This is a genomic window from Gammaproteobacteria bacterium (assembly GCA_024235095.1).
Classification (GTDB): domain Bacteria; phylum Pseudomonadota; class Gammaproteobacteria; order Competibacterales; family Competibacteraceae; genus UBA2383.
The window spans coordinates 1,139,149-1,369,834 of record JACKNC010000001.1; the positions used below are offsets into that span (position 1 = coordinate 1,139,149).

General features: G+C 54.4%; 202 protein-coding genes and 7 pseudogenes (1 of these 209 cut by a window edge). 79 read left to right on the forward strand and 130 right to left on the reverse strand.

Features of this window, described 5'->3' with window-relative positions:
* Positions 1-55 precede the first annotated feature (55 nt).
* From H6973_05085 to H6973_05160, 16 genes are all read left to right on the forward strand, one after another.
* Complete coding sequence (locus H6973_05085; protein ID MCP5125013.1) at positions 56-541, forward strand: hypothetical protein; 486 nt, start codon at positions 56-58, stop codon at positions 539-541.
* Positions 542-807: 266 nt separating this feature from the next.
* Positions 808-1,368 (forward strand): flagellar basal body-associated FliL family protein, encoded by a 561-nt coding sequence (locus H6973_05090; GenBank protein ID MCP5125014.1) that lies wholly within the window; start codon positions 808-810, stop codon positions 1,366-1,368.
* Between the two features lie 5 nt (positions 1,369-1,373).
* Positions 1,374-2,411, forward strand: coding sequence for a flagellar motor switch protein FliM (gene fliM / locus H6973_05095; protein MCP5125015.1), 1,038 nt, complete (start codon positions 1,374-1,376; stop codon positions 2,409-2,411).
* A gap of 49 nt (positions 2,412-2,460) precedes the next feature.
* Positions 2,461-2,796 carry a flagellar motor switch protein FliN gene (gene fliN, locus H6973_05100; protein ID MCP5125016.1) on the forward strand — a complete coding sequence of 112 codons (336 nt, stop codon included), beginning with the start codon at positions 2,461-2,463 and terminating at the stop codon, positions 2,794-2,796.
* A 5-nt stretch (positions 2,797-2,801) separates the two neighbouring features.
* Positions 2,802-3,215: a flagellar biosynthetic protein FliO gene (fliO, locus tag H6973_05105; GenBank protein MCP5125017.1), complete on the forward strand. Its 414-nt coding sequence runs from the start codon at positions 2,802-2,804 to the stop codon at positions 3,213-3,215.
* The gene (gene fliP / locus H6973_05110; protein MCP5125018.1) at positions 3,196-3,981 is read left to right on the forward strand and encodes a flagellar type III secretion system pore protein FliP; all 786 of its coding nucleotides are present in this window, start codon (positions 3,196-3,198) and stop codon (positions 3,979-3,981) included. Before fliO ends, fliP begins: the two co-directional genes overlap by 20 nt.
* Before the next feature lie 18 nt (positions 3,982-3,999).
* A complete protein-coding gene (gene fliQ, locus H6973_05115; GenBank protein MCP5125019.1) occupies positions 4,000-4,269 on the forward strand; it encodes a flagellar biosynthesis protein FliQ in 270 nt (89 codons plus the stop codon).
* Between the two features lie 3 nt (positions 4,270-4,272).
* The gene (fliR, locus tag H6973_05120) at positions 4,273-5,052 is read left to right on the forward strand and encodes a flagellar biosynthetic protein FliR (GenBank protein MCP5125020.1); all 780 of its coding nucleotides are present in this window, start codon (positions 4,273-4,275) and stop codon (positions 5,050-5,052) included.
* Positions 5,052-6,167: a flagellar biosynthesis protein FlhB gene (gene flhB / locus H6973_05125; GenBank protein ID MCP5125021.1), complete on the forward strand. Its 1,116-nt coding sequence runs from the start codon at positions 5,052-5,054 to the stop codon at positions 6,165-6,167. Before fliR ends, flhB begins: the two co-directional genes overlap by 1 nt.
* A 60-nt stretch (positions 6,168-6,227) precedes the next feature.
* On the forward strand, positions 6,228-8,312 hold the full coding sequence (flhA, locus tag H6973_05130; GenBank protein ID MCP5125022.1) for a flagellar biosynthesis protein FlhA: 2,085 nt from the start codon (positions 6,228-6,230) through the stop codon (positions 8,310-8,312).
* Between the two features lie 58 nt (positions 8,313-8,370).
* A complete protein-coding gene (flhF, locus tag H6973_05135; protein MCP5125023.1) occupies positions 8,371-9,702 on the forward strand; it encodes a flagellar biosynthesis protein FlhF in 1,332 nt (443 codons plus the stop codon).
* Positions 9,689-10,573, forward strand: coding sequence for a MinD/ParA family protein (locus H6973_05140; GenBank protein ID MCP5125024.1), 885 nt, complete (start codon positions 9,689-9,691; stop codon positions 10,571-10,573). The genes flhF and H6973_05140 overlap by 14 nt, the downstream gene beginning before the upstream one ends.
* Positions 10,570-11,295 carry an RNA polymerase sigma factor FliA gene (locus tag H6973_05145; protein ID MCP5125025.1) on the forward strand — a complete coding sequence of 242 codons (726 nt, stop codon included), beginning with the start codon at positions 10,570-10,572 and terminating at the stop codon, positions 11,293-11,295. The genes H6973_05140 and H6973_05145 overlap by 4 nt, the downstream gene beginning before the upstream one ends.
* Positions 11,296-11,333: 38 nt before the next feature.
* Positions 11,334-12,077, forward strand: a complete 744-nt coding sequence (locus tag H6973_05150; GenBank protein MCP5125026.1) for a flagellar motor protein — start codon at positions 11,334-11,336, stop codon at positions 12,075-12,077.
* Positions 12,078-12,086: 9 nt separating this feature from the next.
* Positions 12,087-13,010 carry a flagellar motor protein MotD gene (gene motD, locus H6973_05155; protein MCP5125027.1) on the forward strand — a complete coding sequence of 308 codons (924 nt, stop codon included), beginning with the start codon at positions 12,087-12,089 and terminating at the stop codon, positions 13,008-13,010.
* A gap of 73 nt (positions 13,011-13,083) precedes the next feature.
* Complete coding sequence (locus tag H6973_05160) at positions 13,084-13,596, forward strand: DUF2802 domain-containing protein (GenBank protein ID MCP5125028.1); 513 nt, start codon at positions 13,084-13,086, stop codon at positions 13,594-13,596.
* 182 nt (positions 13,597-13,778) lie between these two features.
* Here H6973_05160 and H6973_05165 read toward each other — a convergent pair whose 3' ends face one another.
* Entirely contained in the window at positions 13,779-14,798 is a 1,020-nt protein-coding gene (locus H6973_05165) for a flagellar hook-length control protein FliK (GenBank protein MCP5125029.1), read from the reverse strand.
* Between H6973_05165 and H6973_05170 the strand changes: the two genes are divergently transcribed.
* Together H6973_05170 and H6973_05175 are read left to right on the forward strand one after the other, a co-directional pair.
* Entirely contained in the window at positions 14,785-17,394 is a 2,610-nt protein-coding gene (locus tag H6973_05170; protein ID MCP5125030.1) for a hypothetical protein, read from the forward strand. The two genes, H6973_05165 and H6973_05170, sit on opposite strands and share 14 nt — an antisense overlap.
* Positions 17,339-18,688 carry a hypothetical protein gene (locus tag H6973_05175; GenBank protein MCP5125031.1) on the forward strand — a complete coding sequence of 450 codons (1,350 nt, stop codon included), beginning with the start codon at positions 17,339-17,341 and terminating at the stop codon, positions 18,686-18,688. Before H6973_05170 ends, H6973_05175 begins: the two co-directional genes overlap by 56 nt.
* Positions 18,689-19,766: 1,078 nt before the next feature.
* On the opposite strand, the gene fliJ is transcribed toward H6973_05175, so the two are convergent.
* From fliJ to H6973_05370, 39 genes and pseudogenes are all read right to left on the reverse strand, one after another.
* Positions 19,767-20,228 (reverse strand): flagellar export protein FliJ, encoded by a 462-nt coding sequence (fliJ, locus tag H6973_05180; protein ID MCP5125032.1) that lies wholly within the window; start codon positions 20,226-20,228, stop codon positions 19,767-19,769.
* 12 nt (positions 20,229-20,240) lie between these two features.
* Positions 20,241-21,614, reverse strand: coding sequence for a flagellar protein export ATPase FliI (gene fliI / locus H6973_05185; GenBank protein ID MCP5125033.1), 1,374 nt, complete (start codon positions 21,612-21,614; stop codon positions 20,241-20,243).
* Positions 21,598-22,401 (reverse strand): flagellar assembly protein FliH, encoded by an 804-nt coding sequence (locus H6973_05190; protein ID MCP5125034.1) that lies wholly within the window; start codon positions 22,399-22,401, stop codon positions 21,598-21,600. Before H6973_05190 ends, fliI begins: the two co-directional genes overlap by 17 nt.
* Positions 22,394-23,407 (reverse strand): flagellar motor switch protein FliG, encoded by a 1,014-nt coding sequence (gene fliG / locus H6973_05195; protein ID MCP5125035.1) that lies wholly within the window; start codon positions 23,405-23,407, stop codon positions 22,394-22,396. The genes H6973_05190 and fliG overlap by 8 nt, the downstream gene beginning before the upstream one ends.
* 6 nt (positions 23,408-23,413) lie before the next feature.
* Entirely contained in the window at positions 23,414-25,141 is a 1,728-nt protein-coding gene (fliF, locus tag H6973_05200) for a flagellar M-ring protein FliF (GenBank protein ID MCP5125036.1), read from the reverse strand.
* A 47-nt stretch (positions 25,142-25,188) separates the two neighbouring features.
* Complete coding sequence (gene fliE / locus H6973_05205) at positions 25,189-25,548, reverse strand: flagellar hook-basal body complex protein FliE (protein MCP5125037.1); 360 nt, start codon at positions 25,546-25,548, stop codon at positions 25,189-25,191.
* A gap of 185 nt (positions 25,549-25,733) precedes the next feature.
* Positions 25,734-27,176, reverse strand: coding sequence for a sigma-54-dependent Fis family transcriptional regulator (locus tag H6973_05210; GenBank protein ID MCP5125038.1), 1,443 nt, complete (start codon positions 27,174-27,176; stop codon positions 25,734-25,736).
* Between the two features lie 249 nt (positions 27,177-27,425).
* Positions 27,426-27,998, reverse strand: coding sequence for a PilZ domain-containing protein (locus H6973_05215; protein MCP5125039.1), 573 nt, complete (start codon positions 27,996-27,998; stop codon positions 27,426-27,428).
* Positions 27,999-28,038: 40 nt separating this feature from the next.
* Positions 28,039-28,356 (reverse strand): flagellar protein FliT, encoded by a 318-nt coding sequence (locus H6973_05220; GenBank protein ID MCP5125040.1) that lies wholly within the window; start codon positions 28,354-28,356, stop codon positions 28,039-28,041.
* Positions 28,353-28,859 (reverse strand): hypothetical protein, encoded by a 507-nt coding sequence (locus tag H6973_05225; protein MCP5125041.1) that lies wholly within the window; start codon positions 28,857-28,859, stop codon positions 28,353-28,355. The genes H6973_05220 and H6973_05225 overlap by 4 nt, the downstream gene beginning before the upstream one ends.
* A 7-nt stretch (positions 28,860-28,866) precedes the next feature.
* Complete coding sequence (fliS, locus tag H6973_05230; GenBank protein ID MCP5125042.1) at positions 28,867-29,298, reverse strand: flagellar export chaperone FliS; 432 nt, start codon at positions 29,296-29,298, stop codon at positions 28,867-28,869.
* 34 nt (positions 29,299-29,332) lie between these two features.
* On the reverse strand, positions 29,333-31,372 hold the full coding sequence (fliD, locus tag H6973_05235) for a flagellar filament capping protein FliD (GenBank protein MCP5125043.1): 2,040 nt from the start codon (positions 31,370-31,372) through the stop codon (positions 29,333-29,335).
* Positions 31,373-31,431: 59 nt separating this feature from the next.
* Positions 31,432-31,965, reverse strand: a complete 534-nt coding sequence (locus H6973_05240) for a flagellar protein FlaG (protein ID MCP5125044.1) — start codon at positions 31,963-31,965, stop codon at positions 31,432-31,434.
* Between the two features lie 107 nt (positions 31,966-32,072).
* The gene (locus H6973_05245; GenBank protein ID MCP5125045.1) at positions 32,073-34,109 is read right to left on the reverse strand and encodes a flagellin; all 2,037 of its coding nucleotides are present in this window, start codon (positions 34,107-34,109) and stop codon (positions 32,073-32,075) included.
* Positions 34,110-34,313: 204 nt separating this feature from the next.
* Positions 34,314-40,241: a tetratricopeptide repeat protein gene (locus H6973_05250; GenBank protein MCP5125046.1), complete on the reverse strand. Its 5,928-nt coding sequence runs from the start codon at positions 40,239-40,241 to the stop codon at positions 34,314-34,316.
* Between the two features lie 61 nt (positions 40,242-40,302).
* The gene (locus H6973_05255) at positions 40,303-41,193 is read right to left on the reverse strand and encodes a hypothetical protein (protein ID MCP5125047.1); all 891 of its coding nucleotides are present in this window, start codon (positions 41,191-41,193) and stop codon (positions 40,303-40,305) included.
* Positions 41,194-41,242: 49 nt separating this feature from the next.
* On the reverse strand, positions 41,243-42,346 hold the full coding sequence (locus tag H6973_05260) for a GNAT family N-acetyltransferase (protein MCP5125048.1): 1,104 nt from the start codon (positions 42,344-42,346) through the stop codon (positions 41,243-41,245).
* Positions 42,347-42,428: 82 nt separating this feature from the next.
* Positions 42,429-43,141 (reverse strand): IS1 family transposase gene (locus H6973_05265; protein MCP5125049.1). Its coding sequence is split into 2 segments (ribosomal slippage): positions 42,429-42,583 and positions 42,583-43,141, totalling 714 coding nucleotides; the frame shifts between segments, so codons are not numbered across the junction.
* 68 nt (positions 43,142-43,209) lie between these two features.
* Positions 43,210-43,449, reverse strand: coding sequence for a helix-turn-helix domain-containing protein (locus H6973_05270; GenBank protein ID MCP5125050.1), 240 nt, complete (start codon positions 43,447-43,449; stop codon positions 43,210-43,212).
* 324 nt (positions 43,450-43,773) lie between these two features.
* Positions 43,774-44,421, reverse strand: coding sequence for a class I SAM-dependent methyltransferase (locus H6973_05275; GenBank protein MCP5125051.1), 648 nt, complete (start codon positions 44,419-44,421; stop codon positions 43,774-43,776).
* A gap of 133 nt (positions 44,422-44,554) precedes the next feature.
* The gene (locus H6973_05280) at positions 44,555-46,216 is read right to left on the reverse strand and encodes a cobalamin B12-binding domain-containing protein (protein MCP5125052.1); all 1,662 of its coding nucleotides are present in this window, start codon (positions 46,214-46,216) and stop codon (positions 44,555-44,557) included.
* 51 nt (positions 46,217-46,267) lie between these two features.
* Positions 46,268-46,633, reverse strand: a complete 366-nt coding sequence (locus tag H6973_05285) for a transposase (protein MCP5125053.1) — start codon at positions 46,631-46,633, stop codon at positions 46,268-46,270.
* Entirely contained in the window at positions 46,634-47,323 is a 690-nt protein-coding gene (locus H6973_05290) for an IS630 family transposase (protein MCP5125054.1), read from the reverse strand. It lies immediately after the preceding gene.
* Positions 47,324-47,482: 159 nt separating this feature from the next.
* A pseudogene (locus H6973_05295) lies at positions 47,483-48,410 on the reverse strand (IS1595 family transposase).
* Between the two features lie 164 nt (positions 48,411-48,574).
* Positions 48,575-49,867 (reverse strand): DegT/DnrJ/EryC1/StrS family aminotransferase, encoded by a 1,293-nt coding sequence (locus tag H6973_05300; protein ID MCP5125055.1) that lies wholly within the window; start codon positions 49,865-49,867, stop codon positions 48,575-48,577.
* Positions 49,864-50,787 carry a Gfo/Idh/MocA family oxidoreductase gene (locus tag H6973_05305; protein ID MCP5125056.1) on the reverse strand — a complete coding sequence of 308 codons (924 nt, stop codon included), beginning with the start codon at positions 50,785-50,787 and terminating at the stop codon, positions 49,864-49,866. The genes H6973_05300 and H6973_05305 overlap by 4 nt, the downstream gene beginning before the upstream one ends.
* A 38-nt stretch (positions 50,788-50,825) precedes the next feature.
* Positions 50,826-51,869, reverse strand: a complete 1,044-nt coding sequence (pseI, locus tag H6973_05310; GenBank protein ID MCP5125057.1) for a pseudaminic acid synthase — start codon at positions 51,867-51,869, stop codon at positions 50,826-50,828.
* Positions 51,856-53,418, reverse strand: coding sequence for a UDP-2,4-diacetamido-2,4,6-trideoxy-beta-L-altropyranose hydrolase (pseG, locus tag H6973_05315; GenBank protein ID MCP5125058.1), 1,563 nt, complete (start codon positions 53,416-53,418; stop codon positions 51,856-51,858). Before pseG ends, pseI begins: the two co-directional genes overlap by 14 nt.
* Before the next feature lie 100 nt (positions 53,419-53,518).
* Positions 53,519-53,935 (reverse strand): DUF86 domain-containing protein, encoded by a 417-nt coding sequence (locus H6973_05320; GenBank protein ID MCP5125059.1) that lies wholly within the window; start codon positions 53,933-53,935, stop codon positions 53,519-53,521.
* Entirely contained in the window at positions 53,920-54,336 is a 417-nt protein-coding gene (locus tag H6973_05325) for a nucleotidyltransferase domain-containing protein (protein ID MCP5125060.1), read from the reverse strand. Before H6973_05325 ends, H6973_05320 begins: the two co-directional genes overlap by 16 nt.
* Before the next feature lie 284 nt (positions 54,337-54,620).
* Positions 54,621-55,271 (reverse strand): pseudaminic acid biosynthesis-associated methylase, encoded by a 651-nt coding sequence (locus H6973_05330; GenBank protein ID MCP5125061.1) that lies wholly within the window; start codon positions 55,269-55,271, stop codon positions 54,621-54,623.
* Positions 55,258-55,971: a pseudaminic acid cytidylyltransferase gene (gene pseF / locus H6973_05335; GenBank protein MCP5125062.1), complete on the reverse strand. Its 714-nt coding sequence runs from the start codon at positions 55,969-55,971 to the stop codon at positions 55,258-55,260. Before pseF ends, H6973_05330 begins: the two co-directional genes overlap by 14 nt.
* Entirely contained in the window at positions 55,968-57,131 is a 1,164-nt protein-coding gene (gene pseC, locus H6973_05340) for a UDP-4-amino-4,6-dideoxy-N-acetyl-beta-L-altrosamine transaminase (protein ID MCP5125063.1), read from the reverse strand. Before pseC ends, pseF begins: the two co-directional genes overlap by 4 nt.
* A gap of 38 nt (positions 57,132-57,169) precedes the next feature.
* Positions 57,170-58,147 (reverse strand): UDP-N-acetylglucosamine 4,6-dehydratase (inverting), encoded by a 978-nt coding sequence (pseB, locus tag H6973_05345; protein MCP5125064.1) that lies wholly within the window; start codon positions 58,145-58,147, stop codon positions 57,170-57,172.
* A gap of 572 nt (positions 58,148-58,719) precedes the next feature.
* Positions 58,720-59,004 (reverse strand): hypothetical protein, encoded by a 285-nt coding sequence (locus H6973_05350; GenBank protein ID MCP5125065.1) that lies wholly within the window; start codon positions 59,002-59,004, stop codon positions 58,720-58,722.
* Between the two features lie 76 nt (positions 59,005-59,080).
* The gene (locus H6973_05355) at positions 59,081-59,221 is read right to left on the reverse strand and encodes a hypothetical protein (protein ID MCP5125066.1); all 141 of its coding nucleotides are present in this window, start codon (positions 59,219-59,221) and stop codon (positions 59,081-59,083) included.
* Positions 59,193-59,828 (reverse strand): Uma2 family endonuclease, encoded by a 636-nt coding sequence (locus H6973_05360; protein ID MCP5125067.1) that lies wholly within the window; start codon positions 59,826-59,828, stop codon positions 59,193-59,195. Before H6973_05360 ends, H6973_05355 begins: the two co-directional genes overlap by 29 nt.
* A gap of 39 nt (positions 59,829-59,867) precedes the next feature.
* A complete protein-coding gene (locus H6973_05365; protein ID MCP5125068.1) occupies positions 59,868-61,055 on the reverse strand; it encodes a VWA domain-containing protein in 1,188 nt (395 codons plus the stop codon).
* A 62-nt stretch (positions 61,056-61,117) separates the two neighbouring features.
* A complete protein-coding gene (locus H6973_05370; GenBank protein MCP5125069.1) occupies positions 61,118-61,969 on the reverse strand; it encodes a MoxR family ATPase in 852 nt (283 codons plus the stop codon).
* A gap of 274 nt (positions 61,970-62,243) precedes the next feature.
* Between H6973_05370 and cysK the strand changes: the two genes are divergently transcribed.
* From cysK to H6973_05385, 3 genes are all read left to right on the forward strand, one after another.
* The gene (gene cysK, locus H6973_05375) at positions 62,244-63,161 is read left to right on the forward strand and encodes a cysteine synthase A (GenBank protein MCP5125070.1); all 918 of its coding nucleotides are present in this window, start codon (positions 62,244-62,246) and stop codon (positions 63,159-63,161) included.
* A 245-nt stretch (positions 63,162-63,406) separates the two neighbouring features.
* Positions 63,407-63,739 (forward strand): STAS domain-containing protein, encoded by a 333-nt coding sequence (locus H6973_05380; GenBank protein ID MCP5125071.1) that lies wholly within the window; start codon positions 63,407-63,409, stop codon positions 63,737-63,739.
* 38 nt (positions 63,740-63,777) lie between these two features.
* On the forward strand, positions 63,778-65,871 hold the full coding sequence (locus H6973_05385; GenBank protein ID MCP5125072.1) for a serine/threonine protein kinase: 2,094 nt from the start codon (positions 63,778-63,780) through the stop codon (positions 65,869-65,871).
* Here the strand turns inward: H6973_05385 and H6973_05390 are convergent.
* The 7 genes and pseudogenes from H6973_05390 to H6973_05420 form a co-directional block, all read right to left on the reverse strand.
* Positions 65,858-67,708: a serine/threonine-protein phosphatase gene (locus H6973_05390; protein MCP5125073.1), complete on the reverse strand. Its 1,851-nt coding sequence runs from the start codon at positions 67,706-67,708 to the stop codon at positions 65,858-65,860. The genes H6973_05385 and H6973_05390 overlap by 14 nt on opposite strands.
* Entirely contained in the window at positions 67,705-68,460 is a 756-nt protein-coding gene (locus H6973_05395; protein ID MCP5125074.1) for a hypothetical protein, read from the reverse strand. Before H6973_05395 ends, H6973_05390 begins: the two co-directional genes overlap by 4 nt.
* On the reverse strand, positions 68,457-68,723 hold the full coding sequence (locus H6973_05400) for a hypothetical protein (GenBank protein ID MCP5125075.1): 267 nt from the start codon (positions 68,721-68,723) through the stop codon (positions 68,457-68,459). Before H6973_05400 ends, H6973_05395 begins: the two co-directional genes overlap by 4 nt.
* A gap of 50 nt (positions 68,724-68,773) precedes the next feature.
* Positions 68,774-69,948, reverse strand: a pseudogene (locus H6973_05405) (IS630 family transposase).
* A 62-nt stretch (positions 69,949-70,010) separates the two neighbouring features.
* Positions 70,011-70,751 (reverse strand): hypothetical protein, encoded by a 741-nt coding sequence (locus tag H6973_05410; GenBank protein MCP5125076.1) that lies wholly within the window; start codon positions 70,749-70,751, stop codon positions 70,011-70,013.
* 2 nt (positions 70,752-70,753) lie between these two features.
* Positions 70,754-72,901, reverse strand: a complete 2,148-nt coding sequence (locus tag H6973_05415; GenBank protein MCP5125077.1) for an MFS transporter — start codon at positions 72,899-72,901, stop codon at positions 70,754-70,756.
* The gene (locus H6973_05420; protein ID MCP5125078.1) at positions 72,898-73,728 is read right to left on the reverse strand and encodes a hypothetical protein; all 831 of its coding nucleotides are present in this window, start codon (positions 73,726-73,728) and stop codon (positions 72,898-72,900) included. The genes H6973_05415 and H6973_05420 overlap by 4 nt, the downstream gene beginning before the upstream one ends.
* A 345-nt stretch (positions 73,729-74,073) precedes the next feature.
* Between H6973_05420 and H6973_05425 the strand changes: the two genes are divergently transcribed.
* Both H6973_05425 and H6973_05430 read left to right on the forward strand, forming a co-directional pair.
* The gene (locus H6973_05425) at positions 74,074-74,805 is read left to right on the forward strand and encodes a Mut7-C ubiquitin/RNAse domain-containing protein (GenBank protein ID MCP5125079.1); all 732 of its coding nucleotides are present in this window, start codon (positions 74,074-74,076) and stop codon (positions 74,803-74,805) included.
* An 11-nt stretch (positions 74,806-74,816) separates the two neighbouring features.
* Positions 74,817-75,158: a DUF2782 domain-containing protein gene (locus tag H6973_05430; GenBank protein ID MCP5125080.1), complete on the forward strand. Its 342-nt coding sequence runs from the start codon at positions 74,817-74,819 to the stop codon at positions 75,156-75,158.
* A 42-nt stretch (positions 75,159-75,200) separates the two neighbouring features.
* Here H6973_05430 and H6973_05435 read toward each other — a convergent pair whose 3' ends face one another.
* The 3 genes from H6973_05435 to H6973_05445 are packed head-to-tail and all read right to left on the reverse strand — an operon-like array spanning position 75,201 to position 75,731.
* A complete protein-coding gene (locus tag H6973_05435) occupies positions 75,201-75,365 on the reverse strand; it encodes a hypothetical protein (protein ID MCP5125081.1) in 165 nt (54 codons plus the stop codon).
* A gap of 34 nt (positions 75,366-75,399) precedes the next feature.
* Positions 75,400-75,564 (reverse strand): molybdopterin-dependent oxidoreductase, encoded by a 165-nt coding sequence (locus H6973_05440; protein ID MCP5125082.1) that lies wholly within the window; start codon positions 75,562-75,564, stop codon positions 75,400-75,402.
* Positions 75,565-75,590: 26 nt separating this feature from the next.
* Complete coding sequence (locus H6973_05445) at positions 75,591-75,731, reverse strand: hypothetical protein (GenBank protein MCP5125083.1); 141 nt, start codon at positions 75,729-75,731, stop codon at positions 75,591-75,593.
* Between the two features lie 502 nt (positions 75,732-76,233).
* On the opposite strand from H6973_05445, the gene H6973_05450 reads away from it, so the two are divergent.
* From H6973_05450 to H6973_05465, 4 genes are all read left to right on the forward strand, one after another.
* A complete protein-coding gene (locus H6973_05450; GenBank protein MCP5125084.1) occupies positions 76,234-77,253 on the forward strand; it encodes a hypothetical protein in 1,020 nt (339 codons plus the stop codon).
* Positions 77,253-77,780, forward strand: a complete 528-nt coding sequence (locus tag H6973_05455) for an ATP/GTP-binding protein (GenBank protein MCP5125085.1) — start codon at positions 77,253-77,255, stop codon at positions 77,778-77,780. Before H6973_05450 ends, H6973_05455 begins: the two co-directional genes overlap by 1 nt.
* A 91-nt stretch (positions 77,781-77,871) precedes the next feature.
* On the forward strand, positions 77,872-78,390 hold the full coding sequence (locus H6973_05460) for a hypothetical protein (protein ID MCP5125086.1): 519 nt from the start codon (positions 77,872-77,874) through the stop codon (positions 78,388-78,390).
* Positions 78,391-78,436: 46 nt separating this feature from the next.
* Positions 78,437-78,847, forward strand: coding sequence for a hypothetical protein (locus H6973_05465; protein MCP5125087.1), 411 nt, complete (start codon positions 78,437-78,439; stop codon positions 78,845-78,847).
* 53 nt (positions 78,848-78,900) lie between these two features.
* Here the strand turns inward: H6973_05465 and H6973_05470 are convergent, their stop codons facing one another.
* Positions 78,901-80,430: a metallophosphoesterase family protein gene (locus tag H6973_05470; GenBank protein MCP5125088.1), complete on the reverse strand. Its 1,530-nt coding sequence runs from the start codon at positions 80,428-80,430 to the stop codon at positions 78,901-78,903.
* Between the two features lie 110 nt (positions 80,431-80,540).
* Positions 80,541-82,181, reverse strand: coding sequence for an L-aspartate oxidase (gene nadB, locus H6973_05475; protein MCP5125089.1), 1,641 nt, complete (start codon positions 82,179-82,181; stop codon positions 80,541-80,543).
* Positions 82,182-82,344: 163 nt separating this feature from the next.
* On the opposite strand from nadB, the gene H6973_05480 reads away from it, so the two are divergent.
* Positions 82,345-83,271 (forward strand): flippase-like domain-containing protein, encoded by a 927-nt coding sequence (locus H6973_05480; protein ID MCP5125090.1) that lies wholly within the window; start codon positions 82,345-82,347, stop codon positions 83,269-83,271.
* A 155-nt stretch (positions 83,272-83,426) separates the two neighbouring features.
* Here the strand turns inward: H6973_05480 and H6973_05485 are convergent, their stop codons facing one another.
* On the reverse strand, positions 83,427-85,352 hold the full coding sequence (locus tag H6973_05485; protein MCP5125091.1) for an EAL domain-containing protein: 1,926 nt from the start codon (positions 85,350-85,352) through the stop codon (positions 83,427-83,429).
* Between the two features lie 482 nt (positions 85,353-85,834).
* Here H6973_05485 and H6973_05490 point away from each other — a divergent pair, with 482 nt between their 5' ends.
* Positions 85,835-87,127 carry a transposase gene (locus H6973_05490; GenBank protein MCP5125092.1) on the forward strand — a complete coding sequence of 431 codons (1,293 nt, stop codon included), beginning with the start codon at positions 85,835-85,837 and terminating at the stop codon, positions 87,125-87,127.
* Here the strand turns inward: H6973_05490 and H6973_05495 are convergent.
* From H6973_05495 to rpmH, 7 genes are all read right to left on the reverse strand, one after another.
* Positions 87,073-87,975 (reverse strand): cache domain-containing protein, encoded by a 903-nt coding sequence (locus H6973_05495; GenBank protein MCP5125093.1) that lies wholly within the window; start codon positions 87,973-87,975, stop codon positions 87,073-87,075. The two genes, H6973_05490 and H6973_05495, sit on opposite strands and share 55 nt — an antisense overlap.
* A gap of 13 nt (positions 87,976-87,988) precedes the next feature.
* Positions 87,989-88,990 (reverse strand): sugar ABC transporter substrate-binding protein, encoded by a 1,002-nt coding sequence (locus H6973_05500; GenBank protein ID MCP5125094.1) that lies wholly within the window; start codon positions 88,988-88,990, stop codon positions 87,989-87,991.
* 821 nt (positions 88,991-89,811) lie between these two features.
* Complete coding sequence (mnmE, locus tag H6973_05505) at positions 89,812-91,152, reverse strand: tRNA uridine-5-carboxymethylaminomethyl(34) synthesis GTPase MnmE (GenBank protein ID MCP5125095.1); 1,341 nt, start codon at positions 91,150-91,152, stop codon at positions 89,812-89,814.
* Positions 91,153-91,177: 25 nt separating this feature from the next.
* Positions 91,178-93,007: a membrane protein insertase YidC gene (yidC, locus tag H6973_05510; GenBank protein ID MCP5125096.1), complete on the reverse strand. Its 1,830-nt coding sequence runs from the start codon at positions 93,005-93,007 to the stop codon at positions 91,178-91,180.
* Positions 93,007-93,237: a membrane protein insertion efficiency factor YidD gene (gene yidD / locus H6973_05515; protein ID MCP5125097.1), complete on the reverse strand. Its 231-nt coding sequence runs from the start codon at positions 93,235-93,237 to the stop codon at positions 93,007-93,009. The genes yidC and yidD overlap by 1 nt, the downstream gene beginning before the upstream one ends.
* Positions 93,222-93,611, reverse strand: coding sequence for a ribonuclease P protein component (gene rnpA / locus H6973_05520; GenBank protein MCP5125098.1), 390 nt, complete (start codon positions 93,609-93,611; stop codon positions 93,222-93,224). Before rnpA ends, yidD begins: the two co-directional genes overlap by 16 nt.
* Complete coding sequence (rpmH, locus tag H6973_05525) at positions 93,592-93,726, reverse strand: 50S ribosomal protein L34 (protein MCP5125099.1); 135 nt, start codon at positions 93,724-93,726, stop codon at positions 93,592-93,594. The genes rnpA and rpmH overlap by 20 nt, the downstream gene beginning before the upstream one ends.
* 189 nt (positions 93,727-93,915) lie before the next feature.
* On the opposite strand from rpmH, the gene dnaA reads away from it, so the two are divergent.
* The 5 genes from dnaA to H6973_05550 all read left to right on the forward strand — a co-directional run bounded on the left by dnaA (position 93,916) and on the right by H6973_05550 (position 99,614).
* Positions 93,916-95,271: a chromosomal replication initiator protein DnaA gene (dnaA, locus tag H6973_05530; protein MCP5125100.1), complete on the forward strand. Its 1,356-nt coding sequence runs from the start codon at positions 93,916-93,918 to the stop codon at positions 95,269-95,271.
* 637 nt (positions 95,272-95,908) lie between these two features.
* Positions 95,909-97,009 (forward strand): DNA polymerase III subunit beta, encoded by a 1,101-nt coding sequence (dnaN, locus tag H6973_05535; protein MCP5125101.1) that lies wholly within the window; start codon positions 95,909-95,911, stop codon positions 97,007-97,009.
* Positions 97,010-97,038: 29 nt separating this feature from the next.
* A complete protein-coding gene (gene recF, locus H6973_05540) occupies positions 97,039-98,121 on the forward strand; it encodes a DNA replication/repair protein RecF (GenBank protein ID MCP5125102.1) in 1,083 nt (360 codons plus the stop codon).
* Positions 98,122-98,218: 97 nt separating this feature from the next.
* On the forward strand, positions 98,219-98,866 hold the full coding sequence (gene pyrE, locus H6973_05545; protein ID MCP5125103.1) for an orotate phosphoribosyltransferase: 648 nt from the start codon (positions 98,219-98,221) through the stop codon (positions 98,864-98,866).
* 16 nt (positions 98,867-98,882) lie between these two features.
* Complete coding sequence (locus H6973_05550) at positions 98,883-99,614, forward strand: SDR family oxidoreductase (GenBank protein MCP5125104.1); 732 nt, start codon at positions 98,883-98,885, stop codon at positions 99,612-99,614.
* Here the strand turns inward: H6973_05550 and creC are convergent.
* From creC to H6973_05565, 3 genes are read right to left on the reverse strand one after another with little or no spacing between them, the layout of a single operon-like run.
* Positions 99,598-101,049, reverse strand: coding sequence for a two-component system sensor histidine kinase CreC (gene creC / locus H6973_05555; GenBank protein MCP5125105.1), 1,452 nt, complete (start codon positions 101,047-101,049; stop codon positions 99,598-99,600). The two genes, H6973_05550 and creC, sit on opposite strands and share 17 nt — an antisense overlap.
* 8 nt (positions 101,050-101,057) lie before the next feature.
* A complete protein-coding gene (gene creB, locus H6973_05560; GenBank protein MCP5125106.1) occupies positions 101,058-101,768 on the reverse strand; it encodes a two-component system response regulator CreB in 711 nt (236 codons plus the stop codon).
* 32 nt (positions 101,769-101,800) lie between these two features.
* The gene (locus tag H6973_05565; protein MCP5125107.1) at positions 101,801-102,808 is read right to left on the reverse strand and encodes an SLAC1 anion channel family protein; all 1,008 of its coding nucleotides are present in this window, start codon (positions 102,806-102,808) and stop codon (positions 101,801-101,803) included.
* A 260-nt stretch (positions 102,809-103,068) separates the two neighbouring features.
* Here H6973_05565 and glyQ point away from each other — a divergent pair, with 260 nt between their 5' ends.
* From glyQ to H6973_05585, 4 genes are all read left to right on the forward strand, one after another.
* On the forward strand, positions 103,069-103,995 hold the full coding sequence (glyQ, locus tag H6973_05570) for a glycine--tRNA ligase subunit alpha (GenBank protein ID MCP5125108.1): 927 nt from the start codon (positions 103,069-103,071) through the stop codon (positions 103,993-103,995).
* Positions 103,988-106,063 (forward strand): glycine--tRNA ligase subunit beta, encoded by a 2,076-nt coding sequence (locus H6973_05575; protein MCP5125109.1) that lies wholly within the window; start codon positions 103,988-103,990, stop codon positions 106,061-106,063. The genes glyQ and H6973_05575 overlap by 8 nt, the downstream gene beginning before the upstream one ends.
* 174 nt (positions 106,064-106,237) lie before the next feature.
* Positions 106,238-106,777 carry a D-glycero-beta-D-manno-heptose 1,7-bisphosphate 7-phosphatase gene (gmhB, locus tag H6973_05580; protein ID MCP5125110.1) on the forward strand — a complete coding sequence of 180 codons (540 nt, stop codon included), beginning with the start codon at positions 106,238-106,240 and terminating at the stop codon, positions 106,775-106,777.
* Positions 106,778-106,832: 55 nt separating this feature from the next.
* Positions 106,833-107,594: a 1-acyl-sn-glycerol-3-phosphate acyltransferase gene (locus tag H6973_05585; protein MCP5125111.1), complete on the forward strand. Its 762-nt coding sequence runs from the start codon at positions 106,833-106,835 to the stop codon at positions 107,592-107,594.
* A 15-nt stretch (positions 107,595-107,609) separates the two neighbouring features.
* Here H6973_05585 and H6973_05590 read toward each other — a convergent pair whose 3' ends face one another.
* Together H6973_05590 and H6973_05595 are read right to left on the reverse strand one after the other, a co-directional pair.
* Positions 107,610-108,302 carry a nucleotidyltransferase family protein gene (locus H6973_05590; protein ID MCP5125112.1) on the reverse strand — a complete coding sequence of 231 codons (693 nt, stop codon included), beginning with the start codon at positions 108,300-108,302 and terminating at the stop codon, positions 107,610-107,612.
* Positions 108,299-109,306, reverse strand: coding sequence for a phosphotransferase (locus tag H6973_05595; protein MCP5125113.1), 1,008 nt, complete (start codon positions 109,304-109,306; stop codon positions 108,299-108,301). Before H6973_05595 ends, H6973_05590 begins: the two co-directional genes overlap by 4 nt.
* Before the next feature lie 211 nt (positions 109,307-109,517).
* On the opposite strand from H6973_05595, the gene lptD reads away from it, so the two are divergent.
* The 5 genes and pseudogenes from lptD to H6973_05620 all read left to right on the forward strand — a co-directional run bounded on the left by lptD (position 109,518) and on the right by H6973_05620 (position 115,221).
* Positions 109,518-111,797: an LPS assembly protein LptD gene (gene lptD / locus H6973_05600; GenBank protein ID MCP5125114.1), complete on the forward strand. Its 2,280-nt coding sequence runs from the start codon at positions 109,518-109,520 to the stop codon at positions 111,795-111,797.
* A gap of 21 nt (positions 111,798-111,818) precedes the next feature.
* Complete coding sequence (locus H6973_05605) at positions 111,819-112,883, forward strand: peptidylprolyl isomerase (GenBank protein ID MCP5125115.1); 1,065 nt, start codon at positions 111,819-111,821, stop codon at positions 112,881-112,883.
* Positions 112,880-113,665, forward strand: a complete 786-nt coding sequence (gene rsmA / locus H6973_05610) for a 16S rRNA (adenine(1518)-N(6)/adenine(1519)-N(6))-dimethyltransferase RsmA (GenBank protein ID MCP5125116.1) — start codon at positions 112,880-112,882, stop codon at positions 113,663-113,665. The genes H6973_05605 and rsmA overlap by 4 nt, the downstream gene beginning before the upstream one ends.
* A 112-nt stretch (positions 113,666-113,777) precedes the next feature.
* Positions 113,778-114,952, forward strand: a pseudogene (locus tag H6973_05615) (IS630 family transposase).
* A gap of 20 nt (positions 114,953-114,972) precedes the next feature.
* Positions 114,973-115,221, forward strand: a complete 249-nt coding sequence (locus H6973_05620; GenBank protein ID MCP5125117.1) for a hypothetical protein — start codon at positions 114,973-114,975, stop codon at positions 115,219-115,221.
* Here the strand turns inward: H6973_05620 and H6973_05625 are convergent.
* The gene (locus H6973_05625; protein ID MCP5125118.1) at positions 115,175-116,260 is read right to left on the reverse strand and encodes a helix-turn-helix domain-containing protein; all 1,086 of its coding nucleotides are present in this window, start codon (positions 116,258-116,260) and stop codon (positions 115,175-115,177) included. The two genes, H6973_05620 and H6973_05625, sit on opposite strands and share 47 nt — an antisense overlap.
* A 336-nt stretch (positions 116,261-116,596) precedes the next feature.
* Here H6973_05625 and H6973_05630 point away from each other — a divergent pair.
* Positions 116,597-117,524 (forward strand): annotated as a pseudogene (locus tag H6973_05630) (IS1595 family transposase).
* A gap of 126 nt (positions 117,525-117,650) precedes the next feature.
* Here the strand turns inward: H6973_05630 and H6973_05635 are convergent.
* Positions 117,651-117,845, reverse strand: a pseudogene (locus H6973_05635) (transposase family protein).
* Between the two features lie 79 nt (positions 117,846-117,924).
* On the opposite strand from H6973_05635, the gene H6973_05640 reads away from it, so the two are divergent.
* Together H6973_05640 and H6973_05645 are read left to right on the forward strand one after the other, a co-directional pair.
* Entirely contained in the window at positions 117,925-118,074 is a 150-nt protein-coding gene (locus H6973_05640) for a hypothetical protein (protein MCP5125119.1), read from the forward strand.
* A 356-nt stretch (positions 118,075-118,430) separates the two neighbouring features.
* Complete coding sequence (locus H6973_05645; protein MCP5125120.1) at positions 118,431-122,210, forward strand: DNA topoisomerase 3; 3,780 nt, start codon at positions 118,431-118,433, stop codon at positions 122,208-122,210.
* Positions 122,211-122,322: 112 nt separating this feature from the next.
* Here H6973_05645 and H6973_05650 read toward each other — a convergent pair whose 3' ends face one another.
* From H6973_05650 to H6973_05660, 3 genes are all read right to left on the reverse strand, one after another.
* A complete protein-coding gene (locus H6973_05650; protein MCP5125121.1) occupies positions 122,323-123,090 on the reverse strand; it encodes a hypothetical protein in 768 nt (255 codons plus the stop codon).
* Between the two features lie 127 nt (positions 123,091-123,217).
* Positions 123,218-125,311 carry a thioredoxin domain-containing protein gene (locus tag H6973_05655; protein MCP5125122.1) on the reverse strand — a complete coding sequence of 698 codons (2,094 nt, stop codon included), beginning with the start codon at positions 125,309-125,311 and terminating at the stop codon, positions 123,218-123,220.
* A gap of 115 nt (positions 125,312-125,426) precedes the next feature.
* Positions 125,427-125,720 carry a DUF615 domain-containing protein gene (locus H6973_05660; protein ID MCP5125123.1) on the reverse strand — a complete coding sequence of 98 codons (294 nt, stop codon included), beginning with the start codon at positions 125,718-125,720 and terminating at the stop codon, positions 125,427-125,429.
* A gap of 132 nt (positions 125,721-125,852) precedes the next feature.
* Here H6973_05660 and H6973_05665 point away from each other — a divergent pair, with 132 nt between their 5' ends.
* Complete coding sequence (locus H6973_05665) at positions 125,853-127,571, forward strand: bifunctional sulfate adenylyltransferase/adenylylsulfate kinase (GenBank protein ID MCP5125124.1); 1,719 nt, start codon at positions 125,853-125,855, stop codon at positions 127,569-127,571.
* Between the two features lie 2 nt (positions 127,572-127,573).
* Here the strand turns inward: H6973_05665 and fabB are convergent, their stop codons facing one another.
* From fabB to plsY, 3 genes are all read right to left on the reverse strand, one after another.
* Positions 127,574-128,791 carry a beta-ketoacyl-ACP synthase I gene (fabB, locus tag H6973_05670; protein ID MCP5125125.1) on the reverse strand — a complete coding sequence of 406 codons (1,218 nt, stop codon included), beginning with the start codon at positions 128,789-128,791 and terminating at the stop codon, positions 127,574-127,576.
* Positions 128,792-128,802: 11 nt separating this feature from the next.
* A complete protein-coding gene (fabA, locus tag H6973_05675; GenBank protein ID MCP5125126.1) occupies positions 128,803-129,318 on the reverse strand; it encodes a 3-hydroxyacyl-[acyl-carrier-protein] dehydratase FabA in 516 nt (171 codons plus the stop codon).
* Positions 129,319-129,656: 338 nt separating this feature from the next.
* Positions 129,657-130,262, reverse strand: a complete 606-nt coding sequence (plsY, locus tag H6973_05680; protein MCP5125127.1) for a glycerol-3-phosphate 1-O-acyltransferase PlsY — start codon at positions 130,260-130,262, stop codon at positions 129,657-129,659.
* 111 nt (positions 130,263-130,373) lie between these two features.
* Between plsY and folB the strand changes: the two genes are divergently transcribed.
* Positions 130,374-130,730 (forward strand): dihydroneopterin aldolase, encoded by a 357-nt coding sequence (gene folB, locus H6973_05685; protein ID MCP5125128.1) that lies wholly within the window; start codon positions 130,374-130,376, stop codon positions 130,728-130,730.
* On the opposite strand, the gene H6973_05690 is transcribed toward folB, so the two are convergent.
* Entirely contained in the window at positions 130,731-131,438 is a 708-nt protein-coding gene (locus H6973_05690) for a TIGR04211 family SH3 domain-containing protein (GenBank protein ID MCP5125129.1), read from the reverse strand.
* A gap of 136 nt (positions 131,439-131,574) precedes the next feature.
* Here H6973_05690 and H6973_05695 point away from each other — a divergent pair, with 136 nt between their 5' ends.
* The 7 genes and pseudogenes from H6973_05695 to H6973_05725 all read left to right on the forward strand — a co-directional run bounded on the left by H6973_05695 (position 131,575) and on the right by H6973_05725 (position 141,969).
* Positions 131,575-132,792, forward strand: a complete 1,218-nt coding sequence (locus H6973_05695) for an SAM-dependent methyltransferase (GenBank protein MCP5125130.1) — start codon at positions 131,575-131,577, stop codon at positions 132,790-132,792.
* 76 nt (positions 132,793-132,868) lie between these two features.
* Entirely contained in the window at positions 132,869-134,308 is a 1,440-nt protein-coding gene (locus H6973_05700; GenBank protein ID MCP5125131.1) for a glutamate--cysteine ligase, read from the forward strand.
* Positions 134,309-134,548: 240 nt separating this feature from the next.
* Positions 134,549-135,043 (forward strand): biotin/lipoyl-binding protein, encoded by a 495-nt coding sequence (locus H6973_05705; GenBank protein MCP5125132.1) that lies wholly within the window; start codon positions 134,549-134,551, stop codon positions 135,041-135,043.
* Positions 135,044-135,105: 62 nt separating this feature from the next.
* Positions 135,106-136,280 (forward strand): annotated as a pseudogene (locus H6973_05710) (IS630 family transposase).
* Between the two features lie 2 nt (positions 136,281-136,282).
* Positions 136,283-136,951 carry an efflux RND transporter permease subunit gene (locus H6973_05715; protein ID MCP5125133.1) on the forward strand — a complete coding sequence of 223 codons (669 nt, stop codon included), beginning with the start codon at positions 136,283-136,285 and terminating at the stop codon, positions 136,949-136,951.
* A gap of 189 nt (positions 136,952-137,140) precedes the next feature.
* On the forward strand, positions 137,141-138,403 hold the full coding sequence (locus tag H6973_05720) for a DNA repair exonuclease (GenBank protein ID MCP5125134.1): 1,263 nt from the start codon (positions 137,141-137,143) through the stop codon (positions 138,401-138,403).
* Entirely contained in the window at positions 138,400-141,969 is a 3,570-nt protein-coding gene (locus tag H6973_05725; protein ID MCP5125135.1) for an AAA family ATPase, read from the forward strand. Before H6973_05720 ends, H6973_05725 begins: the two co-directional genes overlap by 4 nt.
* Before the next feature lie 34 nt (positions 141,970-142,003).
* Here the strand turns inward: H6973_05725 and truA are convergent, their stop codons facing one another.
* The 5 genes from truA to H6973_05750 form a co-directional block, all read right to left on the reverse strand.
* Positions 142,004-142,792 (reverse strand): tRNA pseudouridine(38-40) synthase TruA, encoded by a 789-nt coding sequence (gene truA, locus H6973_05730; protein MCP5125136.1) that lies wholly within the window; start codon positions 142,790-142,792, stop codon positions 142,004-142,006.
* A gap of 84 nt (positions 142,793-142,876) precedes the next feature.
* Positions 142,877-144,706 carry a L,D-transpeptidase family protein gene (locus H6973_05735; protein ID MCP5125137.1) on the reverse strand — a complete coding sequence of 610 codons (1,830 nt, stop codon included), beginning with the start codon at positions 144,704-144,706 and terminating at the stop codon, positions 142,877-142,879.
* A gap of 157 nt (positions 144,707-144,863) precedes the next feature.
* Positions 144,864-145,196, reverse strand: a complete 333-nt coding sequence (locus H6973_05740; protein MCP5125138.1) for a DUF2173 family protein — start codon at positions 145,194-145,196, stop codon at positions 144,864-144,866.
* A gap of 2 nt (positions 145,197-145,198) precedes the next feature.
* On the reverse strand, positions 145,199-145,579 hold the full coding sequence (locus tag H6973_05745) for a DUF2173 family protein (protein ID MCP5125139.1): 381 nt from the start codon (positions 145,577-145,579) through the stop codon (positions 145,199-145,201).
* A 70-nt stretch (positions 145,580-145,649) separates the two neighbouring features.
* Complete coding sequence (locus tag H6973_05750; GenBank protein MCP5125140.1) at positions 145,650-146,006, reverse strand: DUF2173 family protein; 357 nt, start codon at positions 146,004-146,006, stop codon at positions 145,650-145,652.
* Between the two features lie 174 nt (positions 146,007-146,180).
* On the opposite strand from H6973_05750, the gene surE reads away from it, so the two are divergent.
* The gene (gene surE / locus H6973_05755; protein ID MCP5125141.1) at positions 146,181-146,948 is read left to right on the forward strand and encodes a 5'/3'-nucleotidase SurE; all 768 of its coding nucleotides are present in this window, start codon (positions 146,181-146,183) and stop codon (positions 146,946-146,948) included.
* A 346-nt stretch (positions 146,949-147,294) separates the two neighbouring features.
* Entirely contained in the window at positions 147,295-148,263 is a 969-nt protein-coding gene (gene rpoS, locus H6973_05760) for an RNA polymerase sigma factor RpoS (protein ID MCP5125142.1), read from the forward strand.
* 98 nt (positions 148,264-148,361) lie between these two features.
* Here rpoS and H6973_05765 read toward each other — a convergent pair whose 3' ends face one another.
* The gene (locus H6973_05765; protein MCP5125143.1) at positions 148,362-148,784 is read right to left on the reverse strand and encodes an Mth938-like domain-containing protein; all 423 of its coding nucleotides are present in this window, start codon (positions 148,782-148,784) and stop codon (positions 148,362-148,364) included.
* A 153-nt stretch (positions 148,785-148,937) separates the two neighbouring features.
* On the opposite strand from H6973_05765, the gene H6973_05770 reads away from it, so the two are divergent.
* The 7 genes from H6973_05770 to H6973_05800 all read left to right on the forward strand — a co-directional run bounded on the left by H6973_05770 (position 148,938) and on the right by H6973_05800 (position 155,754).
* Positions 148,938-149,636, forward strand: a complete 699-nt coding sequence (locus tag H6973_05770; protein MCP5125144.1) for an MBL fold metallo-hydrolase — start codon at positions 148,938-148,940, stop codon at positions 149,634-149,636.
* A gap of 10 nt (positions 149,637-149,646) precedes the next feature.
* The gene (gene tsaA, locus H6973_05775; GenBank protein ID MCP5125145.1) at positions 149,647-150,348 is read left to right on the forward strand and encodes a tRNA (N6-threonylcarbamoyladenosine(37)-N6)-methyltransferase TrmO; all 702 of its coding nucleotides are present in this window, start codon (positions 149,647-149,649) and stop codon (positions 150,346-150,348) included.
* A gap of 245 nt (positions 150,349-150,593) precedes the next feature.
* Positions 150,594-151,709, forward strand: coding sequence for a glycosyltransferase family 4 protein (locus H6973_05780; GenBank protein MCP5125146.1), 1,116 nt, complete (start codon positions 150,594-150,596; stop codon positions 151,707-151,709).
* An 87-nt stretch (positions 151,710-151,796) separates the two neighbouring features.
* Positions 151,797-152,525, forward strand: coding sequence for a nucleotidyl transferase (locus H6973_05785; protein ID MCP5125147.1), 729 nt, complete (start codon positions 151,797-151,799; stop codon positions 152,523-152,525).
* A gap of 30 nt (positions 152,526-152,555) precedes the next feature.
* Positions 152,556-153,533 (forward strand): GDP-mannose 4,6-dehydratase, encoded by a 978-nt coding sequence (locus H6973_05790; protein MCP5125148.1) that lies wholly within the window; start codon positions 152,556-152,558, stop codon positions 153,531-153,533.
* Between the two features lie 62 nt (positions 153,534-153,595).
* Positions 153,596-154,750: a glycosyltransferase family 4 protein gene (locus H6973_05795; protein MCP5125149.1), complete on the forward strand. Its 1,155-nt coding sequence runs from the start codon at positions 153,596-153,598 to the stop codon at positions 154,748-154,750.
* Entirely contained in the window at positions 154,747-155,754 is a 1,008-nt protein-coding gene (locus H6973_05800) for a PilZ domain-containing protein (protein MCP5125150.1), read from the forward strand. The genes H6973_05795 and H6973_05800 overlap by 4 nt, the downstream gene beginning before the upstream one ends.
* On the opposite strand, the gene H6973_05805 is transcribed toward H6973_05800, so the two are convergent.
* The 13 genes from H6973_05805 to H6973_05865 all read right to left on the reverse strand — a co-directional run bounded on the left by H6973_05805 (position 155,755) and on the right by H6973_05865 (position 171,034).
* Complete coding sequence (locus H6973_05805) at positions 155,755-156,735, reverse strand: NAD-dependent epimerase/dehydratase family protein (protein ID MCP5125151.1); 981 nt, start codon at positions 156,733-156,735, stop codon at positions 155,755-155,757.
* A 232-nt stretch (positions 156,736-156,967) separates the two neighbouring features.
* A complete protein-coding gene (locus tag H6973_05810; GenBank protein ID MCP5125152.1) occupies positions 156,968-158,344 on the reverse strand; it encodes an O-antigen ligase family protein in 1,377 nt (458 codons plus the stop codon).
* 121 nt (positions 158,345-158,465) lie between these two features.
* Positions 158,466-159,740 carry an oligosaccharide flippase family protein gene (locus H6973_05815; GenBank protein MCP5125153.1) on the reverse strand — a complete coding sequence of 425 codons (1,275 nt, stop codon included), beginning with the start codon at positions 159,738-159,740 and terminating at the stop codon, positions 158,466-158,468.
* A 116-nt stretch (positions 159,741-159,856) separates the two neighbouring features.
* Entirely contained in the window at positions 159,857-161,188 is a 1,332-nt protein-coding gene (locus H6973_05820; protein MCP5125154.1) for a polysaccharide biosynthesis/export family protein, read from the reverse strand.
* A gap of 117 nt (positions 161,189-161,305) precedes the next feature.
* Positions 161,306-162,892, reverse strand: a complete 1,587-nt coding sequence (locus H6973_05825; GenBank protein ID MCP5125155.1) for a hypothetical protein — start codon at positions 162,890-162,892, stop codon at positions 161,306-161,308.
* Positions 162,893-162,924: 32 nt separating this feature from the next.
* Positions 162,925-164,064, reverse strand: a complete 1,140-nt coding sequence (locus H6973_05830) for a hypothetical protein (GenBank protein MCP5125156.1) — start codon at positions 164,062-164,064, stop codon at positions 162,925-162,927.
* 336 nt (positions 164,065-164,400) lie between these two features.
* Positions 164,401-165,552 (reverse strand): radical SAM protein, encoded by a 1,152-nt coding sequence (locus H6973_05835; GenBank protein ID MCP5125157.1) that lies wholly within the window; start codon positions 165,550-165,552, stop codon positions 164,401-164,403.
* 2 nt (positions 165,553-165,554) lie between these two features.
* Positions 165,555-166,493 (reverse strand): NAD-dependent epimerase/dehydratase family protein, encoded by a 939-nt coding sequence (locus H6973_05840; protein MCP5125158.1) that lies wholly within the window; start codon positions 166,491-166,493, stop codon positions 165,555-165,557.
* Entirely contained in the window at positions 166,486-167,550 is a 1,065-nt protein-coding gene (locus H6973_05845; protein MCP5125159.1) for a nucleotidyltransferase family protein, read from the reverse strand. The genes H6973_05840 and H6973_05845 overlap by 8 nt, the downstream gene beginning before the upstream one ends.
* Entirely contained in the window at positions 167,487-168,404 is a 918-nt protein-coding gene (locus tag H6973_05850) for a class I SAM-dependent methyltransferase (GenBank protein MCP5125160.1), read from the reverse strand. The genes H6973_05845 and H6973_05850 overlap by 64 nt, the downstream gene beginning before the upstream one ends.
* Positions 168,405-168,480: 76 nt before the next feature.
* Entirely contained in the window at positions 168,481-169,386 is a 906-nt protein-coding gene (locus H6973_05855) for a glycosyltransferase family 2 protein (protein ID MCP5125161.1), read from the reverse strand.
* Positions 169,387-169,430: 44 nt separating this feature from the next.
* Positions 169,431-170,297, reverse strand: a complete 867-nt coding sequence (locus H6973_05860) for a sugar transferase (protein MCP5125162.1) — start codon at positions 170,295-170,297, stop codon at positions 169,431-169,433.
* A gap of 80 nt (positions 170,298-170,377) precedes the next feature.
* Positions 170,378-171,034 (reverse strand): hypothetical protein, encoded by a 657-nt coding sequence (locus tag H6973_05865; GenBank protein ID MCP5125163.1) that lies wholly within the window; start codon positions 171,032-171,034, stop codon positions 170,378-170,380.
* A gap of 867 nt (positions 171,035-171,901) precedes the next feature.
* On the opposite strand from H6973_05865, the gene H6973_05870 reads away from it, so the two are divergent.
* The gene (locus H6973_05870; protein ID MCP5125164.1) at positions 171,902-172,132 is read left to right on the forward strand and encodes a hypothetical protein; all 231 of its coding nucleotides are present in this window, start codon (positions 171,902-171,904) and stop codon (positions 172,130-172,132) included.
* 78 nt (positions 172,133-172,210) lie between these two features.
* Here the strand turns inward: H6973_05870 and H6973_05875 are convergent, their stop codons facing one another.
* Entirely contained in the window at positions 172,211-173,575 is a 1,365-nt protein-coding gene (locus tag H6973_05875; GenBank protein MCP5125165.1) for a transposase, read from the reverse strand.
* 226 nt (positions 173,576-173,801) lie between these two features.
* On the opposite strand from H6973_05875, the gene H6973_05880 reads away from it, so the two are divergent.
* Positions 173,802-174,632: a helix-turn-helix domain-containing protein gene (locus H6973_05880; protein ID MCP5125166.1), complete on the forward strand. Its 831-nt coding sequence runs from the start codon at positions 173,802-173,804 to the stop codon at positions 174,630-174,632.
* A 258-nt stretch (positions 174,633-174,890) separates the two neighbouring features.
* On the opposite strand, the gene H6973_05885 is transcribed toward H6973_05880, so the two are convergent.
* The 8 genes from H6973_05885 to H6973_05920 all read right to left on the reverse strand — a co-directional run bounded on the left by H6973_05885 (position 174,891) and on the right by H6973_05920 (position 184,587).
* Positions 174,891-178,196 (reverse strand): TerD family protein, encoded by a 3,306-nt coding sequence (locus H6973_05885; protein MCP5125167.1) that lies wholly within the window; start codon positions 178,194-178,196, stop codon positions 174,891-174,893.
* 40 nt (positions 178,197-178,236) lie between these two features.
* A complete protein-coding gene (locus tag H6973_05890) occupies positions 178,237-179,067 on the reverse strand; it encodes a GTP cyclohydrolase I FolE2 (protein ID MCP5125168.1) in 831 nt (276 codons plus the stop codon).
* 121 nt (positions 179,068-179,188) lie between these two features.
* Complete coding sequence (gene dxs / locus H6973_05895) at positions 179,189-181,063, reverse strand: 1-deoxy-D-xylulose-5-phosphate synthase (protein ID MCP5125169.1); 1,875 nt, start codon at positions 181,061-181,063, stop codon at positions 179,189-179,191.
* Positions 181,064-181,150: 87 nt separating this feature from the next.
* Complete coding sequence (gene ispA, locus H6973_05900) at positions 181,151-182,038, reverse strand: (2E,6E)-farnesyl diphosphate synthase (GenBank protein ID MCP5125170.1); 888 nt, start codon at positions 182,036-182,038, stop codon at positions 181,151-181,153.
* Between the two features lie 4 nt (positions 182,039-182,042).
* Positions 182,043-182,285: an exodeoxyribonuclease VII small subunit gene (locus H6973_05905; GenBank protein ID MCP5125171.1), complete on the reverse strand. Its 243-nt coding sequence runs from the start codon at positions 182,283-182,285 to the stop codon at positions 182,043-182,045.
* A 378-nt stretch (positions 182,286-182,663) separates the two neighbouring features.
* Positions 182,664-183,143: a hypothetical protein gene (locus H6973_05910; protein MCP5125172.1), complete on the reverse strand. Its 480-nt coding sequence runs from the start codon at positions 183,141-183,143 to the stop codon at positions 182,664-182,666.
* An 11-nt stretch (positions 183,144-183,154) separates the two neighbouring features.
* Positions 183,155-184,273: a HigA family addiction module antidote protein gene (locus H6973_05915; GenBank protein ID MCP5125173.1), complete on the reverse strand. Its 1,119-nt coding sequence runs from the start codon at positions 184,271-184,273 to the stop codon at positions 183,155-183,157.
* 17 nt (positions 184,274-184,290) lie between these two features.
* Complete coding sequence (locus H6973_05920; GenBank protein ID MCP5125174.1) at positions 184,291-184,587, reverse strand: type II toxin-antitoxin system RelE/ParE family toxin; 297 nt, start codon at positions 184,585-184,587, stop codon at positions 184,291-184,293.
* A gap of 135 nt (positions 184,588-184,722) precedes the next feature.
* On the opposite strand from H6973_05920, the gene H6973_05925 reads away from it, so the two are divergent.
* Positions 184,723-185,613, forward strand: a complete 891-nt coding sequence (locus H6973_05925; protein ID MCP5125175.1) for a DDE-type integrase/transposase/recombinase — start codon at positions 184,723-184,725, stop codon at positions 185,611-185,613.
* Between the two features lie 71 nt (positions 185,614-185,684).
* Here H6973_05925 and flgL read toward each other — a convergent pair whose 3' ends face one another.
* The 14 genes from flgL to flgB are packed head-to-tail and all read right to left on the reverse strand — an operon-like array spanning position 185,685 to position 200,890.
* Positions 185,685-186,941: a flagellar hook-associated protein FlgL gene (flgL, locus tag H6973_05930; GenBank protein MCP5125176.1), complete on the reverse strand. Its 1,257-nt coding sequence runs from the start codon at positions 186,939-186,941 to the stop codon at positions 185,685-185,687.
* A gap of 6 nt (positions 186,942-186,947) precedes the next feature.
* Positions 186,948-190,013 carry a flagellar hook-associated protein FlgK gene (gene flgK, locus H6973_05935; protein MCP5125177.1) on the reverse strand — a complete coding sequence of 1,022 codons (3,066 nt, stop codon included), beginning with the start codon at positions 190,011-190,013 and terminating at the stop codon, positions 186,948-186,950.
* Between the two features lie 32 nt (positions 190,014-190,045).
* Entirely contained in the window at positions 190,046-191,056 is a 1,011-nt protein-coding gene (gene flgJ / locus H6973_05940) for a flagellar assembly peptidoglycan hydrolase FlgJ (protein ID MCP5125178.1), read from the reverse strand.
* Positions 191,057-191,080: 24 nt separating this feature from the next.
* Entirely contained in the window at positions 191,081-191,869 is a 789-nt protein-coding gene (locus tag H6973_05945) for an SPOR domain-containing protein (GenBank protein ID MCP5125179.1), read from the reverse strand.
* 9 nt (positions 191,870-191,878) lie between these two features.
* Positions 191,879-193,054 (reverse strand): flagellar basal body P-ring protein FlgI, encoded by a 1,176-nt coding sequence (locus H6973_05950; GenBank protein MCP5125180.1) that lies wholly within the window; start codon positions 193,052-193,054, stop codon positions 191,879-191,881.
* A 49-nt stretch (positions 193,055-193,103) separates the two neighbouring features.
* Positions 193,104-193,796 (reverse strand): flagellar basal body L-ring protein FlgH, encoded by a 693-nt coding sequence (locus H6973_05955; protein ID MCP5125181.1) that lies wholly within the window; start codon positions 193,794-193,796, stop codon positions 193,104-193,106.
* 9 nt (positions 193,797-193,805) lie between these two features.
* Complete coding sequence (gene flgG / locus H6973_05960) at positions 193,806-194,591, reverse strand: flagellar basal-body rod protein FlgG (GenBank protein ID MCP5125182.1); 786 nt, start codon at positions 194,589-194,591, stop codon at positions 193,806-193,808.
* A 10-nt stretch (positions 194,592-194,601) separates the two neighbouring features.
* On the reverse strand, positions 194,602-195,348 hold the full coding sequence (gene flgF / locus H6973_05965; protein MCP5125183.1) for a flagellar basal-body rod protein FlgF: 747 nt from the start codon (positions 195,346-195,348) through the stop codon (positions 194,602-194,604).
* 25 nt (positions 195,349-195,373) lie between these two features.
* Positions 195,374-196,150: a flagellar hook basal-body protein gene (locus H6973_05970; GenBank protein MCP5125184.1), complete on the reverse strand. Its 777-nt coding sequence runs from the start codon at positions 196,148-196,150 to the stop codon at positions 195,374-195,376.
* A 24-nt stretch (positions 196,151-196,174) separates the two neighbouring features.
* Positions 196,175-197,110, reverse strand: a complete 936-nt coding sequence (locus tag H6973_05975) for a PD-(D/E)XK nuclease family transposase (GenBank protein MCP5125185.1) — start codon at positions 197,108-197,110, stop codon at positions 196,175-196,177.
* 58 nt (positions 197,111-197,168) lie between these two features.
* The gene (locus H6973_05980; protein MCP5125186.1) at positions 197,169-199,367 is read right to left on the reverse strand and encodes a flagellar hook-basal body complex protein; all 2,199 of its coding nucleotides are present in this window, start codon (positions 199,365-199,367) and stop codon (positions 197,169-197,171) included.
* A gap of 49 nt (positions 199,368-199,416) precedes the next feature.
* Positions 199,417-200,076, reverse strand: a complete 660-nt coding sequence (locus tag H6973_05985) for a hypothetical protein (protein MCP5125187.1) — start codon at positions 200,074-200,076, stop codon at positions 199,417-199,419.
* A gap of 14 nt (positions 200,077-200,090) precedes the next feature.
* Positions 200,091-200,498, reverse strand: coding sequence for a flagellar basal body rod protein FlgC (gene flgC, locus H6973_05990; GenBank protein ID MCP5125188.1), 408 nt, complete (start codon positions 200,496-200,498; stop codon positions 200,091-200,093).
* 2 nt (positions 200,499-200,500) lie between these two features.
* A complete protein-coding gene (gene flgB / locus H6973_05995; protein ID MCP5125189.1) occupies positions 200,501-200,890 on the reverse strand; it encodes a flagellar basal body rod protein FlgB in 390 nt (129 codons plus the stop codon).
* A 182-nt stretch (positions 200,891-201,072) separates the two neighbouring features.
* On the opposite strand from flgB, the gene H6973_06000 reads away from it, so the two are divergent.
* The gene (locus tag H6973_06000) at positions 201,073-201,336 is read left to right on the forward strand and encodes a type II toxin-antitoxin system RelB/DinJ family antitoxin (GenBank protein MCP5125190.1); all 264 of its coding nucleotides are present in this window, start codon (positions 201,073-201,075) and stop codon (positions 201,334-201,336) included.
* A pseudogene (locus H6973_06005) lies at positions 201,323-201,587 on the forward strand (type II toxin-antitoxin system YafQ family toxin). The gene H6973_06000 and the pseudogene H6973_06005 overlap by 14 nt, the downstream one beginning before the upstream one ends.
* 17 nt (positions 201,588-201,604) lie before the next feature.
* On the opposite strand, the gene H6973_06010 reads toward H6973_06005, so the two are convergent.
* The 12 genes from H6973_06010 to H6973_06065 all read right to left on the reverse strand — a co-directional run bounded on the left by H6973_06010 (position 201,605) and on the right by H6973_06065 (position 213,626).
* The gene (locus tag H6973_06010; protein ID MCP5125191.1) at positions 201,605-201,961 is read right to left on the reverse strand and encodes a YraN family protein; all 357 of its coding nucleotides are present in this window, start codon (positions 201,959-201,961) and stop codon (positions 201,605-201,607) included.
* Between the two features lie 40 nt (positions 201,962-202,001).
* Positions 202,002-203,297 (reverse strand): adenylosuccinate synthase, encoded by a 1,296-nt coding sequence (locus H6973_06015; GenBank protein ID MCP5125192.1) that lies wholly within the window; start codon positions 203,295-203,297, stop codon positions 202,002-202,004.
* Between the two features lie 13 nt (positions 203,298-203,310).
* A complete protein-coding gene (locus H6973_06020; protein MCP5125193.1) occupies positions 203,311-204,513 on the reverse strand; it encodes an ATP phosphoribosyltransferase regulatory subunit in 1,203 nt (400 codons plus the stop codon).
* Between the two features lie 53 nt (positions 204,514-204,566).
* A complete protein-coding gene (locus H6973_06025; GenBank protein MCP5125194.1) occupies positions 204,567-204,752 on the reverse strand; it encodes a DUF2065 domain-containing protein in 186 nt (61 codons plus the stop codon).
* A 30-nt stretch (positions 204,753-204,782) separates the two neighbouring features.
* Positions 204,783-205,673: a protease modulator HflC gene (gene hflC, locus H6973_06030; GenBank protein MCP5125195.1), complete on the reverse strand. Its 891-nt coding sequence runs from the start codon at positions 205,671-205,673 to the stop codon at positions 204,783-204,785.
* Positions 205,673-206,926, reverse strand: coding sequence for an FtsH protease activity modulator HflK (hflK, locus tag H6973_06035; protein MCP5125196.1), 1,254 nt, complete (start codon positions 206,924-206,926; stop codon positions 205,673-205,675). Before hflK ends, hflC begins: the two co-directional genes overlap by 1 nt.
* Positions 206,927-206,956: 30 nt before the next feature.
* Entirely contained in the window at positions 206,957-208,258 is a 1,302-nt protein-coding gene (gene hflX / locus H6973_06040; GenBank protein MCP5125197.1) for a GTPase HflX, read from the reverse strand.
* Positions 208,259-208,290: 32 nt separating this feature from the next.
* Entirely contained in the window at positions 208,291-208,542 is a 252-nt protein-coding gene (gene hfq, locus H6973_06045) for an RNA chaperone Hfq (GenBank protein ID MCP5125198.1), read from the reverse strand.
* A 229-nt stretch (positions 208,543-208,771) separates the two neighbouring features.
* Positions 208,772-209,737 (reverse strand): tRNA (adenosine(37)-N6)-dimethylallyltransferase MiaA, encoded by a 966-nt coding sequence (gene miaA, locus H6973_06050; protein ID MCP5125199.1) that lies wholly within the window; start codon positions 209,735-209,737, stop codon positions 208,772-208,774.
* A gap of 2 nt (positions 209,738-209,739) precedes the next feature.
* A complete protein-coding gene (gene mutL / locus H6973_06055) occupies positions 209,740-211,551 on the reverse strand; it encodes a DNA mismatch repair endonuclease MutL (GenBank protein MCP5125200.1) in 1,812 nt (603 codons plus the stop codon).
* A 15-nt stretch (positions 211,552-211,566) separates the two neighbouring features.
* Complete coding sequence (gene bamC, locus H6973_06060; protein ID MCP5125201.1) at positions 211,567-212,709, reverse strand: outer membrane protein assembly factor BamC; 1,143 nt, start codon at positions 212,707-212,709, stop codon at positions 211,567-211,569.
* A gap of 44 nt (positions 212,710-212,753) precedes the next feature.
* Positions 212,754-213,626, reverse strand: coding sequence for a 4-hydroxy-tetrahydrodipicolinate synthase (locus H6973_06065; protein ID MCP5125202.1), 873 nt, complete (start codon positions 213,624-213,626; stop codon positions 212,754-212,756).
* Positions 213,627-213,763: 137 nt separating this feature from the next.
* Between H6973_06065 and H6973_06070 the strand changes: the two genes are divergently transcribed.
* From H6973_06070 to cls, 3 genes are read left to right on the forward strand one after another with little or no spacing between them, the layout of a single operon-like run.
* The gene (locus H6973_06070) at positions 213,764-214,321 is read left to right on the forward strand and encodes a glycine cleavage system protein R (GenBank protein ID MCP5125203.1); all 558 of its coding nucleotides are present in this window, start codon (positions 213,764-213,766) and stop codon (positions 214,319-214,321) included.
* Between the two features lie 11 nt (positions 214,322-214,332).
* Positions 214,333-215,721: a PhoH family protein gene (locus tag H6973_06075; GenBank protein ID MCP5125204.1), complete on the forward strand. Its 1,389-nt coding sequence runs from the start codon at positions 214,333-214,335 to the stop codon at positions 215,719-215,721.
* A gap of 11 nt (positions 215,722-215,732) precedes the next feature.
* The gene (cls, locus tag H6973_06080; GenBank protein MCP5125205.1) at positions 215,733-217,166 is read left to right on the forward strand and encodes a cardiolipin synthase; all 1,434 of its coding nucleotides are present in this window, start codon (positions 215,733-215,735) and stop codon (positions 217,164-217,166) included.
* On the opposite strand, the gene H6973_06085 is transcribed toward cls, so the two are convergent.
* Positions 217,161-218,240, reverse strand: coding sequence for an AI-2E family transporter (locus H6973_06085; protein MCP5125206.1), 1,080 nt, complete (start codon positions 218,238-218,240; stop codon positions 217,161-217,163). The genes cls and H6973_06085 overlap by 6 nt on opposite strands.
* A gap of 547 nt (positions 218,241-218,787) precedes the next feature.
* Between H6973_06085 and H6973_06090 the strand changes: the two genes are divergently transcribed.
* From H6973_06090 to ppc, 7 genes are all read left to right on the forward strand, one after another.
* Positions 218,788-220,710, forward strand: a complete 1,923-nt coding sequence (locus H6973_06090) for a PrkA family serine protein kinase (GenBank protein ID MCP5125207.1) — start codon at positions 218,788-218,790, stop codon at positions 220,708-220,710.
* A gap of 15 nt (positions 220,711-220,725) precedes the next feature.
* Positions 220,726-221,991 (forward strand): YeaH/YhbH family protein, encoded by a 1,266-nt coding sequence (locus H6973_06095; GenBank protein ID MCP5125208.1) that lies wholly within the window; start codon positions 220,726-220,728, stop codon positions 221,989-221,991.
* Positions 221,988-223,499: a SpoVR family protein gene (locus H6973_06100; GenBank protein MCP5125209.1), complete on the forward strand. Its 1,512-nt coding sequence runs from the start codon at positions 221,988-221,990 to the stop codon at positions 223,497-223,499. The genes H6973_06095 and H6973_06100 overlap by 4 nt, the downstream gene beginning before the upstream one ends.
* Positions 223,500-223,561: 62 nt before the next feature.
* Complete coding sequence (locus H6973_06105; protein MCP5125210.1) at positions 223,562-223,999, forward strand: DUF29 domain-containing protein; 438 nt, start codon at positions 223,562-223,564, stop codon at positions 223,997-223,999.
* 21 nt (positions 224,000-224,020) lie between these two features.
* Complete coding sequence (locus tag H6973_06110; GenBank protein MCP5125211.1) at positions 224,021-224,335, forward strand: PD-(D/E)XK nuclease domain-containing protein; 315 nt, start codon at positions 224,021-224,023, stop codon at positions 224,333-224,335.
* A gap of 490 nt (positions 224,336-224,825) precedes the next feature.
* Entirely contained in the window at positions 224,826-227,663 is a 2,838-nt protein-coding gene (locus H6973_06115) for a hypothetical protein (GenBank protein MCP5125212.1), read from the forward strand.
* A gap of 15 nt (positions 227,664-227,678) precedes the next feature.
* Positions 227,679-230,510 (forward strand): phosphoenolpyruvate carboxylase, encoded by a 2,832-nt coding sequence (ppc, locus tag H6973_06120; GenBank protein MCP5125213.1) that lies wholly within the window; start codon positions 227,679-227,681, stop codon positions 230,508-230,510.
* 97 nt (positions 230,511-230,607) lie between these two features.
* Here ppc and H6973_06125 read toward each other — a convergent pair whose 3' ends face one another.
* A protein-coding gene (locus tag H6973_06125; protein MCP5125214.1) for a hypothetical protein crosses the window boundary here: on the reverse strand, positions 230,608-230,686 show its 3' portion. Its footprint extends 59 nt past the window's final position; 79 of the gene's 138 nt are visible here — the last part of the coding sequence; its start codon lies off the right edge, out of view — the gene reads right to left on this strand; its stop codon occupies positions 230,608-230,610.

Here is a 230,686-nt window from a genome sequence, read left to right on the forward strand (position 1 = left end):
TATTGCCAAATTTCCAAATCCGAACCGTCGAACCGCTATTCAAACAGGAAGCACCATGCCCACCACCTTTATTCTGCCTAAAGCCGCTGATGTCAGTAAAACGCTGGTGATGTTGTTTGGGGGCAACGTGCCGGCGACACCGGGGAAGCCCGTGGATTCCAAAGCAGGTTCCGGCAATCTGATCGCCAGTTATATCGATGACAACGGCAAAATTGTCGCGGCTTTCATCTGTGACATTCCCCTCGCTGCTAACGCCGGTTGCGCCTTGTCAATGATGCCCGCCGCGGCCGCCAAAGACGCTATCAAGACGAAGAAGCTGGAGCAAGCCATGCTCGATAACCTCTATGAGGTGGCTAACATTCTCTCAACCCTACTGATGAACGACAAAACGCCGCATCTCAAGATCGCTTCGCTGTATCCTGACGCCGGCAAGATACCAACCGAGGTTCGAGAGATGTTGAATGCAGCCAAGGGACATGTTGATTTCACGGTCAATATCCCTCGCTATGGCAACGGACGTATGTCCCTGCTGGTTCTTTGAGAGCGACCCGCCCCCTCGCTTCCCTCTCCCCTTGAGGTAACGGGAGGGGGAACTAATTACTTGCTGTTTATATTCCTGCGTTCCCTAACGCCTAGCGCCATCCTCGCCGCGACAGAATTTTGGCGATTTTCCCACCGATCTTTCAGCGGCTCGTTCTAAATTCTTCATAAGCTGTTCATTAAAATATAAATAGCGCCATAAAAAATTCATGGTGCGCTATTTGCTTAGTGAGAACTCGTTCATTCAAAGAAGACTCAGGAACATCCATGGCTGAAAAAGACGCCGCCAAACCCGAAAAGAAAGGTTCCGGTATCCTCAAAATCCTGCTTCTCCTGATCGGCGGCCTGATTCTGGTCGGCGGATCGATCGGCGCAACCTTGTTGCTGACCGGCGCGTTGAACAAAGGCGCTGCTAGTGGGGAAGAACATGCGGCTGCCGCGCCAGCGCATGGCGCTGAGGCGCCCACGCATGGCGGCATTAATGCTGCGATGCCAATACCGCTTAGAGGACCACCAATTTATCTGCCAATCGATCCGGCGTTTGTCGTCAATTTCGAGGATCAAGGCATGTTGCGCTATTTGCAGATTGGCCTGACGGTCATGGCCCGCAACCAGCAGATTATCGATGCGGTTAACCAAAGCATGCCGCAAATTCGCAATGACCTGATTCTCCTGTTTTCCAATCAAAAGATGGAGGTTCTTAACTCTTTGAATGGAAAAGAGAAGCTAAGAATGCAGGCGCTTGCGCAAATTCAAGGTATTTTGACCCGCGAGATCGGCATACCCGGTGTCGAAGCCGTGTACTTCACTGCTTTTGTGTTGCAGTAACGCCCATGTCCACCGACCAGTTCCTTACCAAGGACGAACGCGACGCCCTGATGGAAGTCGTGTCCAAGAAATCGCGGAGCCGCAGCATCAGTTCCGGCGTCTTCAAGGATGAAGCGCAATCGTATGATCTAGCCAGCCAGGACTATGCAATCAATAACCTGCTGCCGGTACTGGAAACCATCCATGAACGCTTTGCGCATCGTCTGCGCATTAGCCTGTTTGACTTGTTGCGCAGGGACTTAATGGTCACGGTCGGCGCCATCGAGAAGCGTAGTTATACGGATTTGACCACTTCTCTCAGCGTTCCCTGTAGTGTGAACGTCATCGACATGGCGCCTCTGAGCGGTCCGGCCCTGCTGATCTTTGATCAGGAACTGATCTTCATGATAGTGGATACCTTCTTCGGCGGAACCGGGCGTTTGTACAAATCCCCCAGCGCCCGTGCGTTCACCACAACCGAGACCCGGTTCATCCAGCGCCTGATTGAACTGTCTTTCCGTTGTCTGGAGGAAGCCTGGGAACCGTTCGCAACCCTCAAATGCACTCGCGAGGGTTCCGAAAGCAAACCGCAATTTATTACCGCGCTGAATCCAACCGAAACCCTTGCGGTCAGTAGCGTCCACGTGGGCCGGGACAACATTGCCGGCATTCTGCATCTGGCGCTGCCGTACTCCATTCTGGAGCCGATTCGCAAAACATTGTTGAACAGTTTGCATAAGGAACATCCCAACCCCAATCCGCAACTGACTGAGCGCTTGCAGGAAGGCATCCAGGACAGTCAGGTTGAAACGCATTGCTGTCTGGCTGGTTTTGAACTTTCGCTCAACGAGTTGCTGGAGTTGAAGGTCGGTGATGTCATTCCCGTTGACATTCCCAATATAGCGACTTTACAGGTTGAGAACGTGCCAGTTTACCGTGGCTCTTATGGTGTCGCCCAGGGATGGCGCGCGCTCAGAATCGAACAAGCGCTCGGTCGCCCCGGTCAGTTAGCCGCACATTCAGCGCCATCAACAGATTTTTCGCCTTTCGAAGTCAAAAACTGACGATGATCACCCTTCAATCCGCAGCTTTATCTCAAGAGAATGTCGCATCATGAATGATGAAGTCGATACCCCGGAAACCGCGACGACACTGGATGAAACGCCAGTACAAAATGGCACCAAATCCGAACCCAATCTGAACATGGTGATGGATATTCCCATCACCTTGTCACTGGAGCTGGGGCATACCCGGATGAGCGTCCGCGAATTGTTGCAATTAACCCAGGGTTCAGTCGTCAAGCTGGATCGTCCGGGGGGCGATCCGTTGGATATCCTGGTCAATGGCTGTCTGGTGGCGCGCGGCGAAGTGGTCGTTATTAACGAGCGTTTTGGGGTGCGCATCACCGATATCGTTAGCCCCGAAGAGCGCATTCGCCGCCTGCGGTGATCGTCATGCGCGCCGCACTGACTGTGATGCTGACCTTGCCAAGAGAAGTGCTGGCGGCGAATTCTGAAGCAGGTCACGCCGAATCCACGCTATTCAGCAGCGGTCTACTGGCGCAAATGACGCTGGGATTATTGTTGGTGCTGGCGCTGGCGGTCGGGTTGAGCTGGCTATTGCGCCGCTATGCGCTGCCCCGCGATGGACTCATTCGCGTGATCGGCGGCCTTCCACTCGGCGCTCGGGAACGCCTGTTGCTGGTTGAAGTGGATGAAGTGCGATTGCTCATTGGAATTACCGCCCACCAAATTCAGGCGCTACATGTTTTTACCGCCTCGACTGCAAAACCGGTAGATGCTCCCATTTTTCAAGTGACGCCCCTCGCCCCTTCCCCGGAGCCGCTTCATGACCCACCGCCTTCCTGAACGCCATGGGTGGCGAGAATTCAGCGTATTGAGCGTCCCACTGCTGATTTTACTGGTCAGCGCAGGATCGGCGCTGGCAGCGCCAACCGGCTTGCCGGCTGTGACCATTACTCCCACAGAAGGCGGCGGTGAAACATGGTCCATGAGTCTGCAAATCCTGGCGTTGATGACGATGTTGACGTTGCTGCCATCGGTGCTGCTGATGATGACCGCCTTCACTCGCATCATCATCGTACTGGCCCTGCTGCGCCAGGCCATAGGCACCATGCAAACGCCAAACAACCAGATTTTGATCGGCCTGGCGCTGTTTCTCACTTTTTTCATCATGTCCCCGGTTTTCGATCGTATTAATGACCAAGCGCTCGTTCCCTATTTGAATGAGACGCTAAGCTTCCAGGATGCGTTGCGAGAAGCCCGGCAACCCTTGCAAGCCTTCATGCTGGCCCAAACCCGGGAAAGCGATCTAGCGTTGTTCACGAAGTTGTCCGGGCGGGCTTCACTGGAATCTCCTGACCAGGTGCCATTTTCGTTGCTCGTACCCGCCTATATCACCAGCGAACTTAAAACCGCTTTTCAAATTGGTTTCATGTTGTTCATGCCGTTTTTGATCATTGATCTGGTGGTCGCCAGCGTGTTGATGTCGATGGGTATGATGATGCTGTCGCCAATGATGATTTCCTTTCCTTTTAAATTGATGCTGTTTGTGCTGGTGGACGGATGGGGATTGATCATGAATACGCTGGCCTCCAGCTTCTATATTCCCTGAACCTCGTTGGAGATTGTCATGACTCCGGAAACGATTATCACCCTGGGCCAGCGTGGCCTGGAACTGGCTATCCTGGTTTCAGCGCCCATGCTGTTAACGGGACTAGTCGTCGGCGTTCTGATTAGTATGTTCATGGCCGCAACTCAGATTAATGAAATGACGCTGACTTTTGTGCCCAAGTTGCTGGCGGTGGCGACGGTGCTCTTGTTAGCCGGTTCATGGATGCTTGGACTGCTGGTTGACTTTACGGAAACTCTTTTTAGGGAAATCCCGAACCTGATTGGCTAGACCATGCAAATCAGCAGTGTTGAAGCCGCCGCTTGGGTCGGAACATTCCTGTGGCCGCTGACCCGGGTCGCTGCGCTGGTCATCACGGCGCCGGTCCTGGGTTCGCGGGTCACTCCACGCCGAATTCGTTTGATGCTGGCGCTGGCTTTGACTTGGGCGATCCTGCCGCTTATGCCGCCGATGCCGATGGTCGAGCCGCTGAGTCCGACAGGTCTGCTGGTTACGGCTCAACAGGTGCTGATTGGGCTGAGTATGGGTTTCTTGCTCCGGCTGGTATTCGGCGCCCTGGAATTGGGCGGCCAAGTGATCGCGACCCAGATCGGCCTCGGTTTCGCCAGCTTGGTTGATCCGCAAAGCGGCGTACAGGGTCCCTTGTTGAGCCAGTTCTATACTTTGCTCGGCACCTTAGTGTTTTTAGAGCTGAATGGTCATCTGATGCTGATACAACTGTTAGTGGACAGTTTTACCGTGCTGCCTGTTGCTCCAACCGGCGCCGATCGAGACTGGCTATGGATTGTGGTCAGCTGGGCCAGCCAAATGTTCGCTGGCGCTGTTTTAGTCGCATTGCCGGCGATTGCCTCACTTTTGACCGTTAATCTGGCTTTCGGGGTCATGGTGCGCGCTGCGCCACAGTTAAATATCTTCGCAGTTGGATTTCCGATTACCCTGGTGCTCGGTCTGTTGATTATTCTTTATAGCTTGCCCACTTTGTTGTATCAGTTAAATAATCTGTTTGCCGAGGCATTTCGCAGCATCAGCCAATTGGCGGGAGGAAACAGCTAATGGCCGAAGATGAAAACGGCCAGGATAAAACCGAGGAGCCTACTCCGCGACGTCGACAGGAAGCCTCCGAAAAAGGACAAGTTGCCCGCTCCCGCGAGTTGACAACCCTGATGATGCTGTTCGTTGCCACAGGGAGCCTGCTGATTCTGGGACCGAGCCTCATCGAGGGACTGGCTGCACAGATGCGCGCTGGCTTGGCGCTGGACCCGAAAAAAATTACCAATCCTGGACAAATCCCCGAAGTTCTAGGCCAACTATTCGTTGATCTACTGCTGCTGTTAGCGCCCTTTCTCAGTCTGATGATGATCATCGCCCTGCTTGCCCCGTTGGCGCTCGGTGGTTGGACCTTCAGCTTGAGTTTCAAGGGTATTCATCCTATCAAGGGACTGGCCAAGCTATTTTCCTGGAACTCGCTGATGGAGCTGCTCAAGGCGCTCATCAAGTTCCTGGTGGTCGGCGGCGCAGCGGTATTTCTGCTCTGGCATAGTGAAGCAGAATTACTGCATCTGGGCCGCGAACCACTTCAACCGGCGTTGGTCCACACTGCTCGGATTCTCGGCTGGACCTTTTTGATCCTGAGTCTGCCCATGTTGCTGATCGCCAGTGTCGATGTACCTTTTCAAATTTTCAATTACATTAAAAACTTGCGTATGACCAAGCAGGAAGTGCGCGATGAGTCGAAAGACATTGAAGGCAAACCTGAAGTCAAAGCCCGGATTCGTCGTTTACAAATGGAGTTTGCCCAGCGGCGGATGATGGAAAAAGTGCCAATCGCCGATGTGGTCGTTACCAACCCCAGCCATTATGCGGTAGCGATGGAATACAAGCAGGCCATCATGGCGGCGCCGGTCATCGTTGCGATGGGCGTTGAACAGACTGCTTTGCGTATCCGCGAACTGGCGGTCCAGCATCGGGTGCCATTGGTCCAGTCGCCCTTGTTAGCACGCGCCTTGTACTATAACGGCAAACTGGATAAACCGATTCCCAATCCCTTGTACCGCGCGGTTGCCCAAGTACTGGCTTATCTGTATCGCCTGCGTCAGGAGGAACCCTTCAACCGGGATCCGATTATCATGGAAGATGTGCCGGTGCCGCCTGAGCTACGCACCGAATAACATAGCGAAAAATATGAGACTAATTATCTTATCGCTTAGAGAAAGAGGTGTGCGGTGAACCTGGCCGCCACCTTGGGCAGCATAACCCGTTCCGGGTTGGGCGCCCCGGCTCTGATGATCATCATCCTGGCGATGGTGGTTATTCCACTACCGCCATTCGCGCTGGATGTGTTCTTCACCTTTAATATCGCCTTGGCACTGGTGGTGCTACTGGCGAGCATCTACAGCGAGCGGCCCCTGGATTTCACTGCCTTCCCTACCATATTGCTGATCGCCACTTTGCTACGACTGGCGCTCAACATCGCATCGACCCGAGTGGTGCTGCTGAACGGTCATGCAGGGGCGGATGCTGCCGGTAAAGTTATTGAAGCCTTTGGGCAATTTGTGATTGGCGGCAACTTCGCAGTGGGTATCGTCGTATTTGCCATTCTAACAATCATCAATTTCGTAGTTGTCACTAAAGGCGCCGGTCGGGTCTCGGAAGTCAGCGCCCGTTTTACCCTGGACGCCATGCCCGGCAAACAAATGTCGATCGATGCCGATCTTAATGCTGGCGTCATCGATCAGGCCGAGGCCAAGCTCCGGCGATCCGAAGTGGTGCAAGAAGCCGATTTCTATGGCTCCATGGATGGCGCCAGCAAATTCGTGCGCGGCGATGCTATCGCCGGGTTGCTCATCACATTTATCAACATGCTGGGCGGCATCGCCATCGGTACGCTGCAGCACCAGTTGTCAATGGGGGAAGCAGCGCAGTTTTATATTCTGCTGACGATCGGCGACGGCTTGGTAGCCCAAATACCATCACTGCTTCTGTCTACCGCTACCGCCATTATTGTCACCCGCGCCTCCGGTTCTCAGAATATGGGGCAGCAAGTAACCCGGCAACTGTTTGGGAGTCCGCAAGCCCTGGCGGTCACCGCAGGCATCATCGGCATGCTAGGGCTGGTTCCGGGGATGCCCAATCTGGTGTTCATGAGTCTTGCCACGGTAGCTGGCTATCTAGCCTGGCGCATTTACCGACAACAACAAATCGAAACCGTAACACAGCCCGCTGCTGGCGGCGCTCCCGCAGAACTGGGCGGCGCCATTGAGAGTGCGGAAACCCGGGAGGTCAACTGGGATGATGTACCGCCTCTGGATACGATCGGCATGGAGGTCGGCTATCGGCTGATTACTTTGGTTGATCGTAATCAGAACGGTCAACTGTTGACGCGAATTAAGGGGGTTCGCAAAAAACTGTCCCAGGAACTAGGCTTTTTGATTCCTCCCGTACATATTCGCGACAACCTGGATCTGGCGCCAACCGCCTACCGAATCGCTTTGCTAGGCGTTACCACCGCTGAAACCGAAGCCTTCCCTGATCGGCAGTTGGCGATCAATCCAGGTCAGGTGCAAAGTACTCTGCCAGGGATCGCTACTCAGGATCCAGCTTTCAAGCTGCCTGCCGTATGGATCGAGCCGAATCTGCGTGAGCAGGCGCAGACCCTTGGCTACACCGTGGTGGACGCCAGCACCGTCATCGCGACTCACCTCAATCAAATCCTGATGAGCCATGCCCATGAATTGCTTGGTCACGAGGAAACCCAGCAATTACTGGATCGATTGGCCAATACCATGCCGCGCCTTGTGCAGGACCTGGTGCCCAAGACCCTGACATTGCGCGTCGTCGTGCGGGTGCTGCAAAACCTGCTGCTGGAACAGGCGCCGATCCGCGATATGCGAACTATCGCCGAAACTTTGGCGGAGCATGGAGTCCGGAGTCAGGACCCTGACGTCTTGACCGCAGCCGTCCGCGTGGCGATCGGAAAGATGATTATTCAAAATATCAATGGCTTGGAGGATGAATTACCTGTCATTACATTGGCGGCTGATCTGGAACAGATATTGCTGCGTACTCTGCAAACAGGCAGGGACGAGCAGGCGCCCCTGGAACCGGGACTCGCTGAACGCCTCCACAAGGCGCTGCTGGAAACTGCCCAGAAACAGGAACTGGTCGGGCAACCGGCGGTACTACTGGTTCCAGACGCGATCCGTCTCATGTTGGCGCGTTTCACCCGGCATGGGATCCCCAATCTTCATGTCCTCGCTTTCAGCGAGATCTCCGAGGACAAGAAACTCAAGGTGATCGCCACAGTAGGTAAGTAAGCGAACCGATGCGGCTGGCCCGGGGTGCGGAAGCCGTGATAACAGCGGGAAGAAAGCGATGAAGATCAAGAGACTATGCGCCGCCAATATCCGCGAGGCTATGCGCAAGATTCGCGAGGAACTGGGACCGGAAGCCGTGATCCTGTCCAACCAGCGGACCGCTGCCGGTTTTGAAATCGTTGCAGCCATCGATTACGACGAGCAAACCCTGCGACAGGCAACCCTGGACGCCGCTGCCCAGCGTCGCGCGCTGGCTCGGGAAACCGAGGCGCAATTTGAGGAACATCCAGACCTTGACGCATCACCAGCGGCGTCAACGGATCGACCACCGGTTGATTCAATTCCCCAGCAGGTCACCGCCACGCCTGAACAGGATCGACTTGCAACTTATACTCCCCAAGAGCGGGCAGCGCCCGCGCGACTCGACAAGTCGCGAGTAGTCTGGGCCCAGGATCCACTACTCGTCGAGATGCGTAATGAAATCAAGGTAATGCATAACTTGCTGGAACGGCAGTTATCTGGCCTGGCCTGGGGAGAACTGGCGCGTCGGCAACCCCACCGGGCTGATTTGTTAAGTCAATTGCTGGATTTTGGCCTTAGCCCCAACCTGTGCTTACGATTAGCCGAGGCGGCCGCCAATGAGCCATATCCAGAACGAGCCTGGCGGCTGGCGCTGGAAACCCTCGGGCGCAGTCTTACCGTCACTGAGGACGATATTTTGACGCAGGGCGGCGTTGTCGCGATGATCGGTCCGACGGGCGTCGGCAAAACCACCACTATCGCCAAACTGGCGGCGCGCTATAATCTTCGACATGGTCCACATCATGTCGCGCTGATCACAACGGACAGCTATCGGATCGGCGCCTTCGAACAACTCTGTACCTTTGGGGTCATCATGGACGCACCCGTCCGGCTAGTGCGCACTGCGCAAGAACTGCGTGATGCAATCACTGGTTTTTCCGATAAATCTCTGATCCTGGTCGATACTGCCGGCATGGGCCAGCGCGATCTCCGTTTATCGCAACAATTTGCGCTGTTAAAAGACGCCCCACAGATTCGTAATTATCTGGTGCTAGCAGCTAATGCCTTGCATGCGGTGCTGCGCGAAACCGTGGCGGTATTTGGCCGTGTCCCACTGAGCGGCGCTATTCTCACCAAGGTTGACGAAACCACTCGCCTGGGTGCAGCGCTTTCGGCGGTCCACGAAAAAAGGCTGCCGCTGGCTTATATCGGCAACGGTCAGCGCGTACCCGAAGATCTCCTGGTGGCGCGCATTGACGCCTTAATTCGCATGGGTGAAGAGTTTGCCGGTTTGTACAACGAACCGACTGAACATGACACGCTTGCCTTGACCTTTGGCAAGAGGTTGGCCGCCCATGCCTCTTGCTGACTCCGAGCAAAACTCATCCATGAACATGCCGAGCCACCATCGACCAGTCCGGGTTATCTGCATTACCAGCGGCAAGGGCGGCGTAGGTAAAACCAACATCACTGTCAATCTCGCCCTGGCGCTGAGCCTGCAAAACCAGAGTGTGATGCTGCTGGATGCCGACCTAGGACTGGCGAATGTCGATGTGATTCTGGGACTGCATCCCCTGTACAACCTGTCGCATGTAATCAGTCAGGAACGCACGCTGGAAGAGATTATCATTGCCGGACCCAATGGCGTTCGGATTATTCCGGCCAGCTCTGGCATCAAGCGCATGGCGGAACTCGGACCCGAAGAAAATGCTGGGCTGGTCAATGCCTTCAGTGAGTTGAACGATTCGCTGGATATTATGCTGATCGACTCCGCGGCCGGCATCTCTGACAGCGTGGTCACCTTTTGCCGGGCTGCTCACGAAGTAGTCGTGGTCGTTTGCGACGAACCGGCGTCGATTACTGACGCTTACGCCCTGATCAAGCTGCTCAGCCAAGACTATGATGTCGACCGTTTTCATATTCTAGCTAACCGGGTAGTCACCGCACAGGAAGGCCGGGAACTGTTCACCAAACTGGTCAAGGTTTCCGACCGGTTTTTGGACGTCACCCTGAACTTCTTTGGCTCCATTCCAGAGGACCCGCAGTTGCGCAAAGCGGTTCAGGCGCAACGCGCCGTGGTTGAAGCATTCCCGGGCAGTCGCTCTGCGGAAGCCTTTCACCGGCTCGCCACTCAGGTGGTCAGTCGTTGGCCCATGCCGCGCACAGCGAGCGGTTATCTGCAATTCTTCATCGAACGGTTGATTAATCCGGATTATGCGGTTGAGGAACGCGCTGAATGAAAGGTCTGGCCCTGTACGCCAGCCTCGGCGGCGACACGGCGGATGATCTGATCTCCCGGGGCGCGCCACAGGTAAAGCGCATTGCCTATCATCTCCTGGCGCGCATGCCGGCCTCGGTCCAGGTTGATGATTTGATCCAGGCGGGTATGTTGGGTCTTTTGGAAGCGGCGCACCGTTATGACTCGGCGCAGGGCGCGAATTTCACAACATTTGCCGAGCCGCGTATTCGGGGTGCGATGCTCGATGAAATCCGCAGGGGCGACTGGACTCCACGCTCGGTGCATCGCAAGGCGCGCGAGGTGTCCGCCGCCATTCATGCCGTGGAAACAGCGACAGGGCGCGAAGCGCGCGATCGCGAGATTGCTGAACAAATGGGTCTGACGCTGGCCGAATATCACACTACACTGAATGACCTGCGCGGTCAAAAACTGCTGTCGCTGGATGAAGCAGGCGCGGATGATGAGAATGAACTTGAGCATATTCCGGCCAGTGATAATGACCCGTCAGAAAATGTGAGCCGCGAACATTTCTGCAAGCTACTCGCAACAGCCATTGACCTGTTGCCAGAACGGGAGCGGCTGGTGCTATCACTCTATTATGATGAAGAGTTGCACCTGAAGGAAATCGGCGCGGTGTTGGGCGTCAGCGAATCCCGGGTTAGCCAACTGCATAGCCAGGCGCTAGCTCGATTGCGCGCCCGAGTTGCAAGCAAGAATGGATAAGAAGATATATTTTCATTTTGTTTAGAGAGTAAAAAAGCATGGATATTTTGACTCTTGTGGGTCTAATCGTCGGGTTCGGCGGCATCATCGGCGGTATGTTATTGGAAGGTGGCCATATCGGATCGCTGATGAATGCCCCAGCGTTCCTCATCGTGGTAGGGGGTACTTTTGGCGCGGTTTTGATTCAATTGCCTATGGACGTTTTCAAACGCGCGCTGGGCCGGGCTAAGTGGGCGTTTATGCCACCCACAGTGGATCTGCAGGCTTCTATTGAAAAAATAGTTGAATGGAGCAACATCGCTCGTAAAGAGGGTTTATTACGATTGGAGGATTACATTCAGCAAGAACCTGACCCCTTCGCTTCCAAAGCACTACAGTTATTAGTTGATGGCAAGGAACCCGAGGAAATCCGCCATATTCTGGAAATGGACTTGACGATTCATGAAGAGAGCGAACTGCAATCAATTACTTTTTTTGAAGCCTTGGGTGGCTACGCGCCGACTATCGGCATTATCGGCGCAGTATTAGGCCTTATCCACGTTATGGGTAACTTGGCCGATCCGAGTAAATTAGGCGGTGGTATTGCCGCTGCATTTGTGGCCACAATTTACGGCTTGGTTCTGGCTAATGTATTTGCCTTGCCGATGGGTAATAAAATTAAAAGCTCCATTAAAAGAAAAGGGCGTCTTTGTGAACTGATTATTGAAGGAATTATCGCTATTGCCCATGGCGAGAATCCACGCAATATTGAATCTCGCCTGCAAGGCTTTATTCAGCACTAGGGATATATTATGAGCCGCAAGAAACACGAGGAAGGTCACGAAAATCACGAACGCTGGTTGGTCTCCTATGCTGATTTTATCACGCTGCTTTTTGCGTTTTTCGTAGTAATGTATGCGGTTTCCTCGGTCAACGAAGGCAAATTCCGGGTGTTAGCGCAATCAATGATGGTTGTCTTTAGAACGATGGATCCACATAGCGCTAAGCCAATCCAGGTAGCTTCAATGGTGGGCGCATCAGCTCAACAAGCGGTTGGGCAGCCAAGTGCGACAAACCATAGCGTTGCGCCTGATCTACGTCCGATGCCTTCGATGGTGTTGCAACGCGCGCCTCGCGCCCTTGTAACACTGGCTAGAGGTGATAACCCGAGCGAAAAAGTCAGCGCGACCGACCCCGAGTCGAGCACTGATCCAAATCTGACCAAGGTTGTCGCTAAATTGCAGGCTTATTTATCTGAACTTATAAAAGCGGATCTGGTTAATTTGCGGAGCAATTCACTTTGGGTGGAAGTGGAGATTAAAAACAATATTCTTTTCGACAGCGGTAGCGCGATTGTCAACCCGGAAGCCCAAGAGCCTTTGGCGAAGATCGCTGAAGTTCTCCGTGAAGTGCCCAATCGTATTCAGGTTGAAGGATTTACGGACAATCGGCCCATCAATACGCCGGTCTATCCATCAAACTGGGAACTTTCGGCAGCGCGCGCGGCGAATGTAGTCAATTTGCTGATGAAAAATAGAGTGCGGCCTGAGCGGATGTCGGCGGTAGGCTATGGCGAATTTCAACCGATCGCTGATAATGGCACCGAACAGGGTCGGATGCAGAATCGGCGGGTCGTACTGGTCATTATGGGCAATACTGAAACTCGTTATCCTGTCCAGACGAACCAGGTCAATGCTGTCCCATCCCTGGAAAATACTCGTCAACTTCTCAATTGACCAGATAGAGTTTACTGTTTTAACTGTTGTTTAAAATAACTAATAACTTAAATTTATACGTCAAGGCTAGCCAATGTACGATATCTTGTTTTATGGAATCGCAATCATTGCGCTGCTACTTAGCAATGCATTGTTTATTATGTTGGGTTTTATGATAGCCCGACTCCGCTCGCCCATAGCCGAGCAGGAATCGCCTAACGAAACCCCAAGCCTGCATCAAGAGATTAAAAGTGTGTCGCTTTCGCTGGCAGCGCTCAGTGAGCGATTGGTCAAGCTTGAAATTCAAATTGGCCAGCTCAGGGACCAGGCGGGACAACAAGCATTGCCGCTTAATCGGGGCGATGCCGAACAAAAATCCTTCAAGGTAGCGACCAAGCTGGCCCTACAAGGGGCAAGTGCGGATGAGATTGTCGAGCTTTGTGGGTTAACACGCGGCGAGGCGGATTTAATTTGTATGTTACACTCGAATAATCAAGTCAGTCCGAATGGTGTGGCTAATGGAGATTTTAGATCAAAAAAGGCTTCCAAGATAACAGAGTCTTATGATGATGCTCATCAGGAAGTCCCTGATTCTGATCAGGCATAGGAATTTTTGCGTAGCTGTTCAGACTGTCAAAATTCAATGAGTTATCACCTCAGGACTTTCGCTTGGCTACCATATAAAGTATGGTAATGATCAATAAATATCTATATATAGTAAAAAATAGCCCATAAGCGAAAGTCCTGCACCTGAAAACAAACTCCTGCATATCGGTATTTGGTGTTACTTCATGCGTAGTCGTCGACTGTTCCGGGCAGATTTGTTCGTGGTCGAGATTCAGTTTCATCAGAAGGAAGCTCCGGATCAGGTTGATGCGCAACCGCTGACCGCCCATCGCGTAAGTTATGCGGCGATTGTTCGCCCGAACCTGCTTGTTGACGAGCAAGCGATTGATCGGACACTTGCGCTTGATTTAGCGAAATACCTTGACTGTCCAGCATTTCTCGCAATCGAGGTATCGCGTTTTCAATGGCTTCCCGTACTGCCGCATCATGACAGAAAAATGTCACGTTAGTCTGATTCTGATGTAACGACATACGCACTTCTAACGGGCCTAGATGTGGTGGATTTATTCTAATCTCTGCTTCCTGCATCCGATTGTTAACTATCCAGTTCAGCTGGTGGCCCAGTGCTCGTCCCCAATTACTCTGCTGTAAATCGAGGGTTTCCGGGAGCGTTGGTAGCCATGTTGGAGATGGCGTCTCGGCGGTTCGAGTCGCTGCAACTGGTAAAGCATTATTAGCTAGCGTTGAGGTACCACCCGCAACAGGTACATTGGGTTCCACAGATTGAACATTGACTATTTTTGCCGAAATTTCATTGTGATCCAAGACCGCGGATGAAACGATGGCATCGTTATATTGCTGGTCTGTCTGAGCAGTTGCTTCGAATACAGGTAAGTCACGGTTTATTAAGGATACTTTCCATCCTGTATTTTCAAGGACAGGGTTACTCGTTGGATTTGTTGCTGCTTGCTGTGTCCGCAGCGGACCACTGAACATGGTTGTACTTGATGATGCCAGCCGACCTTTGACGGATTGTTTTTCATTATCGTTAGAAGCGCCGCCAGTAAAAGGTTCGGCAAATCGTGTGCGCCTTCGAGGACGCAGATCTCCTAGAGGCAGTGTTTGTTGGATGACAGTAACATACTCTGTGCCAGCAATATTTATGCGATCGTTTTCAATAGCAAATGCTGTTGTCGCAGGTGCTGCAGGTATTGGAGATGATACAGTCGTGACCGCGGTCATGGTTGAAGAAGAAACACCAGGCGTAGTTGGGATCGCTGGTGTTGGATTAACGTTAACTGTAACCCCTGGTATGTCAGGAATCCTTGCAGAGATTACGGACGCTGGCAAAGTCGTGGGCGTCGCGAGCATCGTTGATGCCACAGGAACCGCGACCGAGGCTGCCGAAACGGGCGAGGTCGCCGGCGGTACTGAAGCGCTCAGCGGCGCTGGGGCTACCGAAACGGGTAAGGTCGCCGGCGGTGCAGGCATTCCTGGACTCGCGAGAACCGCAGCTGGGGCTACCGAAACAGGCGGGGTCGCCGGCGGTGCAGGCATCCCTGGACTCGTAGGAACCTCAGCCGGGGCTGCCAAAATAGGCGAGGTCGCCAAAACGGGTGAGGTCGCCGGCGTTGCAAGCATCGCGGGACTCGCAGGAACCACAGCCGGAGTTGCCGAAACGGGTGAGGTCGCCGGCGGTGCAAGCATCCCTGGACTCGCGGGAACCACAGCCGGGGCTACCGAAACGGGTAAGGTCGCCGGCGGTGCAGGCATCCCTGGACTCGCGGGAACCACAGCCGGGACTGCCAAAACAGGCGGGGTCGCCAGGGGTACTGAAGCGCCGCTAAGCGGGGCCGGGGTTGCCAATACGGGCGGGGTTGCCGGCGTCGCGAGACTCGCAGGACTCGCAGGAACCACAGCCGGGGCTGCCAAAACAGGCGGGGTCGCCGGGAGTACTGAAGCGCCGCTAAGCGGGGCCGGCGTTGCCGGCGTTGCGGGACTCGCGGGACTCGCAGGAACCACAGCCGGAGTTGCCAAAACGGGCGGGGTCGCCAGCGTTGCGGGACTCGCGGGACTCGCAGGAACCACAGCCGGGGCTGCCAAAACAGGCGGGGTCGCCAGGGGTACTGAAGCGCCGCTAAGCGGGGCCGGGGTTGCCGGCGTCGTGGGACTCGCAGGACTCGCAGGAACCACAACCGGGGCTGCCAAAACGGGTGAGGTGGCCAGAGGTACTGAAGCGCTCAGCGGGGCTGGAGTTACTGAAACAGGCGGAGTCGCCGGCGTTGCGGGACTCGCGGGACTCGCAGGAACCACAGCCGGAGTTGCCGAAACGGGTGAGGTCGCCAGCGTTGCGGGACTCGCGGGACTCGCAGGAACCTCAGCCGGGGCTGCCAAAACAGGCGGGGTCGCCGGGGGTATTGAAGCGCTGAGCGGGGCCGGGGCTATCAAAACGGGTGAGATCGCTGGCGTTGCAGGCATCGCTGGACTCGCAGGAACCTCAGCCGGGACTGCCGAAACAGGTGAGGTCGCCGGCGTTGCAGGCATCGCTGGACTCGCAGGAACCTCAGCCGGGGCTGTCGAAACAGGTGAGGTCGCCGGCGGTGCAGGCATCGCTGGACTCGCAGGAACCTCAGCCGGGACTGCCGAAACAGGTGAGGTCGCCGGGGATACTGAAGCGCCAAGCGAAGCCGAGGCTGCCGAAACAGGCGGGGTCGCCGGCGGTGCAGGCATCGCTGGACTCGCAGGAACCTCAGCCGGGGCTGTCGAAACAGGTGAGGTCGCCGGCGGTGCAGGCATCGCTGGACTCGCAGGAACCTCAGCCGGGACTGCCGAAACAGGTGAGGTCGCCGGGGATACTGAAGCGCCAAGCGAAGCCGAGGCTGCCGAAACAGGCGGGGTCGCCGGCGTCGCGGGCATCGCTGGACTCGCAGGAACCTCAGCCGGGACTGCCGAAACAGGTGAGGTCGCCGGGGATACTGAAGCGCCAAGCGAAGCCGAGGCTGCCGAAACAGGCGGGGTCGCCGGCGGTGCAGGCATCGCTGGACTCGCAGGAACCTCAGCCGGGGCTGTCGAAACAGGTGAGGTCGCCGGCGGTGCAGGCATCGCTGGACTCGCAGGAACCTCAGCCGGGACTGCCGAAACAGGTGAGGTCGCCGGGGATACTGAAGCGCCAAGCGAAGCCGAGGCTGCCGAAACAGGCGGGGTCGCCGGCGTCGCGGGCATCGCTGGACTCGCAGGAACCTCAGCCGGGACTGCCGAAACAGGTGAGGTCGCCGGGGATACTGAAGCGCCAAGCGAAGCCGAGGCTGCCGAAACAGGCGGGGTCGCCGGCGGTGCAGGCATCGCTGGACTCGCAGGAACCTCAGCCGGGACTGCCGAAACAGGTGAGGTCGTCGGGGATACTGAAGCGCCAAGCGAAGCCGAGGCTGCCGAAACAGGCAAGGTCGCCGGCGGTGCAGACATCGCTGGACTCGCAGGAACCTCAGCCGGGACTGCCGAAACAGGTGAGGTCGCCGGCGGTGCAGGCATCGCTGGACTCGCAGGAACCTCAGCCGGGACTGCCGAAACAGGTGAGGTCGCCGGCGGTGCAGGCATCGCTGGACTCGCAGGAACCTCAGCCGGGACTGCCGAAACAGGTGAGGTCGCCGGCGGTGCAGGCATCGCTGGACTCGCAGGAACCTCAGCCGGGACTGCCGAAACAGGTGAGGTCGCCGGCGGTGCAGGCATCGCTGGACTCGCAGGAACCTCAGCCGGGACTGCCGAAACAGGTGAGGTCGCCGGCGGTGCAGGCATCGCTGGACTCGCAGGAACCTCAGCCGGGACTGCCAGAAACAGGTGAGGTCGCCGGCGGTGCAGGCATCGCTGGACTCGCAGGAACCTCAGCCGGGACTGCCGAAACAGGTGAGGTCGCCGGCGGTGCAGGCATCGCTGGACTCGCAGGAACCTCAGCCGGGACTGCCGAAACAGGTGAGGTCGCCGGCGGTGCAGGCATCGCTGGACTCGCAGGAACCTCAGCCGGGGCTGTCGAAACAGGTGAGGTCGCCGGCGGTGCAGGCATCGCTGGACTCGCAGGAACCTCAGCCGGGACTGCCGAAACAGGTGAGGTCGCCGGCGGTGCAGGCATCGCTGGACTCGCAGGAACCTCAGCCGGGACTGCCGAAACAGGTGAGGTCGCCGGCGGTGCAGACATCGCTGGGCTCGCAGGAACCTCAGCCGGGACTGCCGAAACGGGTGAGGTCGCCGGCGGTGCAGACATCGCTGGGCTCGCAGGAACCTCAGCCGGGACTGCCGAAACGGGTGAGGCCGCCGGCGTTGCAGGCATCGCTGGACTCGCAGGAACCTCAGCCGAGGCTGTCGAAACAGGCAAGGTCGCCGGCGTCGCGGGCATCGCTGGAACCACAGCTGGGGCTGCCGAAACAAGCGGGGTCGTCGGCGCTGTGGGCATCGCTGGACTCGCAAGAACCTCAGCTGGGGCTGCCGAAACAGGTGAGGTCGCCGGCGGTGCAGGCATCGCTGGACTCGCAGGAACCTCAGCCAGGACTGCCGAAACAGGTGAGGTCGCCGGCGGTGCAGGCATCGCTGGACTCGCAGGAACCTCAGCCGGGACTGCCGAAACAGGTGAGGTCGCCGGCGGTGCAGGCATCGCTGGACTCGCAGGAACCTCAGCCGGGACTGCCGAAACAGGTGAGGTCGCCGGCGGTGCAGGCATCGCTGGACTCGCAGGAACCTCAGCCGGGACTGCCGAAACAGGTGAGGTCGCCGGCGGTGCAGGCATCGCTGGACTCGCGGGAACCTCAGCTGGGGCTGCCGAAACAAGCGGGGTCGTCGGCGCTGTGGGCATCGCTGGACTCGCAAGAACCTCAGCTGCCGAAACAGGTGAGGTCGCCGGCGTCGCGGGCATCGCTGGACTCGCAGGAACCTCAGCCGGGGCTGTCGAAACAGGTGAGGTCGCCGGGGGTATTGAAGCGCTCAGCGGCGCTGGGGCTGCCGAAACGGGCGGGGTCGCCGGCGTTGCAGGCATCGCTGGACTCGCAGGAACCTCAGCCGGGGGAACTGTCGATGCGTCTGGCGTAGCTGGAACCGCTGACCTTATTGAATCTGCTGGTGTAGCAGCGGGAATTACTGGAACATAAGAAGGTATCGCTGGCCTTATTGAGGCTGCTGGCGTATTGGAGACGATTCGACGGATTGGCGTTACGGGTAGTTTCAAGGATGACTTTCGTTCGGGTCGCTCCAAGCTTCCGTCATCAGATAATTGTTTGGTTTTCAATCCTGGCGCATTACTTTCACCTCGCATGTTTTTGACTAAAGGAGTCATAATGCCAAGCACCGGCTTACTCTCCTTCCGCTGCGCTAATGAATCGACTGGATCGAACTCGGGCTGGCTAATCTTTGGATGATGAGTGATGCCTATGGATTTATCTTCATCGGCCTTGTCCATCATGCTTTCTGTTGTGGAATCCTTTCTGGGAAAGCTCACATCCTGCAAAGCAGCGCGTGATTCCATAAACAGCGAAAAACCGGCCCATGGCATTTCATCCAGCGGCTCCTTATCCAGAGTTTTCGGTTGATCTTTCCTGTTATTAGCAAGTATTGGTTCTTTTAGCTCGTTTCCATCAACAGGCAACCCCTCCCTGCCCAAATCCGGCGTTGATACAATCCCAGTTTCTTCTAAACCTGACATCGAAATCGGCGCATGTTGCTTCAAACCTGGCGTTGAAACGGCCACTTGTGGTTGATCAGTCCCTAAGTCACTGGACTCAAGCGGTAAAACAGTGGCTTGTTGTGGTTCATCCGTTCCTAAATCACTGGACTCAAGCGGTAAAATAGTGACTTGCAGGCCATCAGCGCCAAACTCATCGGGATTGCCTAAGTCAATCTTTTGTAGAGGTTCTTGCAGCGCTTGTGCATCCACAACTTCTTCATCTAATAAATCCAGAGACTCTTCCAGATCAATGGGACTTCCCTCTAATTCAAAGTCTGCCTTACTTTCTGCCAGATGACCCAGAATACTGGTTCGCAACCATTGACTAAAAGAAGGTGATCGAGCCATAGGCTCCTGGCCTGTTTCCACCACGCTTTCCGCTGCCACGACGCTATTGGTTTTGCCACAGGATGATGTCAATAAATGGGCGATGTCGAGATGGGCCATGGCGCGGTCCTTACTTAAAAGCGGTTTAGTAATAACAATCTAATGATTAAACATCATGATTAAACGCCATCAATAAATCGCATCCGAGCAGTCAGACCACGCAGATTGTGTTCATCACTATCGCGCTGTTCGCGACGATCCTCTTCCCATAGCTGAGTCTTCCGGTCGCGCTCGATCACTTCCTCAAGCGCCTTGGTTTTGGAGCGACTTTGGATCCAGGCCAACTGTTTTCTCTGTAGTTCCTGCTGCATCCATGCCAATTGCTGCTGCAACTGCACAATGCCATGATCCATGTTGGTCAGAAACGCCGAGTAATCCTGATACCGGCGCGCAGAAATTCCATGACTGCCCTCGTTTTGAAACTGGGTGGCGTATTCGCTCCGAAACATCAGCAATTGCTGCAAGCGATTCTGTTGTTCAGTAAGTCGCTGTTGAGACTCTCCCAACGCTTTGACTGCCGCTTGTTCCCGGGACTGCGCAACCTGAGCCGCTGCTTGCAATGGATGGGATTTATTCGCCATTGAACTTGCCCTCTATCGACCCTTCGCTTCCTTGGGCCTGGGTTGCAGAACAACCTCAAGCGCCTTGAGACTATCCGCCATGGTGACACGCTCGTCGATACCCTGCATCAGAAATTGCTTGAGCCGCGGATAATAGTCCCGCGCCTCATCCACCGCTGGATCACTGCCGGCAACATAGGCGCCGACGTTGATCAAGTCGCGGTGCTGCTCATAAGTCGAATAAACATGCTTGAAGCGTCGCGCCAATTGCTGATGGCGGGGACCGCTGATCTGCGGCATCACCCGGCTGATCGAGGCCTCAATATCGACGGCTGGATACTGGCCGGCTTCGGCCAGTCGCCGCGACAACACCACATGGCCATCAAGAATAGCGCGGGCGGCGTCGGCAATCGGATCCTGCTGATCGTCGCCTTCGGTCAATACGGTGTAGAAAGCCGTGATGGAGCCACCGATGGTATCGTTGCCGGCGCGTTCCACGAGGCGGGGAATTTTGGCGAAGACCGAGGGCGGATAACCCTTGGTGGCGGGCGGCTCGCCAATCGCCAGTGCAATCTCGCGCTGCGCCTGGGCGTAGCGCGTCAGCGAGTCCATCAGCAACAATACTTGTCGGCCCGCATCGCGGAAATATTCGGCAATCCGGGTAGCCAACGCCGCGCCGTACAAGCGCATGAGCGGCGGAGCATCCGCTGGCGCCGCCACCACTACGGCGCGGGCCATGCCTTCAGCACCCAGAATTTCCTGGATGAATTCCTGAACTTCGCGTCCGCGCTCGCCAATCAGCCCGACGACCACCACCTCGGCCTCGGTAAAGCGGGTCATCATGCCCAGCAACACGCTTTTGCCAACGCCAGAACCCGCGAATAGGCCCATGCGTTGACCGCGTCCCACCGATAGTAGCGCGTTGATGGCCCGCACCCCGACATCCAGCGGCTCACGAATCGGTTTGCGCATCAAGGGATTGATCGACTTGCCGGCTAATGAAACCAGATCAGTGTGCGCTGGCGGCGGTAGCCCGTCCAGAAAACGTCCGGAACCATCCAGTACTCGTCCAAGCAAGCCTTCACCAATGCGCGCCTGGCTAACGCCACCCGTGGGAATCACCCGGGAATTGGGCATCAGGCCATGAATATCGCCGCTGGGCATCAAAAACAACTTGCCACCAGAAAAACCGACGACCTCGGCTTCAATCTGCGCCCCATTCGGATTGGTAACCAGGCAACGGGCACCAACCGGCGCGACGCAGCCAGCGGCTTCCAGAGTCAGACCGACCATTCGGGTTAGCTGTCCCTCCACCACCAACCCCGGCGTCTCCACAACTCGTTGGCGACGCTGAGCTAGATGGGTGCGCCAGCGTGGGATATGCTCCAATTCAAGAATGGCTGACATGGCTTTCCCGCTCGTCGCCAAGGACCGCAGCAATCACGGTGCCCAGTCGTTTCTCGACCGTCGCGTCGATTCGCGATAGCTCAGCATTAATGATGCAGCCACCGCGACTGAGCGTCTGATCCTCGACAATCTTCCAAATCGGTTCATCATCCCGACCCAGTGAAAGTACTTCGCGAATCAATCGCGCATCATCCGGATGCAGACGAACCTGAATGCCAGTGCTGCTTACGGGCAACAAGCTGACCGCCTCGCGCACAACCGCCACGACTTCGCCCGGCGAGGCGCGCAGTTCCCGTCGCACCAGTTGTCGAGCAATCTCAGTGGCCAGTTTGGTCAGTTCCTCTTCAATCGTGGCATCGAGGTTTTCCAGCGGTTGCTGCATATAGCTCAGAATCTGATCCAGTTTTTGCACTCGCAGCAACACTTCGTCGCGGCCGGCGGCCAGTCCCTCAGCGTAACCACGTTGATAACCTTCGGTATGGCCTTCCTGCTGGCCTTTCTTGTAGCCCTGCTCGCGGCCTTCACGCCGGCCTTCCTGATAGCCAGCGGCAAATCCTTCCTCGTGCGCCTCGCTTTGGATGGCTTCAATTTCGTCCAGCGTGGGCGGCGCTGAGGAGGCTTTCGAGCTGCGTGACTCTTTTTGCCGGGTTTCCGCTTTGGTGGGAACCACAACGGGAGAAGGCGCAGCCGTCGGTGGCGGCTCTGATTCGGGCGGCGGTTGATCGACGCTGGGCAATTCCCAGCGCTGGTAAGCCGTCAAACGATCACCTGAGATAATTTTAGACAAGCTGATCTCCCTTACTGCTCAGAGTAATTTCACCAGCCTCCGCCAGTCGCTTGGCGGTACTCAAAATATCCTTCTGAGCCGCTTCCACATCGCTGAGTTTGACCGGCGGCATGGCCTCCAGATCGTCGCGCAACAAATCGGCGGCGCGCCGGGACATATTGCTCAGGATCTTGTTGCGAACCGCATCGTCGGCGCCGCGCAGGGCGATCAATAGCGTTTCGGAGGAAACCTCGCGCAGCAGTGTTTGCACATCGCGGTCGTTGAGGCTGAGCAGATTCTCGAAGACCACCATCAAATCTTCGATAGCCGTTCCCAGATCGGCATCGGTTTCCTTGATCTTGTCGAGAATCTCGCCTTCGATAGCGGCATCCAAACGACCAAGAATCTCGGCGGCCCGTTTGGGGCCGCCAATCTTGGAAGTAGCGGCAGCGCTGATATTACGCATGACCTGCTTTTCAATCAGTTCGTTGAGTTCTTCGAGCGCCCCCGAGGGAATTTCGTCGAGAATCGCCACACGCAACAGGGCTTCATCACGCAATGGGGACGGTAACAAGCCCACCACTTCGGCGGCCTGGTCGGTTTGTAGAGAGGATAGCACCAGCGCAACCACTTGCGGATGCTCTTCACGCAGGCCGCCGGCGATGGCGCTGGCATCCATCCATTTCAGCGAATCGACGCCAGACTGGCCCTCGGTATCGAAGATATGTTCCAGAATGCCCTTGGCTTTTTCACGACCCAGGGCGCGCGTCAGGACGCCGCGGATATAGTTCTCGCTATCGATCGTCAACGAACTCTGATTGCGCACGGCCTCATTAAACGTATGGATGATCTCGCTGATCTGGCCGCGACTGACATTAGTCATATTCGCCATGGCGACGCCGATCTTGTGCAGTTCGCGCGGGTCAAGATGGCGCAAAATTTCAGCGGCATGGCTCTCGCCAAGCGCCATAAGCACCACGGCTGCCTGTTCGACGCTCTTCAGGGAAGTGGGGGTTAATTCCGGCATCGCAGCTTAGGCCTCGCTGATTAGCCAATTCTTAATCACTTGAACCGCACGCTTCGGGTCTTCGGACACCAGGGAGCGGGCCAGGTCCATCCGTTCTTCGAGCAGTTCGGCTGGAGCGCTCAATGCGCCACCTTCACTGCGGCCATTTTCCAAAGCGCCGCCGATTTGCACCTGATCCTCCAGAAGTCCCTCCAAACCATTCTCATCCGCGCTTTGATCCGTCAGCGCTGCTTGTCCCGCCTGGCCACCTTCCAGGGCCGCTACGGGTTCCGGCGCTGGCAACCAGCGCCGCATCATGGGGCGCACTACCAACAGCAGAATGAGCAGGGATAACAGCGCCACGACCGCCCACTTGACTAGTTCCAGGAACCAGGCCTGCTGCCACATCGGCAAGGGGGGTTCGGCAATGCCTGCAGGCGCGAAAGCCGCATTCAGAACATTTACGCTATCGCCCCGCTCGGCGTTAAAACCAACCGCTTGTTTGACCAAGGTCGTGATCTGCTCGGTTTCTTCTGGTGTAAGCGGTTTACGAACCGGCTGTCCATCCTCAAGAACAACTCGGTCATCAACTACTACCGCCGCAGATACCCGAGTGATTCGCCCCGGCTGGTTGCGAATGAAGGTGACCCGTTTATCCAATTCGTAGTTACGCGTGATTTCCTTGCGGGTGGGCAAAGGAGTAGTTTCAGGCGTACTGGGCGTTGCAGGATTGGCTGTAGGTTCGACAACTTCCGGCGCTACAGCCACGCCAGGAGGTTGATTGGACAATGCGCCAGGAATTCCCACGGGATTATTCTGTCGGGGATTGTGTTCCTCTAGTAATTGCTCGCTGCGGACCGGGCGCGGTTCACTACGGGGTTCATAGCGTTCAGCTGTTTCTTCGCTCGCTGTGAAATCCACATCGAGCGAGACCTGGGCGCGGACCCGACCTGCACCCCACACAGGCAAGAGCAAGTCCTCAATACGCCGAGCGTAACGCTCCTCAATACGCCGGGTATACTCCAGCTGGTCAATATTCATTCCATCCGGGTTTTCTCGTTCCTTCCGGGTCAGTAGATTGCCGGCCTGATCAACTACCGATACCTGTTCAGGCTTGAGCCTGGGGACGCTAGAGGCAATTAAATGCACGATAGCCGCAACTTGGCCATCGGTCAGGCTGTACCCCGGATGAAGCTGCACCAACACTGAAGCTGTTGGTGGCTGTTGTTGACGGGCGAACACGGTTTCCTTGGGAAACGCCAAGTGAACTCGGGCGCTTTCTACGGCTTGGATGGTCATAACCGAGCGCGCCAGTTCGCCTTCCAACGCGTGCTGGTAGCGGGCGGTTTCCATGAACTGGCTGACGCCGAAACTATCCTGCTGTTCCAGCATCTCCAAACCATTGACTGTCCCTTTAGGTAGACCTTGGCCGGCCAGTTTCAGACGAGCCTCATGGACTTGATCGGATGGCACCATCAGCGCGCCGCTGCGCGGGTCAATCTTGAAGGGGATATTGGATTTTTGCAGGGCCTCCATAATCTGGCCAGCGTCTTCCTCGGCCAAGCCACTGTATAGTACATGATAGGTAGGCGCGCTGTACCACAGCGCCAGCGCTACTAGCAACGCCAACAGCAACGCTGCTCCCGCCATGATTCCGATCTGGGCGGGACCGGGCTGGCGAAATTTTTCAAGTTCCGCACGCCAATCGACCCTGGCCAGCGGAGTCGGTGGCGAACCGTTGTTTTCTTCAGCCACGACGCCTTCTCCTCAGCATACGATCAGTTCGGCTGATCATCGAGGAATCAAACCGGCATGTTCATGATGTCTTGATAGGCCGTGACCAGTTTATTGCGAACTTGCAAGGTGCTCTGAAAAGCCAGTTTGGCTTTCTGTTGGGCGATCATGACTCCTGCTAAATCATCATGTTGACCGATGTCAAAAGATTCGGTTAATTGCCTCGAATGCTGCTGAGACTGGTTGACGCCTACGAGCATGGATTTAAAGACGCTGGCAAAATCTTCCGATTCCAGATGCTGGATATCAACATGCGCTGAGGATAATGACTGATCGGTTCCTGGCGTCAGGTTGCGAAGCCCTTGGGTCAAGGCGCTTGTGGTGTCAACGTTGCTCATTGGTTCTTGTCCCCTGCTGGTGTCAATCATCTTCGGGTATCCACCAGGGATTGAGCAAGAACCGTGCCTTGTATTAAATTCCCTGAAATGGTTTACCTATCCGGGTTCACGGGAGAGATGGAACTGCAATGAGGAGATTAAAGTTCAATAGGTTATAGAAGAAGGGCTGTCATCAGAGCTGTCCGTTCAGCGCCAAAAATTCGGCGGATAGCCCGCTATTCGTCGTCGCGTTTAATGCTGTATTTACGCATTTTTTCCACCAGGGTCGTGCGACGCATTTTCAGCAGCGAAGCAGCATGGGCGACGACGCCGTTGGCATCCTCCAGCGCTGACTGAATCAATGAGGATTCGAGATCCATGATGTACTGGCGCAGGTCAAGCCCCTCGGGCGGCAAGCTGACCACTTCGTTGTTAGCGGGCCGCGTTACGGAATCCCCGGCTGGGGCGTTGTCGAGCGAAGCCAGCTCCGCCGCCATCAATTCCGATGGATAGTATGCGCGGAATTTAGCAGGCAAATCATCCAGATCCACCCATCCATCCGGTTTCAGGATCGCCAGTCGCTCCATCAGATTGGCCAGTTCACGCACATTACCTGACCAGGGATAATGCGCCAGGCAGCGCAATACCAGCGGACTGAGACCGATCCGCACCCCCTGATCACTGGCCATGCGTTCGATCAACTCATCGACGAGCAGCGGCAAATCCTCAATCCGCTCACGCAAGGTAGGCGTTTCGATCGGGAACACATTCAAACGATAGTACAGATCTTCGCGGAACCCGCCATTCTTGATCAACTCTTCCAGATCGCGATGAGTGGCGGCAATGATGCGGACATCGGCTTCCAGACTGCGATCGCTGCCAACGCGCTCAAAGCAGCGCTCCTGTAGAACCCGTAGTAATTTGACCTGCATGTTCAGCGGCATATCGCCGATTTCGTCCAGGAACAGGGTGCCGCCCCGCGCCAGTTCGAAGCGGCCGCGCCGGGTGGAAATAGCGCCGGTAAATGCGCCTTTTTCGTGGCCAAATAGTTCACTTTCCAGCAAATTATCAGGAATGGCACCGCAATTGACCGGCACGAACGGCCCCTGGCTGCGATTGGAATGGTAGTGAATGTTGCGCGCGATCACTTCCTTGCCGGTGCCCGATTCACCCAGAATCATCACAGTTGATTCGGAAGGAGCCACCCGCTGGATGAGTTCACGCACCCGAACAATGGTCGGACTGTTGCCAATCAGACTGCGGAAGAGTTCGGCGCTGCGCCGGAATTGGGCGTTTCGGGTGTCGCGGTTGGGGTTTTGTTGGGATTTGACGAGGATTTGGCTTAGTTGTGAATAGTGAAAGGGGCGCGGCAGGCGGATAATATGACGACCAGTTTCGAGCACAGTGGATAAAGAATGAGGTTGATCAGCGTCCTCGATTAACACCACAACCGCTCGGGGGGCAACGGCGTGGATTGCGTGAACAGCCTCGGTGGGCGTGTCACTGGTTCCGTATCGGCCCAGGAATACGCAACGCAGATCAGGACTCTGTTCTGCGCAGGTTCGCCAATGAGCGGAATCGGTTTGAACAACCTGGGTTTCTTCCAGAAATCGCAGCAACAGACCCAGCTCATTCGCTCTTGTGGAATCGTCGTCGATGATGAGCAATGACATTTTCATCAGTGGGGCCAAATCCTCAGGAGGGGATGAAACTCGCGCAACCTTGCAGGCGCTCAACTTCCCTCCTGATCGCCAAATGAGAATCCAATCTGCCCATTTTCAAAACTCCTTCTACCAGATAGGGCGCGAAACCGATCCCCCCGCTAACCCTTCGGAGTCAATCCATATATTCATTTTCGGAAGATACGCGAGGATATCTCACTATATAGTGTGAGACATTTTAGCCTTAAAGACAGGAGCGTCAAATTTTTAACGCTGGCTATTGCCTTTTTGATTGGCAATCGCCCGACGATGTTGGAGAAAAATATAGCGTTCCAGCGCTTCCTGCAACGGTTCGCCGGGTTGCTGGAGCGTAGCTTTGATTTGATATGCATTCTCAACCGAGATGATTTCGTGAGCGTGGGCGTACAAGACCAAGGGACGTGGGTAGCTGAGGTTGCAATAGAGTTCCAGCCGAAGCGGGATATTAGCGGTTGGCGCGGCATCAGCGCGCCAATGGAGTTCGCTGGCGCTCAGGATCAGGGGGCGTTCCGGGGGAATAGCCTGTTGGTAGGCAAACAAGTGGCCAATCATTTCCAGCAGCAAGCCAACTTTAAAGTCGAGACGCTTGAGTTCGGAGGCGCTGGAAACGCTGGAGGGATCTTCGCCGTAATCGCCCGCATGGATGTCCAGCGCGAATAAAATATGCAGGATATGCAGATTGGTTTTTTCCTGATGTTGGAGTTCATCAGGTTTGGGCCATACCGGCAGTTCCTGCCAAGCCAGCGGCAGGCAGCCAGCGAAAGCCAGGTTGGAGCGGGAGAATTCGGTAATGGTAGACATGGCGGGATGAAAGACCAGCGGGCCGGGGGGCAGAGAGTATTCAGGAACTCTGATAGGCATTAAGGGCGCGGCGTCCTTGTCTTATCGTGCGCAACCTATCGCTCAATTTGTCCATTTCAGCATGCGCCAGTTCCTGTACTCGCGCGTCGCTGACGAGCGTAAATTGTGCAGCGTCCTTCAGTAGCGGACCAACTTCGGCCGGAGGCGAAGTCTTATACAAATCGTCCAATAGCACACGCCGTTTTTCTTCCCATTCGGCCACAGCCGCCCACTCGCCAGCGTGCGCCAAGTCGAGCATTTCCGTGCTCAGTAGCTGAAACCGTTTAATTTGCGTTTCCCAGTCGGTTAGCGAGTTCACCCAGGCGGATCCTGTATTCTCTGCGTTAAGAAATCATGGGTAGCGGCGAGTTGCCCAACCAAATGATCCAGCATGGCAAAATGCGAACGATAGCGCGCTTCCAGCACATTAAGATGTATCCCTTTGCGCTGGCGCCGCGCATCGGTCTCCTCCTCTGGATCGTCGTCATTATCGCTACGTTCGCCGATTGGCTCGTAGTCATTGGAGAGATCGTCGGGTTCATCGAACCGTTCGGAAGCGCTATCTACGGTTTCTTCCGCATTTGTTTTATCCGCTTCGTCCGACTTGTCTGTTTCCAGATCGTGAGCAACATCACTCTTGAATCCTGCCGCTGGAGCTGTTCGCGACGCGCTCACTTCGCCAACGTGAATGAGCAACAATGACCGCGTTTGTAACCCGGTTTGCTGTGTGCGTTGTGCGCTGGACTCGGTTTGAGGAGAAACCCGTCGGGATTCGATTTTCCGAAAGTCGGGGCTGAAGAAGATAGAGTCCGACACATTCATGGCAAATTCAGGCAGGCGTATTTGAAGCCGCTGACATGGATCGCGCTTCAGGGGTGTCGCCAATCGCGTCCCAGGCTTCCTTGATGGTGTGTAACCGATCGGTTATTTCGTCGATAATGGTTTCATCGGAATGAACATTGGCTTCGATCAAGCGTCGTTGCATATAGTCGTAGAGCATATCCAGATTGACAGCGAGATCGCTGACATCCAGATTAAGTCCTTCGCGCAGACCGCCAATGATGCTAATGGCGCGGCTGAGTTGGTCGCCCTTGGCAGTGGTCTCGCCCCGTTGAAGGTGGCCTTTGGCCCGGCTGAGGCTTTCCAGAGCGCCTTCCATGAGCATTTGGATCAGCCGATGAGGACTAGCGTAGCTAGCGCCCGACTGAATATCGATTTGTTGATACTGACGTAGGGCGCTAAGGGAATTTGGGATCGCCATTGCGAATTCTCAAGTGTCGATTTTTCCAAGCGAGCTACTGACTCGTATTACTCGTGTTGAAAAATTGCTGGGTCAGATAGTTGCTCGTAGCCGTCAGCTGCCCGACCAGAGCGTCCATTGCCGTGAATTGGGCACGGTAGCGGGTTTCGAGTGCATCCATACGCTTATTAAGGGCGTCACGTTGTTCACTCACATCATCAATTTGACGATTAAGGCTGTCGGTACGATTGCTGAGCAGACCGCCGGTACTCAGAAAATTGTCGATCAACGTATCCAGCTGCTGAGCGACGCCGCCGGACAGCGAAACTGTACCACGAGAACCTGTGACGCCGCCAATAACATCGACAGCGATGCCCGCAGCAGTTCCGGCGCCGGTCAGGGTGCGTCCGGAACCTGTGCCTTCTTCCGCGCCAATGCTGCCCGCAACATCCTGGCCAGCCGTGCCCGCAGCCACGCTCACGCCGAATGTTGCTGTGAAGTTTGTGCTGATCTGGGTGAATTCGACGCTGGATGTGCTGCCGTAAGCATCCGAGGTAAATGTAAAACTGTTATTGGAGGATTGGTAATTGACGCTTAACAGGGCGCTGGCGTTAATTAGCGTGGTGTTGGCGCTGATCTGGCGCTGTAGCTCGGCGGCCATATCAACGCCGGTATTATAAGTTCCATTATTCAGAATAATGGATGCACTGGCTTGTATACCATTGACTTTAATGGAGAAATTATTGTTATTGCCATCAACGACGAAAGGCGCCGGGACGCCGCCATTGATAGATGTGCCAATGTACTGGCCCTGAGTTGCCAGTTGCGTGACGCTGACGCTATAGGAGCCTGCTATGCTGGTGCTGCTAGCCGATTTATAGGCGACCAGAGGATCGGTCGTGCTACCGGTCCGGGCAAATAAGGCGGCGACGTTCTCTGGATCTTCGGTCAGCGCGGTTTGTAACTTGGCGCTATCGAAATCGAGGGAGCCGTCTTTCTGGAAACTGATGCCGATATCGGCCAAGGAGCGCCGCGATCCGGTAACACCGGCAACCGCCCCAGTCATCACATTGCGGATCTGACTGATAATCGACCGTATGCTGGAGTCGCCCGTCAATACCCCCTGCTCACGAGTTTCCGGATCATAGAAAGTCAGGGAGTTAACATTTTCTATCAGGGAGTTGTAAGCTGCTACAAAGGAATCGACAGACTTGACTGTCTCGGCGCTATCCTGCGTCACGCTTAAAGTGGTGATCGTTCCGATCTCAGCGCTTTTCAGATTGAGGGTAACGCCGGGCACCACACCCACGACACTGTTGCTGGCGCTGGAAATATCCAGACCGTCCACTCTCAGCAGGGCGTCCTGCGCCTCAAGAGTTTGCGTCAGGTTCTTGCCCGATCCAGATGCAGCTTCAGGATCGTAGGCCAGCATGGACAGGCCAGCCAGATCAGTATCATCGCTATCACCGGTATCGCTCACGGTGATTTTCAGGCTATTGGCAGCGCCGGACTCGCTGGCGCTGATCACGAGTCGGAAGCCTTGACCATCATTAATGATGCTGGCGCGCGCGCCGACATCGGCCTTGTTGATGGCGTCGCGCAGACCGTCCAGAGTATTGTTGGAGGCGTCGATCGTGATGGTTTTGGCCGCTTTGGCAGGATCAGCGGTAAAGGTGGCGCCATCGTAACTGCCGACCTGAAAAGTGAGCGTCCCGGAGCCAACGACGTCAGTGACATTAACAAATCGCTGGGTTTCGTCCGTGACGAGTTTCTGGGCCTGTGCGCGTTGCCGGACCTCGATGTTGTAGTCGCCAGCCTGGGCGATGCTGGTAGCGCTGGCGGTGAACAGATCTTCATTGCTAACCGTGGCGCGCAGGTTTTGCAATTTTGAGGCGCTGCTGATAGCGGTTAATGAGCTATTAAAATCGGACAGCGCGCCCTTAAAAGTGCCGAGGGCCGACAATTTTGCCTGAAGCAACTCCTCTTTCTGATCCAGTCGATTAGTGGCGGGTTCTTTTTCAGCGGTAATCAGGTCGGAAACGATTTGGTTAACGTCAAGACCGGAACCAACGCCGGCTACGGTAATGCTTGCCATGGAATCCTCCTCGCGCTGCCGCGCTCAAACACCGGTCTTCTTAACTAAATGCACGACATTTATACTGTGGTTTGGAATAATTGACCTTCTACCCGCAAACGCCCGCTTTCCGTTCTGTGCTGTCCGCCCAGAGCCGCCAAGCCTTGGCTTTGCTGATTTTCCAGTAATTCTGAAAAAAACTTGGCAAGCGCCAAAGCCTCTTCACGTGGAATTTGCACGATCACTTCCTGAGTTTCACGATCTGTAATGCGAATGACCATCTCTTGAAACTCATCATCCACCTCAAATCGCAACTGGGTGTTGCGCGCATCCATGCTGCGATTCAAACGGTCTACGGTTTCATTGAGAGTTAGGTGGGTAGAATCACTATCGGCTGGCGTAGATCGTTGGCTGTTGGGATCAGAATCGCGCCGTTGCCCGGCATTGCCAGCATAGGGAGATTGATTAACAGATGACTGGGCGTTAGTGAGTGGAGCACCGCCAACTGCGTTTTGCACCGTAGCCGGGGAAGGAGGCTCAGGAAGTACGCCACCGTCTCTGGCAAAAGCGGGGTTGGCGCCGGTCAATGGAGTAATGCTGCCGATATCGCTCATGACGGTCCCTCCTTAGAGGCTTGCGGAGTTGAGACTGAAAACAAGGCCCGGCGGCATCGAACCGATCCGGACCTTGTTTCGATAACCCTCACTCCCAGTTTAGCGCATTATCGCAAGAGCGACAGCACGTTCTGCGAGGTTTGATTGGCCTGCGACAGCATGGCGATACCGGCTTGCTGCAACACCTGCGACTTGCTCAGGTTGGTGGTTTCCGCCGCGAAGTCCGCGTCCTGAATCCGCCCCCGCGCCGCCTGCAAATTCTCGGAGGTGATTTGCAAGCTGGCGATGGTCGACGTAAACCGGTTCTGCACCGCGCCGAGCGCCGAGCGGTTGGTGTCCACCGAGGTGATGGCGTTGTCAATGGACGCCAGCGCGGCAGTCGCACCTTCAAAGGTGGAGATGTCTAGTTTTTCCAACGACTCGCCGACCTTGGTCGAACCGTAGGTACCCACTGCCAAGTCGGTGTTGCCGATCGCGCTCTGGACGTCGGTAGTGCCAGCTTCGACGGTGATCGCCTTGGCCGAGCTTAGGGTGAAGGTGCCTTGGAAGCTAGCGCCCCCCGAACCGGTAACGCCCGTTTGGAGGGACGTCAAACCAGTCGCGTTAACAACAATATTGCGGCCATCCTGCGCCGTCAGCTTCACGCCATTGGTGCCATCGTCTGTGGCGACAACGCCAGTGCGGCCTGAGATCGCGTTGATGGCCGTGATTACGGATTGACGGGCTGCCGATGCGTCGGTGCCAGAGACGGCAATCGTGGCGGTGGTCACGCCATTGATTGTGAACGTACCGGCTGCCGCAGAGGCGGTCATCGTCGCACCGTTAACCACATTGGCATTGGCTACGGCAGTGACCCCGGATTGCGCCGATACCGCGTTGATCGCCGCTGCCTTGGCAATGGCGCTGGTGGCATTGCCTGAGGTCGAGGCAGTATCCGAAGAGGCTAGCGAAGCGCCGACCAGCACACCGTTAACCTTGAAATCACCCGCAGCGAAAGCATTGCCTGAGTTGGTCGTGGTCGAGATTGACGCCACCTGGGTTTTGTAGGTACCCGCTTGTAGGCCCGCGTTAGCCTCTAACCCGGTAGTGCTGCCGCGCTGGATCTCGATATCCTTGCTGGATGACAGCGAGAAGCTGCCGTAGTTGGTGCCTGCATGAACGCCGGTCGCAGCGGATGTTAAACCTGTGGCATACGAAACCATGATATTACGACCATCAGCAGCGATCAGTTCGACACCGGTCGTATCATTGCCGGTATCGCGTGCGATGACGCCGGTCTGGCTGGAAATGGCATTAATCGCTTTTACTGTCGCAGCACGGTTAGCAGTAGTGTCTGAAGCAGTGGAGATGGTTGCAGTGGCGATACCATTAATAGATATGGTGCCATTGGTCGTCCCTGCGGCCATTGCTGCACCTTCAGCGATGTTCGCGTCTACCGTAGCTGTTACGCCGGTCTCCGCCGACTTGAGGTTGATGGCCGCCGCCTTGGCGATGGCGCTAGCGGACTGGTTCGCCGTAGACGCCGTGTCATAAGCTGCCACTGATGCGCCGATGACCACGCCGTTGATAACTAAGTCTCCCTCCTTTATCGCATTAGCAGATTGCATTGAGGACACTGATGCCGCGTCGCTGACGCCGAGCTGCTTGGTGGTGGCGCCATTGACGTCAATTTCAATCGTCTCATTGGCGTTGGCGCCCACCTGGAAGGTTTGCGCCTTGAACGAGCCGTCCAGCAGCTTGCTGCCGTTGAAGGCGGTTTGAGTGGAGACACGGTCAATTTCGGCTAACAACTGAGAGGCTTCATTTTGCAGCGAAGCGCGGTCGGAAGCACTGTTGGTCGCGTTGGCCGATTGCACCGCCAGCTCGCGTAGCCGTTGCAGGTTGTTGGTGATCTCACCCAGCGCTCCTTCAGCGGTCTGCGCCAGCGAGATACCATCATTGGCGTTGCGGGCCGCTTGATTTAGGCCGCGAACTTGAGCAGTGAAGCGGTTGGCGATGGACTGACCGGCGGCATCATCCTTGGCGCTGTTGATGCGCAGGCCTGAAGACAGGCGCTGCATGGAAGTCTGCATGGAGTTCGCGGACATGCCCAGGTTGCGTTGCGCGGTGAGCGACGGCACGTTAGTGTTGATGCCAATGGCCATGATAGTTTCCTCTATTAAATTTGAGCTTGGATCGCTGGACCTGCACGATGGCTCCAGTCGTTGGCTGGGCTGAAATGGGTTTCAGACCGCCTTGAACCATATATCGGCAGCGACAGAAGGAACTTTAGGGGGACGTTTAGTTTTAATCGAAGATATCCGACGTCATTGCAGGGCTGCGCACCGGAAGAACTGCCCGAAATCGCGTCAAGCCTGTAATGTTAGCTTTGGGTAGGCGAGCACATCGACGACTGTGCTACCTTGATTTTGTAACTGCCAAGCATAGCCTGATGCCGATAATTGTTCACTGACCGCCGGTAGATTGGCGCACCCTTCAATGTGGACGAAGGGTTTAAATCGGTTGAGGGTAGCCCGCGCGCCAGCCAGCACCGCCAATACATTAGCGCCAATGCCCATGCGAATTAGATCACATCGCGGTAAGGCCAGCGCGTCAATCGACTCAGCATGCGGGCGCCGGGCGCGCAACCACGCTACCCCTGCTCCGCCGGTTTCGACCGGTAGCGTCCCGTCCAGCGCTAAGCATTCAGCATGAGCCTGCCTGGTCCCATTCAGCGCCAGATTCGCGCACAGCAGCCCGAAGGCATCGCGCTGCGGTTCGCAGGCCACGACCAGCCCTTCAGTTCCGACAGCCCTCGCCAAGGCTAGAGTAAACGCGCCAATATCAGCTCCCGCTTCCACCACCCAGTCACCTGGGCGCAGCAGCGAGGTCAGCAATGTCAGAGCCGTCGGCGCGTACTCACCGCTACGCAATAAATCCCGCGCTGCTGCACTCGTACTAGCGATCAGCATTGGCCCATGCCGGGTGTCAACTAGCTGACGTGGTGCGTCGATAGTATTGGATTTCGCATCTGCTTGCGCAACCCACTCGCTTAGCGCCGCCGCCATGGCTATTGTAACTTCCTCCCAAGGACCTTCCGGGTTGTTTCTGGGAAACAACCGAATAGTTGGAAACCAGGGGTTATAACAAGTACCGAGGCTGGTCCAGCCGATGCCATATAAAAGCGTCGGCACTCCTAACGCTCCTGCCAGACTGGCCACCGCCGTCCCCGCTGACATCACGCCATCCAACGCCGTTATCAGCGCCGCGATCCGGTCCTGATCATTGCGTAAATCGAGATCGGCAAAACTTATGATCTCAACACCAAACCGCATCTGCACTTCGGCCAGTTCTTCGGCACAATCATCATATTGCAGATTAATAAACGCCACGCCTGGGATTTTGAGAATCGGCTTCCAGTCGGTCAGTGCAGTGTAGAAGCGATGACGCCCGCCGGTTTGTAAACCACTGCGCCAACAGATGCCAACCTTTAATCCCTGCCCCAGTTCAGCTAAACGCGCCCGCCAGAACTCAACCTGTGCTGGATCGGCGCGGAGATAAGCCAGGCGATTCGGGAAATCCTCAATCCGCGTTCGCAGCAAACGCGGCAAACTGCCAATCGCAATCTGGAAATCGCAGATTGGCAAATCAGCAGGCAATCGCACCAGACCGGCGGGCTGAGCGACCACTTGAGCAGCCGGGAAAGAACGGGCGTACAACGCGCCCAAGCGTTCCTGACAAACCAGCACGACCTGCCCAGCGCGGGCAAGCACATCGGGAATACAGGAACCGAACATGATTTCGTCGCCTAATCCTTGCTCCGGCAGCAGAAGAATTTTGCATCTGGTGAGATCCTCACCCTTCCACTCTGGGTACCACTGCAACAATTGACCCTGCGTACCGCTAGGCCAGCGCCATTCATAAGCCTCCCATCCCTCTGTCAACTTCCCGGCGTACAACAGGGCGGGCGCAATGTTCCAGCGCACTATGGCGTCATCCGGCGCCAGCTCAATCGCTCGGCGATAAGCTTCAATCGCCTCTTGAGGCCTGGCGCAGTCAACCAGCAGATTGCCCAGGTTACTCCAGGCATCGGCATAGTCAGGTTGCAGGCGCAGCGCTTCGCGATAGGCGGTTTCGGCAGCGGACAACTGGCCCAATTCGCGCAACACGTTACCCAGGTTACTATGAAATTCAGGCTGATTGGGTCGCAGCATTACTGCTGTTTGATAGCAAACCAGCGCCTCTTCGAGTCGGCTTTGATCGCGGAGCAGATTACCCAGCCCGTTGTGAGCGCCGGAATAGGCCGGATCCAGCCGCACCGCTTCGCGCAGATGCTGCTCGGCCTCACGCAACTGGCGCTGAGCGAATAGCGCATGAGCGATAGCGTAATGCACTTGGGCAGCGAATTCAGCATGATCGGACGCCAGAGCCAGTGCAGGTTGCAATATGGCTAGCGCATCATCCCAGCGATCCTGCGCGTCCAGTAGCTCGCCCAGACTCAGGCGGGCTTCGAGACAGCCTGCATCCAGTTCCAGCGCGGCGCGGAATGCTGCCATCGCCGGTTCAACCTGTTGCAAATCCTGCAACACCCGTCCGCGATTGACTAAAATGGTTGGTTCTTGTGGATGAGCGGCGTGCGCCCGCTCCAGCGCTGCCAGCGCCTCTTCCTGTGCGCCGTGCTCCCGCAATACTACGCCCAGCAGATGCCAACTGTCGGCATGGTTCGGATGCCTGGCTAAAACCTGCCGACATAACTGCTCTGCCGCTTGCAGTTTCCCACTCTCGCGGGCGGCTAGGGCCTGCGCCATTAGATCGGACGGATTGCCGGTCTTTCCCGTGGGCTTGCGTTCGCTCTTTGGCTTTTCCTGTTGAGTCTTCTGAGTTAATAAAGGCTGGCTGACTGCGCTGACCGATCTTGCAAACGACTCGATCAAGGTAGTTGATGCGCTTTTTGCCAACCGTTCCTGCAATGCTGCCGCTATCGCCTCGATCACCCCATCCCACGGCGCTTCTACATCCAGCTTGGGAAAGATCCGCAGGGTCGGAAACCAGGGCATGTAATTCGTGCCGAGACTAGGCCAGCTTCGTCCGTAGTACCATACCGGCCTTCCCAAGGCTGCCGCCAGCGCCGCAACCGCCGTCGGCGCCGAAATCACCAAATCCAGTGCGCTCATCAGCGCCGCGACGCCATCCTGATCATTGCGAAGGTCGAGATCGGCGAAATTCACTACTTCGACGCCAAATTGCGTCTGAATCTGGGCCAATTCCTCGGCGCATTCGTCATACTGCAAATTAACGAAAGTAACACCCGGTTGGGTTAGGATCGGCCCCCACGTTTCTATCGGCGTGTAGTAACGATTACGAGTGCCGCTGCGCAAACCGCTGCGCCAGCAAATGCCGACTTTCAATATGTTGTTGCCCAGCGTATCGAGCCGCGCCCGCCACTCTGTCACTCGCGCCGGGTCCGCCTGCAAAAAAGCCGGACGATTCGGAAAATCCTCAATTCGCGTCCGCAACCAACGGGGCAGGCTGCCAACCGCAATCTGGTAATCGCAGTCGGTGACTTGACCGGTCCAGTCACAGCTATTGGGAGCATAGGTCGGATAGATAGTAGCGTGTGGGAAACTACGAGCGTAAATCGGGCCGAGACGTGGATCAATCACGATCATCACCCGTCTGGCCCGCGCCAGCAGATCGGGAATGCAGGACGTAAACAGAATCTGATCACCAATCCCCTGTTCGGCATAAACTAAAATCGCCCGGCCGGTTAAATCCTCGCCTTGCCATGTTGGAAAAGGCGATTGGCAGGTTTGAGAGCCACCTAACTGGTAATTGGCTAGGCGCAACTCATAGTCCGCCCAGCCCGCATCCAGATTGCCCAGCGCCAGTTCGACAAAAACCGCATTCTGGCGCGGCTTGGGATTGTCCGGGCGCAATGCGATAGCAGCGTGATAATAAGTCAGCGCCTCAACTAGTTGTCCTTGCTCTTCCAGACAGTTCGCCAGCTTGTGGATAGCTTCGAAATAGTCCGGCCGCAACGTGATCGCCTCCCGCAACAGGCGCACCGCCTCGGCCAGTCGGCACTGATGGTGCAACGTCTGAGCCACTAAATACTGCACTTCAGCGGTAAGTTGCGGATCGTGCGGCCCCAGCGTCAATGCCGGTTGTAATACTGCCAGCGCCTCGTCCCATTGCTCTTGAGTGTCCAGCAGTTCACCCAGGCTCAGGCGGGCTTCGAGACAATCTTCATCTAGTTCCAGGGCAGTGCGGAACGCAGCCAGCGCCGATTCAACCCGACCGAGATCTTGTAAAACTCGACCCCGGTTCACCAAAATTGTTGGTTCTTGCGGATTGGCGACATGTGCCCGGTTTAGCGCAGTCAGCGCCCCTTCCCACTCACCGCGTTCACGCAGCACTACCCCTAGCAGATGCCAGGCATCGGCCTGTTCAGGGCATTGATCCAACACGATCTGGCAATACTGTTGTGCCTTATCCAGTCGCCCGGCGGTGCGGGCATCCAAAGCCAGCGCGACGTAATTCGCTGCCATGATCGAGGTCATGGGAACTGTTACAGTCTCGGTTAACAGCAGTGGCTGGTGTGGAATATTAACAGCCCACTTGCGTAATTCCTCTGCCATTTGCTCGAATACCGATGTCCATGGATCATCGGGCAGCGTCTTGGGAAATAAGCGGACGCTAGGCATCCACGGAAAGCAATCCGTACCCAACGAAGTCCAGCCGATAGTGTACAAAAATACCCAAACTGGACGTCCCAGCGCTCCAGCTAGCGCCGCAACCGCAGTACCCGCGCTGATCACCAGATCAAGCGCGCTCATCAGGGCGGCCACTTCGTCCTGGTCGTTGCGCAGGTCGATATCCGTGAAATTCACGATATCAACGCCCAACCGGTCCCGCGCTTCCGCCAGTTCCGCGGCGCAATCGTCGTACTGTAAATTAATGAACTGTGCGCCGGGGATCGAAAATAACGGAACCCAGTCAGCTAGTGTCGTATAGTGTTTGTAACGCTCCCCGGTTCCCAAACCGCTGCGCCAACAGATGCCTACGTTTAAACCTTGACCAAACGTCGCCAAGCGTTCCCGCCAGTATTCAATCCGTTGGGGGTCTGCCCGCAGATAAGCAACGGTTTTCGGGAAACTGTCCAGGCTGGGACGAAATACGCGCGGCAGGCTGCCAATGCAGATCGCACGGTCGGGCTGTGGCAAGCCGCTCATCTTCAATGGACTGGTGCGGCTCATGCCCGCCACCCACACTTGGGGAAAAGAGCGCACATACAGCGGTGCCAATCGTAGCTCGCATCGCACGATGACGCGGCTTGCACGATCCAGGGTATCGGGTATGCAGGATGCGAACATAATTTCATCACCCAATCCCTGCTCATCCAGCACTAACAGTGTGCCATCTGTCAGTATCTCGCCATCCCAGGCAGGACAGGGCAGGGCTACATCACCGTACACTTTCCAGCGGGTTTCGTACTGCACCCAGCCCTCCGCCAACCGACCGGCGGACAGCAAGGCATAAGCCTGATTCCAGGCTGGCATGGGATCTTCAGGATTCAGGCTTTCTGCTCGCTGATAAGCTGCTAATGCTTCAGCAAACGCGCCACGCTCTTGCAAAATCGCGCCTAGATTGTTCCAAGCTTTGAAATGTTCAGGGTCGCGCGCCAACGCCTCACGGGCGCAATGCTCGGCTTGGGTTAATTGGCCCAGCATCTTGTACACCGTACAAAGATCATTCCATATTCGTGCCTCGCCCGGCGCCAGTTCAACAGCATGGCAAAATGCTATTTCGGCCTCGGTAAAACGATCCTGCTGCTTCAACAACAAACCCAAGTTGTTATAGGCATCGACATAGCTGGGGTTCAATTCAATAGCCCGCGTATAACCTGCTATCGCTTCTTCAATTGATCCATGCTCTTCAAAAATCAGCGACAGATTACTGTATGCGGCAGCATAATCGGATTTTTCCACGATTGCTTTTTCAAAGCAATCCTGTGCTGCGATAAAATTTTTAATTTTGTAAAAAGCCAAGCCAAGATTATTCAGTGTCTCGGCGTGTCTGGGCCGTAATTTGCGGGCTTGACTAAATAGCTTAATGGCTTCCATGTAACGTTCTTGCTGCAAACAAAGCGTACCAAGCAAGAATAAGGTTTCCGCATCTGTCGGCTGTTTCCGCAGAATACGCCGGTATTGCCGTTCTGCTTCATCAAGATTGCCAGTTTGATGCGCCTGATAAGCGAGGAGAAACCACTGATCTTGTTTGCTAACTTTGGTATTCACTAAAATCCTCGTGAGTAATATCCGCCTTTAGACATCATTAGAAATAGCGAAACTTGTGCAATTAAAATTTCAAATTTTTTGAAGCAAAGTCAGCTAGCCGAATAATTTCAGGTTGTGGAAGCACACATTGAGGCGCCCAATGGGGAATTGAAGAAACGACGCGCTTTTTTGCGCCGAGAGCAATGACCATCGCATAGGTATGGCATCCCACTACAATGTCAGACCATGCAATCAGTTCCGCCAATGTGGATGAAGTATCCACTGTAATCTTGTCATTCATCTGGGAATTAACCCACTGGTCATATTTACCAATTGGGTCTGACGGATGTGGACGAAGGCGAATCGTTAGAGGACCGCAAAGATCAAGATTATTTTTATGCTCTATAAAATAATTCAGTGCCTGAAATTCACCAAGCTCTTCCTCTGAACCCCACGATTGCCGTATAGGTTCGAGTACATACAAAATATGTTGATAAGAGTCTCTTAATTGCTTAACTTCAAGGGAATGAATTTCTGCTACGAGTGTTTCTAAGTACCTATTAGGTTGTTGCCTTATGACTAAGTCGGGAAAATACTGCTCAGCCAGTTTTTTTGCATATTCATCAGCGACCCATATCTCATCCGGCAATATCTCTTTTCTTCTTTTGGTAAAGCGCTCACGATAATTAATCCAGTGATCAAGGAATGCGACCACATGTTTCCTTCTCGCCTTCGCTAAAGCTAGCGCATTCCATTCCCAATCGGATTGCCAGCCGGTGCCACACAGGCACCAATCACAGGCAGCCATCGCTTCCTCAAGATTCGTAATTTTAATGCTACCCATTCGCCGTTCAAAAATTTTAATTGCTGGGCCTGCCAAGACAAATAAACCAATGATATCATTTCGAGCACAGATATAACTTGCTACGTTTTCTGCACCACCAGCATCGTGACTGACAATACAAATTTTCATTTTAAAATCCTATTATTTCCCGTTATTTCTATTCTAAGGTTATTTATATCTATTTCCATCGCTCTTCGATATATCTCAAAATTCTTTCATCAAATGTTTTTTTAAAAAATTCTTTATCATAAAAATATTCACCACTAATCTGTAAAATCATTCTCCCTCCAAATCCCCTTTTAAAAGCACTAATTCCCTTTATTTTTTCAGAAACGCTATAAAAAAAGGTCGGTTCAAAATGCTGCTCGCCAAGCTCATAAAAAATGACACCTATTTGTTTTAATTTAATGATAATTTTCCATTGCAGATAGTGAGAAACATTAAATTCTTTATATTCGCTTTCAGTGCAACTCATAGCATAGTAAGCATAACCTTTGTATATAATTACATAGCTATATCCTACTGCTTTATTGCCTAAACAAGCTTCAAAAAGCACTCCATTATTTGATTTAATAAAATCATAAAGAATGTCAAAAGTTTTATATGGGCGTGTCACTTTGCCAGCAATATAAAAATATCTTTCCCGAAATTGCTCCATTTTTTCAGGAGATATTGAATCGGAATCATAATAGTTGACGCTAAGAAACTTTAAGGCTTTTTTTATCGCTGCATGGTGCCCTTTTCTCATTTGCGACATTAAAAAATTTTCACATTGATCTAAAAATAAAACACTAGAATAGATAGAAGTATCTAAAAACCCGCTTTTTGCCAGATCAGTCGCATTTAGATCACAAACATCTTTTAAAGTGCTAGATAAAAGATAACATCTGTTTTGAACATTTTCCCTCATCCACAATTTGACAACACCCTGATCTTTTGCAATAGAGTTTATTTTATGCCAAATCTCGCCCTCTATTCTATTATAGAGTTTTCTACCTATTTTTGAATCAATAATATACTTTGGAGTTGGTCCGCCGCTAAATGTAAACTCTCTTATCTTAACACCATCCTTACTGGTCTCTTCAATAAGCAATGGAACAATCGCAGTAGTTTTATCGTCGTTCATAACCACAAAGGAGCAATTTTGCGATCTCACATTAAATCTACTATTTTCACAATATTTAACCCAATCAGTGGTATGCAAAAACCAAGCGCTTTCTTGATTTTGACAAAAATCATCCCAGCATTTTTCTGACACTTGACCAAGGTAAAAAATATCCACTTTCTTCTCCAATCCATGCCATGCCTTTGACAACAACACTACCAAACCAAAACTGGGTAGTCCTGCAGATTGTAGTGAACCCTCATGCAGTCACGACCGGTAGAGAATTGTTATAATGATGGATAAAATACCAAATAGCTCCAATGTGGTTTTCCAGTTTCTTCGAAAAAGAGAGCGTCTTTCTAACGAGACGAGAAATTCTTTGTCTTAAAGTACCATTGAATCTTTCAATTTTTAAGTCCGACCCCTTTCTTTGCCTACGGCTTTGTGACGTTTGGTTGGGAATATCACCTCATACGCTTCCCAAAAATCGGTATAAGCGACGGCGCATTGGCGATAAACCGGCGGTAAGGAGTCCCACAGTCCTTGAGCGCCTTTTTGGCTTCGATTACCGACAAAAACGCCGACGATCTCGCTTGTGCCTTGATCAATCGCTAACCAAACCCATTGTTTGTTATTCTTATTTCCTACAAAAGACCACAGTTCGTCACATTGAATCACGAGCCGACCTTTGGGCTTTTTTTTAACATCGACTTGCTGAGGGACTCCTTGATATTTTCGATTGACATAGCCTTGTAGCCAACGTTCTGAAGCCCCAACGACCCATGCAATACCGGCAATAGGAATTCGTTCTAATAACAGTTTGTCGATTAAATCCTTTTTATCTTGCGAAATTCTATTCTCTGGATTTTCGACAAATTGTCGACTGCAATCTTTGCAAGAAAACTTGGGCTTGCCGTTGTGAATGCTGCCGTTTTTTACAACATTGACGGAATGACAATTAGGACAAATCATCGCTCTTTACTGACTCTATTTGTTACCACTAAAATCATACCATAAATTAATCATTACTTTCTACAGGACTACCCCGGAGTTATTACAAACGGGGCACCTGGTGCTTTCCGGGTATCCAAGACTTCTTCTCCTTCATAACGATAGTTGCGAAGCCAGTCATAAATACTCGTTCGATCGATACCTAAAAAATCAGCAACAAGTTCTGGGCTATAATGCTTCTCTTCGACCACCCGAACCGCCATTCGCTGGATGTAATTCATTACTTCATTAGGGATTTTACGTGCATCAAACATCCATTCCGCGTTCATTGCAGTACCTCCTCTATAAACTTTAAACTATCTAAAGAGGTTTTCTATAATAGTTAGACAATTCGATTAACGCTCAGTTCGTTGATAATGTAGGGATGATCATTGGCAAGGCTATAAGCCTGTCCAATATCTCTACTATAAAAGGCTAAAAGTCATCGAAGAATCTTGAAAACCTTAGAGGTTCTTCGAGGATTCTTGTGGAGCCATCTGGTCCAAGGGCGGCTTGTGGCTCCAACCCGTTGATCTTGAAAGAGGCAGCGCCAACTTGGCAGGCTGGTCTTGGCCTAGAGGTCCACGTTCCACAGAAACTCTCGAAGAACCACATTAGAAGCGCCAGAGTGAAATTTTTCTGTTCTCTTCCCGGAACACAAGTTTCATTCCATTTCTTTCAAGAATCCATTTCTGCAGGTCATTTGCATATGCAACCACACAGCAATGGCTTTTTATAATGTCTAAATTATTCGAAATAAAAATACTCATTACCTTCTCATCAAATGGATTAAACATGAAAACAAAACATTGAGTCTTAGGTAAAATATATTTAGTTGCATCTGAAACAAAAAACTCTATTTTTTCTCTTTGACCTGTAAAATTTCTTTTGTTCACGATTGCTTTATCAATGAGTGTTTCGTCGAAATCAAATCCAATAATTTTTATAAAGTTAAACTTCGAGGCATAAAAACACGCTTTCCCAGTTCCACACCCAACATCAACGAATAAACAATCCCGATATCCATTTTTCTTTGCTTCTTTAATTAGTTTTCTAATATTACGACACCATACTGATTGAAACGCCGTAGCGTTTTCTCGGTATGGAGACAAGGTGTTCAAATTACTATTATCTATAATACCATTAGTTTTTATACCATTTAATAAATCAAAAATAATATCAAAAAAGTTATAGATTTTTCTTAAAATTTTTTCCCTAATACTAAAAATGTAATGGTATTTTTTAGCAAGCATATTGATCATCGTAGCGCCTCAATGTTTGCCAAAGCTTTTCTGAACGTCACCATCATCAAATCCACATCTCCATCTGATAAGTACAATGAGCATACATAACAGTGTTAACAGCACATCTACCTATCCTACCTATATGAATTTCTTAGTGAGTACCTAGCCACTGGCGATAATCATTAACTGGCGGATTTTCCCATGAAAAGTATTTGATATAAGCTGCATTAATCCCTTCATCGCATAGCATAACCTTAACTTGAATGTAAACTTCATTTCGTTTTTCGGGCATATCGAGAAGTCCATATAAATAACCTTGCAGCAACCGCGCCACAGCATGGAATTTATATTGGTTAGCGATGGAGGAAAACTTATCCAACGCCTTTTCCCAAGAAGGCTTACCTTCACGCAACAACTTACAGCCAAAAAAATTAACTTTCATATTAGCATCATACTGAATGCCTTTTAATTTTTCAGCGCTAAAATGCTCAGTGCTCATAGTTGCTCCCATGTATTTCATACCTAAAATAAATTCACTATCATTTACTAAATAGCCACGCTCAATCGCTAAATCGTAATATTTTGTACCGGGAAATGGAGTAGCGATAGAAAAGGTACAGTGGTCTACCTGCAATTCTAAAGCATAATTAATAGTCTGCTGAATTTCATCGGTAGTTTCGCCAGGATTGCCAATTACAAAATAACATTGTAGCGGTAGCCCAATTTTCCTACAGTACTCTGCCATCTTTCGGCCATGATCCAGGTTCACTTTTTTGTTCATTACTTCCTTAAGTACGCGCAGCGATCCAGACTCCACAGCCATAATTGCCTGCGAGCAAGAAGTAGCTTTGCAAAGATCTAAAAATTCCTCATTCAAACTATTTACATGGAATCCATTAGATTCTAACCAAGGAACGGTTAGACCTTTATCCAGCACAGCCTCTAAAAATGCCTTAGCATGTCTTTTGTTGACAACAAAGTTGTCATCACGAATCGCCAGCGAACTGATTTTAAAATCCTCATGTAACTGTTCTAACTCCTGTATAAGATTAGCAGTACTACGTAGCCGCAACATATGCCCTGAATAAAGATCAACCGAGCAGTAATTGCAGGAAAAAGGACAACTGCGCGAAGTCATCAAGGGTAATTCTAAATGGCCGTGAATCTTTTTATATTTATCCAGCGGCAACATGTCGAATGCTGGAAAAGGAATTTTATCCAGTTCAATTTCAAAGTTATGCCTATCATTTATGAAGATCGCCCCGCCTTCCCTAGCCGCTATACCATTAATGTTTTTTAAAGACTGACCACACTTCTCAGCTACCAATACTTCTAAAATTGTCTTTTCAGCCTCACCAATAAAAGCCACATCAAGAGCTGGAATATTTTTTATAACCATCTCAGGAAATACTGTGGGGTAACCGCCTAGATAGATTTTCACTCCAGGATGCTTGATTTTGGTACCCTCAATTAGGTTCTTAGCTAATTCATGCTGAAAATTAAATACTGCTGAAAAACCAATAATTACCGGCTTACAAGCTTCGATTTCACAGCTAATGCTACGCAAAGACAATTCCAGCAGATATTGAGGGTCTGTAGCAAATCTAGAGATATATTCTTCGTAGTGATCAGCATACAGATCTAAAATTTTAACAGCATAATCACTCTTATCTCTGATTACCGAAGCCAAATAAGTTACTCCTAACGGAACTACAAGCCCGCTAACTGTGAAGCTTCTTACATCGTTGTTCTTGATGTTATACTCTATCTCTGGTATCCGTATTAATAGTACCGTCGGCTTATAATTCCGCATATGCATCTCCAAAAAATCGTATTGTCTTGCTAATAGTTATCCCCACAAAAATCATGCTGGAGCTTTTTCAGGATTAGCGTATTGAGTATCAGGGAGCCTAAAAAATGATTTGACCCTTTCCTGAAATTCTTTTAGCTTTTCCAAAGCAGAATAAACGCGCGCTCTGAAATCAGCCCGGTTTTTAATTGGCTCCTTTTCCAGATGATCATTTTTGATCTCATTCCAAACCTGTTCATCCGGATTTAACTCTGGCGAGTGGGGGGGAAGAAAGAACAAGCGGATTTGTTTTCGATGCGTCTCAAGAAAGGCTTTGACTTCTTTCGAGGTATGATAAGACGCATTGTCCGTGATGACAATTAATGGGCGCTCTCGACCCTCTAATGCCTTCTCTAAAAAGGCAATGAAAACCCCACTCACTCATTTTTGAGTGGTCACTTCAAATATTAACTCGCCCGTCGCCGTAACCATCGATAAAATGTGAAACCCACCCCGGTCATCACTCACTTTAATTTCAGGCGGATGACCGACTAAGCCCCACGTCCGTCCAGAACGCGTATGGCCTTGAACCCATGACTCATCCTGAAACGCAATATCCGCTCCAAGTTCTTGAGCCCGCTTCTGAATCTCTTTAAATTCTTCATTAATAAACTTTTTAACTTCCTCCTGATCCTGGTTTAAGGCATGATAACAAGGTTTTTGACAACTCAGTCCTAATTGATGTAAATGCAGACGAACCGTGGCATCCGATACCCATAAACCAAAGTACTCTTTCAATAAATTAACCATGATCTCTAAAGTCCATAAAACCGTATCATAGCCATGATCCGCCGGCGTCGTATTGAGTATCGTTTCTTTTAACCATCGATCAATATCCGGAGTCATCACACACGTGGCGCCGAGCGCTTTCCGGGTATCCAGGGCTTCTTCTCCTTCATAACGATAGTTGCGAAGCCAATCATAAATACTCGTTCGGTCGATACCCAAAAAATCAGCAACAAGCTCCGGACCATAATGCTTCTCTTCGACCGCGCGAACCGCAATACGCCGGATGTAATTCATCACTTCATCCGGTATTTTACGTGCATCAAACATCCATTCCGCGTTCATTGCCGCACCTCCTCTATAAATTTAGAGTCTCTAAAGAGGTCTTCTATAGTTATTAGACAATTTGATTAACGCTCAGTTCGTTGATAATGTAGGGATAATCGTTGGCAAGCCTATAGTATTAGTTTTTGGCTCAATATGGATTCCAGTCAGTTGGCGTTGTTAGGCGACCAGCAGTTCCAAGAGAGGTCTGAGCAAGCCTTTGCCCCGAATGCGGACGTTATGCACGAACTGAAAGAAGCCCAGGTAGAGCGGCAGCTTTTCTTGCGAAATTCCTCGATGGGGTCGCAACCAGGAACGCAACAGGGACCAGAAACCCTCAGCAGTATTGACATGAATCTCATGGAAGCCATCGCCATCGTCGTCGCGGGCGTATTCACCCCGGCTGTGACACACCGTATGATGATCAAAGCCCCAATCCTTCAATGGGTTATAGATTGCATATTCATCGGTATACACCCGGGTTCCCGGGGCGATGAAAGTCTGAAGGAGCGGTTGGATGGTCGCTTGCTGGACATTATCCAGCATCCGGACGACCACCGCGCCGCCGCGCTCAATCATGCCGAGAATCGGCGGCTTTTCCTGCTCCAGGGTGCCTCGACCCCGTGCCCCCTTCAGCCGGCGACGCCGCCCGCGGCGGCCTTTTTTTTCACCGCGTCCGGATGCCCTTTATGCCCGGCCACCATATAGACCTCGTCGCATTCCACTTCCCCCGCCAAGGTGGGTTCGGGTTGGCGGGCGACGATACCTTGGCGCAGTTGCTCGGTCATCCGCTGCACGTCTCCGGATTCAACGCCAACTCTTGGGCAATCTGGGCATTAGACAAGTTCAAACCCATAAAATATAAACATAATATCCAAATTCGTAACGGCGGGTGGTGGCCGGCCAACACCGTCCCGGTTAGATCGTCAAAAGAGCGATGGCACCCAGCACACCGATATTTCTGTCGCGCCGGTTGGGTCGTGTCGTGACCCTGCTTCGTCACGTTCGCCGCCCCACAATGGGGGCAGTGAACCCCATCGGGCCAGCGCAGTTGGCGGACCGTTTCGTAACACCGGACATCGTCCAGTAGATTCTGAAGGTTGATCATCGACGGGAAACCTGGAGCGCGGCGGTTCAAAACCTCTTCAGTGTAGCTCCTGTCCCTTGGCAGGGCGAGCCATCTTCAACAGCCTGGAATCCATATTGAGCCTAGTTTTTAGGATTAGATAGTTTACTATCTATAATCCTAGTGATATTTTAAAAATGTATAAATCATCGTAATACCTCTATCCAAGTCCATACCTTTCTAAACGCCGCTACTATCAAATCTACATCCTCATCACTCAGATCGTTTAGACACATCGCATAGCCTAGATAACTCTTCTCTTGTAATTCCTCTGCAATGGGACAAATACCTCGGCTATAACTCACATCACGATGACAAATACTCGATGTCCACGGAAACCCTTTTGAACCATAAGCCATCTTCTGCTGATACATCGGTAACAGGTGCAAGTTAACGTATCCTACGGCCAGTCCATCGACCCCTTCAGCTACTAGCGCCTTATAGATATTCTCACGGCTAACGCCTAAACGATCTACGTCAAGAACAATGGGATAGACATAATAAGCATGAGTGCAATCAGGCTTGATGACGGGAGTGCGCAATTCCTCTAGTTCTCTCAATCCAGCAGTCAAACGCTCCGCAGTGCGTTGCCGGGTAGCTACGAGTCCTTGCAATTTTTTAAGCTGCTCGATTCCCATCGCACACTCAATTTCTCCCAAGCGGAAATTATAGCCAACCATATTAGCGAGATTAGCAACTCCCTTGCTGCCCACTACCGCTTCAGCATGGTTGCGAATAAGTTGCAACCGTTCAGCAATTTCATCGTCATCGGTAACTAAAATCCCGCCTTCACCCGTGTGAATGTGCTTGTGATAATTGAGGCTGTAGCCGCCCACATGCGCCAAGGCGCCCGCATATTTGCTCTTATAAAACGCACCCGGCGCTTGAGCTGTGTCAGAAATCACTTTAAGATTATGTTTATCAGCTATCGCCATCAGCGCATCCATATCTGCTGAATGGCCGAAGATGTCTACCGCCATAATCGCCTTGGTGTAAGGACTGATATTTTCCTCAACTGATTGGGGGTCAAGGTTAAAGGTTTCCGGTTCAATATCTGCAAACACCGGAATCGCATTCCAGTGCAAAATCGCCGTTGCGCTGGCGCACATGGTCCAAGGACTAACGATGACCTCATCACCCGGTTCAATGCCTATTGCTCCCACTGCTGCAATTAAACCCGACGTCCAAGAATTGACGGTGACCGCATGCTTGACGCCAAAATACGCTTCACAGGCCCGCTCAAATTCTTGCACCTTGGGGCCACCATAAAAATCATCGTGCCAAGCGCCTAGAAATTTCGATAATATCCCGCTTTCCACCACTTGCCTAGCCGCAATCACTTCTTCAATGCCGATAGGGTTGTAGCGCTTGAATGGACGCTTAATCGTTTTGGCCCCACCCAACAGGGCGAGCTTTTCTGTAATGATTGCGTTATTCATCGGCTTTGTACAATTTGATTGAGAACTTTCAAGGTATACAACGCTTCAGATCCAGAGCAGATTCGCGCTTCCTGATGGGCTAAATCAGCGACTAATTGATCAGCGACCTGCCACTGACAACGATCCAGATTAGAGATTATCGCTTCAGGTATTGAGTTAAGAATCTGATAACCTTCACAGGTTGGATTGGCGATCACCGATTGCCAAAGAATTTGCGAACCACCACACTCGTAACGCAGACGGCCATTGCCGGCGATCAATTCAATCGTGTAGTGAGAATAATATTCTTCCCGCGCAGCTAGGAAATAAATAGTTCCCCGCTCAAAATTAATACACACATCTGGCTCTGGGTCAAGCCCACTCAACAACCGTCCCTTATTCAGAATTTGGTAATCGACGACCTCGCCCAGCCAGTATTGTAATAGATTAAGAAAATGTGAACCATTATTAAATAACCCCTTTGAATACCAACATACGCCTTTAATCGATTGCGTAATGCGGCCATCATTAATTCGCGCTTTGATTTCAGCAACACCGCAATCTGATCGGCGAATATAGTTGACATAAAGTTTAACGCCTTGATCCTCGCAGGCTGTCACTATAGCTGCTGCTTCATCTAAATCATAAGCCAGTGGTTTCTCACAAAGAATTGCGCTTGGTTTAATCACTTCCAGCACTGTGCTGACCGTTTGATAATGCAGTGCGGTCGGGGTAGCAATGACGACCACATTCGGCTTTAGATCATGTAGAGCAGATGCTAGATCAACGTAGCCTGGCCGCGAGTATTCCATTTCAAATCGGCATACGCGTTCAGAATCCAGATCAACGCCGCCCACCAACTCAAAGCCTGGATGAACCTGAAAAGCCCGCGCATGGGTCAAAATAAATTGATCCGGATCATGGCGCAGGTCATAACCCATGCCTATCTGTCCTAATCCTATCACTAATGTACGAAAACTCATCCCAATAGCTCCCATACTAAAGCAGTCCCTCGCTTCACATCCTGTTTAACGCGCATTCCCAGTACCTGATCCAGATATTTCGGCGGCAATCCTAAGCCGGGACGAATAGACCGCACGCTCTCTTCGGTCAAGATATCCCCAGCTTTCATATCTTTGACAACATAGAGCGACCGCCGGAATACCAATGATTTCTTCTCAGCTTCAGTCGCGCCATAGCTGACCCGGCCCAGCGCCTGCCAGGCTCGCTCACTCTCTATCACCAGTGCCTGCATTTCTTTAGGTTCCATCGAGAACGCGCTGTCTACGCCTCCATCCGCCCGGCGCAGGGTAAAGTGTTTTTCGATTACTGCCGCACCCAGCGCCACGCTGGCCACTGCGGCGCCGATGCCCATAGTATGGTCGGACAGCCCGACTTCGCACTGAAACAACTCCCGCAGGTGGGGGATGGTCAGCAGATTGGTATTCTCCGGCGTCGCCGGATAAGTGCTGGTGCATTTGAGCAGAACCAGGTCTCGACAACCCGCCCTGCGCGCAGCGCGCACGGTCTCATCCAGCTCCGCCACTGTGGCCATACCGGTAGAGATGATCATTGGCTTGCCGGTCTGAGCAATCTTGCGGATCAGCAACAGGTCAGTATTCTCGAAAGAGGCGACTTTATAACAGGGTACGTTCAGCGTCTCCAGAAAATCCACTGCCGTTTCATCAAAGGGGGTGCTGAACGCAACCAGACCTCGTTCGCGGGCGCGGTCGAAAATAGGCTGATGCCATTCCCAAGGCGTATAGGCTTCCTGGTAGAGCTTATAGAGAGAAGCGCCTTGCCACAGACTGTTTGGGTCGGAAATGAAAAACTCGCCTTCAGCCAAATCCAGTGTCATGGTATCGGGCATATAGGTTTGCAGCTTCAGGCCATGCGCCCCAGCTTTAGCTGCTGCATCAACAATCGCCAACGCTCGATCCAGTGATTGATTATGGTTGCCGGACATCTCGGCGACGATGAAAGGCGCCTCAGCACGTCCGATTTGTCTCTCACCAATGATCATTTGAATCCTTTACTGTCCTTCTGAATTTGAGTGAATCAATCACATACCCAGCTCCCTCAAACGCACCTTTAGAAGCCTGGTTATGCACAGATAATTGGGCAATAATTTCGGATATTTGAGGGACATGTTGAGCAACATAGCGTGTTCCGGCTTCGATCAGCGCAGTACCCAAGCCACTCCCTTGGTTCCCAGGAACAAGATACACCGATATCGTCGCCTGCTTGCCCTTTAAATCGAAGCGCAATACCCCAACCGGGCGACCATCATGTTCGCCGATAACCAGCAGGCTAGCAGTATTCCCAATGGCTTTGCTGAACCATAGACAGTGAGTCTCCCAGGAAATGGGCGAACCATCCCCAGAATAGCGGCGTGTAACCTCATCATTCCGCCAAATATAAAGGTTACGGCAATCGTCAGGAACTGCACACCGTAAGACAAGCTGAGTTGCCATAAATATTTTGGCAACCCGTCCTACGCCGCGACCATCTACATATTCACTGGAACGTGAACTCATAGCTTTAGCTAAAAACCGGGCGGTACATAGCACCTGTAATACCTGGTGAATGTAGTCGGTGGTCACGGCTTCAGCATGGCCAAGGTACCAACATCCGCCGGTAGCTGCCCAATCTTCGGCGACGCGTATTTGATTTTCAGCCACGGCGATTACCAAACTTGGCATCGCTAATACCGCGCGTTCCCAAGTACTGACACCACCCGCCCCAATCGCCAAATCCGCCCTAGCCATCAATTCCGCCATATTGGTCACCTGGCGATGAAAGCTGGTATTTGGCAGCTTCGCACACAACGCCTCAATCTCCCTCCAATGGGGATTAGCCGCGCCAATCACCACATCCACTGCGATATCCGGCTGATCCAGCCTCCGAATGGCCCGCAACGCCTTGGCGGTCTCATTACTCGGATCGGAGCCGCCGAAAAACACAAGAATCCGACGCACCACACCATCCCGTTGGTGCAACTGCTTCCGCACCTCGCGAAACTCCGGACGCAACAGCGCATAGCGTGGCCCCAGCAACTGACGACAATTCGCTGGCACTAACTCCGTATAGCGGCACTCCATCTCCTCATGTAGATTTTGATCCAACAGCAGATCGCAATCATGCGGACGGTCGGCCAAATCATCGATCACCATAATCCGCTTTACCAGTGGCCGCATCCGCAACTCCCACGCCCGATCCAAGGCATAATGATCCACGATCAACCAGTCAATCTCTGATAATCCTGCCAGGCATGCCTGCGTCTGGTCGACATCCACCGTCCACGGTACCCCCAGCCAAGTTGAATGGGCAGTATGGGCCAGAATTACCGTTTCATCTTCACCAGAAGCGGGCAACCAATAAACAGGATAGCCTTTGTCGGCCAACACTCCGCCCAGATGCCCCGGCAAATCCCGGCAAATGAATTGCACATCCGCCCCACGCTCCCTCAGCGCATCCGCCAAGGTCAGACAACGCATCACATGGCCTGAACCGATCTGAATCGAGGCGTCGGCGCGAATCACGACTCGCGGTTTGTGCTTGATTTCAACCATCACTGTTAGCCCGAAAGCTCATTACACTGTTTGGCGGCTGTTGTCTATTCACTCCAATACCTTTTCATAAACATAACCGTTCATTCTTGTTCAACCCTGTTCACCGAGGCATTGCCATTACAACTGCTTTAGCGAAATCCTCGAAGTCCGTCAATCGATCGTGGGCTATTGCGAAAACGATGGTCCAATTAATTACGTCGTAGTTATGAATAGCCAGATTGCGAAACCCTACCGCCTTTTTCATACGTTTGGCCAATTCAGCAGCAATGATTCCGGCATCCATCAAGATATCGAATGTTTGTCCCATCGTGTCTGGTGGGGGAAATTCGGTTCCAGAAACGAGATGCGCTCCGATGTCAACACAAAGCTGCACGGCGCGAGTCAGATTCAGAGTGAGAATATCCTGAGCATCATAGTCTTGCACTAAGGTTTCAACATCCTTCGGGCATTTCTCTTCAACGCGGCGCAGACAACGCCGCAAGGATTCCAGTTTTTGCTCGATCAAAGGCCAATCCATGTCAGCCTCCTTTCTCGAAGAATTCTCTTTTGGTAGGGCATAAAATCGGCTTGATTAAAAAGATGCTTGCTTAAAAGCATAGCGAAGTGGGAATCGTCACCCAGCACTTTTCGTCCATTAGCGATAATCTGCCCCAGCAAGGGTTCGCCAAGCGTAGACAAATCCACCAAGTCAACCGGCCGTCCTGTGATTTCCGCCAGATCCATGATCAATTGCATTTTTTCATTGGCATCTAGCGGTCTATCGGCGCTTACAGCGAGATCGATATCACTGTCAATGCGTGCAGCATTCTTTGCTAAAGAACCGAACAGCACAACCAAACGAATCCGAGGATACTTTTTGAGAATCTGTCTGATCCGTTCATCAGTTTCCTTAACGCTTGATTGACCGTGCTGGCCCATATCATTCATCTACAGATTTATGGCAGACATGTAAGCCTGAATCTTCAGGCTTTACCATTCTTCAAAAATTAAAAGCGTCAACTGTATATCTGGCTTCCTCGAACGCCTCTATGGAAGCTCGATGATAAGCAGATATGTGGGCGCAATCTCTAATATTTCAGGCGCATACTGAGCAATATAGCGCGTTCCGGTTGAAATAAGAAAATTAGAATCAATAGGTTATGGTAAATTTCGTCAAGAAGCGTCTCTGTACAGAGGACATAAATACATCCTGACGCGCTGGGTCAAGGTAAGCGGTTGCGCTCCATCAGAAACCAGGTGCCATCGCCTTGCGGAAAGCTGGGATCGCGGTGATAACCAAATCCATAGTCGATTAATTGCAGCGCCGGATACCGGTCCAGCATCTCGCCGCAAAAGTCCCTTTTGAACAGCCGATCTGAATGACCACGGTAATTAACGCTGACCGGGGTTGGATTATAATACTCACACACCATCAGGTAGCGGCTTGTCGCTTCATACAGTTTGGCATAGACCAAATCCAAAAATTCCGGATTGATATGAATCAGCACCCCCTTGATGAGCACAAGATCCCACACCTTTCGCACTGTCGATGGATCAAAGTCAAGAATCGAGGTCGCAAATACCTGGTCAGGGGGAAGATGCCGGCGCAATTGACTGACTGCGTCTGGGTTAATCTCGACTGCATACTGGTTTTGTTCCGGGTACAGCAATTTTAAAGCGCGCAGATTCATACCCACATTCGCGCCAAATTCGATGCATGCCCTGATTTTTTGCGCTTTTGCCAAAGCCCTGCTGAACAACGCCAAATTCGAAGCGAGTAGTTGGGTTCCCTGATTACGCCCGATGTATTCGTTGCCAAATTCGCCAGCCCAGAATGCTTCCTGTTCAGTCTTAAATGTTTTATCCAACGTCATTAGATGGTTGACCTTTTTCAAATAATGCCTGATAGATGAGTTCAGCGCGCCGCCAGTCGTCTTCCGTATCAATATCCTGTACTCGCCAGCGGGGTATCAGGATTGGGCAAGAATGCCGATCAAAAACGCGCTGATGAGATAACCATGCTTCTGGCCGACCCCAATAAAACTGTCCAGCGTCGTGCAGCGCAACCGGCAGATCCTGCGAACGTGTGGTGAAATGCTCCGGGAAGAACATCTGCAACCCGCCTTCTGGGTGGGTGCGAAATGCGCGAAAGATCGGTGAGGCGTATTCAGTGACGGTAAAAGCGTAAGCCCAAGCGCCTGTTTGCAACTTTTGTAGTCCACGTCGGAGATCCTCGACCTGGACAAAAGGGGCGGTCGCGTAGAGACAACACACGGCCTCAACAGATTGCTGCTGATCGATCATCCATTGCGTGGCATGTGCGATAACCTCTGTTGTTCCCGTAAAATCGTTCGCTAATTCTGCCGGACGCATGAAGGGTGCTTCAGCGCCATACACTTTAGCAACTTCGGCAATCTCTACGTCGTCGGTCGAGACTACAATCTTATCGAAAAGCCGACTGTCGCGCGCCGCGGCAATGGAATAAGCAATCATCGGCTTGCCGCAAAAATTTTTGATGTTTTTACGCGGGATACGCTTACTGCCGCCGCGCGCTGGAATAATGGCTAGTTTCATGCCCGCCTTCCTCCATTCGCATCGTCTATCCCCATGATTTTGGCAAGTGCGCTTATTACTTGGTCTACATCATGATCGTTCATTGCCGGAAAAATCGGCAAGCTGAGAATCTGTTCATAGGCCGCTTCGGCCACCGGACAAAGTCCTGGTCCCGTCCTGAACCGTTCCCGATAAAAAGGATGCAGATGCACGGGAATATAATGCACATTCACGCCAATCCCTGCCGCCCGCAGCGCTGCAAACATGTCAGTACGCGATTTTCCCAGCTGCTCCGGGTCCAGTCGCACGACATATAGGTGATAAGCATGACTAACGCTGGCCCGCACCGCCAGCGGTTTGACGCCGGGGATTTCCGCCAGCGCTTTGTCATAAACCCGGGTGATTGCCTGACGCCGGGCCACCCAATTGGGCAACTTGCGCAACTGACTGATGCCTAACGCACACTGAAAATCAGTGAGACGGTAGTTATAACCCAGTTCCACCATCTCGTAGAACCAGGAATTCTGTTGCTCCCGCTGACGATGATCAGTGGCAATGCCATGATTGCGGAATCGCCGCATCCGCTGCGCCCATTGTGGATCATCAGTGGTGATTACACCTCCTTCGCCTGTCGTGATCGGCTTGACTGGATGCAGGCTGAAGGCGCTCAAATCCGCAAGACTGCCAACCGGACGCCCCTGGTCGTTTCCACCTAACGCATGGCAGGCATCTGCGACCAGAGCCAGATCGTGACGATCAGCGATCATCCGCAGCGCATCGTAATCACATGGCTGGCCGGCATAATCCACAGCGATCACCGCCCGGGTGCGCGAGGTGATGCGCGCATCCACCGCATCCGGATCTAGCAACAGCGTCTCCGGGTCAACATCAGCGAACACCGGCGTTCCTCCCTGAAACACCACGCTGTTCGCCGTCGCTGCAAAGGTCATGGCTGGCACGATCACCTCATCCCCAGGCCCTATGCCCAGCGCAGCCATTACCGTATGCAGCGCTGCTGTGCCACTGCTGACCGCTACGGCTTCGCGCATTCCCACGAAATCGGCAAAAGCCTGTTCAAATTCAGCTATCTTTGGTCCGGTGGTCAACCAATTAGAGCGCAATACTGCGACAACCGCTGCAATGTCGTCTTCATCCAACCATTGACGGCCATAAGGCAGCATGGCCCGAAATGTCCCATCATCCGCCAGTGGATTTGCCATCAATAAGTGGCCTCAACGATCCCACGTAGTTCATCCACCGATAACCATTGATCATTACTGTCGCTAGCATAAGCAAAACCATCCGGCAACGATTGCCCCTGCAAACTCTTCTCACAGCACCACCAGGAATGCTCTGGATGAATCACAAACAGATCTTCCAACGCTATAGCATGTCGCGCCTCATCCACTGAGATGAGTGATTCATGAAGTTTCTCGCCGGGACGAATTCCGGTCTCTTGCACTTGGCAATCGGGCGCTACTGCCTTTACCAAATCCAGGATACCCATGCTGGGAATACGCGGAACAAATACCTCACCTCCCCGCATTAACCCAATCGCCTGAATGACAAATCGCACTCCCTGTTCCAAAGTCAGCCAAAAACGGGTCATACGCGGATCAGTAATCGTTACCACGCCATTGGTGCGCTGGCTGAGAAATACTGGGACCACACTGCCTCGACTTCCCACCACGTTGCCGTAACGCACACAGCTAAAGCAAGTTGGGCGGTCGCCCGTGTAAGCATTGCCATGCACAAACAGTTTTTCCGCACACAATTTGGTGGCTCCATACAGATTCACTGGATTGACTGCCTTGTCAGTGCTTAGCGCAATGACCTTGGCTACCCCACAGTCAATAGCAGCATCGATGATGTTCTGAGCACCAAGAACATTAGTTTTGATCGCTTCAAAGGGGTTATATTCACAGGCTGGCACTTGCTTGAGCGCCGCTGCGTGGACCACGATATCCACTTTTGCCTCGAACGCCCGGGTTAAACGGTCCCGGTCGCGCACGTCACCCAAGAAAAAGCTCAGTCGTTTATCCGGAATTAGGCGACTCATCTCGTGTTGCTTGAGTTCATCGCGGCTGAACACGATGATCCGACGAGGCTCGTGTTCCCGCAGGACCAGTTCGGTGAACTTGCGGCCAAACGAACCCGTGCCACCAGTGATTAATAAAGTTTTATTTGTCAGATTCATCTTGATTCTCATTCGGGCACAATAGGAGTAGGGAAGATTTTGCCTCCCAGCAATTCCCGACCAGTTGATTAATAATTGATTTTCATCAATTTTTTTATTTATATGCAGGACTGCATTAAGAAAAACGCCTTTGGGATATTCAATATCCTGGAAAATAGAGACCGGGAATTTCTGTTCACCTCCCCTCCCCCTAAACCGTGTGAGCGGAGCGGATCCCCATAGACAAAGCCTTTTGGCGTCAGCAACCACCTTGCCGCAATCAACAGCGCCGCAGGGTCCTCCACATGTTCAGGCATCTTGTTAAAGGGGATCGCATCAAACAAGCCTACATCTCCAGTTCTAGCAAATCCTGGACCAAAGAATCAACACTTACCACGCTTTGCAGGTACTCCACCGTGCGCGCATCCCGTTCCAACGCCATCACCCACTAACCATTTTTTCATCTATTACTGCAGGGAATACACCCAACCCGGCGCTGACATCCAGTAAGCGCGGTTGTTGCCTTTCATCGATCCCACGCCACCGGGCAAAGACGCGAACGCGCGCTACCCGCTGACAGTTATCCGGCTCGTTCATACGGAAGCGCCATAATTTTGGCGAATTGCCGCCGCATTCCATCTACCCCACCATAGGTCTTCCCGCAACCGTCCCGCCACGTCGCGCAGTGAACCCCGGAAGCAGTTGACCGTTCGCGCCTGACAAAATGACTCAACCGGGTCATCGTCCGCCTGATCGGAAGTCGCCACCACCAGCGGCAGACCTGAAGTTGTCGTGCGCAAACGCCGGATCAGCAACTCCAGCAGAGTAACGGATCCCAGATCCGCCAGAATTTTGCCAGGCAGTCTGCTGGAACTCATCCTGGCCTGAATGATGATTAATTCATCCATCGTTGACCTGAACCGATAATCATGCGTCGCTCGCCCAAGATCGTTGTTAAACAACGGGGTCAATACCCAACTTTCGCAACTGCGCCGCCAACCGTTCCGCGCGTTGCTCAGCGCTCCCCGCGCGCTCGGCACTGGTCGGAATTAGCTGACCGGTTTGATCAACCCAGCGCAGCCAGCTGATGCTCACCTTCATATTTTCCTTGCCAGAGCGTCACTCCCAGACCCACATCCTTGAACTGCGAGCCGACTTTCTCCACATAGGCTTGGCCCACTAACTGGTAAATGCGCAACATTCGGTCAGACAGCTGACGCCATGGGTCAAAGATTACATAATAGCCAACAGCCGCTGCCGCATACTTGTGGAGTTTCTCCTGATCTTCGCCACCTTCCCGATTAGATACAATCTCAATCGCCACCAGTGGCGGTTTGCCCTGTTCCCAGGTAAAGTAGGAGTGGTTGGCTTTTTCGCTCAAATCCGCGCCAAGACCTACGACATCCAGCGCGAGCATGACGTCTGGAACCAGTGGCGGTTCGCGCAAGGCGTAAAACAGGCCAACATTCGCCAGGGCCAGGAAGGGTCGGTGACCGGGCGCATACTCTGCCGGCCCCGTCCAGGCGCTATAGAGCGGTTCGGTCAGCAAACGTTTCTGTTTTTCTGACAGAATATTATCCACTGGCGTTTCATCCTCAGTGATTAACCCTTCCATTTCGCGCCTTACCTCAACGCGAATCGCCACCATATCCTCTTCCCAAGGCGGCCAGTTTTGCGGAGCATTCGGTACAGCATTCATCATTTATCCCTCTTTCGTGAAAGAAAAGGCATAAGGTTACGGCTACCGCAACTGTTGCAAAGCCCGAATCCCCTGCTCCAGTCCTTCCAGGGTGAGGGGGTACATGCGGTCGCTCATCAGCTCGCGAACCATCTGAATCGAAGGAATGTAACTCCAGCGGTTGGACGACTGGGGATTCAGCCAGATCGCACGGGGCCACGCGGCAAGTAGCCGACTCATCCACACATCGCCGGCCTCGGGATTAAAATGCTCGACGCTACCTCCTGGATAGGTGATCTCGTAAGGACTCATCGTAGCGTCGCCGACCAGAATCAGCTTGTAATCCCGCGTGAAGGTATGCAGCACCGTCAGAGTGTCGATCTTCTCGGTGTAGCGGCGGCGGTTATCCTTCCACAGCCCCTCGTAGACCATGTTATGAAAGTAGAAATACTCCAGATGCTTGAACTCGCTGCGCGCCGCCGAGAACAACTCCTCGCAGGCCCGGACATGATCATCCATCGAGCCGCCCACATCCAGAAACAGAAGCACTTTCACCGCATTATGCCGCTCCGGCACCATTTTCAGATCCAGCCAGCCCGCATTGCGCGCAGTGGAACGAATTGTGTCGTCCAAGTCTAGCTCTTCAGCCGCGCCCTCACGGGCAAACCGGCGCAGACGACGCAGCGCAACCTTGATGTTGCGCGTCCCGAGTTCCACCGTGTCGTCCAGATTGCGGAACTCGCGACGGTCCCAGACCTTGACCGCCCGGCGATGACGTGACTGATCCTGTCCGATGCGGATGCCTTCCGGATTGTAACCGTAGGCTCCGTAAGGCGAAGTGCCGGCGGTGCCGATCCATTTATTGCCGCCCTGATGACGTCCCTCCTGCTCGGCCATCCGTTGCGCAAAGGTTTCCATCAATTTTTCCCAGCCCCCCATCGACTCGATCAGTTGCTGGTCCTCTTCACTCAAGGTCAACTCCGCTAACTTGCGCAGCCATTCCAGCGGTACTTTAGCGCCGACCAGTCCATCGAACAGGGTTTCCAGTCCCTTGAAGTGGCTGGCGAACACTTGATCGAAGCGGTCGTAATGGCGTTCGTCCTTGATCAGGGCCGCCCGCGCCAGATAATAGAATTCTTCAACGCTATGAGCCGTGACCCGCTGATGCAGAGCTTCCAGCAGGGTTAAAAATTCGGTCAAGGTGACAGGTATACTGGCCTTGCGCAGCTTGAAAAAAAAGTCGGTCATCATCGATCTTCTCCGCGAGAGACCTTGACGCTCACGCCGGGGGAGAGAGCGGGGCGTCGTTCCATTCAATCCTTCTTGCGGCGACTCATAAATAGCAGCCGCTCAAACAAATGCACATCCTGCTCATTCTTCAGCAACGCCCCATACAGTGGCGGAATCAGCTTCCGCTGGTCACCGCGCAAGGCTTCGGGCGGGATGTCTTCGGCGACCAATAGTTTGATCCAGTCCAGCAATTCCGAAGTAGAAGGTCGCTTTTTCAGACCCGGCGCCTCGCGAATTTCGAAGAACGCTTCCAACGCCTCGCTCAGCAACCGTTTCTTCAAATCCGGATAATGCACCCGCACGATTTGTTCCATGGTTTCCTTGTCGGGAAAGCGGATGTAATGGAAAAAGCAACGGCGCAGGAAGGCGTCCGGCAATTCCTTCTCATTGTTGCTGGTGATAATAATGATTGGACGGTGGTGGGCCTTGACGGTCTGCCGCGTCTCGTAGACATAGAACTCCATACGGTCGAGTTCCAACAGCAGGTCATTCGGAAATTCAATATCAGCTTTGTCGATCTCATCGATCAGCAACACCGGTTGCACGTCGGCGGTAAATGCTTCCCACAATTTACCCTTGACGATGTAGTTGCTAATGTCATGCACTCGCCCTTCGCCCAGTTGGGAATCGCGCAGCCGCGAGACAGCATCGTATTCATACAACCCTTGCTGGGCCTTGACGGTCGACTTGATATGCCACTGGATAAACGGACGGTTGAGGGCAAGGGCGACTTCCTCGGCCAACTGGGTCTTGCCAGTGCCCGGCTCGCCTTTCACCAACAGGGGCCGACCCAGGGTTACGGCAGCGTTCACCGCCATCATCAGATCATCAGTGGCAACATAGCGTTCGGTGCCATGAAAGCGGCCTTCGGTCATCTGGAGTCTCCTTGGAATGCGGGCGGCGACAAAAAGTCATATTGCCGCTCATTATAAAAAAATGCTTCATTATTCTTTATGTTTGGATTGCTGCTTCTGCTATGGTTAAGCATGGACAGCATTGATAGCGGGTAAGTTTAACAGGCAAACCGGATGTCGCCGCATTCCGCGAAAGCTGATCCATGCATTTTCAATATAATAAGTTTCATGGAGCCATACCAACCGCATCCGACCAAGCGCCACGCCCCTATCCCCTGACTGGAGGATTGTACCGATGAAAGCACGCAACATTCTCGAAACGATAGGCAATACCCCTCATGTCCGCGTCAACCGGTTGTTTGCCAACCGCAAGGTCGAGGTCTGGATGAAATTGGAGCGGGCTAACCCTGGTGGTAGCATCAAGGATCGCATTGGATTAGCCATGATTGAAGACGCCGAAGAACGCGGCTTACTCAAACCTGGCACGGTGATGGTCGAACCGACCTCGGGTAACACCGGCATCGGTTTAGCCATGGTCGCCGCCGCCAAGGGCTATCGACTGATCCTAACCATGCCGGAATCGATGTCGTTGGAACGGCGGCGCTATCTAGCGGCGCTCGGCGCGGAGCTGGTGCTGACACCCAAGGAGAAGGGGATGCCGGGCGCTATTGAGAAAGCGCAGGAGCTGCTGGAAAGCACGCCCAACGCCTGGATGCCGCAGCAGTTCGAAAATCCCGCCAATGTGGAAATCCACCGCCGCGCCACGGCGCAGGAAATCCTCTCCGACTTTCCAGAAGGATTCGATTTCATGATTACCGGAGTCGGCACCGGCGGCCATATCACCGGCTGCGCCGAAGTGTTGAAGGAAAAATTCCCGCATCTGAAGGTGTTGGCGGTTGAACCTTCGGCCTCGCCGGTCCTAAGCGGCGGCCAGCGCGGTCCGCACCCAATTCAGGGGATTGGCGCTGGTTTTATACCCAAGGTGCTAAATACGCAAATCCTGGACGGCGTCATTCAGGTCGCCCATGAGGATGCCTTTAAGTACGCTGTCCGTTGCGTCAAGGAGGAAGGCATTTTCATTGGCATCTCCTCGGGCGCATCGCTGGCAGCAATTGCGCAAAAGTTGCCGGAGATTCCTGATGGCAGCCGGATTTTGACGTTCTGCTATGATACCGGCGAGCGTTATCTGTCAGTGGCGGGGTTGTTTGACTAAGTCACAGTCATACCGAATACCGAGTTGCAGGAGTCGGCTTGCAGGCGATAATCCATTGGATCACCAACAAGCCAGTTCCTGCAAAAGCTCAATTTCTATTGAGCAGCGGTATAACAATCAATCATCATTTATTCTTTCGTAGGAGAATTGGAGCTAAAAGGTGACCGCTTTGTCATCTTCGCCATCCAGGTCAACTAACGATAAACTTCTAGGATAAGTACGACCAACCAAGCGGGGAAAACATGATGGATATTCAGGAACAACGCCAGGGTAATATCATTGTGCTGGGGCCAGTGGGCCGATTGGATAGCTTGAACTGTCGCGAATTCGAAAGCCGCCTGTTGAGTGCGCTCAATGAGAGCGGCAAGGTGTTGGTGGATTGCGCGGCGCTGGAATACATCAGCAGCGCCGGGTTACGGGTCCTGCTGGTCGCGGCCAAGCAGGCGCGCGCCGCCAATGGTCAACTAGCTCTGGCTGCGCTGCGCGACAACCCGCGCGAGGTGTTCGATATCAGCGGATTTTCGGCGATTTTCTCTATCCACTCGACGGTCGAGACCGCAATCGCTTCTTTCGGCTAATCGCACACTCCGCGGGTTGCTTTGCGAGGAAGACCGCCATGCTGCGAACGGGCCAACATCTGGGCGCTTATCGTATCGAAACCCTGCTCGGTCGTGGCGCTATGGGTATGGTTTATCGGGGCGTCCGTCTCAGCGATAACCAGCCAGTCGCCATTAAGACGGTGCATACCGATCTGTTGGTGGGACCGGAGCGAGAAGCGATACTGAGTCGGTTTCGCCAGGAGGCCGCAATTGGCATGCGCCTGCGTCATCCCCTGATTGTGCGGATCCATGATTACGGGGAGCAGGACGAGATTCTCTATTTGACCATGCAGCTGATCGAAGGTCAGGAACTCGGGCAGTTGCTGGAACAGCAGCCAACGCTGCCGTTGCGCATGAATCTGGCCATCGTACTCCAGATATTGAGCGCCCTGGCCTATGCTCACGGGCAAGGCGTCATTCACCGCGACATCAAACCGTCAAATATCCTGGTTCGTCGCGACTACACGATCGCCTTGACCGATTTCGGCATCGCCCATATCCATGGTTCCGAACTGACGCATACCGGCGAATTGCTCGGGTCGCCATTGTACATGCCGCCAGAGCAATTGCGTGGGGAATCGGTCGATGAGCGCGCCGACCTGTTTTCAGTGGGAGTGGTGTTTTATTACCTGTTGACGCATCGTAAGCCATTTGTCGCCGATTCATTAGCCGCGCTCATGCACAAGGTTCTACAGGAAGAGCCTGCGCCGCCCTCAGCCATCAACCGTGAATTACCCACAGTATTCGACGGCCTGCTGCAGCGAGCGCTGGCCAAGCGTTCGGCCCAGCGCTTTAAGAACGCGCGCGAATTCGCCGCGGCGCTGCGCCAGGCGCGGATCAATGCGCTGGAAGCCACGGTGGCGTTGTCCGCCAAGGGCGAAAAGGCAAAATCAGCCGTCCTGCCTGCCCAGTCTGATCAGGAACAATCCACCATCGTCATTCTGACCACCGAGACACTGGTTGAGCAGATGGCGGCCTTGATGCAACAGTGTTTGATGGAACGGGCCACTCGACCGCGACTTCAGCAGCTGGCGGAACAGTTTGACCGGTGGTTTGCCCTGAAAGCGCGCGTACCGTCGCAAATGAAAAGTAATGTTGCAGGACAACGCCTGCAGGAATGGTGCGCTGGCGAGACGTTGATGGCTCTGGTTGAACGGATTCACCACGACGCGCCCCTTCCAGGGCAAGTCCTGGTTGAAGCGCGCGGCGACTGGCTGGAGCTGATCGGGTTGTTTGCGCTACTCCGTGATGCGGCGCATCGACTCGGCCTGGCGTCAACCCTGGATGCGGCGCGCGATCAGATGATCCAGGAACTGACCAGCGCAGTTTTCCACTACTCGAATGCATTAAATCGGTTGCTATTCAGTGAAGATAACCCCCAGCTGATCCGTATTTCTGCGGATTTCACCCGGCTGGAATTATTACAGTTGGCTCTGGAGGAATTAGGCGCTGATGTTGAAATGCGCACCATGCAGCAGACGCTGTTGCTGTTCGCAAATCAGGTCATGAGCAAAATCAATGCACTGATCCGTCAGTTTCTCGACAGTCAGGATCCATTAGCGCGTTTCGAGGTAACGAGTCTGCTGATCGAAGTTGAGGAAATGATTGTATTGGCGGAGCGTCTGCTCGAATGGGGCGCGGGAACCGCCGCTGTGGAAGCGGTCGGGCCAGGCGGGACGACAATGACCGAGTTTCTCGGAAGCACCCAGGCGTTGGGCCGGTTGCTCGCCGATGAATTGATTCAGCAATTCGAACAGGAGCGAAGCCGTGTGATGGAGCCTGGGGAGTCTGCTTTCGTCTTCGGTCAAGCCATTTTTGTGGGTCGACTACGCCAACTGGGATTGCTCTACCGATTCGCCGCGCGTCTGGAACCCAGTGTGCAAATCGAGTCCCTGCACCAATTAACAGCTGAAGTCTATCGCTGTTTGGAGCAACTGACTGAAAAATTGCTGACGACCCTGGAAATGCTGGATCCTCAGCAATCGGTGGCTACCACGAATCTATTGTGGGTGCGTTTGTCGGTGGTTGCTGAACTGGCCGAGCAGTTTTCCTGGCGGGAATTGCACCAGCGCATTCTGGTGGCCATTCGCCACCGGGTCATCGCGGTTTAAGGCCCGCTGGTTTCAAGGATTCCTGAGCGGGTCCTCGATACGCCAGCGCCAACAGGGTCAAATCATCAGCGGGCGGCGCGCCGTCTGCGAAAGTCTGTACCGCTTTAGTGACGGTGGCGATGAGCGACTGGGGATTGTCCGGCGCCAGCGCTAATGTCGCCTCAAGGCGATGGGTCGTGAATTCCTCGTTGCGTGGGTTAATCGCCTCGGTCACGCCATCCGTGTAAAACAGTAGGCGCTCGCCCGGCTCCAGGACGAGACGCCCCTCAGCGAAGGGCAAGTCGCCGATGATCCCCAACGCCATGCCGCCGGTCAAGGGCAGCGCCGTCACCGTGCGATCGGCGGCGATACGGTAGGGAGGATTGTGCCCGGCGTTGGCATAGCGAAATTCCCCACTGACCGGATCAAGCGTTCCATAGCATACAGTGACGAACATCGCCGTCGCATTGTCCTCGCTCAACAAGGCGTTTGCTTGTTCCATGCAGCACCCTGGGTCTGGCACGATTTGCGCAACGGCATGAATGACGGTGCGGGCGACCGCCATGAATAGCGCGGCGGCGACGCCCTTGTCCGATACGTCGGCGATGACCAGTCCTAAACGGCCATCAGGCAGATCAAAGAAATCGTAAAAATCGCCGCCTACTTCACCAAACGGGTGCAATTCAGCAAATAAATCAAACGCTGCTCTTTTCGGAAAACTGGCCGGCAGCAACGAACGCTGAATGCTTGCCGCGATGTGTAACTCCTGGCGCAGCTTGGTCAATTGGCTGCGCGCGACCTGGGCCTGATGAAACTGCTCAACGGTATTGGCCAGACGACCAATTTCATCGTCACGGGAGGAATTGGCGGTCAGCTTCGGCATGCGGGCATCGCCGCGACCCAGAGCGTTGAGAACGCCAATGACCTGATTCAGTGGACAGAACGCCCGGCGCAATGACCAATGCAGTCCTCCCAGAAACAAGGTAAGCGCAACAATGACGCTGCCATGCGAAAGAGCGTCCAGCAGAATATCCCGCCAGTAGGCTGTGGTAATATCCTCGATAGTGAGCAAAATCACTGCCTTCTCGCCAAACAAATCCTGCAAGGGCAATCCAGCAACTGTGTAGACTCGACCCTCATAGGATTCATTACGAACCCGGCGGTCGTGGTGAGGCGTCAATTGATTGGCCAAGCGTTGCCATAATGTCGGATCGGTGCCTTGATCCAGGGCGCCGTTGTCGTACTGGAAAAACGCTGGCGCGTTGACGCTAGCGGCGAAAGCCGGCAGCAGGTGATCGACATGCAGATACAGCGTGCTGATCGCGGTGGGGCCTGTTCGATCTAACAATGGAAAGGCGACAGCCAGGCTGTAATGGCCAGCACGCAACGGAACGAGTCCCAGAAGAGGTTGACCCGCGCGGAGTGTAGCGTCGATCAACTGTGGAGACAGTACGCGCGGCTTGGCTGGATCAGATGAGCCATCCTTTATAAAATCGTCGTTTTCGGTACTGAAGAATAGATTGCCATTCAAGATGACGGTTTCAAAGGAAATCGGCGGAGCACTGGTTTGCAAGTTGGCGACGAATTCCACCAGACTCCGCGCGTAACCGGCGCGATCGCGCTGCGTCAGCGTGCGTAATGCCTCTTGATTGCGGGTAATCGTCGGAATCAGGGATGTCAGGCGTTGCAATTCAGCGCTGGCAATGCCGTTCCAGGTGTTTTGGTAGCCCGTCAGCAGCATTTCCTGGTAGCGGCGTTCGGCCTCCCATTCACGTAACCGTCCTTCCAGCATCAGGCCACCGGCCACGACGATGAAAGAAAGCGTGACGCTCAGGGTGATGCGGGTGCGCAATTTCATGGCGGGAGGGGACGCGCATAACGCAGGCGCAGAACGTTCTGTTCCATAGCAGCAGCATAACCCCAGTAACCGGCTGCCAGCAGACGCCGTTGCTCAGCCATCGCGGAAACTTCGATGGTCACGACACTGGCGGGATCGAGAGACGATGAACCGCGCAGATCGGCATGGAGCAGATAGCGAAGCTGATCGCCGCTGAGCCACTTGACGCCTTTGATCCGCAACCCAACCGCCAGCAGATTACGCCAACTGTACGGATTACCGGGCGCGGAAACCGCAGCAACCTGCCAGCGATGAACGACATGGGCCAATTCCAAGCGCCACTCGCACAAACGGCGATGCAAGCCGTTGCCGCGCCATTCGGGCCGCACCGCCACTCCGATCAACTGGGCCATCCGGTTCCATTCGCTGGCCGGCAGACCCAGATCCTCAAGGAACCGGTCATAGCGGTAATCCGGCCCTGCCGGTAAGCCCAGAATCCCATAGGCGATCAATCGATCCCCGGCGAACACGCCCAGGGTGTGTCCTTCGCCGTTGAAATGGTGGGCAAAAAAAGCCTCGGAGTCCACGCGCACCAGTCCCGGCTCCGGCACTCTGCGCAACGCTTCCTGATGGATATCCTGCACTTCAGCCAGCGCAGCTGATTCCAGCAGGCGAGCAAAAAAGGGAACCTGCACCGGTTGGCCGTCTCGCCGGGTAAGCAGTCCGATGCGGCGAAAGTCAGTCGGGACTTCAATCCGGTGATCAAGACTCATTCCAGCACCTCGGCATAATTGAGGATCGCCAGTGGCGGGTAAAGATCCAGTTGGCGAGCGACCGGCAACTTGACGAAATAGGTGAGGCGATGGAGGGTTTCAATCGGAATATCCCAGGGCTTTTGGTTCTGGAGCAAGATTTGCTCAACCTTGAAGGCGGTGAAACGACCCAGATGCCAGTAGGGTGCCACCAGCCCAAGGATGATGGGGCTATCGAAAATGGGACGCTCGGTGGCGGCGAATACCGGCAGGTGGTGACGCAATGCCTCGCGCGTCAGTGTTTGGCGATGTTCGCCAATGAAGGTATCCGGTCCTAGTGGGCTGACACAGAAGTTTTGACAGGTTCAGAGGTTTCTAGGTCCACCGGGGTTTCAGAAGATTTCAAGGGAGGATAGAGGCGCTTGAGTTTGACCCGGGCCAAGTCGGTGCCGAACTGCCAGTGGATTTTGGTCTGACGTAGGTTGCGTGGGCCTTGCCAAGCGGCGATTTCCTTCCGCAAAGTTTCGAGGTTCGCAATGCGGCGATTCAAACACTGGCCGGCGAGAACAGCGAACTCACATTCCGCCATATTGAGCCAACTGCCATGCTTGGGGGTGTAATGAAATTCGAGCTTGCGGGTGATCCGGCGGGCTTCCTCTGGAGAAAAGACACTATACAAGGCCGCAGGAGTGTGGGTATTGAGGTTATCCACGACCAACCGGATTCGCTCCGCCTTCGGAAAGTACACATCAACGAGTTGCTGCATTTGCTGGGCAAAATCGCGTTTGGTGCGCTGTTTCGTGACATTAACATGACGCCACCCGCGCAAGGGTTGTACGAATAGAAATAAATTGGCGGTGCCTTCGCGTTTGTATTCACAGTCATAGCGCGCCGGTTGACCCGGGCGGGCGGGTTGAGGACAGCGGGTTTCGCTGGTCAATTGCACCGGACTTTCATCGAAGCACACTTGGGGGTATTGAGGATCATCGGGTTCGGCGTACAGGTCCAACACATCCTCCATATGCCAAACATAATCGGGACTGACACTGGGAATACACCATTCTTGACGTTGCCAGGGTTTGAGGTCGTTTTTTTAAGGATGCGCCGCACACTCTCACGGGAAATGGCTTCGATGGGCCGGAGTTCCATGAAGCGGTCCGCTAACAATTGGAGAGTCCACTGACAACGGCCAGCGGGCGGGGTACTACAGGCCAAGGCGACCAGAAAGGCGGCCTGTTTGCCGGTCAAGGCCGGGGGCAAACCGACTCGTGGCCGCTCGCTTAACGCCGCCAGCAACCCTTCGTCGACAAACCGTTGACGGGTACGATGAACGGTCGAAATCCCCAAGTGAAGGCTTTGGGCAATGGCCTCATCCGTCGCCCCTTCCGCAGCCTGCAGCAACACATGGGCACGGGCAACCTTGCGCGCCGCTGCCTTGCCTTTATGAATGACCTTCAGCAGGTCTTCCCGCTCCTCTTCAGTTAGATCAACCAGATACTTGTGGGCCATGGTGATTCCTCCTGTTGATCTCAACCATAGGGCACCCACCGCTACCTGTCAAAACTTCTGTGTCAGCCCACTAGATAAAGGAATTGCGGTTCCCGCATGACCAGGCGGTTGACCAGATCAGGCAAAGCATCGGGGTCGGGACGTCCTTCGCGATTCAGGGGGACGGACTCGGCGAGCAATTCAAAATCCAGATACTGGGCGGCGCGCTGCAATTCGCCAATGTTAATAACGGAATTAGGTTCGGTGGGATTGTACAGTACGGCCAGCCGCTTCATGGAGCGATAGGCGCGCATGGCCTTGATTTGCGCTTCCACGGGAACGGTATGGGTAGTGCCGGTGACATTGCGTTCGGATGAGGCGAAGGCAGGGACGATGCGCGATTCCACTGGGTAAGCGACCATGGTGAAGACCACGGGGATGTCAGTTAAATAACGAGCTGGATCAACCCGGTCATAGGGACCGACCACGCCCAAGGTTAGCGGGGTGCCCCAGGTATAGACCAGGTCCGGTTTGAGTTGCCGGGCTTCGGCGACCAGTTCTGGAATCCGGGTCGGGTCCTGGCCGGCGTCACGGACGATCAGATCGAAAGGTAATTGATGTTCCGCAAGGTAGGCTCTGAAACCGGCTTCCACCTGTGTTTCGCCGCGCCAGAGCAGCATCAGGATCCGAAAGCGTTGACCCTCGGCTTCCCGGACGCTCCCTTCCGATGAGAGCGGATTGGGGTGAAGAGGCTGGCTGGCAACGACGCTGCCCGTCAATATCAACAGCATGATCGGCAACAGGAAGAGGTAGCGTCGAGGCATGATCAGGCTTCCTGAGGTTCAAGGGGCGGCAGTTCATCGTCCGCTTCGGGTTCGATCCCCAGGATCAGGAAGCTGAAGCTGAACACAGTGGCGGTGAGCACTCCTAGCATCCCGAAGAGGGTAATCGCTCCCGGATAACCGAAGGCCGTAACAAAACTAGCGGCAACCAGCGGCCCAACAGCGCCCCCCAAGCGTTCGATTAACCGATAACCACCCAGCACCGGTCCCTGGCCAAACTGTTCAATCGACGCTCGTCCAATATTGGTCACTAGCGCCAACTGCGAAGAAATACTCATGGCCTGGCCAATGCCCAAGAGCAGCACGCCGATCAGCACTCCAGTCGTGGTGGGAAAGAAAAATACTGGTATCAGACCAAGGCCGGTCAGCAAACCACCCGCGCCGACCAGCAATCCATGCAAGACAAAGCGGTCGGCCAAGCGGGCGAAGACCGGCCCCAGAAACAACGCAGCCAGTCCGTAAATCATGGCAATCCGCCCAATTTCCGAGCGACTATCGCCAAAATTACTCAGCGTCAGCGGCACGAGAAAGAACAGAAAACCATTGAGCAACAATTTGGCGGGAATGGCGGCGAACAGCATCAGCAGCATAAAACGTCCATTGCCCGCCATAGCCCGAATCATGCCGCGTATCGATTGGTGCGGCAAGAGTTTGGGCATCGGCGCAGTTCTGAGTAAACGGAAGGCCATGATTCCAGAACCCGATGCCAGGATAGCTGCGCAACCGAAGGTGGCGGTATAACCAATGTGATCGGCCAAGATGCCGCCAATCGCCGGACCGCAGATGGTGGCGGCCATCAAGCCACTTACAAACAAAGCGCTGCTTCTGGCTTGCTGTCGGGGTAAGGCGTTGGCAACGACATAGCTCTGACAGGCCACATACATGAAGGCGTAACCCATTGCGGTCAATGCTCGCCAACCCAACAAGTCATAAAAGCTGAACGCCAAACCAGTTCCAACAAGTCCAAGGGTCATCAGCAATGCGCCTTCAGCGAAAGTGCGCGAACTGCCAACCCGCTCAAATCGCCAACCGGCCAGTGGCATGGTCAGCGCGGCGGTCAAGGTGAAAATAGTTAAAGGTAGACTGATCAATAATGCGGAAGGAGGATTCGCCAAATCCGTGGCGTAGATGCGCGCATACAATGGCAGAAAGGGCTGCGAGAGCTCGGCAGCGAAAATAAACAGGAAGGTGGCGACTCGCGCGCCGAACAAATCAGCCGGCTGATAGGGCGTGAGGCGGCCCTCCGGCGCCAGAGTGAAGCCGCGCCAGAGTTGTTCCAGATTGTTGGAGAGTCGGTTCGCCGCTGCTGGCGTCACGGATTGCAGGTAAGCCGCCTGGCGCAAGATTTGTTGATAAGCGGCGTTCAGGCGCTCTACCAGCTGATTTAACAAACGGGCGAGCCAGCCGGTCGCATCACGGGGAACCGGCAGGGTATGGCTCAGATCGCCCTCCGCGATGTAGCGGAGAACGACTTCCAGCCGGTTGATGGGCGTGATGAGATAGTGATGAACAATGAGCAGCAACAGCTCAAAGGCAACTAAAATAGCGATGACGAAGACGGTGGCGATATCAAACAGCATTTCCTGAACTTTTTGTACAACGAAGTCGGCGTCAGCGCCGATATGCAAAACCCCAGCCACGGTTTCGCCTGACTTGAGCGGCAGAGCCAGATTATAGAAATCACCCAGGGGGCGGGCGGCTAATGTTTGAACCGGCCAGGATTTCCTGGCGGGATCGACGGAAGCGGCACCTTGGGAAGCAGGCGATTTTTGCAGAATTGCAGCGGTTGCCTGAGCCAGTTGTTCCGGTCGGGGAAGCGATGTTCCGTACTGGTAGAGGATCGCGCCATCCTGGCGGGTCAGTGCCAGATAGGCCAAATCGGCATCGGCGGCAAGCACCGTGCCGAAAAAATCTGCTACGCCAGGCAGACTTTTCAACGGAATTTCATAACGCAACGCACGCTCCAACTTGGCGTTGACCGCCGCACCCACTGTGAGCATTTTTCGGTCCAATTGTGGCATTAGGCTTTTTTCAAGCGCCACAGCGGCATACAGTGAAATACCCACTAGCGCAACGATGATCAAACCGAGGGTCAAGGCGAATAACTGGGTAAACCGGGAAGAGGCGGTCATTGGATCCTCTCACTCGAATGCGCTTTCCCATGACGCGCCTGACCCGCCAACCGCTGTTCAAGACGGAGAATCCGGGCGGCCTGGATCAGGCGTTGCTGGAATTCCCGGCTTTTCAGTTCAGCCGCAGTCTCAAGCGCGGCCAGCGCTGAATCACCATTACGCGACAAGGCGGAGGTACGCCGATTTTCCAGAAAATCTTCAAGCGCAACACTGATCTGCCGCAATTCGCGCCGGGTGCCCCGGAACAGCAGCCAGACGCCGAGCAGCGCAATCAGACTGGCTGCGACCAGAATCAGCAGGGCGGCGCGGATCAGGCGAAACAAGGTTTGTTGCAATTCCTGGTCATAGAAAGATCGGTCATAGCGCAGGACCAGACCGCCCACCGTACGGCCAAAGTTGTTGATCAGAGGAATCCCCACCATGAGCGTCTCGAGATCGCTGGCGTGTTGAGGCGTTTTGGAGGTCGTTTGCAACACAGTTTGCAGCCAGATTGGCGCGAGGGGCGCGACCGGATCATGGCTCAGGAGTTCGCTTTGGTACTGGTGCAGGATGTCGCCTTGTTCGTTGAAAACACTGATGGAAAGAATGTGTGGATCCTGGGCGGCTTCACGGGTCAAGATCGCGGCGGTATTGGCCATGGCGGCGGGGTCGAGGCCCAGATCGAGACCGAATTCCAGCGTGTCGCGCAGATCCTGAACCAGAAAAGCCAGCCGTGATTCTGTCAGGCTGTTGAAAGTCCGCTCGAATTTGGCGTAATTCATCAACACCGCCAAGCTCAGGACAAAGGCGATCAGGACAGTAATCGTACCGGTGATTTTGAAAGACATAATGGGCGGCGTTCATTCATGGAATTGGGGTTGGTTCGCTCTCTTCCCCAGGCCGCGGTTGCGGTCTGGCTATTTACCATGAATTTCAGTGGAGGTTGTAAATAACCGTTTTATTCTCGCTTTCGTATTATAGCTTTTCGCTAGGGTTGATATTGGCGGGCGAATCGCATTCTCTCCATAAATCATTGCAGCTTGATCGCTGCGTTGGCGCAAAAGGTTCATAATCCATAGCGTTTATCGCACATTATGACTGGAATCTCATAGAAAGAAGTCATACGATTGTGACTTCCAGTAGGGATGCCCGAATGTCAGGTGGCCCAAATCATGCGAAAAAGTTCTTGCTCTATGCGGTTCTATGAGGAACTCAACGACTTTCTGCCGCAGGAGCGGCGCAAGGTCTGCTTTAGTCATGATTTTCAACGACGAGCATCGATCAAGGATATGATCGAAGCGCAAGGCGTCCCCCATACTGAAATCGAATTGATTTTGGTCAATGGCTGTTCCGTGGATTTTTCCTACATCGTGCAGGATGGCGACCGGATCAGCGTTTATCCGATGTTCGAAGCATTTGACGTACAGTCGATGATTCGGGTGCGGCCCTACCCATTGCGGATCAGCCGGTTTGTGCTGGATGTCCATTTGGGCAAACTGGCGCGCTATCTCCGCTTGTTGGGCTTTGACACGCTGTACCGCAACGATTACGAGGATGCCGAACTGGCGTGTCTGGCCAGTGAGGAACACCGGATTTTGTTGACCCGCGATCGCGATTTGCTCAAGCGGGCGGTCGTGACACGCGGTTACTACGTTCGAGCGGTTGATCCCCGTCGGCAAATCGAGGAAGTCATCGAGCGCTTCGATCTCCAGCGGGCGATTCAGCCCTTTCAACGCTGCGTACGCTGCAATGGCCGGCTGGCGGCAACCACCAAGCAACGGGTTTGGGAGCGGTTACCGCCGGAAACTCGGCGCTGCGTCGACGAATTCTGGGTTTGCGAAGCCTGCGGGCAGGTGTATTGGGAAGGGAGTCACATGCCGCGCATTCGGCGGTTTATTCAAGATTTAACGTCAAAATCTCAATAAGGATTAATAATATGCGTTTTTTATGGTTGTTGCCGTTGCTATTGGCACCGGGCCTGAGTCAGGCTCAGGACGCCGCGGATCCCGCCGGTCTGGAGCCAATTCCTGATGGTCCGCCGGATGCGTCGGGAGAACAAAACGTGCCGGCCCCGGAGATCACGATCCGCCAATTGGGCGATCAGGGTTCGGTTGAGGAGTATCGGGCCGGCGGAGTGCTGTACATGGTGCGGGTTAATCCAGCCAAAGGCGCGTCGTACTATCTGGTGGATACCGATGGCGACGGCAATATGGAAACCCGCTATAACGAGTTGCAAAGCAGTTTAGCGATCCCGGCCTGGGTGTTGCTGCGCTGGTGAGTAACTGCCTCCGCCGGGGAGCAGCAGTGGACGGCGCATGATTTAGCGTTGCAGGCGTCTCCATTCAGCAACGTCCCGGCGGAGTTGAGTACGGGCATTCGCCCGCTCAGCGGTTTTCGATTTCTGGTGCGCGCCGCCCTTGCGCAGGATCGGCGCGGATGCAACTGGATTGTGATGAGATCGCTGAATGATTAGAACAATAATCAAGGATAAGGATCATATCCCAGTCGGTGCGCGACTCCTAGGCTGGATCGACCGCTGCCGACAGGGGGTGAATAAACTGGCGCATGTCGCTGGTGTTGAAATCGTTTTTCTCATACCAGGTCGCCGGCGGCGGCGATCCAAATGTCTTGCAGGCGAATGTACAGGCGCACTGGCGAAGGCTGGATGAAAAATTCGCCTTCATCGCTCGCTGCAATCAAGGCAACGAGTTCATGAGTCCCGAACAGATTGCCTGCGTCCGGCAGGTAACCGCTCCCAAACTTGCTGCTTGGTGGTTGCCGCCAGCCGGCCATTGCAGCGCACACAGCGTTGAAAGGGTTGAATCGCCCGCTGGAGATCGAAGCGCTCGATGTAATGAAGCGACTATTCAAAGATTGAATTTTCTATAAAATTTACATATAGTTAATAGATGAGAAGATAAAAATGTCTTTTATCCAGTTGAGGTATTTCGTGTCGCTGCCTATACTCTATTAGGCGCTGCCTAGGTCGTGCGTTTTACTGTATGACAGGTAGCGGATAATTTTTAGATATGGATAAAGTAAAATTTTGAGCAGGCGAAGTCAGATTGATGCGATGGTTGTGTATGTTTTATGCTAGGATAAGCAGTAGATGGAATCTGCCCCTATTGCTGCGGATATAAAACGCCTGCGGTAACCTTAAATAACAGAAGGAGATATAATTTCTTGATTATTAATTACTTTAGTGAGGTCATTCCTGCCCAAATTTTTGGACAATATTTGCTAGTTCAGGTTAAGAGGTAATTTTTAGGCAAGTGTGATGCGCTATGGGCTTAATGGTAGAATTTAACACTGAAATCAATTTGATAGTTATAACCTCATCGAAACTTTAACTCATGTCGCAAAGACTACAGATTTTCACTAGTCATTTATCTCATAATAATGTGTTGACTCTGAAGGTTTTTTTGGGGTTAACCAAAGCTGATGAGGTAGCAAACTGGGAGTATACTGACGACCCAGATACGGCTGCGGCTTTATTGATCGATGCTGATAGCAAGGAAGGAAATCTTCAGTTAAAAGATTGGGTTCGCAAAAATAACCGGCAAGTTTTAATCGCCTTCAGCAACAGAATGGAAGGTTTCCCGGAGAATGTTTTGGTCTTGCCGCGTCCGTTACGGTCTGCTGAGTTGATACCGGTCTTGCGGCAAGCTAGCAAGCAGTTTTTGAGTTCTTTTAATGAAAAAGAAGAGCAATGCTTTTCTAAAGCTTCTCAAATTAGTTCTTTAAGCAATGAAATTGATGTTGAAGACAAGCCAATCAGAATTTATCGAGTTTTAGAAGTTTTATATAACAATAAAAATAAGATAATAAAGGTTACCGATAGGATTGCGCGTATAGTCATTTTTAATTTAGAACGTCGGCGTTATTACACTACACACTTTTCCCAAATGGAAATAGAGGATTTAATCGCTTCCCCTGTTAGCGATATGCAAATAGAAGAACTCAATTATGAGCAACTTGCTAGAGCGATACAAAACCTTAAAGCGCAGGATCTAGATGCGCCGCTTTGGATAGCGGCTTTAGCTACATCTAACGATCAATTGTTTGATGGCTTATCCCTTACCGGATCCTATCGGTTAAATCGCTGGCCAAATCTGAAGAAATTAGGCCAAGATCCTCTACACATGAAGCTTACAGCATTAGTGAGGCGTGGTGGTACTATTAATCAATTTACCGATCTTCTTAAAGTGCCAGCCGAAGATGTCATCGGCTTTATCAATGCTTGTCATATCTTAAATTATTTAGAGCATCGAGAGGAGCCTGCTATGCTAAAAAAGATGCTTGATAGCAACAAACAATCGAATGCCAGTAAGCGAAGTTTATTCAGTAGAATTCGTAGTCGGTTAGGAATCTGATGAAACAAATCAAATTTATTTTTACTGGACCGCCTGGGGCTGGTAAAACAACCGCAATTGCAACTATCAGTGAATTCCCTCCAGTTTCTACAGATGTGTTTTCCACAGACGATTTGGCGAGGGTTAAAGAAAAAACAACTGTAGCTATGGATTTTGGTCAAATCACTTTAGACAATGGCCAGAAAATTGGTTTATACGGCACTCCTGGCCAGCAGCGCTACAGCTTTATGTGGGATATTTTAACGCAAGGTGGCTTGGGTTTGATTATTTTAATTGATAATCGACGTTCAGAACCACTTAAAGATTTGGAAATCTATTTAGATAGTTTTGCTGATTTTATCAGTAGAACTGATGCTGTCATTGGCGTTACTTGCTCAGACATTAAGGATATTCCAACGATCGATGACTACCAAGAGATCCTGCAAACGCGCGGTCAAGTTTTCCCGATTTTTTTCATTGACGCTCGTAGCAAAGAGGATGTTGTTTTTTTGCTAAATTCCCTTTTGACATGTTTAGAGCTTTCATAATTTTCACTGATATTAAATTCTACAGACTTCTTCTTCGAGAGGTTTAATCATTGCGATATTGTGTAAACAAATATGGAAAAGAGCGATTTCTATGAAGCTTACAAGAGAAAAAATAAGCGCTATACTGGGCTTTAAAAGCGACGATAAAGCTAAATCAGCAAGCAATCCGGTTGAAGTAGAAACCCAGGAATCCGGTATGGAATACGAACATTTAATTGTTAATTATACTAAAGAGCAGTTAGCGGAGAGCGAATTAAGGCTAGCTGAATTTATGAAGGTATGTATTGGCGCTTATGGCGCCCTTGTTTCAACAGTAGATGGTCATGAAGTTGTATATTCTTTAAAACGCGATATTCCACCTCATAAGATATCGACAATGAATAGTTCGTTGTTAGCGCTCGGCGAGAGCATTGCTAGGGAATCTTTACAACAGCTTTGCCAATTTGTGATTTTAGAAAATAGTGATGGGCGTGTTGTTTCTCTACGTATCAATGACATCTTGATGCTAACTTGTATTTCCACTAAAAATACTAATCTTGGGATGTTATTAAGTGCTGGTCGCAACACTGCAGATTCTTTAGCAAAAATACTGCAATCAAGAACTCTGTAGCGGTGTTTTTTTATAACTTCTTTTTAAAACTGAGGAGGATTTTTGTATGGCTTCTTTGGATGAAATTTGCGAACAATTGGTTAAGAGCGTCAATGATGCATTGGGTGCTGCTGTTGTGGACCTTTCTTCCGGCTTGTTATTAGCCGTAGCCCATAATGTGCCTTATTTCACTCAAAGCTATCTGGATGCGGTTGCAGCAGCGGCTGTTGATATGTTCCGTGGTAATACTGTCAGTACTGTTGAGGATATGCTAAGCACTCAGCGAGGCACAACTGTACATAAAATGATTAAAGAAGTGCAAATGACAACTGAAAAAACATATCATTTTATGTCGATTGTACCAGGAAAGGAAAATTCGTTGCTTGTGCTAATTACAGGAAAGAAAGCGAATTTAGGAATGGGATGGGCTGCATTGCGAGGGGCTTTGCCGAAGGTTGCTCCTATGTGTCCGTCTTGAGTCGAAATAATTATACTAAAAAGCGCTCTTTATATAGCAAGGGGAGCGCTTTTTTATCGCCCTTTACGTAAACGATCAATCAACTGTATCGGAAAACCGTAGCGATGCATATCCCTTATAGTGTGCTCTAAATCATAATCTACTTGATAAAAGTGGATTGTCTTCTGCTGTTGATCAAAAATTGCGAATTCCGCGCCCGTTTTGCCACTGCGGGGCTGCCCCACAGAGCCTGGGCATACCAAGCAATGGTTAATATCCTCCAGCAGTAATTGTTTGGCTTTCTCAAACCCATGACGTTTTTTTCGATGATAATAAGCGCCTTGAATATGTGTGTGTCCATGCAAGCAAATACGGATGGCGTGTTCTGCCAAATAGTTCAGGTTTTCTTCATAAGTTAGTTGGTAAATGTAAGCATTAAAAAAAGTTTTATCTTGCGGAGCGCCATGTACCGCAATCCAGTCATCTTGTTGATGATAAGCAGGTAAAGCAGCTAGCCAATCACATTCTGTGCTTCCCACTTCATCTGCAGTCCACTCTAGCACCCAACGCCCAACTGGTGAAAATCCACGGGAGGGAACTCCGGCAATCAAAGCATGATCATGGTTTCCTTTAATAACTAGAAAATTGCGTTTTTGAAGCTCATGGATACATTCCATTGGATGAGGACCATAACCAACGATGTCACCGAGCACGATCGCATCCTTAAGTCCCCACTTATCTAATTGGCTTAATACCGCTGTTAAAGCTGGGAAGTTAGCATGTATATCTGCCAAAATCGCAAATTTCTTTTCTTGGATTCCTTCGCGTCGTTGCTGTACCTTACTTGTGGTTGAAGGCGAAGCCTCAAATCCTTCAAGAAAATGCTGTTTGCGCTCCACTTGTTTTTCATTGGCGTAGAATAGTTTGTTAATCTGTTGGCTGATAACCACAATCCAATGAGTATCATTAAAGTTATCAAGTAATTTTTTGCGAAAGATGACGCCAAGTTTCTGAGCGTGTTCTTGAGACAACCATTCCAATTGCCGAAACCAAACACCGAGTATCTGTGTTAAGCTATTAAAGTTATCCCATTTATAAATATCATCATCTATATAATATAATTTTCCATATTGATCAATACCATAATTTGATAATCCCTCATCAAGCTTAATGTTAAAATTAGCAGCAACGTAAAAATATATGTCTGCCATATTTTCCATGTGTTTTAATAAGTCATATGGGGGAATAGTTTTATATCCGATATGCAACGGTAAAAGTTTTGGCGTTATGTTGGCAATGAGAATTTGCTCGAATTGATGAACATAAAACCATGTTTTGGAAGGATTGTGAACATAATATTGACGCTCTTTCGCTAAAACTTGCTCTATCCAACGTTTACTATCACGTTCGTTGAATTGATATTCAGAGTGGCATTTAATAACATAATTATCATTAGCGATGATTTTAGTGACAGGACGTCCTGTAAATGTGTCACCATGAATCAATGGACTTACTTCATTATTAAATACCTCTTTTATGGTTTTAAGATCAATACCTTGATTTGGTTCAATTGAATCGACAATGCTAAAATTCATAATCGTCATTTTTAGTAACCGCCATCACACACAGGAAAAATTACACGAAGGGGAAATTTCATGCTGCGTCCGAGGAACGCCATCAAGACTTTTCAGGGAGAGAATTTATGACTGACGAGTCAATAAGTCCAACGCGGCGGCGCATCTGCTCCGGCAAAGTTGATCGGCGCCAGCACTGTGTCTCGCACCGGTGCAGATTCGTTAGCTTGCGGATAATCTAGCGTGTAATGCAGGCCCCGGCTTTCCTTGCGCGCTAGGGCGCTGCGAATAATCAACTCTGCGACCTGTGCCAGATTGCGCAATTCAATCACATTTCCGCTGATGCGGAAATTACCGTAATACTCGTCAATTTCTCCTAATAGCAATTCAACCCGACGCCGGGCGCGTTGCAGGCGCTTATCAGTGCGCACAATACCGACATAGTCCCACATGAACTGACGTAATTCCGCCCAGTTATGGGTGACCACGACTTCTTCGTCGGAATCCGTGACCCGGCTTTCGTCCCAAGCGGGCAATGCAGGTGGGATCGGCGCACGATCCAGTTGCGGACCTATATCCTTGGCAGCGGCGGTGGCGAACACCAGACATTCCAGGAGTGAATTGCTGGCCATGCGGTTGGCGCCGTGCAAGCCCGTAAAAGCGACTTCCCCAGTAGCGTACAGCCCTTCCACATCGGTGCGTGCCCGCAAATCGGTCATCACTCCGCCACAAGTATAGTGCGCCGCCGGCACGACCGGAATGGGCTGCCGGGCCATGTCAAAGCCATACTCCAGGCATTTGGCGTGAATATTCGGAAAATGCGCGCGGATAAAGTCAGCAGGCTTATGGCTGATGTCCAGATAGACGCACTCCGCACCCAGGCGCTTCATTTCATGGTCAATGGCCCGGGCTACGATGTCGCGAGGGGCTAATTCCATCCGCACATCGAAATTGCGCATGAAGCGGGTTCCATCCGGTAACAGCAAATAGCCGCCTTCCCCGCGCACCGCCTCGGAAATCAGAAAGTTCTTGGCCTGTGTATGATAGAGACAGGTCGGGTGAAACTGCATGAACTCCATGTTGGCTACCCGGCAACCCGCTCGCCACGCCATAGCAATGCCATCACCGGTAGAACCGTCTGGATTGCTGGAATAGAGATAGGCCCGACTGGCCCCGCCGGTGGCCAGCACCACGAACCGCGCCGCCAGCGCTTCAACCTGGTCACGGTGCTGATCCAGTACATAAGCCCCCAGACAACGATTACCAGCCAGGCCCAGTTTACGGCGGGTAATCAGATCGACGGCGATATACTGATCCAGCAAGACGATGTTCGGATGTTCGCGCGCGCGCGCTTCCAGGGCCGTCTGAATCGCCCGGCCGGTCGCATCCGCCGCGTGAACGATGCGACGATGGCTATGACCGCCTTCGCGATGCAGATGATAATCAACGATGCCTTCCGCATTTGGTTCACGAGTGAAGGGTACGCCCTGTTGGCTGAGCCATTCAATCACTTCGCGACCGTGTTCGACGGTAAAACGAACTGCGTCGGCATGACACAGGCCGGCCCCAGCAATCAAGGTATCCTGAACGTGGGATTCAATCGAGTCGCCGACATCCAGCACCGCCGAGACGCCGCCCTGGGCATAATAGGTGCTGCCCTCATGCAGAGGGCCTTTGGCGAGCACGGCAATGCGGGTGCTGTTGGCCAACCGCAGCGCCAGGCTGAGACCGGCGGCGCCGCTGCCAATAATGAGTACATCGAAGTCGGCGAGCGAAGTCATGACTTGTGAGCCACTCCAGGAATAAGGTATTGTCCCAAGGCGCTGGGGTTACTGCATTGGACGCCAGTGCAGTGTCATGTTTTATTCTTAATCACGCCACAACTATAACCCTATCCCGGCGAGTCTGCGAACTTATACCCAACACCGATAGGCAGGAGTCCGCTTGTCCCCCCACCATCGCCGCGCCCTGACCCTGAGCATGGGTTTCGCCGCCCTGTTGTATCTGGGTTTTGTGCTGGTTGCCGACCGGGAAGCGGTGTTCGCGGCCTTGCAGCGCGCCAGTTTAACCATGCTGCTGGGCATTTTCGCCCTGTCGTTGCTGAATTACCTGTTGCGGTTCTGGCGCTGGCAACGCTATGTCGCCGCCTTTGACCATGCCTTGCCGATCCGGCGGCATTTTCTGTATTACCTAGCGGGTTTTACGTTGACGGTCACGCCGGGCAAAGCCGGCGAGGCAGTGCGGTCGTTATACCTGCATCAGCATGGCGTAACGTATGCGCAGAGCCTGGCGGCGCTGTTTGTGGAACGCCTGCTGGATGTGCTGGCGATGAGTCTGCTGGCGTTACTGATTCTGCTAGCCCGACCGGATTATGCTTGGCTGGTGGCGGTGGCCTGGATCTTGACCTTGGGATTGGGTGGGCTAGTCACGTGCCCCTGGTTGCCGGGGAAGCTGCGGGGCTGGGGACGCAATCATCGCTATGGCCATCAATTCGAGCGGTTGGCCCGCCTGCTGGATGCGGCGGCGACGCTGTTGCGACCCGGTTCTCTACTATTTGGGTTGAGTTTGGGCGTTTTGTCCTGGGGGCTGGAGGGATCGGCCTTGTATTGGATTGCGCAGGATATCGGGGCCGGGATCAATCTGGCGACGGGTCTGGGCGTCTATGCTATCGCGGTACTGGCCGGGGCGTTGTCGTTTTTGCCGGGTGGGCTGGGGGGAACCGAAGCGGTGATGGGATTGTTGCTGGTGGCCTTCGGCGCGGATGCGGCGTCAGCGGTCGCCATTACCCTGCTCTGCCGGATTGCGACGCTCTGGTTTGCCGTGGCGCTAGGTGGGGTGGCGGTGGGGGCGTTGGGTATTAACAGACTGTAATAAACGATTCTCTCTGATCTTCACTGATCCAACCACCCTGGCGCTACGCGCCACCCCTCATTGAAAAGGAGGGGAAAATAGCTTGCAGGATCAAGACCCGGATTGATCAGTTCACTGGACAGTCCGTACTCAACCACTCACAGAGTGGGAGGCGTTTATTCGATTTGCCCTGGTTCAAGCCCGAGCATCGCCTGCAACAGCGCTTCAGCCGCTGGCGGCGCGAGCGGTCGGGACAGGTAGTAACCCTGACCATAGTGGCAACCCTGCGCTTTCAGACAGTCCCATTGCTCGGCGGTTTCGATTCCTTCCGCAATCGTCTGAATCCGCATTTCCTTCGCCAGAGCAACCAGCGTCTTGATCAATCCAGGTGGTTCGTGACTGGCGGTGATCCTGGAGACAAACGATCGATCGATTTTGATCGCATCGACCTGAAAAGTATCGAGATAGCTCAATGAAGAATAACCCGTGCCAAAGTCATCCATGTGGATTTCAAAACCCAGGTTCCTCAGTTGCTTAAGCATGGCGGCGGCATCCTCCGTATCTTTAATCAGCGCGGTTTCCGTGACTTCGATGGCCAGCGCCGAGGCTGGCAAGCCGGTATCGGCCAGGATCGCCGTCGCACGCTGTACGAACAGCGCATGCTGAAATTGCCGGGCTGACAGGTTCACGCTGATTTTGAGAGATGCGGCGGACGGATAACAGCGCCGCCAATCCGCCAACTGGCGACACGCCTCTTCCAGTATCCAGAGACCCAGCGGCACAATCAATCCGGTATTTTCCAACGTCGCCATAAATTCACCCGGCGCGAGTAAGCCGCGTTCTGGATGCTGCCAGCGCAATAATGCTTCAAAACCATGAATTTCTTCAGAAATCATCGCCACAATTGGCTGATACCAAAGCCGAAATTCACTGACTTCCAGCGCCCGTTTCAGCTCGGTTTCCAACATCAATTGCCGCATAATCTGGTCACGCATGCCAATATCAAACAGTTCATAGCGCGCCTTGCCCAACGCCTTGGCGCGATACATGGCGATATCGGCGTCCCGCAGGAGTTGCTCCGGCGTCTCATAGTCCGGCGAACCCAGGGTAATCCCGATACTGGCGGAAATCGTGATCGTCTGTTGTTCCTGAAGAACTCGCGGCAAGGCTAAAACTCCGAGCAGGCGGTCGGCGGTCTGCAGAGCGTCCCGGACATCATTGAGATCCTCGAGCAGCAGCACGAATTCATCGCCCCCCAGACGGGCCAGGGTATCGATAGCGCGGATGTTGCGGCGCAGACACTGGGTGACTGCAATCAAGAGCGCATCGCCTGCGCTGTGACCCTGCGTATCGTTGATAAGTTTAAAGTGGTCCAAATCGAGAAACAGGACGGCGTACATCCGGTCGGGAAATCGCTTATGGCGCTCAATGGCCTGACGCAGGTAGTCTATGAAAGCAGTGCGATTGGGCAACCCAGTCAACGTATCGTGCAGAGCCTGGTGCCGAAGTTGCTCTTCACTCTGTTTGCGGCGGTCGATGTCGGTGCTGGACCCGGCCATGCGATAGGGCGAGTCGTTGCTATCACGCACCGCCAAGCCGCGACTGAGCACCCAGAAATAGTGTTGATCCTTGTGCAACAACCGGTGTTCGCATTCAAAGTAGGGTGCATGACGGTCCAAGTGAGCGGTGAGCGCGTCCTGCATGTGGCATCGGTCAGCAGGATGGATGCGCGATAGCCATTCGATGGGATCGTTGCCCAAATCATTTTCCGTATAGCCCAGCATTTCCTTGAAGCGTGGCGATAGATACAATTGCTGGCGTCGCAAATCCCAGTCCCATAAACCGTCGTTCGCCCCGTGCACGGCGAGACTATAGCGCTCCTCGCTTTCCCGCAGCGCTTGCTCGGCAGTGCGCTGCGCCTGCAAGTTTTCCATAAAAAGATTAAACCAGCGCGTCAATTCACCGATTTCGTCCTGGCTGTTCACCACGAGGCGGGTATTAAGGTCCAGACGTTCATCCCGCAGGCGCTTAAAACCGTCGATAACGGCTTGAACAGGCTTTACAACGTGCCGGGAATACAGAGTGGCTACCAAAGCCACCATGCCAAAGCAAACCAGCAGAATGAGCGCGGTGACCCGCTGGATCGGGGCGGCTCCGGCGGCCAGAGTGCGATCAGGGATGAAGCTCTCCAGGTACCAGCCGTTTTGCGGTACTGCTACATGGCTGATCGTAGTAAATACTCATTAGTTGCAGGTAGTTCTATGACATAGCTGTTGAATAAGCTACACTAATCACTATGCAAAACCGCTCCTTCACCCTAACGCTACCCGAGATCGCTGAAAGCGACCAGACCCCGGTCGTGCGGAGTCTGTTGCAGGTGATTGGCGAGCAGCAAGCGCATATTCAACGCTTAGAGGATGAACTGCGGCGGTTGCAGGGCGGTCCCCCCCGTCCGCAGTTAAAGCCGAACACGCTGCAAGCCGCCGTCAAGGCGGCGCTCAATCCCGGGACGGAGGAACCGCCTCGTCGAGGTCCCCAGCGGGCCAAGACCGCCGAACTCGTCATTCATGAAACCCGTCGGGTGATCCTGGAGGACCTCCCGCTCGGGGCGCGGTTCCAAGGCTACCGGCGGTATGTCGTCCAGGATGTCGTTATTGAACTCCATAATACCTGCTATGAGTTGGAGCAATGGCGGTTCCCTACCGGCGAATACGTCACGGCGTCCGTGCCGGTCGTGGTGCGGGGTGGGCACTATGGCCCCCAGTTCGTGACTTATGTTTTGCATCAATATTATCAAGCCCATGTGACCCAACCGGTCTTGCTAGCCCAAGTCCGGGAATGGGGGGTTGAGATTTCGTCGGGGCAACTGAATCGTCTGCTGACGGAAGGTTATGACGACTTTCACCAGGAAAAGGACGCAATCAAGGCAGTCGGCTTGACTGTTTCGTCCTACGTCCAAACGGACGATACCGGCGCCCGCCATCAGGGGCAAAACGGCTACTGCACGTACTTGGGTAATGAGTGGTTTGCCTGCTTTGCCAGCACCGATGCCAAGAGTCGCATCAACTTCCTGGAGGTCTTGCAGACCGAGCGCCGCTATGAAATCAATGCCGAGGCCCTAGCGTACATGGCCGACCATGGCGTGGCGGCCGGCCACCGGGAACGGCTGGCGCAACGCCCGATCGTCGCGACCGACCCCCAAGCGTGGGCCGCCTATTTGCGGCGGAACCGGGTCGATAGCCCCCGGGCGATGACCCTCGTCACGGAAGGCGCGCTCATCGGCGGGCTGGCCGCGCAGGGGTTTCCGCTGGATCTGCGCTTGCTCAGCGATGACGCCGGGCAATTTGCCCTGTTCACCCACGCCTTGTGCTGGGTGCATGCGGAACGTCCTCTGCAACAGATTCTCCCGCTGAACGAAGCGGATCGGGTCGCCATTGATGACGTGCAAGAACAGATCTGGACGATCTATCGGAACTTGGCAACCTACCGCTTATCACCCACCCAGGCAGCGAAAGCCGCCATCAATGCCCAGTTTGATACACTGTGCGCGACCGCCACCGCCTGTGAACCGCTTAACCATGTTTTGCGGAGCTTCCAACGCAACCGGGAGGAGTTGCTCCGGGTGCTCGATTACCCGGAATTACCGCTGCACAACAACCGCAGCGAGAACGATATCCGGGATATGGTGAAGAAACGCAAGATCAGCGCCGGCACCCGCAGCGAGGACGGACGACGATGTCGCGACACCTTCCTCAGTCTCAAGAAGACCTGCGTTAAACACGGTCTCTCCTTCTGGGAATACCTGTACGATCGGGTGTCCGGTCAAAACACGATCCCCCCGCTCACGGATTTGATTCGCCAAGCTGCTGCGGCTTGATTGTTCCCGCCTGCAGTTAATGAGCATTTACTGATCGTATAAGGTTCACCGTTGATCGTTGCGGTCAGGCTCCAGTCCTCATCGAGACGCGCGCGCCAGGACGATGGATCGGGGATGGTGCCAATCAGCGTCCGGTCAGGGTGATAAATCAGCCGGTTATGTTGATCGATAACCTGAAGATAAGCGTTTTCGCCTAAATCGATCCGGTGAAATTGATCATACAAATCATTGATGCTATAGCTGGCGAGCAACAGCGCTATCGGTTCCCGGTCCAGGGTTTTCCGGTTCACCCGCCACAGCACTTTGGCGGCAGTAAGGACCTGTTTCTCGCTGGAGTTGAGGTTGGCGTTACGCTCTACGCCAGTCCATAGCACCAGGCGATCGCTAGGGATAGCAGCCTGAAAAATTCTTTGCACCGTGGTGGCGTCGACCTGGCTGACATCGAGCGTATCGCCGACATGGTAGTGATTGCCGTTGACACTAAAAATGTCGATGGACACTAATCCTTTCAAATTCAGATAATTGTTCAGTATGTAGCCGATATGCGCCTGGGTAGCGAGTTGGGTATAGGTATCGCTTGCGGCGCCTGCGACGCTGATCGCCTCCAGAATGGCTTCAACACCAGAGATATTGGCGATTAATGCTTCGACCTGTTCGAGTTGTAGCGCCAAATAGTCCCGTTGATCGCGCAGCAGTTGCAAAGTATAGCGTTGGGCCTCTGCTTGCAGAGTGCTTTGAGAAATGTGGTAGGAGCTGATGCCGAGAATCAGGAGTGGGATTACACTTAAAAATATTAGGTAGACGATAAATTTGTTGGCGATTTTGCTGTAAAGCCGGAGCCAGCGCATTCCTGGGATCGCCTTATGGCAAAGTGTCAGCCGTGATCAGGCGGGTGTCGATGAGCGTTTCCATCGGCAGGGTTTCCCCCGCCAGCGCCCGCATGGCGTATTGGACACCCAGGTAACCTTGCTGTGCAGCTTGCTGGTCGACAGTCGCGGCCAATTTGCCAGCGCGAATCGCCGCCTTCGCCGGTTCCAAAGCATCGAAACTAGCGACCAGCACCTGGTTGTTGCCTTGTTCGTCCAGGTACTTCAAAGCGCCCAGCGCCATCATATCGTTGGCGCAAAACAACGCACCGATATCCGGGTGAGCGCCGAACAGTTTTTTCGCAACCTGATAAGCCTCATCGATCTTCCAGTGAGCGGTTTCGCTGGCGACCACCGTGATTGCCGGGTTCTCGGCGAATGCGCGCAAGGCTCCTTGTCGACGCGCTTCCGCATTGGCCGCGCCGCGAATGCCTTCGATAATCGCGGCTTTCGTCGGTGCGCTGATGCGGTCGCTGATCCATTTTGCCGCCGTGTAGGCGCCCTGCTCATTATCGACGCTGATAAACGGTATGGGGCGTAAATGGAGACGGGTGGAGTACTCCGGGTCCAATCGGTTGTCGATATTGATCACTTCGATGCCCGCGTCCTGCGCTTTTTTGAGCACGGGAATCAGCTCCAGAGAGTCGCCGGGTGCAATGACGAGGGCGTCGATCTTGGCGTGAATCAGTTCTTCCACGATCTGAATCTGTTGTTCGATCGAGGTCTCCTGCGCAGCGGTTTTGACTTGCAATTCAATGCCCAACTCCTGTTTCGCTTCACGAGCGCCTTTTTCCATGTCGACAAAGAAGGGGTTAGTCAGGGTTTTCATCACAAGAGCGACCGTCGGCGCAGGCGCGGGCTGCGTAACCGGCGTGGAAGATGTCGATGCTCCAGATGGGGCCGTCGGCTGGGTCTTATCGGCGGACTCACCGCACCCGCCTACCAGCAGTAGCAGGGTCACCAAGGTGAGTAGGATGGAAAGGCTTTTTCTACCCATCAGAGAGCAACCTTTGGACGAATCAGCAATTATTTGTAGGGTATACGGCGCATAACTTGCTTCCTCAAGCGGCAGCAAGTTTTCAGGGTATAAGGCGTAGGAGTTGATTTTATTGCGTTAGTATAGAAGATTCGATTTCGACTGGTTCGGCGTCTAACGAAGATCATTTTGTAAGCATACCATGATGGCCGTCAAAGGCCACCGCTTCGAGCGCGTCTCTTGGGATTTGCTCCACCGACATCAACGCTTCATATTGATAACGCCGCCGCCAAATTCCAGCTTGAAAAGTTTGGTCCTGTAAATTTTTCTGTGATGGCCAAGGTTCGCTGCGCAGGCTGGATGGCTAACCCATTGACTTACGAATATGAAAGTCGCTGCGCAGGCCTGCCTAGCTGCTTTGATCACAGGAAAATTTACAGGACCGAAGTTTTTGTACAGCTTCTGAAACCAAAACCAAGCCCTCAATACGCTCAAAATGCCATATGTTGCCGGTTGCCAGCTTTAACTGATGATGCAGCGCGGTCGCGCCAATTAACAAGTCTTCCGCTTCAATCAATACCCTTGCCAAATCACCGTAGCTCAGGCTCTAGCAAGTGGTTGATTCACACGTCCGAGCTGTGCCAGCTCAGGGAGAACGGAATCCATAGAAATGAGGGTAGGCATTTTCGGAAGGATTTTTATGATTTCGCGTGTGTATTTGTAGCCTCGAAACAGCGTCTTAAGATCATTGACACTGAACGCGGGACAGTGCTCGCGCAGCGGTCGAATCAACAGACGTTTTATCGCAACCAATTAAACAGTGGACTTGATTGGAGGCAATTTCATTTTCCGATGCAAAAACTTCCAAAAATCCGCCCCAGTAAATCATTGGAAGTAAACTCACCGGTAATTTCCCCCAGGGCATTCTGCGCATGACGCAGATCCTCCGCCGCCAGTTCCCCGGCGCGAAATACCGTCAACTGCTCATCGGCTGCCACCAGCGCCGTTGACGCCCGCTCCAGCGCCTCCAGATGCCGCCGCCGCGCCATCAACGTCCCCTCGCCGCTGTGGTAACCCATACACGCCTTCAAGTGTTCGCGCAGCAGCTCCAAACCGACACCGGTTTTCGCCGACAACTGGAGTTCATGACCCCAGTCCACCGCCTGCAAAGCAGGTTCTCGCCCAGTCAGATCAATTTTATTGTGAATGACCGTCACCCCGATTTCCGTTGGCAACCGCTCCCGCAACGCCTGATCTTCGACTGTGAATCCCTGCCGATCATCCACCAGCAGCAAAATCCGGTCGGCGGCGGCAATCTCCGCCCAGGCGCGGCGAATGCCCTCCTGCTCCACCGGATCAAGGCTGTCGCGCAGACCAGCGGTATCAATGACATGCAACGGCATTCCATCAATGGCGATTTGTTCACGCAACACATCGCGAGTGGTGCCGGGAATGTCGGTGACAATCGCCGCTTCCCGTCCCGCTAACTGGTTCAACAGGCTTGATTTGCCCGCGTTAGGTCGTCCAGCGATCACCACCGTCATGCCATCGCGCAATAACCAGCCCTGTCTGGCGGCCTCCTGCAAAGCGCATAACCGTTCCCGCAAAGCGCGCAATCGCTCCGCTATCGCTCCATCCGCCAGGAAGTCGATTTCTTCTTCAGGAAAATCGATCGCCGCCTCGATGTACATCCGCAGCTCAATCAGTCCCTCAACGAGCGCATTCACTTGCGTTGAAAATTCTCCTTCCAGCGAGCGCACGGCGGCGCGTGCGGCTTCGGCTGTCGTGCTGGCGATTAGGTCGGCAATCGCCTCCGCCTGAACCAGATCAAGCTTATCATTGAGAAAGGCGCGCTCAGAAAACTCACCGGGCCGGGCCGGGCGAACGCCCAATTCTAGAACACGCGCCAGCAATAGATCCATGACCACGGGTCCGCCGTGACCATGTAATTCCAGCACGTCTTCGCCGGTGAAGGAATGGGGAGAGGGGAAATAAAGCGCGATGCCCTCGTCAAGAATGCTGCCATCGCCGGCGCGGAACCGGCGCAGGAGAGCCTGACGGGGGGCAGGGCGCTGACCGCACACGGCCTCGGCGACGGTGGCGCTCAGTGGACCGGAGAGGCGCACGATACCGATGCCGCCCCGGCCTGGAGGCGTGGCAATGGCGGCAATGGTGTCGTTCATTGCTGGAAGACAGGATTACCCTCATTCACTTCCGACGCTTGCCCGGTGCTTGACCCGTCGAAGATTTCTTGTTCAGGTCCACCAGCTTACCACGTCCCTGCTCTATCAACTTGTCACGTCCCTGCTCCGCTAGCTTGCGGATGCGCGCCCCCCAGCCCGATCCGGATTCCGGTTTAGCCTTGGCAGCCGCCGCATCAGCGCCCGATTCCACGCGCTTGGTAATCACCCACTGCTGAGTAATGGACAACATGTTATTCACCACCCAATACAGAACCAGCCCCGCTGGAAACCACAAGAACATGAAAGTGAAGACAATCGGCAGTGACATCATTACTTTAGCCTGAATCGGATCGGGCGGCGCCGGACTCAACTTTTGCTGAGCAAACATGGTCACGCCCATGACCAATGGCAACACATAGTAAGGGTCTGGAATCGACATGTCCTTGATCCAGAACATGAACGGTGCCTGGCGCAACTGGACGCTCTCCACTAGCACCCAGTACAGGGCGATAAATACGGGAATCTGCACCAGAATCGGCAGGCAACCCCCCAGCGGATTGACCTTCTCCTTCTTGTACATATCCATCATCGCCTGATTCATCTTCTGCTTGTCGTCGCCGTACAATTCCTTGAGTCGGGTCAATTCTGGCGCCAATCGGCGCATATTGGCCATCGACCGGTAACTGGTCTCGGACAGTTTGTAAAACGCTAGCTTGATCAGGATGGTCAGGAAGATAATGGCCCAGCCCCAGTTGCCAACGACTCCGTGAATCGCCTTCAGCAACCAGAACAGCGGCTCGGCGATAATAGTCAACTTGCCGTAATCGACGGTCAGATGCAAATTGGGAGCAACTTTGTCCAACACTTTGGGCAGTTTCGGCCCCACATACAACCGCGTGTGGAAATCGCCAGTCGCGCCCGCTGGGATGCTTTGCACCGCGCTGGTCATGCCGACAACATAGCGATGACCGTCAATCGCCTTGGTGTAAAACGTATCGGTCTCGCCGGCGTTGGGAATCCACGCTCCAAGGAAATAATGCTGAATCATAGCGATCCAGCCATCCTTAACAGTCTGGTTCAACGGCTCTTTGGCGATCTGATCGAAGGAAACCTTCTCATAACGCTGTTCGGGCGTCGAAATCACCGCCCCGGTATAAGTAGTCACGCCGCCGCCAAAAAAACCGCGCTTGGTCTTCGGCGGCGTGCGCTGGAATTGCCGGTACTGACTGCCCTGCCAATCGTTAGCGCTGCCGTTCTCGACGCGCTGGTTCAATTCCACCAGGAAACTGCCGTGCCGAAAGGTATAGGTCTTGACCACCTTCACTCCAGAAGGGTCCGACCAGTTCAACCGGACTTCCAGCGTATCCTGTCCATCCGCCAACTGGTATTCGCTCTGCTCAGCCGTAAACGGAGCGTAATGGTTCGGCGCGGGACCGTCATGCAACGCTACCAGTCCCGATTGAGCGATGAACAGATCCGGGCCGCTGTCCTTCAGCAACTGAAACGGCTGATCAGGCTGTTGCACCGATTCCGGGTAGGTGCGCAGACCCACCCGGCGCAGGTCGCCGCCGATTGTGTCGATTTCCGCCTCGAACATGTCTGTCGTCACGCGCACCCGTGAGCCGCTGCCCAGCGCCTGGGAAACGATGCCTGGCGCTGGGGCCGCTGCGGGCACATCCTGTCCGGGAGTGATCGAAGGACCGGCAGGGACCGCCGGACTGGCGGGACTCGCCGGCGCGGTAGCGACCGGTGTCGGTGGAGGGTATTTTCTAGCCTGGAATTCCAGCCAGTTCTGCCAGAGCAGAAACAGCACAAACCCCAGAGCAGCAAACAGCAACAAACGTTGGTTTTCCATTAACGGTCCTTCGGAAAGGGTTCAGGAACAGGATCGACGCCGCCGGGCTGCCAGGGGTGGCAGCGTAGCAGGCGCCGGATCGCCAACCAGCCCCCACGCAACACACCATACTGTTCAATGGCTTCGCGGGCATATTGGGAGCAGCTTGGATAAAAACGACAATGATTGCCCAGCAGGGGGCTGATGAACAATTGATAGATGCGAAGCAGCGCGATCAGGATGGCGCGCATGGCGGGGCAAGTCTCTGCCAATGCCGTTGCAAGGAAGCAAACAGGAGCGCATTTTCCTGTTGCGCCGCACTATTACGGCCCATCACCACCCAGTCCATGCCGCCAAGCTGGGATTGATGATGACGAAAGCTTTCGCGCACGATTCGCTTAATGCGGTTACGCGCCACAGCTGACCGAGCGATCTTGCGGGAAATCGCCATCCCCAGTCGGGAATGGCCCAAACCGTTGGGATGGGCTAACACGGTAAAATAACGATCACTGGACTTGACCGGGCGGGCAAAGACCTCAGCAAAAACCGCTGGACCGCTCAGCCGGACGCGGCGAGGAAAACCCGCGCCGCCGCCGTCCGTGCAATCAGGGCGCGAGGCGGGCACGGCCCTTGGCGCGGCGCGCCTTCAGAACTCGACGTCCCCCGGTCGTGGCCATTCGGGCGCGAAAACCGTGGGTGCGCTTGCGATGAATGATGCTGGGCTGGAAAGTCCGCTTCATAATGATTCCTTAAAGATGCAGGTCAAGACAGAATTTGCGCTTTTTGGCGAAAAGCGAGAAATTATTGATGTGGAGCTAAATTTGTCAAGTTAAATGGTTTGCGTTTTGAAGTCAGGGATACTCACCTTTATCCGTCAACCCATTGATATCTCACCAACAACCTTGCCTGGTTTTTAGGGAACGCTACTCGTGGACCATAACTTGTGGAAAACCTGCCAGGATTGCCTGGAACGTGAATTGTCCGAACAACAGCTAAGCACCTGGATCCGGCCACTGCACGCGCAGGAAGAAGCTGGCGTTCTGCTCTTGCTGGCGCCAAATCGTTTCGTCCTCGACTGGGTCAAGAAGCATCATTTGAAGCAGATTCAGGCAGTGCTCGCCCGATTGCAGCCCGAACAGCCTCCAGAGGTGCGCCTGGAAATCGGCGGCAGCGACGTCTCGCTCGCGCCAATCACCTCCATCGAGGAGTCGCCAAAGAAGGAATTCATTAGTGAATCCAAAACGGAAACGACTGAATTGCTAAAAAGCGGTGTCCTCAACGCCGATTTCACATTCACCACCTTTGTCGAGGGCAACTCCAACCAGATTGCCCGGGCCGCCTGCCTGCAAGTGACCGAGAACCCAGGTAAAGCCTACAATCCGCTGTTCATTTATGGGGGTACCGGGCTCGGAAAAACTCATCTTATTCATGCGGTTGGAAATATGTTACGCGAACGTAATCCCGAATCCAGGGTGGTCTACCAGAATTGCGAATACTTTGTGGCCGACATGGTACGTTCCCTGCAACATAACGCCATCAACGAATTCAAGCGCCGCTACCGCTCGCTAGACGCCCTGTTAATCGACGATGTGCAATTCCTGGCCGGCAAGGAGCGCTCCCAGGAAGAATTCTTCTACACTTTCAATAGCTTGCTGGAAAGCCGCCAACAAGTCATCCTCACCTGCGACCGCTACCCTAAGGAAGTCGACGGGTTGGAAGACCGGCTTAAATCCCGGTTTGGCTCCGGCCTGACCGTGGCCATTGAACCGCCGGAACTGGAAACCCGGGTCGCGATTCTCAAGAGCAAGGCTGAACAGACGCAGCTTGAATTACCGGATGAGGTTGCGTTTTTCATCGCCCAGCGCATCCGCTCCAATGTTCGTGAACTGGAAGGCGCATTACGGCGCGTTTACGCCAACGCTCAGTTCACCGGACGGGCTATTACCATCAGCTTCGTCAAGGAAGTGCTTAGCGATCTGCTGACCTTGCAGGACAAATTGGTCACCATTGAAAACATTCAGAAAACAGTAGCGGACTACTACAAAATCCCAGTCAGCGAACTGCTATCAAATAGCCGCTTGCGCACTTTGTCCCGTCCCCGCCAGATGGCGATGGCCCTGACCAAGGAACTCACCACGCTCAGCTTGCCCGACATCGGCGAAGCGTTCGGCGGGCGCGACCATACCACCGTGCTGCACGCCTGCAGAAAGATTCGGGAACTCCAAAAGCGCGAACTGCAAATCCGAGATGATTACACAAATTTGCTCACAACCCTCACTAACTAGGAAAATACCTGTGGATAACTGCTGTGGATAAGTGGATAACTTTTTGAATAGTGTTTATATAGCCTTTTTATAGTTTGTAATTTATTTCATAAAAATAAGTAAAATCAATATTATAAATCATAATAATCCGGTTTTTGTCCTATAATTAATAAAATTGACTGTAATTTATTTCATAAAAATAAGTAAAATCAGTATAATATTATGTAAAATATGTATTTTTTCAGGTTTTTATCCGAAATTGAATGCTAACCATGAAAAATTGGCGAAATAGCCTGTGGATAACTCTGTGGATAACTTTGCCATTTCTGTGGATAACTCGGCCTAACCTGTGGATAACTTTTTCGGTCAAAAAAAGTTATCCACAGGAAAATCGACTTATCCACATTTTATCCACAGGGTTATCCACAGGCAAAACTCGTGTAGCTTATTGATGATAAAAGATAAAAAAAAGTTATCCACAAAAATTGCCCTCCCTAATAATAATAATCTTTTAAATATAAAAAATAATTATTGATTGACCCCGTTTGGAGCGCGTCAACAAAAGCTAAATTTTTAAAACCCCTGACCTTGGTCGGGAATTAGCCCCCACCCGCTGGACCGTTGCCACGGGTTTTGAAAACACCTTCGGGAGAAACGCATGAAACTGGAAGCCAAGCGCGAGCAATTGCTCAAACCGCTTCAACACGTCATCGGCGCAGTCGAGCGTCGGCAAACACTGCCGATCCTGACCAACGTGCTTCTAGCGGCGCGAGAGCACGATTTGACGATGACGGCTACTGATTTGGAAGTCGAATTATCCGCGCGAACAGAACTGGCTGTGGAAACGCCTGGCGAGATTACCTTGCCCGCTCGACGTCTGCATGACATCCTGCGGGCCTTGCCGGAAGACGCGACGGTAGTGCTCAGCGGCGAGGGGGATAAGGCAACCGTGCGTTGCGGACGCAGCCGCTTTACCCTGGTCACGCTGCCCGCCGCCGATTTTCCCACGCTGGAGGATTTGCCTTTCGAGGGCGATATCCGCCTGCGCCAGGGCGACCTGCGCGGCATGATCGAGCGCACCCACTTCGCCATGGCTCAGCAGGACGTGCGCTACTACCTGAACGGCCTGCTGCTGGAGACCGCGCCCGGCGTGATCCGGCTGGTGGCGACGGATGGCCACCGGCTGGCGTTCCAGGAGTTGAAAGCCGAAGTTGATGTCGCAGAAACCCGCCAGATCATCGTGCCTCGCAAGGGAATTCTGGAGCTGTTGCGGCTACTGGCCGACAGCGACGCCGAAGTCGTGCTTAATCTCAGCGTCAACCACATTCGGTTGGTGCTTGGCGAAATTCGCTTTACCTCCAAGCTGATCGACGGCAGGTTCCCGGATTATCAACGCGTCATTCCTCGCGAGAGCGGTCGGGTCGTCATCGCCGACCGGATGGCGTTGCGCAGCGCACTGGCCCGGACCGGCATCGTACTCAACGACAAAACTCAGGGGATCAACTTGCAACTGGAGGACTGGATTTTGCGGGCAAAGGCGCGCAATCCCGACCAGGAAGAGGCCGAGGAGGAAGTTGAGATCAACTACAACGGCGGTGCTCTGGAGATCGGCTTCAACGTGATTTATCTGCTCGACGCCTTGGGTGCCTTGAATGGCGAGTTAGCCAAACTATCATTTTCCGATGCCGCCAGCAGTTGCCTGATTGAGGAGGCCGAGGGCGAAGGTGGACGCCATGTCATCATGCCCATGCGGCTTTGAGAAACTTCAGGCGCTGGGAGTGAGTGCGGATGCGCATCGAGACTCTCGACATCTCCGGTTTTCGCAACTTGTGCAGCATTCGTCTGGAGTGTTCGCCCGGTTTGAATCTGGTCATTGGCCCGAACGCCTCCGGCAAGACCAGTTTGCTGGAGGCGCTTTATTTTCTGGGACGGGGACGTTCGTTTCGCACCCGCCAGCCCCAGGAGCTGATCCAGACCGGTGAGCCAGTTTTCCGGGTCGTTGCGATTTTGCAAACCGCCGAGGGTCGGCGAGTGCCGGTGGGCCTGGAGCGCGATGCACGCGAACTGACAGCGCGCATTGGCGGCGTTCCGACCCGGTCGCTGGCGGACCTGGCCCGGCAGACGCCGGTGTTGCTGCTGAATCCCGACAGCCATCGTTTGCTGGAAGACGGGCCGCAACAGCGGCGGCGCTTCATGGACTGGGGATTGTTTCACGCCGAGCCAGGGTTCTTCGACGCCTGGCGTCGCTACAACAGCGCGTTGCGCCATCGCAATGCGGCGCTGCGGTCCGGCGCTGCGAATCGGGTGGTGGATGCCTGGGATGGCGAGTTGACGGCGGCGGCTATTCTCGATCGGATGCGCGAAACCTTCTGTAAGGCCCTGGAAGGCGTTTTAAGGCGATTTATTGGGGAGACCCTGGTTGGGCTAGAGGTCGGAGTTGATTATCGCCGTGGTTGGCCTCTGGAGCCGTCTGAACGCGATTTCCCTGAGTGGCTTCATGTGGGGCGTGATCAGGATCGTCAGCAGGGTTATACCCGGCTCGGCCCACATCGCGCTGACTTTGCCATTCGCATCGATGGCCGCCCACCTTCCGAAGCGCTGTCGCGTGGTCAGCAAAAGCTGCTGGTGATTGCCCTGGTGCTGGCGCAGGCGGAACTGTACCATCGTCACGTTGGCGATTCCTGTATCCTACTGATCGATGATTTGCCAGCGGAACTGGATGCCGATAATCGGGTGCGGGTCATGCGCGTCCTGGCGACGCTTGACGTGCAGTTGTTCATTACCGCCATTGAGCCGGGATTGCTGGACACTGCTCTTTGGCGGGAAAATCGGACTTTCCAGCTTTCCCAAGGCGAATGGGCGACGGGTTAGCGGTAGATTAGCGTGAGTGTGGAAGCCGGACAAATTCATGAGCAACTTCCTGTTTCCGCTCGTGGAACCTGATACCTGATACCTGGAATTCTGAACCATGCATAACCATCAACGCAACTTTCTCGACCTAGCCATTGACCGGGGCGTATTGCGCTTTGGCGAATTTACTCTCAAATCCGGGCGAATCAGCCCCTATTTTTTCAATGCGGGCCTGTTCAACAGTGGCGCAGCCTTGGCGCGGCTGGGCCGTTGTTACGCGGCGGCGATCAACGAAGCTGGATTGGAATTCGATGTCTTGTTCGGACCCGCCTACAAAGGAATTCCGCTCGTCGCCGCCGTTGCCGTTGCGTTGGCCGAACAGCAGGGGCGCGACCTGCTTTGGTGCTTTAACCGCAAAGAAGCCAAGGATCATGGCGAAGGGGGGCTGATCGTCGGCGCTCCGCTCCAGGGCCGCGTTTTAATCGTGGACGATGTCATCACCGCCGGCACCGCCATTCGCGAGACGATGCATATTCTGGCCGCGCATGGGGCAACGCCTGCCGGGGTCATCATCGCCCTGGATCGTCAGGAACGGGGTCAAGGGGCATTATCGGCTGTGCAGGAAGTCGAACGCGATCAGGGTATTTCCGTGACATGCATCATCACTCTGAACGATTTGATCGCCTATCTGGCTGACCGACCAGAATATGCGCAATATCTGGAACAGATGCGTGATTATCGGAAACGGTATGGAATTGCTGATTAAGCGAGGCTAAAAATCTATGACTCAAGCGTTAAATCCCTCTTTGAAAAACCAGGTCGCGCTAATCACTGGCGGAGGGCGGGGCATCGGCGCGGCGACCGCTGAGGCGTTAGCGAATAAAGGCGCTCAGGTAATTGTCGCCAGCCGCACTCAGGAAGAACTCAGCGCTACGGTTGACCGGATACGCGCCAGTGGACTGAGCGCTTCCCTAATAACGCTTGATGTCGCCGATGAGGCTACTGTAGAAGCGGCGTTTGCGAAAATCGCCACGGACTTTGGTCGATTGGACCTCCTGGTCAACAACGCCGCCATGATGTTAAGTGGGCCGTTCGCCGAACTGGCAATGAACGACTGGGATCATTTGATGGCGGTCAACCTGCGCGGCGCGGTGTTATGTGCGCAACAGGCGTTTCGACTGATGCGCGAGCGCGGCGGCGCCATCGTTAACGTGTCTTCATTGGGCGGCGTGTCGGGGACGGAGAAGTTCCCCGGCTACGCAGCTTACACCGTCAGCAAGTTTGCCCTGACCGGCTTAACTGAGGCGTTGGCCGCCGAAGGGCGGGATTGTGGAATTCGCGTCAATGGCGTAGCGCCGGGGGCGGTGGATACCGCGATGTTGCGGCAAGCCGCGCCGCATTTGCGCACCCGCACCGGTCCAGCGGATGTCGCCAAGGTGATTGCTTTCCTGTGTGACCCAGCCGAATCCGGATGCATGACCGGGGCAACGCTGGTCATTAACAGTAATCTGTAGCTGGCAGCGTTAATTTCGCAACCACGCCGGTCGCTTTTCCACTCTGATCCAAAAGGTTATCTACTGCAATGTTTCCGCCGTGCAGGTGCGCCACTTCCCGAACAAACGCTAATCCCAGTCCCGTGCTTTTGCGCCCGGTGTCCGGGCGGGGCAGCGAGTAAAACCGTTCAAATAGCCGTTCGTGGGCATAGTCGGGGATAGCGCCGCCGCTGTTGGCGACCGTCAATCGCCAGGCGTCGTCGAGCCTTTCGGCGTCCAGGGTAACGATGCCCTGATCCGGCGTGAAATCGAGCGCATTGTCCAGCAAATTGCCCATCGCCTGGGCGATTAGAAACGATTCGCCAAGCACCATAGCGTTTTCCGGGATTCGTTGGTCAATGCGCAACTGCTTGCGGGCTATGGTCGGTGCGCGGGAGATCAGCAAATCCTCCACAATTCGCCACAGCCATACCGGGCGTTGTTCCTGAAGTTCGCGCCGTTGCTCAACGGTCGCCAGCGCCAGCAGGCGCTCGACCAGTTGTTGCAGCCGCTCCGCTTCAGTGGCCACCAGACTGACGAACCGTTCGCGTTGGGTTGTCGGCAGTTCGTCCTGCAACAATTCCGCAGCGCCGGTAATTGCCGCCAAAGGACTTTTCATCTCATGCGTCAAGGTATGGACATAGCGCTCCACATAATCCCGACCTTCCAACCGGTCGCGCATCGTTGCCACCGCTTCCGCCAGCGCCTGCATTTCCGGGCCGCCGCCCTGGGGAACCGTGACTCGTTGGCCCTCAGCCGCCGCACGGGCGTAAGCCGCGAGACGATGGATCGAACGCGCCAGCGCCCAGGAAAATCCCAGTCCCACCGTCAGCGATACGGCCACCAGCACAGCGGCGGCGCGGCGCAGCTTGGCCTCCGCCCGGTCCACATAGGGTTGGATGCTGGAGCCGGGCTTGGCTACACTCAACACACCGATAATCCGTTCTTCATCCCGAATCGGCGCCGCCACGTACATGACCGAGGTTCGCTCATCATCAGGATTTTCCCGGGTCGTGCGCGCGCCATATTCACCGCGCAAGGTCAGATAAACATCGTTCCAGCGCGAATAATCCTGGCCAACCGCCTGATCGGTAGAATCAAACTGGACGATACCGCGCTCATCGGTAATGTACACCCGATGGTCCAGAGTGTTTTTCACAATATCCCACACCTCGGCGTTGGGGGTCCGCTGTGCATACTCTGCTAATCGGGCTTGAAAACGGCCATTGCTCAGGTTGCCATTCAACACCTCATCCCGAGCCAGCACCGCCAGCAGATTGGCTGTATCGATTAATGTCTCTTCGGTGGCCTGACGGAACGCGGGTTTGATTTCCACGCCCAGAATGTTGAGGGAAAAGTACACGCCGAGGCCGACAATCAGAAAGTAGCCGAGAAACAGTTTAAGACCCAGATGCATGATTGGACTCAGGAATCGTCGCAAACATGGATCGAGTAACCCAGGCCGCGATGGGTGCGAATCGGGTCCAGCGTGGTGTCGATTTCCCGCAGTTTGGCCCGCAGAGTTTTAATGTGCGTATCCACGCTGCGCTCGAAACTGGCGGCTGGATCGGACCAAACATGGTCCATCAATTGCGCGCGGGAAAATACCCGTTCGGGTTGAGCGAGCAGCGTCTTGAGCAGTAAATATTCATAGCGAGTCAAGTCCAGAGGATGGTTGTGAAACCGAATGGTGGCGCGGACTTCATCGACCTCAAACCAGGTCTTGCCGGCATTTGGAGCAATATTAACCTTATCGATGACGGGAGGATTGCGAACGGTGCGTTTCAGAATGGCCTTGACCCGGGCCGCCAGTTCGCGGGGGCTGAACGGCTTGGTCACGTAGTCGTCAGCTCCCAGTTCCAGGCCAAGCACCCGATCCAGCTCGGCATTTCGGGCAGACAGGATGAGCACCGGGATTTCCGAATCGCGCCGCAACCGTTTCAGTAACTCCAGTCCTGAACCGTCGGGCAGTCCCAAATCGAGGATCAGGAGATCACAGGGCGCTGCCGTCAATTCGGCTTCAGCCTCGCAGACCAGGGTCCGCCAGGTCACCTGAAAACCCTCGCTGGTCAGAGCAAATTCAACCACTTCCGCGATGGACGGTTCGTCCTCGATTAACAGGATGCGGGCAGTCATGTTTGCCTCGATTGGGCCAAACCAATAGATTTCTACTCCGGCGCGCAAATTTCCCGACGCTGGATGGCAACGATTGTGCGAAACACTAGAACGGCAACGACCAGTGAGAGAATCGCTAGCAGTCCGATCCCAAGGAGATCAAATATTAAACTAGGCAGGCGGGCGCCCATGATCAATGTGGCCAGGGTCAGCGCCGCTAGTGGGAAAGAGTAAGCCCAGGCGGAGATGAAGAAGGGCAGGCGTAAAAAACGCACGGCGTTGCTCGCCAGGAGCAGGCCCAGGAACAATGCGCTGTAATACAAGATGCGGGCAAAAGCGTCTAGTTCGCCAGTCAACGCGAGATAGGCGATGAAGCCCACCGAGGGCGGCGCCAACAAAATGAACAGGGTCGGCGCTAACCGCACGGGCAGCGGCTCGTGAAAAAACAGTCGATACAGCACGATGGTCATTAACACGATCCAGAACACCAGGCCAATGCTGAAAAAGAACCAGGACAATTCCGGCGAGGCCAGCCGCACCCCGGCAATCGGGATAACAATGTTGCCAACCACCGGAATAAACCAGGCCGGGTTAGCGTGTTTGATATCGTAGTGAGTATGGTGAATCCAACTGCCGAAAATGGCCAGGGTGAATCCCAGATGCAGGAGAGCGCCGGCGATCCACAGCCAGAATGCGGCTTCAGGCGCTCTCTCCAGATACACAATAGCGAGCAGCAACAAGGAAATCGATACAGTAGGGAAAAAGTTAATGCGGATGGGGTGACGCATTTCCATAACGACAGCTTGTGGATAACGCAAGGCTTTCAAGCCATAAAAAATCAGCAAAATAATGAACAAGGCGGTGACTGCGCCACGCAAACCCGCGCTGATGATCGGCGGCGCTCCCAGGACTGCGTGAGCTTTCTGCCAGGCCAGAGTGAGACCGGCTAGACCCATGACAGTTGAGAAAAATGCAATGGGAAAATGTTCGAGACACAAATGCGTGGTTGCCGGGCTGGGTGCGGCAGTCGGCACGGGGGATGTTGGGGAGGCGGTGTTCATGTTATCAATCCTGTGCTACCAAAGATGGAATGCAGTTCGATAGTTATATTAGCATAATCTAATATTATGATGGTCAAGCAGGATGACATGTCCAAGATAATAGGCTTGATCACTTAATTAAAGTCGAACATCGCGTGATCATAGGTAGTTACCTTTAAGCTATGTGAACCCATCCCCATCATCGCGCTATACTTCACCTCCGATCATGACGAGAAAACCTGGGGACAGCTCATGCTCCCCTTTGGCTTTTGGAGGCGCCCGTGCGCGACGTTTCGACTTTCCAGGGACTGATCCTGGCCTTGCAAGATTACTGGGCACGCCAAGGTTGCGTGTTGTTGCAACCCTACGATATGGAAGTAGGTGCGGGAACCTTTCACCCGGCGACCTTCCTGCGCGCCATTGGCCCTGAACCATGGAGCGCCGCTTACGTGCAACCTTCCCGCCGTCCCACCGATGGCCGTTACGGCGAAAATCCCAATCGTCTGCAGCACTACTACCAATACCAGGTCGTTATTAAACCTTCCCCACTGGACTTGCAAGACCTCTACCTCGGCTCGCTCCAGGAACTGGGCCTCGATCCCCTGATCCACGACATCCGCTTTGTCGAGGACAACTGGGAATCCCCGACCCTAGGTGCCTGGGGCTTGGGCTGGGAAGTCTGGCTGAACGGCATGGAGATCACCCAGTTCACCTACTTTCAACAGGTCGGCGGCCTGGACTGCAAACCGGTCACCGGCGAAATCACTTACGGCATCGAACGCATCGCCATGTATCTGCAAGGCGTGGAAAGCGTCTTTGACTTGGTCTGGACCGCTGGCCCGCTGGGTCGGGTCACCTACGGCGATGTGTTTCACCAGAACGAAGTGGAAATGTCCACCTACAACTTTGAACATGCCGACACCACCGCGCTCTTCGTCGCCTTCGACACCTGCGAAGCCGAAAGCAAACGCCTGATTGAACTCGGCCTGCCCCTGCCCGCTTACGAAATGACGCTCAAAGCCTCTCATACCTTTAACCTGCTGGACGCCCGCAAGGCCATCTCGGTCACCGAGCGGCAACGTTTCATCCTGCGCGTCCGCACCTTAGCGCGCGCCGTTGCTCAAGCCTACTACGATGCCCGCGCCGTCCGGGGTTTTCCCATGTGTCAGTCCGTCGCTGCTGCGCGTCTGGAGGCCGCCCATGCCTGACATCCGCGATCTGCTGATTGAAATCGGCACCGAGGAATTGCCGCCCAAAGCCTTGTCGACGCTGTCCGAAGCGTTTGAACAAGGCATTCGCGAAGGGCTGGAAAAAGCGGACTTAACCGGCGGCGAGATCCATCGTTTCGCCACCCCGCGCCGGCTGGCTGTCCTTGTCGACCATCTGCCGGTGCGCCAGCCCGACCAGCAACTGGAACGGCGGGGACCGGCCCTGAGCGCCGCCTTTGGTCCAGATGGTCAACCGACCAAAGCCGCCGAGGGCTTCGCCCGCTCCTGCGGCGTCACTGTGGCGCAATTGCAAAAGCAGCAAACCGACAAGGGCGTCTGGCTCGTACACGTCAACCATGAACCCGGCGCTGCTACGACGGAGCTGATTCCGGGTATTGTCGAAGCAGCGCTAGCCAATCTACCCATTCCCAAACGGATGCGCTGGGGTGATCGCGACGACGAGTTCGTGCGCCCGGTGCATTGGGTGGTATTGTTGTTCGGCGATGAAGTGATCCCGGCGACGATCATGGGTGTCCAAACCGGTCGGGAAACGCGCGGCCATCGCTTTCATCATCCACGCCCGATTCGCCTGACCGTTCCCATCCGCTATGCTCGGACTCTGGCGACCGAAGGCAAAGTGATTGCCGATTTCAACGAACGCCGTGCGGCCATCCGGACGCAAGCCGAAGCAGTCGCTGCCGAGTTGGGCGGCGTGGCGGTCATCAAACTGGAACTACTGGATGAGGTCACAGCGCTGGTCGAATGGCCGGTGGCGCTGGCCGGCAATTTTGAACGACGCTTCCTGGACGTGCCCGCCGAAGCGCTAATCAGCACCATGCAGGATAACCAGCGCTACTTCCCGGTAGTGGATGTCCACGGTCGATTATTGCCCCATTTCATCACCATCGCCAACCTGGAAAGCCAGGATCCAGATCAGGTGCGCGCTGGTAATGAGCGCGTCATCCGTCCGCGCTTCAGCGATGCCGAGTTTTTCTGGAATCAGGATCGCAAGCAGCCACTGGCTACGCATATTGAGACGCTCAAACATGTGGTGTTCCAGCATCAACTCGGCAGTCTGGCTGATAAAAGCGACCGAGTGGCTCGCTTGGCGCGCTTCATCGCCGAACAACGCCATAACAACACCGACTGGGCGGAACGGGCCGGACGGCTGGCCAAATGCGATCTGATGACGCAAATGGTGCAGGAATTTCCCGAACTGCAAGGCATCATGGGCCGTTACTACGCCCTGCACGATCAGGAAGCGTCCGAAGTCGCTCAAGCCATCGAGGAACACTACCTGCCGCGTTTCGCGGGCGACCGGTTGCCGGCAACCGACACGGGACGCAGCATCGCCCTGGCTGACCGGCTGGATACGCTGATCGGTATCTTTGCCATTGGCCAAGCACCGTCCGGCGCAAAGGACCCTTTCGCGCTGCGCCGTGCTGCGCTTGGCGTCTTGCGTATCTTGATCGAAGGCAAGCTGGATCTGGATTTGCGCGCGCTACTGGAACACGCTGCCGCGAACTTCGATATCTCCCTCCACGCCAAACCCGCGATTGAGACTGTCCTTGCATTCATGATGGACCGGTTGCGCGGTTACTATCTGGATCAGGGCATTCATCCAGATACGTTTGAAGCCGTGCTGGAATGCCAGCCGACTCGTCCCCTGGATTTCGATCATCGCGTGCGAGCGGTCAGCGCTTTTCGCCAATTACCGGAAGCCGCCAGCCTATCGGCTGCTAACAAACGCATCCGCAATATCCTGCGCAAAATCGAAACCGCGTTGCCCTTTGAGGTTCGCCCTGATTTGCTGAAAGAAGAAGCGGAACAGGCGTTGGCTGGCCAGCTCGTGGAACTCTCCTCGGAGGTGATACCGCTGATGGAAGCCGGTCTGTACGGGGAGGCTCTAAACCGACTAGCTACTCTGCGTGAGCCGGTCGATCAATTCTTCGATCAGGTGCTGGTGATGGCGGAGGATCCTGTAGTACGCGATAACCGGATTGCATTGCTGAACGAACTCGGTAGCCTGTTTTTACGCGTAGCGGATTTCTCACGCTTACAGGATTGAAGAAGGCATCAGGGGGCAGGCATCAGGTATCTGCCAAAACTTGGAATCTGCTCATCGTTTCACGTGGAACAAGAGAACCTGCAACCTGCAACCTGCAACCTGGAGCCTGCAACCTGAAACCGGAACCTTCCCTGGTTCCACGTGAAACACTTTAGCCTTTAGCCTTGAATGAACATGAAATTGATTATTTTGGACCGTGATGGCGTGATCAACGAAGATTCCGACGCCTTCATTAAATCTCCGGATGAATGGGTACCGATTCCTGGCAGTTTGGAAGCCGTGACCCGGCTCAGTCATGCCGGTTATCGAGTCGTGGTTGCGACCAATCAATCTGGCGTGAGTCGGGGATTATTTGATCTGGAAACACTCAATCTCATCCACAAAAAAATGCATCGATTAGCGCAGGAAACCGGTGGTTTAATTGATGCGATATTTTTCTGCCCGGACATCGATGAGGCCAATCCCTATCGCAAGCCTAATCCAGGTATGTTCCTGGAAATCAGCCGGCGCTTAAAATGCGAACTGCAAGGTGTGCCAATTGTCGGGGATAGCTTGCGCGACATCCGGGCTGCTCGTGCGGCGAATGCATGGCCCCTGCTGGTGCGCACCGGCAAAGGCGCGACAACTCTGGAACAGGAGGCCGAAAGTTGCGCGAATGTTCAAGTCTTCGATGATCTAGCTGCGGTAGCCGATTATCTCATCGCTATGCAATGAAGGGGCGCCGATCCTGCAAACCATGTCTACTCACGCCTCTGCTCAACCCGTGACTTTGAACCTGTTCCTGCGTTCGCTACTGTTTTCATGCGGTATGGTGACGTCGACAGTGATCGTGGCTTCGTTGGTAATCTTGAGTTTTCCCATGCCCTTCCGTTGGCGTTATCGCTTGTCCCAACTTTGGTCCCGTTTCAATATTGGGTGGTTGCATCTTACCTGTCAGATTGATTACCAACTTGTCGGCATCGAACATATTCCTGACCGTCCGGTCGTCGTCATGGCCAAGCATCAATCCACCTGGGAAACACTATTTTTCCACCAATGTCTGCCGCCAATCGCGTGGGTTCTCAAACGTGAGTTGTTTTGGATACCTTTCTTTGGCTGGGCGTTGTGGCTGCTACGACCAATCGCCATTGACCGTCAGGCAGGTGCCTCGGCGGTCAAGCAAGTCATCCGGCAGGGTGTGGAATATCTTCATCAGGGACAATGGGTGTTGATCTTTCCCGAAGGCACCCGGGTTGCGCCGGGAGTTCGTAAGCGCTATGGCATGGGAGGCGCCGTGCTGGCGGTGCGCAGCGGCTGTCCCATCTTGCCGGTCGCGCTCAACACAGGGAAGTTTTGGCCACGCGGGGGATTTATCAAACGCCCTGGAACCATTCAAGTGGTCTTTGGCCCTTTGCTCGCTAGCACTGGTCATTCACCCCAGGATTTGACCCAACAGGTGGAAGACTGGATTGAAAAGACGATGGAACGTATTGAGGAAGAGAGCGCCTTCTCTCACAACCCCTCTCCCAGCAGCAGCGAGCGAGGGGAGTGAATGATTGCCCATCGACTATTCGCTACTCGCTACTTGCTGTTTGGAAGCACTCAACGCCATATTCAATTCCGCCAGTCGTTCCGGCGAGCCGATATCGCGCCAGCCGCCTCGGTAATGCTCGCCGCTGACCTGGCCCATCGTTATCGCTCTGCGTAACAGAGGGCCTAATGGGAACCGGCCCGGTTGGCAATCCTTAAACAACCCAGGGCGCAGAACGCTGATGCCACTAAAGGTCAGGCGTGGCGATGGCTGTTCCATGACCCGTCTATTCTCCAGTAGGGCAAAATCGCCCCCAATGTGATGCTGTGGATTGTCTACCAGCACCAGATGCGCCAGACCGTTGGGCGTATCCAGTAATTGGGTGAAAGGATAATCCGTCCAGATATCGCCGTTGATGACTATAAAGGATTCCTGACCGAGCAGAGGCAAAGCCTGAAAGATGCCGCCGCCGGTTTCCAGCGCGCCGGGCGGTTCCGGCGACCAGGCGATGTTCAAACCCCATGCGCTGCCGCTCCCCAGCGCCGCCGGCAACTGTTCACCCAGATGACCCGTATTGATCACGACCTCGACAATGCCGGCTACCTGCAGTCTTTCCAGGTGATGGACAATTAACGGTCGTCCAGCCACCGGTAGTAACGGTTTAGGCGTATGGTCAGTTAAGGGACGCATCCGCTCTCCGCGTCCGGCAGCCAGGATCATTGCTTTCATCGCAGAAAATCCGCCGGTCTCCAGCGATCCACGCCCCGTACCCGTAACAGGCGGCATAAATCAGCCATTATGGGATAACGGTTCGCCACTTCCAAAACGTAGCCCAGGGTGCGCGGAATATCGGGTAAATAACCTGCTTTGCCGTCGCGTAAATTGAGACGGGCGAAGATACCGGTTGCTTTGAGGTGACGTTGGATGCCCATCAGATCGAACCAGCACAGAAATTGATCGGCATCCTCCAGCCCGGTCATGCCGAGCGCCCGCAACCGCGCCCGGTGATCCAGCACCCAAATCTCTACCTGCTCGCGCGGCCAAGCGATATAGCAATCGCGCAGCAGCGAGACCAGATCGTAAGTGACAGCGCCGACAACTGCATCCTGGAAATCCAGCACGCCTGGGTTATCCAGATCCGTGATCATCAGATTACGGGAGTGATAGTCCCGGTGAACCCAGACACGCGGTTGCGCCAAGGCGTTATCCGTCAACACAGCAAAGGCTTGGTCGAGAATATGGTGTTCATCCGCACTGAGTTCCAGACCCAGCAATTTCCCCAGGAACCACTCGCGGAACAATTCCATCTCCCGATGCAACAACGCAGAATCGTAGGGGGGTAGCAATGACGAAGCCGGATCACCGCCGACTTGCAACCGCGCCAGCGCTTCAAGCGCATCCGCATACAGGTTGGGAACGCTCTGCTGATCCAGTTCAGCCAAATACTGGCGGGAACCCAAGTCGGTCAATAATAACAATCCCAGATCGAGATCACTGGCTAACACTTCTGGCGTATTCAATCCTAATGTGCGCATAGCTTGGGCAATCGCGACAAAGGGCCGGCAATCTTCCTTATCCGGAGGCGCGTCCATAACGATGTGCGTCTGGTCATCACACCAAACCCGGAAGTAGCTGCGGAAACTGGCGTCGCTGGAGGCAGGGGCAATCCGGCGGGGACTCATTGCTAAAACTTCATTTAGCCACTCACGCAGCACTTGCTCACGATCACTCACAAAATTGACTCCATCCTTTAAGATATCGGGTATCAGGTATCGGGTATCGGGCGTCATATTTCCGCCAAAATCTGGAATCTATCCATGGTTTCACGTGAAACATGAATTCGTGAAACCTGGAGCCTGAAACCTGATACCTCATACTTGATTGCAGCAAAGCTCAATCTATGCGATGTTAAGGCACTTCCATCAACACGTAAAATTCTGCTCCGTGACGCCGTATTATCCAACATTTATTATCGGCGCCATGCTGGTCTTGTCATCATTGACCAGCGTACAGGCGCAATCTACTAACCCGTTCAATCCCTGGGCGCGTTGCGAACCCGACGCACTTGCGTTGGACATCGTTCCTGCATTGCCGAATGCGCCTCCGTCAGATGAGTCGCCACTCCAGGCGGATGCTGATCGGGTCGAATCCTCTCCTAATCAATCGGTGCTGGAAGGCAAGGTCAACCTGTTCCGTGGGAGCCAACAGTTGCGCGCTAATCAGATTATCCTGGAGCGTCCTGATAATCGGGCTCGGATTGAGCAGGGGTTTATCTATGGCGATCCAGATCAAGCCATCCGTGGCCAGCAGGCCGAGGTCGATTTAAATAACGAAACCGGCTGGTTTAAGGATGCGGATTATTATCTGCCGAGCCGTAATGCCCAGGGTCATGCAGATGAAGTACGCATGGATCGGCGTCAGCAACGCAGCCAGCTTGAGGATGCGACCTATTCCACCTGTCCGCGCGACCAGGAATTCTGGAAGTTGCGCGCGCGCGATCTGGAACTGGATCAGGCCAGCGGCCGTGGTTCAGCCACCCACATCAGCATCGCTTTCCATGATACCCCATTGCTCTATTTTCCCTATTTGTCCTTCCCTATCACCGATGAACGGCAGTCAGGGTTCCTGTTTCCGCGTCAGGGTTACAGCAGCGAGACCGGTTTCGATCTGCAGGTCCCCTATTACTGGAATATCGCGCCTAACCGTGACATGACGATTACGCCACGCCTGATGACGGCGCGTGGGCTGTTGCTGGGCGCGGAATACCGCTATCTGTATCCCGGTCGCCAGGGAGAAATCGACGCTGAGTATATTCCGCACGACCGTCGCTACGATGGCGATCGTGGCTCGTTCAAGATCAGCGACCGCGCCGCGCCATTGCCGAACTTTTATACAGACCTGGGTTATGAATACGTTTCCGACGACGATTATCTGCGGGACCTGAACAATAATCTGGAGTTTCTAACCGTCAATTATCTGGAGCGCCATCTGGACGCTCGTTATGAAGGAAATAACTGGCGTGCGTTGGCGCGCGTCCAGGGTTACCAGATTCTAACGCCGGAATTATTCGCCACCACGGGCAAGCCCTATCAGCGTCTGCCACAACTGCTGTTCGATGGCGCATGGCCAACCGGCGCGGGTGGCTTCGACTATGGACTCTACGGCGAATTCGTGCATTTCGAGCAATCCGATGTGGTCACCGGGGGACGCCTGGATTTGTGGCCGACCATCGGCTGGACCCTGCAAAAGCCCTGGGGTCATCTTAAGCCCGAGGCCGCTTTTCGTTATACCGGCTACCAACTCGACAATACCGAACCGAATGCCGATGATGCGCCCTCGCGCAGTGTGCCCATACTCAGCCTGGACAGCGGCCTGACTTTTGACCGGCCCCTGCAAGCTCACTGGCTGGGCGTTGCTTCGGGAACGCAGACCCTCGAACCTCGGCTGTTCTATCTTTATGTCCCCTATCGCAGTCAGGATAACATCCCACTGTTCGACAGCAGCCGGATGGATCGTGACCACGACTGGCTGTTCCGCAAGAACCGCTTTATCGGTGCTGACCGCATGGGCGACGCCAATCAGTTGACTGCGGCATTGACCACGCGGATTCTCGATGACGCCAGTGGACGCGAACGGTTGCGCGCCAGTATTGGCCAAATTCAGTACTTTGAGGATCGTCGAGTGACCCTATATCCCGACACACCGCCGGCGACTGAAGACAGTTCAGGATTGATTGCCCAGGGGCAACTGAATCTATCATCTCGCTGGTCGGTGCAGGGCAGCGTGCAACTGGAACCGGATAATCAGGATTTATTACGTGGCGCATTCGATCTGCGCTATTACGCCAATCCTCGACAATTGGTGAATTTATCTTACCTGCTGGACCGCGATCCGTCGGAACAGTCTCCGGATGCCAACGATCAAATTCACTCGCTAGACATATCGCTACTTTGGCCGTTGACTTCGCAATGGCGGGTCATGGCCCGCTGGAATCAAGCCATGAATGTCAGCCGGAATCTTGAAACTCTAGCTGGACTCGAATACGAGGATTGTTGCTGGGCTGTGCGAACGGCCGCCCGTCAGTATCGCGACAGCCCAGTGGATCCCGATGCAAAGACCGGGTTTTACCTGGAATTGGAATTGAAAGGTCTGTCCCGATTAGGTGGAGGTCTTGAAACAGTGTTGCAGAGTTCCATTCTTGGCTATCAACCGATCCGCTATTAGGCCCTACTGCTGATGACCCGCATGAACAAACTGCTTTTTTTCCTGTTGCTTAGTCTGTGCGTCCTGCCTGTTCCCGGTCAGGCGCAACTAGTGTTTGGTCCCGGTCCTGAAGGAACGGCCAGTACTTTGGATGTCATTGTCGCAGTAGTCAACGACGACGTGATTACTCGCAAGGAGCTGGACGCCGCTATGTCGCTGGTCGAACGCCAGATGCGTCAGAACAAGGCGTCGATTCCTCTCAGAGCCGATCTGGAACATCAGGTGCTGGAGCGCCTGATTCTGTCCCAACTGGAATTGCGCACTGCCGAGCGCAACGGAATCACGGTCGATGACGCCACCCTGAATGCCGCGATTGATAATCTGGCCCGGCGCAATAACATGAGTCTGACTCAATTACAGCAAGCGGTCGAAAAGGATGGCATTAGCTTCGCCAAATTCCGCGATGACGTACGTCGGGAATTGATGACTGCTCGATTGCGACAGAAAGCGGTGGACAGCCAGATTCAGATTTCCGATCAGGACGTAGAGAGTGTGCAAACCCAATTAACTGGGCAAATTAATCCAATGAGTGGCGGTCGCGGTCGTGGCGCTGAATATCGTATTGCCCAGATTCTGATCGCTGTGCCGGAAGAGGCTTTCCCAGAGCAAATTGCCACTGCCAAGCGCAAAGCAGAAGATGTACTGGCGCGATTGGGTCAGGGTGAGGATTTTGGGCGGCTGGCCACTAGTGTTTCCGCCGGTCAGCAGGCCCTGGAAGGCGGTGACCTGGGTTGGCGACGCGCAGATCAATTACCGACCTTGTTCACCGATGTCGTACTTAAATTGCAGCCGGGGCAGTTCAGTGAGCTGATTCGCAGTCCAAGCGGATTTCACATCGTTAAACTGCTGGATATGCGAGGCGGCAACGCCTCAAGTCCAGATACCCCGGTCTCGACGGGCGGCAGCATGGATCGTGACCGGGTGCGTGAAGCGCTATTCCGGCGGCGTTCCGACGAAGAGTGGGAGCAATGGCTGCGCCGGTTGCGTGATGAAGCCTACGTCGAGGTTCGCCTGCGCACCGCTCAGTCTGCTACTGCGACGCCATGAGCGTTGCTATTCGGCATTCGCCACGCAAACGCTTTGGTCAACACTTTCTGCACGATCCCGACATTATCGCGCGCATTATTGCAGCGATTCATCCTAAGCCTGGCGAATGTTTGGTGGAAATCGGTCCTGGCCTGGGCGCGCTGACTCGACCGTTATTGCAGGCGGTTGGCGAACTGGATGTCGTGGAACTGGATCGCGATCTGCTGGACCCCCTGCGATCGCGCTGCGCTGGCTTGGGAATGCTGCGCATCCATCAGGCGGATGCATTGAAATTCGATTTCGCTGCGCTGCGTGGTCATAGTCCCCGATTGCGCGTTGCCGGTAATCTGCCCTACAACATCTCCACGCCGCTGTTGTTCCATTTACTGACGCAAGCTGAATATCTCCATGACTTGCACCTTATGTTGCAGCAGGAAGTGGTGGAGCGTATGGCGGCGAATCCAGGCGATCCGGCTTATGGCCGACTGTCGGTGATGTTGCAATACCGTTGTCGAGTGGAGTGCCTGTTCACGGTCGGACAGCAGGCATTTCGCCCCCCTCCCAAGGTTCGTTCAGCCGTCGTGCGCCTGGTTCCACGTGAAACACTACCGGTTGTCGTGCAGGACGAACGGCGTTTTGCTGAAATCGTGCGTCAAGCCTTTTCCCAGCGGCGCAAAACCCTGCGCAACAGTCTTGGCGGTTTGCTGGACGCTGCGCATATTGAAGCCGCTGGCGTCGATTCAAGCATCCGCCCTGAAACCCTCGATTTGGCGGCGTTCGCGGCGTTAAGTAACGTCTTATAGTCAAACAGTTTTTTGTTAGTTATTATATAATAGAGAAACTAGTGGGCTGACACAGAAGTTTTGACAGGTAGCGGTGGGTGCCCTATGGTTGAGATCAACAGGAGGAATCACCATGGCCCACAAGTATCTGGTTGATCTAACTGAAGAGGAGCGGGAAGACCTGCTGAAGGTCATTCATAAAGGCAAGGCAGCGGCGCGCAAGGTTGCCCGTGCCCATGTGTTGCTGCAGGCTGCGGAAGGGGCGACGGATGAGGCCATTGCCCAAAGCCTTCACTTGGGGATTTCGACCGTTCATCGTACCCGTCAACGGTTTGTCGACGAAGGGTTGCTGGCGGCGTTAAGCGAGCGGCCACGAGTCGGTTTGCCCCCGGCCTTGACCGGCAAACAGGCCGCCTTTCTGGTCGCCTTGGCCTGTAGTACCCCGCCCGCTGGCCGTTGTCAGTGGACTCTCCAATTGTTAGCGGACCGCTTCATGGAACTCCGGCCCATCGAAGCCATTTCCCGTGAGAGTGTGCGGCGCATCCTTAAAAAAACGACCTCAAACCCTGGCAACGTCAAGAATGGTGTATTCCCAGTGTCAGTCCCGATTATGTTTGGCATATGGAGGATGTGTTGGACCTGTACGCCGAACCCGATGATCCTCAATACCCCCAAGTGTGCTTCGATGAAAGTCCGGTGCAATTGACCAGCGAAACCCGCTGTCCTCAACCCGCCCGCCCGGGTCAACCGGCGCGCTATGACTGTGAATACAAACGCGAAGGCACCGCCAATTTATTTCTATTCGTACAACCCTTGCGCGGGTGGCGTCATGTTAATGTCACGAAACAGCGCACCAAACGCGATTTTGCCCAGCAAATGCAGCAACTCGTTGATGTGTACTTTCCGAAGGCGGAGCGAATCCGGTTGGTCGTGGATAACCTCAATACCCACACTCCTGCGGCCTTGTATAGTGTCTTTTCTCCAGAGGAAGCCCGCCGGATCACCCGCAAGCTCGAATTTCATTACACCCCCAAGCATGGCAGTTGGCTCAATATGGCGGAATGTGAGTTCGCTGTTCTCGCCGGCCAGTGTTTGAATCGCCGCATTGCGAACCTCGAAACTTTGCGGAAGGAAATCGCCGCTTGGCAAGGCCCACGCAACCTACGTCAGACCAAAATCCACTGGCAGTTCGGCACCGACTTGGCCCGGGTCAAACTCAAGCGCCTCTATCCTCCCTTGAAATCTTCTGAAACCCCGGTGGACCTAGAAACCTCTGAACCTGTCAAAACTTCTGTGTCAGCCCACTAGACAAACTAAGGAGTATCTCAATGTCCAAGCCATATAGTGAAGATTTAAGAACAAGAGTGATACAGAATTATTTGAATGGTACGTCGAAAATTGACATAATTACCTTATTCAAAATCGGGATGGACACCCTGAATCGTTGGATTCGTCAGTATTTGCAAACAGGTGATGTTAAACCAAAGAAAAGAGCGAAATTTCGTGCAAGAAAGTTTCGGGTGGTGTCCCTCAGTTTACGTGATGAGCATCGTCGAGTGCGGGGAACAAGTGTTTGATGGTTTCCAAGGTATTCAGAAACGGTGCGGGTACCCGAAAGCCCAGCAACTCCGCCGTGGTCCAGATATGATCGGTCATCCCCGCCGCCATGGCCGGCGTGACAGGCCGCCATTTACGGGGCGATCCGTTGCCTCGGGTCGGTTCCGGGGTGGGCAATTCCTCACGCAGGCTCAGGTGGGGCAAGCAGAAATGGTAGTAAGCCAACGACAGCCACACCTGCTTTTCCATCCACGACCGTTGCTTGGAAAACGCGGTCGTCTTGCGAGCCAACCGCCGATTGTGTTCGCGCCAGGCCAGGTTATCCCGCTCCACAAAGCTCGTGTTGATCGTCGTGCTGGTGGCGGATGCGGCCAATCGCGCCTGAAGCTCGTCCGCGCTTCCCCAGACCCTCTTACGGGTCACCTCGACCACCCGTCCTTTTTCACGTCGCTTAACCACTTGAGCATACAGCAAATTCGGCGGTGGGCGGCACCGTGGGGCCGGATATCGTCCTCGCGTCCCTTGGCGCTCGGGCTGATACCATTCCCCATAGGCATGGAGCAAGGCGCTGGGATAGCCCGGCCATTGGTCGCTAGTAAAGAAGGGGACGTGATCGTCGGTCACATACACCACGCGCTCCAGGAGCAGGTTCGCCTGAGCCTGCGTGCGCTGGCCCACGACAAACCCTACCACCAGGCGCCATTCGGGCGCAAAGGCGACCCACACCCAAGCATCGCCATCCGTCTCGCACCATTGCTGCGCCATCGGCAGATTCTGGTCCTTGGTATGGACAAAGCTCCACAATTCATCCAGTTGACACTCGGTCACCGTCAGCTCGCGCCAATGGGACAAAACCACCAAACGACATTGCTGGGCGGCCCGAGTCAACCACGCACAAACCGTATCCTTGTCGATCTGGACGATTCGTGCCGTACCCTGGATGGAATTTCCCTCCGCCAACGCCCGCATCGCCAGTTCGAAAACGGCGGGGTCGGCCTCGAGGTCAAAATACGCAGTTCCGTACGTCAAGGACACTCTCCTCCCGCACGAACGACACAACGCCTGCTTTTTCCCGTGACTGGAACCATTTTTGACCAACAACCCTTGACCAAAGGGCCGACCGTAGTGGTGACAGGAACGATTGGGGCAGTAGAGCGTTTCCCACTTCATAAGATCCCCGGTCAGTGATTAACACCACAATCACAATGAGGATACATGTTGTCGTCGTCACTGGCTTAGCTCATCACGTAAACTGAGGGACACCACCAAGTTTCGTGACTCTGATTTAATTGAGGCTCAATATGGATTCCAGGCTGTTGAAGATGGCTCGCCCTGCCAAGGGACAGGAGCTACACTGAAGAGGTTTTGAACCGCCGCGCTCCAGGTTTCCCGTCGATGATCAACCTTCAGAATCTACTGGACGATGTCCGGTGTTACGAAACGGTCCGCCAACTGCGCTGGCCCGATGGGGTTCACTGCCCCCATTGTGGGGCGGCGAACGTGACGAAGCAGGGTCACGACACGACCCAACCGGCGCGACAGAAATATCGGTGTGCCGGGTGCCATCGCTCTTTTGACGATCTAACCGGGACGGTGTTGGCCGGCCACCACCCGCCGTTACGAATTTGGATATTATGTTTATATTTTATGGGTTTGAACTTGTCTAATGCCCAGATTGCCCAAGAGTTGGCGTTGAATCCGGAGACGTGCAGCGGATGACCGAGCAACTGCGCCAAGGTATCGTCGCCCGCCAACCCGAACCCACCTTGGCGGGGGAAGTGGAATGCGACGAGGTCTATATGGTGGCCGGGCATAAAGGGCATCCGGACGCGGTGAAAAAAAAGGCCGCCGCGGGCGGCGTCGCCGGCTGAAGGGGGCACGGGGTCGAGGCACCCTGGAGCAGGAAAAGCCGCCGATTCTCGGCATGATTGAGCGCGGCGGCGCGGTGGTCGTCCGGATGCTGGATAATGTCCAGCAAGCGACCATCCAACCGCTCCTTCAGACTTTCATCGCCCCGGGAACCCGGGTGTATACCGATGAATATGCAATCTATAACCCATTGAAGGATTGGGGCTTTGATCATCATACGGTGTGTCACAGCCGGGGTGAATACGCCCGCGACGACGATGGCGATGGCTTCCATGAGATTCATGTTAATACCGCTGAGGGTTTCTGGTCCCTGTTGCGTTCCTGGTTGCGACCCCATCGAGGAATTTCGCAAGAAAAGCTGCCGCTCTACCTGGGCTTCTTTCAGTTCGTGCATAACGTCCGCATTCGGGGCAAAGGCTTGCTCAGACCTCTCTTGGAACTGCTGGTCGCCTAACAACGCCAACTGACTGGAATCCATATTGAGCCATAAAGTTTTCAATCTTGGAAAGCGTGGTTGGTATATGAATATTCCACAACCTGTATAGGACTGCTATAGCATATCCAAGTCTAGAACACTACCTAAAAATCCCCGTAACCAGGCTTCCTTCTCTTCGGCAAAGTCCGCCATCCCCACCCAGTCTTCCACACCACTGAGTACCGCACAGAGCACCATCATCAGAATATCATGGAGTTTATGGAGCTTGTTCCGGGTCTTGCGGCGCGGATCAGGTAGGCCGGCGAAATAGGGGCGCGGGTCGAGTCATCGGGGCAATATCAGTCCTCTCCATCCAATAACCAGGTTCCGTTATCCCAGCCCTCCATCTTCTGTCAACCCCCCGCATAGCGCGATTGCCTTGGCCGGTGATCACGGCTTGTGGACACTGGCGATCCTGCTGGCAATGATCGGTTGCCTGGCGCAAAGCCAACGCAGCCATTCTCCCCTGATTTGGATCGGATGCGCGCTGGTTATTCCGATTAGCGTGGGCATTGCGGTTGGTGGTTAAGTAGTTTCACGTGGAACCATGGGACAATGAGCAAGGTTTCACGTGAAACATCCTATTATAGTCTGGCAACTTCGTTTAGCCTGCATTCCAAGGTACGCGGTGCGTACCCTATATCGACGACGTTAATACCGATTATTCAAGAGTAGGGTACGCACCGCGTACCGCTGCAGTGAATAGCCATGACCCGGAATGTAGGGATAACGGCGAGCAAGACAATGGGACTGATTGAAGCTTGGTAGGATGCGTGGAACCCCCTTGCGGAGTGGGTTTCACGTGAAACACTCAGCGAAAATGGAAGCTGACGATAAAAGTTTTGAGGAAGTTGAAATGGTTGTTTGTTGCGATTTCTATTATCCATGACTATCGCCGTTGTCGCCGAAAAACCCTCAGTCGCCCGCGATATTGCCAAGGTGCTGAGCGCACGCCAGCGCGGCGAGGGTTTTCTGCATGGCAATGGCTATGTCGTGACCTGGGCGATTGGCCATCTGGTGCGGCTAGCGGAACCTCATGAGATTAATCCTAACTGGAAGCGGTGGCGGCGTGAGTTGCTGCCGATGTTGCCGGAGCGCTGGCCACTGATCGTCGGCGACCAAACGCGCGAACAATTCGAGGCGGTGCGCCGCATTCTCAACGACGATGCCATTGACCGAGTGATCTGCGCGACCGATGCTGGACGTGAAGGCGAATTGATCTTCCGCTATCTCTACGAAGCCGCCGGTTGCCGCAAACCGGTCAGCCGGCTGTGGATTTCCTCACTGACGCCGGATGCCATCCGCCAGGGTTTCCAGAAGTTGCGCGATGGCCGCGAATTCGATCCACTGGCGGCGGCGGCCAGAGGACGCAGTCAGGCGGACTGGCTGGTCGGCATGAACCTGTCGCGGGCCTACACTCTGACCTGTGGAACCTTCGGCGAAGAGGTGCTATCGGTCGGTCGGGTGCAGACGCCCACCCTGGCGATGGTCGTGGAGCGGGATTTAGCGATTCGTGCTTTCGTTCCCGAAGATTACCGCGAGGTCGTGGCGACCTTTACGCCACAGGACTCTCTTGCCCCACCTGCCGAAAAGGGATCGGAGGAACAGAATGCGCGTTACCAGGGGGTCTGGTTTCGCGGCGAGCGTCCGGAGCCGAAGGCCAAACGCTTGCCCGCAGATGGCAAGGCAGCGGGACAGATCGTCGCCCGCGCCAAGGCAGGTCAAGCCGTTATCGAATCGCGCAACGCCGAGACCCGCCGCGCGCTTCCGCCCCTGTTGTATGACCTGACGGAATTGCAGCGTCACGCTAATCGCCTGTATGGCTTCAGCGCCCAGACCACTCTGGATATTGCCCAAAAGTTGTACGAGCAGCACAAGCTAATCAGTTATCCGCGCACCGACAGTCGGCATCTCTCGACTTCCGTAGCGGGAACCTTGGGCGCGGTCGTCGCGGCGATTGAAGAACCTTATCGGAATCAATTGGCGCTTGGCGCGGGTCAGCGACCATTGGGAACTCGCTTTGTCGATGACAGCAAGGTTACCGACCATCACGCCATTATCCCGACCCTGACCCCGGCCCAGACGCTAGCTGCTGATGAGCGCAAAATTTATGACCTGATCTGCCGTCGACTGCTGATGGCTTGGCATGATGACTATGTTTGGGCTGTTACGACGCTTATCACCGCCATTCACACCCCGGCAGAGCAGGCAGTGATCGTCGACCGTTACCACAGTAGCGGCACGGCGGTCGAGCAGATCGGCTGGAAAATTCTGGATATCGGAGCGGATAAACCGCCGGCAAAACCCGGCGGCAAACGCAAATCCGCCAAAACCACCGCCGCTAACAATGTCGCCGAACAAGAGTCTGAACAACCCTTGCCCACAGGATTGGTGGCCGGACAATCTCAACAGGTGCTAGATGCCCAGGCGGTCGCCAAGCAGACCCGCCCGCCGCCGCGCCTTACCGAGGCCACGCTATTGACGGCGATGGAGACCGCCGGACGGCAACTGGAAGACAAGGAACTGTCGGCGGCGATGAAAGAAAGCGGTTTGGGGACTCCGGCTACACGCGCTGACATCATCGAAACCCTGCTGAAGCGCCAATACCTGACCCGCGATGGCAAGGCTCTGAACGCCACCGAGCGCGGCATGCGACTGATTGAAACCGTGCAGACGCCGATTAAGAGTCCGGTCATGACCGGCGAGTGGGAAGCGCGTCTCAAACGCATTCAGCGCGGCGAGGGCGATTTGGCCGGTTTCATGGCCGACATTACTCGTTTCGTAACTGACGCGGTGGCGCTGGCGTTGACGGCGGCGCCACCGACTTTACCCTCCGCTGCCCTTCCCATGCATGGAGAAAGCGTGGTTAGCGCTGCATCCGCGCCGCGCCGGGAACCGACGCCGGTGGATTACTTGCTTGATCTGTTGAAAAACGAATTTCGCTTGCCCGCTTTCCGTCCCTATCAGGAACAGGTCTGCCGAACTGTGACCAAAGGCAACGATGTGCTACTGGTGATGCCGACGGGCGCCGGCAAATCGCTGTGTTTCCAACTACCGGGCATTGCTCGCGCCGGAACGACGCTGGTGGTGTCGCCGCTGATCGCGCTGATGGAGGATCAGGTTGCCAAATTATGTGAACTGGGCCTGCGCGCCGAGCGCATCCATTCAGGACGCGATCGGGCGGTTTCGCGTCAGGTGTGCATTCAGTATTTGCAGGGAGAACTGGATTATCTGTTCATTGCGCCGGAACGGTTGCGCGTTCCCGGTTTTCCCGAAATGCTGGCGAAACGCAAGCCCGCGCTGATCGCGGTGGACGAGGCGCATTGCATCTCGCAATGGGGCCATGATTTCCGTCCAGATTACCGGATGCTCGGCCAGTATCTACCCTTGTTGCGGCCGGCGCCGGTTATTGCGCTGACCGCGACCGCGACCGTGCTGGTGCAGGATGACATTATCGGCCAACTCGGGATGAGTACGGCAATGCGCTACATTCACGGCTTCCGCCGGCCTAACCTGGCCGTGGAAACGATTGAAACGCGCAAGCCCGACCGGCATGAGAGCGTGCGACGGATTCTGGCGGATCCTGCTCGCCGTCCTGCCATTGTCTATGCGCCGACCCGCAAGGAGACCGAGGCGCTGGCGCTGGAGCTGAGCGCGGATTATCCCACAGCCGCCTATCACGCCGGCATGGATCCACAGGAGCGTGAACGGGTGCAGGGGCTGTTCAGCGCCAGTCACTTGCAGGTCATTGTCGCTACCATCGCTTTTGGCATGGGCATTGACAAACCGGATATTCGCACGGTGATCCACACCGCTCTGCCGGGCAGCGTCGAGGGCTATTACCAGGAAATCGGCCGGGCCGGGCGCGACGGGCAACCCGCCCGTGCGTTGCTGCTATATTCTTATGCCGATCTGCGCACTCATGAGTATTTTCACCGACGCGGTTACCCTGAACTTAATCAATTAGCGCAGGTTTTCTCAGCTCTGAGCGTGGATCCGCAACACCGAGTCGTGTTGCGCGACTGGTTGGGTATGGACCTAGATGTGTTCGAGGCAGCAGTAGAAAAACTGCTGGCGCATGGCGGTGCCCGGCGGGATATGGAAGGGAATCTCAGTCGCGGCGTGGAGGGTTGGCAACGTTCGTACCAGCAGCAGAGTGAACATAAGTTGCTGGAACCACAGCAAATGCTTGAATTCGCTGACAAGGCGACGGGTTGCCGGATGGTGCGCCTAGTGCGCCATTTTGGTGACCGGGATGACGATCAGCCTTGTGAAATTTGCGATGTCTGTGCGCCCCAGGCGACGACCATACGCCGTACACGGCGGTTGAATCGGATTGAAAGCCAGTGGGTCTTACAGGTGCTGGAGGAGTTACGTTGGCGCGAAGGGCAGACGCCGCGTCAGTTGTGTGAGCGACTGACCGGTGGGCAAGCGGACCGACGGGTATTTGAACGGATGCTGGAGGCGATGGCGGGAACCGGACTGGTCGAGTTGCGAGATGACGCCTTTACCAAGGATGGCAAAGTCATTGCTTTCCGGCGGGTTTATCTCACGGATGGTGGGCAAAAGGCGGGCATGGGCGAGGTAGGAATGGTGCGTCTGGCTGAGAAGATGACTGCGGCAGCGCCAGTGCGCCAGCGCAGCAGTGGGCGAAAAAGGCGTTAAAGTCACTGCCCTTCCCCCTAAACCCCTCGCCCGCTTGCGGGGCGAAGGGAGTCAACATTTACGCCGTCGCCAGGGTATCCCGGCTACGATTTGGGGTCTTCTACGTCGAAAATTACAGGTTAGCCGAACGCCACCAGCTATTGTGATCGCGGCGTAATTCCTCGTGCGTCGGCATGGGATAGAACGCCATATCGGCGCCGTTGCCCATGTAAAAACCGCTCTTGACCATGCGATAGGGGAATTCCAGGGAATGCACGCGATGCACCAACTTGGTGTGCTTATCCTTGGTATCCAGTTCCAGCAGCGCTTCGCGGAGATGGTGCATAAATGAATAGGGAAGGTCACCCACTGGACCGTTAGCCGGATCGCTAGCAAGCGCGCCCAGACCCAGTTCGACGAAACACAGGCCCGGGAAACGGATGAACTTGGCGGGCTGGCTGGTCACGCCATCATAGTAGGCGGCGGGACCTTGGGTGCTGACCACTAGGCTGTTAACCGGCGCCAAGTCCTGGTACATGTGCAGACCACCGGTAGTATCCGGCGGCGCGGTTTCGCTGCGGGCCAGACCCAGAGTATGGCCATAGGCGGTGCTCAGATAGAGTTTACCCAGCGCACTGACTGGAATGTGCTCCAGCACCCGGTAGATCGAAATATATACCGAGTTTTTGGGTTGGCCGTCCGGGTGGGGCGCACAGCGGGCGATGCCCTCTTCAAGCGGGAAGTATTCATGCCGGAACGAGGGATCCACCTCGAAAAAGATGGCCTGCCCCTTGGACTTGTATTTGTGGCCCGTCGCATAGTATTGCCCGAATTGTTCCGGTGGCAGCATGGACGCGATCAGCGCTTCAGGGATCAGCGAAAAGTACAGATGGACGGTCATGATGTGTGCTCTCTCCAGGTTTTGAATGGATGGGACGAATAATGCCAACAATTATGATAGATCACCGGGTAACAAGGCAGAGAATTATACTGCTTTTTACCGGGTTTCGTGATTCAAGATGGTTTTATTATCCGGCGGCTTCAGTTCCTGTCAGGTGCTTTTCCAATATTTCCAGCATCGTAACCGGTGGTTGGCATTCGAGTCCCTGACAAATGTAAGCGGTTATCGTTGCCGCTCCGGGTTGCTGTTCAGCGAGCGGTCCATCCGGTAAGGCAGCTCCAACGGGAATCGTGAGCGTCAGCCGGCGCGGCGCATAGGGTCGGGCGCAGCGTTCCCACCACTCCGTGAGCGCCGCTGGCTTGCCGCGCAACACGATGGTCTGCACCAGCTCTTGCTGCTCCTCCAAGGCATTTAGCAGAGTATTGCAGGCATTGGGCGTTTGCCCAAGCGCCGGCCACGCCCAACGCAACGCGCGTTCAGCAGCCTCTAGATACCGAGTGCGCCCGGTGAGATGCCCCAGTTTGAGCAACACTTGCGCAGCGATGCCGTTGCCCGAGGGCAATGCATCGTCGTGGGGTGGCTTGGGCCGTTGAATCAGCGCTTCGTGATCGTCGGCAGTGAAATAAAAGCCGCCATTCTGGCGATCCTCGAACCGGTCAAGCAGCACCTCAGCCAGCGCCAGGGCAAAGTCCAGATCGCCGTCCCGCCAGCGGCATTGTAACAGTTCCAGAATCCCGTCGATCAGGAAAGCGTAATCATCCAGATAGGCGTTCAGCCGACTCTGTCCATCCTTGTAAACCGCCAGCAGCCGACCTTCGCGCCAGAGCTGGGTATGAATGAAATCCAGCGCCCGTTCGGCGGAAGCTACGAAATCAGCCCGTCCTAAGTGGCGACCGGCGATCGCCAGGCCCCGGATGGCCAGTCCGTTCCAGGCGGTCAGAATTTTCTCATCCCGGCCCGGCCAGATTCGTTCGGAGCGTGTGGCAAATAATTTGCGCTGGGCAGCGGCCAGCCATTCGCTGATCTGCGTAGGTTCTACATTCAGGCGCCGAACCAGTTCGTCAGGTTCGGTGGTTACGCGCAGATGCCAAGCGTGGCCTTCAAAGTTGGGGGATAATTCCAGTCCATAACAGACGGCAAAGGCGGCGTATTCCTCGGTCGTCAGTCGTTCCCGAACTTGCTCGGGCGTCCACAGATAAAACTTGCCCTCCTCGCCTTCGGAATCGGCGTCGAGGGTGGCGTAATAGCCGCCTTCGGGAGACTGCATTTCCCGAATAAGCCATGCGCCGGTTTCCTCGACGACCGTGCGGAATAGCGGATCCTGGGTCGCCCGCCAAGCTTGAGCATAGAGCGCAAGCAACGGGCCATTGTCGTACAGCATTTTCTCAAAATGCGGGATTTGCCATTCGGCATCCACTGAGTAGCGGTAAAATCCACCGCCCAGATGGTCGTAAATGCCGCCCAGGGCCATCTTGCGCAGGGTGAACAATACGACGGTTTCCGCCTGCCGATCCGGTTCACCGCGTTGGAGGCTGGCAGCCCAGTGACGTAGCAGCCGTTCCAGACTGATGGGATGCGGGAATTTGGGCGCGCCGCCAAAACCGCCGTGTGCGGAGTCAAAATGGCTGACAGATTGATCGCGTCCGGCCTGGAGCGGGGCGCTGGTTAAACGCATTTCATCAGTGGCTGATGGCGCGGCTAGTTCGCCGTGTAAAATTTCCAACAGCGCCTGGTTTTGCTGGCGGATGTCGGCGAGACGCTGACGGTAGTGATCGCTGACCCGACGCAAGATATCGACAAAAGCGGGCATCCCGTAACGGGGCTGGTTGGGGAAATAGGTGCCGCCGACGAAGGGAATATGATCATCGTGCGTCAGGAACATGGTCAAAGGCCAGCCGCCAGCCCGACGATGCAGCATTTGAAAGGCAGCCTGATAAATTTTGTCGAGATCCGGTCGCTCCTCGCGATCTACCTTGATGTTGACGAACAATTCGTTCATCACTTGCGCGGTCGCCTCGTCCTCGAAAGATTCATGGGCCATAACGTGGCACCAATGGCAGGCCGAATAGCCGATGGACAACAGAATCGGCTTGTTCTCACGACAGGCCTTGTCCAAGGCTTTTTGCCCCCAGGGATGCCAGTCCACCGGATTATGGGCATGTTGGCGCAGGTAGGGACTGGTTTCGTGAATCAAGTGATTCGTATGCGCAGGTTCGGTCATGGCGGTTTTCCGGGGCGTTGGGCGGAAAAAGGGAATTGGTTATAAGTCGCTTGACGACCCCAGGAGGTTCCAATGATTGTCGCGGGACATGATGGGGAGACAGTACGTTAAAGCTTCATAGCTTGGCGCGAATCGTTTCGATTTCCGCATCGTCCAACCGGCGCATTAACTTCCCGATGTACTGCAATTGGCGTTTACGGCCCCCACGTTGTGCAATGGCCTGGGCCAAACGCACAGCCGCCAGCAATTCCTCCGATAGCGGTATCCGGTTCAATTCCGTTGCGCTGAGCTTAACTAACTGCTCGCCCAGCTCTTGCAGTGCGGTTGCTTCCCGCTTGCGCTGGCTTTTGCTGGGTGGGCGCGGCGCAAGATCACCATTGAACTCATCTTCGAAGGTATCTTCGTGCATGGAGAGATTTTAAGTGGCTGTAAAAAATCAAGTCGGCTTTCAACTGACTCGGATATCAATTCCATAAGCCGTAAAGGATTGCTATATTTTAGTTCCTCTCCTGCCATTAGCTACTCTGAAGTAAACCCCATGATTCATTTGATTGAGCCTCACGGAGGCGTTCTCAAGGAAGGATATGTCAACGAAGATGAAGCAGCCCACATCAGGATTCAGGCGCGAGAATACCCCTCCTGGGATCTGACGCCGCGCCAGCTTTGCGATCTTGAGCTGCTCTTGAATGGCGGTTTCTCACCGCTCGACGGGTTCCTGAACGAAGCCGATTACCAGCAGGTGATCGCGGAAATGCGCTTGAGCAACGGCATACTCTGGCCGATGCCCATTAACCTGGACGTGTCCGAAGCGTTTGCCAACGACCTCAATCCGGGCCATAAAATCGCCCTGCGTGATCCAGAGGGCGTGTTGATCGCCGTGCTGGAGGGTGAGGATATCTGGCGACCCAACAAGATTTACGAAGCCCAGCAACTCTTCGGCACAACTGATGAACACCATCCCGGCGTGTTTCATCTCCTGCGCCAGACCGGACCCGTCTATTTGGGGGGCCGGTTGCGCGGCGTCGAACCGCCGATGCACTACGACTTCCGCCAGTTACGCCATTCGCCCCGTGAACTGCGCGAGCGCTTTAGCAAACTCGGCTGGCGACGGGTAGTCGCGTTTCAGACTCGTAACCCGATGCATCGCGCTCATCAGGAATTGACCCTACGCGCCGTCCAGCAAGCTGAGGCCAATTTGCTGATTCATCCAGCGGTCGGCCTGACCAAGCCCGGCGATGTTGACCATTACTCCCGGGTGCGTTGCTACGAACATCTGTTAGAGGTCTATCCCGAACAAACCACCGCTTTGAGCCTGATCAATCTGGCGACGCGCATGGCCGGTCCCCGCGAGGCGTTGTGGCATGCCCTCATCCGCCAGAATCATGGTTGCAGCCATTTCATCGTTGATCGCGATCACGCCGGGCCGGATCAGGGTCCCTTCGAGCGAATGCTCTACGAACCCTACGCCGCTCAGGAACTCACGGTCCGTCATCAGCATGAACTAGGTATTGAAATCCTAGCCTTTTCGGAGATGGTGTATGTGCGGGAGCGCGCTCAATATCTCTTGGCCAGCGAGGTGGCAACAGGAGAAACAGTGCTGCATATTTCCAGCGAAGAATTTCGCCGCCGTTTGCAGGAAGGGCTGGAAATTCCCGAGTGGTTTTCTTACCCCGACGTCGTTGAGGAACTGCGCCGTACCCACCCACCCCGCCGTCGGCAGGGATTCACCGTGTTCTTCACCGGCCTTTCGGGATCTGGTAAATCCACGATCGCCAATGCCCTGATGGTCAAGTTGCTCGAACTGGGCGGACGGGCCGTCACCCTGCTGGATGGCGACATCGTCCGCAAGCATTTATCCAGCGAGCTGGGCTTTTCCCGCGAACACCGCAATATCAATATCTTGCGGATCGGCTTCGTCGCCAGTGAAATCACTAAGAACGGCGGCATCGCCATCTGCGCGCCGATTGCGCCCTATGCCGCTACTCGCCGCGAAGTGCGGGAAATGATCGCGCCACTCGGTGGGTTCATCGAAGTGCATGTCGCCACGCCCCTGGAAGTTTGCGAAGCCCGTGACCGCAAGGGCCTGTACGCCAAGGCCCGGGCCGGTATTCTCAAGGAATTCACCGGCATCAGCGATCCCTATGAAGAACCGGAACACCCCGAAGTGATCATCGACACCCAGGACTACACGCCCAGCGAAGCCGCCCAGCATCTCCTGCTAAAACTGGAAAGTTTGGGTTACATTCGCGGGCGGATTTGAGACTACCCCGCGAACCGCCGGAACACCAACGTTGCGTTGGTGCCGCCGAAACCGAAACTGTTGGACATCACCACTTGAAGGTCGGCGTTATCCACGCGCTCTTGGACGATGGGCAAACCCTCCGCCGCCGGGTCAAGGGTTTCGATATTGGCCGAAGCCGCGATGAAACGATTATCCATCATCAATAGCGAATAAATTGCTTCATGCACCCCGGCTGCGCCCAGCGCATGACCAGTCAATGACTTGGTGGCGCTGATCGGTGGGATACGCTCGCCGAACATTTCACGAATCGCTTCCAGTTCGCGAATATCGCCCGCCGGGGTGCTGGTGCCGTGGGTATTGATGTAGTCCACCGGCTCGCTGACTCCCTCCAGCGCCTGTTGCATACAGCGCAACGCCCCTTCGCCGGAGGGTTGCACCATATCGTGACCATCTGAAGTTGCGCCGTAACCAATCAGTTCCGCGTAGATCCGCGCCCCGCGCTGGCGAGCGTGTTCCAGTTCCTCCAACACCACCAAACCGCCGCCGCCGGAAATGACAAAGCCGTCGCGGTTGGCGTCATAAGGCCGGGAGGCGGTTTGCGGCGCGGTGTTGTATTTAGTGGATAACGCGCCCATCGCATCGAAGAGATGCGTCAGGCTCCAATGCAATTCCTCGCCGCCGCCGGCGAATACCACGTCCTGTTTGTTCCACTGAATGAGTTCGGCGCCATGTCCGATGCAATGAGAGCTAGTCGCGCAAGCGGAACTGATGCTGTAGTTTGCGCCCTTGATTTTGAAGGGCGTCGCCAGACAGGCGGTGGTGGTGCTGCACATGGTGCGCGGCACCATGTACGGTCCAACCCGTTTCAGCCCTTTGTTACGCAGCAGGTCCGCCGCATCGACAATATGCTGCGGACTGCCGCCGCCGCTGCCGGTGATGAGTCCGGCGCGCGGATTCGACACTACCTCGTCGGGCAATTGCGCATCGGCGATCGCCTCACGCATCGCAATATAGTTGTACGCCGCCGCGTCGCCCATGAATCGCAACACCTTGCGGTCGATCAGCGCTGCTAAATCGACATGCAATGCTCCCCGTACATGGGAGCGCAGCCCCCGTTCCTGATAATCCTCGGCAAATTCCAAACCACTGCGGCCCTGCCGCAGCGCTTCCAGCACTTCCCAGCGGTTGTTGCCAATACTGGATACGATACCGATACCGGTGATCACGACCCGTCTCATAGGTGACCCCCTCAAAAGCCGTCAGTTGAGGTGAACAATCCGACTCGCAGGTCTTTGCCGGTATAGATCGTCCGTCCGTCGACTTCGAGGGTCGCGTCGGCGATACCCATGACCAGTTTGCGCAAAATGACCCGCTTCATTTGGATATGATAGGTGAGTTTCCTAGCCTCGGGGCGTACCTGACCGGTGAATTTAACTTCCCCGCAACCGAGCGCTCGTCCGCGTCCCTGCCCCCCCATCCATCCGAGGAAAAACCCGACTAATTGCCACATGGCGTCTAGTCCCAGGCAACCAGGCATCACCGGGTCGCCGATAAAGTGGCAACCAAAGAACCACAGATCGGGATGAATATCCAGTTCCGCGACGATTTCACCTTTACCATATTGGCCTCCTTCCGAGGCGATGTGGATGATGCGGTCCACCATTAACATGTTCGGTAGCGGCAATTGAGCGTTGCCAGGGCCAAATAACTTGCCCCGGGCGCAGGAAAGCAATTCCTCGCGCGTGTAGCTGGATTTTTTGTTCACGAAGGTGAATACCTGGATGGCATGATTGGAGAAAGGAATCGAACTGAAATTAAAAATTAAAGGTTCTTCGAGGATTCTTGTGGAACTCACACTGTAGGTCGGGCACCGGACGTGCCCGACAAGAAAAGCCCATGTCGGGCACGTCCGGTGCCCGACCTACAGATTGCTACGGATTGCTGCATCAATTCCACAAAAAGTATCGAAGAACAAAATTAAAATTATAAAGGTTTTCCCAGGATGTGGGGAATTGAGTTGCTTACGGGTTGGCTACCATAAACGATCTTCCGGCAAAACTGGCACGATTTGCGACGCTTGCAGGGTCTTTGCGTCTTCGACGCTCATCCCTCCGACCGATCCGTACCAATCTTGTCCTCGGCGCCGGCCAGCAGATTTTGGATATTGGAGCGATGCCGCCAGACTAGCAACAGCACCATAATCAGAATGACCCCATTTTGCGGGAGAGGCAAGTCGAACCACCAACCGCAGACCGGCGTCACCAGCGCTGCGGTGAGCGCCGAGAGTGAGGAGATCCGCACTACCAACGCCATCATGAGCCAGGTTGCCAACGCCGCCAGCGCCACCGGCCAGGACAAGCCAAGAATGGTGCCGAACGCCGTCGCTACGCCCTTGCCCCCTGCAAAATCGAAGAACACGGGATAAAGATGACCGAGGAACGCCGCCAGCGCGATCAACGCCAGGCCGATTTCTTCTGCACCCGCCCAGCGCGCCAGAAGCACCGGTAGCAAGCCCTTGAGAAAATCACCGGCCAGGGTAATGGCTGCGGCCTTTTTACCACCGAAGCGCAATACATTGGTCGCGCCGGGATTGCGGGAACCCTCACTGCGCGGATCGGGTAATCCCATGGCGCGGCAGACCAGGATCGCGGTGGAAATGGAGCCGGCCAGGTAACCGAGAACCACCAATAACACAGTTATCAGCAACATGAAAAGTCGTCGTGAAACGCCTCGAAAACCGGCGCAACCACCGGTATAGACAAGACAGGATAGAACCACGATTTTGCACTAAGATACGCTTTGAACCAAACGGAAACTGTCATGGACATCATTTTTATTCGTGAATTACGGGTAGAAACTATCATTGGCGTTCATTCCTGGGAGCGCGGAAGCCGTCGGTACTTACTCGTTGATTTGGAGTTAGCCACGGATATTCGTCCGGCTGCGGCCACCGACCGATTGGATCAGACGCTGGATTACCAGGCCGTAGCGCAGCGTATCAGCGAACTGGCCGCCGGCAGCGATTTTCAATTGGTAGAAACCCTGGCGGAGCGGATCGCCGATCGCTTGCTACGAGAATTCCCGACGCCCTGGTTACGGTTGACCCTGCGCAAACCGGGCGTACCCTCCAACGCGCGGGAAGCGGGCGTCATCATCGAGCGCGGTTGCCGGAATTGATCACAGCCGGCTCCATTGCGCGCGCCGTTGCTCGCGAATGCGCGGCATCAGCACAGCCACCAATACCGCTGCGCCCAGCAACACCGCGCCCGCCAGAAAGCGGATGCTATCATTGTCGTTGCGCAACGCCTGGTTTTCCTGCTGCACGATGCGCAATTCCCGCTCCAGCAAGACCACACGCTCCTGCAGGGTTCGGTTACGATCATCAATCGCCACTGTATCGGACGCAACTTTGCGGTATTGCGCCAACTGTTGACGCAGCCTCACGGCTTCTTCATAAAGTTGCGGGTAACTGAGATTTTCCCCAGCGGGTCGGTTGACGACTTCATCGATGTGCTGTTTGAGATCAGCATGCCTGGCTTGGAGTTTTTCCAGCTCTTGGCGAACGCTGGCTAACAACTCCTGGCTGCTGGGCGTCTCGGTCAGTTGCTCGCTGCGAATCCAACCGCGCCCTCCCGTTGGCGTACGAATTTGCGTGTAACCCTTGGCTTTGTCCGTCCTCAGCACCTCAACCGGAGAACCGCTGCGCACCGAGCCAATGACCTTGTAGCGATTGGAAGCGCCGGCGCGCAATGGGATTTCTACGCTATCGCTGATATAGACCGCAGTCGGCTCCGGGTGCGGAGCCGACTGCGGGGTCTCAGCCCGGAGGGGCGCAACAACAGCCGGAAACAGGCTCAATGCCAAGAGGAACGTTGATATTTTCATCGAACGGTGTGGTATCCAGGCGAAAGGTTTACGATGGTAAGCGATTTTAGTCTGTTTGACTCTCCGGTTTGTCATTGAATTCGCCAATAGCCCAATAAAAAGATCACTCATGCTCCAATCCGCCGATCCGCTTAAAATGTTGCCTGCTCCCGATCCGTCCGCCGCTGCCCATAGCGCCCGGTTGCTGGACCATATTCGCGCTGAAATTACAGCGGCGGGCGGCGCTATTCCCTTTTCCCACTTCATGGACCTGGCGCTGTATGCGCCCGATCTGGGTTATTACCGCGCCGGAACCCGCAAATTCGGCCCTGACGGCGATTTCATCACCGCGCCGGAATTGTCGCCCTTGTTCTCGCGTTGTCTGGCCCGCCAATGCCAGCAGATTCTGGAGGCATTGAACGGGGGCGCAATCCTGGAACTGGGGGCGGGTACCGGCATCATGGCCGCCGACCTTCTAGGGGAATTACGCACGCTTGACGCGCTGCCTGAACGCTATTGCATTCTGGAACTCAGCGGCGAGTTACGCGAGCGTCAGCATCAGACCCTGGGCAAACGAGTCCCCGATCTGCTGGAACGGGTCATCTGGCTGGATACGCTCCCGGAAGCCGGGTTTCAAGGCGTCATCCTGGGCAACGAAGTGCTGGACGCTCTGCCCGCTGAACGCTTCCGCATCACCGCTCAGGGACCGCGCCGGCTGATGGTTGCCTGGAATGGGACCGGATTGGAGATCATCGCGGGTGAAGAAGAGCCGGTGGTCACCGGCACAATCGCGCGGATCGAAGCCGAATTGGGCTGGCGTCTGCCGGAAGGCTATACCTCGGAATATGTCCCTCGATTGAAAGCTTGGCTGGCGGCGATTGCCGAACCCCTGACCGCTGGCGCATTGCTGTTCATCGACTACGGTTATCCTCGCACCGCTTATTATCACCCCGAACGGGCTACCGGCACCTTGCTGTGTCATTATCGTCACCGGGTCCACGACAACCCGCTGCTGCTGCTGGGTCTGCAAGACATTACTGCCAGCGTCGACTTTAGCGCTGTGGCCGAAGCAGGGTTGGCTGCCGGTTTAGAAGTCGCCGGCTATACCGCGCAAAATTATTTCCTGTTCGGCTGTGGATTGATGGAGTTGCTGGCTGAGGAAATCTCCTCCAGCCCTCCTTTGCCAAAAGAGGGTGGCGAAGCCGGGACTTACAATCTTGCCCACTCGATTGACTATCTGGAACAGGCCCGCCAAGTCAAGTTGCTGACGCTGCCTGGCGAGATGGGCGATCGGTTCCAGGCCATCGCCCTGATCCGGAATTTCAATATCCCATTGTGTGGCTTTACCTTCCGAAATCAACTGAACCGGCTATAAATAAGAGGTCAGGATCAGGTATCAGGTAATTTTCCTGAAACCTGGCGCTTGGCGCTTTTTAACCTGGAGGCCGCTTATGGGTCAGGAAATTTCCCGCTCAACATTCACCCGCGAGGATTTCCAGCGGTTTCAAAACCGCCTGTGTCAGGAAACCGCTGTGCTGGGCGACTATTTCCAGCAAGGACAATTCGCCCCAGTGGGCAATATCGGTGGTTTTGAGATTGAAGCCTGGTTAGTCGATCGCCGGGGACATCCCGCGCCACTTAACCAACGTTTTCTGGAGCGGATGGGCAATCCGCTGGTGGTGCCGGAATTGAGCGTGTTCAATATCGAACTTAACACGCCCCCCTTACCACTGCACGGCGACGCTTTGCGGCGGATGCACGCCAATCTGGAGGATCTGTGGCGATGTTGCCAGCAGGCGGCGGCTGAACTGGAGGCGTCCGTCATGCTGGTTGGCATTCTACCGACCTTGCGCGAACCGGATTTGACCCTGGAGCACATGTCTGACCAGCAACGTTACCGGGCAATCAATGACCAGATTCTGCTGCGACGGCAGGGGCAACCGATGAAACTGGCGATTCACGGCGTGGAAAGCCTCTCTCTGACCCAGGCGAATGTGATGTTGGAGGCAGCGGCAACTTCATTTCAAACCCATTTGCAGGTCACGGTTGACCAAGCCGCTGCGTTCTTTAATGCCGCATTGCTGGCGTCGGCGCCGATGGTGGCGGTGACTGCCAACTCGCCGTTGCTGTTTGGAAAGCATTTGTGGGAGGAAACCCGTATTCCACTGTTCGAGCAGGCGGTATCTCTGCCGGGCGGGGCGCATTCCAACGATCCGACCTGTCGGCGGGTCACTTTTGGTAGTGGCTATGTCCGGGAATCGTTACTGGAATTATTTACCGAAAATCTGACGCACTACCCGCCCTTGCTACCGGTGGATTTGAGCGCGGAGCCTGACGAACGGATGCCGCATTTGCGTCTGCATAATGGCACCATCTGGCGCTGGAACCGGCCCCTGATTGGCTTTGAGCCGGATGGAACGCCGCATCTGCGCATTGAACATCGGGTGATGCCTGCTGGCCCGAGCATTCCCGACACGATTGCTAATGCGGCGCTCTACTATGGATTGGCGCATGGATTGGCGCGGACGCTGCAACCGGTCGAAACCGCGCTGGATTTCGCCCAGTGCCGGGCCAACTTTTACGCAGCGGCGCGCGACGGTCTGCGGGCCGAAGTGGTGTGGTTGCAGGGCCAGCGCTGGCCACTGCGGGATCTGCTGCTGAAGGAGTTATTGCCGCTGGCCCGCCGCGAATTGCAGGCTTTGGATCTGGACGCGGCGGATGTGGCCCAGTATCTTGACCTCATCACCGCGCGCGTCACAAGTGGGCGCACCGGGGCCGATTGGCAACAACGATTCCTAGCGCGGAATGGTCCCGATCTGGAAGCGCTGACCCTGGCTTATTTGGAACGGCAACAGAGCGGAAAACCGGCGCATGAGTGGGTATGCTCCTGAAACCGGTTACAACATGGGACTAGAAGCCGCACAAGTGCAGGTTATCAGGCCAAAATCTGAAGTTTTCCTGGATTCCGCTACGCTCCCTTTGCCTTTTACCTGAACCCCATCACCAGGCATATTGTCCCATAAAAGCCGGTGTCGCTTCATCGACCTACGCGGCGCTTCCAGATTTACTCATCGCCCCAAGGTCTTGTTGTCATGACCCCTTTATCCGAAATATGCGGTTCTCTTGTGGGTATGCTCCTGACAATTGCCAGTCTCGCCACTGGCGTCCCTGCTCCTGTTTACGCAGCGCCACCTCCTCCAGCGGTCATCGTCGCCGAGGCCAAACTGGAATCGCTAATGGATCGTGTCGAAGCGCTCGGCACCTTGCGGGCTAATGAATCGGTCTCCCTGACAGCCGCGGTGACGGAAACTGTAACCGGCATTCATTTTGACGATGGCCAACGCGTCAAGTCTGGCGCCATTTTGGTTGAGATGACCAGCGCCGAAGAACATGCGCAATTGAGAGAGGCGCAGGCCACGGTCGATGAGGCCAAGCGTCAGTTTGAACGGGTGCAATCGTTAGCGACCCAAGGCACCGCCTCGCGTTCTTTGTTGGACGAACAGCGCCGGGACTGGGAAACAGCGCAGGCGCGACTGGCTGCCATCGAATCCCGGCTTGAGGACCGATTGATCAAAGCGCCCTTCAGCGGCGTGGTCGGATTGCGTAACCTCAGCCTAGTGGGCTGACACAGAAGTTTTGACAGGTAGCGGTGGGTGCCCTATGGTTGAGATCAACAGGAGGAATCACCATGGCCCACAAGTATCTGGTTGATCTAACTGAAGAGGAGCGGGAAGACCTGCTGAAGGTCATTCATAAAGGCAAGGCAGCGGCGCGCAAGGTTGCCCGTGCCCATGTGTTGCTGCAGGCTGCGGAAGGGGCGACGGATGAGGCCATTGCCCAAAGCCTTCACTTGGGGATTTCGACCGTTCATCGTACCCGTCAACGGTTTGTCGACGAAGGGTTGCTGGCGGCGTTAAGCGAGCGGCCACGAGTCGGTTTGCCCCCGGCCTTGACCGGCAAACAGGCCGCCTTTCTGGTCGCCTTGGCCTGTAGTACCCCGCCCGCTGGCCGTTGTCAGTGGACTCTCCAATTGTTAGCGGACCGCTTCATGGAACTCCGGCCCATCGAAGCCATTTCCCGTGAGAGTGTGCGGCGCATCCTTAAAAAAACGACCTCAAACCCTGGCAACGTCAAGAATGGTGTATTCCCAGTGTCAGTCCCGATTATGTTTGGCATATGGAGGATGTGTTGGACCTGTACGCCGAACCCGATGATCCTCAATACCCCCAAGTGTGCTTCGATGAAAGTCCGGTGCAATTGACCAGCGAAACCCGCTGTCCTCAACCCGCCCGCCCGGGTCAACCGGCGCGCTATGACTGTGAATACAAACGCGAAGGCACCGCCAATTTATTTCTATTCGTACAACCCTTGCGCGGGTGGCGTCATGTTAATGTCACGAAACAGCGCACCAAACGCGATTTTGCCCAGCAAATGCAGCAACTCGTTGATGTGTACTTTCCGAAGGCGGAGCGAATCCGGTTGGTCGTGGATAACCTCAATACCCACACTCCTGCGGCCTTGTATAGTGTCTTTTCTCCAGAGGAAGCCCGCCGGATCACCCGCAAGCTCGAATTTCATTACACCCCCAAGCATGGCAGTTGGCTCAATATGGCGGAATGTGAGTTCGCTGTTCTCGCCGGCCAGTGTTTGAATCGCCGCATTGCGAACCTCGAAACTTTGCGGAAGGAAATCGCCGCTTGGCAAGGCCCACGCAACCTACGTCAGACCAAAATCCACTGGCAGTTCGGCACCGACTTGGCCCGGGTCAAACTCAAGCGCCTCTATCCTCCCTTGAAATCTTCTGAAACCCCGGTGGACCTAGAAACCTCTGAACCTGTCAAAACTTCTGTGTCAGCCCACTAGCCCTGGGCGATGCGCTGAATTACCTGGACAAGCTGGTTGGCGCGCATTTGCCTGAACAAGTCATTATCGACTACAAAGGCCAGTCCCGGGACTATAAGTATGCGGGCGGCTCTATCCTGTTTGTTTTTATGCTGGGTTTGGCAGTGGTGTTTTTGGTGCTGGCCGCACAGTTCGAGAGTTATTTGCACCCCCTGGTTATCATGCTGACGGTGCCGCTGGCTATGGGCGGCGCGCTGCTGGGGCTGTATTTGAGCGGCCAATCCTTGAATCTTTACAGTCAGATCGGCTTGGTCATGCTAGTGGGTCTGGCCGCTAAGAACGGCATTTTGATTGTGGAATTCGCTAATCAATTGCGGGACGCCGGCCAGCCGTTTCGCGAGGCGCTGGAAGAAGCATCAATCGTTCGGCTTCGGCCTATCATTATGACCGGAATTACCACCGCCGCCGGTTCGATCCCGCTGCTGTTATCCTCGGGGGCCGGAGCGGAAACGCGCGCAGTTCTCGGCACAGTCATTCTTTATGGGGTGCTGGCGGCGACCCTATTCACCTTGGTGGTGGTGCCGGTCGCCTATAATTTACTAGCGCGCTACACCGGTTCGCCCAAGGGCGTACAGCGGCGACTGGAGAAGGAAATGGAAAAGAGTGAATTGAGAGCGCTTGATCCTTTCTAGCCAGGCTGCTTGCGAATCAGCACTGTCACTTACTGCAAAGGCGAAAGCACTTGGAGATTGTACAAAAAAGCACTTAAGTGATTAAAAAAAATGTCTTCATTAGTGCTTGCCATATAACTCTATCGTCTATTTTCAGCTTTTATTAACGGATCGAAGATATCCGACTTCAACTAAAATTTTGCCACTATCATGCGCTTTCTGCACGCCGCCGACCTCCATCTCGACAGTCCACTCCGTGGTCTGGACCGCTATGAAGGGGCGCCTGTCGATGATGTTCGCGGCGCTACCCGCCGCGCCTTTGAAAATCTGATTATGGTCGCATTGCGCGAACGAGTCGATCTCGTTGTGATCGCTGGCGATCTCTACGACGGCGACTGGATCGACCACAACACCGGCCTGTTTTTCACCAAGGGCGTAGCGCAACTGGCCGAGGAGGGCATCCCGGTCGCTATGGTGCGCGGCAATCACGACGCCGCCAGTCGACTCACCAAAGCCCTGCGTCTGCCGAGAAACGTCCATCTGTTCGCCGATTCCCGACCTGAAACCAAAGTTTTCGAGAACATCGGCGTCGCGGTGCATGGGCAAAGTTTCGCTACCGCCGTCGTATCGGATAATCTCGCAGCCGGCTACCCCCCCCCGATCACCAGCTGCTTTAACCTGGGCCTGCTGCATACCTCTCTCAACGGTCGTCCCGGACACGCGCCATACGCGCCGACCCAACTTGATGTGTTGCGCAGCAAAGGTTATGGATACTGGGCGCTGGGGCATGTCCATGCCGCTGAAGTCGTCTGTCGCGATCCCTGGGTCGTCTATCCCGGCAATACCCAGGGTCGCCATATCCGCGAAACCGGCGTCAAGGGCTGCGCGCTGGTGACGATCGAGGATGAGGGCGTCACCCATCAACTCATCGCGCTGGATGTCATGCGCTGGACGACGCTCTCCCTCGACATCAGCACACTGCATGATCTGGAAACGCTTCTGGAGATCGCTAAGCAGAATTTACGACGACAACTGGCCCACGCCGAAGACCGGGCGCTGGCAGTGCGCGTTGCAGTGCGGGGCCAAGGTCCCCTGCATCGCCAGCTGGCTACTCAACCGGAAACCGTGGAGCAGGAATTGCGCAACGCAGCTCTCGAAGCGACTAACGCCCGAACCTGGATCGAAAAAGTTGAATTTCACACCCGCCCGCTATTGGACTTCGACCAGCTGGCCGAGCGGGATGATCCGGTAGGGATGCTGATTCGTGAATTACGGTTGCTGGCTGCACATCCGGGATTATTGCGCGATGTGGCCAGCGAAGCGTTGAGTGATCTGCAGCAGAAACTGCCGGTAGAACTCCGGCAGGGAGAAAACGCTCTGCGTCTGGACGATGCCGATGCGCTGGTCGAACTCCTGGCCGAAGTGGAAGCCGATTTGCTGGCTCGCCTGTCCGGCGAAGCGGGGAGTTCATGAAAATCGAGCGTCTCTACCTCAAGGCTTACGGGGCTTTCTCCGATCATTGCCTGAATTTCACCGATGGACCCGATTTTCATGTGATCTACGGTCCAAATGAAGCGGGCAAATCCACCACCTTGCGCGCGCTCATCGGCCTACTGTTTGGCATCGAAGATCGCACTACTGACAATTTTATTCATCAAAATAATCGCCTGAGGGTCGGCGCGGCGTTAGCGACGGCGCACGATGGCCGATTGACCGTTATGCGCCGCAAGGGACGCAAGCAAACCTTGTTCGTGCTGGACGAAACTCGCGGCGAGGAGTGTACCGATCAACCACTGGCGGAAGACACGTTGGCGCGCTGGCTGGGCGGCCTCGATGAAAACCTGTATCGCGCCTTGTTCGGACTGGACCTCGACGGGTTGGTTCACGGCAGCGAAGCCCTGCTGGAAGGGAAAGGAGAAATCGGTCAAAGCCTGTTCGCCGCCGCCGCCGGACTGGCTGACTTGCGACAATTGTCCACCCAATTAGAGACCGAGACGGCCAAACTGTTTCTCCCCCGCGCAACGGCAAAACCCGCCATTAATATCGCCCTCCGCGAACTGGATGAGCAACGCAAGCGGGCGCGGGAAGCGACGGTGCGTTCTTCGGCCTGGGAGCAAGCGGATCGCGCCCGGCGTCATGCCGAGAAGAAACATACCGGGTTACGCGCCGAGTTGGCTCGTTTGCGCGAGGAGCAGCGCCGGCTTTCCCGGGTGGTTGCTCATCTGCCGCTAGTCGCCGAACGCGAGGCCCTGCGCCAGGAAATCGCTGCTTTGGCGAGTGTGCCCTTGCTGCCTGCGGATGCGCAACAACAGCGGATCGAGGTTGAAGAACGCTTGCGCGCCGCTATGAGTAACCAGCGTGAAGCCCAGGCCGCGCTGGATGAGCTGCGCCAGCAACAATCCCGACGGGTAGTCCGTGAAGCGCTGCTCAGCCATGCCGGCGACATCGAACGCTTGCATCATGCCGCAAAGGACTACCGGGGCGCTTTGGAGCGATTGCCTCGTATTGAAGCCGAACTCGATGCCGCCCGCCAGATGCTTATTGCGCAATTGACGGCTATTGATCCGGCGTTGACCACAGAATCGGCATCGATTGATTGGCCCGAACATATTCGAGCGTTGATGCCCTTGCCCACCGTGCGGGCGCGGGTGCAAGCGCTGATCGAGGAATACAATGCCTGGTTGATTCAGGATGAACAATGCGCGGAACAGGAACGCAAATTGAGCGGAGCGCTCCAGCAGTTTCGCCAGGCGCTGGCGACGCAACCCGCGGCCATGCCGTTTGAACTGCTGGAGACAGCCCGCGAACAGGCGACGGGCCAGGGCGACCTCGCTAACCAGCAAGCGCAACTGGAGCGGGAAATCGCTGAACTGGAAACCACGCTGGCCCGCGAAGCAACAGCTTTATGGAGCGGTCCGCTCGATGAACTGATTACCTTGCGCGTCCCATTGCTGGCTACAGTCAACGAACTAGGCGACCAATATCGTCAATTGGCTGAGAATGAACGCTCGCTCAAGGATCAGGATCAGATTCTACAACGCGATCTGGGGGAGCGGGAGCGCGAACTGCGTGGACTGGCTGCCGCTGGCGAAATTGTCACGCATGATCAGGTGCGTCAGGCTCGCCAACACCGCGACGCCAGTTGGCAGCGGATCCGCCAAGCCTGCATTGAATGCAAGGATGACGCTAACCGACGGGCGATGATCCCTGCGGAACAGTCCCTACCGGATGTTTTCGAGTCCGCCCTGCGCGAGGCGGATCGGCTGGCCGATTTGCTGCACGCCGACGCCAAGCGGGCGACCAGCGTCGAAAATCTCCGTCAGCGTATCGCTGATATGCAGCAGGCGCGTGTTGATCTGACGCAACAATTGGCGATTCTGGCGACTGAACGCAGTCAACTTGACGCCCGTTGGAGGGTGATTACTGACTCGTTGCATCAAGCTGATCTTACGCCCGGCGCTGCGGTCGAGTGGTTACAGAAACAAGTCTTGTTGGTGGAGCGCGCCGCGCGTCTTGAAGCCTTGAGGCGGGAACGATGGGAGATTGTCTCGGCTCTTGCAGCCGCTCGTAAAACGCTTGATCAGGCGCTGCAAAACTGTGGATTACCGGGTTTGACCGAGGGTGAGACCTGGTCAGCCGCGCTGAGCCGGGCCAGAACCGCGATTGAACAGGCTCGCCAGACAGCTACGGAACGCGCCAATCTCATCAAAAGCATTAGCCAACACGAAGCTGTGCTAAGCGAACTTGCTGCGAAGCGGTCTGGACTGGCGGAAAAACATGTGGTTTGGCAGGCGCAATGGAACGCTACCGTGGCTGATTTGCGTCTTCCGCCCGAGGCCTTGCCCGCGGAGGCGCGAGTGCGGCTTGAGCAGTGGGATCAACTGGCCAAGTTGTTAAGCAGTTTGGAAATGCTGACCCGCGAGGCTCGACAGGAGCAGGCGGCTCACGCTTCTTTTGAAGAAGCGCTGACTGAACTGGCGCAGGCAGTAGCCGAACCGGTCGATGGCCGGGAAGCTGACCGGGTGGCGATCACCCTCTATGAGGCGCTGAGCGTGGCTCGTGATGCCGACCGTTTGCGCAAACAGGTTGACGCCGATATCGAAAGGGAGCAACAACGGTTGGGTCGGGCCGAAACCGCTGCAGCCATCCAGCGTGATCATCTGGCCGAGCTAGCGCGCCGCGCCGGAGTGGAGTCGTCTGATGAACTCGCCTCGGTCGAGGACCGCTCGCAGCACAAGCGACGGCTTTCCGAGCGGGTAGCCGAAATTGAGGAGCAACTGGTGCGCGGCGCTGCTCGCCCGCTCACCGATGTTTTGGCTGGAGTTGAAGGGGAGGACTTAGCCGCTGCTAACGCCCGGCTGGATGAGCTTGAAACAACTCTGCGGGAATACGAGGCCGAGGTGGAAACCACCCATGCGGTTTACCTGGATGCGCGCCGCGCCTTTGACGCCATCGATGGCGGCGACGCGGCGGCTCAGGCGCAGCAGCGAGCCGAGGAGGTTGCCACCCGAATTACCCGGCAGGTTAGCGCTTATGCGCGCGTCCGGCTGGCGGGCGCGATTGTGTCGCGCGTCGTGCAAGCTTACCGGGAGCAACATCAGGGGCCGGTGCTGCGCCGCGCCAGCGAAATCTTCGCCCGGATCACCCTGGACAGCTTTGCCAACCTCGTCATGGATTACCAGGACGACCGCCAGGTTCTCTTTGGACAACGGCCGGATGGTGCGCGGGTGGCGGTGACCGGCATGAGCCAGGGGACTCGCGACCAGTTGTTTCTGGCGCTGCGCATCGCCGCGATCGAGGAGCATCTTCGGCAGCGCGAGGCGGCGCCCATCGCGATTGACGATCTACTGGTGCAATTCGACGATGCTCGGGCGGCGGCGACGCTGACCGTACTCGCCGAACTGGCGCAGCGCACCCAGGTGCTGTTTTTCACCCATCATAGCCATCTTTGCGAACTGGCTACGACCGCTCTGCCAGCCGATGCTTGGCGGCGGCATGATTTGACGAACGATCCTTTTGTTGGCAACGGTGCGAGGTAATCGTCATTGGAGCTGGCCAACACGCCAGCATTGACTATCCTTCGAACCCTGGTGCGGTCTCGGTCATTACAGGTAACCCGAAATGCGCCGGGTAGTATACCGCCAGCAAATACAATCCTTCAGCGGGCGCAGTGATGCCGGCCCGAGTTCGATCGCGCTGTTCCAGCACTTCCCGCGCCCATTCCACAGGTTGCTCACCGGCGCCAATCGCGATCAAGACCCCAGCGATATTGCGCACCATGTGGTGCAGAAATGCGTTAGCTTTGATGTCCAGCGCCACGCCATCGCCTCGCCGCTGTACGGTTAATTCCTGAACTTCGCGGATTGGATGCCGCGCCTGACATGCGGCGGCGCGGAAGGAGCTGAAGTCATGCTCCCCGACCAAGGCCTGTCCGGCCTCATGCATCCGTGCGGCCTCCAGGGGTCGATAATGCCAGGCCGCCCGTTCCCGCCAGAGCGCCGAGCGCAGGGGGCGATTGAAAATCAGATAGCGATAACGACGGGCCAGCGCCGAGAATCGGGCGTGAAAGTCATCCGGCGCCTCGCGGGACCAGCTCAGACTGATATCGGGCGGTAAATGAGCATTGCCGCCCCGCACCCAGGATCGTTCCGAACGGGTCGCCGTGGTATCGAAATGCGCGACTTGGCCGACGCCATGCACGCCCGCGTCGGTCCGGCCTGCGCAAACCAGTCTGACCGGATGATCCGCGACTTTCGCCAGTGCTTGTTCCAGACAACTTTGCACTGTTCGCACACCCGGTTGTTGCGCCTGCCAGCCGCAAAACCGGGCGCCATCATATTGAACGCCCAATGCCATTCGCATGAACTTGGAAATGTCAGGTTGCCAAAAAGACGACAATCCTGACCTGCGCTGGTTGAAAACTGGAGCCTGGAGCCTGGAGCCTGCTCAAGCTCCTTTGCGCCCTGTCTTGTCGTCTTGATACAGCGCCCGCGCTAAGGGCTTATCACGCTTGTAGATGTCATCGCGGAAGTTCAGGAATCCTTCTTCATCCACCCAGGCAGTCCAGTACAGCAGATAAACCGGCACTTCCTCCGGTAAATGAACCACGCGCTGTTTGCCACTGGTAGATGCGGTTTTGATGGTGTTCTTGTTCCACTTTGGGTCATGTTTAAGCAAATACTCAGCCAGTTCCACGGGTTTGGAGATTCGGATGCAACCCGAACTATAGGTGCGTTGATTGCGGCTGAACAACTCGCGCGATGGCGTGTCGTGCAAATAAACGCTGTGGCGATTCGGGAACATAAACTTGATCCCGCCCAGTGCATTGCGCGGACCTGCATCCTGGCGCAAATAGTAATTAAAGTTCCTGGCGCTGACCCCGCTCCAGTTAACCGAAGCTGGATTGATCTCCTGGCCAGCCCGGTTATAAATACGAATCCGCTGCTGTTTGAGGGCGTTGGGATTACGTTGGAGTTGCGGCAGCTTGTCCCTCACCGCAATGGAGCGCGGCACATGCCATTTTGGACTCATCACCAGATATTCCATGTTGGCGGTGAAGGTCGGCGTTTGCCGCTCTTGCCGGCCGACAACTGCTTTGGATTCCAGCACGACCTTGCCATCCTCGAAAACCTGCATTTTGTAGCTGGGGATATTCACCAGAATATGGCGTGCGCCAAAGTCATCCGGCAGCCAGCGCCAGCGCTCCATGTTCAGCTCGATTTGCTGAATGCGCTCGGAGACCGGCACGTTCAAAGCAGCTCGGGTCGCGGCGTTGACCGTTCCTGTTTCGGCCAGGCCATGTCGCCGCTGGAACCGGCGCAACGCATCGGCAATCGTCCCGCCGGTTCCGACCAGATCGCCGCCGGCTTCCAGTCGCGCCCGCAGCGTCTTTGCCGAAGCATTGCCCGATATGGCAGGCCAACCGCCCATTTGTTCAATTCGTCGATATTTATGGAGCCTGTCGCGTAACTGAACATAGCCTTTAGCTTGGGGCGCCAATGCTCTGAGGGATTCAATAATGGAGTCCCTGGCCAATGCTTGCTGTAGCACGGTAGCCAGATCCCGGGACCGGGGTTTGATTTCCCAGTCACGATCCACGGTGCGCGGCGACAATCGACCTGACAGCAAATGAGAGCCATAGCTTAGAAAGGCATCGGTGAGCAGCAGATCGAAATCGGTCAACCGAGCGATGTTCAATGCGTCATTATGCTGCTGGAGCGTTGTAATGCGCTTTTGCAAGCCGTTCCGTTGATAATCGCTGGGCCGCAAGCCGTCGCGATCCGCTTCACCCAGCGCCTCGATCAACGCAGTCGCCGCGGGTAGGGGTTTGCCATTGGCGTCCAGCCAGGCCGGTTGATAGCCGCGCTCTGCATAGAAAGGGAGCATGGCATCAAGGGTGCGCAACACGCGATGGTCAATGGTCAGTCGATCTGGCAATGGCTCGGTGCGGATTCGCTGACAAATCTGTGCAGCGATTTCGTCCTTCACCCCCAAGGCGCTTGCCGGACAGGGCGGTAACGGCGGTGGACCGACGAGTTCGGATGCAGCGGGCACCGACGCCCTATTCACTTCAGGTTCCAAATCGTCGCTGGCGTTCTGCGAGGATTGGCCTGTGTGCTGCAGACTGGCCACCACAGGTTCGTTCACGACGCTGGCGACTGGGACTGGATTGGCCAGCGCTTGGCCATCGGCGATTTGTGCTTCGACCGGGATGTTAAGCGCACAAGCGCTCACTACCAGGCAAAACCAGACTGGAATAATAATTTGCTTAGACATGGAGACGACTAATCCAATGCTCGAAAGTGGCATACTGTGTGTCGTATCATCATACCAACAAAGTATTAAAGTGGCCACATCCAGTTTCTGAATGCAACAGACGCTAAAAATCATCTTCTGAAAGATTAGAGGGTGGGATCCATCGCTAATTCCATCGCTACCAATGCGAAACCTCCCGTAATTCCAGCATGATTTCATTGAGCAGCGCCTCATCATTATCCACCAGGCAAACCAGATTGCCGATGCTGCACACGGATTGAGTGACGCCGCGAAGAACCCAGCCGTGTGGTGGAGTCCAGCCGCGCATACCGGTGAACATCGCCAGTTGATCGGCATTGCCCTGAGCCATGCGCCGATAGTCATGTGCGAACTGTGCCAGTCGCGCCATGTCATCGCGCGCCATGAGTCCATAGCCTTCAAGCAGGTAGCCATCATCGCGGAAATGGCAAACCACGTTCACCCCATCCAGGGCCAGGATACGCCGGATCATGCTCATGGCGCCGGCTCCGGCTTTTCCATCGTGGCAAAGGCCGCTTCATAGTCAGCCTTTTCATTTGCCAGAACGACGCCAGTGAAGGGTGGCAAACTGGCTTTGCCCCGGTCCTTGAAGCGCTCCCGATCCAGGCCGCTCACCACGACTGACCAATCGAAGCCGACCAGCGTGAACTCCTGGATCGGATAAAAACCTTTCATGTGGGTGACTTTTTCCCAACCTCGCGCCTGCATGGTGGCAATACTCATATTAGCTGCGCACATGTGAGCCAGCAGATCGAGGGTTGATTCATTGATCCGTTCGGGATAGGCGATGCGTTGTTCCAACAGTTCGCCGCTGCCCCGGAATTCGAAGGCCGCCATTGCGCCAGGTAATTGCATCAGTTCATCCAGAGTTGCCATGAGGGGTTCCTCCTCTTGCTCTTCGGTGGGTTTGTTTCGTGAGCCAGGTTCAAATCAGATCGGGAGACGCTTTGGCCAAAGCCTGAGCCATGAAATTGATCGTATTATTGATTGAACCACTGGCGTTATCGAGCATGCAAAACACATTGGCCATCACACAGACGGTGTAATCTGGTCCATGCACCACCCAGCCACGCGGAGGGAATAATCCGTTGCGCGGCTGGAAGACTTCCAGCATCCGGCCTTCCATGTTCGCACCCATGGTTGTAGCGCGGCACATGATGGACGCCATGCGGGCATGCTCCTCGCTTAGAGCGCCCCGGTAGGAAAAACGGTCGCCTCTATAGGCGTACTCGCCAGCGGCGATAACGCCCGGCTTGGTTAACAGATCGGTCACGATGCTCATGCCGGTCGGTCCTCGGGTGGTGAAGAGGTTTTATGATGAGCGCGGAATTTGGATGGACTCCAAAATTAAACGCATTTTTCATAAAACATAGTCAAAATTTCCAGCAAATGCATCTGACGCTGCAATGTATAATGAGCAGCGTCAAAAAGTACGTAATGTTGTAGGCCGAGTAACATGCAAATCCTGATCAGTAACGACGATGGCTATCAAGCGCCGGGGCTACGCCGCTTGGCGGAAGTCCTGCGCGAGTTGGCGGAGATTGTAGTGGTTGCGCCTGACCGCGACCGCAGCGGCGCCAGCAACTCCCTGACCCTGAAGAGTCCTCTGTACATCACCCGCCATGACAACGGGTTCTACAGTGTCGAAGGCACACCCACCGATTGCGTCCATGTGGCCATCACCGGTTTACTGGAACAGGATCCGGACATGGTGATTTCCGGCATCAATAACGGTCCTAATTTGGGGGATGACGTTATCTATTCCGGCACCGTGGCGGCGGCGATGGAAGGCCGCTTCCTGGGGTTGCCCGCTATCGCGATTTCACAGGCTTCTTATCAACCACAGCACTTTGCGACTGCAGCCCGCGTTGCTGTCTGGCTGGTCAACCGGTTGCGAGAATGGCCGCTACCCTCCGACACTATTCTGAATGTCAATGTCCCCGACCGACCCTGGGAAGATCTGACTGGTTTCCAGGCGACGCGCCTGGGTCATCGCCACAAGTGGGAACCGGTTATCAAAAGAGCTGATCCACGCGGTCGCCCCATCTACTGGATCGGTCCCGCCGGGCCGGAACAAGATGCCGGTCCTGGCACCGATTTCTATGCGGTGCGCGCCGGCTATGTCTCGATTACCCCGCTGCAAGTCGACCTGACCTGGCATGGTGCGATTGATACCTTAAATCAGTGGTTAGGCGAAAGACCGCCGCAAATTAATTTAATGTAAACGATGATGTTCAAAATTTTTACATTCCAATTTTACATTCCAATGGTAGACTTAGCGCTTTTGAAAGGCTTATTATTGTTAGGCATTTTGTAGTGCGGAACAGGGAAGAATATAGTCCGCGTTTTTTAGCCGTGACCGAAAGTGAACGGCGACGTCTTCATCATCATTCGATGAATGCGGGTTGCCTAGCATAAATAAAACAATAAACAAAGACGCAGCCGACCGTTTTCCGGTCTGGCGTCAACAGTGAAGTTCCACCAAGCGAAGTATGTCGAGGAGGTTATCGATGTCCCGACGGATCAGTGCCTGTCTGGAAGAAGCAGTTGTTTGTGACGACGAACTGATCATGGAAGATCGCCTGTTGGACGAGGATAAGCTGGAAGAAAATGACGACGAAGAGATCGTCGCTGGTGATGAAGAATTACAGGATGTCGCGGATCCGGTTTGGCCATCCCCTGCTGCAACCGCTACACGGGAAGTGACCCTGGAGGAATTGGACGCCACTCGCATGTATTTGAGCGAAATTGGCTTCTCTCCCTTGCTGACCGCTCAGGAAGAAGTGTATTTCGCCCGCCTGGCTATTCAGGGCGATGCCGCCGCCCGCAACCGCATGGTGGAAAGCAACCTGCGGCTGGTGGTCAAAATCGCCCGCCGCTATATGAACCGTGGTCTCAGCCTGCTCGACCTGATCGAGGAAGGCAATCTGGGGCTGATTCACGCCGTCGAAAAGTTCGATCCTGAACGCGGCTTCCGGTTCTCAACCTACGCGACCTGGTGGATCCGGCAAACGATCGAGCGGGCGCTGATGAATCAAACCCGCACCATTCGCCTGCCGATTCACATCATCAAGGAAATCAATGGCTATTTGCGAACCGCACGCCATCTGACACAGACCCTGGATCATGAACCCGGCACTGAGGAGATTGCTCAGGCAATGGGTAAGTCAGTGGCGGAAGTGAAGCGGATGTTGCAGCTTAACGAACGAGTCGCCTCGGTGGATACGCCCATCGGCAAGGATGAAGATCGTTCATTGCTGGACGCCATTCCCGATGACAACAATACCGATCCTTCGCAACTGTTGCAGGATGCCGACCTCAACGAAAAGCTGGAATCCTGGCTTGATCAGTTGAACGATAAGCAGCGGACGGTGGTGAAGCGGCGGTTTGGACTCTGCGGGCAGGAAAAGGCGACCCTGGAGCAAGTCGGCAACGAAATCGGCGTGACCCGCGAACGGGTGCGACAGATCCAGATCGATGCCCTGCGGCGACTGCGCAAAATTCTGGAAGGCGAAGGGTTTTGCCAGGATTTCCTGTAAACGGCTAACGTCCCTGTTCGGCTGGTAGCATGCGCGGGGACGAAAAACGCTGAAAACAGTCAATCACTATAAACGACCCCGCAGCAAGCTGCGGGGTATTAAAAGACGATACTACGCAGCAAGCTGCGGGGTATGTATCCCGAACGAGAATCAATCATCAATAATGCTGCTGCAACCCGGCGATCCTCCAGCATAATCACGTTGTAGGTTCGGCAGGCGGCGGCGGTATCCATGATTTCAACGCCAACACCTTGCGTCAGTAATGACTGGGTCAATTTTGGGCGTGGAAAGCGCTGTCGATCGCCGGTGCCCAGCAGGACAATTTCCGGCGACAGCGCCATGATGGCCGCGAAATGTTGCTCCTCCAGATCGGCAAAGGTCTGGGGCGGCCAATCGGTGACCAGTTGTTCGGGCGTCACGATCACGCTGCGACGGATTTGTTGCTCGTTGACATTGATCCAGCCTGGTCCATAGCTTTTGATGAAATGTTTACTCGTGTCGGTGTCGAGACTGAAACGCATGAAAAACCCCTCTGAACCCCGGAAAAGGAATCAGCCAGTCTGGCCTTGCGCCACACGGGCTGATTCAGCGCACTCGCCATTCAGAGTCGCCGCAGTGGTGAATGTTCCAACATCATGCTGCACACGCTCCTCGTTTCACCGTGAGAATCCAAGATGACCGAGACCGCTCCTTACACCATTCACGCCCTGGAATTAGGGCGCATGAGCAACTTTATCTACGTAATCCATGATCATGCCACCGATCGCGCGGCGGTGGTCGATCCTGCTTGGGACGTGCCAGCGATTCTGGCTACTGTGGAAAAATATGGTTTGCGGATCACCGATATTCTGCTGACCCACAGCCATTTCGATCACATTAATGGCGTCGAAGCGCTTTTGAACGCCAGCGACGCCCAGTTGCACTTGCTCCAGACCGAGGCAGTGTTCTGGGATAATTATCTCGATCTGCCGACCCTGCATGAGGGCGGTGACCGCATTCAATTGGGGGAAACCGGGATTGAAGTTTTGCACACGCCAGGACATACCCCCGGTTCGGCCTGTTACCGGCTGGGCGACCAGGTATTGACCGGCGATACCCTGTTTGTATTTGGCTGTGGGCGCTGCGACTTGCGCGGCGGCGATCCCGAACAGATGTATCAAAGCCTGCGCCGCCTGGGCGAGCGGTTGCCTGGCGACACGTTGATTCGCCCCGGCCACAATTACGGTATTACGCCGACTGCGACCATGCTGGAACAACTGGACGGCAATCCCTTCCTGCATTTCGACAACAGTCCGGGCTTTGTCGAATACCGGATGCATTTGCACGACCGCGAGGAGCCTTACCGACCAGAGTTGCATCCGCATCGGCACTGATCGGAAAACCGTGTTCGCGTTTGAACCGATTGGCGTCATCCGTTCCTGTTTCCGCGAGAAATTCGGCATTCCCCGTCAATCGGGACTGGTTCCGGCGGCGCGGGCGACGTTGGAATTGCGGCCACCTTATGCGCAACTGGCTGCTGTGCGCGGACTGGAGGATTTTTCCCATCTGTGGCTGCTATTTGTGTTCCACGGTCTGCCGGAGGGTCGCTGGCAGCCGACGGTCCGACCACCGCGCCTGGGCGGCAATCGACGGCTGGGCGTGTTCGCTACCCGCTCTCCATTTCGACCGAATCCGCTGGGATTGTCCGCGGTCAGGCTGGAGCAGATTGCGGTCGATTCAGGGCGGATTATGCTGCATTTGGCCGGGGTGGATCTGCTAGATGGAACGCCAGTGTTGGATGTCAAACCTTATGTGCCCTATGCTGACTGTCTCCCGACAGCTACAGGCGGTTTCGCGCCTGTAGCGCCTAACGCGGAATTAGTTGTTGAATTCAGTCCCCAGGCCGCGGCGTTTTGCGCGAATTGGCCTCACGATGATTTGCGCGAATTGATTACGCAGATTTTGCGCCAGGATCCGCGCCCGGCCTACGCGCGGGAGCCGGGCGATGCTGCGCTGCAATCGTATGGCATGAAACTTTATGATTTTGATGTAAAATGGGGTGTGGTAGATAGAGTGGCTTATGTGATGGAGATTTTGTTACTTTGATCGACCGCCATCGAAGTGAGAGGTAGCGGAGCATCTGCTCGGGGCAATCCATACTCACTGCTTTGCGCCTCCCAAACGCAGACAAGAAGCCTTCACCTGTTAGGCATCGGTCTTGAACGATGTTACCGGGATCGTGGTGCGTGATGGCGGGTCCGATATGCTATTATTAATCCAGTGGTCACATTATGACTATATGATTAGCATCTGCAATATCCATTCAACAGCGTTGTGGGTGAACTTAACTAATGCGGATAGCCCTTTTTCTCGGCAGCGCCGGCAGCAATTCCGGAGGCCCGGAGCGTCATGACATTGAGTTAGTGCGCTCGTTGACCGCGCTTGATCATGACTCCGACTATCTCGTGGTGTGCTTGTTCCCGGAAGGGCCGGCTCGGGTCGGCGTACAACAAGAAAATGTATCCTACGAGGTTCTTGCACCGCCGATTCGTACTGTGAGCATGTTAACATCATTGCCTTGGGCGATGTGGCGGCGACCGGTTGATCTATGGCACGCCACTTACGTACCACCACCGATTGCCCCCAAGGAGTATATCTTCACCCTTGTGTGCTCAAGCATGTTCGAGATGCCCGAACTCTATCCGCCTGCGATTAGGGTGCGATTGGTGGCTCTGATGCGTCGAGCTGTTGCCAAGGCGCGCTATATCATCTGTATTTCTGACCATATTCGCCAGGTTTTGATTGAACGTTTCGGTGTCTCGAACGATCGGCTAGGAGTGATCCATCTGGGGGTAAGTGAAGCGTTTCGACCATTTGCCAAAGCTGATTGCAGCGAGTTTGTCCGCAAGCATTATGCTATCGAACATCCATATTTCCTGTTTTCAGGACGCTGGGAGTCGCGCAAGAATATCGTTCGAATCCTCGAGGCTTTCGCGGCATTCAAGCGCGAGACAGGCTCGGAGGTCAAGATGGTTTTCAGTGGCGAACGGACTTGGGCGGCTCACGAGGCGGATGCGGTTATTCACCGTAACGGACTTGCCGCCGAGGTTATCGATTTGGGTAAGTCGCCGGTTGATGAGTTGCCAATCCTGTACTCTGGCGCAGAAGCATTAGTGTATCCGTCGCTGTGGGAGGGTTTTGGTTTGCCGATCGTCGAGGGGATGGCGGCCGGAATTCCGGTGATCACCTCCAATAATTCTTCGATGGCGGAGGTCAGCGCCGACGCCGCGCTGCTAGTCGATCCCCTCTCGGTCGAGGACATCGCCGAGGCTATGATCCGCATTACCGCTGATGCGACCTTGGCGGCTACAATGCGCGAGAAAGGTCTCCGCCGCGCGATGGATTTCACTTGGCGGCGTACCGCTCAACAGACGCTGGAGACTTACCAACGTCTGATCATGCTATAAGTCATGGTGAATACGGTGTAATCTCCGTGCTTTGTCGTGACCAACTACAACAGTCGCGTTGTCTGTTATAGGGTCGGAGGACGCAAGATGGACGATATCAAGGTAGTGATTCTATGTGGTGGTAAAGGGACGCGTTCGTTTCCGTTTACCGAGTATTTCCCCAAGGTCATGATGCCCATTGATGGTACGCCGATCATTATTCACCTGATGCAAAGCTATGCGATGCAAGGCTTCACAAAGTTTGTGCTCGCAGCAGGCTATCGGCAGGAAATGTTGCGTGACTACTTCAAGGGACGCTTTCGTGAATGGGAGATCGAAATCGTTGATACTGGCATTGAAAGCGATACTGGCGAACGCATAAAGCACTGTTCGAATCACGTCGGCGAGACTTTTTTTGCGACCTATGGCGATGGTCTCGGTAACGTGAATGTTACGTTGCTTCTGGAGTTTCATCGGCGAATGGGAGGGCTGGCGACACTCACCTCGGTGCCGCTCAGATCGCAGTACGGTCTGGTGCGCTTCGATGAACGTGGGCGCGTTGAATCGTTTGCCGAGAAACCGCTGATCTACGGCTATTGGATCAACGCCGGATTTTTCGTGTTCCAGCGCGGCGCGTTCGACCTTTGGCGTGGCGGCAATCTGGAGATCGATGTGTTGCCAGCGTTGGCTGAGGCGCAGACCCTCTACACTTATCACCATGAGGGTTTTTGGCGATCCATGGACACGAGTAAGGATCAGCACGAGTTAGAAAAGCTGCATCAGCAGCATGGTCCGGTTTGGCTGGACCACACTGGTCAAACTGGCATCACTCATTAGGTCAAGCATGACGCACGCAGAGGAGCCGTTATGAATTTCTGGCCAAAGCGACGAGTATTAGTAACAGGGGCTACGGGATTGCTTGGTGGTTGGCTCACAGCAGAACTCATACAGCGTGAAGCCGACGTGGTGGTTCTTGTCAGGGATCGCATACCTGCGTGTATGTTTTTTCGTGATGGTCTTGATCGTAAGGTTTCGCTGGTCAGCGGCAACCTTGAGGATGCAGGATTGTTGCGCCGGTTGGTGGCGGAATACGAGGTGGAAACCGTGTTTCATCTTGCTGCCCAGACCATTGTCGGCGTAGCGAAAAAAGACCCGGTTAGCACATTGAAAGTTAACGTTGAGGGAACCTGGAACCTGCTTGACGCGATGCGCCAATATCCTACCGCTCAAGTACTCATCGCCTCCTCGGACAAAGCCTATGGGAGTGCCGATAGCCTGCCTTATACCGAGGAACATCCTCTCAAGGGTGAATATCCCTATGATGTTTCCAAGAGTTGCACCGATTTGATCGCACGAATGTATGCTATGACCTACGGCGTACCTGTGGGAATCATGCGATGCGGCAACCTTTTCGGCGGTGGCGATCTCAATTTCAGCCGCACCATTCCTGGCGTCATCCTCGCTACGAGTCGTGGCAAGCGATTCGAGATCCGCAGCGATGGTCTGTTTATCCGGGATTTCCTCTACGTAGAGGATGCGGTGGACGGTTACCTGTGTCTGGCCGAAAAGTTAGCGAGCGATTCCTCATTGGCTGGAGAGGCGTTTAACCTGAGTCTGGGTTTGCAGCTTACAGTGTTGGATGTAACGCGTAAGGTGCTAGAGTTGATGGGACGCGTCGACTTGGAACCCATCATTCTCAATCAAGCTAGCGCCGAGATCCGGCAACAATATCTGTCAGCGGAAAAGGCGCGTTGTCGCCTTGGCTGGACCCCGCGGATTGGCATGGACGAAGGATTAAAACGCACTATCGATTGGTACCGACAACATTTCCAGGCCATTACCTGACTCCAGCTGTCTGCTCTGCCCGCTCTGAGACAAAAAAATCATTACGTTAAGGCACATTGTTTGTGATTTCCGTTTTTCATGTCAGAAATTCGAATTATCCTGGTGGCATCGAGACTACTTTGCTTGGTTGGTTCCGAGCTATCGACCCTTCACGTTTCAATATGCGCCTGTTTGTGTTCAGAGAGCGCGGCAACATTCACGAACGGTCGGTGCGATTGATGGCGGAAAATGGCGTCCAAAGCGATTTTTTACCATGGGGGCATATGCGGAATCTCCCAGGGGCTGTACATGCATTGGTGAAGGAAATTCGCGCTGAGAATCACGTAATCGTGCATAGCCACGATGCTCGCTCCGATGTAGTCGCTTTGTTGGCAGCCCGGCTTACCGGTGCTCCCGTTATCGCGTCGAACCACGCTTGGCATGCAGTAGGCTTCAAGCGACGCATAATGGAGTATGTGCGCGGTAAACTGCTGCCGCTGGTCGACCTTGTGCTGAACGTGTCAGAGGACACCCACCAGGAAACAGTCCGGCGAGGTGTACCACAAATTAAGTCAATGCCGCTTTACTCTGGCATTGACCTGCTGCCGTTCGAACGGATCATGGATAGGGATGCCGTACGTACTGGTCTCGGCTTGGGCGCGGATGAATTTGTTGCCTCTAATGTGGCGCGGCTATGGCCTGAAAAAGCGCAAGACGCCCTTATTGAGGCTGTCAGCCTACTAGGCCAAGCAGGCCGTCCCATGAAGTTGTTGATCGTAGGCGATGGACCGCTGGAGGCCTCGTTGCGGAAGCAGGCAATAGCGCTGGGCGTCGAATCCAGCGTAGTATTTCTAGGCTTTCGTAGCGACTACGCTGACATCATGAATGCATCGGACGCCTTTGTGTTCCCATCCTCCGCGGAAGGCACCCCAATGGTCCTCTACGGGGCAATGGCCATGCGCTTGCCGATTATTGCGAGTACTGTCGCCGGTAACGCTGAAATCCTTGCTAACAATGACACAGCCCTGCTGGTGCCGCCAGCTAATGCCTTAGCGCTGCGCGATGCGCTACAGCAGCTAATTGATAACCCTGTGCTTGGTCGACGCCTCGGTGAACAGGCGTATGCTGTGGTCCACGAGCGCTATTCGGTCGACAAGACCGTGCGTAACCTTGAGGCGATCTACGAGCGGTTCTTTGTTCATGGACGCGGTCGTCCAACAAAAGGACGGCGGACATGAGACAAGGCGTTAAGGCGACCGATGACACGGCTAGGAACGAGAATCGACGCTATCCCCGAGTCAAATCGCGGTTCCCAGTGTGCATATTGTCAGCAGGTTCGAAAGATGCGATCGCCGCACAGACTATCGACATCTCGAATAATGGCCTACTGCTCGAGCTGGCGTCTGATGATGCGGCGACGTTTTTGATTTGTGGCGATGACCGATCGCAGCAGACGCTGCAAGTGCGATTGGTATCACCTTTCATGTTGCCCGACATGAGTAAGCGTGTATCTGATATATCGTTCCGTGTAGTGCGAAGCACGGTTACGGCTTCAGGATGCGTTAGGATCGGCCTTCAGAACAACACGCTTGAAGGTGATGATTTTGCTCTCATCGACCCACGGGCTTACATGATCCCGCATGACTTGGAGACGCAGTTTCTGCGTATTATCGAGCATCTCAACGTTGAGTTGCCGAACAAGATGTCGCGGGTACTAGTACTCACCAGTGCAGCGGCTGGAGCAGGGGTGTCAACTCTTGCTTGGTGGTTGTCAGGCTGTTTGGCCCGGATGCCGAATAATCCCACGCTATATATGGACGGTAATCTGCGACCGCGCCTGATGACACAGCCGGAGGATCCAGTTCGAGGTCTCCTCGAAGTGCTGCTAGAGCGTGAGGGCTTCGAAGACGTGGTCGTGCGTCTGGGATTTGGCGCACCCGACATACTCAATACCGGTGGCGAAGAGGGCTTTTTGGGATCGGAGGTGACGGAACAGGCAGTAAGACATCTGCTGACCAGATTACGTACTGACTATCGCCATATTATTATCGATGCACTACCATCTACGATATCGCCGTTGACGCTGGCCTTCGCCAAGCAGGCCGACGGGATTTTCGTCGTTATCGAAAGCGGTGTTACTGATCGCGACATAGCCGCCAATACCGTCGAACATCTGCGTCAGAGTGAAGTTAAGGTGCTCGGTGTCATTCTTAACAAGCGAGACGCCAGATCGACCGGCTAATCAGCGCTGGTGTGCTTGATAGTATGCAACGGTGCGCTCGATCCCTTCTTTAAGCGACACTTCTGGCCGCCAACCAGTCGCTGTAGTGATACGGCCTATATCGGCGTAGAAATCGCCTGTTTCGACCCGCACCGCGTTATCTGGCCAAGGCGCAAACTCAATCCTGCCGGCACCGGCAGTGGCGATAATAGCGCGCGCGATATCGTGCAACTTCTGGCGGATGCCTGAACCTACGTTCACGACCGCGCCTACCAATGTTTCAGTTCGACCTACCTCCAAAAACGCCTTGACCAAGTCGTCGATATATAAGACATCTCGTATTTGGTGGCCACCACCAAACAGGCAAATGGCGCCGCCAGCGACCGCGGTTCGTATAAAGTGGTTGATGACGCCATGGGTACTGGTATTTGGCGGCATATAAGGACCATAAGGAACCGTTATGCGTAGCACCGTCGTTCGCACACCCTGGCTGTGTTGGTAAAGAAGGTGGTACTTCTCAGCCGCCAGAGTATGAATGCCATACATACTGGTTGGGTCGGTCGGATGGGTTTCTACTACGGGTAGCATTTGAGCTTTACCGTAGACCAGCCTGGTGCTGGCGAAGACAAGCCGTGGCGAGCTGCCTGACCGAACACACGCGTTGAGCAGTTTATATTGGCCGAGGAGGTTGATTTGCATATCTTCCTCTGGCGCCTCAACGCTCGCTATAGCGCCTGGTCGTCCGGCCACGCTGAAAATCACATCCGAATTCGCCACCAACTGGGTCATTCCAGCCTCGTCGCGAAGATCGATTGGACAATAGCTCACAGCGGCGGGCAAAGGTTGACTACTTAGAGTTTGACCACGACTGGCTGCGGTTACAGCGACTCCGCAGCGGGCTAGGGCGCACACCAAATTGTAACCGAGAAATCCGGTACCACCGATAACACACACGCGTTTGCCCGCATAGGCATCTGCAAGCTCTACTATCGGAACGGTCATAAGATGCTTTCCATGGTCAGGATCAAAATTCTGTGAGATTAAAAGAGAGACAGATTGACAGATATGTATACTGTTTCCATTGTCTTGCAATAATCTCAAGTATGCTTAAACAAATCCTAGTAGTCCATTGATTCTCGTTCGGGATACATACCCCGCAGCTTGCTGCGGGGTCGTTTATCGAAATATTCATAGTTGTAAAAATTGGTGGAAAAATTCTGTGCTCTGATCGCTGTTACGCCGTTCGTCCTGGAAGCTGGAGCAGTGCGATGCGGTATAATGCTATAGAGCATCCGATAAAGAACCACATGTTCTTGAAACCGATACGCATAAAGTCGAATGCCAGCGCTCCAATGATTAGGAATGATACGAAGCTGATACGTAGGGATGTAGCAAAAACAGCTCCCCAATCGTCGTTATATTGGATGAAAATTTGCCGTGCGTACGAGAGCCTGCGGAAGATTCGAATAAGGAAGTAAAGCATACAGAGTAACCCGAAAATCCCAGTTTCGATAGCTATCTGAAGGTAGGAGTTGTGTACAGTAAGCAGCCCCGGATTCCAGGGAGCATCAAGGTAATACTCCAAAATGCCACGATTATTGCCGACGCCAAAGCCACTTAGCGGGTTGTCAAAGAAGGCCCTTGTCGCTGCATCCCAAAGCTTGTAGCGCTCTGACACGCTGACGCTCTGCGAGGAGAAGTAGTTAGCAGGATCGAAAATGCGCGACACGCCTTCTGGCAAAAACGGAATGCTGATAATCCCCGCGATCAAGACTACTGCGATGCGCAGTGGCGTCACTTTCAGTAACCTAAAGTAAATCAATTGTGGAAAAATGATGGCAAAAGTCAGTATTCCCGTGCGTGACAGGGATACAACCGCTGCTGAGATACAAACTCCGAAACTCGCCAGGATCGATAGCCGCAGCCAGCGACTATGGGAAAAGCGCAAGAAAGCAAACAAGATTGGGACCAGAAAAGCTGTGTTGGCAGCCAACACATTAGAATGCGCTGTCGTACCGGTGCTGCGCATTACTGTTTCTCCAAGGCTTTTAGATTCGATATTGCTGATTTCGACGCCGTGCGTGGCTTCTCCTTCTTCTAACCAGCCAATGCGCTCAGCGATTTGTGTGCCAGGCAGAAAACGCTGAACGACAGCATACCCAAAGGTTCCAACGCTTACTATAGTAAACAATGTTAGCGCAATCATTATATGTTTCTGCTGTGTGAGCAAGTTAAATACCATAGTAAAGAAAACGATAGTAGTGCCGAGAATAATCAATTCCTGTAGACCGCGCTTCAGCTCTAATGCATCGGCTAGCGATAATACGGCTATAAGGAAATAAAAAAGAAATATACCAATCTCATAGCTCCAGATAAACTGAACCTTGCGCATTGCTAGATGCAATATCCAGGAAGCGATCGTCAATAACGCCAAGATTTTAGCGATGGTGATATCGACAAAGGGGAGGATGTTACCCAGTTTTCCGACATCGTCGAGAGGAATAGCGGCGACGGTAAGGTAAAAGCCCCAGCGTGGCTGGATCAGGATTGGGATCGCGAGCAGCAGCCCTCCGATCATGCCAAGATAAAGATAAGACTTAAATAGGAACAAACTCGAAGCGGCGCATCCAAACAATGCAATAAGTAGAATGATCCAACGGTAGCGCCAGATAATCCCCCAATTGATGCCTAATAGACCAACAATCGATCGATTTTGACAGACATGATAAGCTTTAATTACGTATCTCCCGCAATACGAAAAGAAGTATCATAATTGACGCAAACACCCTACCGGCAACTGTGACCCAAGCCGCACCCATCGCCCCGAAACGGGGAATGATGACGACGCCTACTAACAACGTGAAGATTGCCAGAAACAAGTTTATCCAGGTTAACAAGCTAACTCGATTGCGGGCGTATAGCACTAGATATACAGGATGCACTACTAACGTGACTATCGCGCCAATGAACAGAATGCGGAATATTTCAGCTGCCTGTAAATAATCAGGAAATAGCAGTTCAAAGAACCAGTCTGACAGAAAATACAGTGGTAAAAGCAAAAATGCTAACAATGCGCAAATTGTTAACGTACTACGAAAGTATCGCTGATATTCAAGATGAGTCGCCATGCGCGCAGCGCTAGGCAGTAACGCGATGATAACCGAATAGGTTAAAAGATCAATGACGAAATTGAGATTCCAAGCCACTGCGTATTGACCGACAGAGTTAACCTCGGTGAAGTGTCCTAGCAATAGCAGGTCGGTCCGTGAATATAGCGCGAATAAGAAGCTGGACATGATTACCCACTGCCCAAATCGAACGATTTCGATCCAGTACGGTAAATCGGGCGCCTTGGATGGCAGTTCCGACTGCCGTTGATTGAAAGCGAGCGCAATTCCAAAGCTTAGAAAAAAGCTTCCCATCCAGGCTGCTGCCACGCTCTGTGGAGTGAAGGCGTTCAGCAGCGACAGGATACCGAGTAGGATAAGCTTCGACAGGTTCCCAACTACCCGCAACACAGCATAGAGATCGAATCGCTCCTGTGTCTGGAATTTGGCGATGATATAGTTGTAAAGTGCGGCGCCTACCAGACCGACAGAGACCCAGCGGAGAAGTGGGGTCATGGTCGCGTCCAGATAAATACGCTGAGCAATCCAGTCAGCAATGACGAATATCAACAAGGCAATGCCAGAATTCGCTATCAGCTTGATGCGGAAGGCAGCGCGGAAAATCGCTTCAGCGCGCGCGGGATCGCTCTTCGTATGTGGAGCGGCTAAGCGCACCATCGCCAAATCGATACCGCTACCACAGATCTCTTGCAACACATTGAGCAAAGCAAGTGCAAGAGCAAGCATACCGAAACCGGTTGGCTCCAGGCCATTCGCCGCCACGATATTGGCAAGGAAGCCCAATGCCATATAGCTACCATTGCCAATCACAACTTTAGCGATAGCATGGATACTACTGTATTTTACCGGGGCAATTGTATACTGTTTAGATCTCGCCACCCATCTAACCCTGCTAAGATATTTACATAACTAGTTGATATAATCGGCAGAGCCAGTGTTTTCGTTTTATGACTGCACAACAATATAGAGTTGGGGTCAGACCTATCCGTTAAGCATTATGGTGGCACAATAGTGGTCTTGGTATCCTGCTCAATTTTCTGTGTTCCGACATTCTTAAGATAAGTGAAGCCAACGCTTGAGTTTCGTAATGGCGGGAGCAGATCATAAATATATCGGTCCAGGAAATCTTTGACGCTCGTAATTGTTGTCTTAGGAACAATAACCACATCGAAAGGTTGTAACAAAATATCGTTTGTGACTGGATTGCCTGTATCTTCCCCTGTATCAGATGAATTGGATCTGGCCACCATTATCATAGGACCATGTATATCAGCGTCAAGGTTGCGCACGATATAGCCGCCAGATTGGCCATTCAAGTTCTTACGTAGGATGATGACATTGTCTAGCTCTCCGCGCTGAGTCACTCCGCCGACCGAAATAATGGCTTGCAGGGCGCTGAGCGTGGGTCGATAATCGATTGCCGATGGTGATGCTACCTCGCCAGCAACGAAAACCTTCGCTGGAAGTGTGCTGTCCAGAGTTACATATATATCATCCAATCCCGGTAGTGGGATATTTGTGCGTCCTTGTTCAGTGATGACCGTATTAGAGGCCAAACTGGCCATGGACACCGAAACAATAGGGTCAGCGAATTGCGTGGAGTAAAGTCCTAACAGTTCATTTTGCAGAGCCTCCAGCGTCTTACCCTCAGCGATCATCGGGGCAATGAGCGGTAAAGAAATGCGGCCATCTGGGAGTACCATGGTGTTGCTATCAAATACAGGCATATAAGGAAACCGCACTGCCAAGACATCACCGATACCGATCAGATACTGCTTCTTCTGCGGGGGGGGCGCAGTCGCGATCAGATCCGTATACATGTGCTGTATTTGCATTTGAAATTCATCAAGCGTCGCTCCTGCCGCAATCACTGTCTGTAGAAATGGCAGTGAAACCCGACCGTCAGGCGCTACTGTCGCCTTGGTATTCAAGTCCGGTTGGCGATAATAGCGAATGTTGAGTACATCCCCAACTGCAATCCGGTATTTCCTAGCTGCCAGGCTGTAAGGTTCAGTTGCTGGCTGTATCGACAGATCGTCTGCTACTATTTGCATCGGCGGCGCTAAAACAGCCATTTGCGGATGCGATGATGTGCAGGCGCCCAGTGTGAAGGCCAGTAAAAAAATTCCGAAGACGGGTAGCAGCAACACAGTAAGGTTTTTACCGAACTTGGCAATGATGAGGGAACATGTTCCTGTATCAAGTTGATCTCGCTTAGAAGCGAGTCGGACTAATGAATTAATAAAAATCATGCGGTTTAAAATTTGACAATATGCAGGCAATAAATTTTTGGTAAAAATCGACCTATTCCTCGATGCGTTAAGCACTTACAGGCGATTTCTCCGGTACGGTTTCCAGCCGCGTCCAGGCTACTTATATCCAAATTATCCCGGTATGTCTGACAGACTCCTAGCCTATCCCGGTATGTCTGACAGACTCCTAGCCTATCCCGGTAACTCTTGCAACGGAAAAGAAGCCACGAACCGCACATCGAGATATTTCTCCACGTCATGCTCGTCGAAGATAGTCTTATCATTGAAATAGGCGAGAAACGGCATCGCTAGCGCTAAGATAAGGGCGCCGCCAAGCGCGATCCCCAAGTAGAGTAACTTGCGTGGTCTAATAGATTTCATCGGGTAATCTGCATAATCGATTATGCGAACGTCTGCCAACCGGGCTTGCGCTAGTTCTTCAGTGATTTTAGCCTGTTCTCGATTGCGCACATTCAACGTATAAGCCTCCTCTAGCCGGCTGACTTTGCGTTTTAGGCTACGCAGGCGAAGGTCCGTGTCCGACAGTGCTTCGAGTTCATTGCGGTATTCCTGCGTTTTTTCGACCAGAGCCTGTTCTTCTGCCGCTAAAGCAGCTAATTCCACTTCTGCCTTAAACAGTTGACTACGGAGTTCTTGGCGCAGTGGGTTTAGCTCGAAAATAACGTTGCCATCAACATCGTGTTGGTTGATCTTATCAAGTTGTGGTTGTAATGCTGCAATTTCAGCCTCAACCTGCTGCAATGGGATGCTGTTATTAATGCGTTGCTTGCGCTGCAGTAGGGTACGGCGGCGCTTTAATTCGATTAACTCGCCTTCCAGCTTTTCAAGCACCGGATTCCGCTTAATCTCAGAGCGTATCGCGATGCGTTCTGGTTCAGTTTCAATCCGAGACTGTAGTATAGTTTTCCGTGCTTGTATCTCTGCCTGTCCAACACGCGCTACTTTCAAACGCTCTAAGGTTTCTGACATATTATTCAGTAACAAACCACGCTGCTGTTCGATAGAATAGTTTGACGTTTCCTGTTCAACGACTGCCAACTCTGCTTCGGCATGAGCCAGCTCCTGTCCGAGCTTATCACTGACATCAGAGAAGAATGTTTTAGCGCGAGCTTCTTTAATATTACCGTAATACTCAATAAATTGGTCGAGAATGGTATTAGCGGCTTTCTGGGCGAGAAGCGGATCGCTGCACTGAAAGGCAACAGCAATGATATTGGAATCAGTCAATGGGCGCACACTCAGCCGGTCCTGCGCCATATTAAGCAGATTGACCCGGTTAAGAAAAGTTATTTCTTCTGGTGTCGGTTCAGTGCCTAGATGCAGTAAGTATATTAGCTTATTATAAACAAATTGCGCACCATCAATCACCCCGTCAAGTATAGCGCGCACATAGCGACGGGCGTCCCGAATATATCGCAATGACTCCCGCGTCAGGTTCAGTCTGTCGGCCATAGCCTCAACGATGACTCGAGATTGAAGCATTTCGACGTAGGTATTAATTTCCTCGTTTCGATCGACATTGCGGAAGGTCGTATTGCCGGAATTAGCTTTCGACTGCACTGAATAATCAGCGTTTGGACTCTGTCGGTTGATCCAGACCGTTCCTGTTGCTTCGTAAGTAGGCGGCATCAGGAATATTACCAGTACGGATGGAACCATTAGAGCGATGAAAGTGAACGCTGCTAACCAGCGCCAACGGAAAAAAATGGTCTGGATATCAGCAAAGGTAAAGGTTTCTAGTTCTAGCGTCTTCACCATGCGTTTCTTTGATAGTGAATTAAGTGTATTGATTACTTAGTTGATTTTGGCATCAGGAAAAACAACTGCCAGATATCCTCCGCCGGACGCGCCTTGCCCTTGCCATCGAGAATGCCAACATCACGCCACATACCGCCCAATTCCGGTATGCTACCCTTCAGGCGATCCCACAGGGCGTCGTAATCCCGATAGCACCAAAGAATCACGAACAGATGATTCTGCTCATTAGCCTTGTTGAATATCACATAATAAATATTTTTCTGTATCTCAGGCGTAGCTGGCAGATTCGCTAGGGCCTCAACCACATTTTTTTTGGCTGGGTAACCCACCTCCGATAAGGCCATAGGCAAATTTGTACGCTGTTGGACTTCATCTAGCGCATGGATAGGATCAGCTAGATCAAAGGGGAATTGCAGAAACGGATAATAGCTCACTGCCGCAATATCGGCGAACTTCCACAGTTGCTGAATGCGCTCCCATTTCTCAGCAGGATTACCGCGACTAGCATTAGTCATGTTGTGTAGCGATATAGTGAAAAATACCGGCAAATTCGGATATATCTTCTTCGTTTCCTGATAAGTGTGTGTGTACAGATCGACAAAGGCTGGCCACTCGTCGGGCGAATTTTCCAATAGTTCGTTGACTTCGATAGCGATCGCCAAATAATCTGGACTGAAAAACTCGATTGCTCGGCGTACATAAGCTGTAAAGGCCTTTTTTACATCGGGGTGGTTGAATGCCTTACCTTTAAAGGCATCGGGTAGTGGCATTTGGATATCCGCGCCACGATAATCAGCAATGCCGGTTCGTAGTTGATTAATGGGATTGACTGATAAGAAGACCTTGAGATTGGGACTGGTAAGTTGCTTACGTAATTGCCACGATTCCATCATCTTTTCGTTGAAAGGTTCTCCTGCCAACGCTTCAGTCCAGGGCACTCCCTCTTCGATGTGGTGCGAGATAATATCAGCATGGCCGTTGATGTAATCATAGGTTGATTTCACTGCATCCCATCCCATGTCCCAAGGCCACGGTGTGAACCCCATATAAAAAGATCGTGTCTGTGCATGCCCTTGATAAGTTACACAACTTGTGATCACAACCAGTGCTAAACTAATAAGGCCACGCCGCATCACATATCGCCAACCGGATAAATCAGCTCGTTTTTTCATTACGCTGTCCTGATATTAAATTTGCAAATTAATAAACTTGTTCCTACATAATCACGGTGATTCCAAATCACTTGGTCAGCGTAGATTGCGGCCCGATGCGCCTTATCTATCCACACTACCCCTGTGCGTGGATGCACCGCGATTATTCACGCCCCCCATTTAGCAATGGTTGTTGTTGGAAGTCACTTTAAATGGGGACAATGCCGATTATTTTAGCATCTCTTTATCACTTATTGCCATCCAAAAAATGGATACTCATTAATTTCAAGCGGAACCCGGTTTAGGGGGCGGCGGTTTGGGGCGAATGTAGTGGCGGGCCGCAGCCATCGCAGAACGCTATTGGATTTTGACAGTGATTTCTGTATTCAAAAACTTGGACGGAGGTTGTGTGCGCTTTTTGAAAATCGTGCAGCCATCGCAAATAGTCGGCGTAGTCACTTTGCCGTTGTCACGATACTGGCTCCGAGCGGATAGATATTTCTCATTATTCCAAATATCATGAAAATTTTGCGTTTTTATATCACCAAAATCGTTGTCTTTGCCATAAACAATACAGCAGGGTGCAGTGCCGCCATCTGGGTTAGTTGTAAAGGATCGGTAAAGATAAAAACACGGTCCGCTGATTTCTTCGCGGAATGTCTCTGGCTCTTCTTCTTGCTTATCATTCGTCTTTGGCACGAACCATTCGCGGCGTAGTTGCTCCGGATCCTTGGCAGTGAACGGTAAACCGGGTGGAATGATGCGAAAACGATCTACTCCCATAGACATTGCCAATTCACGGGCGGCCTCAACCTCGTGGGCATTGTGTTTGAAGACGATGAACTGCCATTCGAGATAAGGCGTGGAACTATGGAGTTCGCGTCGGCGCTGGATGAGCTTTTTGACATTGGCGAGCACCTTATCGAGATTGCCACGAACACGATACTTATCGTAAGTTTCCGATGAGATGCCGTCAATCGACAGAATCAGATACTCCAGGCCACTGTTAATAAGCTGATCGATTTTCTTGTCGGTGACCAGATTAAAGTTGGTGCTCATATTAGTAGCGATATTTTTGCTGGCTACATACGCAATCATCTCGAAGATATTCGGATGTAAAAGCGACTCGCCCCAATTGTGCAGGTTGACTTCATAGGCATAGGGCGCCATTTCGTCGATCGTTTTCTGGAATACTTCCCACGACATTTTCTGGCCCTTGCGTCCAAGATCATCAGTACCTGTCGGGCATAGAGGACATCGCAGGTTACACACATTCAAAGGATCGACGATAATAATGTAGGGTCGTCCTCGCACTTGTGTTCGCCGCAGTCGGTATTCCGCTTCAACGAGTAGAAGATTCGCGATTTTGCGTGGCGTTGAGTGCTTTACCAGAGACCAGAAATGCCGCGAGGTTCGAGTAAATTGTGGAATCCGGCGCAGAAGACGCAATATAGAGTTATCAAGCCGATGCCGTTGGCGAGTGGTGGGGAGTATGCTTTCGATAGCCACAGTCAACTCCTCTCAATCTCTTTTACAATGTCAGCGATGGAAACCTGAAATTCATGTAGCGGCATATAGCCAAGCGCCCGTTTGGCCTGATTGATGTCAGCAATGGAATAGCGAAGCTCTCCAGGTACTGACGGTTTATGATGAGCCGCGACGGTAACGCCCAACACACTCTGAATTGCCTTGTAAACCTCGTTAACAGTTAGACCTTGTCCTGATCCAATGTTGTACACTCTACCTGTCGGTGCGTGATCCATAGCACTGAGAAATCCTTGAACAACATCCTGTACATGCACAAAATCGCGCTGCTGTTCACCATCGCCGAAAATGGTGGGCGTCTCCGCTGCAAGCAGCTTTCGAGTAAAAATGGTGACCACGCCCACATACGGACTGAAAACCTGGCCAGGACCATAGGTATTAAACAAGCGTAAGCTGACTGAATCGATTCCTATCTGTTCGCACATCCGCCGGCTAAGTTGTTCTGCAGCCAGCTTCGATATGCCATAAGGACTGATTGGATCGGTCGCATGGGTCTCGGCCATCGGCATGCCTGGGTTGGAATCAGCATAAACCGCCATGGATGACGCCAATACGAAACGCTTGACCGTACGCCGAGGCGCCAAAGCAATGGATCGAAGAATGCTGGCCGTGCCTGTCAGATTAGTTGCAGTGTCTTCAACCACATACTCGAATGAAGACCGAATCGCCACGCGCGCTGCAAGATGAAAGACCACATCAACATCAGCCGCCGCCGCCGCAACATCGTGATGCATAATGTCGCCGACGATCAAATCTACGCCCTCCGGCACATTTTCTCTCCGACCAACGCTCAGATCATCAATGACCCGTACTTGCAGCCCTCGGTCGAACAGCGCACGCACCAAGTGTGATCCAATAAAGCCTGCCCCGCCAGTAACACAGGCGCTGGTGAATGCTTTAGCCATGCGCCCTCTCCGTCCAACTATCTTCGGCATCACAATTGACTATCTTATGGGAAGTGATGATGGCGTTCTCCACGATATCGGGTCCACTCAGGTCTACCTCATCAAAAACCAGTACGTTACGCAACTCCAGCGGTTGGCGAATTCGTGTATGGTGACCAAGCACTACGTTAATCAGTTCCGCCTCGGGATGTACCTCGCAATCCTTGCCCAGTAAGATGTTGCCTGCCTCGCGGCAAGCCAACTCCAGGTTGATACGGAGCAAGTCACGCGGATAGGTAACATTTAGATCATCATACACCGCATTGGCCGTGCGAATAATGTGTCCATCGTTAATCATCACCTGGATCGAGTCAGTAATTTCATATTCGTCACGCATCGCTGTTCTCGGCGTACGCCGAATAGCGTCAAAGATATAGAGATCGAATAGATAGAGTCCAACCCCCTTGAGATTATTGCTTACATGACGTGGCTTTTCTATTACCCGGTTCACGCTGCCGTCGGCAGCCAACGTCACTGAAAAGTTGCGACGGATAGCGTCCGGATCGGATTCTTCCTTGGTAGCGAGCACACCGGCCGCTCCTTGCTCCTCAAACGCAGCGAACAAAGCATCGAGGTCACGCGGCACGAAAAAGATATCGCCCAAAAATAGCAGAAATGGACGATCGACATGGCGCTCAAGCTGTCCTACAGCATGGGCAATGCCGAGTACTTCAGTTTGCTCGACATAGCGTAACCTGACACCGTATTGACTGCCATCGCCAAGAACCCGTGCGATCTGATAGCCCTTGTGTCCAATCAATATGATGATTTCACGAATGCCCAAATTTCGCATCAGTTCGATCTGATGCGCCAACAATGGCTTGTTACCGACAGGCAGCAATGGCTTGGGATACTCGTCACTGAAAACTTGCATCCGGCTGCCGCGCCCAGCAGCAAGAATTACACCAAGATAGGCGTTATCGCGTGCACCGTTTGAAGAACTAGCCATCGGTCTTAACGCTGCACCAGCAGGATGAGCCACGGATTCAGGCCAGTCGACCTGAGCTTTGAGGTCCATTGCCAGGACATAAACTGGTTGAAATAGAAGCGCACAGGCAATTGCAGGATACGCCCAAGCAAATAGCGCGACGATGAAAAAAAGCCCCAGTATCCACGCAATGGCAATACTTTGATGTGCTGACAATCACCGTCCTCGCGCAGCAGCATCGCATAATCGTCTACGGAAAGCAGAAAAGGCTCTTGGCGGGAATGCAGACGCGGCATGTGTGCGTCGTGGCGGCTGCGATGGAAAAAATCCAACGGGCACAATCGGTTTGGGCTACTGATCAATATATAACCGCCTTTTTTTACTACACGTCGCATTTCACGCGCCGCCCTCTGTCGTTGTTCAAGATAATCTAAGGTAGTCGTCTGGGTATCGCCCACCACGCCAATATGCGGGATGACGCAACCCATAAGCACGACATCGAAACTCTCATCAGCAAACGGAAGGTGCTTACCGTTTGCCAGATAATAGCGATCTGGCCACTGGCGTCGCATCCAGTATTTGGCGCGACTACCCGCATCCACTCCACAGGCTTCGTAGCCGAGTTCATTAAGTGTTTCCACATCCGAACCAACGCCACAACCGATCGACAAGATGCGTAGTGCATTATCGAGGCGATTATCAAATAAATGCTTAAGCAATGGATCAAGGTAATTTTGTGACAAAAAACGTCCGGTCATTTCCTCATTGGACCACATGCAATCGCACTGCTCATCATCAAAACGCTCACCCATCAACAGATCGAGTACGCCATCGACAGTCTCAAAATATTGTCCACAAGCCAGACAATGCAAGCCATCCTGGCTAATTTGCAAGGTTGAATGCTGTTCGCAGGGGCAGGCGAGATAAGGTGGAATGGTTCTCATGCTTGAGGAAGCGCATTCTCATAGGCTGTGAAATAGCCTAGCTGCGCAGGTAGCGCTGCACAGATATTTTTTAAAATCAACGTCTTGCTCCTTCTGTCTGGGACATAACCACCCAACGCAGGTAGTCATAGACTATCAGTGTTACAGCGCGGATTGATAAACCCGCGAGCGCTACCAGCGCCATTGGATTAAGCAGCGAGCGGGCGTGATTCTTGCGGTAGTAGAGATAGGCGCCACGGTGAAAATCGATGACCATCCGTACATTACGCCGTGATCGACGCTTGGCCTTTAAGTTCTCGTCATGGATAATTCGCGCCGCCGGCACAGCGACTATCCGCCACTGTCCATCACGCAGGCGCGCACACCAGTCGGCATCTACCCAATAGACAAAGAAATCTTCATCCAAACCACCAACCGCATCTACGGCCTCCCGGCGCACCATCAGAGCCGCAGTAGACACCCAATGCACATCAAATGGTTGATCGGTGTTACTTAAATCATCCATCAGGTAGCGATGCGACAGTGGATTACTTGGCCAAATTCGCGTGATTAGGGAGCGCCGCCCGAAGATGGCGTTAATGGCTGACGGTTTTCGCCGCAGCGTTTTTTGCGGGGTGAGATCAGGGTTTAGCAGCAGGCTACCCACGGCGCCAACGTCGGCATGCGCATCCATGAAGGTCAGCATGGCGTCCAACGCGCCTGGTAGTACGCAGGTGTCATTGTCTAACGACAAAATATAGCGACCGCGAGACAAAAGCAGCCCTTCGTTGAACGATTTGGCAAGTCCTTGATTGATATCCTTGGCGACGAAACGTACAGTGGGAAAAGCTGCTTTCACTGCCTCGAAGCTTCCGTCGGTGGAAGCATTGTCCACAAACACCACCTCGAACTCGCCTTGTGGCGGGTTCTCAAACAGCGAATGGAGACACGGGTTCACCAGTTCGCCACCGTTGTAATTGACAATAATAATCGAGAGTTCCAAGACGCTTCTCCCAGCAAGATGTATGGCGCGTGTCAGCGCACTAACTAAAATGCGCCAGCATTCTTTCCTTTGAACACAGCGACCAGCGTTTTCCAAAGTATGGCAATTTCACCTTTGAATGTTCGTTGCATAACATACTCTGCGTCCAGATTAGCGGTCTCCTGAAAAGTCAGATCGCCACGGCCACTGATCTGCGAAGGCCCAGTAATGCCCGCCAGCACAGTGAACTTTCGCAACTGGTGCGGGGAATAATAAGGACTCATTTCCGGGATCTCGGGCCGCGGACCAACCAATGTCATGTCACCGATAAGCACATTCCAGAAATTGGGCAACTCATCCAGACTGGTTCGGCGCAGAAACCGCCCAATTCGCGTCACTCGAGGATCATCGGTCACTTTGAACTTGATCTGTTTGATTTCCTCATCACTATAGCGATAAGTATAAAGTTCCGGAAACCGCTCACGAGCGTCAGCATACATGGTGCGGAATTTGACGAATTTGAATGGACTCCCAACCATGTATATTTTCGGTTGTTGGGCGTTGGACGCTACTGAACCTTCCTGATTCAGCGTAGAAGCGTCATGATTTATCGACCGCGCCTGCGGCGTTCGCATCCTGGAACGTCGATCCTTAGTCATACGGGTTTGCCAGAATAGCGCCGGCCCAGGCGAGTCGAGCCGAATAAGAGCGCCAATCAACAACATCAACGGCAGTGTTAGCACCAGAACAGACAGAGATACGCTGATATCCATAGCGCGTCGCACTACGCGCTGGTACGTTTCTATCCTGTCGACGCTTCTGATCGCGCAGCATTCGCATTCGAGAAGACAAAACTGACCGGCATCGCCCCCTTCTTGAAGTAAGGTTGCGTTAGTCTGGCGATCCAGTGGCTGTAGGTTCATACCTTTCATGATTTTGCTCGCACCATCTTTCGAAGTCTGGACACTCCGCCCGATCTAAGTAGGCGAAACGCGGATATATTTATTTGCGGCTAAGCCAGCAATCGACGCTGGCGGATACGGAGCCAGGCAAGAGGCATCAAGCCCGTCACTAGTAGTGCAGCGACGCCAGGAGTTGGGACAGCACGAATCCCGGTGACGACATCAAGACCAAGCACACCGATCCCTGGTGCGTCAAATAGCAGTGCGTAAGTAGTTGGTTGACCTAGTGCTGGAAAAGCTCCCATCACATCGAAACCACTGTTGAGAGAGGCGTCCGAGAACAGTGGTGGGAGTGTTGGCACCTGGAAGAAAAAACCGATGGGTACGCCACTCATCGGAGTAAAGGTACTCTGGACAACAGAATCCTCATGGTCGTAAGAAAACCCGACGGCGAAGTCGACCAACACTATATCGTTAACAGCATCGGTCTCATCAAACAGAACAATCAGATTTGCGGGATCGCTGATGTCGCTGCCCTGGAAAAAGAAACCGAAAATACTTCCAGGACCTGACGCGATATCAGAGAGTTTTATACCAAGACTGCCCCCTGGTTCCGGAATGAAATATCCGCTCCCGTCGATATCGTCGAGAAGAGTTGTAGGATCGGGATTTGCAAACGGCGTGGCGTTAGCCATGGGAGCCATGCTAACGGCGACTAAACCGCAGAGCAACGCCAGAGGGAGGAACAGCATTTTAAGTTGGTTCATACAATCTCTCCTAAAGATGCAATGATCTAAAATTTAAGCAAGAAATAGACCATTATAAAGTTATATATTGAAAAATAACTGCTTGGAGAAAGCAAAAAAACAGTCCACACCTGAATTGTAAAAAATCCCGACAATGACTTTAAAAAACAATCTTGAATTTTTCTATCAATAATTTTCAATAAACCATCATAAGTATTTATTTTTACAAAATTATTAAAAAATAATCTGCGTCGATTCTTCCAGATTGCCTATGTCCATTAAAAATATAAGGTGTAAAATTTTCTGACACCAGGCAGTCTGGTGTTTTAATGCTACTATAACCTATAATTAATTAAAAATCAAACAATTGACATATTTTCAATGAAAATCTGCGTCGAAGGGCGTGTAAATTTTACCATCAGGAATCCGTCGGAGATTATGCCGAAATTGATTCGAGGGGGCCTCTTGCAAACTCACATAATTTATAGAGGTTTTAGACATCGGGAGCAGAAACAGAGCATTGTTCCAGAATTTGTCCGGTTTCCATCTGGAAAGACAATTATGTAATATATTTAAAACAGAAAACATAATATGCAATGGTCAGAATGCGCGTCTGATGTATTTCTGGAATTACTTCGTCGTTCAATCTTCGGTAGTGTCCCTCAACTGCTGTGGTGAACCTAGATGCTACTTTGATCATGCTGGGGCATCCGCCTCTGAGCTATGGTACTCAGCGGGGAGATCAGCATGGAGTGGGAGTCGTTGTATTGCCCAAACCGGAACTGCCGTCACTATGGAAAGCCCTTTAAAACAGGACAGTTGATCAAAGATGGGAGTAGCCGTGGTCATCCAAGAGCGCTCTGCCGAGCGTGCGGGAGACATGTCGTCTTGAGTTATGGAACGGCCTATTGTGGTTTGGATGCTGAACCCGCCGTTTTCGAATTGGCGGTACGCGCACTGGCGGAGGGGACTTCGCTGCGGGCGACCGCCCGGATTGTCCTGACGGACAAAGATACGGTGTGTGCCTGGTTGGACCGGGCGGCGCGCCAGTGTCGGCGGGTGATGCTCTATCTGTGGCATGATTTACATGTACTCCTCAGTCGTAAGTTCTCGGTCTAATCGTCGAACAAGACCGCCCCTGACTGAAGGTTAATCAGCCAAGAATACATTATTTAACCGAGTGATTTGAGCAAGGATTCAGACGATCGAAGGCGGGTCGGCCGGTTCCTCCTCCGTGGTACCTTGGAAAGCGTGTCGGATCTGCGCGATGAGACTGTTTGGTGGGAGATCGAGAAGTGGTTTGATCACCTGAGGAGCGAGGACTTGCCGGACTGTTTTCTCCGAGGGCAGGTCGCGGGAACGGGTGCGCAGATAGAACCGATGTTGTTGCCAGACTTCAGGGCCAAAGCGCAGAGCGATCAGCTGCAACAAGCCTTGGGCGACCACGGCGCAGAAGACGAAGACTTCATAGGCTTGCCAACAGGCGGCGACCGTGGGCTGACGCTCAATCACCGGGGCCTTGAGCGACCGATTCCGGGTCGGACGGCGGGCATGGCGTGGTAGGTGTGAAGTCCAGAAGTGAAAACAAAAAGCGCCCAGGAGCTGCTTTAATACCGCGAACAGAATTTCGATGCGGGTGCGGACACAATAGAGTTCCAACGCGGTGATGGGTGAGAGGCTCAGATCGGAGCACATGAGGACCAAAGGGCCGCGCGAGGTGATCGCGAAGATGAACAGGAGGGCGTCGCCGAGGGGCTTCCAGAGTAAGGGGACGCTCATCAACCGCACCCGTTCCCGCTGGCCATAGACGCAACACTCGACCTCGTCAAAACCTTGTGGATAATCAAAAACTTCTATCAGATGGACTTTCTCGCCATAACGGGGTTGTGGTCCGGGCCGGCCGGCCGGCTTCGGGGTCGCCGGAAAATAGGCGACGTAATTTTTCTTGGCCCGGGCCACGATCACCAAATACGGTTGCTTCAAGGCGATGGAATAAACGGATTGGGCCAAGCGAAAGACCCCCGCGATCGAGAAAAAGGCATCCAAGACTAAAAATGCGGGGCCATCCTGATCGATGGTCAACGTCAGGGCCATCTGCACCACCCGCTCGGGCAGGCTCGGGTCCGCGCCCCTTTGGGGTGAAGTCGGTTCCACCTGACCTAAATGGCAAAAGCCTTGATGCATGCGCAGGGCTAAAGGCAAACAAAAACAAGCATCGAGTGCGCCAACCACCACCCCGATCGCGCCCCAGCAGTGCCCGCGGAAGTACGATGGCTTGTGCTGGGTTTCTGAAGCGTCATGTAACGACACGACGCCTGGCATACGCCCCCCATCCTTGACCACCAGCGTATGATCACCCAACAAGACAGCCCGCCCGGCCACCTGGACGGCGACGGCCTGACGCCACACATAACCCTGCCACGTCGCCAACAGGGTCTCTAGATCATAAGCTTTGGAGCGACAGAAATGCAGAAACCGGTGATAGACCGCTTCATTCCCCTGCCAGAACCGGCACATTGACGTCACCCCGATCATTTCCGGGGCGGCGAGAAAGCTCAACACCACCGCGCAGAACAGCAGCCAACTGCGCTGCCGCGCAAAGGCGCTGCGAAAACTTTCTCAAGCATGGTATACATAAATCAGCATGGATTCTCCTCGGGCGACCGGGTTGTTCAGGCGCGGACCGCTGAGGGGAATTCATGCTGCTCTTGAGGAGCGGCCGTCAAGGCTTTTCAGGGAGAGAACTTACGACTGAGGAGTACATGTACAAGAGTGTCAACTCGATGAATTGTGGAGTTTTGTGCATACCAAACAAGCGAATCTGCCGGGCACCAAAAGTTATCATGAAACGTATGGCGATGCGTGGGTCTGGCTCGCTTTTGCGCCGGAATGGCGGTTGGTATTGGCGTTTGTGATCGGCAAACGGACCCAAACTTATGCGGATCAATTGCTGGCACGCGTTCGACAAGTGACTGATCTACATATCCCTTTTTTTACCAGTGATCAATGGCCCGAGTATGAAAAAGCGCTGTTGATGACCTATGGGGAATGGTATCAACCGGTGCGTCGCGGTTCGCGAGGTCCTCAGCCCAAACCCCGGCGCCGACCGCTGCCCGAGATGCAGTATGCCCAAGTCATCAAAATCCGCCAGCAGGGTCGGGTCGTGAAAGTGAAGACCCATGTGGTGTTTGGCGATACCCAGACCGTGGCGGCCTACGTGCAAACTTCCCCCGTTAGCGGGGGGATCAATACCAGTTTTGTGGAGCGCGATAACCTGACCCAACGACAAAGCAACCAGCGTCTGACTCGGCGTACGATCAGATTTTCTAAAAATCTCAAATGGTTTGAGAAACAATTATGGGTTTCATTAGCCTACTATCATTTGGTGTTACCCCACCGCAGCTTGCGACAACCGCTCGTATCGCCCGAACCGACGCGCGGACACGGAACCCTGCGTCGATGGTCCCCCGGTACGCCCGCGATGGCGGCTGGCATGACCGATCATGTCTGGACCACCGCAGAATTGTTATCCTATCGTGTCCCCGCTGAAGTCATCGATCAACTACCGAAACTCGAACAGGTGTTTCCCGACTTCGCCCAGATTCACCACAGCAGTTGAGGGACACTACCAAAAATTTTATATCTGCCAGATCTGACAAGCGCTGCCTGCCTATCGGGGCGCGAGCTGAGCGGAATCGGTCTAATACCGGAGAGCGCATAGGCGCTTGCAGGTGATTAGGCCGATTACCGCTCCAGCGAGTTGATAGGCGGAGCGCGCAGCGCGACGCCTGCAACTCGCGTCGAGCGAAGCTCGGCTCGCGCCCCGATAAGCGGAGCGCGAAGCGCTCCGCTTATCAATAAAGTGGATAGATATAGATCAAGCCGCCGAACGTAACCGCGTCAACAATTCGCCCAAATTTCGGTTAGCTGCCAGATCGACTTCCGCGCCGTCGTGGAACCGGGCGTTGCGTTCCACCAGATCGAGATAGGCGCGAATCCAGTCGGTGTAGTAATCCTGGTCATACGTCGACTGCCGTTCGCTAAGTTGCGGACCACCGCACGGCACGGCGCGTGGCGGAAATACCGGTCGTGGACCGCTTTCCAGCGGCAGTAGAGGCCGCTTGTCCAGTTCCAGCGCGTCATAGCCCAGAAAATCCACATAGCGATTCAACAAGTTGGCCGTGAGCCGGGCCGGGAGGGTCACAATCTGCTCAAATTTCATGCGAAATCCAGTCACTTGCCGGGTTTGCGCCACAATCCGTTCTTCCAGCTTCATACGTTGCGCGCCGCTGATCAATTCCTTGACGAACTCGGCCATTAACGCCTCGGGCATCCGGTAATAGTCGCAACGCGACTTGTCGCCGCTCAAATCCTGTAAATCCCGCATCCATTCGGTTACAGCCTCGCGGGCGAATAGCGCGGCGTCATCCTTGCGGGTTTCTTCTTCCGCCTTGGCGTCAGTGGAACCGGCGAGTCCCAGCAACGCTTTCATCTTTCGGGTATCCACCGCCGTGCCGATGGTCGGCGCGCTTACGCTCTGCTCCTCATCGGGTAACCGGGTTTCAATCCGGTAGTAGATGCTTTCCAGATCATCGCTATCCGTTTGCAGTGAACGCAGCAATTCCCCGAAACGCTGCTCACCAGCGCAGTCGATCAGCCGGGCCGCGACTTGTCGCGCTGCTTCCAGCCGCTTCTCCAATTCCTGTTCCGGATTGTCACTGACATGGTAATGGTCGATGCGCTCGGCCATCTGCTCACGCAGCTGTTGGGTTTGCCCAGTCAATTGCTGACGCTTGAGTTCAGGGTTGCACAGCGGGCGCAGATTTTGCGCCAGATAAGTAACGCCGCCATCGTTAAGCATGAGACCGGCATCCCAGGCTTTAACCGGATTGCGGAAGTGGCGATTGGCGTTTTGATCCCGAAGAAAAGCCGTGCGGAACATCTCGATGCGGTTTTTCTCGCCACGACGAACCTCGGTTTCACGACCGCTCTCGTCATAGTCAAACATATGTTTGGCTTTGAAATTGGGATTACGCAGCCAGTAGCTGTTACGGAAACAGCCCTGGATATCCCATTGGCGCGGCCATTCGTGTTGTTTGCCGAAGAAGTTGAGCAGGGAGCTTTCCAGACGGGTGGTCCAGCGGCCTTCCGGGGAGCGCTCGCCGGCTTTTTCCTCGAACTCCATATCGAATTTGGTCAACACCAGGAACAGCGCGGTCGGTTGCTGCGTGCGCTGTTCCGGGGTCGCGCCGTGGGTGCTCACTACCCAGTCATAGACCATTTCTGGCAGCGTCTTGACTTCCTGATTACTCGGACCAATGCACAGCAACATGCTGGTCAATTCCTGTTCAGCGCAATAGCGTTCAAACAGGTAGGCCACCTTGCCGCGCAGAAACAGGCTTTGCAGGGCGTCATTGCTTTCCAGAAAACCTGGTAGATCCTTGATCTGTTCGCGGGAGCGCGCACCGGGAAAGTCCAGCAGGTCGGTGTGCTGAAAGAAATCCCAGGGCTGTTCGCTGATCACGATGCGCAGTTCGGCGATCAACGCCGCGACTTCGCTACGAGGCAGCGTCACTCGCGCGCCATTGGTTCCAAGCAGACTCAACGTTCCGCCGCCGCCGGTTCCCAGACTTTTGAGCGTTTGCACATCAATGATGCTTTGCTCGCGGGGAATGAGCGCCTCCAGCCCGGCCTGAGCGTCGGTAGCGAAGTTAAGGCCCTGCAAGCCGTTATACAGGCGAATATAAAGCTGGCTGAAGGCGTCGACTTCGCCCCAGATAATGCCGAACAGGCGGGCGCGCTCCTGAATTCGCAGCCGGGGCGCCAGTTGCGCCGCTTGTTCCCAATAGCCGTGCCGCAGCAGACGCACCCGCTCCTGACCCTTGAAATAGCGTTCGAAATAGGCTTGCAGATCGAACACATCTTCAGCGCTCAGCGGGTCCACTGGCGAAGCCTGCGCCACCGAAACCAGTCCGGTCAGCAATTCATTCAACCGGGTCTGGTTTAACGGCTCATCGTCGCTGTGATCGCAGTCGGCGTAGTAGGCGTTGCCGAGCATCTTAACCAGATCGGTCTGGGTCAGCAGGCGCATTTGCACCGGAGCGGCTGGCGTTGCGCCGGGGACGGTTTGCAAGGTGAAGCGGGTCACTAATCCGGTCGACTCGCGCCCGCCCTCGGGGTTGAGATCGCGGATAAAGTCGATTTTCTGACCGGCGAAATCGGCCAATAATGGCGCATTACCCTTGCGGGCTAGAGCGGAAATCAGATAGGACTTGCCGGACTGGCTGGGGCCAAACACGCCGGCGCACATGGGGCGTTGCACCGCCTGGTTGAGTCGCTTGGCTTGCGCGACCAGACGGCGAAATTCCTTGGTCAGACCGGCTTTTTCCTGCCCTACGCGCTCGGGATGCTCAGCGAGCCAATTGAGAAATCCGGCGCCGACCTGCTCCAATTCGCGGCACCGGGTGCTCAGTTGATCGCTGGAGGCTGCGGGAGCAGTGGGCGGCGTAGAAAACTCTCTCTCTCTGGATGGGGGAGGGTTGAGCTGGGGCGGCATCGCTGATTCAGTAGACTCTCTCTCCTCGGGCGGGGGAGCCGCCGGTTCAACCGGTTCAGGAGCCGCCTCGGCAACCGGTTGATAGAGCGGTTCTTCGCTCACCTCCACGCCAAAATGCCGCGCCAATGCTGCCAGCCCGCCGGCAAAGCCCTGACCAACTGCCCGGAATTTCCACTCCGAACGTCGACGATACAATTCACCCAGAATGATCGCCTTCTCGGTCATGCCTGCCGTTTCCAGCGTAAAGCTGGCAATGCCGGTTCCGCTCTCGCCATCGCGCAATTCCAGGCGGACGTGACGCAGAATTGACATGGATTGGTCGTCCGCAGCGTCCAGCGTCACGGCAATCGCAATCCGGGCAATCACGGCGGGTAAATCAGCAAGACGTATCGCGAACCGCTGACCCTGGTTTTCCAGGGTAATCCCGCCGTCGGCCAGCGCTGGCTGGTTGTAAAAGATGAAATCTCCGTCACTGCGCACCTTGCCTTCATCCGTCAAGGCAAAGGCGCTGGAATCCAGCGCCCAGGGACCGTCGTCGGGCGCCCAGCTCAGGTTGAGTTCAACGAGTTGAATACCGGGATTCTGTTGGCTCAGGGACAGATTTTGACCAGCCTGGAATGTCAGCAAGGCGGGGTCCCTCCAGATAGTGATCTTTTTCTTAATCGGCCTAATCAGCTACCGGCGACAAGATTCGCGCCTCGGTTTCCTTGTCACGCTCGATCATGGCGTAGGCCGAATGGTTGTGAATCGACTCAAAGTTTTCCGATTCCACCGCGTAGGCTGCTACACGATCGTCCTGATTCAACCGGGCGGCAATATCGCGCACCATATCCTCGACGAATTTAGGATTTTCGTAAGCTCGCTCAGTCACATATTTTTCATCTGGTCGCTTGAGCAATCCATACAATTCGCAGGACGCCTCTTTTTCGGCCAGGTCGATCAGGTCTTCGATCCACAGAAAGCCGTCGCCTTTCAGTCGGGCGTTGATCGTAACGTGGGAGCGCTGATTATGCGCGCCATAGCGGGAAATTTTTTTCGAGCAGGGACACAGGCTGGTCACCGGCACAACGACCTTGAGATTCATCGTGGGCTGCCCGTCGCTGATTTCGCCGATGAATGTCACCTCGTAATCCATCAGGCTCTCCACGCCGGAAATCGGCGCCGCCTTGTTGACGAAGTAGGTGAACGTCATCTCGATATGTCCGGATTCGGCCTCTAAACGCTCGGTCATCTCCGCCAGCATGTCCTTGAAGGAATCTACAGAAATCTCGCGGCCCGGCACATTCAGGATTTCCACGAACCGCGACATGTGGGTGCCCTTGAAGTTATGCGGCAGGTTCACATACATGTTGAACATCGCGATGGTGTGTTGCTCACCACCATTGCGGTCACGCACCCGAACCGGATGACGGATGTCTTTGATCCCTACCTTGTTGATCGCCAAGCGGCGCGTGTCGGCGCTGTTCTGCACGTCAGGAATGGAGATCACCGTGGACATGGCGGCGGAACTCATGATCAATGGCTTCATGCAATCCTCGGTAGGAGTTAAGGGTTAGGAGTTCGGATGCTGACATCCCCATTGGATAATGAATTGGATCGTTAATTCCCGATGATCGCGCTCAACTATTGGACAATGCGCGCCAATCAGCCAGTTGTCGCAGTACGCCATCGACGTCCAAACCGCATTCAACCAGCAATTCCGCCCGCTCGCCCTGTTCAACAAAGCGATCCGGTAGCCCGAGGTGCAGTATCGGAATCGAGAGGCCGCGCTGCGCCAAACATTCGCTGACCGCGCTGCCCGCGCCGCCGGCGATGGCGTTATCCTCCAGCGTGACCAATGCGCGATGCTCAGCTGCCATTTGTACGATCAGCGTCTCATCCAACGGTTTAACGAAGCGCATATTGACCACGGTGGCATTGAGGCGTTCCGCCACAGCTTCGGCTACCGCAACCTGGTCGCCGAACGCCAACAACGCCAGGTCCTGACCTCGGCGTCGAATCTCGCCCTGGCCGATGGGCAACGCGCGCATCTCCGGCTCGGGAACCACGCCCGGCCCCTTGCCGCGTGGATAGCGCACCGTTGCTGGCTGGTTCAGTTGAAAACCGGTATAGAGCATCTGTCGGCACTCGTTCTCATCCGCTGGAGCCATCACCACAAGGTTGGGAATGCAGCGCAAATAACTGTAATCGAAGCTGCCGGCGTGGGTGGGTCCATCCGGTCCGACTAACCCGGCGCGGTCGATGGCGAACAGCACCGGCAGATTTTGCAACGCCACGTCGTGAATCAATTGATCATAAGCGCGTTGCAGAAAAGTCGAGTAAATCGCCACCACCGGTTTGAGTCCCTCGCAGGCTAACCCGGCGGCCAGGGTCACCGCGTGTTGCTCAGCGATGGCGACGTCGAAATAGCGATCCGGGAAGCGTTCGGAAAATTCCACCAGTCCCGAGCCTTCACGCATGGCGGGGGTGATGCCGATCAACCGTTCGTCCTGAGCAGCCATATCGCACAACCAGTCGCCAAATACCTGAGTATAAGTCGGTCCACTCGGCTTGGCCGGTTGCAAACCGCACGCCGGATCAAAAACGCCGACCCCGTGGTAATCGACCGGTTCTTCCTCGGCCCGGGGATAGCCCTTGCCTTTGCGGGTGACGACATGCAGCAGGCGCGGCCCCTTGAGCGCCCGCAGATTGCGCAAGGTAGAGACCAGTGTTAGCAGGTCATGCCCATCTACCGGACCGAAGTAGTGGAAACCCAGTTCCTCGAACAACGTCCCCTCCGGCGCGAACAGTCCCTTGACGTGTTCCTCGGCGCGACGCGCGACTTCCAGCACCGGCGGCACATGACTGAGCACCTTCTTACCACCTTCGCGCACCGTCGAGAACAACTGGCCGGACAGCAGCTTGGTTAAATGGGTCGACAGCGCGCCGACATTCGGTGAAATCGACATTTCGTTATCGTTCAACACCACCAGCAAATCGCTCTTGAGATGACCGGCGTGATTCAGCGCCTCGAAAGCCATACCGGCGGTCATCGCTCCATCGCCGATGATGGCGACAATTTTGCGGTCGCTGCCCGCCCATTCGGCGGCGATGGCCATGCCCAGGGCGGCGCTGAGCGAAGTGCTGGAATGACCGACCCCGAAAGTATCGTAGGGACTCTCGCAGCGTTTGGGAAAACCGGCGATGCCATTCTTGCGCCGCAGGGTCTGCATCTGCTGACGACGCCCAGTCAGGATTTTATGTGGGTAGGTTTGATGGCCGACATCCCAGACCAGTCGATCTTCCGGGGTGTCGAAGACATAGTGCAGAGCGATGGTTAGCTCAACCGTTCCCAGATTGGCGGCGAAATGTCCGCCAGTGCGCGCCACGGTCTGGATCAGGAATTCGCGCAATTCCCCAGCCAGCGCTGGCAAGCGCGTTTCCGGCAAGCTGCGCAAATCAGAAGGAGTATCAATTTGTTCCAGCAGCGAAAAAGCAGGTCCAGTGGCGGGCATCGTAACCAGGTCCGGGTCGGTAAGCGGTATCGTCAGGGGATAGCTAGACGACATGAGATGATGAACGGGCAGCAGGCATTTAAGGGTTCAATAGGCGCGTTCGACGATGTAGGCGGCGATCCAGCGCAAGGGATCCGCTTTGTCGTCCAACGGTCCTAGACTGGCCAGCGCCTCCTCGTACAGCATTTGAGCATGTTCATGTGCGCCTTCCAGCCCCAGCAATGCGGGATAGGTCGGTTTATTCAGCACCCGATCCGCGCCGGTGGTTTTGCCCAGGGTCGCGGGATCGCCGGTGACATCCAGAATATCGTCCTGGATTTGAAACGCCAGGCCAATGCATTTGGCGTAGCGGTCCAGTCGTTCCAGATCCGTAGCGTCGACTGCGGGCTGGCTGAGCGCGCCCATGAGCACGCTGGCGCGAATCAGCGCCCCGGTTTTATGGATGTGCATGTTTTCCAGTTCGGCCAGTGACAATTCCCGACCCGTAGCGGCCAGATCGATGGCCTGACCGCCGGCCATGCCCCGGGAACCAGCGGCTTGCGCCAATACGCTCTGCATCCGTAAACGAATCGCCGGGTCTGGGATCATCGCTGGGTCCTGAGCCAATACCTGGAAGGCCAGCGCTTGCAGGGCGTCGCCGGCCAGAATCGCCAGCGCTTCGCCAAACGCCTTGTGACAAGTCGGTTGACCGTGGCGCAGGTCGTCGTTGTCCATGGCGGGTAGGTCGTCATGGATTAACGAATAGGCGTGAATGAATTCCACGGCGCAGGCTGGGCCATCGAGCATATCTGGGGAGGCATCTACAGCATGACCCGCCAGGTAGACCAGCACCGGTCGAATGCGTTTGCCACCGCCCAACACTGCGTAGCGCATGGCTTGATGCAAGTCGTTGGGATGCAGTTCCGCGGCGGGCAGCCGCTGATCAAGCGCTTGATCAGCGCGGGTTTGACAAATTTTGATGAGTTCCGCCGCCATCGCGTTAATCCACGGTTTCGACGAAGGGCGCGGTTTCCAGCCGTCCGTGCCGCTCCAGTACCTGTTCAACTTTCTGCTCGGCGCGTTGCAGGGTAATCTGACAGTTTTTCACCAGACCGACGCCCTGCTCGAAACGTTGCAAGGTTTCCTCAAGGCTCAATTCGCCCTGCTCGAGTTGACCAACCAGTTTTTCCAGTTCCGCTAGGGCGGTTTCGAAAGGAAGGTGGGGAGATTTTTTGGCTGACATGCCTGCCCATCCGCTTGGGGTGAACGAGTAAGTTACCTCTTGATGGGCAAACGGTCAATTTGGGAGGCGCTAGGGTAGTGTCTCAGTTTGAAATTTAGCATCTTGACGGTCGGCGGGAGCCTAAGCATACTGCCCTACTATGCCTAAACGCTCAAGCAGAGGTCGGCTCGACCTCAACCAACTTGCCAAGTCGATTGTCGATCAAGCGACGGGCGAGGAGACCAAGGACTCGGAACAGTCGGACAAGAATCCGGCGGCGGTGGCGCTTGGGCGTCTTGGCGGAAAGAAGGGAGGAAAGGCGCGAGCCGAGAAGCTTACGCCAGAGAAACGAAAGGAGATTGCTAGACTTGCCGCGAACACACGATGGAAGAAAAGTTTCTAGCTAGCCTTCTTAAACGGAAGCTGCAATTCTTCAACGTCTCGCGTGAAATCTAATACAACCTGAATTGGTTCATTTGAGCTACGTCTATCGTTGTAAACGTCAATATCAGTTTTTAACTGATAACAATCGCCTACAATTTGTTGGCGGCGCTGAGAAAATGATTTTTGAAAATGTTCATGTGGAGCATTTTGGTCATCAAGGTCGGCCCATAATGCCAGTGTTTTATTCCCTTTCCTCTTAGTAATTGCATGCTTAGCTCGATAGCGCCTGCCGAATCTATCAGTACGGTATTCCTCACGAAACACTTGCGCGATGTCAGCAGCAATTGCGTCGATTACAGTTTTGATATTCGGCTTATGTAATCCATTACGGTAGGCCCATTTAGCTAACTCATGTGGTTCAATTAACCCATCATCTCGAACTTCACGCTTGTAACGTTCTATATAGTCCTTTATTTGATTTAAGTACGCCGACATAACTAAACCTCTCAAAATTTCTCTATGAAACCCCATCCATCAACAGGGGCAGACTTAATCACGATATCTCGAATTTTAACTTGATGTTTACGTAGAAAATCGTATCTGTTTAGCTTCCTCTGTAGCTGACCGACAACTAAGCCTGGATGGATGCCAAGTCTTTGCGCGAATAAACATACCCGTTGCTCACTGAAGTAGGGGGTTACTCTAGATATAAAATCATCTAGCTCATTTTTTGGCACGCAAAAATCAGCGGCAGCCTGGTTAGCAAGCTGTTCTTCGGTTTCAATCTGTTTATCTATCACCCCCCCCTCCAAATCTTGATCTAGAATAAATTCCAGTTCTCTACCATGACCTTGGAGTACATGCTCAATTTCATGACGAAGAACAAACCAAAAGTTATCAATGCGGTCAAGGCGCAAAGACATTGCAATCACTGGCTGATAGTCGCTTAACCAGAAGCAAGCGCCATCTATCTTTGATCCAGATAAATGTTCAATAAATATGAGCCTAACTCCGCATTCAGCTAAGATACGTACAGCGTGCCTAGCTTCTTCTGGGGATACCAATAATGCACTGATCTTAGATAGTGCATTTCTAAGATATTCCGTTTTGTATCTTTTTAAGACACACTCCGCAGCAACGGCCTTGGCTCTAAATAACCAAGCCATTTGTTGCATTGTTGCTTCACTATAAGCAGATGATTTCTTAGCAGCGTGTAGGAAGGATGGATCAGAATCAATGGAAGAAATACCAAAGAACTGTCTGAACTGTTGCTCAAGAACTTCAATATTTTCACTGCCATCAACCCACTTTCGCTTGATCATTTCCCGAACTGGGAATCGCGTATACAAAAAAGACCGTCTTGCAATTAAATTGTTTTTCACAGTGACTTTGGAAAGCTGATATTGGCTCTCTAAGTTCATCCAAAGCTCTGGCCCTGTGCCAAGCGCATCGCCAAGCTGAATAGCTGTCTCTGGTGTAATCGCTCTTTTCCCGGAAATTATTTCATTGACCAACCTAGTTGGTCGTCCAATAATTTCTGCTAGTTCGATTTGCGTCCATCCACGAGTCTCTATCTCCTCACGCAAGAATTCTCCAGGAGCAAAAGTCTCTGCCATTATATTCATAGTTATCTCCTCAAATATTAGTGGTAATCTAAGATTTCTACAATCACAACCACAGTTTTTGAGGCTGTTTTTTTAAATTTTATGATTAATCTCCATTGATCATTTAAGCGCATAGAGTATTGATTTGATCGATCTCCTATTAATTTTTCAAAATGTAGCGATTTCATTGCATAGAATGCTCGCTCGTCTATAGCTGCCCTAATAAATTGAATTCGCATTCGGAATTTACGCACGATACTGTGGGCCAGCCCCTTATCAAAGGAGGCGTCTGTTTCTAGCCGATGCAACGATATGTCTTCGTATTCAATTTCCATCGAATATAGAATATCTGGTTATTCAATTATCGTCAATACCACTTTTACACTTAGTGTAAATTTATAACTTGATTTATCTTGTCCGGTCAAGCATAATATTCATACTGAATTTAATACTTGAGCGATTAAGCAAGCATGAACAAGCTCTCTCTGAAAGACCAAGCGCAAATTCTGAATCTATTGGTGGAAGGTAACTCGATGCGCGCCACTTCACGTATTGCCGATGTAAGCATCAACACAGTGACGAAGCTGCTGGTCGATGCGGGTAGCGCCTGCTTGGCTTACCATGATGAGGTCGTTCATAACATCAACAGCCAGCGCGTTCAGTGTGATGAAATCTGGTCGTTCTGCTATGCCAAAGAAAAGAACGTGGCTCCAGAACACAAGGGCGAACTGGGGTATGGCGACGTTTACACTTGGACGGCTATCGACGCTGACACCAAATTGGCGCTTTCCTGGTTAGTTGGGCATCGCGGTCAAGAGTATGCGGAAGCCTTCATTGCTGATCTGGCTTCCCGCCTTCATGGAAGGATTCAACTCACCACAGACGGGCATGGTCCTTATCTTGGCGCGGTAGAAAAGGTCTTTGGTGGCGCGATTGACTACGCCATGCTGGTGAAGATTTACGAAGGTCAAGGGAAACAAGACCAGCAAAGATATAGCCCCGCAAGCTTCGTGAAGGCCGAAAAACGCCCTGTTGTCGGCAACCCGGAGCTTAGCGCGGTATCAACCAGCTATGTTGAACGCCAGAATCTCACCATGCGTATGGGAATGCGGCGCTTTACCCGGCTTACCAACGGGTTTAGCAAAAAGATTGAAAACCTTGAACACGCCGTTTCCCTGCATTTCATGCATTACAATTTTGCGCGTATCCATAAAACCTTGCGGGTAACTCCGGCAATGGAAGCGGGTATTTCCGATCACGTTTGGTCACTCGAGGAAATCGCGGGCTTGGTTCCTGAACCTGTCGCCAAACCACGCGGCCCCTACAAGAAACGAAATCAGGTTTCTGAAATTTCAAACTGAGACACTACCGGCGCTAGCGACGGGGGATTGGGAGGATGCTGTATAAAAATCAGTTCGAGGCAATCGAGCAATTACCGCAGATAATCAAACAATGACAAACCTTGAATCTTGGCAAATGACTGTTGCGAAGCTTGCAGGGCGAGCAGTTCTTCGTTTAACCGGGTTGCGGCATCGGCATAATCCACCGCGCCGATGTCGGATTGTAGGGTTTTCAGCTGCAGGTTAAAGTTTTGATTGACGTCATCCTGAGCATCCAGCGCGTTCATTCGACTGCCGATCCGGCCCTGCACCAAGTTCAGGTTTCGCATGGACTGATCGATGTCATTCAGCGCATTAGCGAGCGCCTCCGTCATGATTGCATCTTCAACGGATGTCTGTGAGGGTGTTTCCAGTGTCGTAACCAGATTATCCAACACTTGAAAGATACTCAGGTCTTGCGCCGCCTTGACCGTAAATTCATCGCCATCTTGAGGCATATCCTCTGGATCAGTGCCTGGATGGCTAATCACAACTTGCATTCCACGGAAATTGATGGGTTGCCCGGACACATAGCTTTGATTACTTAGTAACGGGGTAGGATTATCAACGCCATTGGTAACTTCGATAATATCGAAAGTGATGTTGCTACCGTCGTTATTAAATTCAATGCGATATTCATGGCCCAGAAAGTTGTTCTGGAACTCTGTCGGGTCAATGATGCTGCCATCGTTAATCTCGGCATTTCCGGTATTTCTGACATTCGCTTTGGTTAGCAGTTGTTCATTGCCTTTACGAATGTTCATAAAGACGCCTTCACCGTGATCGCCAACCGCGACTTGTCGGGATGGGCCAACTTGCAGCCAGCGTTGTCCCTGGTCGCCATTGTAAACCACCTCGCCATCGCTCACAGTAAAGGGGATGGTTTGTTCAAGGAAACCGGCAAATACATACGCGCCATCCCCATCCCGGGTATTGGCGATATCCAGTAATTGACTGCGCAGTTCACCGATTTCTGTGGCGATGATTTCACGGTTTTCATCATTCAGCGCTGCATTATTCGCCTGGATCGTCAATTCTCGCACCCGCTGCAAAAGGTTGCCGCTTTCCCGCACTGCGGTTTCCTCTGCCGCCAGGCGACTATTTGCAATGATGATATTCCGCCCATATTGTTCATTCAGCTGTACCTGCTTGTGCAATTCCATCAGGCGAGCGCTGTTATTCGGATCATCCGCCGGTTTGAGAATCTTTTGACCGCTGCTAATTTCTTCCTGCACTCGGCCCAGTTTCGACAAATGGTCCGTGATCGGCTTGACGCCGCGCTGATAAATCCAATGAGTTGAGATGCGCATGATCGTTTAGCCCTTAACCGCTTCGAGCAGGCTGGTGAACATGGAGTTAGAGGTCTGAATTACTTGGGCTGCAGCCTGATAGGCTTGCTGGAAACGAACCAGATTAGCGGCTTCTTCGTCCAGGCTGACCCCGGAGATCGATTCTCGGGATAATTCTGATTGTTGGAGCAGCGCTTCCTGGGATTGCAGGGTATTTTCAACCCGTCGGCCCTGAGCGCCGACCTCAGCGATCATTTGGGCATAGACGCCCCGGAAGTCATTGCCGTCGAGTAATTGCGGCGTGGTTTCCAACTTGACCAGTTCCAGAGCATTGCGATTGTCGCCGATGCCGCCCTGGTTGCTTTTAATTTGAAAGGTGTCGCCATCGTTTTGAACGATGAATTCGTCGCCTGCTTGTGGGTCGTTGTTAATATCGACCGTCCAGCCGTAACCAGCAGGGGGGGTTACCGTGCCAAGGCCAGCCCCGCCTGGCGGGGTATAAATGTTGCCGGCGCTGATGGTGACACCATTGTCAGTCATATCCAGCAGATCGTAGGCCGTGGCGCTGGTGAAGCGAATCTTGACGGTATGGGTTAGATTATCTGCTTGATAATCCGTAATTAATGGTTTCTCAATAGTTCCAGTTCCAGTATTCTCCGAGCCAGGACTGGCGATAATATCCCCATGCGGTTCGCCGGTAATGTTCACTTCCCATCCATTGTAAGAGATCGCGTTGCTGGTAGTACTTTTAATCTCGAATCGGTCACCAGCGACCGGTGCGCCGCTGATTTGGAAGGTCGAGCCATAGCGAGAATCCAACGCATTCAGGTCAATCGCATTACCGGAAGTATACGGCGAACCGCCGGCTGGGGTCAGTGTGTCGCCGGTGGTGACATCGACAATCTCATACTGGGTAGCGCTGAGAAAGCGAATTTCGATGGTATTTCTCAACCTTTCGGCTTCATAGTCGACGATTGCTGGCGCGGTAATGCCGGCGGTTCCTGAATTATCCGCGTCGGCTTGGGCGACCAGCGGCGGAAAGACGACACCCTTATCCAGAATCGCGTCGGTATCCAGGTCGAATACGTTGAAGGTGTGGTCGCTGGTGAAGCGGATCTCGACCCGGTTTTGCAGTTCCATTCTGCTGCTGTCGATGACGTTACCGGCGGAGATAACCCCCGATCCTAAATTAGTCGCCGTGGCGGTCGTCGTAATTGGCGCGGCGACAGCGACCTTGCGCGGATCGGCCAGCGCCATTTCGAAATTCGCTGAGCCGAGCCGGGTCGGCTGAACCAGAAAACGGTCTCCATATTGAGCGGGACCGCCGCGCAGGGCTAAGTGCAACCCTTCGTCGCGCATCACATCGTTAAGCGCTGTCAGATCGCCACTGCTTAAAAGCTCCTGGCTGTCCGAGAGTCGCTTGACCGTATAGCCGGCGCTGATGATAAAAGTGTCCCCGGCTTGTATTGGGCTGGTTCCATCAGTAATCGCAGCATTCCAGCCGTTGTAATCGCCTGTCGCGGGAATCGTCGCGCCCGAGGTATACGCCTGACCGCTTGCCAGGGTGACCCCCCGGGTATCGTCAATCACATCGTAGGTTGTCGCGTTGGTGAACCGGATTCTGACCGTATTCGTCAGATTCTCGTCATCCAGATCAGCGATGGTCGGCGTCGAAATCGTCGCGTTTCCTGCATTGGTCAACGTGGCGCGGCTGGCGACGCCGGATGTGAGAATTTCGTAGTCGGAGCGAGCCAGATTGCTGCTATCCGCCACCGGTAGCGCCTTGGCTTGGAATACGACGTCACTGCCGGCGTTGTTACCATTGTATGAAGTGGCTGTTGCGCCGTGCGCGGTGGGTTGCAGCAGGAAGCGGTCACCGTCAGTGACGGTGGCCCCTGAACTCAACTCAACGGTGACGCCATCGACCGTCAAGGGATTAGTCAGGGTAAAATTGCTGGCGACGATGACGCCATCCGAGAGGCGCGTCAGAGTGTAATTACTGGCGGCGCTGAAGCTGAGTTCGTAGCGCTCTTTGGTGTTATTCAGCGCCGCCGAGAAAATCGCTGGATTGTCGTCGTTATTGGTCGTATGGGATAGCACGCGGGGTGCGCCGACGTTAAACAGCGCTTCGCCCAGGTTGCCATCGAGGTCCATGCCCTGTTGATGCTGTTCGTTAAAGGTCTCGGCCAGACCCATCGCCAGCAAGCCTAACCCATCTTGCGCCGGATTGAGAATGGTGCGACGGAATTCAAAGTAAGCGCCCAGTTCGCCGCTGGTGATATAGCGCTCCAGGTCGCTACCCTCCGCCTGGCCTTCCAGGCGCACGGTGACTTCCCCTGGGTCAAACCCGGACTGTACCGCGACCAGTTTCTGCGTGTTTATACCGACTACCAACGGTTGGCCATTGCTCAGAAAAACATTCAGAGCGCCATTTTCCTCGGCGACTACCTGAATACCCGCCAGTTTGGATAAATCCACCAGCAACTTGTCCCGGCGGTCCAGCAAATCATTAGGCGGATTGGTGTCGGAATCCGCCGCTTGGGCTACAGCCCGATTGACTTCAGCAATTCCCTGACTGTAATCGTTGATCGTGGCGACAGTATTGGTAATGCTTGTATCGATGGAATCGCGCAGACTGTTCAGTGCGTCGTCGATGTCCTGAATGCGATTGGTCAGGGTTTCGCCCTCGTCGAGAAACACCTGCCGGGCAGTGATGGAGGTTGGAGAGTCGGCCAAATCCTGTAGTGAACCGAAGAAGGCTTCCAGATCAGGCGTCAGACCCACGTCAGTGTCGCCGAGCAGAGCGCTGAGTTGGTTGGTCAGGTCATTCAGTTCTTCATACTGACTGACGCCGCTAGTATGGCCACGCAACTGTTTCATGACAAAATCATCATAGGCGCGGGTCACGCTTTCGACATTGACGCCTGTGCCCATGTAGCCATAAGACTGTTTCTCAGGCGTCGTCGCGCCCAGCTCCACCCGTTGCCGGCTGAAGTAGGGCGTGTTGACGTTGGCGACGTTATGGCCGGTTGTCGCCATGCCGGCGCGGAAGGCCATCAACCCGCGAATCGCAGTATTCAGAATATCGACCATAATGTGTTCCCTTGCGGGCCTCCGGATTAAATCTAACTCTTCTCCTTCATTATCGGCCCCGCGTCAGCGGACTTGAGCGTTTCCAGCGCTTCGTCAAATGAGGGGCCATTCATCAAACCCAGGATTTTTCGCGCATACCGGGGATCGGTGGCGTAACCCGCTTGTTGCAGGGCATTCAGATAAGCCGCGCCATCGTCTACCTGTTCCAAAGCATTCTGATACCGCGGATTGACTTGCAGGAAATTCACGTAGTCGCTGAAACTTTCGCTATACGACGAATAGGCGCGGAACCCGTCCTTTTGGCGCACCGCCACACCGTTGACGAACTCAAATGTAGAATTGACCACCCGCTCGCCGTCCCAACCCCGGTGGGCCTTGATGCCAAACAAGTTGTAACTGGTGCGGCCATCAGCAAAACTCGGCACCGATTTGCCCCAGCCGGTCTCGTGCGCCGCCTGGGCGATCAACACTTCCGGGGCAACGCCCAACTGGCGTGCGGCATCCTGGGCGTGCGGCCACATCCGGCGGACAAAAGCGACTGGCGAAGTCGGTTCGTAGGGCGCGTCATCAACCGGGTAAGGATCATTGGCCGCTTTAGCCGTCGCTACAAAAGGCGTCGGTTTTGGCAGGGGCGCGGGTGACGGCATTCTGACGCTGGAGCGAATGCGCTGCACCTGGCGCAGCGTCGCTAGCGGATCGCCAATCGTGGTCGGTGAAGTCGGCGGAGTTGGAGAATCGGCTTCGCCGCCCAATTGCCGAACCAGGGCGTCGCTCAATCCCATTTTGCCCTGTTGCGCTAAGCTCAGCGCCAATTGCTGGTCGAACATGTCACGGTAGAACTTGGTCTGGTCGCTGTCCATCAGTCCGTCATCGCCCGGACTGGCGTCGCGCATGCTCTTGAGCATCATCTGGATGAACACCGCTTCAAACTGTTTAGCGGCTTCACGGAGCGCTTCAGGCGACTTCTGCTGCGCCTTGCGCCGCAGATCGGATAAGCCTTGCAAGTCCGTGTAAACAAAAGCCGAGTCGGTGGCGTTGACCATAATGATGCCTCCTTCTTCGCCCTATCAGCGCATTCGAGCCTGAATCTCGCTGAAGCGGCGAATCCAGGGTTTAATCGAACCGGAGCGGGCGGCGATTTCCGTGGCCATCTTCTGCGCGGCGGCAAAATCCGGGTAGTCGCCAACGACCAGCGAATACCAGGGTCCGGACCGGCTCGGCGAAGTGAAGTAAGCTTTCGGTCCATCGGTGGTAACGGAATCGGATCCCGCAATTTCCCGGAGTTTGTCCAGATCCTTGCCGCTATAGAGCTGCACGGTGTAATGGTCGGGATCGCGCCCTTCCAGCCAGTTTGGTTCCAGCAGGTTACCGGCCGGCGTCGTCGATTCCGGTTCAATCGGCGGTGGAATTCTGGAGGTCAGAGTTGCTGCTTCCAGCGATGCGGTCGGGGGCGCACCGTGAGGGGCTTCGGTGTGGGTTTCCGCAGACGGTTCTGGATCCAGCTCAATCGGCGGCGGAATATTGGATCTTGGCATGGAGGGCATTGGCGGCGCATCAACCACTGGCGGGGAATGGCTCTCGACCGCCGGACTGGTCTCCATCGCGTGGGCTTCCGGGGAATGCGCCGGCTCCGTCTGGTGAGTCACACTGGCCAAATGCGGGGGATCGGTGACCGGAACCTCGGGTTTCGCGGAATGCGCGACGGGTGGGGCATGATCGGCGCTGGCCGTTTTAGCGGCGGGTTCATCCGGTTGGCTCAGGTTGATCATCATGTTGATCGAACCAGCCTGCAAGCCGATGGCAACGACCAGGATGCCGCTTAATAGCGCGAGAGGTTTCCACGAGAGACTGTCCATGATGCGTACTCAAATAACAATCAGTTCGGCTTTGAGAGCGCCTGCCGCCTTCAGCGCCTCCAGGATGGCGATCAGATCGGTGGGGGATGCGCCCACTTGGTTGACGGCCTTTACGATGTCGTCCAGCGCGACGCCGGGGTTGAACAGGAACATCGGTTTCTTTTCCTGGTTGACAGCGATATTGGCATTGGGAACCACAGCAGTTCGTCCACCGGAGAAGGGGCCTGGCTGACTGACAATGGGGTCAGAAGTGATGGTGACGGTCATATTACCGTGGGAAATCGCAGCGGGGCCGACCTGAACATTCTGGCCAATGACTACAGTACCGGTGCGTGAGTTGACGATCACTTTGGCTGCGCCTTGGGCGGGGACCACTTCAATGTTTTCCAGGATGGCAATCAAGCTGACTCGCTGATTGGGATCGGCAGGGCCAAGCACCTCGACGGAGGAGGCGTCAATCGCTTTAGCCGCCTGGCCGCCGAGCGCCTGGTTGATCGCGGCAACCATACGTTGGGCGGTGGTGAAATCAGCTTGACGAAGATTTAATACGATAGGATCGTCGTCGCGCCCGCCAAATTTGCCAGGGACTTGACGCTCAACGCTGGCCCCGTTGGGAATGCGCCCGACGCTGGGGACGCCCACGGTCACGCTGGAACCGGCGGCAGCCGCGCTGATGCCGCCAACGGATACATTACCCTGAGCCATTGCGTAGACCGCGCCATCTGCGCCTTTCAAGGGAGTCATTAACAGACTGCCGCCTTTCAGACTCTTGGCGTTGCCAATGGAAGAGACGGTGACATCGATAGTTTGCCCCGGTTTGGCGAATGGCGGCAAATCGGCCTGAACGGAGACGGCGGCGACGTTTTTCAGTTGCAAATTGACTTCTGGCGGAATAATGACGCCAAGGTTAGCCAACATGCTTTTCAGGCTTTTGACGGTAAACGGGGTTTGTGTGGTCTGGTCGCCCGTGCCATTGAGACCAACGACCAAGCCATAACCAATCAGTTGGTTACTGCGAACGCCGGCGACATCGGCCAGATCCTTGATGCGATTGGCTCCCATGTTTCGGGCCGCCAAGGTGGACGGATTACCGGCGTCTTCATTCAGATTTTCCTTGTCGTCAGCCCAGACATGCTGGGTTCCCAGGCTGAACAGGAGCAAGAATAGCGAAAGTAAGCGGAACATGGATTTTACCTCGGTTTGAGGAACTGCATTTAGCCTTTCTTTTCAGCCTTCAAAACGGAAAGATCGGGCTGAGGAAGAACCGGCCCAGCCAGCCGACGGTATTGGCGTCCGCCAGTACGCCATTGCCGGCGTAGGTGATTTTGGCGTCGGCGACCTGGCTGGACAGCACCGAATTATCGGTGCGGATGTCGTCGGGGCGGATGACTCCGGAAATTTGCACGACCTCTTCACCCTGATTCAGCGTTAGCATTTTCTCGCCGCGAATAGCCAGGTTGCCGTTGGGATAAACCCCCGTCACGACCGCCGAAATATTGCCAGTCAGGCTGTTGCTCTGATCGCTGGCGCCTTCGCCACCCATGGCGCGTTCGCCGGCAATGGTGGTGGCGAAGTTGTTGTTGGCGGCGGCGAGGTCGGGATTGCCGAAGGACGCGCCGAAGAAAATCGGATTTTCGAGTTGGACATCCGTCGATTTGCTGACGCCAGTAGTCGCCGATTTGGTGGCGGCGGTGCTTTCGACCAGCCGAATCACCACGGTGTCGCCAACGCGCTTGGCGGTGCGATCCTCGAACAGTCGCATATCCCGGTTGGCCTGATAGATTGCGCCGGTAGCCGGTGGGCCAGGCCGTGCCGGATCGTTGACATCCATGACATGTGGGGTGACCGGTTTGAAGTCGTATTGCGGGGCTAGACCGCTGCACCCCGACAGCAGGCAGAGGGAAACGAGGGTGGCGGGCTTATTCATAGCAATCACCTACAGTTGATTATTAACATATTGCAGCATCTGATCGGTGGCGGAGATGACTTTAGCGTTCATTTCATAAGCGCGCTGGGTTTCGATCATGTCCACCATTTCCTCGACGACATTGACATTGGAAGTTTCCAGCGCGCCCTGCATGAGATAGCCGAGGCCGTTGTTACCGGGATTATCAGCCTGGGGTGCGCCGCTGGCACCGGATTCCAGGAACAGGTTTTCGCCAACCGCTTGCAAACCCGCTGGATTGATAAAATCCACAGTCTGGATCGTGCCCAGGTTAGCCGGTTGGGTTTGGCCCGCAGTCAGAGCGCTGACCACGCCATCCTTGCCGACGGTGACGCTGAGCGTATTGGGCGGGATGGTGATGGCCGGTTGCAGTTCGAAGCCGCTGGAGGTGACGATCTGCCCATCGGCGTTGACTTGGAAGGAGCCGTCACGGGTGTAGGCGATGTTGCCGTCGGGGAGCAGAATTTGAAAAAAGCCCCGGCCATTGATGGCGAGGTCCAGGTTGTTGCCGGTCTGGATCACGTTGCCCTGCGTGAAACTTTTGGCGGTAGACACCACGCGGACGCCGGTGCCGAGCATGAGTCCAGAGGGCAGTTCCGTATTTTCCGTGGTTTGGCCGCCGACCTGGCGGACGTTCTGATACAGCAGGTCTTCAAACTGGGCGCGACTGCGCTTGAAGCCGGTGGTGCTGACGTTCGCCAGGTTGTTGGCGACGACCGAGATGCGGGTTTGTTGGGCGTCGAGGCCAGTCTTGCCGACCCAGAGTGCAGCAGTCATGAGCGTGCTCCTATTCCAGCTTCAGTAGTTGATCCGCCGATTGGGCGTTTTCTTGCGCTGAGTTCATCATCTTGATTTGCATCTCGAATTTTCGGGATGCCTCGATCATGCTAACCAGCATGTCGGCAGGGTTGACGTTGCTGCCTTCCAGCGCACCGGTGACCAGCTTGACCGTGGCATCGGGTGGGGCAGCGGCGCCGTCCTTGGTGCGCATGAAGCCGTATTTGTCCTTGTACAAGGGGTTTTCGGCGGTGGGCTTGACCAGTCGGATGCGGCCTACAACCGCGATTTCGGTGGCGGCTTCGCCTTTGGGCCGGACGCTGATGGTGCCGTCCTCGCCGATGTCGATTTTCTCGGCGGGGGGAATGGCGATAGGGCCGGCGACGCCGAGCACGGGATGACCGGTTGAAGTAGTGAGCTGACCGTTGACATCGATTTGCAGATCGCCGGCGCGGGTGTAGGCTTCTTCGCCGTCGGGAGCCTGGATGGCGATCCAGCCTTCGCCTTGCACGGCAATGTCCAGATCGCGCCCGGTGGTCATGATCTTGGCCTGGGTTAAATCGATGCCAGGCCGTTCGGTCATGGCATACACCCGGGTGGGCATTCCGTCGGTGCTGAAAACCGGCATGCTGCGGAAATCTTCCAGATCTTTGCGGAAGCCGACGGTGCTGACATTCGCCAGGTTGTGGCTGATGATCTCTTGCGTTCGCAGCGTTTGCTGTGCGCCGGTCATCGCAACATAAAGCATGCGGTCCATGGTTCAGGTCCTGACTGCTTTAACCCTAACGGATTATTTGGGTAATGGTCTCGGTGAGGGTATTGTTGACGGTGATTGTCTTGGAATTCGCCTGGAAGTTGCGCTGAGCCAGGATCATGTTGACCAGTTGCTCGGTCAGGTCGACGTTAGAGGTTTCCAGTGCGCCGGACATAAGGTTGCCATTACCGCCGGTACCCGGTGCTGCGAATGCAACGGTGCCAGACTCTGGAGTAGCCTCCCACTGAGTGTCGCTGATTGCCTTGAGGCCCTGTGGATTTGGAAAAGTAGCTAAATTCAGAGGGCTACCAGTTATTGTTGCTACTCCGCCAACAGCATCTTTGGCAGTAATTGTTCCATCTTTATCAATAATAATGCTGCTTATGTGTGGTGGAGTGCTAGTTGCAGTAATTGTTACTGCAGCACCATTACTGTAGAGTTGCTGACCAATATTGTTGACTACGTTACCCGCAGCGTCGAGATGGAAACTGCCAGCTCGGGTATAGGTCGAAGTAGCAGCTCCAGGTACTCTGACCTCAAAAAAACCATTGCCTGTAATCGCTAAATCCAGGACATTGCTCGTCGTCATGATGCCGCCCTGATTGAATTGTTGGTTGACCGCTTGCGTCTTTACCCCCAAGCCGCCACCAAGGGTTGCATTACTATCAACCAAGTCGCCGAATTCAGTGCGACCGTTTTTAAAACCAGTTGTGCCAGCATTGGCGATGTTGTGGGAAGTGGTGGCTAAATCGGTATTGGCTGCCTGGAGGCCAGATAAGCCAGTGTACATGGATGATGCGGCCATAGTTTAAGTCCTCGTGGTTAAGTTTCAAGTCGTGGTGTTGGATTGCTGCAATTCAGTTTCGCTTAGCCCGGTAATATGTGATACCTGTGCCAGATCCATGCCGCCAGATATCATTTCTTGAGCCATGCGTATTTTTTCTTGTTGAATGCCTTGTTGAATGCCTTGTTGAATGCCTTGTTGAATGCCTTGTTGAATGCCTTGTTGAATGCCTTGTTGAATGCCTTGTTGAATGCCTTGTTGTAGTCCTGTTTTCTCCGCCAATTTCAGCGCGCCGCGTTGCAAGATGATAAAGTCATGGCGCTTGTCCTGCGCTTCCAATTCCTCTTGGCTGAGATTAGCAGTATTAGCAATGTCAAAGGCTTGACGGAAAACTGGGTCACTGTCCATGCTTGCGGGCACTGCCGCTAATGAACCGGCGTTTTTGATAAAGTACAGCCATTGATCTTTAATATCGGTAAGTTGCGCTTCTGTTTTTTTAAATTTAGGTAGTTCGATAAATACCAGTTCGATATCGTCGTTGTATTCAATAAAGCTCTTCTTTTCGAGTAATTTGAAGCGATTGATCAGGTCCTCATTATCTTTGAAAAGGGTGAAATCGGTTAACGTCAAAGCAATGACAGGATTTAGCAGGGTATAATCTTCACCTTTTTGCAGTTCCTGAGAATAGGTCTTCGCGGCGTTGTAGAGAATCCGTTTTTCAAAACCTTCAACATTCAATACCTGCATTTCGATGATCACCCGTCGCCCATCGCGCAGCACGGCTTTGACATCGACGTAGGTGTCTTTCATTCCTTTGATCAGGGGAATTTGATAGGGATCGACAATCGTTAAATCCACAATGTCGCGATCCGGGGGATATTCCAGGACGGCGTTCAGAAAGCTGCGTAAAATCGGTACGCTTTGTCCGCTTCCAAATACTCGTTTGAAAGCATAATCGGTTTTGACGTCGAGAAAGCGCATCATGTTTTCCTGTTTTTTCGCCCCCTCCTTATTAAATCAAGGAGAGGGCAATGGATTACTACCGAATATTCAGAATCGCCTGATACAAGGTACCGGTTGTGTTAATCACCTGGGCGTTGGCCTGGAAGCCGCGCTGGGCGGTGATCATATCCACTAATTCCTTGGTTAATTCCACATTGGAGCCTTCCAGAGCGCCCGCAATGACTTGGCCCAAAGTGCCGTTACCTGGTTTACCTGTAATAGCCGCGCCTGAATCCTGGGTTTCAATCCAGTTATTGTCGCCAATGCGCTTCAAGCCCTGGATATTGGCGAATCGGGCCAATACGACTTGACCCATGATCTGTGTTTTACCGTTGCTATAACTGGCGACGATATTGCCGGATTCATCCGCTTCGACTCTGGAAAGATTACCCATCGTATAGCCATCCTGCTCCAAACTGTTGGTGATGGATTCGCTATCGAACTGGGTGGTGTCTGCAAAATTCAATTCAAAATTTTGCCGTCCAGCGCCATTAGGGAAGCTGACGCCAACGATCTTCAAAGTCGTAGGACTATCGGGATTAGTATATTCCCCATTATCCTTGGCCTCGACAGGGATGCCCCGACTGTCGAAAGTTATGCTACCCACACGCTCAGCAATGCTGTCAATCTCGGGAATTTGTTTGTAGATGCTCCAGGTGTTATCCGCCGTCTTGCGGAAATAGAGATTCAGGGTATGACCAACCCCCAAGCTGTCGTAAATCGCCAATGCGGTAGAGTAGTCATAATTACTCGCATCGGTCGCATCAATCGTGCTTGGATCGGCGGATGTACTGGTTGCCAGTACACTGGTTGTTTCTGAAAGATTATCTGTAGCTATAGTCGTATCCCCAATAATCTGAAGCGCCTTGCTGAAATCAGGGACAATGGTTAGAGCGGTAGCTCCTGAGCCAACCTGCGCCGCTGAGAAAGTAATTGGAGTATTAACCGTTGTTAAAGTGGGAGCGCCAGTCGCAGCATCGAATGTAATATTTCCTCCGTAGCCGTTAAAGTCAGGGGCAGCAGCAGTGATATCGAAATTCCCATCCAATGTGTAGTAAACACTCCAGTCATCAGCGGCTGTTTTAACGAAGTAGGTTTGTAAGCTATGATTGATTCCAAGACTATCATAGACCTGCAATAAATTGGAATGGTGGTAGGTAGTAGGATCAGTTGGGTTAAAACCGGTACTAGGAGGAGGACCAACAGTGAACGCAGAGCCAGCTATTGCAGTCAAACTGCCATCCAAATTGACGGTGTAGTCGACAATAGTTGTTGGCACTGGCGCTGGCTCCATGGCATTCAAGTTAATGCCTAAATCCACCTGCCCGGTCATCTTCGGTTGCATGGTCGAGGAATCGATCCATAAATCACCGACAATATCAGTAATTGTGCGAGTTGCTTGAGAGCCGTTAGGTGTTATATTGGCAATGTTAAATGTAGATCCTTGATCGATATTCCAACCAGCAAGAGCGGAGCCAAAGTCCAGATTAACAGTTATTGGATCTGCGTTTGTACCCAAGTCAGCCGATGAAACAGATAGTGAAGTAACTGTAGGAGCAGTGGATACTACGCCAGTAGTATTGTCAAAAATTACAGTACCGCCATCTATTGTTGCTCCACCATCGATTTGATGATAAATTTGCCAAGTATTATTGCCGACAGCGGGAGGCGCTGATGTACTGGTTGTTAGCAGAAAATAAGATTTTAATTCATGGCTAAAACCTTTGCTGTCAAAAATGTCAACAGAAGTCATATTATTATAAGTTAAAGGATCGTTAGCATCAAAACTGGCAGCCGCGTTGGTCAAGCCGTGCGCCAAAGTTAAACGATACTCCACCGATGTAGTTGCCGCATCACTAGATACCTGCACCGTATAACCTTGTACATTTTGCATTTGGCTATTAACGATAAAGCCACTGGTATCAGTATTAAAACTACCCGCCCGGCTGTAGCTGACCTCATTTCCACTCTGCAAAACAAAGAAGCCTTCTCCGGTAATCGCCATGTCGAACGTCCGACCGGTATCCTCAATGCTGCCTTGAGTAAACGTCTGACTTAGTCGTTGTAAACGCACACCTAAGCCGTTGCTGTCTCTGGACATCGAATCGACCAGATCACCAAATTCTGCTCGGGCTTTCTTGAAGCCAGTGGTATTTGCATTCGCAATGTTGTCAGAAACAACAGATAACTCGGTGTTCGACGCATTAATACCCGTCAGGGCGATATTCAGAGACATGGGAAGACCCTCTTGAACTGGATTAAACTGGATTAAAAAGGAAAAGAAATTACCGGATGCCCCGGACGGAATTCATATCGACCAGACCAATACCACCGGCCAATTGTAGATTGGAGGTTTGTCCGTTTTGTCCCAAAGTGACGCTCTGCACCTGATTCCACATCTGGGTGCTGAATTGCTGATTTTCTCCACTCACTGAACCCTCAGCGACCACGCTATAAACTCCTGAACCTGACGCGCCACTGCCGCCCCAGGTAAACTCGACCTGGCCCGCCTGTTGCGCCCCCAGATTCATGGTGTTAATCAGCTGACCGCTGGCGCTATAAACCTTCAACGTCAAATTGCTGACGCTTTGTGGAACCGAAATTTCGCCTTGCAAGGATTGGCCAGACGTGTAATAACCGCGATCGCCTTCAATCAACACCTGTTTGCCGACCATACTGGTCGCCTGCGCGGTTTGCATCGACAATAGCGACTGCGCCAGGGAATCAAAAGATTTCTGCAACTCCTGAATACTGCTCAGGGTGCTAAACTGGGCCAACTGACCTAGATATTCCTGACCATCCAGCGGCTTGGTCGGGTCCTGATTCTTCATCTGCGCAATCATTAATTTCAGGAAATCTTCCTGATTCAATAAATCCTTGGGCAACGCTGATCCCGCCGAATTTTGACTGGCGGTCGTCGCGGTCGTGCTGTCAATAGTGGTCATGGTCTCAGCCTCGTTTATTCACCCAGCGCCAAGGTGCGCATCATCATCTGCTTGGAGGTATTCAACACTTCCACATTCGCCTGATACGCACGCGACGCCGAAATCATATTCGCCATTTCCTCCACTGGATTCACATTAGGCAGGTTGACATAACCATTTGCATCAGCCAGCGGATGGTCCGGTCGATATTCCTGTTGCAAGGGTTTGTCGCTTTCCACAATGCCCAACACGCTCACCCCGGCAATTCCGTCCTCCGCTTCATCGAGCTGCGCAGCAAATACCGGTTGTCGCGCCCGATAAGTCTGCGAAATGCTGCTGCTGATGCTATCCATATTCGCCATATTACTGGCAGTGGTATTCATTCGAATGCTTTGCGCATGGAGCGCCGAACCGGAAATATCGAAAATGCGGAACAGAGACATGGCTATTCTCCTTTAATCGCCGTCATTAACCCTTGAACACGGTTGCCCATGAACCGCAGGCTCGCTTGATAGCGCAGCGCATTATCGGCAAAGACCGCTTTCTCTTGCTCGGTTTCCACCGTATTGCCGTCCAGCGACATCTGCGACGGCATGCGGTACAGCAGCTCATCCGGGTTATTACGTGGGGCCTGAAGGTGATGGGCGTGCGTCACTTTCAATGGTTGTTCCGCGCCGAACGCCTCGGCCATCGCTGTTTTGAAATCGAAATCACGGGCCATGTAGCCCGGCGTATCGGCATTCGCCAGATTCGCAGCCACAATTTCGGTGCGCCGGGAGCGCAACTCCAATGCTTCCGCGTGCAGCTTCAAAGCGCGGTCAAAGTTAATGCCCATGGTGGCGTCGCCTCCCGTTCGGTCGGATTCCGGAGCGGTTGCCGGAAAAATGACGGATTCAATCGTTAGGGGATAGGAAGCAAGGGATGTGCCGGGTTTGATCGTCCCAGACCTCTTTAACGATATTGAGTTTGCAGTGATTGCGAATGACAATATCATTCGCTCAATGAGGAGAATAAATAATGACTGCCAATGCGCTGGTTCAAGCCCGTATTGATCGCGCGGTAAAAGAGGAAGCCGCTGCCGTCCTGTCGGCGATGGGCCTGACTGTATCCGATGCGGTGCGATTGATGCTCACCCGGGTAGCGCGTGAGCACACCTTGCCTTTCAACCCTCTAATGCCCAACGAAGAAATCGTTGCGGCCATGAAGGAAGCGCGCTGCGGCAGCTTGTCATCGGCAACGACTGTCGAGGAGTTTCTGGACGCCATGAATGCGCAAGATTGAATGGACTCATGCTTTCAAGCGCGACTTCAAAAAGCAAGGGACGTTTGAAGAGGCATTCATTGAATGCATTATGGAAGCTGGCGAACGATGAAACATTGCCGGAGCGATTCCACGACCATACTTTGTCAGGTGAGTGGAAGGATCATCGCGATTGCCACATCAAACCCGATCTGGTGCTGATTTACCGCAAACCCGACGATGGCGTGTTGCAGCTCGTGCGCCTGGGTTCCCATTCCGAACTGGGGCTATAGCTCTTGGCGCCCTCGACTCAAGTCAATTGAAAAGCATCGCGAATCCATTCGATTTGTGGTTCACCGCCGGGCTGGAGAACCGCCACCACATCGAAGCGACAGGGTAGGTCAAGATGTTGGCGTTGTAGATAGAAGGCCGCAGCGCGCAGCAATTTTTGCTGCTTGGCTCGGGTCACTGATTCAGCAGGGGTGCCGTAACGGACATAACGACGGCTACGCACCTCCACGAAAACCAGATATTCGCCATCGCGCATGATCAGATCCAATTCGCCAGTGCGACAACGGAAATTCCGCGTCACCAAGGCCAAGCCCTGTTTTTGCAGATAGCCAAGCGCTAAGTCCTCAGCGACAGCGCCCTGCGCAATACGGCTGATCACCGACGGCCACCGCGATCAGCAGCTGTCAGCAACGCACTCATCCAGAAAATGGATCGCGTAATACAATGGTATCCGCCCGATCAGGGCCGGTAGAGATCAGATCAATTGGTGTATCGATCAATTCCTCGAGGCGCCGCAAATAAGCCTGTGCATTAACCGGCAAATCCTCGTACTGCCGCACCCCGACCGTCGAATCCCGCCAACCTGGCATCTCTTCATAAATCGGTTCGCAACCCGCCAGCGCTTCGGCGCCCAAGGGCGCATGATCCAGTCGCTCTGAACCACACTGATAACCAATGCACAACCGCACATAATCCAGACCATCCAGCACATCCAGCTTGGTCACACACAATCCCGACACACTGTTATTGAGGATTGAACGCCGCAAAGCCACCGCATCAAACCAGCCGCAGCGCCGCCGCCGACCGGTCGTTGAACCAAACTCATAGCCTCGTTCGGCCAGATGATTGCCGGTTTCATCAAACAACTCGGTCGGGAAAGGCCCTCCCCCGACCCGAGTGGTGTAGGCCTTGGTGATCCCCAGCACATAGTCCAGATAGCACGGCCCTAGACCCGTACCTGTAGATGCCCCGCCCGTCGTCGTATTGGAAGAGGTCACATAAGGATAAGTGCCATGATCAATGTCCAGCATCGCTCCCTGAGCGCCTTCGAAGAGCATATTGTCGCCCCGCTGGCGATGGGCATCCAGCAACCTCGTCACGTCCGCTGCCAATGGGCGCAAGCGCTCAGCCATGACCAGTGTTTCATTCAGTACCGTCTGGAAACCGACCGGCTCAGCCTGGAAATAGTTTTTCAGAACGAAATTATGGAAATCCAGCACCTCGCCAAGCTTAGCGGCGAAGCGCTCTGGATGGAACAAGTCACCTAGCCGCACCGCCCGTCGCGCGATCTTGTCTTCATAAGCTGGGCCGATGCCGCGTCCGGTTGTGCCAATCGCCCGTTCGCCGCGTGCCTTCTCACGGGCTTGATCCAAAGCGATGTGGTAAGGCAAAATCAACGGACAGGCTTCGCTGATTCGCAGTCGCTCCACGACCGCCACGCCCTGTTGTTCCAGTTGATCAACCTCAGTCAGTAAAGCGGCTGGCGATAGCACCACGCCATTGCCAATCAGGCAGGCGACGCCTTCATGCAGAATGCCCGAGGGAATCAGGTGCAGGATGGTTTTCTGGCCATTGATGACCAGGGTGTGCCCCGCGTTATGCCCTCCCTGGAATCGCACGACTGCCGCCGCATTTTCGGTCAACAAATCAACGATCTTGCCCTTGCCTTCGTCACCCCACTGGGCGCCGATGACCACCACATTCTTACCCATGCCTGGTTCCTTGTTAACTCGTAGACTTTGAATCTGCCAACGGCGTAACCTGCCATTCCCCTTGCTGGCGAACCAACATTCGATCGCATCCCAAAGCGCGTGGCTCCACTTCTGCTCCGGGCAGCGCCCGAATGACTCGTTCGCCCCGGCGACGCAACAGGGCTACCCGCTCCTCCAATTCCCCAACGCCAGCCGACGGTGCGTAAATCCCGGCTACCGTCGTTTCCGAGGTCGAACCCAGCAACAGTAGCGTCGCCAAATCGGTGCTGAAACCCGTCGCGGGCCGCGCTCGACCGAACACATGGCCAATCTCGTCATAGCGCCCGCCTTGCGCGACTGCTTGCCCTTGACCAGGGACATAGGCGGAAAACAACACGCCAGTGTGATAGTGATAACCGCGCAATTCGGCTAGATCGATATGAATGGGCAAATCCGGCCACTGCTGGCGCAGTGTGTTCACTAATCGCCGCAAAGTGATCAGTGCTTCGCGTACCTTTGGCCTGCCTGCCGCCAACTGCTCGTCGGCTTCGTCCAATATTTCCGGGCCGCCATTCAGTTTAGCCAAGCTCAGAATCAAGTCCGCACTCGGCGTCGGCAATGCCCATTCCACCAACTGTTCATCGATTTCCGGAAAAGCCTTGCGCTGTAATGCCTCAAACAGAATGCTTTCACATTCCCGATCCAGACCGGCCTGACCTACCAGTTCGCGGAAAATGGCGACATGGCCCAAATCCAAGTGTACTTCGCTAACGCCCGCGACCCTCAGCGTCTCCAACATCAGCGCCAGCACTTCCAGATCACTCTCATGGCCGCGATGACCATACAGTTCCACACCCGCTTGATAGGGACTACGAGAACCGCCAAAGCCATCAGCGCGGGTCCGCAATACCGTACCCATATAGCAGAGGCGGACCGGGCCAGCGCGCTTCAACAGATGGGCGTCAATCCGCGCCACTTGGGGAGTCATGTCAGCGCGCACCCCCATCATCCGGCCGCTTAATTGATCAGTCAGCTTGAAGGTTTGCAGTTCCAGATCATCACCAGCGCCGGTCAATAACGAATCCAGAAACTCGATCAACGGCGGAATAACAAGTTCATAACCCCAGCTTCGATAAAGATCGAGCAACATCCGGCGTAATCGCTCCAGGCGATCAGTGGCGGGCGGCAGGATTTCTTCAATGCCTTCGGGTAACAACCAGCGGTCTTTGGGGATCATGGGAGACAGGATATAAAAGATTTTGTGAGCTTGGCTTCAAGCCTGACCCAACCTCAGCGGAAAAAGTACAACACTACCACCCCCAACCCCATGCCCCCCAAACCAGCCAATCGCAAGACGCGATCCTCCATTTGGGAAATCTTGAGTAGGGTTTGCCGGAAGGCGGCTGGATTGAGGAACGGCAGGATGCCTTCCAGCACCAGCATCAAACCGAACGCCGCCAGCAGTTCATCCCACATGGCGGATGTGTTCGATAATAATGGCCCTCATCACTGTGCTTGCGACTGCGACTGGTTGAAGTACTGGAAGAACTGGGAATCCGGTTCGAGCACCAGCACATCGTCGCTGCTGTTAAAACTCTGACGATAGGCATTCAGACTGCGATTGAAACGGTAAAAATCCCGATCCTTGCCATATGCCTCGGCATAAATGGCCGTTGCCTGGGCGTCGCCTTCACCGCGCTGACGCTCGGCATCACGGTAGGCCTCGGCCAGGATCACCGTACTCTGGCGATCAGCATCAGCGCGAATGCGCTCTGCCGCTTCGGCACCCCGGGAGCGGAAGTCCTTGGCGACCCGCAATCGTTCCGCCTTCATGCGGCTGAACACCGAATTACTGACATCCGGCGGTAGATCAATGCGTTTGATGCGCACATCCACCGCAGCAATGCCCAGTTGCGTTGCCTGCTCGCGCAACAACCGACTCAAAGTTTCCATAATCTGCTCGCGATCCCCTGACACCACTTCCTGAATGGTGCGCTTGCTGAATTCGCTACGCAGACTGTCCTTGACGATTTGATCCAGGCGGACGTTAGCCTGAGCAGGATCGCCGGCGACCGTCGTATAAAACAGCCGCACATCCTCGATCCGCCACATGGCGAAGGAATCGACAATGACATTCTTCTTTTCTGCGGTCAGAAATCGCTCCGGATCGGTGTCCAGCGTTTGCAACCGGCGATCAAACTTGCGAATATTGTTGATCAACGGCCACTTCCAATGCAGACCGGGCGGGTAATTGGCCTCGACGATCTCGCCCAATTGGAAGCGGAGCGCGGTTTGGGTTTCATCCACGGTGAATAACGAGGTCGCCAATAACAGGCCGGCGGCGGCGAGCGCGCCTAGCATGACATTGCGGGACACCGGCAATTGTGGCAAGGCCATTAGCGCACCTCCCGACTACGATTCAGATCGCGCAAGCGGGTCGCCGCTGCGCTGCCATCGACTGATGATGACGACGACGAAGAAGGCAAATTTTCCAACAGCGACCCCCCCGTGGAACGGGCGTCGCCCGCGCTGGGCGACTGTTCGGTTTTCAAGAGTCGATCCAGCGGCAGATACAAGAGATTATTGGTTCCCTTAACATCTACTAACACTTTGCTCACTTGTGACAACACCGTTTCCAGCGTTTCCAAATACAGCCGTTCGCGAGTGACTTCCGGGGCTTGTTGATACGCTATCAGCAATTGCTCAAACCGGCTGGCTTCACCTTGGGCTTGGGCGATCACCTGTTCCTTGTAGGCGGAGGCTTCCTGTAAACGCCGTGCCGCCTGGCCGCGCGCCTTGGGAATCACCTCGTTGGAATAGGCTTCGGCTTCGTTCTTCAGCCGTTGCTCATCTTCGCGCGCCTTAATCGCGTCGGCGAATGCATCTTGCACCTCCTCCGGCGGTTGTGCGTCCTGCAAAACAACAGTGATGATCTGCAAGCCCGCGCCATATTGATCCAGAATGCTCTGACTCAAGGATTGGGTATCAGCGACGATGTCGCTGCGACCTTCGGTCAGAACAAAGTCCATGGTGCTCTTGCCGATGGTTTCGCGAGTTGCGCTTTCCACTACCTGCACTAACACCACTTCAGGATCCAGAACGTTAAACAGATAAGCGCGCGGGTCCTTGATCTGATATTGCACAGCCAGACGCACATCCACGATATTCTCATCCTGCGTGAGCATCAGCGCTTCCTTGGGCACCGAGCGGATGGCCGGCTGCCGTCCGCCGCCCGCTGCGGAGCGATAACCGATTTCCCGGAAACGCCGCTGCTCCACGTTGACGATTTCCACCTGATCAATGGGAAATATCCGCAAATGCGGCCCGGGTAGCGTGGTCTCCAGATAGCGCCCGAAGCGCAGCACGACCCCGCGTTCGCCTTCGTTGACAATGTAGATGCTGGCAATCAACCAGCCGATCAAGGCGATAATCCCGATCACCAGACCGACGCCGGCAAACCCGGAGCCTGATGCGCCACCGCCACCGCTGCTGTTGCCGCCGCCGCTACCGCCGCCACGCCCACTGCCCAGCAAGTTGTTGAAACGGTCCGACAGCTTGCGAACCACTTCATCCAAATCGGGTGGTCCCTGATCGCGATCACCACCGCTCCAGGGATCGCGGTTACCTCCTCCCGGTTCATTCCAGGCCATGTCGTACCTCAAAGTTTGTATCAATACGGTTCAAACCACCGGAATTTCAAAACCCGAACGCACCCATTCCGCCCGTAAGCCTTCCTGTCGGCAAAGCCGGTCTACATTGCCGCGCGAGGTGCGTACTTCGATCAGCCATTCGCCCGCAGGTCCGGACTGTTCAGTAACCACAGCGCCCAAGTTGAACAGGCAGGCCCGCAACCGCGCCGCCATCGGCGGCAAACAAAGCCAGCCATGTACTGTTCCCCCCCGCAATCGCTCGACAATCGCGGCGGACAGCAGGTTGAGTCCCGCACCCGATGTCGCTGATAACCAGACCGCGCGCGCCTGACCTTCGCTATCCCGCTCCAGGCGCGGCGGTTCGCCGCTCAGGTCAATTTTGTTGAACACCTGCAATTGTGGCGTGTTGGCCGCGCCGATTTCCGCTAATACGGATTCAACTTGCGTAATGACGCCCTGTCGGTCAGGATGGCTGGCGTCGATCACATGCAAAAGCAGGCTGGCTTCTACGGTCTCGCGCAGCGTCGAACGAAACGCCGCTACCAGTTCGTGCGGCAACCGACGGATGAACCCAACGGTGTCGGCGAGTACGACCGGTTCCGCCCCTGGCAACTCCAGACGGCGCAAGGTCGGATCCAGGGTTGCAAATAACTGGTCGGCTGCATAAACATCGGCTTGTGTCAACGTATTGAACAGGGTGGATTTGCCGGCGTTGGTGTAACCGACTAGCGAAACGGTTGGCAGATCCGCCTTGCGTCTTGCGCGTCGTCCTTGTTCACGCTGTCGTTCGACTCGCCCTAGCCGCAAACGAATCTGCCGAATACGATCGGCCAGCAAACGCCGGTCGGTTTCCAACTGGGTCTCACCAGGTCCGCGCAATCCGATACCGCCACGTTGCCGCTCTAGGTGCGTCCAGCCGCGCACCAACCGAGTGGACAAATGACGCAACTGGGCCAGTTCCACTTGCAATTTGCCTTCAAAACTGCGCGCGCGCTGGGCAAAGATGTCCAGAATCAAACCGGTGCGATCCACGACCCGGCATTGCAGAAATGCTTCCAGATTACGCTCCTGGCTCGGCGACAGGGTATGGTCGAAAATCACCAATTTTGCGTTGCCTTGTTGCGCCGCCTCCCGGATTTCCTCAGCCTTGCCACTGCCGACAAACAGACGCGAGTCAGGCGCTGAGCGGCGTCCTGTGATCAACACAGCGCATTCAGCGCCCGCCGACGCCGCCAATTCCTGGAATTCGGCGAAGTCCTGGGCATCTTCCGATCGGTCCAGCGTCAGATGGACAAGAACGGCGCGTTCACCGCCGCTTGGACGCTCAAACAAACCGCCCCCTGCGCACCACTGGGCTTAAGCCTTCAGGATGGATCGACGCCGCCATTTTCGTCCGTGGCCAAGCTCAGTCGCACATTGCGAACCGGCACGATTGTGGAAATCGCATGTTTGTAAATCATCTGACTGACGCTGTTTTTCAGAAGCACCACGAACTGATCGAAAGATTCGATCTGCCCCTGCAATTTGATGCCGTTCACCAGATACACCGAAACTGGAATCCGCTCTTTACGCAGGGCGTTCAGAAAGGGTTCCTGAAGAGAATGACCTTTTGCCATCGCGATGCTCCCTTGTTGTTATGGTCAAAAACACAAAATCAGGCTTAAAGCCGAAAAGTTTAAAATTTCTCAAAAGCCGAAAAATCATTTAGGCAAAAAGCATAATTCATGCCTAGCCCCAAGGTTATTTGCCGGATGGTCGGCCCATCACGTTCCCGTGAGGTGTTTCCCTGCGGATTTCATTGCCCGCGTAACGAGCGATAGCGACTGATCCGAAACACTCATTATATTAACACAACGGGTTTGAGGTGTTAGGGAAAAAGCCGGTTTCATGTAAACGGGCGGCAACTCGTTCAAGGAGATCGGGCTGGGCGCTGTCCAAGCGGAATGCACCGATTTCCGAACGCAGCCAGGTTAATTGCCGCTTGGCGAACTGGCGAGTTGCCACAGCGCCTCGTTCGAGCATCGCCGGATAGTCCAGGACGCCATCCAGATATTGCCAGACCTGTCGGTAGCCGACCGACCGCATGGCTGGTTTATTCAAATCGAGATCTCCCCGCGCCCGCAAACGCTGCACTTCAGTCACGAAACCCTGCTCAAGCATCGCTCGGAATCGTTGATCAATCCGTTCATGTAGCACCGCTCGGTCGGCAGGCGCCACCACCAGCTTGACGATCCGAAACGGCAATAATTCGTTATGCGAACGGCGGCAAAGTTCCGTTAGTGACTGGCCCGTTAATGCGTAGACCTCAAGCACCCGTTGAATTCTTTGAACATCATGAGGATGGATCCGCGCCGCCGCGATGGGATCAATCTTCGTTAGCCGGGTGTGCAGGGCGATGCTGCCCTGTTCGGCCAGTTCCGACGCCAATCGGGCGCGCACTTCGGGATCCGCCGAAGGTAATTCGGCCAAGCCCTGTTCCAGCGCTCTGAAATAGAGCATCGTACCGCCGGCCAGTAGTGGGATACGTCCAGCAGCATGAATGGCAGCGATTTCACGCAGGGCATCGCTGCGAAATCGACCTGCGGAGTAAGCTTCGGCGGGATCAAGAATATTGATCAGACGATGTGGCGCGATGCGCTGCGTTTCGATGTCGGGCTTGGCGGTGCCGATGTCCATTCCGCGATAAACCAGCGCGGAGTCAACACTGATGATTTCAAATGGCCAGCGCTGGACTAGCTCCACCGCTAGCGCTGTTTTACCAGATGCAGTGGGTCCCATCAGGAACAACACCGGTGGGCGCAAGTCGGCCATGTTTAACGTCCGCGCCGAAACAGCCGATCGAGTTCGTCGAGGGTGAGTTGAATCCAAGTAGGCCGGCCGTGATTGCATTGGCCACTGTGATCGGTGCGCTCCATATCACGCAACAAGGCATTCATTTCCAACAGGTTCAGCGGTCGGTTGGCGCGGATCGCGCCGTGGCAGGCCAAACTGGCCAGCAAGGTCAAAATGGCCGTTTCAACCCGCTCGCTGGTTTCATGCGCGACCAGGTCGGCCAGCATATCGCGCACCAGTCCAGCGATGTCCAGTCCGGCCAGCAACGCTGGGATTTGCCGGACTATTACTGATTCCGGCCCCATGGCCGCCAACTCTAATCCCGCCTCGGCGAACAGGGTTGCATGTGTTTCGACTAGTTCCCGCTCTTTCGGCGTCACGCTTAGGGTCACCGGTGCCAGCAGCGCCTGAGTTTTAAGACCTTCCCCGGTCAGGGTGGTTTTCAGTCGTTCGTACAGAATGCGTTCATGAGCGGCATGCATGTCCACTATCACCAGTCCGGCGTCGTTTTCCGCCAGGACATACGCGCCATGCAGTTGTCCGAGCGCGTAACCGAGCGGCGGCGATTCAGCAACAGTTTCGGGAACTGTCCCGGCGGGTTTTTCCGGTGATGGAGTCGTATGTAACTGGCCATAAGCCGACAGCCGTTCTTGAACGCGCAGCGGTAATCGAGGTGGGTTCGCGCCAAACGGGCCAGCTGCGCCTGATCCCCCCTGATCTCCACCGACTGCGCTGACTGCGCCTAACTGTTCACCGGTCTGGATCACGAGCGGCGGCGCTGCGCCAGGACGCACTTCCGCAAGCGATGCCTGCACCGTGCGCCGAATAAACTCATGAATAGTCGACGATTCCCGAAACCGGACCTCGTGTTTAGCGGGATGGGCGTTGACATCTACGGCTGCTGGATCAAGTTCCAGATAGAGCACGGCTGCAGGTTGCCGATCCTGGTAGAGAACATCCTGGTAAGCTTGTCGCATGGCGTGGGCGATTACTCGGTCGCGTACGGGTCGACCGTTAACCAGGAAATACTGCAAGTCAGCTTGGGCGCGGGAGACTGTCGGTAACCCAAGCCAGCCCCAGAGCCGCAACCCGCCTTCGCTGCGGTCAAAAAAGATGCTGGCCGCCGCAAATTCCCGACCGCACAGTTCCGCAATGCGTTGCGCCCAACCCTGTCGATTACCTGCCGGTTCCAGATTCAGGATGGACCGCTGATTATGCCACAGGCTGAATCCAACTTCAAAGCGGCTGAGGGCAAGCCGGCGAATATTTTCTTCGATATGACCAAATTCAGTCCGTTCGCTGCGCAAAAATTTGCGACGAGCCGGTACGTTGAAGAACAGGTCACGCACTTCGACAGTGCTGCCTACTGGGTGTGGCGCCGGCGCCGGTTCGTCGGTGACTTCGCCGCCATCCCCGCTGACCCGCCAACCCGTGTCTTCGTCCGCCGTGCGCGAGGTCAGCGTCAGCCGCGACACCGAGGCGATACTGGGCAGCGCTTCACCGCGAAAGCCGAGACTGGAGACGTGTTGCAGATCGTCGAAACTGGCGATTTTGCTGGTCGCGTGGCGGGCCAGCGCCAGCGGCAACTGGTCCGGTGGAATACCGGAACCGTTGTCGCGAACTCGAATGAGGCGAACGCCGCCCTGCTCCACTTCGACGGCGATACGAGTCGCGCCGGCATCCAGACTGTTCTCCAGGAGTTCCTTGACCGCTGACGCTGGACGCTCAACCACTTCGCCAGCGGCGATCTGGCTAATGAGTTGTGGCGGCAGGCGCTGGATGCGTAAACTCAAGTTGCGACCTGGTTATTAGCGGATGACCTTCTGTAATACGTCCATCACCTGCTTAGCGCCCGCTGAATTGTCCGGTCGGTCGTTGCTATCACGCACGACCACCACCGTCTGCTTACCCTGGCCAGCCAGCCGAACCCGGTAGCGTGTGCCAACCGGCGGCGCTTCAGTTTTCTTGCTGCGCCAGAACGCTAGCTTGGAAAGCCAGCTCTCGTCCCCAGATTTCTGGTTCTCCAGCTCGGGATCGCGATACTCGACCACATACAGGCCCTGGCTGCGATTCTGTTCCTCCACCACGTAATTGCTGCCATCCAGGGCCAAACCCACCAAGCGCCAGGCGCTCGAATAATCTTCGTTGACCAGCAGTCGGTTTTCCCCACCCTCTTCAATCAGACGAGTGCGCGCCACCGCAGGCGTCGTACTCGCTTTGGCTTGCTGAACCTCGGTGCGCTTGTCCGAGGCGCCCAGATAAACCGTCAGTCGGTTGAGCATCTCAGCCTCCAGCTCCGGGCTGGAGGGCCGTCGTTGCCACATATAGGCATTGGTGGCGCTAGCGCTGGCGCCGCCCACCGCAACTTCCTCGACGCCGTAATGCGTCAGGTAAACCTCGGTATTCGCGTTGTTCTCACTTCTTTCCAGGCGGGTGCGAAACTTGTCGCGGGTTGGCGCTGAGTACAGTACATCCAGATATTGCTTCAACAAACCACGTAGACCATCCTGGGGAATATCCGCACGATTTTCCACCCAGTCGGTTTCCATGATGCCAATGGTCGGATCATCGCGTTTCAAGGCGAAACCATTACTCGTCCAAAATTCCCGTATCTTAGGCCAGACCTGGTCTGCCGGCGCGGCGATAACCAACCAGCGCTGATCGCCATCCTGCCGCAGGGTAATACCTGGCTGTGGCGGCAACACTGCGGTGGGTTGCCGGGCCTGGGTTTCGCTGCGTTCCCCGGCGTAGGCGGACAGACTGGCTGAACCTGCTGGACCGATCTCCGGCACGATCAGGGTATCGTCAATGGTTGACGCCGTCAGATCAGGCGGAATTTCCAGGGGTTGGGTCACCGTGCTTTGCCGGTAATCCGGGCGGCGATCCGGCAGCAGAGTGTCAAAACTCTTGGAACAGCCGGCCAGCGCTACGGTTACAGCGAGGATTCCCACTGTCGCGCGCCGCGGAGAATATGAAAGTCGCGTCGTCATAATTGTTAAAGCACTCCAGCCAGCTGCATCGCAGCCCGCACCGCGGGTTGGAACGACTCGGAGAATGGCGTGAGCGGCAAGCGAATTCCCGGTGGAATCAGTCCCAACTGGCTCACCGCCCATTTCACCGGAATGGGGTTGGATTCAAGAAACAGCGTCCTGTGCAATTCAGCCAGTCGGCGATTAATCGCTTCAGCGCCCGCGCGATCACCGGCCAGCGCAGCAGCACACATCTCATGCATCAGACGCGGCGCGACGTTGGCGGTCACGGAAATATTCCCCTTGGCGCCGCTGAGTATCGCTTCCGCAGCAATGCCATCGTCGCCGCTGTACACATCCATGCGATCCCCGCAATGGCGCACCAGTTCCTGGATGCGCTCCAGGGTGCTTGCTTCCTTAATGCCAACAATGTTCGGAATGTCGGCCAATCGCTCAACCGTTTCCGGCTTCAGATCGCAGGCGGTGCGGCCAGGCACGTTGTAGAGGATTTGCGGAATCGCCACGCTGTCCGCAATCAATTTATAGTGCCGATACAGCCCTTCCTGGGTCGGCTTGTTATAATAGGGGGTCACCAGCAAGCAGGCGTTCGCGCCAACCTCCATGGCCCGCCGGGTCAAATGCAGCGCCTCACTGGTGGAGTTGGCCCCGGTGCCGGCGATCACTGGAATCCGTCCCCTGACTTGTTCCACCACCTGGCGAACCACGGTGATATGCTCTTCAAAATCCAGGGTTGCCGACTCGCCAGTGGTGCCCACGGCGATAATGCCGTCAGTTCCATTTTCAATATGGAATTCCACTAGACTTTCCAGCGCCGCGAAATCCAGCCCGCCATCCGCCTGCATCGGCGTTACAATAGCCACCATGCTGCCACGAAACATGATTTTATACTCTCTGTTGACCTGCAATCGCCGCATGGTACGAATACCCGGCGGGCTTGACAAGCACCCTTGTTAAGACGGAGGGGAACCGTTTTCACCCCTGCTGGATACCTGTACACTGCCATTTTTACACCACCATGTTCTCTGCCCGTAGGAATTCGCCCGTGAAAAACTACCTGGTCATTTCCGCCCTTGGTGAAGATCGTCCCGGCTTGGTCAACGAACTGTCCCGGGCTATCCTGGATTGCGATTGCAGCATCACGGACAGCCGCATGACCGTGCTAGGCGGCGAGTTCGCTATTTTGCTGATGGTGCAGGGCAATTGGAATACCTTGACCAAGCTGGAAATGCAACTCAAACGGTTGGAGCAGGCGCTGGGTATGACCATTATCGCCAAGCGCACCGAAGGCCGAGCGGTCGCCGGCGATGTCCTGCCCTATGCTGTTGAGGTGGTTGCCGTTAGCCAGCCGGGCATCGTTCACCATTTAGCCAGCTTTTTCGCCAGTCGTTCGATCAATATCGAGGATATGATGACCCGCAGCTACAGCGCCCCGCATACCGGCACCCCCATGTTTTCGGTCAACCTGGCGATCGGCATTCCCGCCAACACCCACATCGCCTTGCTGCGCGAGGAATTTCTGGATTTTTGCGATGACCTGAATCTGGATGCGGTGCTGGAGCCGATCAAGGGATAAACCATATCCTCATGTCCGAACGCCGCCTGTTTATCCTCGATACTAACGTGCTGATGCACGACCCAACCGCTGTCTTCCGCTTTCAGGAGCACGATATCCATTTGCCGATGATGGTGCTGGAAGAACTGGATCACGCCAAGAAGGGGGTTTCAGAAGTCGCCCGTAATGTCCGACAGGTCAGCCGTTTTCTGGATGATCTCATCACCGGCGCCACCCAGGAAGAGATTGAGCAGGGATTGCCATTGCCTGGCGCACCGGGTCCACAAGGCGAATCGATCCGCGGCCGGTTGTATTTTCAAACCCGTCCCACCCGGCTCAGTCCCTCAATTCCCCTGCCGGGCAACACCCCGGACAACGATATTTTGGGCGTGGCGCTGACCTTGCGGCAAGATCATCCACTGCGTCAGGTCACCCTGGTTTCCAAAGACATTAATCTGAGGATCAAGGCTGCCATTCTCGGCATCCACGCCGAGGATTACTATAACGACCAGACGCTGGATGACGTCAACCTGCTGTATGGCGGCATTTGCGACCTGCCGGCGGATTTCTGGGACACGCATGGTCGAGAACTGGATTCCTGGAAGGAATGTGGTCGCACCTTTTACCGGGTTCGCGGCCCCGAAATCGCAAGCTGGCATCCTAATCAAGGCCTGCTGCCTGCTGATGACAGCCCAGCCTTCATCGTCCGTCAACGACGCGGCCAGGAAGCGATTATTGAAATCCTCAAGGACTACACCGCGCCCGGTCATGCGGTCTGGGGCATGAACGCCCGCAACCGCGAGCAAAATTTTGCCCTCAACCTGTTGCTGGATGCCGAGATTGATTTTGTGACTTTACTCGGCGCCGCCGGGACCGGTAAAACCTTGCTGACTCTGGCCGCTGGGTTAACACAGGTGCTGGATATCAAGCGCTACCGGGAAATCATTATGACCCGGGTTACCGTACCGGTTGGCGAGGACATTGGATTCCTGCCTGGCACCGAAGAGGAAAAGATGACGCCCTGGATGGGGGCGTTGATGGACAATCTGGAAGTGCTGGCCCCACAGGAAGGCGGGGAATGGGGCCGCGCCGCCACCGCCGATCTGTTGAGCAACCGGATTAAGATTCGCTCGCTCAATTTCATGCGCGGACGAACTTTCCAGAACAAATATCTGATTCTCGACGAGGCGCAAAATCTAACGCCCAAACAGATGAAAACCCTGATTACCCGCGCTGGCCCTGGCGCCAAGGTCATTTGCTTGGGCAACATCGCCCAGATCGATACGCCTTATCTCTCGGAAACCACGTCGGGTCTGACTTACGTTGTGGATCGCTTCAAGGGCTGGCCGCATGGCGGACATGTCACGCTGCGACGTGGGGAACGATCGCGGTTGGCGGAGTTCGCTTCCGAACAGTTGTAGACGGTTCCGGTATGGTTGACCATCTGATCGCTTTGCTTCCATTCGCTTGGTTGCTATGGATCGTGCTGGTGGCCCTGGGTCTGATCCTGGAGCGTCGTTCACCAGCGGCGACCCTCGCCTGGCTGTTGGCATTGCTGTTCATGCCTTATTTCGGTTTCCTCGTCTATTTGCTATTCGGGCCGCGGCGGCTGCGTCGACGCCGGCTGCGCTATGGCCGCGCTCGCGAACGCCTGATTCAGTCCACCCGCGACCTGCGCCCTGATCATGCGATCCCGGAAGGTTTCCCGGACGCTGGACTTGAACGGCAAATCGCCCTGCTGCTGGCCCGGATTAGTCAGGGCGCTCCGGCGCCGGCAACCGGCGTTACCGTACTGGAAACCGGCGACGCTTGCTATGAAGCCATCGAAACCGCCATCGCCGCCGCTCAACATCACATCCATCTCGAATACTACATGTGGCAACCGGATCAGGTCGGTACCCGCTTGCGCGATGCGTTGATCGAAAAAGCCCGTCATGGCGTCCAGGTGCGTCTGCTGCTGGATGCGATTGGTTCCGACCGGATCAATCACCGCTTTTTGCAACCATTGCAGGATGCCGGAGTTCAGGTCGCCTGGTTCAATCCGATTGGCCTGCGTCGATTCCGCCTGAAATACGTCAATTTTCGCACCCACCGAAAGATTATGGTCTGCGATGGCCGGGTCGGCTTCACTGGCGGCATCAACATCAGCGATGAACACAGCCAAATTCTATGTCGCAACGATGCTTGGCGCGACACGCATCTGCGCATCGAAGGTGAGCCGGTTCACCGATTACAATTCATTTTCCTGGAAGACTGGTACTTTGCTACCGATCAAGCGCCTTTTGAAGATAAGTTCTTTCCCCGTTTTGCCGAAACGACTGGCCATTGGTTACAAATTGTCGAATCCGGTCCCGACAATAACCGCCACGCCATCGCCAAGCTCTATTTCGCCGCCATTGCCGGCGCGCAACGGCAACTGTTGCTAGCAACGCCTTACTTTGTTCCCAGCGAAGCGCTAACGACCGCACTAGTCACCGCTGCATTGCGCGGGGTAAACGTGCAAGTACTGGCGCCCAAGAATAGCGATTCACGATTGGTCACCGCTGCGGCCCGCAGTTACTACGACGAACTGGTCAGCGCCGGCGTCGCGATCCACGAATATGGCCCGCCGATGCTGCACGCCAAGCTGATGGTAGTCGACGAACGAATTGCCGCGGTGGGCAGCGCCAATTTCGACAACCGGAGCTTGATGCTGAATTTCGAAGCCATAGCGGTGCTTTACGATGCGGGATTAGCAGCAACTCTGGCCCACAGTTTCGCTGCCGACCTGCGCTGCGCCTCGCGCTATGTGAAACCCGGTCGTCGGGCGACGCTGAGCCAGCGATTGGGCGAATCCACGGCGCGACTCTTATCGCCCTTGTTATAGCGCAGTCGGCTGTTCGACGACCTTCACCGCCTGGCGCGGCCAGGCTTTGATCAGCGATTGCACCACGGTCGCCAGTGGAATCGCGAAAAACACCCCCCAAAATCCCCACAGTCCGCCAAAGACCAGCACCGCGACGATGATAGCAATCGGATGCAAATCCACGACCTCGGAAAATAGCAACGGCACCAGCACATTGCCATCCAGACCCTGAATCACCAGATAAACGCCCAGCAGCCACAGAAACTCTGAACCCCAACCCCATTGAAAGAACGCCACGAGCGCGACCGGAATGGTCACTACCACTGCTCCGATATAGGGCACGATCACCGACAACCCCACCATCAGCGCCAGCAACATGGAGAACTGCAACCCCATATAGATGAAAGCAGCGAAAGTTACTATCCAGACCACCAGGATTTCCAGAAACTTGCCGCGCACATAGTTGCCCATTTGCCGGTCGATCTCGCGCCAGACCTGCTGCGCCAGAGTATGATCGTGCGGGAGAAATCCATGCACCCAATCCAGGATCAACCGCTTGTCCTTAAGGAAAAAAAACACCAGAAGGGGCAGCAACACCAGATAGATGATCGCCGTAATAAACCCCATGCCCGCCGCCAGTGACCAGGACAGGATATTCTGGCCCCAGGTTGCGATTTCCGCCCGCACGGCGTTAATCACTTCCAGCACCTGCACCTCGGTGATGAAATCCGGGTACATGGCCGGCAGGCTGAGCAACAGATTCTGACCCTGGACGATCATGGTCGGTAACTGCTGGATTAATTGCGTTAATTGCCGCGAGACCAGCGGCAGCAATCCGAACAGTACAAATAACACAAAAGTCATGAACAGGATGAACACCACCACCACCGCCAACAGACGCGGTATTCGCAAGCGGCGCTCCAGCGCCTGCACAATGCCCTCCAGAAGATAAGCAATCACGATGCTGGCCAGCACCGGCGCCAAGTCCTGGCCCATCACCAAAACCACACTCGTGCCGAGCACCAGCACCACGGTCAGAATGACCGCTTGGGGATCGTGGAAAAATCGTTCAAACCATTCGCTGAGGATTTTCATAAAGCCTTTTATGTTGGTTTTTCGTTCTAAACGATGTTAGCAACAAAGTTGCTCTCATCCCAAACGAACGACAAAGGATTCCCGAACCGTCGCCGCCAGTCGTGGTCTATGAATTCTCGGAACTGCTTTAGTGCATCGCGCCAAAACAGTGCAATAAAGGTCGTATCCCGCTGTTCCAATACGAACTTGACCGATGGTTCAAAAGTCGTTCAGGTTATAAAAACAAAAACAAGCCATTGATTTGGAATTCTTTGTTGAAAATCTTCCTGTTGGGAGCCACCCGAGATTTATGCGTACAGTCGGATCCCCTTTTTATCTATAATAACAAGAACTGGTCCGTTAATTGCTTTATTTTCTCTCAGAAGCGTCTGCGGGAAAGTTAAACCGCAGCCCAGCGCCGCCGAGGACCGAGGAACAGGCGGTCTCCAGTCCGCATCACTGGCTGGAATCCGACGCACGGATCGAGGGAGGAATGAACCCATGTTGAGCTGACAGCCTTGAGCGGAAGCGATGACGCTTTCGCGACCCTGATAGAGAGGTTATGACCATGAAAATTTTCAACCGCTACCTGTCGCGCTATGAAGAAAGCCGCGAAGAGGTGTTGACCCTCCAGGAGTACCTGGAGCTGTGCAAGACTGACCCCAGCACCTACGCCAGCGCCGCCGAGCGGCTGCTCAAGGCCATTGGCGAACCGGAGTTGGTCGATACCCGGAATGATCCCCGCCTGTCGCGCATCTTCCAGAACAAAGTGCTCAAACTCTATCCCGCCTTTGAAGAATTCTATGGGATGGAGGACTGCATCGAACAGATTGTGTCCTATCTCCGTCACGCCGCGCAGGGCTTGGAGGAAAAGAAGCAGATTCTCTATTTGCTTGGCCCGGTGGGCGGTGGAAAATCGTCACTGGCCGAACGCCTCAAGCAATTGATGGAGCGCGTACCGTTCTACGCCATTAAGGATTCACCGGTATTTGAATCGCCGCTCGGGCTGTTCAACCCCGAAGAGGACGGCCCTATTCTGGAAGAGGATTACGGTATTCCTAACCGCTACCTGCGTCATATCATGTCGCCGTGGGCGGCCAAGCGCCTGCAGGAATACAATGGCGATATTACCCGCTTCAAAGTGGTCAAGTTGCGTCCTTCAATCCTGCATCAGATCGCCGTCGCCAAAACTGAACCGGGCGACGAGAATAACCAGGACATCTCCTCGCTGGTCGGCAAGGTGGATATCCGTAAACTGGAGCATTTCGCCCAGAACGACCCAGATGCCTACAGCTTCTCCGGCGCGTTGTGCCGCGCCAATCGCGGGCTGATGGAATTCGTCGAAATGTTCAAAGCGCCGATCAAGGTGCTGCATCCCCTGCTCACCGCAACCCAGGAAGGTAATTACAACAGCACCGAGGGCTTGTCGGCGATCCCCTACGAGGGCATCATCCTGGCGCACTCCAATGAATCAGAATGGCAATCCTTCAAGAACAACAAGAATAATGAGGCGTTCCTGGATCGCGTCTATATCGTCAAAGTGCCCTATTGCCTGCGGGTGTCGGACGAGGTCAGGATTTACCAGAAATTGTTGACCCATAGCTCCCTATCGCAAGCGCCCTGCGCGCCCGGCACTTTGGAAATGCTGGCGCAATTTTCGACGCTGACCCGCATCAAAGAGCCGGAAAACTCCAGCATCTTTTCTAAGATGCGCGTTTACGACGGCGAGAATCTTAAGGACACCGATCCCAAGGCCAAGTCGATGCAGGAATACCGTGACTACGCCGGTGTCGATGAAGGTATGACTGGCATTTCCACGCGGTTCGCCTTCAAGATTCTGTCGCAGGTCTTCAACTTCGATCATGCCGAGGTGGCTGCTAACCCGGTTCATCTGCTCTATGTGTTGGAGCGGCAAATTGAGCGCGAGCAGTTCGCTCCGGAGGTCGAGGAGAAATATCTGTCTTATCTCAAGGGCTATCTGGCGCCGCGCTATGCCGAATTCATTGGCAAGGAACTTCAACAGGCTTATCTAGAGTCTTATTCCGAGTACGGGCAGAACATTTTCGACCGCTACGTGACCTACGCCGATTTCTGGATCCAGGATCAGGAATACCGCGATCCCGACACCGGCGAATCGTTCGACCGGTCGGCGCTCAACGCCGAACTGGAAAAGATCGAAAAACCGGCCGGCATCAGCAATCCCAAGGATTTTCGCAATGAAATCGTCAATTTCGTATTGCGAGCTAAAGCCAAGAACGCGGGCAAGAACCCGGCCTGGACCAGTTACGAAAAACTGCGGGCAGTGATCGAAAAGAAAATGTTCTCGACCACTGAGGATCTGCTGCCGGTAATCAGCTTCAACACCAAGGCCAGCGCCGACGAGCAGAAAAAGCACGCCGAATTTGTGGACCGGATGGTCGCCAAAGGCTACACGGCTAAACAGGTGCGGCTGTTGTCCGATTGGTATCTGCGGGTCCGCAAGGCATCCTGACGGAGGATATCCCTCATGGCCACGTTTATCGACCGGCGGTTGGACGGCAAGAACAAAAGCGCCGTCAACCGTCAGCGTTTCATCCGGCGCTTCAAGGGCCAGATCAAGAAAGCCGTGGCCGAGGCCATGAATGGCCGTAGCATCACCGACATCGACAACGGCGAGAAGATCAACATTCCGGCCCGCGATCTGTCTGAACCGGTGTTCAGTCACGGCCCCGGCGGTCGCCGCGAGGCGATCCATCCCGGTAACAAGGAGTTCACGGCGGGCGATCGGATTGCCCGGCCGCCTGGCGGTGGGGGTTCCGGCAGTGGTGGCCAGGCTAGTAACACCGGTGAGGGCGAAGATGATTTTGTTTTTGAACTGTCGCGGGACGAGTTTCTGGAGTTGTTCTTTGAGGATCTGGAGCTGCCGAATCTGGTGCGCACCCAGTTGGCTAAAACCACCGAGTTCAAATCGGTGCGGGCCGGCTTCACCAGCGATGGCGTCCCGGCCAATATCGATGTGGTGCGTTCGCTGAAAGGCGCGCTGGCGCGGCGCATGGCGCTGGCCGCGCCCTACAATCGTCGCTTGAATGAAGCCGAGGAGGAACTGCGACAATTACTGGACGAAACGCCGGTCGACGAAGAGCAGGTCGGGGCGCTGACCGAAGAGATCGAACACCTGCGGGCGCGGGTGCGCGCGGTGCCGTTCATCGACACTTTTGATCTGCGCTACGCTAACCGGGTCAAGCAACCGCAGCCGACTACGCAGGCGGTGATGTTCTGTATCATGGATGTGTCCGGTTCAATGGATCGAGCGCGCAAGGACCTGGCCAAGCGTTTCTTTACGCTGCTCTATCTGTTTCTCAAGCGAAATTACGAAAAAATCGAAGTGGTGTTCATTCGCCACCACACGGTCGCCAAGGAAGTCGATGAACAGGAATTTTTCTACTCGCGGGAAACCGGCGGCACGGTCGTCTCCAGCGCCCTGCAATTGGCAGCGGAGATCATGCGCGACCGCTACCCGGTCTCCAGTTGGAATCTGTATGTTGCCCAGGCTTCCGATGGCGACAACTGGCATCATGACTCGCCAACCTGCCGCGATCTGCTGGTGCAGCGCATTATGCCCTACGTCCGCTATTACGCTTACATCGAAATCACCCCGGACCGCCATCAAAGTCTGTGGGACGCCTACGAGGACGTGAAGGCGCAACACCCGCACTTCGCCATGCGACAGATCGATGGCCCCGCGGATATCTACCCGGTGTTCCGGGATCTGTTCAAGAGGCGCGTGTCATGAGTGAATCGAGACTGATTGCCGACTCGTCCGAATGGACGTTCCCGATGCTGGAGCGCTACAACGAAGTCATCGGCCAAATTGCCGTGAACGACTTCGGTCTGGATGTTTATCCGAACCAGATCGAGATCATCACCGCCGAACAGATGATGGACGCCTATTCCTCGGTGGGGATGCCGCTGGGTTACAAGCACTGGTCCTACGGTAAGCAATTCGTGCTGACCGAGAAAAATTACCGGCGCGGGCAAATGGGGCTGGCCTACGAGATCGTGATCAACTCCGATCCGTGCATCGCCTACCTGATGGAAGAGAACACCGCCATGATGCAGGCGCTGGTGATTGCTCACGCCGCTTATGGTCATAACTCCTTCTTCAAGGGCAACTACCTGTTCCGCACCTGGACCAGCGCCGACGCCATTATCGATTACCTGCTGTTCGCCCGGAACTATGTAGCGGAATGCGAGGAGCGCTATGGCGAGGAAGAAGTGGAGGTCTTCCTCGACTCTTGCCATGCGCTGATGAACTACGGGGTTGATCGCTACAAGCATCCAGCGCCGTTGTCGCTCAGCGAGGAGAAGCAACGCCAGCGCGAACGGGAAGATTATCTGCAATCGCAGATCAACGATCTGTGGCGCACGGTCCCGACCAAATCCACTGAGACGACGGCCGCCGAGACCGAGCGGCGCTATCCCTCCGAGCCGCAGGAAAATCTGCTGTATTTCATCGAGAAGAATGCGCCATTGCTGGAGCCGTGGCAACGGGAGCTAGTGCGCATCGTCCGCAAGATCGCCCAGTATTTCTACCCGCAGCGCCAGACGCAGGTGATGAATGAAGGTCACGCAACCTTCTGGCATTACACGCTGATGAATCGGCTCTATGACGAGGGCTACGCCAACGACGGATTCATGATTGAATTTCTGCAATCGCACACCAGCGTGGTGCATCAACTCCCGTTCGACCATCCCTACTACTCCGGGATTAATCCCTACGCGCTGGGTTTTGGCATGATGAGCGACATTCAGCGCATCTGTCAGGCACCAACGGACGAAGATCGCTACTGGTTCCCGGATATCGCTGGGCAGGACTGGCTCAAGGTGCTGGACTTCGCCATGCGCAATTTCAAGGATGAGAGTTTCATCGCTCAATTCCTGTCGCCCAAGCTGATGCGGGATTTGAAACTGTTCGCCGTGCTGGACGATGACACTCAGGATGAGCTGGAGGTTACCGCGATTCATGACGAAGCGGGTTATCGGCGACTGCGGCTGGCGCTGGCTGATCAGTACAACCTGGGCAGCCGCGAGCCAAACATTCAGGTGTGGAATGTCGCTCATCGTCAGGATCGGTCATTAACCTTGCGGCATACCCGCTATCATCGTCGGCCACTGCATTCGGAGACCACACAGGAAGTGCTTAAGCATTTGCATCGGTTGTGGGGGTTCACCGTGCGGATGGAGGCGGTGGATGAAGAGGGCAAAGTGGAACTGGTGGGAGAATGCCCGGTGCAGGGGTAGGGTATCTGATTGCGCTCAATCGAAACGCCCGAAATTTCATATCCGGACCGGGAGGTGCGGGGATGACGATAGCGACCTACGAAACCGATTTTTATCTGTGGACGCAGCAACAGGCTGATCTGTTACGCCAACGGCAGTTCAATCGAATTGATCTGGACGTGGAGAATATCGCCGAAGAGATTGAAAGCATAGGCAAACGGGATCGGCGGTCAATCAGCGGCTATATTCAAAATGTTCTGCTGCACTTGCTGAAATGGCGTTATCAGCCGGAACGACGCGGGGCAAGCTGGCGATTATCGATTGAAAATGGCCGGTACCAAATCATGGATTTGCTCGATGAAAGTCCTAGTCTGAATGCGCACATGGAGGCGCTCACCATCAAAGCCTATCAACAGGCCCGGAAGAATGCGGCGGGCGAAACCAGCTTGCCATTGATCACTTTCCCGGAGCAATGCCCGTTTACTGTAGAGCAGATCACGGGAGACTGGTGGCCAGACTGAATTTGCCCCCCCTATTTCCGGGTGTGTAGCGAGCAGGAATGGGGTGGCGGGTTTGTCGATCTCTATCTGGCGCCGTGCTATGCGCGCTATCACGATATGCGCCATGTCTATCTGATCGAACTGAAATATCTCAAACGTGGCGAGGGCAGTCCGGCGCAATGGCAGAAGGCGATTGCCGAGGCGCAAACGCAGTTACAACAATACATGCAGGATGCGCGGGTGCGGGAACTCCTCGGCCCGGCGACTCTGCATCCGCTGATTCTGGTGTACAGCGGCTGGGAACTGGTTTATCGGGAAGAATGGGGAGCAACGACGCCTGCTACGATCCCGACCTGAATCAGTCCAAAACGACGCCTGCTACGATCCCGACCTGAATCAGTCCAAAACGACGCCTGCTACGATCCCGACCTGAATCAGTCCAACCGGTTTTCCCACTGCTGAAAGGGGTATTATACTGTTTCTCGATAATTCATGTCTTCGGGCGATTGGCTGATGCCATTTTTTTTATTGTTTTTACTAAATTTTTTTAGCGATCAATTCGCATTTTTACCGCTGAAGACGGAATGGCGGAACCTACGCGAGTCGTGGCTGTGGTGGTTGCTGAAGAATCCGTTAGTGTCGAGAGCCGAGGTACTGGAACCGTGGGCGCATCAAGCGTTGGTAGCAGATTGTAATTTTTAAGAGACGATTATCTTGAGTATGGATCAAGCCGATGTAGAGGCAGTCTGTGATGAGGACGTTGGCCATTTCATCACCCTAAATGCTAAAAATCATTCATACTCATCATCTATACGTCTTTGCATTCAACCCAAACGATATTGCCGCCATGAACGACGCAACCGAACTTGAACCTTCCCTCGCCGGTGCGATCGACTTTTTCCAGAACCTGCACCGTAAAATGAGGGTGCTGGAAACGGATACCTCCACTTGGCATGGCCAGCTGCGGACCTTATCCGATACGCTGACCACTCTGGATCAGGACCGCCAGTCCGACCGGCAGACCCTGATTACCCTGTCCGGCGATTTACGCACGCAAGAGACTCGATTAACCCAGCTGCAAACCGATAGCCAGGCGCTGGACAAACAATTGACCACGGTCGAGACGCTGGTCGCCCGTTTCCAGGAAGAACAGCAAGAGGCACGTCAAGCGCTGGCGGCGTTGTCCAACGACTTGCGTCAGGAACTTCAATCCATGCTGACGCAGGCTGAACCCGCGGAACGGATGTCCGCCCTGGAAACGCGGGTGGCCAGTCAAACGCGCGAGCAACTTAGTTTGTTAGGAGCGCTACAGACGCTGGAAAAGAGCGCGGGCACCCTGCAATCCCGGATGACCGCCCTGGACTTCCGCATCGAGCAGCATCAGGAACAGTTTGGAGCACTGGAAAAAGCGGATCGTAATCATCAGCAACATTTGAAAGAGTTTTCCTCCATCGTTGAAGCGCAACACAAGCGTCTGCTCCAGCTGGAAATTATGCTGGAAAATCTCGACCAGGGCGCACAATCGACGATGCAGTTATTGAATGCGCTGAAAACCGATCTGAAACGGCACGACCAAGCGCTCGCCAGTCTCGACCAGATCACCGAAGCCAGCGAGACCGCCACGCGACAATTGCAGGACCAGCAAAGCCGACTGGATCAACTGACCGAATCCTCGTCTGCGGCCCGCAAAGAGATCACCTTTCTCAAGACCTGCTTTGAAGAACAGCGTCAAGGATTGGCGGACGCCGCGCGCATCCGCCAGGAATTGCAGAAGCAGCAGGAACGGGTGAAGCATCTGGAAACCCTGGTCGGTAAGGTATCGGCAGACACCAATTCCACCCGGCAGATTCTCAACGTCCTGCAAACCGACCTTACGACGCAAAACGATACGCTGCGTGAACTGGATCAAAACTGGCGAGAGAGTCTGTCCTCTTATCATGATCGGTTGAACCAATTGGAAGGCGCTGTCTCCAGTCCAATGGCGCCGGCTGAGGCGTTGCCGCTTGAATCTACTGGGAAGGCGTCGGCGCCCGCTCTGATGGAGCCAGCGCGCTTTGAAGCCCTGGAACAGGCGCTGGCGGGAACGCACGAACAATACGAGGGATTGCGGGCCCATTTGGATGAGCTGCGTCAAACCCTGACCACGCAAGGCGAGACGCTTAATGAGACTCAGGAACTAGCTTGGTCACAGATTCAAGACCTTCAGGAGCGGCTTAGCGAGGCCGAAGCCACTCTGGACAGTCTCCACGCCGCGTCTGCCGCTGAACCCACTGGCGATGCGGAGACCGAAACCGCGCTTAATAGCCTCCGCCAGGATCTGACGGCGCAGGCCGAAACGCTTAATGAGACCCAGGAACTGGCCTGGTCGCAGATTCAGAACCTTCAGGAGCGGCTCAGCGAGGCCGAGGCCACCCTCGACCAGATTGGCCAGGCTCCCGCCGAAACCCAAGCTGGCCTGGACCTGGAAGCCGTGCTTGCCCCCCTACGCCAGGAATTGTCCACGCACGCTGACGCATTCAATGCGCTGCGAGATGTGACGCAACAACAATTCGTCGCGATCAACGACGCCCTGGAAATCCGGCAACAGGAATCACGGGAGATTGCCGGGCAAGTAGGCCAACTGCAAACAGTTACCCTGGAGGAGTTGCGACACGCGGGACAAGCGCAGATTCAACAGATTCAGGCTTTACAACACCGGCTCGACGCCACCGAAGCCACCCTGGATATCCTCCGCCAGGCGCCTGAACCCGGTGCTGGCATCGACCTGGAAGCCGCGCTCGGCCCTCTGCGCCAGGATCTGCTGGCCCAGACTGGCGATCTTGATAAGTTGCGAGACGCCACGCAACAGCAATTCGCCGATCTCGCCGCCGCCCTGGAGACCCGGCGCCAGGAGTCGCTGGAAACGGCCAACCAGCTCGGCGTTCTCCAGCAAGAAATTGAAAAACTTCAACAACCATCCACGGCGGATACCACGGCCTTCGAACAACGCCTGGAGACAGTGGAAGTCTACTCCCGGAAAGTCCAGGAAGATTTGGCAGAGGCCCAGGAAACGGTAACCGCCCTCGAATCCCGCCTGAGCAGTCAATCCCAGGCGTTCAGCGGCAATTTTGAACAATTCCGCGCTTTGAACACGGAAATCCACGCGCTGCAGCAAAAGATGGCGCAGTTGGAAACACCGCAGCAACTGGGCGACATCGACCAGGAACTGGCTGTATATCAGCAGGATATGGCCCAATTACGGGAAGTTGTGGAACAAATCCAGGCGAACTCCCAACCAATGGGAGAGATGATCCAGCAAGGTGGCGCCGAATCGCCGGCTGTGGAAATCGCCGCCCGACTGGACGAGCAACAGGAGCGACTGAATGAGCTGGCGGCGACGGTCGAATCCGTGCGCGCCGACGCCAAATCCGCCCAGGAAACCGTGGTGACCATGGCGACCAATGTAGCGAAACGGATCCACGAAATTCAGAATCTGCTGGTTGCAACGGAAACGGCCCAAGGCGAGCGTCTACAGGAAGTTGAACAGAAACTCATCTGGCTTCAGGCCGCCATGGAAACTATGGACAGTCAAAAAACCAAACCGCGTCGCTGGTTCAGCATGCCGGCTTCATTGACCTCCATCCTGCTGACTGTGGGCGCGGTTGGTCTGGCGCTTCTCGCCGAGGCGACGTGGATAATTGACTAAACGGAGTTGTGGGCTATGCCGATGGCTTCAAACGACAAATCTCTGCATGATCGCATCAAATTGCTGGGTCGACTGCTCGGCGACACTCTGCGCGACCAGGAAGGCCGCCATGCGCTGGACGCCGTGGAAACTCTGCGTAAGGGTTTTACCGGACTGCGTCGCCAGCCCTCGTCGGCGCTGGAGACGCGCGAACAACTGATGCGCTTCATCGCGGCGTTGAACCCGGAAATGCTCAACCATGTCGTGCGGGCCTTCAGCGCTTATTTCAATCTGGCGAACATCGCCGAGGAAGATTTCCAGCATCAGCAGCGCCGCGATCAGGTGCGGCGCGGCAAGCCGCTGTGGCGCGGCTCCTTCGACGAAACGCTGCGCACGCTGCGCGCCGCCGGCGTCAATGCCGCGCAGCTGCAAGCGTTATTCAATCAGCTCTGCTTCACGCCGGTCTTCACTGCTCACCCTACCGAAGCCAAGCGCCGGGTGTTGCTGGGTGCGCAACGGCGGGTTTTTTTAACCAACGTCAAACTGGACAATCCGGCGCTGAACAAACTTCAGCGCGCCGAAGTCATCGAGGAACTGCGCAGCCAGATCGAGATTCTCTGGAAAACCGACGAAGTGCGCAGCTACAAGCCGCAAGTGCGCGATGAGATCAAGAACGGTCTTTACTACTTCCGGGAATCCATCTTCCAGGCGCTGCCGGTGATGTACCGCAATCTGGAGCGGGCGCTGAACGCGGTTTATGGCGACGAGGGCGGCAAATCGGCGGTTTCCATCCCTTGTCTGGCGCGTTTCGGCTCTTGGATCGGCGGCGACCGCGACGGCAACCCATTCGTCACCCCGGAAACCACTGCTCTGGCGCTGCGCTTGCAGGCGCAGGAAATTCTTCGCGAATATCTTCATCGGGTAGAAGCACTTAGTCGGCAGCTCACCTGCTCCAGTTCGCTGGTTACGCCCTCACCGGTTTTTACCGCTAGCCTGGATGCAGACGTGCAGTGCATGGGCGCCTTGTTTTCTGACGCGCCCCGGCAATATGCCCAGGAGCCTTACCGGCGCAAGTTGTTTCTGATGCACCACCGGCTGCAACACAATTTGGAACAGGTTCGGGCGCGCATCGAAGGGCGCCCCGAGACGATTCCTCATCCCTTCTGGGGTTACGATTCCGTCGATAAGTTTCTCGAAGATCTGCAATTGATTCACGATTCGCTGGTTGCGCATGGCGATCGCGCGGTCGCAGAAGGCGAATTGAAGGACTTACTGCGCCTGGCCGAGACGTTTGGTTTCCATTTGGCGGCACTGGATGTGCGCCAGGAATCAGCCCGGCATACCGCGGCGGTCACGGAAATCTTCGCTATGGCGCCCAATCTGCCCGACTACGCGGTTCTGACCGAAGAAGAACGGCTGAGCGTGCTGAATGACCTGCTGTCCCGGCCGGGGACGCCCCTGCTGTACTGCGACTCGTTCAGCCCGGCTACCCAGGAAACGCTGGAGGTATTCCAGGTCATGGCGCGGATGCGGGAGGAAGTCAGCCCGCATGCCTTCGATAATTACGTCATCTCCATGACCCATGAGGCCAGCCATGTCCTGGAGGTGCTGTTCCTAGCGCGCTTCGCCGGTCTGGTCGGACGGCGCGCTGATGGCGCTTGGCATTGCGCCTTGCGCGTCGCTCCCTTGTTCGAGACCATTGCCGACCTGGATCGGGTAGAGACGCTGCTGACCCGCCTGCTGGACCAACCGGTCTATCGGGAACTATTGACCGCTGCCGGTGGGGTACAGGATGTCATGGTCGGCTATTCCGATTCCTGCAAGGATGGTGGCATCCTGGCCTCGAACTGGGGCCTGTACCAAGCGCAACGCCAGGCCGTAGCGCTCACCGCAGCGCACGGCTTTGGTTGCCGGCTGTTTCACGGACGCGGCGGCACGGTGGGACGCGGCGGCGGGCCGGTTCACGATGCGATTTTGTCGCAACCCTCCCACACCGTGCAGGGCCAGATCAAGATCACCGAACAGGGAGAGGTGCTGTCCTTCAAGTACCAGAATCTGGAAACCGCCGTCTATGAACTGACGCTGGGTCTGACAGGACTGATGAAGGCCAGCTGGCACTTGATTCAGGAGGTTCCCCCCGATCCGCCGGAAGCAGCGACTGTCATGGTGGAGCTGGCTCGGCATGGCGAAGCGGCTTACCGAAATCTGACCGAACAGACGCCGGGATTTATCGATTACTTCTACGAAGCCACTCCGGTGCGCGAAATTGGCCTGCTCAATCTTGGTTCGCGGCCCTCGCATCGCGCCCAGGATGACCGCTCGAAGTATTCAGTGCGGGCCATTCCTTGGATGTTTGGCTGGGGCCAGTCGCGGCATACCTTGCCGGGCTGGTATGGCATCGGCGCAGCGCTGGCGACTTGGCGCGGCAATGATCCCGAGCGCTTGGCGTTACTACAACGGCTTTACCGAGAATGGCCATTTTTTCACGCGCTGCTCAATAACAGCCAGATGTCGTTGAGCAAGGTCGATGCGGACATTGCCCGCGAATACGCCCGGCTGTGCGAGAAGTCGGAGGTGGAAACCGGCATTTATCAGCGCTTCCAGGTCGAGTATGAACAAACCTGTCGGGAAATTATCAACGTAGCGCAAGTTGCGACTTTGCTTGAGGAAAGTCCGACGCTGGCCCAGTCGCTGGAGCGGCGCAATCCCTATCTGGACCCGCTGAATCATATCCAGGTCACGCTGCTGCCGCGCTATCGGCAGGCGTTGCTGGAGCATGGCGCAGATTCGCCGGAAGCGGAAATCTGGCTGCGGCCCTTGCTGCGTTCGATCAATGCGCTGGCGGCGGGGATGCGGAACACCGGGTGAGGCCGCTGCCAGGTTGATGGAGAACTCTGCGGAATAGGCCCTGTTTCGAGTGGCGGTTGAAGGTGGAAGCGAAGCTTTGCCTGACAGAACAATTAGGTCAATATGATCTGAGGGTCGCCACAACCACAGTGCGGCGAGCGACATCCCAATAGAGGCCGAGTCCCTGGCGAGCCAAG

Coding starts and splice junctions, on each gene's coding strand:
- H6973_05705 (MCP5125132.1), top strand. CDS start 134,549: ATGCTCCTGACAATTGCCAGTCTCGCCACTGGCGTCCCTGCTCCTGTT.
- H6973_05245 (MCP5125045.1), bottom strand. CDS start 34,109: ATGGCCATTGGCATCAACACTAACGTGCCGTCGCTCACCGCGCAACGC.
- flgB (MCP5125189.1), bottom strand. CDS start 200,890: ATGGGCATTAACTTTGACCGCGCTTTGAAGCTGCACGCGGAAGCATTG.
- H6973_05655 (MCP5125122.1), bottom strand. CDS start 125,311: ATGACCGAACCTGCGCATACGAATCACTTGATTCACGAAACCAGTCCC.
- fliQ (MCP5125019.1), top strand. CDS start 4,000: ATGACTCCGGAAACGATTATCACCCTGGGCCAGCGTGGCCTGGAACTG.
- H6973_05700 (MCP5125131.1), top strand. CDS start 132,869: ATGGGTCAGGAAATTTCCCGCTCAACATTCACCCGCGAGGATTTCCAG.
- H6973_05790 (MCP5125148.1), top strand. CDS start 152,556: ATGAATTTCTGGCCAAAGCGACGAGTATTAGTAACAGGGGCTACGGGA.
- rpmH (MCP5125099.1), bottom strand. CDS start 93,726: ATGAAGCGGACTTTCCAGCCCAGCATCATTCATCGCAAGCGCACCCAC.
- fliR (MCP5125020.1), top strand. CDS start 4,273: ATGCAAATCAGCAGTGTTGAAGCCGCCGCTTGGGTCGGAACATTCCTG.
- H6973_05425 (MCP5125079.1), top strand. CDS start 74,074: ATGCGGTTCTATGAGGAACTCAACGACTTTCTGCCGCAGGAGCGGCGC.
- H6973_05645 (MCP5125120.1), top strand. CDS start 118,431: ATGACTATCGCCGTTGTCGCCGAAAAACCCTCAGTCGCCCGCGATATT.
- H6973_05740 (MCP5125138.1), bottom strand. CDS start 145,196: ATGATCCGGCGTATCCTGGCCCTGGATGGGGTGAACGTGGTTTGCCAT.
- yidC (MCP5125096.1), bottom strand. CDS start 93,007: ATGGAAAACCAACGTTTGTTGCTGTTTGCTGCTCTGGGGTTTGTGCTG.
- H6973_06100 (MCP5125209.1), top strand. CDS start 221,988: ATGAGTGAATCGAGACTGATTGCCGACTCGTCCGAATGGACGTTCCCG.
- H6973_05380 (MCP5125071.1), top strand. CDS start 63,407: ATGGATATTCAGGAACAACGCCAGGGTAATATCATTGTGCTGGGGCCA.
- H6973_05865 (MCP5125163.1), bottom strand. CDS start 171,034: ATGAACCAACTTAAAATGCTGTTCCTCCCTCTGGCGTTGCTCTGCGGT.
- H6973_05915 (MCP5125173.1), bottom strand. CDS start 184,273: ATGAATATAATGGCAGAGACTTTTGCTCCTGGAGAATTCTTGCGTGAG.
- fliM (MCP5125015.1), top strand. CDS start 1,374: ATGTCCACCGACCAGTTCCTTACCAAGGACGAACGCGACGCCCTGATG.
- H6973_05985 (MCP5125187.1), bottom strand. CDS start 200,076: ATGACCACTATTGACAGCACGACCGCGACGACCGCCAGTCAAAATTCG.
- H6973_06090 (MCP5125207.1), top strand. CDS start 218,788: ATGAAAATTTTCAACCGCTACCTGTCGCGCTATGAAGAAAGCCGCGAA.
- H6973_05860 (MCP5125162.1), bottom strand. CDS start 170,297: ATGAAAGGTATGAACCTACAGCCACTGGATCGCCAGACTAACGCAACC.
- H6973_05690 (MCP5125129.1), bottom strand. CDS start 131,438: ATGAAAATATCAACGTTCCTCTTGGCATTGAGCCTGTTTCCGGCTGTT.
- H6973_05150 (MCP5125026.1), top strand. CDS start 11,334: ATGGATATTTTGACTCTTGTGGGTCTAATCGTCGGGTTCGGCGGCATC.
- H6973_05800 (MCP5125150.1), top strand. CDS start 154,747: ATGAGACAAGGCGTTAAGGCGACCGATGACACGGCTAGGAACGAGAAT.
- H6973_06075 (MCP5125204.1), top strand. CDS start 214,333: ATGTCCGAACGCCGCCTGTTTATCCTCGATACTAACGTGCTGATGCAC.
- H6973_05270 (MCP5125050.1), bottom strand. CDS start 43,449: ATGAACGCGGAATGGATGTTTGATGCACGTAAAATCCCTAATGAAGTA.
- H6973_05325 (MCP5125060.1), bottom strand. CDS start 54,336: ATGGGCCAGCACGGTCAATCAAGCGTTAAGGAAACTGATGAACGGATC.
- H6973_05430 (MCP5125080.1), top strand. CDS start 74,817: ATGCGTTTTTTATGGTTGTTGCCGTTGCTATTGGCACCGGGCCTGAGT.
- flhB (MCP5125021.1), top strand. CDS start 5,052: ATGGCCGAAGATGAAAACGGCCAGGATAAAACCGAGGAGCCTACTCCG.
- fliJ (MCP5125032.1), bottom strand. CDS start 20,228: ATGGCGAATAAATCCCATCCATTGCAAGCAGCGGCTCAGGTTGCGCAG.
- nadB (MCP5125089.1), bottom strand. CDS start 82,181: ATGACTTCGCTCGCCGACTTCGATGTACTCATTATTGGCAGCGGCGCC.
- H6973_05210 (MCP5125038.1), bottom strand. CDS start 27,176: ATGAAAATGTCATTGCTCATCATCGACGACGATTCCACAAGAGCGAAT.
- H6973_05440 (MCP5125082.1), bottom strand. CDS start 75,564: ATGAAGGCGAATTTTTCATCCAGCCTTCGCCAGTGCGCCTGTACATTC.
- H6973_05695 (MCP5125130.1), top strand. CDS start 131,575: ATGTTGCCTGCTCCCGATCCGTCCGCCGCTGCCCATAGCGCCCGGTTG.
- ppc (MCP5125213.1), top strand. CDS start 227,679: ATGCCGATGGCTTCAAACGACAAATCTCTGCATGATCGCATCAAATTG.
- H6973_05360 (MCP5125067.1), bottom strand. CDS start 59,828: ATGATGAATGCTGTACCGAATGCTCCGCAAAACTGGCCGCCTTGGGAA.
- folB (MCP5125128.1), top strand. CDS start 130,374: ATGGACATCATTTTTATTCGTGAATTACGGGTAGAAACTATCATTGGC.
- pseB (MCP5125064.1), bottom strand. CDS start 58,147: ATGAATCTGACAAATAAAACTTTATTAATCACTGGTGGCACGGGTTCG.
- H6973_05750 (MCP5125140.1), bottom strand. CDS start 146,006: ATGAGCATCGTGACCGATCTGTTAACCAAGCCGGGCGTTATCGCCGCT.
- H6973_05330 (MCP5125061.1), bottom strand. CDS start 55,271: ATGACGTTGGATAAAACATTTAAGACTGAACAGGAAGCATTCTGGGCT.
- fabB (MCP5125125.1), bottom strand. CDS start 128,791: ATGAGACGGGTCGTGATCACCGGTATCGGTATCGTATCCAGTATTGGC.
- fliD (MCP5125043.1), bottom strand. CDS start 31,372: ATGGCAAGCATTACCGTAGCCGGCGTTGGTTCCGGTCTTGACGTTAAC.
- pseG (MCP5125058.1), bottom strand. CDS start 53,418: ATGGTTGAAATCAAGCACAAACCGCGAGTCGTGATTCGCGCCGACGCC.
- H6973_05890 (MCP5125168.1), bottom strand. CDS start 179,067: ATGTCCACGGTGATCTCCATTCCTGACGTGCAGAACAGCGCCGACACG.
- fliO (MCP5125017.1), top strand. CDS start 2,802: ATGCGCGCCGCACTGACTGTGATGCTGACCTTGCCAAGAGAAGTGCTG.
- fliP (MCP5125018.1), top strand. CDS start 3,196: ATGACCCACCGCCTTCCTGAACGCCATGGGTGGCGAGAATTCAGCGTA.
- gmhB (MCP5125110.1), top strand. CDS start 106,238: ATGAAATTGATTATTTTGGACCGTGATGGCGTGATCAACGAAGATTCC.
- H6973_05465 (MCP5125087.1), top strand. CDS start 78,437: ATGGCTTCTTTGGATGAAATTTGCGAACAATTGGTTAAGAGCGTCAAT.
- cysK (MCP5125070.1), top strand. CDS start 62,244: ATGAAAGCACGCAACATTCTCGAAACGATAGGCAATACCCCTCATGTC.
- H6973_06020 (MCP5125193.1), bottom strand. CDS start 204,513: ATGATCCCCAAAGACCGCTGGTTGTTACCCGAAGGCATTGAAGAAATC.
- H6973_05085 (MCP5125013.1), top strand. CDS start 56: ATGCCCACCACCTTTATTCTGCCTAAAGCCGCTGATGTCAGTAAAACG.
- H6973_06070 (MCP5125203.1), top strand. CDS start 213,764: ATGTTCTCTGCCCGTAGGAATTCGCCCGTGAAAAACTACCTGGTCATT.
- H6973_05550 (MCP5125104.1), top strand. CDS start 98,883: ATGACTCAAGCGTTAAATCCCTCTTTGAAAAACCAGGTCGCGCTAATC.
- fliN (MCP5125016.1), top strand. CDS start 2,461: ATGAATGATGAAGTCGATACCCCGGAAACCGCGACGACACTGGATGAA.
- H6973_05830 (MCP5125156.1), bottom strand. CDS start 164,064: ATGAAAAAACGAGCTGATTTATCCGGTTGGCGATATGTGATGCGGCGT.
- H6973_05455 (MCP5125085.1), top strand. CDS start 77,253: ATGAAACAAATCAAATTTATTTTTACTGGACCGCCTGGGGCTGGTAAA.
- H6973_05925 (MCP5125175.1), top strand. CDS start 184,723: ATGAACAAGCTCTCTCTGAAAGACCAAGCGCAAATTCTGAATCTATTG.
- H6973_05300 (MCP5125055.1), bottom strand. CDS start 49,867: ATGAATAACGCAATCATTACAGAAAAGCTCGCCCTGTTGGGTGGGGCC.
- plsY (MCP5125127.1), bottom strand. CDS start 130,262: ATGTTGCTGATAACTGTGTTATTGGTGGTTCTCGGTTACCTGGCCGGC.
- H6973_05255 (MCP5125047.1), bottom strand. CDS start 41,193: ATGAAAATTTGTATTGTCAGTCACGATGCTGGTGGTGCAGAAAACGTA.
- H6973_06085 (MCP5125206.1), bottom strand. CDS start 218,240: ATGAAAATCCTCAGCGAATGGTTTGAACGATTTTTCCACGATCCCCAA.
- H6973_05240 (MCP5125044.1), bottom strand. CDS start 31,965: ATGAGCGATATCGGCAGCATTACTCCATTGACCGGCGCCAACCCCGCT.
- H6973_06025 (MCP5125194.1), bottom strand. CDS start 204,752: ATGTGGGATGAACTGCTGGCGGCGTTCGGTTTGATGCTGGTGCTGGAA.
- H6973_05320 (MCP5125059.1), bottom strand. CDS start 53,935: ATGGATTGGCCTTTGATCGAGCAAAAACTGGAATCCTTGCGGCGTTGT.
- H6973_05165 (MCP5125029.1), bottom strand. CDS start 14,798: ATGACCGCGGTCACGACTGTATCATCTCCAATACCTGCAGCACCTGCG.
- flgF (MCP5125183.1), bottom strand. CDS start 195,348: ATGGACCGCATGCTTTATGTTGCGATGACCGGCGCACAGCAAACGCTG.
- H6973_05290 (MCP5125054.1), bottom strand. CDS start 47,323: ATGAACGCGGAATGGATGTTTGATGCACGTAAAATACCGGATGAAGTG.
- dnaN (MCP5125101.1), top strand. CDS start 95,909: ATGAAACTGGAAGCCAAGCGCGAGCAATTGCTCAAACCGCTTCAACAC.
- flgC (MCP5125188.1), bottom strand. CDS start 200,498: ATGTCTCTGTTCCGCATTTTCGATATTTCCGGTTCGGCGCTCCATGCG.
- pseC (MCP5125063.1), bottom strand. CDS start 57,131: ATGCTGCCTTATGGCCGTCAATGGTTGGATGAAGACGACATTGCAGCG.
- fliS (MCP5125042.1), bottom strand. CDS start 29,298: ATGGCGATCCCAAATTCCCTTAGCGCCCTACGTCAGTATCAACAAATC.
- H6973_05460 (MCP5125086.1), top strand. CDS start 77,872: ATGAAGCTTACAAGAGAAAAAATAAGCGCTATACTGGGCTTTAAAAGC.
- H6973_05660 (MCP5125123.1), bottom strand. CDS start 125,720: ATGCACGAAGATACCTTCGAAGATGAGTTCAATGGTGATCTTGCGCCG.
- H6973_05720 (MCP5125134.1), top strand. CDS start 137,141: ATGCGCTTTCTGCACGCCGCCGACCTCCATCTCGACAGTCCACTCCGT.
- H6973_06065 (MCP5125202.1), bottom strand. CDS start 213,626: ATGTTTCGTGGCAGCATGGTGGCTATTGTAACGCCGATGCAGGCGGAT.
- H6973_06000 (MCP5125190.1), top strand. CDS start 201,073: ATGACTGCCAATGCGCTGGTTCAAGCCCGTATTGATCGCGCGGTAAAA.
- pyrE (MCP5125103.1), top strand. CDS start 98,219: ATGCATAACCATCAACGCAACTTTCTCGACCTAGCCATTGACCGGGGC.
- cls (MCP5125205.1), top strand. CDS start 215,733: ATGGTTGACCATCTGATCGCTTTGCTTCCATTCGCTTGGTTGCTATGG.
- pseI (MCP5125057.1), bottom strand. CDS start 51,869: ATGATCATTGGTGAGAGACAAATCGGACGTGCTGAGGCGCCTTTCATC.
- H6973_05160 (MCP5125028.1), top strand. CDS start 13,084: ATGTACGATATCTTGTTTTATGGAATCGCAATCATTGCGCTGCTACTT.
- H6973_05145 (MCP5125025.1), top strand. CDS start 10,570: ATGAAAGGTCTGGCCCTGTACGCCAGCCTCGGCGGCGACACGGCGGAT.
- pseF (MCP5125062.1), bottom strand. CDS start 55,971: ATGAAACTAGCCATTATTCCAGCGCGCGGCGGCAGTAAGCGTATCCCG.
- H6973_05225 (MCP5125041.1), bottom strand. CDS start 28,859: ATGAATGTGTCGGACTCTATCTTCTTCAGCCCCGACTTTCGGAAAATC.
- H6973_05980 (MCP5125186.1), bottom strand. CDS start 199,367: ATGTCTCTGAATATCGCCCTGACGGGTATTAATGCGTCGAACACCGAG.
- H6973_05770 (MCP5125144.1), top strand. CDS start 148,938: ATGACCGAGACCGCTCCTTACACCATTCACGCCCTGGAATTAGGGCGC.
- H6973_05650 (MCP5125121.1), bottom strand. CDS start 123,090: ATGACCGTCCATCTGTACTTTTCGCTGATCCCTGAAGCGCTGATCGCG.
- rsmA (MCP5125116.1), top strand. CDS start 112,880: ATGAGCGTTGCTATTCGGCATTCGCCACGCAAACGCTTTGGTCAACAC.
- yidD (MCP5125097.1), bottom strand. CDS start 93,237: ATGCGCGCCATCCTGATCGCGCTGCTTCGCATCTATCAATTGTTCATC.
- H6973_05565 (MCP5125107.1), bottom strand. CDS start 102,808: ATGAACACCGCCTCCCCAACATCCCCCGTGCCGACTGCCGCACCCAGC.
- flgG (MCP5125182.1), bottom strand. CDS start 194,591: ATGACTGCTGCACTCTGGGTCGGCAAGACTGGCCTCGACGCCCAACAA.
- H6973_05275 (MCP5125051.1), bottom strand. CDS start 44,421: ATGATCAATATGCTTGCTAAAAAATACCATTACATTTTTAGTATTAGG.
- H6973_05805 (MCP5125151.1), bottom strand. CDS start 156,735: ATGACCGTTCCGATAGTAGAGCTTGCAGATGCCTATGCGGGCAAACGC.
- H6973_05390 (MCP5125073.1), bottom strand. CDS start 67,708: ATGAAATTGCGCACCCGCATCACCCTGAGCGTCACGCTTTCTTTCATC.
- H6973_05725 (MCP5125135.1), top strand. CDS start 138,400: ATGAAAATCGAGCGTCTCTACCTCAAGGCTTACGGGGCTTTCTCCGAT.
- fliI (MCP5125033.1), bottom strand. CDS start 21,614: ATGTCAGCCATTCTTGAATTGGAGCATATCCCACGCTGGCGCACCCAT.
- H6973_05735 (MCP5125137.1), bottom strand. CDS start 144,706: ATGTCTAAGCAAATTATTATTCCAGTCTGGTTTTGCCTGGTAGTGAGC.
- H6973_05950 (MCP5125180.1), bottom strand. CDS start 193,054: ATGTTCCGCTTACTTTCGCTATTCTTGCTCCTGTTCAGCCTGGGAACC.
- flgK (MCP5125177.1), bottom strand. CDS start 190,013: ATGGTCGATATTCTGAATACTGCGATTCGCGGGTTGATGGCCTTCCGC.
- ispA (MCP5125170.1), bottom strand. CDS start 182,038: ATGGCGGCGGAACTCATCAAAATTTGTCAAACCCGCGCTGATCAAGCG.
- H6973_06095 (MCP5125208.1), top strand. CDS start 220,726: ATGGCCACGTTTATCGACCGGCGGTTGGACGGCAAGAACAAAAGCGCC.
- H6973_06115 (MCP5125212.1), top strand. CDS start 224,826: ATGAACGACGCAACCGAACTTGAACCTTCCCTCGCCGGTGCGATCGAC.
- H6973_05420 (MCP5125078.1), bottom strand. CDS start 73,728: ATGTCTTTCAAAATCACCGGTACGATTACTGTCCTGATCGCCTTTGTC.
- H6973_05495 (MCP5125093.1), bottom strand. CDS start 87,975: ATGCGCTGGCTCCGGCTTTACAGCAAAATCGCCAACAAATTTATCGTC.
- motD (MCP5125027.1), top strand. CDS start 12,087: ATGAGCCGCAAGAAACACGAGGAAGGTCACGAAAATCACGAACGCTGG.
- flgL (MCP5125176.1), bottom strand. CDS start 186,941: ATGCGCATCTCAACTCATTGGATTTATCAGCGCGGCGTCAAGCCGATC.
- H6973_05975 (MCP5125185.1), bottom strand. CDS start 197,110: ATGCGCTTTCTCGACGTCAAAACCGATTATGCTTTCAAACGAGTATTT.
- rpoS (MCP5125142.1), top strand. CDS start 147,295: ATGGAAGATCGCCTGTTGGACGAGGATAAGCTGGAAGAAAATGACGAC.
- H6973_05090 (MCP5125014.1), top strand. CDS start 808: ATGGCTGAAAAAGACGCCGCCAAACCCGAAAAGAAAGGTTCCGGTATC.
- H6973_05840 (MCP5125158.1), bottom strand. CDS start 166,493: ATGGCTAAAGCATTCACCAGCGCCTGTGTTACTGGCGGGGCAGGCTTT.
- creC (MCP5125105.1), bottom strand. CDS start 101,049: ATGCATCTGGGTCTTAAACTGTTTCTCGGCTACTTTCTGATTGTCGGC.
- H6973_05605 (MCP5125115.1), top strand. CDS start 111,819: ATGAACAAACTGCTTTTTTTCCTGTTGCTTAGTCTGTGCGTCCTGCCT.
- dxs (MCP5125169.1), bottom strand. CDS start 181,063: ATGCCCGCCACTGGACCTGCTTTTTCGCTGCTGGAACAAATTGATACT.
- hfq (MCP5125198.1), bottom strand. CDS start 208,542: ATGGCAAAAGGTCATTCTCTTCAGGAACCCTTTCTGAACGCCCTGCGT.
- miaA (MCP5125199.1), bottom strand. CDS start 209,737: ATGGCCGACTTGCGCCCACCGGTGTTGTTCCTGATGGGACCCACTGCA.
- H6973_05745 (MCP5125139.1), bottom strand. CDS start 145,579: ATGCAATTACCTGGCGCAATGGCGGCCTTCGAATTCCGGGGCAGCGGC.
- surE (MCP5125141.1), top strand. CDS start 146,181: ATGCAAATCCTGATCAGTAACGACGATGGCTATCAAGCGCCGGGGCTA.
- H6973_05620 (MCP5125117.1), top strand. CDS start 114,973: ATGTCCAAGCCATATAGTGAAGATTTAAGAACAAGAGTGATACAGAAT.
- fliG (MCP5125035.1), bottom strand. CDS start 23,407: ATGCCGGAATTAACCCCCACTTCCCTGAAGAGCGTCGAACAGGCAGCC.
- hflC (MCP5125195.1), bottom strand. CDS start 205,673: ATGGCCTTGCCACAATTGCCGGTGTCCCGCAATGTCATGCTAGGCGCG.
- fliE (MCP5125037.1), bottom strand. CDS start 25,548: ATGATTGACACCAGCAGGGGACAAGAACCAATGAGCAACGTTGACACC.
- truA (MCP5125136.1), bottom strand. CDS start 142,792: ATGCGAATGGCATTGGGCGTTCAATATGATGGCGCCCGGTTTTGCGGC.
- H6973_05500 (MCP5125094.1), bottom strand. CDS start 88,990: ATGGGTAGAAAAAGCCTTTCCATCCTACTCACCTTGGTGACCCTGCTA.
- H6973_05955 (MCP5125181.1), bottom strand. CDS start 193,796: ATGAATAAGCCCGCCACCCTCGTTTCCCTCTGCCTGCTGTCGGGGTGC.
- H6973_05280 (MCP5125052.1), bottom strand. CDS start 46,216: ATGCGGAATTATAAGCCGACGGTACTATTAATACGGATACCAGAGATA.
- H6973_05825 (MCP5125155.1), bottom strand. CDS start 162,892: ATGGTGAAGACGCTAGAACTAGAAACCTTTACCTTTGCTGATATCCAG.
- H6973_05945 (MCP5125179.1), bottom strand. CDS start 191,869: ATGGACAGTCTCTCGTGGAAACCTCTCGCGCTATTAAGCGGCATCCTG.
- H6973_05305 (MCP5125056.1), bottom strand. CDS start 50,787: ATGGGTTATGACCTGCGCCATGATCCGGATCAATTTATTTTGACCCAT.
- H6973_06105 (MCP5125210.1), top strand. CDS start 223,562: ATGACGATAGCGACCTACGAAACCGATTTTTATCTGTGGACGCAGCAA.
- H6973_05845 (MCP5125159.1), bottom strand. CDS start 167,550: ATGGACCTCAAAGCTCAGGTCGACTGGCCTGAATCCGTGGCTCATCCT.
- H6973_05905 (MCP5125171.1), bottom strand. CDS start 182,285: ATGTCAGCCAAAAAATCTCCCCACCTTCCTTTCGAAACCGCCCTAGCG.
- H6973_05450 (MCP5125084.1), top strand. CDS start 76,234: ATGTCGCAAAGACTACAGATTTTCACTAGTCATTTATCTCATAATAAT.
- H6973_05850 (MCP5125160.1), bottom strand. CDS start 168,404: ATGAGAACCATTCCACCTTATCTCGCCTGCCCCTGCGAACAGCATTCA.
- H6973_05575 (MCP5125109.1), top strand. CDS start 103,988: ATGCCTGACATCCGCGATCTGCTGATTGAAATCGGCACCGAGGAATTG.
- H6973_05785 (MCP5125147.1), top strand. CDS start 151,797: ATGGACGATATCAAGGTAGTGATTCTATGTGGTGGTAAAGGGACGCGT.
- H6973_05370 (MCP5125069.1), bottom strand. CDS start 61,969: ATGACCGAAGGCCGCTTTCATGGCACCGAACGCTATGTTGCCACTGAT.
- creB (MCP5125106.1), bottom strand. CDS start 101,768: ATGACTGCCCGCATCCTGTTAATCGAGGACGAACCGTCCATCGCGGAA.
- H6973_05910 (MCP5125172.1), bottom strand. CDS start 183,143: ATGTCGGCGTACTTAAATCAAATAAAGGACTATATAGAACGTTACAAG.
- H6973_05415 (MCP5125077.1), bottom strand. CDS start 72,901: ATGACCGCCTCTTCCCGGTTTACCCAGTTATTCGCCTTGACCCTCGGT.
- H6973_05365 (MCP5125068.1), bottom strand. CDS start 61,055: ATGATGACCGACTTTTTTTTCAAGCTGCGCAAGGCCAGTATACCTGTC.
- H6973_05140 (MCP5125024.1), top strand. CDS start 9,689: ATGCCTCTTGCTGACTCCGAGCAAAACTCATCCATGAACATGCCGAGC.
- H6973_05350 (MCP5125065.1), bottom strand. CDS start 59,004: ATGAGTTCCAGCAGACTGCCTGGCAAAATTCTGGCGGATCTGGGATCC.
- hflK (MCP5125196.1), bottom strand. CDS start 206,926: ATGGCCTGGAATGAACCGGGAGGAGGTAACCGCGATCCCTGGAGCGGT.
- H6973_05385 (MCP5125072.1), top strand. CDS start 63,778: ATGCTGCGAACGGGCCAACATCTGGGCGCTTATCGTATCGAAACCCTG.
- H6973_05395 (MCP5125074.1), bottom strand. CDS start 68,460: ATGAGTCTTGATCACCGGATTGAAGTCCCGACTGACTTTCGCCGCATC.
- H6973_05590 (MCP5125112.1), bottom strand. CDS start 108,302: ATGAAAGCAATGATCCTGGCTGCCGGACGCGGAGAGCGGATGCGTCCC.
- H6973_05920 (MCP5125174.1), bottom strand. CDS start 184,587: ATGGAAATTGAATACGAAGACATATCGTTGCATCGGCTAGAAACAGAC.
- H6973_05765 (MCP5125143.1), bottom strand. CDS start 148,784: ATGCGTTTCAGTCTCGACACCGACACGAGTAAACATTTCATCAAAAGC.
- mnmE (MCP5125095.1), bottom strand. CDS start 91,152: ATGAACGACACCATTGCCGCCATTGCCACGCCTCCAGGCCGGGGCGGC.
- flhF (MCP5125023.1), top strand. CDS start 8,371: ATGAAGATCAAGAGACTATGCGCCGCCAATATCCGCGAGGCTATGCGC.
- H6973_05410 (MCP5125076.1), bottom strand. CDS start 70,751: ATGCCTCGACGCTACCTCTTCCTGTTGCCGATCATGCTGTTGATATTG.
- H6973_05470 (MCP5125088.1), bottom strand. CDS start 80,430: ATGACGATTATGAATTTTAGCATTGTCGATTCAATTGAACCAAATCAA.
- H6973_05215 (MCP5125039.1), bottom strand. CDS start 27,998: ATGTCTACCATTACCGAATTCTCCCGCTCCAACCTGGCTTTCGCTGGC.
- recF (MCP5125102.1), top strand. CDS start 97,039: ATGCGCATCGAGACTCTCGACATCTCCGGTTTTCGCAACTTGTGCAGC.
- H6973_05780 (MCP5125146.1), top strand. CDS start 150,594: ATGCGGATAGCCCTTTTTCTCGGCAGCGCCGGCAGCAATTCCGGAGGC.
- H6973_05970 (MCP5125184.1), bottom strand. CDS start 196,150: ATGGCCGCATCATCCATGTACACTGGCTTATCTGGCCTCCAGGCAGCC.
- H6973_05485 (MCP5125091.1), bottom strand. CDS start 85,352: ATGGTGGCTTTGGTAGCCACTCTGTATTCCCGGCACGTTGTAAAGCCT.
- H6973_06015 (MCP5125192.1), bottom strand. CDS start 203,297: ATGGGTAAGAATGTGGTGGTCATCGGCGCCCAGTGGGGTGACGAAGGC.
- flgJ (MCP5125178.1), bottom strand. CDS start 191,056: ATGGTCAACGCCACCGACTCGGCTTTTGTTTACACGGACTTGCAAGGC.